Origin of the sequence: Rhizobium sp. ZX09 (genome assembly GCF_017357485.1) — a bacterium.
Classification (GTDB): domain Bacteria; phylum Pseudomonadota; class Alphaproteobacteria; order Rhizobiales; family Rhizobiaceae; genus Agrobacterium; species Agrobacterium pusense.
In genome coordinates this window covers 228,153-456,490 of sequence record NZ_CP031363.1, presented here as the reverse complement: position 1 = coordinate 456,490, position 228,338 = coordinate 228,153, and the positions used below count along the sequence as shown (strand labels likewise).

Below are 228,338 nucleotides of genomic sequence, written 5' to 3'. Positions count from 1 at the left end.
CTGACGGTGGCTGAAGGCCCGCACCGCGCCGCCCGGCCACTGCATGTGGGCGAGACCAATCCCTTTGCCGAAAGTTCCGATACGGCTTTCGCGCCCGACATTGCGCTGGGCGACGGGCAGAGCCTTTCCGGCGACGGCTGGACATTGACGGCGCTGCATACGCCGGGCCACACCGCCAACCACGCCGCCTTTGCGCTTGAGGGCAGCGGCATTGTCTTTTCGGCCGATCACGTCATGGCCTGGGCTACCACCATCGTCGCGCCGCCTGATGGGGCGATGAGCGACTATATGGCTTCACTGGAGCGGTTGCTGACCCGCGACGACCGGTTGTTCCTGCCAGGCCATGGCGGCCCGGTCACCGATCCTGCCGCCTTCATGCGGGGCTTGCGCGCCCACCGCCGCATGCGGGAAAAGGCGGTGTTGAAGCGGATCAGGGACGGCGACAGGCTGATCGCCGACATGGTGAAGGTGATCTATGCCAGCACCGACAAGCGTCTGCATGGGGCGGCGGCACTTTCCGTGCTGGCGCATATCGAGGATCTGATCGAGAAGGGCGAGGTTCGGACGGATGGCGCGCCTTCGCTCACGGGTGAGTATTTTCCGGCGTGACGGCGTTTTAATCTGCGAATTCTCAAGATGCTTTCATGCTCGCCGCCCGTTCGATGGCGAACGAGCGGGCGCCACCTGTTTCTTCTCCCCGCCGGGGAGAAGTCCGCGGCAGCGGGATGAGGGGGCAAGCTCTCCGAAAATCTCCGCCGTTACCCCCTCATCCGGCCCTTCGGGCCACCTTCTCCCCGGCGGGGAGAAGAAACGAGCGGCGACGTCGCGATCCATTCGGCCAACGTGTAGCTTTGCCTTCCGGCCTCAATTATCGTTCAGCCCCTGCATCTCCGCATCCAGCGCATCGAGATAGGCCTCGGCAATCGCCGCACCCATGCCAAGATCGTGCGGGCCGTAGCGGGAGGCGACGCGGACATCGACGATGGTGGTTTCCGCCTCTTCCTTCAGGCGAATGAGGATATCGAAGCGCAGGCCCCAGATGCGGGTGCGGGTTTCACCCTGCATCAGCACCACGCCGCTGCCGTTGAAGAAGGTGGGCAAAGGCGCGTCGGGCGGGCGGGCCATGGGCACGGGCACGATGGAGGGCAGGTCTTCCACCGGCGCATCGTCGGCGGGCTGCTGCCTGTCCTGTGCTGGCACCCCGACGGCAGGGGCATCCTCCGCCCCGATCACACCCTTCGTATGGGTAATGCGGATATTCTGGGAGGCGGCCATTTTTTTGGCAGCGGCGTAGATGCGGTCTATCGCGCCTTCATAACGGCGCCCGGCAAGGCTGGCATAGGCCTCCATCTGCGCATCGCGATCAGCCTTGGTAATGGTCGCGGGCCGCACCAGCCATTGCTGGTTGGCGGCCGGTGTCGCCAGCCACTCCGGCACATCGCTCAGGTCAGTGGAAATGTCGTAAATCTTGGGCTGCTGCCAATAAAGAAAGGCGCCATAGCCGACCACGCCGAGCGGCAGGGCCGAGAAAAGCAGCGCCGCCAGCGCCGAAAGGCCGCCGCGTGCGCCTCTGGTCCACAGCCGCTCAAGGCCGATCAGCGCCAGAAGCACGGCAAGAAAAGCGATGCCTGCGGCAATGAGGAGCAGCCCGACAAGATCAGGCGTCGTCAGCGGCCCGAAACGGTGGATGCCGGCGGCGATGAGAAAAAGCGCCAGTGCCGCCAGGCCCAGATAGCGGGAAAGATAGGCTGCAACCGAAAAAGGCCGGACGAAACGCACAGTCATGGAAGCGGATATCCGTTAGATCGCATTGGCTAAGAGGCGTTGCACCCGGGTTCTGGCAGGGAATCACCTGCATATGATGTCATAGACCGGAATTGCGGCGAGGAAAACAAAGGAGGGGGCGATCTGCGGGTAAAGCGTGCCCCCCGAAGACCTCTCTTCCATCATGCCGGACATGATCCACTTCTGTCCGGGTTAAATTTCCGGACAGGTCGCAGTTTCCTTGAGGTCGATGATTAAGGGTGAAGACTCGCTCAACGTCATCCTCGGCCCTGTCCCGAGGATGACGTCGGCGCAATTGGCATGACTTTCCCTGCGCCACGGACTGAGAGGCCACGCCAACAAGAAGCAGGAATATTATTCCGCATTGCCGCAGCGTCAGGGAATAATTCCCCGACAATGCAACAAATACGCACGTTCATCCCTTAATTGCTGAGGAAATCGGCGTATTCTCGGCGACCTCCCTCGAGAATGCTTGTAAAAAATGCAACATTCTCGCTTTCTTGCACAATAAAGAGACATGTCATGTCACAGGCAACGACCTCTGCCCGCCCTTCGGGGCATAAACCCTTTTATCGCAATTTTGGCTTTCAGGTTCTGATAGCCATGGTCATCGGCCTGCTGCTCGGCCTTGTTGCCCGCAATATCGGCCCTGACGCCGCCGGCAGCCCCAACTGGCTCTCGGTGACGCTGCAGACCATCGGCAGCATATTCGTCCAGCTGCTGCGCGCACTCGTGCCGCCGCTGATCTTTACCGCCATCGTCGCCTCCATCGCCAATCTCAAGAACCTCTCTAATGCGGCCAAGCTCGTCTGGCAGACGCTTTTGTGGTTTGCCATCACCGCGCTGATTGCCGTGGTCATCGGCATCGTGCTCGGTCTTGTCATCCAGCCGGGCGTCAACACGGCGATCGCCAATACGGCAGCCGCAGCGCCGTCCTCCACCGGTTCTTGGCTGGACTTCCTCAAGGGTCTCGTCCCGGCCAACGTCTTCGGCCTTGAAGCATCTACCAAAATCAGCAATGGCGCGGCCAGCACTTCGTTGAATTTCAACGTCCTGCAGTTGCTGGTGGTGTCGATTGCCTTCGGTGTCGCGGCGCTGAAAGCCGGCAAGGCGGCGGAGCCGTTCCTCGCCTTCAACCAGTCGCTGCTCGCCATCGTGCGTAAAATCCTGTGGTGGGTCATCCGCCTTACCCCCATCGGCACCATCGGCCTGCTTGGCCGCGCAGTTGACCAATATGGCTGGACCACGCTGTCACAGCTCGGCTGGTATGCAGCGGCCGTCTATATCGGTCTGGCACTGGTGCTTTTCGTCGTTTACCCGGGGCTGCTTCTCGCGCATGGCCTGAAGCCCTCGCGCTTCTTTGCGGGCGCATGGCCGGCCATCCAGCTCGCCTTTGTCTCGCGTTCCTCCATCGGCACACTGCCCGTCACCGAAACCGTGACGGAAAAGAGCCTCGGCGTGCCGCGCGAATATGCCGCCTTCTCCGTGCCGCTCGGCGCCACGACCAAGATGGACGGCTGCGCCGCGATCTATCCGGCAATCTCGGCGATCTTCATCGCGCAGTTCTTCCAGGTGCCGCTCGGCATTCAGGAATATGTGCTGATCGTCTTCGTTTCGGTGCTCGGTTCCGCCGCAACGGCCGGATTGACCGGCGCGGTGGTTATGCTCACGCTGACGCTCTCCACGCTCGGACTGCCGCTCGAAGGTGTGGGCCTGCTGCTCGCCATCGACCCGATCCTGGACATGGGCCGCACTGCGGTCAACGTCGCCGGACAGGCGCTGGTGCCGACCATTGTCGCCAAACGCGAGGGTATTCTCAACGAGGCCGTTTATAACAACGCCAAGGACATCGACGCACTCGATGACCGTGAAGTGGCGACGGCCTGAGCAAAGCAATGAACGTGATTGCTCCCTGCGCATCACGTCCCTGCCTCGACGACGAACGCTACCGATGAAGTCATCATCTTGGCGAAACCGTCGTCATTGCAGCCGCCAGCAAAGCTCGCGCGGCTGCAATGAACGCCTAGCCTTGGTCGTCATCACCGATCGTGTAATTTATTTGTTGTTGTGTTAGACTATGGAACTGGACTAAAGGGGCGGCTAGCCCCTACCAAAAAAGCAGAAGCGATTTGTGCCGTGTTCGGGTGAACGGGAGTAGGCTGAGGTAGCATTTCACATGTCCGACAGTCTCGGTAAACAGGACCCGGATCTTACCGTTCGGCGTATTCTCAAGGTCAATCACGCCGGAGAGTTTGGCGCTATTCGCATCTACGGCGCGCAGATATGGATGGCTCGCCGGCTGTTTCCGGACATTGTACCCGCTCTGCAGGAGATGCGGGAAGACGAGATCGATCATTGCCGCCTGTTCAGAGAAGCCATGCCATCCAGAGACGCAAGGCCTTGTCGCGTCATGGCATTTTGGAGCCTCGGAGGTTTCCTGCTCGCTTTTCTGACCGCGCTGGGTGGACGCAACATGATCTGGATTTGCACCGAAGCCGTTGAAAGCACCGTTCACCGCCATCTGGACGATCAATTGGCCTTCTTGCAAACGGGAGATCGCGAGCTTTACAGGCTCATCGCTTCTATCCAGGAACAGGAATTGGCGCATTTACAGGAAGCCGAAAAAAACCAGGCGACACGCGGTCTGGCTCACAAGCTTCTTCTTCCGATTATCGGCTTTCTAACCGACCTGATGATCTGGCTCTCGACATGGGGGGATTCAAGCTGGATGCGCGCTGAAATGGCGCGTTTCAAGCAGACTTGACGACTGGTATGTTCTTGAACCGAACGCAACTTTCCGCCCCGCCGCGGCTTTTCCCCGTCTTAAAACAGGCGTATCAATCTCGGCTAAGTGCCGTACGGTTGTCATATCAGGGAGAAACAAAATGCGCTTTTCCATCGTCTTCGGTGCGCTTGCCGCCATGCTGGCGCTCACCGCATGCCAGACGCTGACACCGGAAGAGCGCCGGGCTCGGGATGAGGCGACATGCCGGGGTTACGGTTTCCGCCCCGGCACTGACCCGATGGCCGGTTGCCTTCTCGATCTGGAAATGGACCGCCGTGCCGACAACCGTGCCTGGCAGGCGCAGATGAACCGCGACATGTTCTACCGTCCCGTGGTGGTGGAGCGGCGCATCATCGTCCAACAGAACCCCTGACGGGGATAAAGGCGACATTGCTTGCCACCTGCCCTTCTTCCGCCCGCGCGGCAAGCGTCGCCTGCGCGGCGGCAAGGCGGGCGATGGGCACGCGAAAAGGCGAGCACGAGACGTAATCAAGATCGGCATTTTCGCAGAAATGGATCGAGGCCGGGTCTCCGCCATGTTCGCCGCAGATACCGAGCTTCAGTTCTGGCCGCGTCTGGCGGCCGCGTTCGGCGGCGATGCGGATCAATTCACCCACGCCATCGAAATCGAGCGAAATGAACGGGTCGCGTTCGATGATGCCCTTACGCTGATAGGTATTGATGAAGCGCGCCGCATCGTCGCGGGAAATGCCGAAGGTCGTCTGCGTCAAATCATTGGTGCCGAAGGAGAAGAACTCGGCCGCTTCGGCAATGACATGGGCGCGCAGGGCCGCACGCGGCAGCTCGATCATGGTTCCCGTGAGATATTCGATCTCCATGCCGGTTTCTTTCGCCACCGCCGCGGCGACGCCATCGATGACCGCAGTCACGTAATCCAGTTCCGAACGCAGGCCAACCAGCGGCACCATGATCTCAGGCACGACGGGCGCGCCGGTAATGCGCGCCGCCGCAACGGCCGCTTCGAAAATGGCGCGGGCCTGCATCTCGGCGATTTCCGGGTAGGAGATGGCGAGACGGCAGCCACGATGGCCGAGCATGGGGTTGAACTCGTGCAGCGCATCAAGCCGCTGGCGGAACACCGTCTGCGGCATGCCCATGGCGGCGGCAACCTCGACGATTTCACCATCCGTCTTCGGCAGGAATTCGTGCAGTGGCGGGTCGAGCAGGCGGATCGTTACCGGCAGGCCGTGCATGATCTGGAAAAGTTCGGTGAAATCCGAGCGCTGCATCGGCAGAAGCTCATCGAGCGCCGCCCGCCTGCCCTTTTCGCTTTCGGCCAGGATCATCTCGCGCATGACATGGATGCGGTCGCCCTCGAAGAACATGTGTTCGGTACGGCAGAGGCCAATGCCCTCAGCGCCAAAGGCGCGCGCGGCGCGGGCGTCGGCGGGCGTGTCCGCATTGGTGCGCACGGTCATCCGGCGCAGCTTGTCCGCCCATTCCATCAGCTTGCCGAAATCACCCGAGAGTTCCGGCTGCGTCATCGGCACCTCGCCTTTCAGCACCCGGCCGGAGGAACCGTCGATGGTGATGACATCCCCCCGCTTCAGCATGCAGCCGACGCCGATCAGCACCCTGTTGCGCATATCGACCCGCATGGAGCCGGCGCCGGTGACACAGGGAATGCCCATGCCGCGCGCCACCACGGCGGCGTGGCTGGTCATGCCGCCGCGCGTCGTCAGAATGCCTTCGGCGGCATGCATGCCGTGAATATCTTCCGGGCTGGTTTCGATGCGTACCAGAATGACGCGACGCCCCTCGGCCTCGGCGGCTACCGCCTCTTCCGCGGTAAAGACGATCTCACCCGTTGCCGCCCCCGGAGAGGCGGGCAGGCCGGAGCCGATGGTGGGACGCGATGTGCCGGGATCGATGGTGGGATGCAGCAGCTGGTCGAGCGACGACGGCTCGATGCGGCAGACGGCTTCGTCCTGCGAAATCAGCCCTTCCTCCACCATATCGACCGCAATCTTCATGGCGGCGCGAGTGGTGCGCTTGCCGGAGCGGGTCTGCAGCATCCAGAGCTTGCCGCGCTCGATGGTGAATTCAAGATCCTGCATGTCGCGGTAGTGGGTTTCCAGCCGCCTGCAGATCGCCAGGAATTCGGAAAAGGCTTCCGGCATCAGCTTTTCCATGGATGGCTTGTCGGAGCCGGAGGCCAAGCGTGCGGCCTCGGTGATGGATTGCGGCGTGCGGATGCCCGCCACCACGTCTTCGCCTTGCGCATTGACGAGGAATTCGCCGTAAAGCTCCGCCTCGCCTGTCGAGGGGTTGCGGGTAAAGGCGACGCCGGTTGCCGAGGACGAGCCGAGATTGCCGAAGACCATGGCCTGAACGTTGACGGCCGTGCCCCAGTCGCCGGGAATATTGTGCAGGTGCCGATAGGTCACGGCACGGTGGTTGGTCCAGCTGGCGAACACGGCGCCAATTGCGCCCCAAAGCTGGACGTGACAATCCTGCGGGAAGGCTTCGCCGAGCTCATCTTCGATCAGCTTCTTGTAGAGCGAAACGACGTGCTGCCATTCGACCGCCGACATGTCCGTATCGTATTCATGGCCAAGCCGGCCTTTTTCATCTTCGAGGATTTCCTCGAACATTTCATGGTCGAGACCCATGACGACATCAGCATACATCTGGATGAAGCGGCGATAGCTATCCCAGGCAAAACGCGCGTCGCCCGCATCGTGGCCCAATGCCTCGACGGTGCGGTCGTTGAGACCAAGGTTCAACACCGTGTCCATCATGCCGGGCATGGAGGCGCGCGCGCCGGAACGAACGGAGATGAGCAACGGCGACTGGCTGCCGCCGAAGGTCTTGCCGGTCACGATTTCCATACCATGCAGGCCGGCCATGACCTGAAGCTTCAGGTCATCAGGGAGATCGCGGCCGTTCTTGTGATAAAGCGCGCAGGCGTCGGTAATGATGGTGAGGCCGGGGGGAACGGGAAGGCCGAGACTTGCCATTTCGGCAAGGTTTGCGCCCTTGCCGCCCAATATCGCAACGTCACCTGCCCTGCCTTCGGCAGCACCGTTGCCGAAGGTATAAACCCATTTTTTCATTCCACGCTCTCCACCCAGAAGCGTTGTCATTTTTCTATCATCTACAGCATTGGCGGCACGTTGGGAACGCCGCAACGCGTAGTTTACATCGCACTGCAGCATAATTGCGGCGAATTGCGCGCCAGAATTGCCTTAAACAGGACATAACAGCAGCATTGACGCATTCGTGTAGTGCGCTGAAACGGAGTGTTACCTAAGCCATTCAAATCGCCGACAAAGAGATTATTCATGCAATTTACCCGCCGCCACACGCTTAAATTTGCCGGAATTTCCTGCGCCGCCACCGCCCTTGCCGGTGCGCTTAGAGCCGAGGGCGGAGCTTCCGCCGCCGTCGATCCCACCCTGCCCTTTGCGCTGACGACGCCGATGCATATCGGCAAGGCGGCGCTGCGCGTGCGCGAACTCGATCCGATGATCGATTATTACCGTTCGGTGCTGGGTATGAACGAAGTGGAACGCACGGCCAGGGGCGTGACGCTGGGTGTCGGGACCGTGCCGCTGCTCGATCTCGATCACAAGCCGGCAGCGGATTTCGAGAGCCCCACCTCTGCCGGCCTGTTCCACATCGCCTATCTGATGCCCTCCCGCAAGGATCTGGCGCGCTGGCTGGTGCATGCGGCGCTGAAGCAGGTGCCTCTGACGGGTTTCGCCGATCACAATGTCAGCGAGGCGATCTATCTCAACGATCCCGAAGGTAACGGCATCGAGGTCTACAGCGATCGTCCCACGGACACATGGGTGTGGAGCGGCAATGTGGTGAAAATGGGCACCGAGCCTCTCGATGTCGATGATCTCGTAAAGCTGACCGATACCAAAAACAGCGATTATGACGTCGCCCCCGCGGGAATGCGCATTGGCCACATCCACCTGCGAGTTGGCGACATCGCCGCTGCTCGCGCCTTCTACGAAGAGGCCGTCGGCCTCAAGCCGACACAAGATGCGCGTTCCGACGCGTCTTTTCTCTCTTCCGGTGGCTATCACCACCATCTGGCGGTGAATAGCTGGAACAGCCGTGGCGCAAAGGAACGCAACGCCATGGAAACCGGCCTCGACTGGTTCTCAATCACCGTTCGCAACCACACCGATCTCGAGGCGCAGAAAACACGGCTACGGGCCGCGGGTTATGTGCTGGTGGAAATGGAGAATAATGTCGTGGAAGCGATCGACCCCTGGGGTACAAGGTTGCGGCTTGTGCCGGGGTGAGTGATGGTGGCCTCCATGCATCATGGGCCGAGAAACTCGCACACTGCGCGGGCAGTTGCAGCATGCCAGTGTTTACAGTGATTGGCTGCGTCGCCTCTCTCCGTCATTCCGGCCTTGAGCCGGAATCCAGTCGACGCGGCTCTCGCGCGACGGGAAGAGTCCTTTCAGCCCAAGGACTTGGGCTGGCTGGGTACCGGCTCAAGGCCGGTATGACGGAAAGAGGCTTACTCCCCTGACACAATTGCCAATGCAAACCGCCGCGCAACCCTATGAACCTGGAAAAGAAAGCCTTGCGAGGCCACGGCAGCGGCCTCGCAAGGCATTCCATCCGGTACAGGAAACCGGATGGTGGGGTCTCAGGAGAACCTTTGGCTCTTGCGAAAGACATAGCAAACTGCCGCGCAATGTCGCTCACCCGAATGGGTGATATGGCAGATAAATTGACATTGAGCAAAACCAGAAATTGAATCCCGGAAATGTCGCCTCAGACGGCTTCGCGCAACTGTTCGGCGGTCTGCAAATCAACAGACACCAGTTGCGACACGCCCTGCTCCGCCATGGTGACTCCAAAGAGGCGGTTCATGCGCGCCATGGTGATGGGATTGTGAGTGATGATGACGAAGCGGGTTTCGGTGGAGGCCACCATTTCATCCATAAGGTTGCAGTAGCGCTCGACATTGTGGTCGTCGAGCGGCGCGTCCACCTCGTCCAGCACGCAGATCGGCGCGGGATTGGTGAGAAAGACGGCGAATATCAGCGCCATGGCCGTCAGCGCCTGCTCGCCGCCGGAAAGCAATGTCATGGTCTGCGGCTTCTTGCCCGGTGGGCGGGCGAGGATTTCGAGACCGGCTTCCAGCGGGTCGTCGGATTCGATCAGTTGCAATTCCGCCGTGCCGCCGCCGAAGAGATGGGTGAACAGCCGCTGGAACTGCGAATTGACCACATCGAAGGCGGCAATCAGCCGTTCGCGGCCCTCGCGGTTGAGGTTCTGGATACCGGCACGCAGCTTGCGCACGGCGTCGATGATATCGTCCCGCTCCTTGATGAGCGCCTCAAGCTTGGCGGAAAGCTCGGCCTGCTCCTCCTCGGCGCGCAGATTGACGGCGCCAAGCCTTTCGCGCTCGATCTTCAGCCGGTCCAGATCGCGCTCGACATCACGGATATCGGGTTTCGGCTGGTCCGGGCCAAGGCCGGTCAGGCGAAACGCCATATGCGGCTCGGTATTTAGCGTCTCACGGATGCGATGTTCCGCCTCCTGCCGTTTCTCGCGGGCGGAAACCAGCCGCTCTTCGGCACGGCCGCGCTTTTCGCGGGCTTCGGCCAGTTCGGAAAGCGCCGTTGCCGCCAGCCGGTCGGCGGCGCGTTGCAGGTTTTCCGCCTCGGCCAGCCGGTCGGCGGCCGCGCGGCGGGCGTCTTCGGTCTTCTGCAACTCGTTGAGGAGGTTGCGGCGTTTTTCGTCGAATTCCTCGGGCGCAATGTCCAGCTCGGCGATTTCCTCGCGCGCCTCTTCCTCACGTTCGCGCAGCGTGGCGATATGGTCGGCGGCACTTGCCGCCCGCGATTGCCAGGTGGAGCGCTCCTGCCCGATTGCCTGAATTCTGCGCTGGCGGCTTTCCGCCTCGCGGCTCACCCCTTCATGGCGGGCACGCGCTTCCGCCAGCAGGCCACGATCGGTCGCGACTTCCAGCTGGCTTTCACGCAGCTTCAGATCAAGCACGGAAAGATCAGGCGCATCTTCCATCTCGATACGGGCATTTTCTTCCTGAACGGCGATCTCGTCGATCTGCGCGCCGATCTGGTTCAGTGCTTCGGAGACGATATCCCGGCGGCGCAAAAGATCGCCCGAGGCCCGTTCGGCCGATGTCAGCGCCTCGCGTGCCTCGGCAAGCTGACGGGTCGCAAGCCGGCTCCGGTCTCGCACGTCCGAAAGCCGCAATTCGCTGCTTCTGATCTCCTCGGTTTTCGCGGCAAGCTGGTCTTCGGCCTCTTCCAGAATGGAGCGGGCTTCATCCAGTTCGGTTTCGATTTCGGCGAGGCGGTTCTTCTGCGACAGGCGAAGTGCCGCAGCGCCCGGCGCATCAGCGCTGGCGACATGGCCATCCCAGCGGAACAGCGCGCCTTCGCGCGTCACCAGCCGCTGGCCGGCCTTCAGCGACGGCAACAGCCGCCGGGCCTCCGTGACGTCTGCAACGACGCCGATCTGGGCGAGAGCACGCCTAAGCGCATCCGGCGCCTGAGCATAATCCAGAAGCGGTTTGGCACCCTGCGGTAAGGCAGGATCATCAGAACCGTCGCCATTACCGGCCCAATAGGCAGGTGCTTCGGCATCGAGCGGACTTTCGAGATCGTCGCCAAGCGCCGCGCCCAGTGCCGCCTCATAACCGCGCTCAACTGTCATTTCTTCCGCCACCGGCGTGAAGCTGCCATTCGCGGCGGCGCTTGAAGCGAGGATTTTGGTGATGGTACGCGCTTCCGTATCCAACGCGTTCAGGCGGTTTCGCGCCGTTTCCAGTGGCCCGCGCGCCATGGCTTCGGCGGAACGCGCCTCAGCAACGGCAGCCTCGGCCTCTTCCACGACGATCAGCGCATCTTCGACGGCAATCTCGGCTGCCTCAACCGCTTCGCGCCGTTCCGCGGGGTCCGGAAGGCCGGAGAGTTTTTCGTCGATGGCCTCGATCTCGGCCGTTGCTTCCTGCGATTGCCGTTCGAGCCTCAGCTTGCGGTCGGAAAGATCGCGGATCGCCCGCTCCAATTGCTGCCGGGCGGCGGCGGCTTGCGCGCGCTCGGCGGTGATGGCGGTGAAGATGGCTTCGCTTTCCGCCAGCTTGACGGACGCAGCTTCGAAGGCTTCGCGCATTTCGTCGGCATGGCGGCCGGAATCGGACAGGATTTCGAGGAGCTCGGCTTCTTCCTCATCGAGCCGCGCGAGTATCTGGGCATTGTCGGAGACCAGCCGCTCCTCGCGGATAATATCCTCGCCAAGCTGCGACAGACGGCGCGCCAGCTCGTCACGACGGCGGAGCAGGCGGTTTGCTTCGTCGTCAAGCTGGGTACGGGCGATTTGCAGGCGTTGCAGGGCAGCGCCGACTTTCGCTTCATCCTCGCGCAGCTCCGGCAGCTTCAGGCTGGCAATGCCCTGCTGCTTTGCCGCTTCCATCTGGGCTTGAGCTTTTTCGGCGACGATGTTCGTTGCCTGATTGAGCGCGCTTTCCGCCTCGCCTTCGGCTTCCTTCGCTTCCACCCAGCGAATGTGCAACAGCGTCGCCTCGCGGGCGCGGATATCGGCGGAGAGCATCTTGAAACGATTGGCCTGGCGCGCCTGGCGTTTCAGGCTTTCGATCTGGCTCTCCAGCTGGGCGGTCACATCCTCCAGCCGCTCCAGATTGGTCTCGGCGGCGCGCAGGCGAAGCTCGGCCTCATGGCGGCGCGAATGCAGGCCGGAAATGCCGGCCGCCTCCTCCAGCAGCTGACGGCGGGCCTGCGGCTTGGCGTTGATGAGTTCGCCGATGCGCCCCTGCCCCACCATGGAGGGAGAGCGTGCGCCTGTGGAGGCATCGGCGAAAAGAAGCTGCACATCCTTGGCGCGGGCTTCCTTGCCGTTGATGCGGTAGACGGAGCCGTTTTCACGCTCGATGCGGCGCGTCACCTGAATTTCATCGGCATCGTTGAAGGCGGCAGGCGCGGTGCGGTCGGAATTGTCGAGATAAAGGCCGACTTCGGCGGTGTTTCTGGCCGGGCGATTGCCGGAACCGGAGAAGATGACGTCGTCCATGCCGGAGGCGCGCATGTTCTTGTAGGAATTCTCGCCCATCACCCAGCGCAGCGCTTCGACCAGATTGGACTTGCCGCAGCCATTCGGCCCGACCACACCGGTCAACCCCGGCTCGATGATGAATTCAGAGGGCTCGACGAAGGACTTGAAACCGACGAGGCGGAGCTTGTTAAACTTCATGCCGCCCCGCTCCGGACAGAAAAACGGCAATAAAAAACGGGCGTGCGGAAATATCCGCCGCCCGTTTTCTGAAGGCTTCGGTGATCAGAGCAGCTTGTCGATGACAGCCGACATGGTTTCAACCGACATGTCTCCTGCATATTTCTTGCCGTTGATGATGAAAGTCGGCGTGGAGTTGACGCCGAATTCCGTCGCACCGCGTTGCATGGTTGCGTTCACATCATCCAGAAGTTTCTGGTTCGTCAAGCAGGCCTCGAAAGACTCCTGTGAGAAACCGGCCATTTTCGACATTTGCAGCAGGGCGGCGCGCGCATCCTGCGCAACGGCCCAGCTCTGCTGCTGCTTGAACAGCATGGAAACGAAGGGGAAATACTGACCTTCCGGTGCGCAGCGCGCCAGCATGAAGGCGGCAGCGGCGCGCGGATCGAACGGGAATTCGCGGAGCACGAAATAGACCTTGCCGGTATCGATATACTTCTTCTTGATTTCTTCGAAGGTCTTGTTGTGGAAGTTGGCGCAGTGCGGGCAGGTCATCGACATATATTCGACGATCTTGACGGGTGCGTTGGCATCACCGAGCGCGGCTTCCGGCAGCGGGCCGGGCTTCATTACCGCAGCCATATCCACATCACCGGTGGAATCAGGCAGTTCCTGAGCCTCGGCGATGCCGGGTGTGAAGGCGAACGGCAGGGCCGTGGCGATGGCGGCAAGAGCAACGCCGCCGAGGAGGCTGCGACGGGAAATGGTCAGTTCGGGAAAATGCATGAAAGCACCTGTTGGTAATAGACTCTATTGTCCGTTGATTCCGATATAGCGACGGCCTGTTCATCACAAGCGGGGTTCTGAACTCTTCTTGTCAAAGAATTGTGACCAGTCAAGGACGTCACCTTTCATCAAATCGTCTTGCGCCCCGGCTTCTTCTGCAACACCGCCGTGCCCAGCCTCTCCACCGCCTTGCGCAGCGCCTCGCTCTCAATGCCTTCCATCATGTCGTCGAGACGTTTTGCCGCATCGCCGCGCAGGGGCTGCGGTTTGCGCCGGCGGGTGATGGTTTGCGAGACGGGCTTCTGTACGATCCTGATCTGGCGCACGGCCGGGAAGCCGAAAAAGCCGTTGATGCGAGCAATGAGTTCGCCCTGCGCGTGGGTGAGAAATAGCGCGCGCGCGCCTTCGCAGGCGATCGTCAGCACGCCGGGCTGATATCCGCCACGGTCCGGGCCTTCGTCGCGGCGCGGCCAGGTAATTTTTTCCGGGCGGGTGCAATCGGCAAAGTCGTCACCGGCGATTTCGTCCCATGAGCCGAGCAGCGCCGTGTTGATGCCGGCACGTTTCGACAGGACCGGGTCCATGATGCCATTGGCGACTTCGGCGATCTGCACGACGCCTTTCTTCTTGCCGGCACCACTCTGGGGATAACGCATGTTTCACTCGCGATTTTGGTGAGGGCGATCCACATTTTCTTGATCGCCCGCTACGGATGTCCCAACTATAGGCCAAATCGAACAGAAACGGCAAACCATGCTTCAAAAAACCGCCTCGTCGTCTTATGCGCAGATGCTGCTCGCATGGTACGACCGGCATCATCGCGAATTGCCATGGCGCACTTCCCCGGCCATGGCGGCGAAGGGAAAACGCGCCGATCCCTATCATGTCTGGCTCTCCGAAGTGATGCTGCAGCAGACGACGGTGCAGGCCGTAAAACCTTATTTCCTGAAGTTCCTCGCCGCGTGGCCGAGCGTCACGGATCTCGCTGCGGCGCCGGTCGAGGACGTCATGGCGGCCTGGGCAGGCCTTGGTTATTACGCTCGAGCCCGCAATCTCAAGAAATGCGCGGAAGCCGTGGCGAATGAGCATGGCGGCGTCTTTCCGGACACGGAAGAGGGTTTGAAGCAACTGCCCGGCATCGGTGATTATACCTCGGCCGCCGTCGCGGCCATCGCTTTTAACCGGCAGGCGGCTGTCATGGACGGCAATGTCGAGCGGGTCATTTCACGTCTCTTCGCCATCGATGCGCCACTGCCCGGCTCAAAGCCGGCGATGAAAGCTAAGGTAGCAGAGCTGACCCCTGCCGACAGGCCCGGGGATTTCGCCCAGGCGATGATGGACCTTGGCGCAACGATCTGCACGCCGAAACGGCCGGCCTGCGCGCTCTGTCCGTTCAATGGCGTGTGTCTGGCGCTTGCGGAGGACGAGCCGGAGCGTTTTCCGGTGAAAGCCGCGAAGAAAGCAAAACCGGTGCGGCTCGGGGCTGCCTTTGTGGCCGTCAATGCAGAAGGTGAAATCCTGCTGCGGCGGCGAATCGACAGCGGCCTTCTCGGCGGCATGACCGAGGTGCCGACAACGGCTTGGACCGCCCGCATGGACGGAGGCACGGAGGCGAGCCATGCGCCCTTTGCCGCCGGCTGGCAGGCGGCGGGCGTCATTACGCATGTCTTCACCCATTTCGAACTGCGGCTCACCGTCTACCGCGCGCAGGTACCGGACGGTCTTAAACCCGGTCCGGATGACGGATGGTGGGAGCCGGTTACAAATCTTGACGCGCAGGCGCTGCCAACGGTGATGAAAAAAGTCATCGCGCAGGCTATTCCATCCGCATTCAATGAAAGCAGGAAATTTCGATGACCAAGATTGAGCATATCGTATTCGACATCGGCAAGGTGCTGATCCATTACGATCCGCATATTCCCTATAGCCGTCTCATTCCCGATGCCGATGAGCGCCAATGGTTCTTCGAGAATGTCTGCACCCATGACTGGAACCTCGAGCAGGATCGTGGCCGCCGCTGGGAGGATGCTGAAGCTTTGCTGGTGGAGAAGTTCCCGGAACGGGAAGAGCACATCCGCTCCTTCCGCAAGTTCTGGCACGAGATGGTCTCGCATTCCTATGACGACAGCGTCGCGATCATGGTCGGGCTGATCGACAGCGGCCACGACGTGACGATGCTCACCAACTTCGCCTCCGACACTTTTCGTGAAGCGCAAAAGATGTTCCCCTTCCTCACCCTGCCGCGTGGCGTCACCGTTTCCGGTGACATCAAGCTGATCAAACCGGATGTGGCGATTTATGAGCTTCATGCGCGCGACTTCGGGCTCAATCCCGCCGCAACTCTGTTCATCGATGATACGGCGATCAATGTCGAAGGCGCAAAGGCCGCCGGCTGGCAGGCGGTGCAGTTCACCGGCGCGGAGAAGCTGAAGCAGGATCTGCAGGCATTTGGGGTGGCGGTTTAGGTTCCGCCCTTAAGTCACCACCTGGCATGGATTAAGGCTCATTGCCCCAGTCCTCGTGCCCATGGCGGACGCGGACGATGAGGACGTCGTCGTCCGCCTCAACGCGATAGACCACCAGATGTGCTCTGAACGGATGAATGCGCACCGACGGCGACAACTCGTTACGCTCGCGTGCGATCCTCGGATTCCGTGATATCAAGTCGAATATTGCGAAAAGTTCGCGATGGTACTTTCGCGCTTGCTGAGGTCCAAATAGGTCGATGCCTTCTTGCGCTATGCGGATGACGTCTTCTTCCGCAGGCAGAGAAAGGCGAAATCCCATGATCAGCCAATTTTACGTTTCATGGAGCGGGCTTCGGCCTCAGCAAACAAGGCATCTTCAGAACGATGACCGGAGGGAGCCTGCAATCCTTCGTCCACCAGGCCCTGCATGGCAGCGATCTTTTCGCTCCGATCCTGATCCTTTCGGATGAGATCTCGCACATAGTCGCTGGCATTGGAGTAACGGCCCGTTTTAGACTGCGCTTCGACCCATTCCTTCATCTGGCCGGGCAGCGAAATATTCATGGTCACCATCTTCATCTCCTATGAAGACAGAGTGCAGATTTTGGCAAGGTTTGTCAAAAAGATCGGGAAAAGAAATTGGCGCAGGCGGAAATGGCGGTCTCCGGCCTGCGCCAGTCCTGCCGCAAGCGGCATTGGACGCAATGTTTTTGTGAGCCTTCCGAACCGGATTTTCACAACCACTGCTTTGATTAGGACAGTAGTTGTCGTCTCTTGCGCGAAACTTGTCTATCTAAAATTTTATATTCGAAAATACCAACGCCCGACACGATGTGCCGGGCGTTGGTCGTTCTCCATCCGGGACTGAAGGTACTAAACCGGATGAAGACGTATGCTGACAAAGGGCGGGCGGTGGATCGTCCGTCTTCAGCCTTTGGGCTTTCGACTATTCGGCCTTTGCCATTTCACTGCGGATGATCGCTCGGAGATCATCGATCGGCTTCAGGTCGTCTCCGTCTTCGAAGTGCCAGAACGTCCATCCGTTGCATGCGTCGAGACCCTGCACCTTCGCGCCGAGGCGGTGGATGGAGCCGGCGGTTCCGGCGGATGCGAGCGTACCATCCGCACGAATAATGGCGCTATAACGGCGCTTTGCATCCGTCAGCACCTGGCCGGGACGGACAAGGCCGCTTTCCAGCAGGGTGTTGAAGGCGACGCGCGGCTCGGCCTTCTTGCCGGTCATGACCGTCAGTTCCGCCTTGCCGAGCGGTTCGACGGCGGCGATGCGGGCGGCGGCGGCATCGATATAATCCTGCTCGCGCTCGATGCCGACGAAGTGGCGGCCGAGGCGTTTTGCGACCGCACCCGTGGTGCCGGAGCCGAAGAACGGGTCGAGCACGACATCACCCGGTTTGGTGGAAGCCATGATGATGCGGGCAAGCAGCGCTTCCGGCTTCTGGGTGGGATGCACCTTCTTGCCGTCCTCACCCTTCAGCCGCTCATGGCCGCTGCAGATAGGGAACAGCCAGTCGGAGCGCATCTGCACGTCGTCATTGGAGGCCTTCAACGCATCGTAGTTGAAGGTGTAGTTCTTGGCTTTCGGATCGCGGCTCGCCCAGATCATGGTTTCATGGGCGTTCTGGAACCGGCGGCCCTTGAAATTGGGCATGGGGTTGGTCTTGCGCCAGACGATATCGTTGAGGATCCAGAAATCGAGGTTCTGGAGCGTGGCGCCGACGCGGAAGATATTGTGATAGGAACCGATGACCCAGATGGTGCCGTTCGGCTTCAGCACGCGGCGGCAGGCGAGCAGCCAGGCGCGGGTGAAGGCATCATAGGCCTCGAAGGAGGCGAACTGGTCCCATTCGTCGTCGACGGCGTCAACCAGCGACTGATCGGGCCGGTGCAGCGTGCCGCCGAGCTGGAGGTTATACGGCGGATCGGCGAAAATCGCGTCCACCGACTGGCTCGGGAGGGCATCCAAGGCAGCGACGCAATCACCCTTTATGATGCTGTCTTTCCAGGCGTCACTCTCACCTGCACGATCAAAACCGGCATGCCGAAAATCGGCCAGCGGAAAAACTGCTGCCATTGGTACTCGCTCCATACGCTTACTCTCTACTGAGGCTTATGGTTACCGAAGATGGTTATCAAAGCCTGAACAAGTCACGGAAAATGCGAAATAAATGGCTCTCGCGGCGCACTGGCGCAATTTGCGGAGACCGGCGGGGAACCCGAAGTCCGGCGAAAACGTTGTGCACAATGGGTTCTCCTGTGCCCGCATATTCGCGCGGCAGGAAGAGCCATTATGGCAGGGGGTAGTCCGCAATGGGGTCCGTGATGAAAATGGCGTCTTTTTCCATGAATGTCGTTTGGGCCGCACTTTTCGCGGTCGCGCTGGCAACGCCCTCGCAGGCCCAGCAACCGAACCCGCAATATAACGTCATCACCGATGCGGTTTTGTTTGATGGCGGCCCCTCCCTCGGCAACAGTGACAGGGTGCGCTGGGATTTCTACAAGGCCGACCGCACCGGCGTGCGCACCGACGAGAATGCCGGCGGTTCCTATGACGCCACCTTCGAGGCGAAGCTGCCAGCGGGCAGATATGTGGGCGTGGCGGCGCTGGGCAATGTGACCCGCGAAGTAGCGTTCGAGGTGAAGGACGGAAGCGTTGCAAGGCCGAAGGTAAATTTCGATGCGGCCGAACTGACTGTCGTGCCAAAACGCAGCCCCGGCGGCGATGTGGAGACACAGGCGAAAACTGAAATCACCAAGGATGATTTCAAAGACAGCGTCTATGGCCAGAATACCGTCTTCGTGCCGGCGGGCGAAGTGCTTCTCACCGGCAGCGTCGGCCCGGCGCGGGCGCAGGAGAAGCTCACCATCAAGGCCGGCGACAAGATCAGCCACGAACTTGTCATTCCGAGCGGCGTGGTGATCGCCAAGGCCGTGTATGCGGAAGACGGCAGGGCGGTGGAAACGGATGATATCCGCTTCGAAGCGATGTCGGCCAAGGAAACCCTTGACGGCACGCGGGAGACCATCAACGGCATTTACGGCACCGGCAAGATGATGGAAATGCCGGCCGGTAATTTCGTCATGCGCGCACGCCTCGGCAAGGTGACAGTGGAGCAGCCGTTCACCGTGACCGCCGGAAAACGCACGGAAATAACCATCAATCTCGATGCGGGCGTTCTCGCAATTACCGCCCCCGGCGCGGAACGGATCGACATTGTCGAAACGACCAGGGACCTTCAGGGCACGCAGAAGGAGATTTCCGGCCGCTATGGCACGCAGCATCAGGAAACGCTTCATCCCGGCGATTATTCGGTGAAGGTAAGTTACGACAAGAAGTCGGGCCGCGATCCGAAGGAGATCAAGGCGACGGTCAAGGCTGCCGAGAGAACCGAGACGCGTGTGCCGGAGTAGGCCTCGGCCGCAGCCCCGCTTGAGGCTCCGGCTGTTCGCCGATTTTCACGCCAGCAAAGCCTGAAGCCGCAATGCGGTCGCACAGCCTGTTCCACTGGCAGCCTCGACAGGCCTGCCTGATATCTCCCGCTGCAAATGCGAGACGCATCTTGGCAAGGAAGTCCGGCGTCGCCTGCAACCGCTTGCCGGCAGCCAGCGTCTCGCCCAAAAGCACTGACACCGAAACGCGGGCCGTCTCATCCCGCTTCACAACCCCTTCGTTGAAACAGTGGGCATGGCGTTCACACAACAGGCCCTCGCAGATGTCGTCGGGGCCATCCACCAGCTCGATATCCTCTTCCCCGGCATTCAGGCGGTCGGCGACACGGTCATAATTTTCGACGAAGCCGGATGTATATCCCTTGCCCACATAGGTGAGCATGCAGAGAAGGTGGTGGGGCCGGAGGCGGACGGTCAAGGGCCTATCCGACAATGGCGAAGGCGTCGCGCACCGAGCCGGACGAGGTGCGGATCGCCTTGCGGCCGATCCATTGCACATGCCCGTCAAGGATGCGCACCGCCTCTTCGGCGCGGCCGCCGCGCAGCGCGTCGATGATCGCCCGGTGATCGGTATCGGTGCGGCGCTCCCAGCCGGCCCGCCAGGCGGAGAACAGGAAACGGGCGCTTGCCGCATGCAGGCCATCGATCGCTTCCATCAGGCGCGGCATGTTGCAGGGCGCGGTGATGAGGCGGTGGAAGCGGCGATTGGCCTCCTCCCAATGCTCGACATCAACGGCGCTGTCGCCTTCGAGCGTGGCTGCCTCCGCCTGATCGAGAATGGCTGACGTCATGTTGGGAATGGCGTGGCGCAAAGCCAGAACCTCAAGAGCGGCACGCATTTCCGCCACCTCGCGCACATCATCGAGACCGAAATCCGCGACCCTGACACCCCGGCGCGGAATGCTGGCGGCAAGCCCCTGCGCTTCCAGCCGGCGGAATGCCTCGCGCACCGGCACATGCGAGGCGCCGAATTCGGCGGCGATGTGATCCTGCCGCAGCCTTTCGCCCGGCGACAGCTCACCGCGAACGATGCGGTCTGCAAGCGTGCGGCTGATGCGGGCGGCAATGGTATCTTCAGGCGAATTTTTTGCTGTCTTGGGCATAAAACATCCCATAGCGCATATGGCGCGACCGTGTGTAGAGGTTTTTGCAGCAAGCCAGAGCAGACTGTTATGACACGCGGCTCCCTTGCCCGCGGCCTTCAAGCTATGAGCCTGACGGGACTGTCCTTTGCTTGGCGAGCCGGTTGAGCTTGGCGCGGACATGGTCTAAAAGCCCGGCATCATTTTCTTCCAGCCAAATCCGATACAGGGAGCGCCCATGAGCGGCTTCGACCTCATTATTTTCGACTGCGACGGCGTCCTGGTCGATTCCGAAATCATCGCGGCACAGGTGGAATCCCGCCTTCTGACCGAAGCCGGTTATCCGATCTCGGTCGAGGAAATGGGGGAGCGTTTCGCCGGCATGACCTGGAAGAACATCCTCCTGCAGGTGGAAAGCGAAGCCAGCATTCCGCTCTCAGCCTCGCTGCTCGACAAATCGGAAAAACTGCTCGACATGCGGCTGGAACGCGACGTGAAGATCATCGAGGGCGTAAAATTCGCACTTTCGCGCCTGACGACGCCCCGCTGCATCTGCTCGAACTCTTCGAGCCACCGCCTCGACATGATGCTCACGAAAGTAGGCCTGAAGCCGTATTTCGCGCCGCATATCTATTCCGCCAAGGACCTAGGTGCGGACCGCGTGAAGCCGAAGCCCGACATCTTCCTGCACGGCGCAGCGCAATTTGGCGTTTCCCCCGATCGCGTGGTCGTGGTCGAAGATTCCGTGCACGGCATCCATGGCGCAAAGGCCGCTGGCATGCGCGTCATCGGCTTTACCGGCGCGTCCCACACCTATCCCAGCCACGCCGACCGGCTGACAGATGCGGGCGCCGAAACGGTGATCTCCCGCATGCAGGACCTGCCGGCCGTGATTGCGGCAATGGCGGAGTGGGAAGGCGCGTTTTAAGTTGTGGCTTTGTCACAAACGCCACTTCGTCATGCTCGGCCTGTCCCGAGCATCTGCAACGCTTTGATTTTACGATACGTGTTTGGATCCTCGGGACAAGCCCGAGGATGACGTCGCGTGTGAGGAATGGTTTTTCCGCGATCTGACCGAAGCCTGGCGAGCAGCCTCCGGCTTTTACATTTTGCCCGTCAAATCACCGGCGCTTCGTCTTGGCCTTCGCGCCCTGCTCTGCAAAGCCGATATAAACGCTGACAGACCTCGGAGCGCCGCCCGGTCCGTTGGGAATGGCGACGTGGTCGTTGTTGAAGATGAACTGCGTGCCGGCCCCGCCTGCGGGAACATCGATGGCGAAATTGGTCGTTTCACCGAAAATCTCGCCGTCGCCATCCTTCACCGTCACCCGGATCGGCACGGTGACGCGGCCGGGTTTGGCCATCGGGCCGGGAACGAGGCGGCCCTGGGCCAGCACGTTGACGGTGAGCGTCGATTCATTGGCTGTGCAGGAGCGCGTCGTATCGGACAGCGAGACCTGATAGGCGAGTTTCTGCGGATCGTCCTTGGCGCCGCCGGCATAGACGCGATGAACGGCATTGGCGTCGAGAACCGTCACGGCCGGGCAATTGGCCTGAACCACGGCAGCCGTTGGCGCGGCCTGCGCCGCCGGCGGGTTGACGGCAAGCGAGTCCGACGGGTTGGAGGAATTGCATCCTGCAACAACGACGAGAAGCGACATCGCGGCGGACAAACGCAAGAAATTCCCTGACACTCTTCTAATTCCCTCTCCATTGTCCCGGAACAGAACCGGAGACGCTGTTTATTGACCTTTCACCCAGGTTGGCGATGGTCTATAGCAGCGACGCCGGAAAAAATCGATTGGCATGTTCGGTTTTGCTTGAATTTTCAAAAAAGCGCTTCATGACCTCGCCAATCGCCTCATTTCGGTGAGACGCTGCGGAAAAGACGCCGATCACATCGGCAACGGATAAGGGACTATCTCGTGGAATATGTATCGACCAGGGGTGCGGCCCCTTCGCTTGGTTTTTGCGACGCGCTTCTGGCAGGCCTTGGCCGCGACGGCGGGCTTTACGTGCCGCGCAAATGGCCGTCCATGTCGAAAAAGGAAATCCGCAACCTGCGCGGCAAGTCCTACCAGGATGTCGCCTTCGAGGTTCTCTACCGTTTCACCGGCGGCGAAATTCCGGCCGACAAGTTCAAGGCGATGATCGACGACGCCTATGCGACCTTCCGCCACCCGGCCGTCGTTCCGCTGACACAGACCGGTCCGAACACCTTCGTGCTCGAGCTGTTCCACGGCACCACGCTCGCCTTCAAGGATGTGGCGATGCAGCTCCTCGCCCGTCTGATGGATTACACGCTGACGGAACGCGGCGAGCGCGCCACCATTGTCGGCGCCACATCCGGCGATACGGGCGGGGCGGCGATCGACGCCTTTGCCGGACGCGAGCGTACCGATATCTTCATCCTTTTCCCGAACGGCAAGGTCTCTCCGGTGCAGCAACGCCAGATGACGACCTCCACCGCTTCCAACGTGCATGCGCTGGCGATCAACGGCAATTTCGACGATTGCCAGACGCTGGTGAAGGAGATGTTCAACGACGTGAAGTTCCGCGACGGCGTGAAGCTTTCCGGCGTCAACTCCATCAACTGGGCGCGCATCATGGCGCAGGTAGTCTATTATTTCACCGCGTCGCTTTCGCTCGGCGGCCCGGACCGCAAGGTGTCCTTCACCGTTCCGACAGGCAATTTCGGCGATATTTTCGCCGGTTACGTCGCCAAGAAGATGGGCCTGCCGATCGACAAGCTGGTCATCGCGACCAATGACAACGACATTCTGGCGCGCACGCTGAAGACCGGCCGTTACGAGATGCGCGGCGTCAAGCCCACCACCTCGCCCTCGATGGACATCCAGATTTCGTCCAACTTCGAGCGACTGCTGTTCGAAGCCTACGACCGCGATTCCGCTGCCGTTAAGTCATCGATGGATGGCCTCAAGCAATCGGGCGCGTTTGAAATTCCGGAAAAGGCGCTGAAGTTCATCAAGAAGGATTTCCGCGCCGGACGCGCCACCGAAAAGCAGGTGGCGGCGACCATTCGCGACACGCTTGAAAAGACCGGCTACCTGATCGACCCGCACACGGCAACAGGTGTTTTCGTGGCGGAAAAGCACGAAAAGCCCGCAACCCCGATGGTGGTTCTGTCGACCGCCCATCCGGCAAAATTCCCGGCGGCTGTAAAATCCGCTTGCGCAATCGACCCGGCGCTTCCAGTATGGCTCGCTGACATCATGAACCGGGAGGAGCGTTTCGACATTCTGGATGCGGAGCTCAAAGCCGTGGAAAGCTTCATCGGCAAACATGCACGCGCCGGCAAATAGAGACGCGGAAAGACGTTGAGTATGAGAGTAAATTTGACCCGGCTTTCGTCCGGGTTGACCGTTGTCACGGAAAGAATGCCACATCTAGAAAGCGTCGCTCTTGGGGTGTGGATCAAATCCGGCTCCCGCAACGAGACGACTGCCGAACATGGCATCGCCCATCTTCTCGAACATATGGCGTTCAAGGGCACGGCGCGCCGAACCGCCCGTCAAATCGCCGAAGAGATCGAAAATGTCGGCGGCGAAGTCAACGCCGCGACGTCGACGGAAACAACCTCCTACTACGCCCGCGTCCTCAAGGATCACGTTCCGCTCGCGGTCGATATCCTTGCCGACATCCTGACGGAATCGCTCTTCGATGAAGACGAGTTGGAGCGCGAAAAGAACGTCATCCTGCAGGAGATCGGTGCCGCCACCGATACGCCCGACGACGTGATCTTCGACAATTTCTCCGGTGTCGCCTATCGCGACCAGACGATCGGCCGGCCGATCCTGGGCACGCCCGAGACCGTGCAATCCTTCACGACAGGCCAGATCAGGCATTATCTCGCCCGCAATTATACGACGGACCGCATTTTCGTCGTTGCGGCCGGCGCGGTCGATCACGAGAGCTTCGTCAAGCAGGTGGAAGAGCGTTTCGCCTCGCTGCCGCAGCTGCCCGTGGCGACACCTGTGCTCGAAAAGGCTGTGTATACCGGCGGAGAAATCCGCGAGACCCGCGACCTGATGGATGCGCAGGTGCTTCTCGGCTTCGAGGGCAAGGCCTATCATGCCCGCGATTTCTATTGTTCGCAGATTCTCGCCAATATTCTCGGCGGCGGCATGTCTTCCCGCCTGTTCCAGGAAGTGCGTGAATATCGCGGCCTGTGTTATTCCGTCTATGCGTTCCACTGGGGTTTTTCCGATACCGGCATCTTCGGCGTGCATGCGGCCACCGGCGGCAACGACCTGCCTGAACTGGTTCCCGTCATTCTGGAAGAGCTGCGCAAGTCCTCGCAGACCATCCACCAGGAGGAAATCGACCGGGCCCGTGCACAGATCCGCGCGCAACTGCTGATGGGCCAGGAAAGCCCGGCTGCCCGCGCCGGCCAGATCGCCCGCCAGATGATGCTTTACGGCCGACCCATTCCGAATGAAGAGATGATGGAGCGGCTGGGCGACATCACCCGCACGCGCCTGACCGATCTTGCAGGACGGCTGTTTTTCGATACAGTTCCGACATTGTCTGCAATTGGCCCGCTCGAACATCTGCCGCCTCTTTCCGACATCACGGCCGCGCTGTCCGCGCAGCAGCCCGCAAGGATAAAGGCGAACGGATAAACCGATATGAGAGCGGGATTTGAAGGTGAAAACCGCTCATCTTTTTCGCCATCCCGTTCGCGGATGGCGATATCTGCCGCACAGGGATCGTGAATGCTGCGTTTTCTTTCCCGACATAATGACACACCCGAATTGCGCAGCGCCAATCACCTTCTCAGACTGCCGCGCTACAGCGATTTCAAGCAGTGGCACGTGCTGCGATCCGAGAGCCGGCAGTTTCTACAGCCGTGGGAACCGACCTGGCGGCCGGACGAACTGACGGAGGGCGCCTTCCGCATGCGCGTGGTGCGTAACGGACAGGAATTTTCTTCCGGCACCGCCGTTTCCTTCCTGCTGTTTGAAAAAGAGACGCTTCTGGTCGGCGGCATCACCATCGGCTATATCCGCCGCGGGGCGGCGCAGAGCTGCATGATCGGATACTGGATCGGTGAACGGCATGCCGCCCAAGGCCATATGTCTGCCGCATTAAAATTGGTAATACCCTACATCTTCAACGGACTTCAGTTGCACCGTATCGAGGCAGCCTGTATTCCGGAAAACTTCAAAAGCATCCGGCTCCTCGAAAATGCCGGGTTCCAGCGGGAAGGTCTCTTGCGGGAATATCTGAAAATCAATGGCCAATGGCGGGATCATATGATGTTTTCCCTTCTTGCCGACAAGCAAAGCTCCGGCGGAACGAAGTACGATACATGACCTACAATCACACTGCGCCTTGCCTCACGAAACGTCTGGCGGCAATCGCGCTGGCTGCGCCGTTTTTTCTGCTTTTCCTGCTTTTTGCCTCCCATTCCTTCGCCTTCGAGCCGGTCAAGATCTCCCGTGACGACACGGCGCTCGATCTCACCGCCACCACGGATATCTATGCCAATCAGGGCGAAGCCTTTCAGGTTTCCACCGCGCCGGGTCCTGACGGCATCCGCCGGCGCATCGAGGTGCGCGCCAGTTCCGACGATCACCAGGGCGACTGGGCCGTGTTCGCGCTTGCCAATGTCTCCGAAGAGCAGCTGGAGCGCGTGATCGTCGCGCCGCATTTCCGTCTCGTCAATTCCAAGCTGTTCTGGCCGGATCTCGGCTCGCAACGCATCATGGCGATTACGCCCAGCGAAGGCTTTGCGCTCGACAGGCAGCCAAGCCCGGACGCCGACGTCTTCCGCATCACGCTCAATCCCGGCTCCGTCATCACCTTCGTCGCCGAGCTTTCCACGCCGCAGCTGCCGCAGCTTTATCTGTGGGAACCGGAAGCCTACAAGGACACGATCAACGCCTTCACGCTCTATCGCGGCATCGTGCTCGGCATTGCCGGCCTGCTTGCCGTGCTCCTGACCATTCTCTTCGTGGTCAAGGGAACCTCGGTCCTGCCCGCATCTGCCGCCCTCGCCTGGGCCGTGCTTGCCTATATATGCGTTGATTTCGGCTTCCTCGAAAAGCTCATCACCGTCACCTCAAGCGATCAGCGAATATGGAGGGCGGGCGCGGAAGTGGCGCTCGCCTCCAGCTTCGTCGTCTTTCTCTTCACCTATCTCAACCTGAACCGATGGCACGCACATCTGGGTTATGCGACCTTTGCCTGGGTGGTGGGGCTGGCGCTGCTGTTTGGCGTGGCGATCTACGATCCCTCGGTTGCATCCGGTATCGCGCGTGTTTCCTTCGCGCTGACGGCGACGGCGGGCATCGCGCTCATCATCTATCTCGGTTTCAACAAATACGACCGGGCGATCCTGCTCGTCCCATCCTGGGCCTTGATCCTCGTCTGGCTGTTCGGCAGCTGGTTGACGGTGACGGGACAGCTGGACAACGACATCGTGCAGCCTGCGCTTGGCGGCGGGCTGGTGCTGATCGTTTTGCTGATCGGTTTTACGGTCATACAGCACGCTTTTGCCGGCAGCGCCTATCAGCAGGGGCTGTTCTCCGATCTGGAACGCCAGTCGCTGGCGCTCACGGGCAGCGGCGATACGGTCTGGGACTGGGACGTGACGCGTGACCGCATCGTCACGACGCCTGATATTTCCAACCGCCTGGGGCTGGAGCCCGGAACCATGCATGGCGCCGCGCGCAACTGGCTGCCGCGCCTGCACCCTGATGACCGCGACCGGTTCAAGGCCACGCTCGACGTGCTGCTCGACCATCGCAAGGGCCGGCTGAACCACGAATTCCGTATTCGCGCCGAGGATGGCCATTTCCACTGGCTGCAAATCCGTGCGCGTCCCGTTCTTGGCTCCAACGGCGAAATCATCCGCTGCGTCGGCACCATCACCGATATTACAGAGCAGAGAAATTCGGTCGAGCGGCTGCTGCAGGACGCGATGAACGATAATCTGACCGGGCTTCCGAACCGGCAGGTCTTCCTTGACCGCCTGCAATCGATCCTCAACCTCTCGCCGGACAGCGAGGGCGTGCGGCCAACCGTGATGGCGATCGATATCGACCGTTACAAGCTGGTCAATGACACGCTCGGCATTGCTGCAGGCGACAATATTTTGATTGCCCTCACCCGGCGCCTGCGTCGCCTGCTCAAACCGCAGGACACGCTGGCTCGTCTCGGCGGCGACGAATTCGGCCTGATCCTGACCTCGGAGCGCGATCCGCAGCGTGTGGCGGATTTCGCCGATGCGGTGAACAAGGCGATCATGGTGCCGATCAATTTCGCCAATCGCGAAATCATTCTCACCGCTTCTATCGGCCTCGTCTCGTGGATCGACCAACAGGAAAGTGCGGCAGGTCTGCTCAGCGATGCGGAATTGGCCATGTATCGCGCCAAGCGCGCCGGCGGCAATCGTGTCGAGCCTTTCCGCCCCGCCTTCCGCACCTCGGGCACCGACCGGCTGCAGATGGAAAGTGACCTTCGCCGCGCTATCGAGCGCAAGGAGCTGTCACTTGCCTATCAGCCGATCGTCAAGCTCGATGATGGGGAACTTGCCGGTTTCGAGGCGCTGATGCGTTGGGAGCACCCGAAACGTGGCAATATCCCGCCAAGCGAGTTCATTCCGATTGCCGAAGCCTCCGGCCTGATCGAGCCGCTCGGCATGTTCGCGCTGGAACGGGCGGCGACCGACCTGATGGACTGGCAACATGCCATCGACAAGATGCCAATCTTCATCTCCGTCAATATTTCCAGTGCCCAACTGCTGAACAACGAACTTTATAACGACGTTCGCGGCATGCTCACCCGCACGCGCTGCAACCCGCAGCAGCTGAAGCTGGAACTGACGGAATCCGTCGTCATGGAAAATCCGGAACAGGCGCGGCTTGTGCTTTCCAAGCTCAAGGAAACCGGCCTTAGCCTCGCCATGGACGATTTCGGCACGGGCTATTCATCGCTTGCCTATCTCACCCGTTTCCCCTTCGATACGATCAAGCTCGACAAGGCGCTGGTGGCCAATACCAGCGACAAGCGTAACGTGCTTCTGCGCTCCGTCATTGCCATGGCGCGGGCGCTCGACATGCAGGTGGTGGCGGAAGGCATCGAAACGCCTGAGGATGCGGCCGAACTGGCCCGCATGAACTGCCATTTCGGCCAGAGCTTCCTGTTTGGCACGCCGGTTTCCGGCGACGCGGCGCTAAAGCTTCTTCGGGAGCGGTTCCAGCCGACGAAGCGGGCTTCGTAAGCGAAGTATTGAAACGCGAGGTATCTACCTCCGTCATTCCGGCCTTGAGCGGGATCCAGCCGACGCGCGTCGGCACGGCGGCAAAAGTCCTCTCAGCCCAAGGGCTTGGGCTGGTTGTATACGGATCAAGTCCGGCATGACAGGAGGAGGAAACGCCGCGTTTGCCGGCTTTTACTCCTCGCTTGTCGAATATTCACTGAACCACGGCAGCCTGCACCGGTGTTGACGCATCCGCCGCCACCCTCCCATGCAGCAGGTCGTGAATGAACTCCATCTTCGCAACAACCGGCGGCGTCAGGACGAAGGGATAGAGGTCCGCCTCCCCCATGCTGCGCTGGATAGAGTTGATCGCAACGCTGAGCGGAATCCAGGCCTTGACCAGCTGTGCAGCGCTGCGGGCATTGTAAGGATCGAAAGTCACCTCCGCCGCCATTTCTTCATGCCCGTCGGGGTCGATTGCCACGCCAAAGGCGCGCGCGGTCTCAAGCGTATCGACGATATGCAGATAATGCGCGAAACACTCGGCAAAATCCTCCCAGGGGTGGACGGAGGCATACGAACTGATGAAGCTGTCCTGCCAGTCGGGACGTGGACCCTCCTCGTAATTGCGTTGCAGGGCAGCGCCATAATCTTCTCTGTCGTCGCCAAAGACGGCGCGGCAGGCCTCCAGTCGGTTTGCATCGCGTACGAGCTTGTTCCAGATGAAGTGACCGACTTCGTGGCGGAAATGGCCGAGCATTGTGCGGTACGGCTCGTTCATATTGGCGCGCACCTGTTCGCGCGTAGCATCGTCGGCCTCGGCCGCACGAATGGCGATCAGCCCTTCGTCATGACCGGTCATGGCCGGAATGACGGAACCATCTGGCGCCACCTCATCCACCAGAAAGTCGAAGACAAGGCCGCCAGCGGGATCGGCATCACGGTTGGGATGCGGGAGGCCGAGCCGCAGGATAGAATAAAACAGATGACGCTGCGCCTGGCTGATACGACGCCATTGCTCAATGCCCTGTTGCGTCGCAATGTCGGGCACAAGGCGATTGTGGCTGCAGGCAGGGCAAAATGCGCTTTCGCTTCCCGCGGGCACCGACCAGTTGCAGATATCGTTCACTTCATTGGCGCAAAACCGCACCTGTTTTTGCGGTTCCGCGACGATCTGCCAGTTTGGCTCACCGGCCGGGGCCAGCGCCTCCATGGACAGGCGCTCCGGCACGAAGGCAAGACGATGACCGCAGGAAACGCAAAAACGATTGTCGAAATGCACCGGCTGGCCGCAGGATGCGCAGGAAAAAAGCTTCATCGATGAAACCCTTGCGATGGATCAGTTGGTCGGAGGCAAATCTGGGACATCGACATGAACGGCGCAACAGGAAGAGCGTTCCGGCGCTCAGACGACAAGAGCGCATGTGCTCTTGAACACATGCGCTCCGCGCGCCCCATCATCAGAGAGGCGCAATCAATCCGGCGATATTACATGCGGTCGACGGCACCCTTTACGGCATCCTTCGCCTTGCCGACGGAGGACTGTACCTTGCCCTTGGTTTCCTGGGCGGCACCCTTGGCACGCAACTCATTATTGCCGGTCGCTTCACCGACGTTCTTCTTCACCTTACCAGCAACTTCATTGGCTTTACCGGCGACCTTGTCAGATGTGCTACCCATATTACTGCTCCCTAGTTGAACCGTACTGTCTGTGCGGCTTTCCGGGTAAGTAACGCCAAAGGGAGAAGAATGGTTCCAGCCAAAACGAGCGGGAAGATGAGGCTCAGGCATGCCCCGCATCTGTGGAGAGCATGCGTGCATCAACGCCCATCAGGGCGAGCGCCCGCTCGTATTTATTGTCCAGCCCGCGGTCGAAAATCAGCTCCTCCGCAGCCGGGCAGTTCAGCCAGCCATTATTGGCGATCTCGTTTTCCAGTTGGCCTGGCCCCCAGCCGGCATAACCGAGCATCATGGTGGCCCTTTGCGGGCCGCGGCCGTTGGAAATGGCGCGCACGATATCCAGCGTTGCGGTCAGCGAAATGTCATCGCTGACGGGAATGCTGGATTCGCTTAAATAGTCATCCGAATGCAGAACGAAACCTCGGCCGGATTCCACCGGGCCGCCGCACTGGATCGGGAACTCACGGGTGCGGTTGGGCAGCATGATGGCGTCGTTGCTGTCCACCAGTTTCAGGTGGAGCAGTATGTCCGTGAAGGTAATCTGCTGCGGCCGGTTGATGATGAAACCCATGGCCCCGGCGTCCGAGTGGGCGCAGATATAGATCACCGCACGGGCAAAATTGCCGTCGTCCAGCCCCGGCATCGCGATGAGGAACTGGCCGTCGAGAAAGCCACGTTCGCGCTTGTCCATCAGGGTTGAAAAGCTCACAGGCGCCTCCAGCAGGCCGAATTCCGTCGTTTAACGGAAAACGGCGTTCGCACTTCGACAAAGGACAGGATGCGGCATACCGCCCGATCAATCAACCGAAAATGATGAACCCCACGAATTCGTAACTGGTCCGCCGGTCGATGTTGGGTTAGACGGGAAGCATGAGCGTCAGGTTATTCTTTCGATTTTCACATCTTCACCTCGCGGCTGCTTTTGCCGCCCTCCTTGGCGGCATGCAAGCCGCCCGGGCCGACATTACCGACTGGGCCAGGAGCGAGGGCGGCCAGATGCGCGTCGCGAGCCTTGCCGTGGATGCAAACGGCGTGGTGCGCGGCGTATTGCAGATCGAGCCGAAGGACGGCTGGATAACCTATTGGCGCGAACCCGGAGAAGCAGGCATACCGCCGCAGATCACGCCTGATCCGACCAGCGGTGCGATGCTGACCGCCATGGCCTATCCGGTTCCGAAGTTGATCGAAAACGGCGATATAACCGATATCGGTTATGACCACGCCGTCAGCATTCCCTTTCAGCTGAAGGTTACCGATCCGGCAGCTGGCGGGAAGATCGACCTCACCGCATTCATCGGCGTCTGCCAGAATATCTGTATCCCCTTCGAGGCGAAGTTCTCCATCGACCGGGGCACGGCTGGTGATGATGACAGCGAGGAGCGCCGCCTTCTCGAGGAGGCGCGCGAAACACTGCCCGAAGCGGCATCCGACGATTTCAAGGTGATCGATTTCCACATCACGCCCGACAAGACCATGCTCGGCGTGCAGCTGCAGCTTCCGGAAAACGCGCCGAAGGAGACCGAAATCTTCATCGCCGGCCCCTCGGGTTTTGCCTATTACGAGCCGCAGAACCTCGTACGCGACAAGCGCAAGCTCTCCTTCTACATGAACATCAAGGGCCTGCCGAAAACCTATCAGGTGCAGGGCAACAGCTGGCCCATTCTGGTCAAATCGGGCGACCGGGCCATGGAGACGATGCTGAATTTCCCGAAGCCCTGAACGGTGGCTCCGCGGTGGAATCCACCGTGAAAACCGCATGGCGGATTTCATTTCCGTGCTCCTGATACCGTTGGATTCGTTGCGAACCTGCCAGTATCCGGACAGCTTGTTTTCGTTTGTCTTCCAGGGAAAACCGGGTTCCACTTTTCCCTGGCAAACCCTATAGTCGCGCGAACCGAACGGCCATAGGAGCACGGACATGACCATCAAGATCGGCGATAAACTGCCTTCCGCAACCTTCAAGGAAAAGACGGCCGATGGCCCGGTGGAAACCACCACGGACGCGCTTTTCGGCGGGAAGAAGGTTGTTCTCTTTGCCGTTCCCGGCGCTTTCACCCCCACCTGCTCGCTGAACCACCTGCCGGGTTACCTGGAAAACCGCGACACTATTCTGGCCAAAGGCGTTGACGATATCGCCGTCGTTGCCGTCAACGACTGGCATGTAATGGGCGCATGGGCGCAATCTTCGGGCGGTCAGGGCAAAATCCACTTCCTCGCCGACTGGGATGCGTCCTTCACCAAGGCGCTCGGCCTTGATGCCGACCTCTCCGCCGGCGGCCTCGGCGTGCGCTCCAAGCGTTATTCGATGCTGGTGGAAGACGGAGTCGTGAAGTCACTCAACGTGGAAGAGAACCCCGGTCAGGCGACGGTCTCTGCCGCTGCGGCGATGATCGAGCAGCTTTAAGGCCAAATGTTTGGCCACAGGCCGAGCCATAAATCCTCGGGCTTGTCCCGGGGATCCAATCATTTCACCAAAAACGAAATGCTGCAGATGTTTGGGGCGGGCCCGAGCATGAGGGAAGAGAGCGGCGAGGAGCCGCCTTCTCAAACATTCATATCAAACACCAGAAGCCCGGCAAGACCGCCATCGGTGAGTGACACGAGGCGCTCCCCCACCTCCATATGCCTGGGGTGGGCAAGATATTCGTCCCGGGCTTCCGGGCTTTCAAGCGTCACGATGAAGCCATCGACAAAACCGCCATTCAGCCCTTCGGGTGAAACGTTCTGTCCGTATTTCACATCGACGATGCCGGGTATCACGTCTTTCAGGGCGGCGATCGCCTCGAAAATTGAATGTTTTTCAGAAGCGGCCGTCGCGGCCTTGAAGCGTAGAAAGACACAATGCAGGATCATCCGGATTTTTCTCCTCCGTTGGGCACCATCGGAGCACCCCTTGACGACAAGATAGGTCGGGTTTCGGTTTTCACAACCCCGGATGGGGGCGTGCCGGCTCGGATTTTGTCCGGCGGAAAATAGAGCAGTCTTGCATTACCGCCGTTTGAAAGGCTCCATGCCTTTTCGCGCCAATTCATCGGCGCGCTCGTTTTCCGGATGGCCGGCATGGCCCTTCACCCAGTGCAAGGTAACCTTGTGGCGCTCGCGCGCCACTTCCAGTGCCTGCCACAGCTCGACATTCTTGACCGGCTTGTTATCGGCTGTCTTCCAGCCCTTCTTTTTCCAGCCGAAAATCCACTTGGTGATGCCGTCCTTCACATAGGCGCTGTCGGTGTAAAGATCGACTTCGCAGGGGGCCTTGAGCGCATTGAGTGCGGAAATCGCCGCCATCAGTTCCATGCGGTTGTTGGTGGTCTCGGCCTCGCCGCCGCAGAGTTCCTTCTCCACCTCGCCGTAACGCAGTACCGCACCCCAGCCTCCCGGACCCGGATTGCCGGAGCAGGCGCCATCGGTGAAAATATCGACATGCTTCATTCGCCGGCCAGCCCGTATTCGGCGACAGTGGCGATGGAACGGTGGAACCGCAGCTTGCGCAGATATTCCAGCGGGTCTTTTTTCACCACCAGCGCGCCCTCCGGCGTTGTCAGCCAGTCGTAAAGCCGCGTCAGGAAGAAGCGCAGAGCCGAACCGCGCGCCAGAAGCGGCAGGGCTTCCAGCTCCGCTTCACTGAGCGGCCGCACGGACTGGTAACCTTCCAGCAACGCCTTGCCCTTGGTGACATTGTAAGCGCCATCCTTTTCAAAGCACCAGGCATTGAGGCAGATCGACACATCATAAGCGAGCAGATCGTTGCAGGCGAAATAAAAGTCGATCAGACCGGAGAGTTCGTCGCCGAGGAAGAACACATTGTCCTGAAACAAATCCGCATGGATGACACCGGCCTGCAGGTCCTTCGGCCAATGCGCCGCGAGATAATCGATCTCGGGGCGAATCTCGTCCTTCAGCCCCTTCTCCACCTCGTCCGCGCGGTCTTCGGATTTCTCCCACAGCACCTTCCAGCCCTCGACGGAGAGCGCGTTCGGCCGCTTGATCTCGAAACCTTCGCCCGCCAGATGCATGGCGGCCAGCGCCTTGCCGACTTCGCGGCAATGTTTCGCCTCCGGCTTTCTCAGCCACATTCCTTCAAGGAAGGAGATAAGCGCGGCGGGGCGGCCCGACAGCTCTCCCAGCAACTCGCCATCCTTGCGCGGTAGTGGTAAGGGGCAGGACAGGCCTTTGGCGGCCAGATGCTGCATGAGGCCGAGGAAGAAAGGCAGATCGGATTTTTCCACACGCTTTTCATAAAGCGTCAGGATCAGCGGGTCCTTGGTGGTATGCAGCAGGAAATTGGAGTTTTCGACGCCTTCGGCAATGCCCTTGTAGGAAGTGAGGCTGCCGACGTCGTACTGCGTGAGGAAATTCCTCAGATCATCTTCGGTGATATCAGTATAAACTGCCAATTTTAAATCTCTTGGTGAAGGATGGAGTGGAAATCCGGCAGAGCGGCGCGGGGCGAATACCACCCTTCCCGCCAAACCATGTCAGGCGCCGGCTGCAGCCTTAGGCGGCAGCGCGTTGCTGGCATTGCCGTTGACGAAAGCCATATCATCCGTCGTCAGCTCGATGCTGCGCAACTCGCGATTGACGAGGAAATGTTCCGTTTCCTCAACCGTCACGGCGAGATCGAGCGTGGTGTCGAAACGCGCCTTGAAGGCTTCGATGATTTCATCGACGATGACTTCAGGAGCGGATGCACCGGCCGAGAGACCGACGGTGCGGATATCGCCGATTTCATTCCAGTCGATTTCGGAGGCCCGCTGCACCAGGACAGAGCGCTTCGCACCCGCACGCAGGGCCACTTCCACCAGCCGCTTGGAATTGGAGGAATTGGGGGCGCCGACGACGATGAACAGGTCGCAGCCGGGCGCTGCCTGTTTCACCGCATCCTGACGGTTGGTGGTCGCGTAACAGATGCTGTCGGCGGCGGGCGCCTGAATGGCCGGGAAGCGTTCCTGCAGCCTGGCGATCACGCCCGCCGTGTCATCGACCGACAGGGTCGTCTGGGTGACAAAGCCGAGATTTTCGCGGTCCAGCGGCTCATAACGGTCGGCATCCTCCACCGTTTCGATGAGCGAGACGGTGCCTTCGGGAAGCTGGCCCATGGTGCCGATGACCTCTGGATGACCGGCATGGCCGATCAGCACCACATGGCGGCCGAGGCGCTGGTGGCGCATGGCCTGCTTGTGGACCTTGGAGACCAGCGGGCAAGTGGCATCGAGATAAAACAGGTTGCGCGCCTGCGCATCCTCAGGCACGGATTTAGGAACGCCATGCGCCGAGAAAACCACCGGCTGCTCGCGATGTTCGGCCGGAATTTCATGCAGTTCCTCGACGAAGACCGCACCCTTGGCTTCCAGCCCTTCCACCACATAGCGGTTATGCACGATTTCGTGGCGAACATAAACGGGGGCGCCATAGGCCTTCAGCGCCAGCACGACGATCTGGATCGCCCGGTCCACGCCCGCGCAAAAGCCACGGGGTCCGCACAGCCTTATCGTCAAAGGGGGTTTGGAAACGGCGATGTTCATTCCAGCTCCTTAGGCGTGCTCCGTGCCCTGCCGATGGCCAGCCCTGCCGGGCGGCAGGCGCACTATTCATCGCGCGCCTTGTGGTTCCGGAAATAGGCAAAACCGGCGACGATGACAAGGGCTGCAGCCAGACCATACCACGTTATCGCATATTGCAGGTGATTATTGGGCAAATCTATCAGCGTCACCCCGCCCTGCGGCCAGCCGCCGGGATTGGGGGCGGCATCGGCATCCACGAAAAGCTTGACCAGCCGGTCCGGCGGAATATCCGCACTGGAGGCCATGGCCGCCAGATCCTTCCAGTAGAATATGTTCTTGGCGATATCGTTGTCCGGCAGCAGCGAGGAAGGCTTGGCGATAAGCGGCGCACGCGCCAGCCCCGTAATCGTCACCTCGCCCGTCACCTGCCCCTCGGATCGCTTGGCCGGATCCTTCATCTCGAAGGGCACAAAACCGCGATTGACGAAGAGGACGCGGCCATCGGCAAGCGTCAGCGGCGTATAGATGTGATAGCCGGTTCTGCCCTGGTGGGTGGCGAAGAAATGCCGCTCGCGGGCGTGATCGAAGGTACCGGACAGACTGACCTTGCGATACTCGATATCGCCGCCGCTTTTGGCAATCGCCTCTATTTCGGCAACCGTGGCGGGGGCAGCATTTCGCCGTTCTTCTATATCGGCGAGAAGTGCCTCTTTCCAGTAAAGCCGCTTTACCTGCCAGGTGCCGAGCCCGAGAAGAATGGCAAGCGCCAGCAGAACCAGCGGCGCAGCGAACCAGACCCGCCTTTCCGCCGCCTTCATGTGGGACACGTCATTCACGGTCAAGCCTGCCTTCGCTTGCATTGTTGCGGTATTGCAGCGCAATCATGATGCCCTTCAGCTTGCGCAGCAGCACGAGGGAGACAATCACCGTGAATGGCAACCACAAGATGACATGCACCCAGACGGGCGGCGCAAAATGCTGATCGAACCAGAGCGCCAGCCCGACAACCAGAAAACCGACGATCAGCATGACGAAAACCGCCGGGCCATCACCCGCATCGGCAAAACCGTAATCCAGTCCGCATGCGCTGCAGGCGGGTTTTACCGTCAGAAAACCATCGAAAAGGCGCCCGTTGCCGCAGCGAGGGCAGCAGCCCTTCAAGCCCACCTTGATCGGGTCGACCGGGGCGAACTTGCTGCCTGATGGCTCTGACATGGTGAAACCTCCCGCAAAGTCGGCCAAAGTCCGAGGGCGACGTCGATCTCTTGGAAACCTGCCTCAAAACCCGGGCACTTGTTTCTTGCTCGATCGCGTCGCGTCTTCTTCTCCCGCCGGGGAGAAGGTAGCCCGAAGGGCCGATGAGAGGGCAAGCTCTCCGGATATCTCTACCGGAGCCCTCCCATCCCGCTGCCGCGGACTTCTCCCCGGCGGGGAGAAGAAACGATTGCACCCGCTCGCTCCACCGGATGCCTTGCTTTGGCCCCTTGGCCCTATCAGCCGTGAATTGGCGCGCCCCAGCCACCCCAGATATAGATGGCGAAGAACAGGAACAGCCAGACGACGTCAACGAAGTGCCAGTACCAGGCAGCGGCTTCGAAACCGAAATGCTGCGTGGGCGTGAACCCACCGGCAATGGCGCGGAACAGGCAGACCAGCAGGAACACCGTGCCCACGAAGACGTGGAAACCGTGGAAACCGGTGGCCATGAAGAAGGTCGCGCCGTAGATCGAATTCTTGAAGTCGAACGGGGCGTGCATGTATTCGTAAACCTGCACGGTGGAGAACAGCACGCCAAGCGCAACGGTGAGCACCAGACCCGATATCAGGCCCTTGCGGTCATTGTGCAGCAGAGCATGATGCGCCCAGGTGACACAGGTGCCCGACAGCAGCAGGATGACGGTGTTGTAGAGCGGCAGATGCCATGGATCGATGACTTCGATGCCCTTGGGCGGCCATTGTCCGCCGGTATATTCGAGACGCGACGCCTGAATAGCTTCGTGGGGGAAGAGGCTGGCATCGAAATATGCCCAGAACCATGCGACGAAGAACATCACCTCTGAGGCGATGAACATGATCATGCCGTAACGCAGATGCAGCGAAACGACGCGGGTGTGATTGCCTTCGCGGCCTTCCTTGATCGTATCCGCCCACCACGCATACATGGTGTAGAGCACGATGACGAGACCGATATAGAACAGCCAGGGATTGGCGAGTTCCGCGCCGAACAGCTTGAAGGAGCCCCCCGACAGGTAACGCATGTAACAAACGCCACCGAAAGTCAGGATGAAAGCGCCGATCGAGGCCAGAAGCGGCCAGGGGCTTGGATCGATAATGTGGTAATCGTGGTTCTTCTGATGCGTATCTGCCATTGCGACAATCCCCTGGTGTCTCTTCCCTGATCCGGCCTCGGCAAAGGCCGGATCTCCTCTCACAATTTGCTTTCGCCAGATTCGGTTTTTACCGGCAAGGACGCAACCGGTTTTTCGGTTTTGGCCGGATAAAACGTATAGGACAGCGTTAAAGTATGAATGCTCTTGGTCTCGCGCGCCGTGGCGATGTCAGGATCGACGAAGAACACCACCGGCATTTCCAGCGTTTCGCCGGGCTGCAGCGTCGTTTCGGTGAAGCAGAAGCACTCCACCTTGTTGAAATAGGCGCCGGCTTCCATGGGGGTGACGTTGAAGACCGCCGTGCCTGTGGTCGCCACCGGTGAACGGTTCGTCGCCTTGAAGGTCACCTGCACCGTTTCGCCGATCTTCGGCGTGACCTTCCTGTCGACCGGCTGGAAATCCCAGTTGAGGCCGTTCGACGTATTGGCGTCAAAGGTGACGTTGATGGTCTTGTCGAGGATCACATCGGAATATTGCTCGACGCGCTGGGTCGTGCCGTTGTAACCGGTGACACGGCAGAACAGCGTATAAAGCGGCACGGCGGCGTAGGCCATGCCGATCATGGCGCAGAAAAACACCAGACAGAGCACGAGGATGGAGCGATTGCTCACCCGTTGCCGCTCGGTCCCCGTTGTCTGCGCTTCCATATTCGCCATATCCTCCTCCTTCCCCCTCGATCAGCCCGTCAGTGCGAACCGATCTTGATGATGGTGATGATGTAGAATAGCACCACCAGACCGGCGAGCAGGACGCCGAGCGCAATATTGCGCCCGCGTCTCGATTTTTTCTGCGCCGCGCTCAGTTCCACCGTTTCCATCACAGGACTCCCGACATGACGGCCTTCAGGGCCGGCGCGAAATGATCGGCCAGAAGACCGGAGAAAATCGCAAAAAGGTAAAGCACCGAATAAGCGAACATCTTCTTGGCCGGCAACATCTTTTCGTCACCCTCCGGCATGCGCCGGACATCGAGCGAACAGTATACGAAGATGGCGCTCAGCACTGCCGCGAAAATACCGTAACCGGCGCTTGCCAGACCAGTGAAATAAGGCGCGACGGCTGCGGCTGCGGTCAACACCGCATAACAGATCATCTGGTTCTTGGTGGAGCGCTCGCCAGCAACATTCGGCATCATCGGAATGCCAACGGCGCCATAATCACGCATCTTGAACAGGGCCAGCGCCCAGAAATGCGCAGGCGTCCACAGGAAGATGATGAGGAACAGGATGATGCTGTCCAGCGAAACGCCGCCGGTGACGCAGGCCCAGCCAAGCATGGGCGGGAAAGCGCCTGCCGCGCCGCCGATCACGATGTTCTGCGGCGTCGAGCGTTTCAGCCACATCGTATAGATGACAGCATAAAAGAAGATGGTGAAGGCCAGAAGACCGGCCGAGAACCAGTTGATCGCAAGGCCGAGAATGACTACCGAGAAGGCCGACAGCGTCAGGCCAAAGGCCAGCGCCTCGCGCGGGGTGATACGGCCGGACGGGATCGGTCGCCTGGCGGTGCGGCTCATGACGGCATCGATATCGGCATCGTACCACATGTTGAGCGCACCGGACGCGCCCGCGCCGACGGCGATGCAGAGAATAGCGATGATGCCGAGTATCGGGTTGATTTCACCCGGCGCCAGCACGAGGCCCGCAAAGGCCGTGAAGACCACGAGCGACATGACGCGAGGTTTCAGCAATTCGAAATAATCGCGCGCGCCGGCTTCCGAGAGTTCGGAGCTTTCCGCGCCCAGCATTTCGCGATTGTCGATAACGGTCATTTCCTGTCCTGCTTCCTTCGAACGCCGCCTGTCGCGACATTCCTGCATTGGCCGGAAACACGAGTGAGAGTTCCGGAATGCGCGATGCGTCGATCCATGGGTCCCGAACGTCACGGCCTGACCGGCAGCCGGTTAAACCGATGCCATCTGCCCGGCCTTACGCCGTGTCCTGCCGCCATTCGTCTGCGCTTGCCATTCATAAAGGCCAAAACTGGCATTTATCATATCCCGGCGCATGTATCACGCTGGAAGGCAAGCATCGCTTGGACAAAATGTCACGCGGCAGTAAAGGCAGCCCGTTCGGGAAAACGGCACGGGCCTGACCGTGCCGCCCTCTTTCTCAGCGCTCGGGACCCGCGAGCCTTACCGCGCGTCCCGATCCGTGCATCAGCGAATGCGCGGAAGCTGTTCCCACTGGTGGTACGGCGGCGGGGAAGACAGCTGCCATTCGAGCGTCGTCGCGCCTTCACCCCAGGGATTGTTGCCGGCGATCCGCTTCTTGGCGAAAGCTTCCCAGACACCGAAAAGGAAGATCAGCACGCCGACGGCCGAAATATAGGACCCGTAGGACGACACCAGGTTCCAGCCGGCATAGGCATCGGGATAATCGATGTAACGGCGCGGCATGCCGGCAAGACCGAGGAAGTGCTGCGGGAAGAAGATCAGGTTCACACCGACGAACATGACCCAGAAATGCAGTTTTCCGATGAACTCGCTGTACATGTAGCCGGAAATCTTCGGGAACCAGTAATACCAGCCGGCGAAGATCGCAAAGACGGCGCCGAGCGACAGAACGTAGTGGAAATGGGCCACCACGTAATAGGTATCGTGCAGCGAGCGGTCGAGACCGGCATTGGCGAGCTGGACGCCCGTGACGCCACCGACCGTGAACAGGAAGATGAATCCGATTGCCCAGACCATTGGTGTCGAGAAGGTCAGCGAGCCGCCCCACATCGTCGCGATCCACGAGAAAATCTTGATGCCTGTCGGCACCGCGATGACCATGGTTGCGAAGACGAAGTAGCGTTGTGCTTCCAGCGACAGGCCAACCGTGTACATGTGGTGCGCCCAGACGATGAAGCCGACCGCGCCGATCGCGACCATGGCGTAAGCCATGCCGAGATAACCGAAGACGGGCTTCTTCGAGAAGGTGGACACGATGTGGCTGATGATGCCGAAGCCGGGCAGGATCAGGATGTACACTTCCGGATGGCCGAAGAACCAGAACAGGTGCTGATAGAGGATCGGGTCACCGCCGCCTTCCGGCGAGAAAAATGCCGTGCCGAAATTGCGGTCCGTCAGAAGCATGGTGATGCCGCCCGCCAGAACCGGCAGCGAAAGCAGCAGCAGGAACGCAGTGACGAGCACCGACCAGGCGAAGAGCGGCATCTTGTGCAGCGTCATGCCCGGGGCGCGCATGTTGAGGATGGTGGTGATGAAGTTGATCGCACCGAGGATGGACGACGCGCCCGAAACGTGCAGCGCAAAGATCGCCAGATCCACGGCCGGTCCGGGCATGCCGTTTGTCGACAGAGGCGGATACATGGTCCACCCGCCGCCGACACCATAAGCACCCGCCGGCCCTTCGACGAAGAGCGACAGAATGAGCAGGATGAAGGCCGGAACGATCAGCCAGAAGGAGATGTTGTTCAGGCGCGGGAAAGCCATGTCCGGCGCACCGATCATGATCGGGATCATCCAGTTGGCGAAACCGCCGATCAGCGCCGGCATGACCATGAAGAAGATCATGATCAGGGCGTGTGCGGTGGTGAACACGTTAAACATGTGCTTGCCGCCGTCGATGGCAGCGTCGCCCTCAAAGCCGTAGACCATGGAGGCCAGACCGTGGAAAATCTGGATGCCCGGTTCCTGCAGTTCCATGCGCATGACGACGGAAAGCCCGCCGCCGACGATGCCGGCCATGATCGCAAAGATCAGGTATAGCGTGCCGATGTCCTTATGGTTGGTGGACAGGAACCAGCGGGCGAAGAAGCCCGGCGTATGAGAATGATGTGCATCATGCGAATGGTCGTCATGCGCGTGCCCATCATGTGCGGAATGACCATGCGAGTGATGATCGTCGTGTGCGGAAAGTCCAGCCATTGTCCTCACTCCAGAATCAGTTGGTTTCGTTGGCGGCAACGTCGACGGTGCGCGGAGCGCCATCGACAGAGGCCATCAGCGCCCGGTTCGCGCCGTTCAGGTCAGAACCGGCGGCGGCGAGCCAGGTGTTGTATTGCTGTTCGGAAACCACCCGAATGGCGATGGGCATGAAGGCGTGATCCTTGCCGCAAAGCTCGGAACACTGGCCGTAATAAAGGCCTTCTTTTTCCGCCTTGAACCAGGTTTCGTTCAGGCGGCCCGGAACAGCGTCGATCTTGACGCCGAAAGCCGGCATGGCGAAGGAATGGATCACATCCGTCGGCGCGGCGGTGACGAGCAGGCGAACGGTCTTGCCGACCGGGACAACCATTTCATTGTCTACTGCGAGAAGACGCGGATAGCGGGCCTTGTCCTCCTTGCCGGCGGCGGCGCGATCCTGATCCTTCAGCATGTAGCTGTCGAAGGAGACCGGCTCGGCGCCCTCGGCAGCCGTATATTCGTAGCTCCACAGCCACTGCGTGGCGGTCGCCTTCAGCGTCACGTCGGGGTTTTCCGGCTGTGTGAGCTGCGCGTTCAAAAGATTGAACGACGGGAAAGCAAGGAACAGGAGAATGAGAACCGGCGCCAGCGTCCAGACCACTTCGATTGCCGTGTTGTGGCTGGTCTTCGAAGGCACGGGATTGGCCGAAGCGCGGAATTTCAGAACGACGACGATGAGCAGCGCAAGAACGAAAAGCGTAACCGGAACAATGAACCAGAGCGTATATTGTTCGAACCAGCGTATTTCGTGCATGATCGGCGTGGCGGCCTCCTGCATGCCCATTTGCCAATGCACCGGCTGATCGGCGTGGGCGCCGACAGCCGTGAGCAGACAGGTCATCCCCGCCAGTGCTGCGTAAATCCTATTCCTCACGGTACCCTCTCCCTCACGCGCCTGATCCAGATCAATCACAGGCGCAGAATCCATGCTAATGGTAATAACTTCAAACCACAGTTTGCCCTCTGCCGCAATATGCGTCACGCCACGGATGCGCCCCAATTTTGCCATTGATCAATCCGCGCGCGACTTTCCTGCAGCCTGTGCGTCGGCTCGTCTGCCGAAGACGATTTCGCGACGAAAAAATGCGGCAAGCCCCGTCTTCCAGCCGGTTTGATCGCGGGATGACGACCGATGCCGCGAACAAATCCGGCTGCCATCAGGACCGATAGGTCCTATTTCCGCCCAACTCGGCTGGAATTGAAAGCCCGAGGCTTTTTTTTCCGGATTATGGCGTCAAAATAGCCGCACTGATTCGAATCCCAGAGGTATCCATGCGTCTTTCCCCGCTCGCGCGCACTTTTCTTGCCGCCGCCGGTCTTGCCATCATCGCCCCCGCCGCCGCGGCGCTGGCGCAACAGCCGCAGCCCGGAACGCCGAAGTCGACGCATGGCGCATGGTCTGTCATCTGTGACAAGCCGGCGGGCGCTTCGGAAGAACAATGCGCCCTGATGCAGAACGTGATTGCCGACGACCGCCCGGAAGTCGGTCTTTCAGTGGTGGTGCTGAAGACGGCCGACCGCAAGTCGCGCATCCTCCGCATCCTCGCACCGCTGGGCGTGCTTCTGAAGGACGGCATGGAACTCTATATCGACAATAACAATATTGGCCGCGCCTATTTCACCCGCTGCTTCTCCGAAGGCTGCTATGTGGAAGTTGATATTGACGACGAGTTGCTGAAGGTTCTGCGCGCCGGCAAGAACGCCGTTTTTGCACTGCGTGAATCCGTCGATCAGGACCGCGTCGGCATTCCGATCGAACTGACGGGGTTTGCCGAAGGTTACGACGCGCTTCCTTGAAGCCTGCCGTACCGGACAGCCTTGCGTCCGCCCGCTCCAGTGCCTAAATCGGTCATGAACGATAATGACTGGAGCCTCCTATGACCGACGATCTTGTAAAACTCTTCGATTGCGACGAAACGCAATTGCGCAAGCTCGTCGGCGAGGCGCTCGCCGGCGCTGACGATGGCGAGCTTTTCATCGAACATGCGCAGGCCGAGTCGCTGACTTTCGATAATGGCCGGCTCAAGGGCGGTTCCTTCAATACAGACCAGGGTTTCGGCCTGCGGGCGGTCGCCGGCGAGACGGTGGGTTACGCCCATGCGGGCGAGCTTTCGCAAAGCGCGCTGAAACGTGCATCGGATGCGGTCAGCGCAGTGACGAGAGGTTATTCCGGCTCCTATGCCGCCGCACCGCAGCGCACCAACAAGAAGCTCTATGGCGACGAGAATCCCATCGGCAGCCCGAGCTTCGAAGAGAAGGTGAAGCTTCTCACCGATATCGATGCCTATCTGCGTGACAAGAACCCCAATGTCCGGCAGGTGACGGCGACGATTTCCGCAAGCTGGCAGGTGGTTGACATTCTGCGCGCCGATGGCCACCGCGTCAGTGACATCAGGCCGATGACCCGCATCAACATCTCCGTCGTGGCGGGTGAAGGCGATCGGCAGGAAAGCGGCTCCTATGGCATTGGCGGCCGGGTTGGTTTCGGCGATTTCATTACCACGGAAAACTGGCAGCGCGGCGCCGATGAGGCTTTGCGTCAGGCGCTCGTCAACCTCACCGCCATCGATGCGCCGGCCGGCACCATGGATGTGGTGCTGGGCTCCGGCTGGCCGGGTGTGATGCTGCATGAGGCCGTGGGTCACGGTCTGGAAGGCGATTTCAACCGCAAGAAGACGTCCGCATTCGCCGGCCTGATGGGCGAAATGGTCGCCGCGCCCGGCGTGACCGTGGTGGACGACGGCACTATCGACAGCCGCCGCGGCTCGCTGACCGTGGACGATGAAGGCACCCCTTCCGGTTACAACGTGCTAATCGAGAACGGCAAGCTGGTGGGCTACATGCAGGACCGCCAGAACGCCCGGCTGATGGGTGCGACGCCCACCGGCAACGGTCGCCGTCAGGGTTATGCCTATGTGCCGATGCCGCGCATGACCAATACCTACATGCTGTCGGGCGACAAGACGCCGGAAGAGATCATCGCCTCCGTCAAGAAGGGCATCTATGCCGTCTCCTTCGGCGGAGGCCAGGTCGATATCACCTCGGGTAAATTCGTGTTCGGCTGCACCGAGGCCTATCTCATCGAAAACGGCAAGATCGGCGCGCCGGTGAAGGGCGCCATGCTGATCGGCAACGGGCCGGATGCGATGAAGCGCGTCTCGATGATCGGCAATGATTCGAAACTCGATACCGGCATCGGCAATTGCGGCAAGGCCGGGCAATGGGTGCCTGTTGGCGTCGGCCAGCCGCATCTGCGCATGGACCAGATCACCGTGGGCGGCACGAAGGCGTAGGGCTCTCGGCGGGCACAATGAATGGGGCCACAAGGAAAGTAGGCCCCGCGCCGCTCGCCCCAGCCCCTGATCACACACATGGCTGCCATGATGCGGTTTCCTCTGGCATGCCGCCGGGAAGACGTTAAGATCAGCCCCTACCCTAAGGCCACATCCCGATCCGGCCGATGCGCAAAGGAGACCATGACCATCATACGAAATGCCCTCGTTCCTGAACTTGCCGTCAGCGACTGGCAGAAAAGCCGCGCATTTTATTGCGACCTGATCGGTTTTCATGTGGTCTATGAGCGCCCCGAAGAGGGCTTTACCTATCTGGCGCTGGGGGATGCCCAGCTGATGATCGACCAGATTGGCGCGACGCGGACATTCGTGACTGATAATGCCGTGCTCGAATTTCCGTTTGGCCGCGGCATGAACCTGCAGCTTGCCGTCCCCTCGCTGCAACCCATTCTTTCCCGGCTGGAGCGATCCTCCATCGACCTCGTCATGCCGCTGGAAGAAAAATGGTACAGGCGCGGCACGGTCGAAGTGGGCAACCGGCAGTTCATCGTCGCCGATCCGGATGGTTACCTGATCCGTCCGTTCGAGAGCCTTGGCGAACGCCCTTTCCGGTTCGGTTGAGCCATGCTGCCTTTTCTCCCGCGGGCCGTGGTTTTCGACATGGACGGATTGCTGATCGAGAGCGAGCGGCTCTATCGCGATTCATTTCTGGCGGCTTCGGAAGAAGGCGGCCACGGCATGAGGGTGGAGACCTATCAGAAGGTCTGCGGCAGCCCGTGGGACTTCATCACCGGCACCATTTTTGCTGATTATGGCGCGGATTTTCCCATCGACAGTTTCCGAGACGCCTGGCTCCGGCATCTTGGCGTGATGATGGCTGGTGGCGTGGCGTTGAAGCCGGGCGTCACCGAGATCCTCGACCTTCTCGACAGCCTCGATATCCGCCGCGCCATCGCCACCTCGTCGCGGCACGATTCGGTGACGCGCCATCTTGGGCCCCACGATCTTCTCAAACGCTTCGACACAATTGTCGCGCGCGGCGACTATACGGAGCCGAAACCGGCGCCCATGCCCTATCTGACAGCCGCGCGACGACTGTCCCTTGATCCCGGGCGCTGTCTTGCCCTGGAGGATTCATACTCGGGTGTACGCTCGGCGACATCGGCGGGCATGATGACGATCATGGTGCCCGACGTTGCGCCGCCGACCGAGGAAATGCGGGAGAAATGCGTGGCCGTCGCCAGCGACCTGCATATGGTGGCCGACCTTCTGCAAAAAGCGCAGGCCTGAGTAGAATGAAAATCGGGCTGGGGGCGCGAAACGGCGTCATACGTGCTTCGCGATTTGGCGTCATGATGAAACACGTGTCGGGCTGGGGCGCCGCTACTGGGCAAATGCCTCTGCCGGCGTATCCATAACCGGGGTAATCATGACGCCTGTCGCCGCGTCACTCATAACGCTGATACTGCTGGTTCTGTCCCTGTTCCAGATTGCGCTCGCCGCCGGCGCCCCTTTCGGCGGCCTCGCCTGGGGCGGCGTGCACACGGTATTGCCGGGACGGCAAAGGATAGCCAGCGCAGCGACACCGCTCATTTATGCGCTTTTCGTTTCCTTCCCACTGCAAAAGGCGGGTTGGGCCGACATCTGGCCGTCTGGCTGGGTTGAACCTGGAATCTGGATCATCGCCTGTTACATGGCGGTGAGCATCGGATTGAACGCAATGTCGAAAAGCCGCCCGGAGCAGCTGGTCATGGCACCTGTAGCTGCCGCTCTTGCGATCCTGTTCTTTGTCATCGCGTTCTCCTAGCGGATCGCGGAGGCGCGACGCAGCAGGATCGAATGGTCCTCGGCGGAGCGTCAGGCCCCCGGCTTGAAGCGCCACTTGCGTTCTATCGCATTTTCGAGATCGAGACCGTTGCGATGCGCCAGCAGCAGTACGTGGCCGAGCAGATCGGCGGTTTCGTCAGCCAGATCACGCTTCATCTCCTCTTCGCTTCTGCCGCTGCTGCGCCCCCGCCCTGTCAGCCGGTTCCAGGCCTGCGTAACCTCGCCCACCTCCTCCTGAAGCTTCAGCATGAACCAGTCGGGATCACGGGCGATCCCGTTTTCATCGGCATATTTCTGCGAGGCAGCCTCGAACTGGCGTATCATGGACAGAAGCATTTGTTCATCCTTTGTTCGTTATATCCAACTCTAATCACGATTCTCCGGCAGCGTCGATTCGAAAGCGCTTATGGACGGCGGATGGAGCGTCTGCCGGGCCACCCTTGGCCCGGCGCTGTTTGATTTGCTGCTTAAACAGGCAGGCGCCAATGGCGCGGCCTGACGCCCTTAGGGGTACATTCGGACCTTGGACCAGGCACCGTCTGGCGTGTCGCGGCGGAATTCGATGCGGTCATGCAGGCGGAACTTGCGGTCATGCCAGAATTCGATGCTGACGGGGCGAATGCGAAAACCGGACCAATGGGACGGGCGCGGAATATCGCCGATCGCATATTTGGCGGTATATTCAGCCACCGCCTTTTCCAGCGCGAAACGGCCTTCCAGCGGCCGTGACTGCTTGGAGGCCCAGGCGCCGATGCGGCTGCCGCGCGGCCGGGAGGCGTAATAGGCATCCGCCTCCTCGTCGCTCACGATCTCCACCTCGCCGCGCAGGCGCACCTGACGTCGCAGGCTCTTCCAGTGGAAACACATGGCCGCTTTTTTCTGGCCGAGGATCTCCCGGCCCTTCTGGCTTTCGAAATTCGTGTAGAACACGAAGCCTCGGTCATCGACGCCTTTCAGCAGCACCATGCGCACATTCGGCAGGCCATTTTCGTCCACGGTGGCGAGTGCCACCGCGTTCGGATCGTTGATCTCGGAAGCCGTCGCATCCTTCAGCCATTCGGCAAAAAGCGTGAAAGGTTCATTTTCTTCCGTGAAGTCACTGGATGTTAACCCCGTTTCCGACATATTGACTAAAATGCTCCCGAGCTGATTTGGACCCCAGAGATGATCTCTGGTGAAAGATGGTGACCGTCATAGCAAAGTCGAACAGTCGAACAAAGAGCCTCCTTTCGTCGGTAGCGGAAGTTTCCGCCGTCGTGTCGATGCTTGCGGTGCTGAGCGGATGCGTCAGCCTCGATCTGTTCGGCGGCGACAAGGTTGACCGCTCGCTTTCCACCGCCTCCGTGCCGAACCAGCAGAATGGCAGCGCCCAGACCGACGATGTGACCATTCGCAATGCGGTGACATCGGCCGATCTCGCCAAACTTGCCGACCAGCCGCTGCCCTGGGCGAACGCCGCCACCGGCAGCGCCGGCGTCGTGACCGCCATTCACGAAGACAAATCAAGCGGTTTCGTCTGCCGCGATTTCAAGACAACGCGCCACTCCTTCGAAGGGGTGGCAGCTTATTCCGGACAGGCCTGCCTGTCGGAAACCGGCGAATGGTTGATGACCCGCTTCGAGCAGAAATAATCTGTTTACCCTTCCATGGGGAATAGGCGCGGCCCCGGTGCGTCGAACCTGCTCCGTAAAGGAGTGATTAGCAACTTATTGCAACAGTCGACGTTGATTAAACCGAGGGCGTGCAGGCGAATGATCGCGGGCACCCCTTTTCGGAGGGGTTAGCTTCAGGATTGCGCCATGACGGGCGGCAGGCGCCTGAGCCAACGTAACTGGTGTTTCGCATGCGCGATCCATATTCGATCCTCGGCGTAAAACGTGACGCCCGCCACGAGGAAATCAAGGCCGCCTGGCGCACGAAGGCGAAAACCGTTCATCCGGACGCCAATCGCGACGATCCCGATGCCTCGGCGCGATTCGCCGAGATCGGACAGGCCTACGACCTTCTGAAAGACCCGAAAAAGCGCGATCTCTACGATCAGGCCCGCAAGGCTGCAGAAAAAAAGCAGCGCGATCAGACCATCATGCAGCAGCGGGAGGCCGCGCGCGAGGCGGCTGAACGCGCCAGGGCGGCCGAAAAGCTGATGGAAGAACTGGCCCGGGCGGACGCCCGCAACCGGACGCAGACCGGCCAGAAAACCGACGCCAGGACGGAAAGTGCCGAAGACATCGTCAAGCGGATTTTCGGCGCGGAGGCACAGAACGATCCCAAGGTACAGCAGGCGGCGGAAGCGGCAAAGGCTGCCGCAAGCGCCGTAAGAGGCGATGCGCCTGCCGCCGGCGAGACCGCCCAGTCCGGCGCTGGCGATGACAGGGCCGCGCCCGTCTCGCTTGCCGCCAATCTCTTCAGCGCTCTCGTACGCCGGTTCCGCACGCCGCAACCAGCTCCCGAAAAGGCGCCCGATATCACGGCGGAGGCCATCGTCACGGTCGCCGATCTGCTGGAGCAAAAGTGGATTACCGTATCGCTTGCCGATGAACGAGAGGTTCGCTTCCAGCTGGAAGCCGGCATGACCGACGGACATGTGGTGCGGCTGAAGGGACAGGGGCTGAAGCTTCCGAACATGGCCCGCGGCGATCTCGCCGTGACATTGCTGACCGCACGCGAGGATGCGTTTTCCCTTCGTGGCTTCGATATCCACACAACGTTGCCGATCTCGCTCAGCGATGCGGTTCTGGGCTGCGAAGCAAAGGTCAAGACGCCGCTTGGCGAGGAAAGCATCACCATTCCAGCCTGGTCAGGCTCGGACCGCGCGCTCAGGATTGCCGGCAAGGGCCTTGCCGACGGCAATGGCGGCTCCGGCGATCTCGTCATCGAACTGCGCATCGTCCTGCACGAGAAGCCCGATGAGAAGGTGACCGACCTGATGCGCCACATGCGCGAAGGCCTTTATTTGTGAAAGTTTTGCGAATAGCCGGGACAACGCACCCTTTGTTACGTTCCCTAACAGTTGATGATCCTTGGCAATCTTGAACAGGATTGCAGCCTATGCCATAGGCAGGACCGATCAAAAGTACTAGGGAGCATAAAATGGCTCAGGCATCCGGCCTCATGGCTGGCAAACGCGGCCTCATCATGGGTGTCGCCAATAATCGTTCCATCGCTTGGGGCATCGCCAAGGCCTGCGCCGACGCGGGTGCGGAAGTGGCTCTCACCTGGCAGGGCGATGCGCTGAAGAAGCGTGTCGAGCCGCTGGCCCAGGAACTCGGCGCCTTCATGGCCGGTCACTGCGATGTGACCGATCTCGAGACGATCGATGCGGTTTTTGCCAGCCTGGAAAAGCACTGGGGCAAGATCGACTTCGTCGTACACGCCATTGCCTTTTCCGACAAGGATGAGCTGACCGGCCGTTACCTCGACACCAGCCGCGACAATTTCAACCGCACCATGGACATTTCCGTCTTCTCGCTGGCCGCCGTTGCCAAGCGGGCGGAGCCCGTCATGAATGACGGTGGTTCGATCGTGACGCTCACCTATTACGGCGCCGAAAAGGTGATGCCGAACTACAACGTCATGGGCGTGGCCAAGGCCGCGCTTGAGGCAAGCGTGCGTTACCTCGCCGTCGACCTCGGCAATCGCGGCATCCGCGTAAATGCCGTTTCCGCCGGCCCTATCAAGACGCTCGCTGCTTCCGGCATCGGCGACTTCCGTTACATTCTCAAGTGGAACGAATATAATGCGCCGCTGAAGCGCACCGTTTCGATCGAGGAAGTCGGCAAGTCGGCGCTTTACCTGCTCTCCGACCTTTCGACCGGCGTGACCGGCGAAATCCACCATGTCGATTCCGGTTACCACACCATCGGCATGAAGGCGGTGGATGCGCCTGACATTTCGGTGGTGAAGGACTGACGACAACCGGGAATGCTTGAAACTGGGGTATCGCCTTGCTCGTCTATGTGATCCGGCACGGACAAACGGACTGGAATGCGATACGCCGGCTTCAGGGCCAGAAAGACATTCCGCTCAATGATTTCGGCCGCCAGCAGGCGGTCGGCAATGGTCTGCTTCTCGCCCGCCTCCTGGGGGATCAGGCCGCGGATTTCGATTATGTAGCAAGCCCGCTCGGGCGCACGCGCGAGACAATGGAACTGATGCGCGGCGCGATGGGGCTCGATCCCAAGGCCTATCGCACCGACGACCGCCTCATCGAAGTTTCCTTCGGTGACTGGGAAGGGCAGACGTTGCCCGAGCTCAAGAAGGAATTTCCGGACCGGGTGAAGGCGCGCAAGGCCAACAAGTGGGATTTCATTCCCCCCGGCCAGGATGCCGAAAGCTATGAAATCCTCTCCTGGCGCATCGGCGCATGGCTCTCCTCCGTGGAGCGGCCGACCGTCTGCGTCTGCCATGGCGGCGTCATCCGCTCGATTTTCAGACTTGTTTCAGGCATGGACAAGGATGAGGCGTCGCGGACGCAAATCCCGCAGGACCAGATTTTGAAGGTCGAGATCGACAGGAACAGCGTGGATTGGATTTCCTAGGGGCTGGCAGCTTTCCTATGATTGGCAGGACATCGCAGCTTGTTTCTTCTCTCCCCCGGGGAGAAGGTGGCCCGAAGGGTCGGATGAGGGGGCAACGTTGCCGGATTTCGGAGAGCTTGCCCCCTTATTCCGCTGCCGCGGACTTCTCCCCGTCGGGGAGAAGAAACAGGTGGCACCCGCTCGTTTCACAAAGGAGGTTTTGACTTGGTAGGCGGCTGCTTACTCCACAACCTGCAGATCGTCGACCACACGTTTCCCATCCACTTCCGTGTAGAAGACAACGACCTTCACGCCCGCTTTCAGACCTTCGAAATTGAATTCTTCCGGCACACGATAGGTCTTGCCGTCGTTCAGCGTGATACTGAGACCGTTCGCGTCGATCTTGCTGATCGTGCCTTCCACGTCGACGCTCTGGGCGAAGCCGTTGATCGGCATCAGGAGGTTGGCGGTGGCCAGAAGGGCGGCAATCATCATACGCATCGATCTAGCTTTCGTGGATTTGCGTGAAAACCTTACATGCATGAAGAATTGCCTTTCGAATGTGGCGGAAATTGCCCGCAACCATGACATTTTCGGCCCAATTGATGAACGGATTTCAAATCCTGTTCAAGCCGTTAGTGATTTTTACACCGCATTTTCCGGCAATATTGGAAAACTCGGGTTTAGGGTGGAAAACCCCGGCTCTTTTACAATTTCGTCATCTCAAAAAACCGTCGATCCGGTCGAATCACTTTCCGTCGCCCATGGCGGGACTGTCGTTTTCCGTCCTTTCGCAGGTCGTGAACGGTACGTCACCTTCTTATCCCATTTGCGATGAAAGAAAGGCTTTTGCCTTGCCCGGATTTTCCACTAAGACAAATCCGCTTGTTTTAAATGGCGCTGTCCACAGGCGCCCCGTTTTCCGGTTTGAGAATTATGTCGCATAACAGTTTCGGTCATCTTTTCCGCGTTACCACCTGGGGAGAAAGCCACGGGCCGGCACTTGGCTGCGTGGTGGATGGTTGCCCGCCCGGCATCCGGTTTACCCTTGCCGAGGTGCAGCACTGGATGGACAAGCGCAAGCCGGGCCAGAGCCGCTTCGTCACCCAGCGGCGCGAGGACGATATCGTCAAGGTCCTCTCCGGCGTCATGCTGGATGAGGACGGCGAGACGATGACGACAACAGGCACGCCGATTTCCATGCTGATCGAAAATACCGACCAGCGCTCCAAGGATTATGGCGAGATCGCCAGGCGTTTCCGCCCCGGACATGCGGATTTCACCTATGACCTGAAATATGGCATTCGCGATTATCGCGGCGGCGGTCGCTCCTCCGCGCGCGAGACGGCGGCGCGTGTCGCTGCCGGCGCAATCGCGCGAAAGGTGGTACCCAGCCTCAACGTGCGCGGCGCGCTGGTGCAGATCGGCAAACACAGGATCAACCGCGACAACTGGGATTGGGATCAGGTCGATCAGAACCCGTTCTTCTGCCCTGATGCCGCCATGGTGCCCGTCTGGGAAGAATATCTCGACGGCATCCGCAAGGCCGGTTCGTCCATCGGCGCCGTTGTCGAAGTGATCGCCGAAGGCGTTCCGGCGGGTATCGGCGCACCGATCTACGCCAAGCTTGACCAGGATATTGCCTCCAGCCTGATGTCGATCAACGCCGTCAAGGGCGTGGAAATCGGTGAGGGTTTCGCCTCCGCCGAGCTTTCCGGCGAGGAGAATGCCGATGAAATGCGCATGGGCAATGACGGCAGGCCGATCTTCCTCTCCAATCATGCCGGCGGCATTCTGGGTGGCATTGCGACCGGCGAGCCCGTCATCGCGCGCTTTGCCATCAAGCCGACCTCGTCAATCCTGACCGAGCGCCAGTCGATCGACGCCGATGGCAACAATGTCGACGTGCGCACCAAGGGACGCCACGACCCCTGCGTCGGCATTCGTGCCGTGCCGATCGGCGAAGCGATGGTGGCCTGCACCGTTGCCGACCATTATCTGAGGGATCGCGGCCAGACAGGCCGGTTGAAGTGAGGTATTTCCGCCATGGCCTATGACCAGAAACGCGTTGTCGATGCCATCCGCGCTTTCGAAGCCGGTGAAATCGTTGTCGTGACCGATGATGATGACCGTGAGAACGAGGGCGATCTGATCATTTCAGCAGTCCACTGCACGGCAGAAAAGATGGCTTTCATCGTGCGCCACACGTCAGGCATCGTCTGCGCCCCCATGCCGCGCGAAGAAGCCAAGCGCCTGAACCTCAATGCCATGGTGGCCGAAAATGACAGCGCCCATACCACGGCCTTCACCGTCAGCGTCGATTTCAAGCACGGCACCACAACTGGCATCTCCGCCGATGACCGCACGCTGACGGTGCGCAATCTCGCCAATCCCAATGTCGGAGCCGCCGATTTTACCCGGCCCGGACACATTTTCCCGCTGATTGCCCGTGAGGGCGGCGTCCTGATGCGCTCGGGACATACGGAAGCCGCCGTCGACCTCTGCAAGCTGGCAGGCCTGCCGCCGATCGGTGTCATCTGCGAACTCGTCAATGACGACGGCACCGTGACGCGCGGACCGCAGGTCACTGCCTTTGCGGAAAAACACCAGCTCAAGCAGGTGTCGGTTGCCGATCTGATAGCCTATCGCCAGCGCAAGGAAACGCTGGTGGAGATGGAATCCTCCTTCACCATTGAAACGCCCTTCGGCCCGGCCAGAGCGCAGACCTACTCCCTTCCCTGGGACCGGATGCAGCACATGGCGGTGATTTTCGGCGACATCAGGGACGGTGTCGACATTCCCGTGCGCCTGCACCCGGAAAACGTCGCTGACGACGTATTCGGCGACCGCCAGCCGGTGCGGCACTACATGCAAAAGATCGCCGAGGAAGGCCGCGGCGTCATCGTCTATCTGCGTGAAGGCTCCGTCGGCGTCGGCCAGGTTGCGGGGCGGCGCAAGGCGCGCGACCCGGACGAGGCACACGCCCAGGCCCGCTCGCGGGAAAACGAATGGCTGGAAATCGGTCTCGGCGCGCAAATCCTCAAAGACCTCGGCATCAGCTCGATCAAGCTGATGACCACGCGCGAACGCCATTATGTCGGTCTCGAAGGATTTGGCATCAAGATTTCCGCGACGGATATCGGGTGAGCTTAGGTTTTTGCCTGGTCTCGCCGCGCAATTGTGAGGCGAGCGGGTTCCGCCTGCTTCTTCTCGCCGCCGGGGAGAAGTCCGTGGCAGCGGGATGAGGGGCTAGCTCTCCGTAAATCTCTACCGTTGCCCCCTCATCCGACCCTTTGGGCCACCTTCTCCCCTGCGGGGAGAAGAAATATGCCGCAACGCCGCGCTACAATGGGGTATCACGGATCGGTAACCTTGAGTCCGAGGGCACCTCTCTCGCAATCATCCGTGCGAAAAACTCAGTTGTCCTCCCGCCAGCCCTCCAGATAGTTCACGCTCTCGACCCCTGTGAACTTCGCAAGCCGCGACAATTCCGCATCGAGCTTTTCCAGCCTCCCGGCCGAAGCGCGCACGCCGGGCTCGAGCCACAGGCGGCGTACATCCAGAGTGCTGCCTTTGCGCTCCGCCTTCATGTCGATGCGACCGATCAGACGGTCGCCTTCCAGAAGCGGAAAAACATAATAGCCATATTGCCGCTTCGGCTCCGGCACGAAGACCTCGATGCGATAATAAAAGCCGAATAGCCGCTCCGTGCGGTTTCGGTCACGCAGCAAAGGGTCGAAGGGGCTCAGCACGCGAACGCGGGAGGACGGTTCCGGTACGTGCGTCAGGTCGGCAGTGAAATCGGCAAAGGCATAGGACTGGCGGGCAGTATCGCCGTCACTTGCGAGAAGCGAGACCTCGCACAATTCATCGCGATGGTTTTTGACCCAGTCTCTCGCCTCCTGCGGGGTAACGAGGTCGAAAAAAGCGGCGATTTCGCCATGCGTGGCGAAACCCAGCCGCTTCAGCGCCTCGCGGCAGGCCCAGTCGACGAATTCGGCGTGCTCCACTTCGGTCTCGTGATGCTCACCGGGAATGACCCGTTCGGCCAGATCATAGACCTTCTGGAAGTTCACACGGCCGGCAATTGCGAGCTTGCCGGTGTGCCAGAGATATTCGAGTGCGGTCTTGGAGGGATGCCAGTTCCACCAGCCACCGGACTGGTGTCCCTCCTCTTTAAGCTCCCGCGCCAGCACCGGCCCGGTTGCGGCGATGCGCTCCAGCGTTTCGCCGAACGCGGCATCGAAGCCCTCACCGTGCCATTTGCGCCAGCGTTCCTGAATGATCGGCTCGCGGCGGCGGAAGCGGTGTTTCCAATAGGGATAAAATTCCGTCGGCAGGATGGAGGCATCATGCGTCCAGTGCTCGAAAAGGGCGCGGTCCTTTTCCAGCAGCGTGGTCAGATGGTTGCGCCTGTAGGTCTGGTTGCGGGAGAAAATAATCTGGTGATGGGCGCGCTCCACCGTGCCGATGCTGTCCACCTGCACGAAGCCGAGATCGGTGATGAGCTGCAGCAGCCCATCCTTGGAAAGCGCCTTGCCGGGCGGGGAGGAAAGGCCCTGCCGCGCCAGAAAAATCCGCCTTGCTGCTTCGTTCGAAACCTTGATCGTCATGGCCCAGAAGGTATGACGGCTTTTTCGCGAATGCAATGTTCTTTTTTTGTTCCTTGTTTCACTTCTGTTGATGACGGGATATAGAACCGGAAACGAGCGCGAGGATGTAAGTTTGGAAATCCGTTTCGATGCCGCCGGTGTCGTTTTCGAGGGCCGGCAGGTCCTGCAGCCGCTGTCCTTGACGTTGACGGAACGGCGCATCGGCGTAATCGGTCTCAATGGTTCCGGTAAGACCACCTTTGCCCGGCTGATCAACGGGCTGAACAAGCCAAGCGAGGGCAAGGTTTCGGTGAACGGTCTCGACACCGTGAGCGACGCCAGGGCCATCCTGCAGATGGTCGGTTTCATCTTCCAGAATCCCCAAAACCAGATCATCCTGCCGATCGTGCGCGACGATGTCGCCTTCGGGCTGAAGCGGCTCGGCCTCGGCAAGGCGGAAACCGAAGCCCGGGTGAAGGCCGTTCTTGCCCGGCTTGGCATTTCTCATCTTGAAGAACGGCGCGCGCATGAGCTTTCCGGCGGAGAGCTGCAGCTTGCGGCGCTGGCTGCGCTTCTGGTTACCGAACCGCACATCCTTATTCTCGACGAGCCGACCAACCAGCTTGATCTCAAAAACCGGGCTGTCGTGGAAAAGACCATGGCGACGCTGTCGCAATCGCTCATCGTCATCACCCATGATCTGCCGCTGCTTGAAGGCTTCGACCGTGTGCTGGTTTTCCACGGCGGCGCGCTGATTGCGGACGCCGCGCCTGAAGAGGCAGTGGCGCAATATCTCGCGGCGGTGGCGCGATGAAATCGCTGCACGTTGAAGGCACGGGCTGGCTATACCGCATCTCGCCGCGCCTCAAGCTCCTGACGCTCATGGTCTTCAGCATCGCGCTGTTCCTTACCCGCGATCTGTTGTTGCTGGGATGCGCCGTGGTTCTCGCCGCCGCCATCCTGCGCGAGACGCGGCTGCCCTTGCGGGAGATCGGCCTGCGGCTGCGGCCGGTGATGCTGACCATTTTCCTCGTCGCGGCTTTCAGCTATCTTTTGCTCCCGGCCCATGATGCGACAGTCAATCTTTTGCGGCTGACGGCGCTGGCGCTGCTTGCCACCGCCGTCACCATCACCGTCAGCATCTCGCAGTTCATGGATGAGATCACGCTTGCCGCCGCCCCTCTCGAAAGGCTGGGGCTGGTCAAGGCTGCCGATATCGGGCTTGCGGTCGGGCTCGTCGTGCGGTTCGTGCCTGAGATCGTCAACCGGTATCATGCGGTGCGTGATGCCCACCGGGCGCGTGGCCTGCCCGTGCGCATGGCGACCATCATCGTGCCACTCGTTATTATGACGTTGAAGGATGCCGATGCCATTGCCGACGCCATTGACGCGCGCGGTTTCAGAGGCCAAAGCTGACGGCCAGATAACCATCCGGAGTTTTGAGCGCCATGACGACCCGCGACCTTGTGCTGATTTCGCTGTTTTCCGCCATCATCATCGCACTTGGGCTTCTGCCGCCGATCACGCTCGGTTTCGTTCCCGTGCCGATCACCGCGCAGTCGCTCGGCGTCATGCTGGCCGGCGTCGTGCTGGGTGCGAAGCGCGGCACGCTCGCGGTGCTGCTGACGATCCTGATTGCCGCCATCGGCCTGCCGGTCCTCTCGGGCGGACGCGGTGGTCTTTCGATTTTCACCACGCCGACGACCGGCTTCCTGATCGGCTGGATCGCAGCTGTCTTCGTCACCGGCACGCTCTCGGAAAAACTCGTCAATCGTAGCCAATCCGCTCTGGCGCAGGGCATCGGTTTCTTCGTCGCCAGCCTCATCGGCGGTGTGGTCGTGCTTTATGCCTTCGGCATCACCTATCTGGCGCTGGTTGTCGGGCTTGGTTTTGAAAAAGCCTTCATGGGTTCGCTCGCCTTCATTCCCGGCGATGCGCTGAAGGCCTTGCTTGCGGCACTGGCCGGCCGCGCCGTGATGGCCGGTTATCCACTTCTGCCGCAGCGCGCCTGAACAGACTTTCTTCCGGAGGAAAAGCATGGCGACGCGTTTATACGAACACCCGATCTTCCTGGAGCACATCACGCCCGAAGGCCACCCGGAGCGACCGGACCGCCTGCGTTCGCTGAACATCGCGCTCGAACATCCGAATTTCGAGCGGCTGGAACGGAAAGAAGCGCCGCAGGCCAATGAGGATGCGGTGCTGCTGGCGCATCCGGAAGAGCATCTGCTTGCCGTGATGCGACAGATTCCGGAAGAGGATAGCGAGATCAACCGCATTGAGGCCGACACTTACGTTTCGCAAAAAAGCCTGCAGGCGGCGCTGACCGGCATCGGCGCTGCAATGGCGGCGGTGGACGATGTTTTTGCCGGCGCTGCCGACAATGTCTTCGTTGCAGCCCGCCCGCCTGGCCACCATGCCGAGACCGCCAAGGCCATGGGCTTCTGTCTTTTCAACAATGTGGCGATTGCCGCCCGCCACGCGCAGAAGGCGCATGGTGCCGAGCGCGTCGCCATCATTGACTGGGATGTGCACCACGGCAACGGCACGCAGGACATCTTCTGGAACGACACATCCGTGCTGTTCTGCTCCACCCACCAGATGCCGCTTTATCCGTGGAGCGGCGATAAAAACGAAACCGGCGTGAAGAACAACGTCGTCAACGCACCGCTTTCTCCCAACACCGGCAGCGAACATTTCCGCGAGGCATTCAAATCACGCGTTTTGCCGGCGATTGTGGATTTTTCGCCCGATCTCATTCTCATCTCCGCCGGTTTCGACGCGCATCACCGCGATCCGCTGGCGCAGATCAATCTGGTGGGAGAGGATTTCGACTGGGCGACGGGCCGGCTCTTGGAGATGGCGGATAAATACACATCGAACCGGGTCGTCAGCCTGCTGGAAGGCGGTTATGATCTGGAAGGGCTGGCGGAATCGGCAGCCATGCATATTTTGAGAATGATGAAGGGTTGAACATGACGGAAAATGCCAACACAGCCGATGTCAGCGGTTATTCGTTCGAAAAAGCCGTCGCCGAGCTGGAAAGCATTGTCGCACGTCTGGAACGCGGCGACGTGGCGCTGGACGAATCCATCGCCATCTATGAGCGCGGCGAAGCCCTGAAGAAGCATTGCGAGACGCTGTTGAACGCTGCCGAAAAGCGCATCGAGAAGATTCGCCTCGATCGCGCCGGCAAGCCGCAGGGTGTGGAGCCGCTGGACGGGGAGTGATTGCGTTTAGGATGAGCGTTCGGACGTGATTCGATAAGGTAGCCACCTCCCGATTCAAACCCTCGACGTCATCCTCGGGCTTGTCCGGAGGATCTGCAATGCATTGATTTTCTTGACGTTTTTAGATCCTCGGGACAAGCCCGAGGATGACGGAGGAGAGGTTTTGAGAACTTTCCCCGGCCGTAAGGTGTTCTCACAATGTCGTGTTAACAAGGATCGTTGACGCTGCGTTCGATATCGCGATGCTCCCCTCCCCCTCGGTTATGCTAAACTCCCGCCAGACGATACGAGGAGCTGACGATGTCCTTCTTTCCCGGTAACGATCCCGTCGCGGGCGACGCTTTTGCCTGCGATGCCATCGAGAACCTCATCATTCCCCGCACCAGCGATATTGGCGGCTTTGCCGTGCGCCGTGCGCTGCCGACCCGGCAGCGGCGGCTTGTCGGTCCCTTCATCTTTTTCGATCGCATGGGTCCGGCGATACTGAAGGCTGGAGAGGCGCTGGATGTGAAGCCGCATCCGCATATCGGACTTTCCACCGTCACCTATCTGTTCGACGGCGAAATCAAGCATCGAGACAGTCTCGGCACCGAGCTTGTCATCCGCCCCGGTGACATCAACCTGATGACGGCCGGGCGCGGCATCGTGCATTCGGAACGCACGCCGGAAAATCTGCGTGGCCATCCCCTTTCCATGTCGGGCCTCCAGACCTGGCTTGCCCTGCCCGACCATATGGAGGAAATCGATCCGGCCTTTGCTCACACGGCAAAGGAAGACATGCCGCTGATCGATATCAAGGGCGCTTCCGGCCGGGTGGTGATCGGTGAATTCGAGGGTCTCACCTCCCCCGTTGCGGCCTTCACGGATACGCTTTATGTCGACCTGACGCTGGAGCCGGGGGCAAAGTTTCCCTTTTCGGCCGATCATGAGGAGCGTGCGATCTATATTCTGTCCGGCTCGCTGGATGTGGCGGGCGATATCTTTGCCGCCGACCAGCTGCTCGTCTTCCGGCCGGGTGACGACATCACGCTTCAGGCCGGCAGCAATGGCTGTCACATCATGATCTTTGGCGGGGCAGCGCTGAATGAGCGCCGATACATCTGGTGGAACTTCGTTTCGTCATCAAAAGAACGCATAGAACAGGCCAAACAGGAGTGGAGAACGGGACGCTTCGACATCGTTCCCGGCGACGAAGAAGAGTTTGTCCCTTTGCCGGAAGGTTGAAATTCTATAGAAGTATACGACATGCATGGTTCACCCGGCGGCTTTCGCGATGAAAGACGTTGTCACGCGCCGCGCGGGGACCACCAGAAAAGGCCGAACGATTGACCGGAATGCCACAGACACCATTGCTTGACCGGGTGAATTTTCCCTCCGATCTCAAGGAGATCGATGATCGCGACTTGCCGGAACTGGCAAGGGAACTGCGCGACGAGATGATTGACGCCGTGTCGAAAACCGGTGGGCATCTGGGTGCCGGCCTTGGCGTGGTGGAACTGACGATTGCCATCCACAAGGTCTTCAACACGCCCGAAGACCGGCTGATCTTCGATGTCGGCCATCAATGTTACCCGCACAAGATCCTGACCGGCCGGCGTGATCGCATCCGCACGCTGCGGCAGGAAGGTGGCCTTTCCGGTTTCACCCGCCGTGCGGAAAGCGAATATGATGATTTCGGCGCCGGCCATTCTTCCACCTCCATTTCCGCCGGTCTCGGCATGGCGGTGGCGGCGGGTCTTGATGGCAGCGACCGCAAGGTCATTGCTGTCATCGGTGACGGTTCCATGTCTGCCGGCATGGCGTTTGAGGCACTGAACAATGCCGGTGCGCTCGATGCACGACTGATCGTCATCCTCAACGACAACGACATGTCGATCGCGCCACCGACCGGCGCGATGAGCGCCTATCTGGCGCGTCTCGCCTCCGGCCGCACCTATATGGGTTTTCGCGATTTCGGCAAGAAGCTGACGGCGTATCTCGGCAAGACGATCGACCGCGCCATTACCCGCGCCGTGACCCATGCGCGCGGTTATGTGACCGGCGGCACGCTGTTCGAGGAGCTTGGTTTCTATCACATTGGCCCGATCGACGGTCACTCCTTCGACCACCTTTTGCCGGTGCTGCGCAATGTGCGCGACAACCAGAAAGGCCCTGTCCTCATCCATGTGGTGACGCAGAAGGGCAAGGGTTATGCGCCGGCGGAAGCCGCAGCCGACAAATATCACGGCGTCAACAAGTTCGACGTCATCACCGGCGCGCAGGCGAAAGCCAAGCCGAATGCGCCGAGCTATACCAGCGTCTTTGCCGAGGCGCTGATCCAGGAAGCCACACTCGATGAGAAAATCATCGGTGTGACGGCCGCGATGCCCAACGGTACCGGCCTCGACAAGATGGCCGAGCTGTTCCCGGCGCGCACCTTCGATGTCGGCATTGCCGAACAGCATGCCGTCACCTTTGCGGCGGGGCTTGCGGCTGACGGTTACAAGCCGTTCTGCGCGCTTTATTCCACCTTCCTGCAGCGCGGTTACGACCAGCTGGTGCATGATGTGGCGATCCAGAGCCTGCCCGTGCGTTTCCCGATCGACCGCGCCGGTTTTGTCGGCGCCGACGGGCCGACCCATGCCGGCTCCTTCGACACCACTTTCCTCGCCACCCTCCCCGGCATGGTAGTTATGGCGGCCTCGGATGAGGCGGAGCTGAAACATATGGTCCGCACGGCGGCCGCCTATGACGAAGGCCCGATTTCCTTCCGCTATCCGCGCGGAGAAGGTGTCGGCGTCGAGATGCCCGCGCGTGGGGAGATTCTTCAGATCGGCAAGGGTCGCATCATCAAGGAAGGCACGAAGGTTGCCCTGCTTTCCTTCGGAACCCGCCTTGCGGAATGCCTGGCGGCGGCCGAAGACCTTGAAGCAGCCGGCCTTTCCACCACGGTTGCCGATGCACGCTTCGCCAAGCCGCTCGATCTCGATCTCATCCGACAGCTTGCCGCCCATCACGAGGTTCTGGTGACGATAGAAGAAGGCTCGGTCGGCGGTTTTGGCGCACATGTGCTGCATTTCATGGCAAGCGCCGGCCTGCTCGATCACGGCCCCAAGGTGCGGACACTCACACTGCCCGACCAGTGGGTGGAACAGGCCAAGCCAGAGACCATGTATGCCAATGCCGGCCTCGACCGGGCCGGCATCATTTCCACGGTGTTCAATGCGCTCGGCCAGCGTCAGGCCGGAGTCGGTTTCGCCGGCTGACAAAATTGCCGGGACAGGAGGCGGGACTATCCCGCCTTTACCTCAGGATGCCGCGCCGTCGAGAAAACCAACGACATTTTCGATCCGGCCCTCGGCATCGTGGCTCACGACATCGGTGCCACCAGCCACATCGTCCCCGTCAGGCGAGATAAGGCGCCAGGAGAAACGGGTGAATTTGCCGTGTCCGTCCGGGGTGCCGGCAAGAACGAAACGATATCCCGGAAATTTCTGCCGCGCCGCCTCGATCATGGCGGCAATCCCCTGCTGGCCTTCGCCCTGCATCAGCGGATCGACGTAGCGCGTATTTTCTGCCCATGCCTGACCGATGAGGTGCCTGCGGCGTTCATTGTCTTCCTCATTCCAGGCTGCGAGATAGGTTTCGGCGATTGCGAGATGCTGCGTCATGATTGCGCTCCTTGTGGTTGACGGCCCAAACATGCCGGGGGTCGGGAAGCGGAACAATTACCTCCGAGGTAATCGCATCCGCGATATCTTCTGCTAGGCTGCGGGGCATGACACATCATCGAGAACATGTCGGCCAGGTGCTGAAGGAATGGCGAGCCCGCCGCAGATTGAGCCAGCTGGATCTGGCGGTGGAGGCTGAAATATCAGCACGCCATCTGAGCTTCGTTGAAAGCGGGCGATCATCGCCCAGCCGCGACATGCTGGTGAGGCTGGCGGAGCAGCTTTCGATGCCGGCCCGCGCCGCTAACCGGCTGATGCTGGCTGCAGGTTATGCACCCGTTCATTCCGAACGATCACTGGATGCACCTGATATGGCAGCCGCCCGACAAGCCGTCGAAACGGTAGTGCATGGGCATATGCCATTCCCCGCTCTTGCCGTCGACCGGCACTGGAATGTCGTTCTCGCCAATGGGGCGATCACGTCGCTTCTGGCCGGCGTTTCAGAAGAGCTGCTTTACCCGCCGCTCAACGCCTTGAGGCTGAGCCTGCATCCGCTGGGTCTGAGTTCACGCATCGTCAATCTGGCCGAATGGCGCCATCACCTGCTGGAACGCCTGCGCCGTCAGGTCGAGGAAACCGGAGACGAAGTGCTTTCTCGGCTGTATGCGGAGCTTGCGGCCTATCCCGCGCCAAAGGTCGCCCCGCATTCCACCGGGGCCGACCCTCTGGCCATACCGCTCCAGCTTCGCGATCCGTCTTCGGGCGGCATATTGAGCTTCATTTCAACCACCACGGTTTTCGGGACGGCGACGGACGTCACGCTCTCCGAACTCGTGCTGGAGTGTTTTTATCCCGCCGACGCGGCAACCCGCAACGCACTGATGCAAGGCGCCAAGGAGTAAGACCCGTGCACACCACCTATCTTATCGGCTTTCAGGTCCGTCCAGCCCAGCGCGAACGTTTTCTGGAATTGCTAAATGCGCTGCTCGACGCCATGCGGCACGAAAAGACCTTCGTGAACGCAACCCTGCACCGGGATTGCGAAAACGAGAACCGGTTCCTGCTGCATGAGACCTGGACTGACCATCAGGACGTCATCGACGTTCAGATCCACCGGCCCTATCGGCAGGCATGGCACGATGCCCTGCCCGAGCTTCTGGACGCGCCGCGCGATATTTCCGTCTGGCATCCCATGCGGGCGGATCACGCTCACGGAGCTTAGATGCGCGAGTGCCCTGCATTTGCCAGCAGCTCAAACGTTTTCTCAAGATCTTTCGATTTGACCAGCAGGTGATCGCCATCGAAAGTGGAAACCACGAATATCCCGATGTCGTTGGTCGATAGCGGTTCGATCACCGAAAGCACGATGCCGGTCTCATCAAAGGCGAACGGGCCCTGAAGTTTGAGACAGTTCCAGCCGGTGTCGGCCTTAACATCATGAGGGATACGCTCCTGACGGCAAACGACGGAAAGCTCATCATCAGTCCGGCTGATGCTGAGAAAACCTGTGCCATCGGCCCAGGCTGGAATGGATGCATCGGCAGAAAGCCGGGCCACTCCGTAGGTGCCCTCAAGGAGCCTTAACTTAACGCGAGGCGCCATCTGTAAACTGCCTTCCCGAAAGCCAGACGCTTTCCTTGGGTTGAAGGGGAGGATCAAATGCCTTCCCAGAAGGCCATATTATCAGTTTCAAAGCTTGATGGCCGTTTCTTCTTTCGCCGTCTTGATGACGACCATGGTGAAAAAGCGTGCCACATTGTGCTGATCGCGGAACAAGCGGTCGCACAGGGCGTCGAATTCTTCCATATCCCGCAGGCGTAACATCAGTACGACATCGCTTGCGCCGGTGACGGCATAGGCCTGCGACACCGCCTCCTCCGCGCAGGCAATATCCAGAAAGCGGCGCATCTGCTGCTCACCGTGCAGTTTCAGCTCCACCGTCACCAGAGCCCTGAGCACGCGTCCCGCCTTTGCCGGGTTGAGGATCGCCACGATGCGGTCGATCACGCCCGACTTGCGCAGCCGCTGCAGGCGGCGCAGGCAACTGGATGGCGACAGCCCGACTTCATCAGCCATATCCACATTGGTGCGCGAGGCGTCGTCCTGCAAAAGGTTCAGAAGTTTCCGGTCGATCCTGTCCATGCGGATAGCATATCGCCCGCCGCCATCTTTGCAATAAAATTGCATAAAACTGCAATCTCTGACCGCAAATGCGAACCGGCCGGGAGTAGTGGATGGAAACAACTTTCAGGGGAGCCTTCATATGTCAGTTCTACAGACCGTCTGGCAAAAAGCGCGGGAAACGCTTGCAATTTACTGGGTGCTGGTGCGGATCACGGTCCCGATCGCCATACTGACCGAGCTGCTATCAAGGATGGGGGCGATCGAGGCGGTGGCGCCTGCCTTTGCGCCGGTCATGAACCTCATCGGCCTGCCGCCTGAACTCGGCCTTGCCTGGCTGACCGCGATGCTGGTCGGCATATGGGGTGCCGTGCCGCTCATCTTCACGCTGGTTCCCGCGTCGTCACTGACCGTGGCTGATATCACCGTTTTTTCGGCGCTCATCCTGTTCGCCCATGGCTTGCCCATCGAACAGAAAATCATCGAAAAGGCGGGCCCCGGCATGATCGTCACGACGGGGCTGCGCGTCGGCGGCGGATTGCTTTATGCCTTTCTCCTGCACCAGCTTCTGGAATCGACCGGCTGGCTGTCGGGACCGGTGAGCCCGGCCTGGATTGCGATGAGCGCCACGCCTGAATGGTCCGCCTATTTCCTCGGTCTCGGTGAAACCATGGCCTGGATGCTCGCCATCCTCCTTGCCCTTTCCCTTTGCCTTGAAATTCTCAGGCTGACCGGCCTGCTCGCGCTGATGATGAAAGCGCTCTCGCCCCTGCTGCGTCTTGCAGGCATTCGCGGCGAGGCCGAGCATCTCACTGCCATCGGGTTATTCCTCGGCATTTCCTACGGCGCGGGTTTCCTGATCCGCGAGGCGCAATCGGGGACGATATCACCGCGGCAGGTATTTCTGTCCTGCGTCTTCATGGGTTTTGCCCATAGCGTGATTGAAGACACGCTTGTGGTCATGTCGCTGGGTGCGGATGTCTACGGGGTTCTCGCCGGACGTCTCGTTTTCGCCATTGCCGCAACCGCCGTCATTGCCGCCCTGCTCCACCGCCTGTCGGATGAGCTTTTTTTTGCACGGATGTTCCGGCTACAGCGCGCCTAGGCGGCCTCCCATTTAAAAATGCCGACGCAAAAAGGGGGCCTTTCGGCCCCCGATCCGTAGGTTCAATCTGAAACCCCGCTCAGAACTCCGTCCAGTCCTGATCCTTCGCGGCCGGTGCTTCGGCAGCACCACCGAAGGCGCGGGCAAGGCTCTGGCCGAGTGCACGGGCCGGCGATGCGACAGGCCTTGCTGTTGCAGAGGCCGATTTTACCGGAGCCTTGCGGATCGGCGCGGCCGGCGCAGGCTGGAAGGCAGGCTTGGCCGAAGACGGGCGCGGAGCGGAGTATCCGCCGGCGCTCGCAACGGCGGTGCGTGCGCCGCCCATCCTGAACTGCCCAAGCAGGCTGTTCAGCGCTTCCGCTTCGCGGGCCAGCGAATGGCTGGCGGCGGTCTGCTGCTCCACCATGGCGGCGTTCTGCTGCGTGCCCTGATCCATGGTGTTCACGGCCGTGTTGATTTCCTGCAGGCCGGTGGCCTGTTCGCGGGCAGCGACAACGATGGCGCTGACATGGGCGTTGATCTCTTCGACTTCCGAGACGATGAGTTCCAGCGCCTTACCGGTTTCATCGACGAGATTGACGCCGTTTTCCACCTGCTGGCTGGAAGCGCTGATCAAGGTCTTGATTTCCTTGGCGGCATTGGCCGAACGCTGGGCAAGTTCGCGGACTTCCTGCGCGACCACCGCAAAGCCCTTGCCGGCATCACCGGCGCGGGCGGCTTCCACACCGGCATTCAGCGCCAGGAGGTTGGTCTGGAAAGCGATATCGTCGATGACGCCGATGATGTTGCCGATTTCGCCCGAGGACTTCTCGATCTCGCGCATCGCGGCAACCGCCTTGCGGACCACAACACCCGACTTTTCCGCACCGGCGCGGGCGCGCTGGACCAGATTGCCGGCATCTTCCGCACCACGGGCGCTATCACGCACGGTGGTGGTGACTTCTTCGAGCGCCGCAGCGGTCTCTTCGATGGAGGCCGCCTGCTGTTCGGTGCGGCGCGACAGGTCGTCGGCGGCGGAGAGCATTTCCGAAGCGCCGGCATTGATGGCGGCCGCGTTCTCGCCGACCGTGCGCAATGCCTGCTGGAGTTTTTCGACGGCGCTGTTGAAATTCACACGAACCGGATCAATCGCAGGCGCAAAAGGCGTTTCAATGCGATAGGAAAGATCGCCATCCGCGAGAGCCGCAAGGCCCTTGCCAAGCTCGGCGCTGGCAAAAGCGCTGGCGGCTTCGTCCCTGGCTTTTTCTTCCTCGGTGCGGCGACGTTCTGCTTCCGTCGCGGAGCGCATGCGATCGGTCTCACCGGCAAGGCGGGCTTTTTCAAGCCCGGCTTCCTTGAAGACCATTACAGCCTTTGCCATCTTGCCGACTTCGTCGCCACGATCCGTGGCCGGAACTTCCGTCGTCAGATCGCCATCGGCAAGCCGGCTCATCGCCGCCGTCATGCCGACGATGGGCGTAACGATGGAGCGCGAAAGCGCCCAGATCAGGATCACGGCGAGAAGGCCGGCGACGGCGCCACCGCCGAGAAGGGCATATTCCAGCTTGCGGGCAGCGGCCTGCTGTTCTGCAGCGTAAGCGGTGGACAGGCCATTCAGCTGTTCCTTGATCTTGGCGGCCGAGGCACGGAAGCCGTCAAGCTGGCCCTTGGCCTGATTACGGCCGATTTCGATGATTTCGGAAATCGGCGCTTCGGTCGTTTTGCGTGCGGCGATCTGCGGTTCCGCCAGTTCCTTGAAGAACACGGTGGCGGATTTCTGCATGTCGTCGATGGATTTCAGGATGTCCGGCTGGCCGGCAGCAAGGGCGCGCGCTGCATCAAGCTTCTTCAGCATGATATCGCGCTGGGCGAACACGTCATTATAGGTGCTGTCACTGCGAAACAGCAGGAAGCCGCGCTGATTGACGGCCTGTTCCAGCAGGGCTGCCGTCGCGCCATCCACGGCTTGGATGATATCCTTGGTGCGGTTGTTTTCAATCGTGACACGCTCGCTCCCCAGCGTCTGCCAGAATACGACCGCGGAAGCGAGCAGGCACACGCCCATCAAGGCACAGAAGGTGGCTATGAGCTTCAGATTAATGGGGAGATTTTTCAGCGACATCGCAAACTCTCTCGGCGACCCGATGCCTCGGAGCAAGCGTCTGCGCTGCAACGGCCGCAATTTCAGAAATGGGAGAAGATGCCATCATGGCGGGTTCCGACCGGCCGCACGGGCCTTGGCACACCCTGCAATACAAGCCTTTATATTGGATTAATCTGATATGCTGATTTTGCGGCGCAAAAGCCTCATAAGGCCGTGGCTCAGGCGCTGTCGGCTCCGCATCGCGATAAATCGCTTGCATCGGCGGAGTTTGGCAGTCATTGACACGGGATCATGTCCAAAACACCTGAAAATGAACGGCTTGACCAGCTTCTCGTGTCGCTCGGCCACTTCGCCAGTCGCTCGCGTGCGCGCGACGCGATTGCGCGCGGCACCGTGAGCCTCAACGGCAAGACCGTCACCAAACCGAGCCAGACCGTCGCCGGCAATGCCGAGATCGCCATCAGCGATCCAGCGCAGGCCTATGTTTCCCGCGCAGCTCTGAAACTCGTGGCCGCACTCGATCATTTCGGGCTCGATCCTTCCGGCCATCACTGTCTTGACGTCGGCGCTTCCACAGGCGGTTTCACCGAGGTGCTGCTGGAACGGGGCGCCAGCCACGTCATCGCCATCGATGTCGGCCACGGGCAGATGCATGCGAGGATCGCGAACGATCCGCGTGTCACCAATCTGGAGGGGCTGAATGCCCGCTTCCTGACGGCGGACGATATCGATGACCAGCCCATCGGCTTCATTGTCTCGGACGTGTCCTTCATTTCGCTGAAGCTCGCGCTCGCCCCGGCGCTTGATCTTGCTGAGCCGGGTGCTCGTGCTGTCCTGCTGGTGAAACCGCAATTCGAGGCAGGGCGTGACGCCATCAGCAAGGCCGGGCTTCTGAAGGAACCCGAAACCGCGCCCGCAGTGGCGGCCGAACTGGAGCGCTGGCTGACGGAGGAGATGGGCTGGAAAAGTCTCGGCCTCATTCCCTCGCCGATTTCCGGCGGTGACGGCAATGTCGAATTTCTTCTCGGAGGCGAAAAGCCATGAGCACACAAACCGTCACCATCAAGAGCCTCGGCGCCCAGGGCGATGGCATTGCGCACTGTCCCGACGGCCCGGTCTATGTGCCCTTCGCGTTGCCCGGCGAGACGGTCGCCATCGCCAAGATGAAGGATCACGGCACCGTCATGTCGATTACGGAAGCCTCACCCGAGCGCCGTACACCCGCCTGCCGCCATTTCGGCCCGGAGGGCAAGAATGGCACCTGCGGCGGCTGTTCGCTGCAACATCTCGCCGACGAGCCTTACCATGCATACAAGCGGGAACTGGTGGTCTCGGCACTGAAATCGAAGGGCTTGACGCCCGATGTGGATAATCTCGTCATCTGTCGCCCCGGCGAGCGCCGCCGTGCGGTGTTCGCCGCCCGCAAGACGGAAAAGGGCCTGCTGCTCGGCTTCAGCCAGGCGAACAGCCACCACATCGTCGCCATTGAGGAATGTCCCGTCACCTCGCCCGGCATCGTCTCGCGACTGGATGCCATCCGCGCCATCGGACTTTCAATGGTGGCGAATGCGGAACCCTTCCGGATGACGGTGCTGGAGACCCTTTCCGGCCTCGATATTTCCGTCGACGGCATCAAGTCGGTCAGCGACAAGCAGCGCCGCACGCTCACGGAAACGGTTCTTGCCATGCGCGGCATTGCGCGTGTTTCACTGTCGGGTGAAATATTGATCGAGCCCCAGAAGCCGATCATCGAGTTTGGCGGGGTAGCGGTATCGCCGCCGGCCGGCAGCTTCACGCAGGCGACGAAGCAGGCGGAGGACGCCATGGCGGAGCTGGTGCTTGCCCATGTCGGCAAGTCCAAACGCATTGCCGATCTCTTCTGCGGCTCCGGCACATTTGCGCTGCGGCTTGCGCGCGTTGGCAAGGTGCATGCGGTGGAGGCGGAAGACAAGCCGCTGAAGGCGCTGGATTTCGCCGCCCGCAACACGCAGGGCCTGAAGCCGGTCAGCGTCGAGAAGCGCGATCTCTTCCGCCGCCCCCTGATGACAAGCGAGCTCAAGAATTACGACGCCGTCGTCTTCGATCCGCCACGCGCGGGCGCGGAATTCCAGTGCAAGGAACTGGCACGCAGCACGGTAAAGAAGATCGTGGCCGTGAGCTGCAACCCGCTGACACTGGCGCGCGATCTCGCCATCCTGACCGAGGGCGGCTATCGCATCACCCGCGTCACGCCGGTTGACCAGTTCCTGTGGTCGCCGCATGTGGAAGCCGTGGCGACGCTGGAGAAATAAGCAATCCGGGCGGAGAGCCGCTCAGCGACGCTGAGGCAACGCAACGATTCATATGCCCGCAATCCCAACAGCCCTCATTCCTGTGCTTGTCACAGGAATGAGAGTGGAGATGAAGCCTGGGAGTCTTACCAGGCCGTATCGACCGTGCCGTTGCCCACCACGCCCGAGCAGCGGCAGGCACCGCCCACACGGCCGCGCTCCAGCGGGCAGATATAGGGCCGACGGCGGTTGGCGCTGTCCGGGGGGGTGATGACGCAGACGAAACGCGCGCGGCGCTGGCGGTCGCGGTTATTGCCGGAATAGAAGTTCGGACTATCGTCGTCCGTGGACTGCGCCAGAATGACATCGTTGATGGAAGCCGCTGGAGCGCGTGTTATCGCCGCCGCTTCAGCAATCGTCGCGGCGGATAGGAAGACAGTCAGGGCGAAAACGAAGTGACGCATGTGGGTGGCCTTCGGACAATGACGGTGCGTTATCTAACCCAAGCCATATTGCCCGGTTTCTTAATCGCAAGGAATTCCTGCCCGCACACTTAACGACGCATGAATGCCTCGAAGGCGGCGCGCGCTTCGGCACTTTGCAGCTGCGCGATGAAATGACGACCTTCCTCTTCGATGCGGGCGAGAATATCGGCCGGGTTGCCGCGGACCAGATCGCGAGCGATCTTTAGCGCCTGCTGCGGTTTGGCGGCAAGGCGGGTGGCAAGCGCCAGCGTTTCGGCTTCGACATGTTCCGGGGCAACGACTTTCCAGATCAGCCCGGCCTGCAATGCCTGCTCGGCGGAAAAACCCTCACCCATGGCGAGCAGCGCAAAGGCGCGCTGGTGGCCGATGAGCCTTGGCACGAGCAGGCTGGAGGCCGCTTCCGGCACCAATGCGAGATCCACGAAGGGCGTCTTGAACAGGCTGCGGCTGGAAGCGACCGTCAGGTCGCAATGCAGGTTCAGCGTGGTGCCGATGCCGATGGCGAGCCCATCGACACCGGATACCAGCGGTTTTTCGAAGGCGACCAGCGCTTTCAGAAGTTCGAGGGCAGCGAGCTTGCCCTTTCCACCTGACATGGCGAAGGCGAGAAAATCAGCCATGTCGTTGCCGGCGGAAAAGCAGCCTTCCGTGCCGAGAAAGGCAACGACGCGGATGTCCGGATCCGTATTGGCGGCGTGCAAAGCCTCGGCCATGCGCAGATACATGGCGTCGGTGATGGCGTTTTTCTTTTTCGGTCGGTTGAAGCGGATGGTCAGAACGTCAGGCGCATGGCCGATACGCGCGACAAGAATATGGTCGTCCGACATCTGAAGCTCCTCAAGCCAAAACAGTACGGGCGGCGGCAAGGCTTGCCGCGCCTGACACAATGCGGTCCTTCAGCGCCGCCGTTTCCGCCAGCAGGTTTTCCGCCGCGAAACGGCAAAGCGCGGCACGATGCCCGCCCCTGCCATCATCGACGGAGACCAATGCGCCCTTGGCGAGATAAGCGCCCGTCAAGGCAAGACCGAAGAGACGCTGATAGGGCGTGGCGCCCGCAAGTGCCATCTCGGTTTCGCCCGCCTTGATGCGGGAGAGCAGCCAGTCGGTTGCCGTTTCCAGATCGGTGAGGCTGGCACCGAGATAACGGGCGGTCTCTCCGAGATCGTCACGGTTCGATGCAGCCGTGCGGGCGGCGATCTCACGCAGTTCGGCGATGAAACCGCGGACCTGCGCGCCCTCGGAGAGCGGCAACTTGCGCAGGACCAGATCGATGGCCTGAATGCCGTTGGTGCCCTCGTAGATCGGCGCGATGCGGGCATCACGCAGATAACGCGCCGCGCCGGTTTCCTCGATGAAGCCCATGCCGCCATGCACCTGAATGCCCATGGATGCGACATCGACACCGGCATCGGTGGAAAAGGACTTGGCGATCGGTGTCAGAAGGGCAGCGCGCTCCTGCCAGTGAGCGCGCTGCCGGGCGTCTTCAGTCGCATGCGCCATGTCGATGGCGTGCGCGCAGCTGAAGGAAATCGCCCGTGATCCTTGCGTCAGCGCCTTCATTGTCAGAAGGGTTCTCACGATATCAGGATGTTCGATGATCGGGCTCATGCCCGGACCCTGCCAGCCGGGCGCCTTGCCCTGCGTGCGTTCCCTCGCGTATTCGATCGCCTTCTGGGTCGCCGCCTCACAGATCGCCACGCCCTGCATGCCAACGGCAAGGCGGGCGTTGTTCATCATGGTGAACATGCAGGCGAGGCCCTTGTTCTCCTCGCCGACCAGCCAGCCGAGCGCACCCTTTTCGTCACCAAATTTGCCGTCACCGAAGATCATGGTGCAGGTGGGCGAACCGTGAATACCGAGCTTGTGTTCGAGAGAGTGGCAGAAAAGATCGTTGCGGTTGCCCGGCGCGCCGTTTTCATCGGGCAGGAATTTTGGCACGAGGAACAGCGAAATGCCACGCGTTCCCGCCGGCGCATCCGGAAGACGGGCGAGAACGAGGTGGATGATATTATCAGCCGCGTCGTGTTCACCCCAGGTGATGAAAATCTTCTGGCCGAAGATGCGGTAGGTGCCGTCACCATTGCGCTCCGCCCGGGTCTTCAGGACACCAAGATCGGAACCCGCATGCGGCTCGGTCAGGTTCATCGTGCCCGTCCATTCGCCGGAGACGAGTTTCGGCAGGTAGGTTCGCTTGAGATCGTTGCTGCCGTGGGCAACGATGGCTTCCACCGCGCCCATTGTCAGCGTCGGCGCCAGCGCGAAGGCCATGGAGCCGGAATTCCACATTTCGAGCGCTGCAACATTCAGCATATGCGGCAGGTTCTGGCCGCCGAATTCTTCCGGGGCAGTCAGGCTGTTCCAGCCCGCCGCCGCCCAGCGACGGTAAAGATCGGCCCAGCCATCGGGCGTCGTCACCCTGCCATCGGCAAGTTTTGCGCCCTGACGGTCCCCGATTTCGGCGAGCGGGGCGACCTCTCCGGTGGCGAAGCGTCCGGCTTCCTCCAGAATGGCATCGACGAGATCTTCACCCAGATCTCCCAGCACACCCCTGGAAAGCGCGTCTCCGAGACCCGCTACATGTTTGAGTGTAAAGGCGATATCATCCACCGGCGCGCTATACATGCTGCCTCCTCCCGAAGCTCTTGTATCCTGCTACTGCCTTCGGGCTAAATGATTTTTACGTAAACGTCAATTTGAAAATTCCCGGTATTTCGACGGGCTTGTTATAAAACTGTCATATGAATTTGCTCAGCATGTTGACGGTGCCCTGACGCGCTCCTTTCGCATCCTCCCGGTGCGACGGGCACCCCTCTCCTCCCATCCCGCCGGTCAGGACTGCCACGATGGACCTCATAACGCCCACCATTCCCGGCCTCGTTTGGGCCTATCAATTTCAACCCGGGAAGGCCCCATGCCGCAGGCTGGCGCCCGATGCCGGCTTTGACGAGATGGCGGGACGCGACGGGTTCTTCTGGCTGCATCTCAATCTCGCCGATCAGCGCGTGGCGGGTTTTCTGGAGACGGTTGAGGGTCTCGATCCGGCAGCACGGGCAAGCCTCACCACCCACGAAACGCATCCGTCCATTGTTGTCGACGAAAAATCGCTCTACGGCACCCTGGTCGATTTCCAACGGGAATTCGACAAGGAAACGCGCGATTTCGGCTGGCTGCATTTTGCGGTGAGCGACCTTTTTATCATCACCACCCGCCTTCAGCCGCTGCATTCGGTAGACCGGCTAAAGGCGGCGGTCGACAAGAACTCCAACCGCTATCTCACACCTTCCCACGTCTTCGAAGGCCTTGTCGCCGAATTCCAGCGTTCGCTGATCAATCTGGTCATGGAGACGACGGAAGAACTGAACGCCATCGAGGATCTGGTCTATGACAGCGAGACCCGCGACGAAAGGCGACGCCTCGCACCGCTGCGCCGCACGGTGGTGCGCCTGCACCGGCATTTGCGCACCGTCCTCACCCTGATGCGGCGGGCTTCGGCCGCGGATGACGACGAGATGCCTGACGGTTTCGAGGATGTGGCCTCACGGCTGATGGGGCGCCTCGAGGCTGTCGATCATGACGTCTATGCCCTCCAGGAGCGCGCAAGGCTGCTTCACGAAGAAATCGATTCAAAACTCTCGTCTGAAACCAACCGGCATCTCTATATACTGTCGCTGATGACGGCGTTCCTGCTGCCACCGTCGCTGGTAACCGGCTTTTTTGGCATGAACACGGATGAGCTGCCGTTTACGGTCGGGACCGGTGGCACCATGGCGGCCAGCATCTTCATCGTCATCTCGGTCGTGCTCGCCTGGTTCGTGTTGAAACGCGCGCGTATCCTCTGACAGCAAAAAGCCGTCCGGTCGAAACCGGACGGCTCTGTCAATCCCGGTCTTGGCCAACCTATCAGCCGTAGGGCGAATAGCAGGTCTGGCGCGGACCGTTATACGGCTGGAACGTGTTGCTATAGGCGTCGTAGGAGCGATAGCGGCCATAGCACCAGTTCACATGCGCCTGGCTCATGCCGCCACGGCGGACCGGACGATACTCACGATAGACCGGGCGCGGGCGATATTCCGGCACCGGACGGTAGACTTCGCGCGGCTGCGAAAGAGCGCCGCCGATGATTGCGCCCGTTGCAAATGCTGCGAGCGGGAACCAGTAACCGTCATGGTGGCGGTAACCCGGACGATAATCGCGGTAACCGCGGTGACCGCGATACCAGCCGCGACGATCGCCCCAGCCGTCACGGTCACGCCAATATTGCACGTTCACGATATTCTTGCTGGCATCGTTGCCCGAGGTCTCAACGCTCTTCGGCGCTACAGGCAGGGGCATGGCGGCTTCGGCCGGAACAATCGCTCCTGCAACCACGATTGCAGAAAGACCGACAGCCAGGATATTCTTCACATAGCTTTTCATCTGACTTCCTCCATTCACGACGGTCGACAGGCCGTAAGACGTGAATTTCTGTTGTTCTATTCCGCCTTTGTCCGGGCGGTGTCGTATACTTCTACAGCCTAGGGACGTGTGGCTGAACCTACGATTAACGGTCCGATCACGCTTCGTTTATCAAAATCACGGCGTTTCAGGGCCAGACAAAAGCCCGGTAAAGACCGGGCTTCTGCTTGTGCAATTAGCGGCTGTAAGGCGATACGCAAATGCGGCGCGGACCGCTGTTGGGCTGGTAGGTGTTGTCGTAGGCACGATACGAGCGCCAGCGATTCTGACACCAGGATACATGGCTGCCGCCATAGGCCGGACGGGGTTGCTGAATCGCGCCGCCGATGATGGCGCCGGTGGCGAAAGCGGCAAGCGGGAACCAGTAGCCGTTATGATAACGGTAACCCGGACGGCGGTCGCGGTAACCACGGTGGCCATTATAATAGCCGTCACGCGGCGGGCGCGGGCGATACATGCGGTCGCCGTGGCGGCGATCGTGTCGACGGTCCCATTCGCGATATTGCACCTGCACGACATTGTCGGTGGACACCGCCGGCTTCTGGATCGGCACAGGAACCTGGAACGCCTGCGACGGCGTAAAGCTGGTCAGGAACACGACGAGGGCCGTGGCGACACTCGTTGTCCGGAAATTTATCATGATCTTCCTCCGTTTGCTTCAGCGCGTTGACCCACGCTTTTCACCCACTCACTCTTTTCGGAGATTAGGGTCAGCCCCGCTTCATGCCCGAGAAGAATTGGATGACGTGCAAACGAATTTACGGAAATTTGGTTCCAGACAATGGTAATGGAAGGAAAGCATCAAACGCCTGCCGGCATCATGCCTCCACCTTGACATCGGTCAAAGGCCGCGAGCAGCAGGCGAGAATATAGCCCTCCTCGATTTCCTCATCGAGAATGCCGCCATTGTGGTTCATCTCCACCTCGCCGGAAAGTTTCAAGACCCGGCAAGTCCCGCAGATGCCGGATTCACAGGCTGCGCCGATCCGCACACCGGCTGCACGCGCCGTCATCAGAACGGTCTGCCCGGGCTGGCAGGGCATTTCTTTCCCGGAAAGGGTAAAACCCACCATCGACAACGCTTCGCCATCATCGGTGAGAACACTCTCGCCGACGGCGACGGGAGCAGCAGGCGAGAAGCTTTCCTGATGGTAACGGCCCATGTCGAAGCCGGAGGCTTCAAGCATGGAGCGGACGGCGGCCATGAACGGCTCCGGCCCGCAGCAGAAGACGGTACGCTCCATGAAGTCATGGGCGAGCAGCGCGATCTTGGCCTTGTCGACCATGCCCTTCAGGCCGGACCACAGATCGGTGCGTCCACATTTCTCGACAATGAAGCCGAGCGACAGGTTCGGCATGAAGCGGGCGAGATATTCCAGCTCGTGACGGAAGACGATATCGCCGGGTGTACGCGAGCAATTGATGAAGGCAATGTCGCTTTGCGGGGCGCGGTCGCTCATGTCGCGCACCATCGACATCATCGGCGTGACGCCGGAGCCCGCGGAGATGAAGAGATACTTGTCCCCGGGATGCTTGACGTAGGAAAAATCGCCGAGCGGACCAAGCGCCCGGATCTTCATGCCGGGCTTCAGATTGTCGAACATCCAGCGCGTGCCGATACTGTTGGCCTGCGCCTTGACCGTGACCGACAGCGAATAGGGCCGCGACGGGCTGGAGGACAATGTGTAGGTGCGGTAAAGCGGCTCCTTGCCCACCGGCAGTTCCAGCGTGACGAACTGGCCCGGCAGATAACGGAACCAGTTCTGATCCTCGGAGCGGAACAGGAACGTCATCACATCCTGTGTTTCGGGGGTTACCGAAATACATTCCAGCAGCTGGAGCTTGTCGCTCCACGGCTTCATCTCGTCAATATGCTTATATGTCACGACCATGTTCATCTTCACGCTACAGCCGAAAGCCGGGCCTTGTCGCCGGACAGCCGGTCGATCATGAAATCGGCGTACCAGTTGACGAACTGCATCACGCCGCCCTCGTCCTCCATGGAGTAAGGGCCGGGCTCATAAGCGGGCGAGCGGATGCCGAAGGCATTTTCCTCGACGATGCGGCGGTCCTGATCGTTGGTTTCGTTCCAGACATGGGTGAGATCCTCAAGATCATAATCCACGCCCTCCACCGCATCCTTGTGCACCAGCCATTTGGTGGTGACCATCGTCTCGTTGGCGCTGAGCGGCAGCACGCGGAAGGAGATGGTGTGGTCGCCGAGGAAGTGGTTCCAGGTCGTCGGGTAATGGAACAGGAGCAGCGCACCGATATGGCTGATGCTGACATCGTCCGACAGCGGCCGGCGCACGGCGCGTTTTCCCGACATTGTGTAGCTTTCCGCTTCGCCGATCAGCGGCATGCGCGCCACGCGGAACTGGCCCTTCGGGTCAATCTTGAAACGGCTGGGCAGGCCAGCTGCTTCGCAGCGTGCCCAGTGGCCGCCGATCTCGGGGTCGCTTGCCCCTCCATCCGTTCCCGTCACGCTCGGGTTTTCGGGATAGGTACGGCAGAGTTCCGGATGGTTGGCGGCGCAATGGTAGCACTCGCGGTTGTTTTCCCAGACGAGCTTCCAGTTACCCTTTTCGATGATGGTGCTCTCATGCGCGACCTTGGCTTCCCATATGCGGTGCGGCGCCATGTAGCTCTCCACTTCGGCGCGCATGGGCTCAAAATCCGCCGGCTGATCGGCGAGGCAGATGAAGACGTAGCCAGCGACGGTTTCGCAGGCGACAGGCTTCAGGCCGAAATCGCCCTTGTCGAACTCCTCGCCCATGTGGCGGGCAAAAAGCAGCTTGCCGTCAAGATCGTAGGTCCACTGGTGATAGGGACAGACCAGACGCGCCGACTGGCCCTTCTGCGTGGTGCAGACGCGGGAGCCGCGATGGCGGCAGGAATTGTGGAACGCGCGGATTTGCCCGTCGCGGCCACGAACGATGACGACCGAATAGGCGCCGACCTGCACGGTGAAATAGCTGCCGGACTTCTGTACCTCACAATCATGGCCGACAAACAGCCAGTCGCGATACCAGATGGTTTCCATATCCAGCTTGAAGTAATCCGGGTCCGTGTAGAAGGGCTGTTCCAGGCTAAAACCTTCGCGGCGGTTTTTCAGCTGGCGCAATACGGTATCACGCAATTCCATGGCCAAATCCTCGATCAAACCGCCCTGCCCGACACCATTTGCGGGGGCTGCGGAAGCATGTCCTCATCTAATCATCGGCCGTCATTTGCGGCAGCACAGACAGCGACATCGGCTTCCGCATTGGCGACAAATTGCGACATGTCCGAACGGCGTCTTCAGGCCATTCCACTGCAAAATCCGGCAACTATTTACTGCCTGCAACGACGTCGCAATATGACGAATGATGGCGCAGCCACTGCCCACCCATCAAAAAACAGGGGCTGCAGCGCAACGGAGTATTAACGCACCCTAAATTATCTTACCGGATCGACAGCAACGAGGGTGTTCCCGGTGGAGAAGGCGACACGCATACGCTATTTCGATGCGAGCAGGCATTCGGTCACACCGATACGCTCGAAGACCGCGCATTCCGATTTTTTGCGGACAGGGCGTATCAGCCGTTACGAAGAGCGGTGGCTGCCGAAAGAACGCGTCTACTACAGCCATGACGAAGTGGCTGCGCTGACCGGGCGAAAGCTGGAAGCTGCCGCCGATGCCACCCACAGCCGCCTGAACGGTTTTCACCAGTCCATCCGTTTTCCGAAGATGGTTTTTCACCATCTGCTGAATGACCGGCCGCATCTGGGTTATTGCCACGTCACGGCGGCGACGACCAGCTTCGATGCAGAGCGTCATGTGCTATGGTCCTTCTATTTCGCGAATTTCTTCGCGGAACTGAGCGGTGCCGAAAACTTCTTCGAAAATATCGATGCGCGTTATTCGCGGATGTATTTCGCTGTCGCCATCAACGCCCTTCCCGATCAGGAAATCGCCGTCGATACATCCGTTCATCGCGGCGGCCTGCTGTTCCAGACCCACGATCCGCGCGTGGCGCTGAAAAACGTCCTCATGCTCGGCGCGCGCTCGGAGGAGATGCGCAGGATCATCAAGGCGATATAGCAGCAACAAAGCCCCCAGGGACTTCATCTTTCTTTCTTAGGCATGTCGTTGTCCCGAAACCGACGACCAGTTTCGGACAATGTGCATTAGCGCTTTCCATTCTGCCCGGAAATACGCTATTGACCGCCCTGAAAGGCAGCATCATGGCGCGTCATATCCATATTGAAAACGAGCGGGAAACCGCCCTTCAAGCAGCCGTCACGGAGCTTGCCGCCGGCCAGCCGATCGCCCTGCCGACGGAAACCGTTTACGGCCTTGCCGCCGATGCCACCAACCCTGCAGCCATTGCCCGTATCTACGAGACCAAAGGCCGGCCGCAATTCAACCCGTTGATCTGCCACATGGCAGATATCGCCATGGCGGAACGTTACGCCATTTTCGATCCCATGTCGCTTGATCTTGCACAGGCCTTCTGGCCCGGCCCGCTGACACTGGTGCTGCCGCTGAAGCCGGCAAGCGATATTCATGCGCTGGCGACGGCCGGGCTCGATACGGTCGGCATTCGCGTACCGCAAGGTTTTGCCGGCGATCTTATTCGCCGGTTCGGCAAACCGCTCGCAGCCCCCAGCGCCAATAGTTCCGGCAAGATCAGCCCGACAAGCGCCGCCCATGTGGAGGCCGATCTCGGTCAGAAAATCAACCTCATTCTCGACGGCGGGGCGGCTTCGGTCGGCGTCGAATCCACCATCGTCAAGGTGGAGGAAGATGGAAGGGTGCGTCTGCTTCGTCCTGGCGGCGTCGTCACGGCCGAAATAGAGCGTGTTGCGGGCAAGCGGCTTGAACGTTCTGAAAAAGCGTCGGCGGCCATCGAGGCGCCAGGCATGCTCGCTTCGCATTATGCCCCCGGCGCCGCCGTGCGCCTCAACGCCACATCGGTTTCGCCTGGCGAAGCGTTGATCCGGTTCGAAGGCATCCCGGTTGCGGGTGAAGAGACCGCCCGCGCCGTTTTCGATCTCAGCCCCTCCGGCGATCTTTCCGAGGCCGCCGCCAACCTGTTCGATTACCTCAAGGCCGCCGATGCAAGCGGCGCAGACAGCATCGCCATCACCAGCATTCCCACTCACGGTCTTGGAGAGGCGATCAATGACCGCCTTTCCCGCGCCGCCGCACCGCGGAGCTGAGGCCCGCCGACCATTCGCCCACCGTTTCAAATGACAGAGAGACGCCTGATGACAACCGTCCCCTCCTCCGACATCCTCGACCGCTTTACCGCCATTGTCGGAGACAGGAATGCGGTGCGCGATGCGGCAGAGATGGCGCCGCGGCTGGTGGAAAATCGCGGGCTTTATCGTGGCGCTTCGCCATTGCTCCTCAAACCCGGATCGGTCGAGGAAGTATCGGCCATCCTGAAGTTCGCCAGCGAGACGGGTACCCCAATCGTGCCGCAGACGGGCAATACCGGCCTTGTCGGCGGGCAAACGCCCCGCGCCGGGGGAACTGACATCATTCTTTCGCTGGAGCGCATGAACCGCATTCGCGATATTGATCCCGTCGCCAATATCATCGTTGCCGATGCCGGCTGCATTCTCGATGACATCCATAAAGCCGCCGATTCGGTTGAACGCATGTTTCCGCTGTCGCTCGGCTCTCAGGGGTCCTGCCGCATCGGCGGCAATCTCGCCACCAATGCCGGCGGTACCGCAGTGCTTGCTTATGGCAATATGCGCCAGCTCTGCCTCGGGCTCGAAGTGGTGTTGCCGACAGGCGAGATCTGGAACGGGCTGCGCCGGCTGAAAAAGGACAATACCGGTTACGATCTGCGTGATCTCTTCATCGGCTCCGAAGGTACGCTCGGCATCATCACCGGCGCGGTGCTGAAGCTCTTCCCGAAGCCACTCGGCCATCAGGTGGCCTTCGCCGGGCTGGCCTCCACCGAAGATGCGCTGAAGCTGTTCGAGATGGCGTCAAACCTCTGCGGCACGGCGCTGACCGGCTTCGAGCTCATGCCACGGATTGGCGTGGAGTTTACCGCCAGACATATTCCCGGCGTGCGCGATCCCCTGGAACAGCCCCATGACTGGTACGCACTCATCGACATCTCCACCTCCGATTCGGCCGAGACGGCGGATACGATGATGCAATTGCTGCTGGAGCGTGGTTTTGAGGCCGGACTGGTCGAGGATGCCGTGATCGCCGCCTCCGAAGCCCAGCGTCAGGCACTGTGGCACATGCGCGAGAGCATGTCGGATGCGCAGAAGCCGGAGGGCGGCTCCATCAAGCACGATGTCTCCGTCCCGGTTTCCAGAATACCGGAGTTTATGGCGACGGCGGAAAAGGCGGTTCTTGCTGCCATCCCGGGCGCCCGTGTCTGCGCCTTCGGCCATCTGGGCGACGGCAACATCCATTACAATATTTCCCAGCCGGTGGGGGCGGACAAGGCGCAATTCCTCGCCCGCTGGCGGGACATGAACGAAATCGTGCACGGCATCGTGCTGTCGCTGGGCGGTTCGATTTCCGCCGAACACGGCATTGGCCAGTTAAAGCGCGACGAACTGGCCGCCATCCGGCCCGGCATCGAAATGGAGCTGATGCGGCGCATCAAGCACGCATTCGATCCCGCCGGAATCATGAACCCCGGCAAGGTGCTGGCGGAATAACCCTTTCCGCCTCAGGCCGAAGCCCGCAATGCCCAGGCGGGCACCATTTCCGCATTCAGCCGGCGCGGCTTCTGCGCGCCGACAAATTGCGTCAGGCTCATGCCCGATTTCGCAATCGACATCGCGTGCTTCTTCGGCAGGAGATAACCATGCTCCAGCGGCGGGGTGCGGCGCAGGACACGGCTGAAAACATTCCGCCGGTGATAACGTGATGGGGAAAAGCGCGCTGGCTGTTCGCAGATCGCGACATATTCCAGGATTTCATCGATCCAGCCTGCCTGCGGGCGTGCGCCCGGCTCGATCAGCAGCAACCAGCCGCCACGCGCGGACTTGACGATATCCTCCAGTTCCCATTGCCCATAAAAACGGCAGCCGGCCGCATCGGCCACACGCGACGATCCATCGCGCGAACCGTGATCCAGAATCACAACATCGCTTACAAGCCCTTCCACGGCACCGGTGACAAGCGCAGACAGCGTATGCGCCAGTTCCGGCTCCTGATCCCGGCATTCCATTATGACTGTCAACATGTGCATAGCTCTAACGCATCGCACAATAAATTGCCACCATGCTCGTCGCGGTAAAATCCGCGGGGGTTGATGTCGCTTTCCGCGATCTCAGGTGCCGGCGTGCCCGTCCTGGCGCTGGCCCCGGCAGTACAAAAGGAGCCAAATTTACAATTTTGTTCTTGTAATGTTCTCATTCGTGATGTAGGAATTTAATCATTCGAGGGGCGATGAGGCCTCTCCGGATGGAAACGGTTTAGGGCGTTCAGCGTGCCTCGAAAGGCGTGCGACGTCTTGGGAGCATCCAGATGAGAAATCATTCGCTTTCGGGGCAGGCTGCCTTCCAGCCGAGCCATATGCCTGACATTGCCAATGCGCTGGCCGATGCATCCGGCCTGCGCATCGAGATTGACCGTCGCCGCGGCCGTGGTGCGGGGCTCAATCCCGACGGACGTTTCGAAGCCTTGCAGCGTGAGGTCTTCGATGATGGCTGGCAGACGCTGGAAGAGATGCCGGAGTTCCGCACCGAGGTGCAGGTGGAAAAGCCACGCAGCATCATCACCCGCAATGAATCGCCCGATATCCCCTTCGATCGTTCCATCAATCCATACAGGGGCTGCGAACATGGCTGCATTTACTGTTTTGCCAGGCCCACTCACAGCTACATGGGCCTTTCGGCCGGACTTGATTTCGAGGCCAAGCTGTTTGCCAAGCCTGATGCGGCCAAACTTCTGGAACGGGAACTGGCGAAACCCGGCTACAAGGCGCGGGTAATCGCCATCGGCACCAATACCGACCCTTACCAGCCGATTGAGCGCGAATGGCGCATCATGCGGCAGATACTGGAAGTGCTGGCCAAGGCTGATCATCCCGTCGCCATCGTCACCAAATCGGCGCTGATCAAGCGGGATATTGATATTCTCGCGCCAATGGCAAAAAAGGGGCTCGTCAAGGTCGGCATTTCCGTCACGTCGCTGGATCGCAAGCTTTCGCGCACGATGGAGCCGCGCGCCGCAACGCCGGAGAAGCGGCTGGAGGCCGTCAAGGCGCTGACGGATGCCGGAATTCAGGTGGCGGTGATGATGGCACCCGTCATCCCGGCGCTTAACGATCATGAAATCGAGCGCATTCTTGAGGCCGGCAAGGCTGCTGGCGCGACCGAGGCTTCCTATGTGCTTTTGCGGCTGCCGCTGGAGGTAAGCCCGCTGTTCCGTGACTGGCTGCTGCGCAACTATCCGGACCGTTACCGTCATGTCATGTCGCTGGTGCGCTCCATGCGCGACGGCAAGGATTATGACGCGGAGTTCGGCAAGCGCATGAAGGGTGATGGCCCTTATGCCTGGCAGATCGGCAGGCGATTCGAGATGGCGACCAAAAGACTTGGTCTCATCCGCCGCGGCATCAACCTGCGTGACGACCTGTTCGTGCCTCCGGGCGGTGCCGGGGTGCAATTGTCTCTGCTTTGAGAGCCGCATGGTGAAAGTGACTGAAGGTAATGAATGCCCGTGATGAACCAGACGCTACCCTCGGGCTCGACCCTGGAACGTGAACCGAGCTCGGCAGGATCTCGGGTCAAGCCCGAGAGGACATCGAGCATGGGGGATGACGCGCCAACAATACGAGGTGCTGTGAGCTTTTAATAAACGGAATTCAAAATGACAGGAGCAACCGTCTCATCGTGTTGCTCTCGACGAAATGCCCGGCTGGTTTTCCCTGGCCCGCCGGACATCGCCCCTGGAACCGCCGCCTCGCGTGCGATCGTTTTTCCTCCGCCGCCCTGCTGGAGGATAAAAGGTCATGACGACCTTGGGCACGGTGAGCCACGCCCCTTGACCCCGGCTCATCGTGCCTGTCATCGCCCGCTTCCGGGGGCTTGCAGGAGATCGGGTGTGTGTGCCAGTTTCGCCGCATGAAACGCACGGCCACACCCGATTCTCCTGCCCTTTTTGATCTTGCCGATACCGGCCCGGATTTCTCGTTCGAGCTGGAAGCGCGAAAGAAGGGCCTCTGGCCGGTCGCCGGCACGGACGAGGCAGGGCGTGGCCCGCTCGCCGGCCCTGTGGTTGCGGCCGCCGTCATTCTCGATCCGGACAATATTCCTGACGGAATGGATGATTCCAAGAAACTGACGAAGCAAAAGCGCGAGAGCCTGTTCGTCCAGATCATGGAAACCTCGATCGTATCGGTCGCCTCCTCCGGCCCGGGCCTGATCGACACCATGAATATCCTGCGCGCCAGCCTCGACGCCATGCGCCGCGCAGTCCTCGGCCTCGAAATTTCCCCCGCCCTCGTACTGGCCGACGGCCGCGACAGGCCGCCAGGCATCACCTGCGAAGCCAAGGCCGTCATCAAGGGCGATTCCCGCTCCCTCTCCATCGCCGCCGCCTCAATCGTCGCCAAGGTGACCCGCGACCGGATGATGGAACGTGCGGGTGTCGTGCATTCATCCTATGGCTTCGAAGGCCATGCCGGTTACGGCACGCCGGCCCATCTACGCGCTATAGAAAGCCACGGGCCTTGCGCGCTGCACCGAATGAGTTTTCGGCCGCTGAAGCGGGATTGATGGAAGCGCTTAACGGAAGTGCATCCCGAACTTATGCCCTCAGTTCAGGAAAGGCCTCAGGTCTGACGCGGGGCAACTGAAAGTCGGCATTCCCTTCTGCTTGATTGAAAAGATAGCGGACGTTCCAACCGCCACCGAACGGCGTCTACAGGCGAGTTGAAGCGGGCGTTGTCGCTTCAAATGCGTCCAAAAGCTCGGTCAACAGATTTCGGCTCTCCGAGAGTTTTCGGCTCTGTTCGTCAATCGAGCCGATTTGAATACGTAACTTCGCCTTCAGTTCATCACACGGCTCAAAGCCCTTCATTCGTTCGAGAGCACACGGCAAGAATTCTCGAATGGCCGTCAGCGTCAGGCCAGCATGTCCCAGCAGCCGGATTCGCTTGACTGTCTCCACGTCGGCAGGACCGTAATCTCTATATCCGGTTTGGGTGCGAACAGGCGCGAGAAGGCCCTCGGCCTCATAATAGCGCAGCATCCTGATGCTGACGCTGGTTCGTCGGGATAGTTCGCCGATTTTCATTATCAGTCCTTGACTCTGACAGCGGTGTCACACTGTAGGCAGGACGCTCCACCATGTAAATTACGGGAGCGTAGAAATGAATCAGAAATTGAGGTTTCGGACCGAGATCAATGGCCGCACAGCGACGGCAGAAGAGCTTTCCTCACTCGCATCTGCTGGCTTCGCACATTTCACGGCAATGCAAGTGCGCGAAGGGGCAGTACGCGGCTTGGAGTTTCATCTGGAGCGACTAAGATCGGCTTCAATCGAATTTTTTGGGCACGCCCTTTCCGACAACCTGGTACGAGAACATATTCGTCACGCCATCAAGGGGGCTCCTTCAGCACATTCGCTGACCGTTACAATGTTCTCACGCAGCGGCGAATTTACCTCGATGGGCGCCGCAGACGACCCTGCCATTTTGATACGCACAGCACCACCATTTGAAGGCCCCGCCGGACCTCTACGTCTGTATAGCGTTCAGCATGAAAGACCCTTCTCGACGATCAAACATGTCGGCGAAGCATCAAAGACCCATTATCTTCGGCAGGCTGTCAAAAAGGGTTATGACGACGCGGTTTTCATCGATAGGCATGGACGCATTAGTGAAGCCACGATTTGGAACATAGCGTTCTGGGATGGCAAAGCCGTGATCTGGCCTGAAGCAGAGCTTTTGCCCGGCGTCACAAGGAGAATTATTCGCCGCCAGCTTGAAGCACTCGGGATTTTCCAAAGGGAGGAGCCGATCAGCCCTGACCGTGTCGCGGAGATGCAGGGTGCGGCGGTGATGAATTCATGGACACCCGGTGTGGGGGTCAGTGCGCTCAATACTACGCCAATACCGGTGTCGTCGACCTTCACCGACATTCTCCGGAAGGCATACGAGCGGGAACCGTTCATCAAAATCTGATCTATGCGGGGGTGCCGCTTTCGATGCGGTCCGCGCCGCGAAAAATGGCTTCGACGGGGCGGATGGATTAGATGTGCGCGGTATGCGCGGTTGCATTTCAAAACAAGCACGACGCCGTCGAATACTTCATTGGCATTAGCGCCCTGCCCGCCCCTACCGTACCTTCCTTTCAGACTGGCTTTGACAACAAAAAACCCCTCACGGCTCGCGCCGGAGGGGTTCTAATCAGTCCGAGATAAATCTCAGTTCAGTTTCGACTTCACTTCGCCGATCGTGGCGGTGAAAAGCTTCGCCTTTGCGGCGGCCGTCGTCTTTTCGGCCAGCAGCTTCTCGGAAGCGGCAATGGCGATGTCGACCGCGGCGGCGCGGACGGCGCCGATGGCGTCTTCTTCGGCCTGCTTGATCTTCTGTTCCGAAAGAGCCGTGCGGCGGGCGACGAATTCTTCCGTCTTCTGCTTGGCTTCTTCCGTCAGTGCTGCGGCTTCGCGTTCAGCGGCGGCAACGATGCCGGCGGCTTCGGCTTCGGCTTCCTTGCGCTTGCGCTGATATTCGGCCAGCAGGTGCTGGGCCTCTTCACGCAGGCGCTTGGCTTCGGCCAGTTCGTCCTGAATGTTCTGCGCGCGCTCGTCCAGAGACTTGGAGAGCATGCCCGGAACCTTGAGATAGGCAATCAGGACGAAGAAGAGAACGAGACCGACGAGAGCGAAAAATGATGCATCAAATGCCATATCAGGCTCCCTTCACGTTCGAAGCCGCGGCAATCGCTGCCTTCACGTCCGTGTCCTTGACCTTTGCGCCAACCAGCTGGTCGACGATTGCGGTCGCGGTTTCCTCGGCGATGGCGCCGACATCGGCGAAAGCCTGATCCTTGATGCCGGCAATGCGCTTTTCGGCAGCGGCAAGCTTTTCGGCGAGACCGGCTTCAATAGCGGCGCGATCGGCATCGGCCTTCGCCTTGGCGGCGTCGCGGGCCGCGGCGCCGATCGAGCTTGCCTTGGCGCGGGCTGCCGCGAGTTCTTTTTCATAGGTTTCGACGGCCGCGTCAGCTTCAGCTTTCAGCCGTGCCGCTTCGTCGAGATCCTGTGCGATGCGTCCATGACGGTTTTCCAGAATGCCGCCGACGCGCGGAACGATGACCTTCTGCATGAGCAGGTAGAAAAGGCCAAACGTAATCGCCAGCCACAGGACCTGCGATGCATAAGTAGACTGGTCGAACGGCGGGAAAACGCCGGAAGAACCGTGCTCGGCGCCATGCGCTACACCGGTTTCCGTGTGCGTGGCTTCCGGTTGCGGCTGGCCAACGGCCGGAGTTTCCGTATGCGTTTCACCTACGGTCGGTGCTGACTGGGCATAAGCCTCGGTCACGAACATGCTCACCTCCAGGGGGACTGCAAATGCGAAGGATCACGGCACGCTATGTTGCGGGCCGTGATCCAGACCTGATGCCGATATTAGACAGCGAACAGGAGAAGGAGAGCAACGAGCAGCGAGAAGATGCCCAGAGCTTCCGTAACGGCGAAGCCGAATACCAGACGGCCGAACTGGCTGTCGGCAGCAGAGGGGTTGCGCAGTGCGCCGGACAGGTAATCACCGAAGATACGGCCGAGTGCGAGGGACGTACCAGCCATGCCGAGGCATGCGAGACCTGCGCCGATGTACTTTGCTGCTTCCGCTTCCATGTGAGACTCCTTGAGATATTGGTTGTTGCGGCTGTTTTTGACGCCCGTTGCCGGGGCCAGCGACTTTACTTCTCAGTGACCACCATGCACGGCGTCGTTCAGGTACATGCAAGTCAGTACCGCGAAGACGTAAGCCTGCAGGAAGGCAACGAGAAATTCGAGAGCGGTCATGGCGACCGTCATGATGAGAGGCAGAACTGCACCGCCGACGCCGAGCGCGCCAAGCGCGCTCATGGAGGCGACGAAGCCTGCGAAAACCTTGAGCGTGATGTGGCCGGCCAGCATGTTCGCGAAAAGACGAACGGAAAGGCTGATCGGGCGCGACAGGAAGGAGATCATTTCAATCGACGCCACAAGCGGCAGAAGCGCCTTGGGCACGCCGGAGGGGGCGAAAATGCCGAAGAAATGCAGACCGTGCTTATAAAAACCGTAAACCACGACCGTGCCGATGACGAGGCAGGCGAGCGCGAAGGTGACAATGATCTGGCTGGTGACCGTGAAGAAATACGGGAACATGCCGAGCAGGTTTGCCGTCAGCACGAACATGAACAGCGAGAAAACGAAGGGGAAGAACACCATGCCCTTCTTGCCGGCGCCTTCGCGCAGCATGGAGGCGATGAACTCATAGGACATTTCGGCAACGGACTGCATGCGGGTGGGGATCAGGCCGCGGTTCGACGTTGCGAAATAAAGGAAACCGGAAGCGGCAGCCACGGTCGCGACCATGAAGAGCGACGCATTGGTGAAGGAAAAATCGACGCCGCCAATTTCGATCGGAATGATCGGCTGCACCAAGAACTGATGGGTCGGATCGTTTGCCACCGGCTGCCCTCTTTACCTGTCGCCGCCTGTCGCGGCATCTCAACTGTAAGGAAAAACAGCCTCAAAGGCCGCGTTTTCCACCCTCGTCTCGTCTGTCCGCCTTCTCAAGCAGCGGCGGCTTGGCCACCGCGCCCGTCGAACGCAACACATTCAATACGCCTGCGCAGAAACCGAGAAGAAGAAGAACGATCATCCCCCACGGCGTCGTGCCGGCAAAATAGTCCAGAAGATAACCCAGCATAGCGCCGACCACGATGGCCGAAATGAACTCCGATGAGAGCTTAACCGCCATCGCAAAGCCCTTCCGGCTCTCCGCAGCGTTGGTCTCCGCCCTCACTTCCGCCTCATCCTCCGCCTTCACCTTTGCCAACTCGTCAGCAAGGCGTTTGCGGCGCTCGTCCAGACTATCGTCACGGTTGCCAGTCATCTTAAAATCCCACCCATTTTCTCCGTTCCAGCCATGCCAGAACCCTTTGGAGTTGTAAACGGTGACGGATTAAGCCTGTTCCAGCCCGCTCTGAAGTCGCGCGCAACATAGTTTTAGGGGCTTCTCTAGTCAAGGCACTGCGAGCGGTTGTTTAGGCACAAATTAATCATGCAAAAACAATGGCTTGACTAGAAATCACTGTTTGGGGGCAATGTTTCGCCGGGGAATCGGCATTTTTGACACGCAAAATGCGACAAATTGGCGGTGGTATCAGCTCCAGCCGCCACCATAGGTACGGTAAAAGACGTGGAGGCCGATTCTGCCGACCTTCTTCATCGACTTGCCCCAGGCGGGGCGCACGTAAACGGCGTGATAGTGGGTGGCAGAGCCAACTTCCTTCAGCCAGATCTTGCCGGCCGTAGTCGCCATGGCCACTTCGCGCGCCATCTTCCAGTGGCGTTCGGAATTCACCCGGTCCTTGATATTATCGCAGGCGAAGGAGAACTGGCAGCGATTGCGCCAGTCCTTGTTCTGGTAGACAACGCCGCAGATGGTTTTCGGATAGGCCGGATTGCGCACGCGGTTGAGGATGACCTGCGCCACCGCCGCCTGACCTTTAACGGACTCACCGCGCGCCTCGAAATAGATGCCCGATGCAAGGCACTGCTGTTCGGCCGGAGAAAACACGGCTGCCGGCAGCGGCGTTGCGGCCCAGGCGTGGTCATCTGGGTTGATCTGCGGTACGAAGCGGCCGGCCTCGGGCTTCTTCAGAATGGCGTCGAAGGGAGACTCGCGGGCAAAATCCGGTTCGGCGGGCGCATAGGCAGTCGCCAGGATGTCCGGCGTGCGGTTGGTGACGAGTTCCGCCAGCATCGGCGAGACGCTCTTGTCCGCCTTCTTTTCCTCGCGGCGGAAATAGAAAGAGGCGAGTTCGACATCCTTGCCGCGTTTCGGCTTGACGAAGGCGGTGCGATCCTTGCGCTTCAGCGGCTCGATATCCAGCATCGAGGTGCGCTGCAGCACCGAACCGGCGGTGAAGGCCTTCGGCGGCTGCATGATTTCGGTGGCGACGATGCGGCCTTTCTTGGCGGCGCGGTTCACCCGATCGCTGTCCGGCGTCGTTGCCTCGCCCTTCTTGTTGGTGACGAACGCGACCTTGCTGCCATTGGGCAGGGTCATGCCGCCGCCATGCAGCGCCTCGTCCCCTTCCGCATCGTTGAATGTCAGGGAGGCGTTATGCGTCGAGCCCGCCGGGGAGGCAGTCAGCACCATGCGCCATTGTTCGCCGCCCTTGTCGAGGCCCGCCAGAAGCGAGGCGAGATCGGCACGCGCAGCGAGGGAGGGAAAGACAAGCCAGGCGGCCAGGCCGAAGACGACGGGTGACGTCCATTTGGACGCCCATCCCTGAAAGGACACGGCGGACCGACGACGCATTACTCTTTTCGAACGCAAAACCAGCACTCCGAACACCGACAACCGAATTTTCTACAGGTGTTCGAGAATCTCTTATTAACCTTGATGGTTGGTTAACGCCGCGCAGGAAGGTGTCTTCACGTTAATGTGTGAGGGAATGCTAATGAGTATGGCGTGGAGTCGAGTTCGCATGCGCCGATCAGAACTGTGCCGCAGGGAATCTCCTCATCCGTCATTCCGGCCTCGAGCCCGAACCAGCCGTCGCGCGTCGGCGCGGCGTAAAGACCCCTTCACCCCAAGGACTTGGGCTGGCTGGATACCGGCTCAAGGCCGATATGACGGAGAGAACGAGATCGCCCGGCTACATTGAGGGTATGCCCACTTCGTCACACCACGACGTGCGAACCGAGTTCCACCACCCGATTGGCAGGCAGGCGGAAATAGTCGGAGGGATCGGCCGCGGTTTCGGCGAGCGCGATGAACAGGCGGTTCTGCCAGCCCGGCATGCCCGATTTCGGATCTGGAACCAGCTTGCGGCGACCGAGATAGAAGGAGGTCGACATGATGTCGAACTTGTAGCCCGTGCGGCGCAGATAGCCCAGCGCCTGGGTAACATTCTGGGTTTCCATGAAGCCGAAATGCAGCTCGACCACGGCGAAACGGTCGCTCATCTTCGTCAACGTATAACGATCTGCCGGATGAACGCGCGGCTGATCCTCGGTGCGGATCGTCAGGATGACGTTCTTGTCGTGAAGGACGTGGTTATGCTTGAGATTATGCAGCAAAGCCGCCGGCGCCGTTTCCGGATCGCCGGTGAGGAAAATCGCCGTACCTGGTACGCGCACCGGCGCATGCGCGCTTTCCTTTTCCACCGAGGCGATGAAGGCCTTCAGCGGCACATCGATGCGGCGCGTCTTGGCGAACAGGATTCTCGAACCGCGCTGCCAAGTCGTCATGATGACCGTGAAGGCAATCGCCAGCAGCACCGGCACGTAACCGCCATCGTGAATTTTCAGAAGGTTTGCGCCGAGGAAGATCAGTTCCAGCACCAGAAGCGGGGTCAGCACCGCAAGGGCAAGCCAGATCGACCATTGCCAGCGTTTGCGCACGAACTCGAAGAACATCAGGCTGGTGACGACCATCGCACCGGTGACCGAAATACCATAGGCGGTGGCCAGCGCATCCGAGCTCTTGAAGGTGAGCACCAGGGCAACGACACCGAAAAGCAGGATGGTGTTGACCGCCGGAAGATAAATCTGCCCGGTATTGGTTTCCGAGGTGAAGAGAATTTCCATGCGCGGCAGATAGCCGAGGTGAATCGCCTGGCGAACCAGTGAGAAGGCGCCCGTTATGACGGCCTGGCTGGCAATGATTGTCGCGGCGGTCGCCAGAATGACGGCGGGAAGGATCGCCCATTGCGGGAACATCAGATAGAAGGGATTGGACATGGCCGCCGGGTCTTTCAGCACCAGCGCGCCCTGCCCCAGATAGTTCAGCGTCAGCGCCGGGAATACCAGACAGAACCACGCCCACTGGATGGGGCGGCGGCCGAAATGGCCGAGGTCTGCATAAAGCGCTTCTGCGCCCGTGATCGTCAGGAACACCGCGCCGAGTACGACAATGCCATAAAAACCTTCATTCGCCAGAAACTCGACCGCGTGCCACGGGTTGAAGGCAAAGAGAATGCTGAAGTCGTCAGCGATATGAATGAGGCCTGCAAGGCCCATGACGATGAACCAGACCGCGGTGATCGGTCCGAAAAATTTTGCCACCGTGCCGGTGCCGTGGGACTGGATGGCGAAGAGGCCAATCAGGATGCCGACAGAGATCGGAATGATGAAGGCGTCCATCTCCGGGGTGACGAGCTTCAGGCCTTCCACCGCCGAAAGCACTGAAAGTGCCGGGGTGATCATGGCGTCGCCGAGAAACAGCGCCGCGCCAATCAGGCCAAGCACGATGAGGACGCTGCGATGGGTGCCGGCCGTCTTCATCAGCAGCGCCAGCAGCGACAGCGTGCCGCCCTCACCGTCATTGTCGGCGCGCAGCAAAAGCGTGATGTATTTGAAGGTGACGATGATCGTAAGAGACCAGATCATCAGCGATGTGAGGCCGATGACCTCTTCCTGCGTCACCCCGTCATAGGCGATGGGCCGCAGGGCTTCGCGAAAGGCGTAGAGCGGGCTGGTGCCGATATCGCCATAAACGACGCCGATCGAACCAAGTATAGCGGCGTAAAGCCCCTTGTTCTTGTGAGCGTCATCCGCATCCGGCTTCTCGGCAACATCCTTGTCAGCGATCTGGGACATGATGATCCTGGCTCCTCAGAGCCAGCCCTTCCAACGAAAAAAGAGAAACGGGATGATTGCGGACATCACCATGACGATCAGCGCAAGTGGATAACCAAATGTCCAGTTCAACTCCGGCATGAGCTGAAAGTTCATTCCGTAAACCGAAGCCACCAGCGTGGGCGGCAGAAAAACCACCGAAGCGATCGAGAATATCTTGATGATGCTGTTCTGCTCGATGTTGATGATGCCGAGCGAGGCATCGAGCAGGAAGGTCAGATTGCCGGAAACGAAGGAGGCATGTTCGTTCAGCGACTGGATATCGCGTCCGATGGACTTGCCCTGCTCCCTCGCAACCTTGTCCGCGCTCGCCTGATCGCTGGTGGAAAAGAACGTCTGCAGCCGCGCCAGCGATGCGAGGCTGACGCGGACCTTCGAAATCAGCCGATGATAGGCAGCGATGTTGGTCAGGCGGTCTTCGAGATAACGCGGCGCCTTGCGCTTGGAACGGGCCTGGCTGCCGAGAATATCAGCGGCGAGATTGTCGATGCCAGCGACCGAGTTTTCGAGGATTTCCGCCGTGCGGTCGACAATGGTTTCGAGGAGCTTCAACAGAAGCGCCGTGCCGCTGCGCATCTCATGCGGCGCGCGGGTGATGGCGGCAATGAAAAGGTGGAATGATTTCGGCTCAGCATAACGGATCGTTACGAGGCGCGTGCCGGCGAGGATGAAGGCGACGTCGGTGAGGCGGGGGTCGTCCGAATCCGCCTTCCACACCAGCGATGCGGTCATGAAAACATTGCCGTCTTCCATGTAGAGACGGCTGGAGGGCTCGATATCCTTCAAATCCTCACGCGTCGGCAGATCGAGCTGCAGCAGCTTTTCCACATGCTGCTCTTCCGCCCTGTCCGGGTTGACGAGATCGATCCAGACGATGTCATCAGGAATCTGTACGGAGCCGTCGTCTGACGACAGGCTGATCGCCTCGCAATTGGCGCGATAGGCTTTTATCAATCCGTTTCTCCGCTCCACATTGCAGGCCTTAGCCGCAATGCTGCTTAACATATCCTGTTTGCTGTCGGCAAACCTTTGGACGACACTTCAGGGACCACCGAAACAGGCGCAACGTCATATCGCGCCAGCCCGATGGACCAAGAGCCAAACGGCGCAGGCGTATGCGCCCAAAGCGAGATGCAATCAAGCAATATTTTTTCGCGACAGCTTTGCAGACGAAGCACTTCTGGATTTCATGGCCAGAAACCGCACCGTTACTGGCCACCAATCTTCTGTTTTTACAGGACTATTCACAGCGCAGGTGCGCTTTGCGGTTTTTCCGGCCGTCCGTAGCTTATTCGAAAACGATCTTTGGAGCCGCTTTTCTTTCACCGGCGCCAATACGCTCCCAGACTTTTTTCGCTATCTCGCGGTAGATCGCAGCTTGTGGACCATCCGGGTCGGCAACGACGACAGGCGTTCCGGCGTCCGACATTTCGCGGATGGCGATGGTGAGCGGCACCTCGCCGAGGAACGGCACACCGATCCTTTCGGCTTCCGCCTTCGCGCCGCCGTGGCCGAAAATATCGTAGCGGGCGCCGGTATCAGGCGCGATGAAGTAACTCATGTTCTCGATGACGCCGAGCAATGGCACCTCCACCTTGCGGAACATGGTGATGCCCTTGCGCGCGTCGAGCAGCGCGAGGTCCTGCGGAGTGGAAACGATGACCGCGCCGGCAAGCGGCACCTGCTGGGCGATGGTCAGCTGCGCATCACCCGTGCCGGGCGGCATATCCAGCACCAGCACGTCGAGCTCGCCCCAGGCGACTTCACGCAGCATCTGCATCAGGGCGGACTGCACCATTGGCCCGCGCCAGATCATCGCGGCCTCCTCATCCACCAGAAACCCCATGGACATGACCTTCAGCCCATAATTCTCCATGGGAAGTATGATGCGGTCTTCCTGCTGTTTCGGACGACCGGAAATCTTGAGGAGCCGCGGCAGCGAAGGCCCGTAGATGTCCGCATCCAGCATGCCGACCTTCAGGCCAAGCGCCTGAAGGCCGAGCGCAAGATTGACTGATGTCGTCGATTTGCCGACCCCGCCCTTGCCCGATGCGACGGCGATGATGGCGCGGACGCCGGGGACGCCCACCTTGGACGAGCCCGGCTGCTGCGTCGGCCGGCCGGCTGCCGCGGCGGGACGCGCCGGCGCCGGCTGTTGTTGGCCGGGCTTGCGATCGGCAGTCAGCGCCACGACCGCGCCGGCGATGCCCGGAACGCCCTTCGCCGCCCGTTCGGCGGACAGGCGCAACGGCTCCATCTCGGCCGCCCTGTCGGCCGGGACGGTGATCGAGAAATAGGCCTTTCCATCTGCGATGAAGATTTCCGAGACCATGCCGAGGGAAACGATGCTTCTGCCGCTGCCGGGATAGATGACGGCGTCCAGAGCCTTTTCCACCTGGTTCTTGCTGACCTCTGCCATTGTCTTACTCCGTTACATCGTCCGGCCTGATAGGGAAACAATTTGCGCCATCCATAGACAAGCGGAAGCGGTTCGCCAATGCCAAAGCGCAAACAGGAACCATTCGCGACGATTTAGCGCTGCGATTTCAAATCTCGTCATCCATATCGAGCGTCTCCGGATCGAAGACGCGCCCGTCGAAGAAACAGTCGGGTCCCAGAACGAGGCCGGTGCGCGATGCGCCGACATGAACAGGTTCCCTCAGCGTGCCTTCCAGCTTCAGATTGGCGCCTGGCACCGGCACGAAAAGTGGTTTCATCGCCTTGCGAAAAATATCCGGCCTATACGCATTGCGTGCGGCTTCCACCACCGCGGCATCGAAACGGCAACCGGCGGGTATTTCCCCCCAGCGCAACATCTGGCTGAAGAACCAAAGAGCCTGGCTTTGCCATGGAAAATTCGCCGCTTTCGCGCTGGTGACGAAAAATTCCTGAAAACGCTGCATGTCCTTCTGCGAAGTCGAAATATAGCCCGTCAGGGCCGGAAGCAGGAATTCGCCACTGACGTTCATATAATGGGGGGCGGCCAGAATACCGGCGAGTTCTTCGATATTGGCGGGGTTGGCGCACCACTCGCCCGCGCGGTAAAGCGCGCGCAGCAGCCCCTCCAACAGGCTGGCATTCGCATCAGCCCAATCTCGCTTCACGGCAAGTATTTTTTCCGGGGCATTGTGCCAGATGAGCGCGCCCGTCGTCACGATACGCCCGGCGCCAACCAGCACCGCAGCGCTGCCCGCGGGTTCAGCAGAACAGAGCGCATCGACGTCGCCGCTTTCCAAAAGCCCGGGCATCGCCTTCGGCAGCGCTTCGACGATTTCCATGTCACGGCCAAGCAGCACACCGCAGCTTCCGAGCAGATAACGCAGGGCATAAAAGGAGGTCGAGGCGATATCCTCAACCGCGAAGACGGGCGGATTTTCACCCGCGGCCCGGCGTGCGGCGCAGACGCGGGCCATCGCACGGCCGAAAGCCGCCGGGTCCGGCAGCTTCAGTCCCTCACGGTAAAGTTCATCATAAAACCCAGGGGAAACGGTGGTCGCGGAGCCGCCGAGGGAAAGCGTGAAAACGCCGATGATATTGGCCGGCATATCATGGAGACCAACGGCCGACCCCACGGGAACGGGAGCGGGCAAATGCGCGATCTGAACGCCGTCCTCGCCGAGCACCGAAAGAACACCACGTGCGGACTGCTTTCGGACCAGTTCCAGTTCTATGCCTTCATCGGCGGCAAAGCCTTTTTCGGCAGCGACTATCAGCACGGCGCAATCGACAGTCGGAGAAAATCCCGCTTTTACACTATGCCGCTCCGGCAACGATTTCTCCTTTCCGGTGATTCGAAAAGAGGATCGCCCAGGAAGGGCTTTATCACAATGATAAAATTGCGAGTTTCGCTATTTAATCAGTCCGACGCGCAGGGCCTTGGCGACCGCCTGGGTGCGGTTGACCGTATCGAGTTTTTTCGTCGCGCGGTTCAGGTAGTGATTGATGGTATGCTCCGACAACATCATGATCTCGGCGATTTCAGCACTGGTCTTGCCGGCTGCCGTCCAGTTCAAGCAGTCGATCTCCCGTTCGCTCAATGTTTCCGGCACGCGGAGATCGAGACGGCGGATCTCGGACAGCCGGGCAAAGACGTGGCTGGAAATGTAAAAAAGCTCCGCAAGTCGGGCTTCCGGCAGGGCCGTCTTGTTGCCGGAAAAGGATACGGCGCCGCGCCTGAGGGTGACATCATGCACCGGGAACCAGACGGAATTTATCATCTCGAACCGTTCGAAAAGCGCGACCACGTTTTTCTTCAGGACATGCCCCTCGCCTTCGACCAGGAAATCCAGCGACACGGAAAAGGGTACAGTGGATTTTCTTAGCCGCGCCATGACGCGGCTGTTCTGCAACTCGCCTTCTTCATCGTAGCGTTGCAACAGTTCGGCCGGCCAGCTGGTGATGACAGTATAATGCGACAATTCGCTTGAGACCTCTGTAGTGAGGTCGAGTACCATGAAGGCCCTGAATTCCCACGCCTCCGTCAGCCGCTTCAGGAAGCGGAATATATCGAACTGCGTATTAAGATTGGCGATCTCGCGAACGCAATCAACACCAATCGACTGAACGCTGGCCATTTCTGTTTTCTGCATGAAAGCTGTTCTTCGAGCATGAGGAAATGCCGCCGCAAAGGCCCGCCTCTGCCCGGAATTTTGAGGATGTTACTCAGCAAATCGATTCATGCAAACAAAAGTTGAAAATTAGATCAGAATATTCGAAAATTAGCGTTATCTCGCGTAAGCCGGTCATGTCTCCTCTTTTTCGCGGGCGGGCATCCCCATAAGCGGCATCGGCTTTTCGTCAATCATCCGCAACCGGCGATAAGCGATAGACAAGTTCTGCCGAAATTTTATCGGCGGTTGCACGCACCAGCGGCGCCCAGGCGCGGAGCTGTTCCACATCCACCCTGTAGGCGGGGCCGGTCACTGAAATCGCCGCGCGGAAACTGCGTCCCGGGGCCGGTAACGGCGCCGCAACGCAATGAATGCCGATCTCGTGCTCCTGAAGATCGAAACCGTAACCGAGGGTGCGAATGGCCGAAACATCCTCCATCAGGGCCTGCGGTGTGGTGATGGTGTTGTCCGTGAAGCGCTTAAAATCCAGCCCGGCCGCGAGATCTTCCAGATCGCCGGCGGGTAGCAGCGACAGCGCGGCCTTACCCACGCCTGTGCAATAGGCTGGCGAGGTCTTTCCAACCTGCGAATGCATGCGCAAGCTGTGCTTGCCCTCAATCTTGTCCAGATAGGTCACTTCGCGGCCGATCAGAACCGCGAGATGCACCGATTCCTGCGTTGCCTCCTGCAGCGCCGCCAGGTGTGGGGCGGCTATGCTGCGCAGATCGTTGCCACTCCAGGCCTTGGCTGCAAACTGCAACAGCCTCAGGCCAACAACGTAGGTCTGGTCGGGGGCCTGCTCTATCAGGCCTTCGGCAAGCAGATGCGCGAGCTGGCGATGGACGGTGCCTCGCGGCTGCCCGCACGCTTCCACCACATCGGTGAAACGCATCTGCCTTTCAGAAAGGGCGATCAGTTCCAGGAGCGAGATGGCCTTACCGAGTGTACCGGTGTCGCTATCGGTTTTTTGCCGCGCGGCTGGAACTGCGCTGCGCATCCTGCCATTGGGTATTTGGGTATCAGGCATGGCAACATCCATTGTCATTCGCCTTGACATGAGGCTTGCGCCAAGGGAATAATTCCATTTATTAAAATCTAGTTCCAAATAATGGAACAATCAAGCCCTCATGGATGAGATCACGCTATGACGACAGCCCAATTTCCGGACCTCAAGGATGCGGGCGTGCTGATCACTGGCGGCGGTTCCGGCATAGGGGCTTCGCTCGTGGAAGCCTTTGCCATGCAGGGCGCAAAGGTAGCATTCATCGATATCGCCGAAGAGCCGAGCGAAGCGCTGGTCCGGCGGCTTTCCGGGGTGTCGCCCCACCCGGTCCATTTCTTCAGGGCCGACCTGCGAGACGTGGCGGCCATAGCCGTAACCGTCACTGAGGCGGCCTCGGCGATCGGCGGCATCAAGGTTCTGGTCAACAACGCCGCCTGGGACGACCGTCATGACATAGATACGGTGACGGAAGCCTATTGGGATGCCAATCAGGCGGTCAATCTCAAGCAGATGTTTTTTACCGTTCAGGCCGCGCTTCCCTACCTCCGGCTCGCGAAAGACGCCTCCATCATCAATTTCTCGTCCATCTCGTTTCTGCTCAACATGGGCGAACTTCCCTCCTATGCGGCGGCGAAGGCAGGTATCATCGGGTTGACAAAAAGCCTTGCCGGCCGGCTGGGGCCAGAAAATATCCGCGTCAACACGCTGCTGCCGGGCATGATCGTGACCGAGCGGCAGAAGGAACTGTGGCTGACGGATGAGGGCATTGCGACGACTACGGCGCGGCAATGCTTGAAGCGCGTGCTCGTCGCTGCCGATTTGTCTGGGCCGTGCCTGTTTCTCGCATCCTCGGCATCAAGCGCCATCACGGCGCAATCCATAATCGTAGACGGAGGCCTTCTATAATGTCTGAACCCGCTTTTATCGCCGTTGACTGGGGTACGACCAGTTTCCGGCTCTGGCTCATGAGCCGCTCGGGTGCGGTGCTGGCGGAGCGCAGAAGTTCGGAAGGCATGACCACGGCCATGCGGACCGGTTTTGCCGAGGTTCTGCAAGCGCATCTCGACGCCATCGGCGCGCCTGAAGGTTTGCCGGTTCTCGTCTGTGGCATGGCAGGCGCGCGGCAGGGTTGGGTCGAAGCGGGTTACATCGACGTGCCGGCATCGCTTTCGTCGGTGCTGAATGGCGCGGTTCGCGTGCCGGGTCAGGCGCGCGATGTGCGCATTCTGCCGGGGCTGGCGCAGCGGGATAAAAACGCGCCCGACGTGATGCGTGGCGAGGAAACGCAATTGCTCGGCGCTCTTGCCTCCTCGGACACCGGCGAGAAACTTGTCTGCATGCCCGGCACGCATTCCAAATGGGTGACCGTTCGTGATGGCGACGTCAACGGCTTTGCCACCTTCATGACCGGCGAACTGTTCGAGGTCATTTCAAAGCAGACGATCCTGTCCCATGCAGTGGCCGAGGCGGAGCCTTTCACCGGCCAACACGAGGACTTCAGAGCGGCCGTGCTCGACATTTACGCCAATCCGCAGCTCGCCAGCAACCGGCTGTTCACACTGCGCTCCGGTCAATTGCTGCATGGCCTCGCCGCCACGGATGCCAAGGCCAGGCTTTCCGGCATCATGATCGGGCTGGAGATCGCCGGCGCGCATTCGACGGCGCGGCGGGAGACACCGGTGGTGCTGATCGGCTCCGGCGCGCTTGGCGCGCTTTACGAAGGCGCCTTCACCGCCCTCGATATCCACTATACGGTCATCGACGCAGACGAAGCCGTGCGGCGCGGATTGCTGGCCGCTGCAACAGCCATCTGGCCATAAGAAGAAAGATCGACCATGCGTATTCCCTTTCCTTCCATCAAATATCCGCTGATTGCCATCCTGCGCGGCCTGAAACCCGAGGAGACAGAAGGCGTTGTCGGCGCGCTGATCGAAACCGGCTTCCGCGCCATCGAAATTCCGCTGAACTCCCCCGATCCGTTCCGCTCCATCGAGATCGCGGCAAAGATGGCGCCCGCCGATTGCCTGATCGGCGCCGGGACCGTGCTGAGCGTGGAAGACGTCGCATCGCTGGACGCGGCAGGCGGCAGGCTGATGGTTAGCCCCAATGCCGATGCGGAGGTCATTACAGCTGCACGTGAAAAAGGCATGGTGACGATGCCGGGCGTTCTCACCCCCACCGAGGCGCTGGTGGCCGCAAAAGCCGGTGCGACCGGGCTGAAGTTCTTCCCCGCCAGCATCATCGGCCCCGCCGGCATCAATGCGATCCGGACGATCCTGCCGAAGGATCTGGTCATCGCCGCGGTCGGCGGTGTCTCGGATAAGAATTTTGCCGACTATACATCGGCCAGCATCATGGCGTTCGGGCTCGGAACCAGCCTCTATAAACCCGGCATGAACGCAGCGGAGGTGCGCGAACGCGCCACTGTCACACTGTCGGCCTATGATGCAGCCATCGGAGGATAAGAGCTTGGCGACTGTTTTTCCCTTTGCCGGACGTGTTCTTGACGAGACGCCGATGCTGCTCGGCGAAGGCCCGACCTTCGACCCTGCGACCGGCACGGCCTGGTGGTTCAACATTCTCGAGCGGGAATTGCATGAACTGCACCTCGCCTCCGGCCGCAAGACCGTCCATGCCCTGCCCTTCATGGGCAGCGCTCTGGCGAAAGTCAGCGACAGCCAACAGTTGATCGCCTCCGATGACGGGCTTTTCCTGCGTGATACGAAGACTGGTGTGCTGACTCTGCATGCGGAGCTGGAAAAGGACCTGCCCGGCAACCGGTCCAATGACGGACGCATGCACCCTTGCGGCGCGCTTTGGATCGGCACCATGGGCCGCAAGGCGGAAACCGGCGCGGGCAGCATCTATCATGTTTACAAAGGCACAGTGACGAAGCTGTTTGCCGATATCAGCATTCCGAATTCGATCTGCTTCTCGCCCGATGGTGCGACCGGATATTACGTCGATACCAAGGTGAACAAGCTGCTGCGCGTGCCGCTCGATCCCGAGACCGGCCTCCCCTCCGGCAAGGCTGAAGTCTTCATCGATTTGACAGGAGTCGATGGCGGTATCGACGGCTCGGTCTGCGATGCCGAAGGGCATATCTGGAACGCTCGTTGGGGCGAAGGCGCGGTTGATCGTTATGATACCGACGGCAACCATATTGCCCGATATGCGGTGCCCGCGGGACAGACGACCTGCCCGGCCTTCGTCGGCCCGGAAGCATCGCGCCTTCTCGTGACGTCGGCGCGTGAAAATCTTGACGAGGACGCCCTAGCCGCCAATCCGCAGCACGGGTTGACGTTCGAACTGGGGGTTGAGGTCAAGGGCCGGTTTGAGCCGCTTTACAGGCTCTGAGACGCGGCACGCACCGCCTTCTCCTCATTCCCGTGCTTGTCGCAGGAATCTAGCCAGCCGAAGTCTTGGACCGAAGGGACTCTCTTCCCCGCGCAGACGCGTGTCGGCCGGGCTCCCGTGGCAAAGACAGGAATGAGGGGTGTTGGGGGCGCGCCCACCACCTCGCCCAAGGTCGTTCCGTTTCTCAGGAAATATCCGACAATATCTCGCGGTAATTCTCATGTAGATACCGCTGGGTCGCCGCGGCGTCGGCGGGGCGGCCGTAGAAGTAGCCTTGTCCCATGGCGCAGCCGAGCGCGCGCAGTTTTTCCTCTTCCGCCCGCTCCTCTATCCCTTCGGCCACGACTTCCAGATCAAGCCCTTCGCACATGGCGACGATGGCCTTGATGATATGTTCGGAAGGGCGGTCGCTGCTGATGCGCGAGACGAAAGCGCGGTCGATCTTCACCTTGTCGAATGTGAAATCCCGCAGGCGGCCGAGGCTCGATTGGCCGGTGCCGAAATCGTCGAGAGAAATACGAACGCCCGCGCTCTGCAACTCGCTGATGATCCGCTGGGCGGTATCGGCGGAGGTCATGACCGCCGTTTCGGTGATTTCAAGCTCCAGCCGGTGCGGGTCGAGGCCGACACGCGAAAGTATGGACAGAATATTGTCGGCCGTGCTGGGGTCCATCAGTTGCGCTGACGACAGGTTGAAGGACAGAAAGAGCTCACGCGGCCAGAAAAGCGCCGCTTCCGCGGCTTTTCTGAGCAGGGCCTCCGAAAGCGCATCGATGAAACCGCGTTCTTCGGCCAGCGGCACAAAAACCGCAGGCGATACGAAGCCGAGATCCGGATCGTTCCAGCGCGCGAGCGCCTCGAAACCGATGACCTTCGCCTCCTCCAGCCGGACGATGGGCTGGAAATGCACGTCGATCGCGTCGGTGATGATCGCGTTTCTGAGCGCCTGCTCAAGCTGCGTGGCGCGCTTCATCTCCTGCGCAATCTCACGCGAATAGACGGTGATCTGGCCGCGGCCGCGCCGCTTGGAGCGGTAGAGCGCCGTCTCGGCGCTTTTCAGCAGATCCTCAAAATCATCGCCGGCGAAGGGATAGATGGCAAAGCCGAACGAGGAGGAAAGCCGGACGTTACGATCACCAAGATCATAGGGAGCGGAGAGCACGTCCTTGATCATGTTGCCGACACGCTCGGCACCGGTGCGTTCGAACACCAGCGGCAATACGAAAGCGAATTCGTCGCCGTCATGGCGCGTCACGATGGCGCCATCGGGAATGCAGGCTTTGAGGCGGTGAGCAACCTGGCAGAGGATTTCATCGCCCGCCTGCACGCCGAAAAGGTCATTGATGGGTTTGAAGCCGTCTATATTGGCAATGCCGACCGTGAAGGGTGCTGGATCGCTGGAGCGTTCGCTGGCGAGCATGCGGATCTTGTCCCGCAAACGGTAGCGGTTGCCGAGCCCTGTCAGCGGATCGCTGTAGGCCATCGCCTGAAGCTCGTTCTGGCTAACCTGCAACGTTTGCGGCTCTGCCCGTTTCATTCCTGCATCTCTTGAATCCTCTATCGACCGCGATCACAATGCAGGGCAAGTATTAAAAAAGCCATAGAGCGACGAACCGAAAAACGCAGACCGCCCTCGTTGAAACCCGCTGCCAGCACAAAGCGGCCGAGGCGGCGGCAATTAATTGTATGTTTACGCCACGCCGTTCGATGGTTGGGGGGCTATCACGCCTGCAGCTGCAGCACGTCCTTGCCAAAAAGCCGCACAAAAACAGCCTCCACCATATCGGGGCTGACAGGTTTCAGCAGCATGTCCTCCATCCCGGATGCGAGGCATTTGTCGAGGTCGCCTTCGAATGCGTGGGTAATGACGCCGACAACAGGAATGCGCTTTTCACCCGAAAGATCGCGCATGCGGCGGGCGACCTCGAAGCCGTCGATATCGGCAAGCGTCGTGTCAAGCAGGACGACCGACGGAGCCTGTTCCACGAAGAGACGCAGCGCTTCCTCGCCCGACGTGGCGAGCCGCCAGGAAAGCCCGAGACCCTCAAGTATCTGCGAAAAAACGATCTGGTTGACCCGGTTGTCCTCGACGAGAAGAACGTCGCACACGCCGCCGTTGCTGAGGATTTTGGGCAGGTCCTGCGTCATGATCTCCCAGTCCTCCTCTACCGATTTCTCCCTCGGCACCGAATGGAGCCCTACAGCCACATGATGCAACAACGACGCGTCAATCTCGTCCTCCTCGATGCTGACGACGGGCAGATGGTGTGCCGCGGCAATATCGAGGCATGCGATGCTCATCTGGGCGTCGATGACAACAACATCGATGACAACCCCGGCGGAGGCGGCGACATCGATAAAGGCGCGCTGCTCTTCCTCGCTCGTCACCGCTGCATGGTCCATGCCACCTGCCGTGAGCTGGCGGCCGGCGGCCTCTGCAAAGCGGCCGTTTTCGGAGACGACCAGCACCGCCTTGCTTTTCAGCAAGCCGTTACGGCCTTCCTTCTCCTCATCCTTTCCATAGGTTGAGGACACAAAGGCCACATGCTCCAGAGAAGGGATGACGGGCATGCCGTTCGCATCGAGCGTGGCGAGCGCAGTCACATCCTCCATCGTCGTCACCAGGAAATAACGGCCTGGCCGTCCTACGCGCTGTTTGCGCGTGATCGTCAGTATCTCTTCACCGTTCAGGCGTCTCACCCTTTCCGGAATGACGCTTGGCGTGCCGCTCTCCAGTACCGTCCGGTCGGCCGCATCGATCCGCCCCGCAACCTTGCGTGAATGGAGATCGAAGACCGTGCGTCCGAGCAGGCTCTCGGGGCTGGTTTCGACCAGGGTGCAGGCGGATTTATTCACGGCGGCATAGGCCAGGTTCCGGTCCTTGACGAAGACGGGAAACGGCAGATTGTCGAGAATATCCTCGAGGAGCTGTACGCGCTCGAGATCGATACGCCATTGTTCTTCGCGCTTCTTCTGTTCAGAAATATCCGCGAGGACACTAATGCCGAGACCGGATGGCAGGCGGTTCATGACAAAGCGCAGGAACCTCTCCCCCTTCAGCCGTTCGGTTTTTTCAGACCGTTCCTTCCAGTGCAGAGCCAGCCGTTCGCCGATCCACTCTTCCCGACCGAGCTGGCGGGCATTGGCGGCAGGATTTTCCGTCTCGATATGGTAACAATCGTACAGGGCGCCCAGATAATCGCGCAGCCGCGCGCCGGGGTCGATGACGGCCTCTTCCAGCGGGAAAAAACTGAGGAGCTTCCGGCTTGCGAAAATAATGTGATCGTTACGGTCGTAAACGACGATCGCCGCGCCAAGCGCGTCGCAAAGGGCATCAAGCATCACCGTATGAACGCCCGCGCCGGAGGACGCCAAATCACTCAACTGCAAACTCCCGCCTGTTTTAATGGGTCAGGCTTTTGTTTCTATTGGAATCGTCCAGGGCAGATGCCGGGATGAAACGAAAATTCCGGAAAACAGACATCAGGGTTTGCCGCTTGAAGCAGTCTTGAGGAGAAGATGACGCTCACCCATAGTCGACGTCACACACCACCCGGCAGAGGCGGCCCCGTTTCTGCGGTCATTTCAAGCTGCCCCACCATAAACAAGGGCGATTAAGGGCGGATTAACGCTTAAACTGCATTGGCGGAAATGGTCCGGTGCCATGCAACCTGCAAAACATGTGCAAATTTCCGCGGTCTCAGTTTTTTGCTTTCGAAGCCGGCGCGAATCCGCGAAAATGGCGATCATGGCCATCAAGCAGCTCTCAGAAACCCTTATCAACCAGATCGCCGCCGGCGAGGTCATCGAAAGACCCTCCAGCGCCACGAAGGAACTGGTGGAAAATGCCATCGACGCCGGGGCGACGCGCATCGAGATCGCCACGGCGGGCGGCGGCAAGGGGCTGGTGCGGATTACCGACAATGGCTGTGGCATGTCTCCGGCCGATCTCGAGCTTGCGGTCAGGCGGCACTGCACCTCGAAGATTTCCGATACACTTGACGATATACGCACGCTCGGCTTCCGCGGCGAGGCACTGCCCTCCATCGGCTCCGTGGCCAAGCTGACGATCACCAGCCGCCAGCAGGGCGCGGAGCAGGGTTCGGTGATTTCCGTCACCGGCGGCAAGGTTTCCGATGTGAGGCCCGCCGCCTCGAATGCCGGCACCATCGTCGAGGTGCGCGACCTGTTCTTCGCCACACCGGCACGGCTGAAATTCCTGAAGACGGAACGCGCCGAAGCGGCCGCAATCACCGAAGTCGTCAAACGCATGGCGATCGCCTTTCCGCATATCCGCTTCGTGCTGTCAGGCACGGATCGGTCGACGCTCGAAATTCCGTCGACGGGTGACGATCATCTGGCCCGCATGGCGCAGATTCTCGGTGCGGACTTCAAGGACAACGCCATCGAAATCGATGCCGGGCGTGAGGATGTGACGCTGACGGGCTTTGCCGGCGTGCCCACCTTCAACCGTGGCAATTCCGCGCATCAATATGTCTTCGTCAACGGCCGTCCGGTGCAGGACAAACTGCTTTTATCCGCCATTCGCGGTGCTTATGCCGAAACCGTGCCGCATGGGCGATATCCTGTCGCGGTGCTTTCCATCACGCTCGATCCCGCCTTTGTGGATGTGAACGTACACCCGGCGAAATCCGACGTTCGTTTTCGCGACCCCGGGCTCATTCGCGGGCTGATCGTCGGCGCGATCCGCCAGGCGCTGACGCGTGACGGCGACAGGGCGGCAACGACGGGCGCCAGCCAGATGATGAACGCCTTCCGCCCCGGCTATAGCCCTTCTGGCCTCAGGCCATCGCCTTTCACGACCGCTCCCGCGCCATGGTCCGCCGCGACCTCGCCGTCACGGCCGCTCGCCGTTTCAGGCGCAACGCAGTTTTCGGAGGCGGTACAATCACATTTCTCGGACATCACCACCCCAACGGCGCGGGCCGAGTCTCGGGAAACTTATGAAGCCGGCGCGAGCTCCTCGCCCGAGCCCACGCTCTACCCGCTCGGGGCCGCACGGGCGCAGCTGCACGAGAACTACATCATCGCGCAGACAGAAAACGGCCTTGTCATCGTCGACCAGCATGCGGCGCATGAGCGGCTGGTTTTCGAGCAGATGCGGAATGCGCTGCATTCCAAACGGCCGGCTTCGCAGGTGCTGCTCATCCCCGAAATCATCGACCTGCCGGAAGAAGATTGCGACCGGTTGATGGATCACGCCACCAGTTTCGATGCGCTGGGGCTCGTCATCGAGCGTTTCGGGCCGGGTGCCGTCGCCGTTCGCGAAACCCCGGCCATGCTGGGTGAGGTCAACGTGCAGGGATTGGTGCGCCAGCTTGCCGACGAGATCGCCGAATGGGACGCCGCCTCGACGCTTGCCAACAAGCTGGAATATGTCGCCGCCACGATGGCCTGCCACGGCTCGGTGCGTTCCGGCCGGCGCATGCGGCCGGAGGAGATGAATGCGCTTCTGCGGCAGATGGAAAATACACCGGGTTCGGGCCAGTGTAATCATGGCCGTCCGACCTATATCGAACTGAAGCTTTCCGATATAGAACGGCTCTTCGGCCGCAGCTGACGCTTCTTACATGCAAGGGCGTCGGGGCTGGCCTTGCGCCACGCCGGCCTATATAAATTCAGGATACTGGAGCATCCGGATTGTTCAGGAAAACGCTACGCCGTTTCGGACTGGGTGCCCTGACAGGACAGAGCAGGAGACGAAAACGGATGAACAGATTTGAAGGAGGCGGCAATCGCCTCGCCGTCATCGAATATCTCGACGGTGACTTCCGCATCGTCCAGACCGGCTCGCATGTCATCTGCGCCATGACAGGCAAGAGCATTCCGCTCGATGAGCTGCGCTACTGGAGCGTGGCGCGGCAGGAGGCCTATGTGGATGCCGCGGCTTCTCTGGAAGCCGAAAAGAAGGCTGGTACTTTGCCGGCATAAGGAGCGAAGCGACGCGTCGAGTGTCGCGCGTGTGCCTCCCTCGTCCCTATGCTCGTCACGTCAGTGAGGAGAAACCGGCGCACGACGGTTTGTCTTTTTTTCGGTACCTTAAAGCGACGTCCGCGAATTATCCCGAAGCAAACGGGCGCGGCAGTTCGCCACGGCCGTATCGATAATGGTTCCAGCCGCATTGGGATCGTCGAACACCATGTCGACCTCGATCACCAGGCTGTTCCAGAGCAATTCCTCTGCCCGGCCGTGGTGCCCGTTAAGCCGCACGGCATCCTTGGCCGTGGTGACAAGTTGCAGATCCGCCTTGCCTGCGTCCTGCAGAAGATCGGCAATCTCGTCATCGCTGAAGTGGTGATGATCCGGGAAAGAGCGCTGCATCACGATATCGCCGCCGAGCGCTTCGACGGTTCGATAAAATTTGGCCGGGTCGGCTATGCCCGCATAGGCCAGCACACGCCTTCCCCTGAAATCCTGCGGCTCCTGCGGCGTGATCGCCGCAACGAAAACGGGTTTAGCAGCCTTTGCGGCTCGCCGCACAAGGGCATCGGCCGCGTGACCATTACCGACCTTCAGGAGCCCGGTCATATGCCGCATCTGTTCGGCGAGCGGGGCTCTTACCGGACCGCCCGGCACCAGATGGCCGTTGCCGATGCCGCGCATCGTATCGATGACGACAAGCGCATAATCCAGCGTCAGACGCGCACTCTGAAATCCGTCATCCATGATGATGAGATCGACGCCCTCTTTGATCAGGCGATGCGCACCCTCAACGCGGCGGCGCGAAATCACCGTCACCGCTTCGCGCGCCAGAAGCAACGGCTCGTCGCCGACATCGGCAGAGCGATGATGTGCGGGATCGACAAGGGTGGTGACATCCAGTGTGCCGCCATAACCGCGGCTGAGAAATCCGGGTTTCAAGCCTTTCGCAACGGCGGCCCTTGCAATTGCCATTGCCGTCGGCGTCTTGCCGGCGCCACCCACGGTAAAGTTGCCGATGCAGATGACCGGAACGTTGACACTTGCCCTTTTTGCCGTCCGCATGCGCCGGCCGGCGACCTTGCCGTAAAGAAGCGAGAAAGGAGACAGGAGCCACGCCTGCCAGCCCGCTTTCTGCCACCAGAAGGGCGGCGCTTCAGAAACCATCTATTCCCGCTCCCGGCCGGGTCGCCCACGGCATTGCGTTCGCCATTTCACGTCTGGGAGGTTGTTTGCCAGAAAAAACCGTAAATTGCAAAATCCGAATAGACGGCTTTACGCACCGGTGCTGATACGGACTGGCCGTGATTTAACATGGAACTTCAATCTGCGCGCCGCGATATCCATTTTCTCCGTCATACCGGCTCAAGGCCGGCATGACGGGACGTAGAGAGTGCCGCGACAATGCAAACCGTGCGGCACCGCTTCAAACAGCCCGTTCCGGCAGAAGCGCTTCGAGCCCGGTGATGTCATCGAAACAATAATGGGCATCCGCACCCAGGCTTTCGCGAGAGCCGGTGCCGGTGAGAACGGCGACCCTGAGACCCGCGCCGGCGTTTTTCGCCATATGCAGATCGTGGTTATTATCGCCGACGACGGCCACGCGGTCGGGAGAGATACCGATCGCCTGACAGAAGCCGAGGACCATGCCGGGCTGCGGCTTGGTGCCGTAACCGCTGTCATATCCCGCAACGAAATCGATATCGTTTTCGAAACCGAAGCGGATGGCCGTCTGGCGGATGGAGTTTTCGTTGTCGCTGGAGGCGATACCGAGCTTGTAGCCGCGAGCCTTCAGCCTCGCGAAAAAACCCTTGAGATCGGTCACCGGCACGGATTTATCCGCGGCCTCGGTAAAAAGCCGGTCGAGACGTTGCGTGAGCTCGGCAACATCGCAGGGCGAGCCGGCGGCGACGAGACCGGCGGCGATCTCCGCCGTGTTGCCGGCGGCCAGAAGACTGTCGGGCACGACATGACCGGTAACGGGATCCATGCCGCAGGCGGAGAGAAGCCTGTCGGCGAGGACGGGATCTCCCTTGGCCGCAATCGACGCGAGTTCGCGGTTCACCGGTCCCCAGCTTGCGTCATAGCCCAGCAGCGTGCCGTCCTTGTCGAAAAGCACTGCGGCGATTGACTGCGCGGCGTTGAGTTCTATATCCGCTACCATGATCCGATGGCGCTCCGCGGCTGCAGCTTGGCGGAAACGGTGAGCGGGTTGATATAGGGCTCCAGCGCCTTCACCGTGGAGGACAGCGCGCCGCGCATATCCTGAATGACCCGATTGCCCGCATCGATCATCTTGTAGCGCTCATTATCGTTGACCAGCAGATAATGCACCGCCTTTGCCAGCATCTCCACATCACGGATGATGCGGCCACCACCTGCGCGGATCAGCTTCTGATAGGCCTCGCGGAAGTTCTGCACATGCGCGCCCGACAAAACCGCACAGCCAAGCATGGCAGGCTCCAGCGGGTTCTGCCCGCCTTCGGCCGTCAGCGAGCGGCCAACAAAGGCAAGCTCGGTCAGCCGCAGGTAAAGCCCCATTTCCCCAATGGAGTCCCCGAGGAAAATATCGGTTTCAGGCGTTATCACATCATTGCGGCTGCGGCGAGCAACGGAGAGATTCATGCCCTTCAGCATGGCCTCCACCTCATCTCCACGCTCGGGATGGCGCGGCACGATGATGGTCAGTTGCCCGTTGCGCGACTTGATCGCCGCATGCACGGTGGCTGCGGCCTTCTCCTCACCGTCGAAGGTTGAGATCGCCGCCCATGTCTTGCGATTGCCGACCTGCTTGCGGTAGCTCTCCAGCAGCGCCTCGTCACAGGGCGGCGGGTCGGTGTCACCCTTGAGGTTACCCGATATCACCACCGGCCAGGAACCGAGATCGCGGAAACGTTCGGCATCGAGATCGGATTGGGCAACCACCAGCGCCAGCTTGGAAAACAGCGATTCAGCAATGTCGTGGCGAGCTTTCCAGCGATCGAAGGAACGGTCGGAAAGGCGTGCATTGACCCGGATCTGCGGAATGTGCCGACGCTCCAGTTCCATCATCGTCACCGGCCAGATTTCGGACTCGGCCGTGATGGCGGCATCGGGTGCCCAGTAGGTCAGGAAACGGTTGACCGCGATCTTGATGTCGAGCGGCACATATTGGTGGATCACGTCATCGCCGAGCCGGGTGCGGGTCAGTTCGGCCGAGGTGACCGTACCCGTGGTCAGAAGCACGAAGATGTCGCGTTTGCGGATTTCGCGGATGAGCGGAATAAGCGCCAGCGTTTCGCCGACACTTGCGGCGTGGAACCAGACGAGCGGCCCACGCGGGCGCTCGGCACTCGCATAACCGAAACGTTCGAGCCGGCGGCGTTTGTCTTCCTTGCCCTTGGCGGCCCGATAGGAAAGATAGGGCTTGGCAAACGGGTAAGCGGCGATACCGGCAATGCGGTAACCGGAAAGAGCGAAACGTGCGATACGGCTGCTCATGACAGTCTGCCCTTGATCATTCCGCGCAATGCCCTGTCCCTGTTCTGGTTGTTATCGCCGCCTACTTCTTCTCAAATTGCGTCATTTTTTGTCATCGGAAACGAAAGCGCGATCACATTTTCTCGTAACGGCATTCCCGGGCTGCGCCGCTCGCGCAGGAATCACGGGAAAGCGCGCTTTCATCCAATAGTATTACAACGCAAGGGCAAAGGGACTCAAATTTTGTCGTCAGGATTGAGAAGACGGTGCATATGCACGATAAAATAACGCATATGGGCGTTATCGACAGTCATCTGTGCCTTCGACTTCCAAGCCGTGAGCGCGGAGGCGTAATCTGGGTAGATGCCGACGATGTCGAGCGCGCTCAAATCCCGGAACTGAACATCCTGAAGGTTTTCCAGTTCGCCGCCGAAGACGAGGTGCAGCAGCTGTTTCGGTTTGCCAGTTTCCGTCATGTCTTATCTCTTTCTTGAACTCTGAGAGAGGCCTTCATCTGCGGGATTTCCCGCCAAACGTCAACTGCCAGACGGATGTGAAAACGCTTTCAAAAGTGCAGGCAGCGCATAATTTGCTGCGGCGCACAATGCGGGGTGGTTCACCCGGCGGCGATTATACATCAGAGGTTTGCCATCCAGACCGGCAAGCCGGCCGCCGGAGCGTTCGAGAATGAGATCGGCCGCGGCCAGATCCCACTCGTGTGAGTTGGGCATGACCAGCGTACCGTCGATACGACCATCCGCCACCATCGCCAGCCGGTAGGCCAGCGACGGCACATGCGGGACACGCTCGACATTGTTGCGCATCGTTTCCGGCAGATGCGTGATCGCCTCTGCCGCGGCGGCGAGATGGAAGGTGCCGGTATTGCCGCCGCTTGCGGAGATGGGGCTTCCGTTTTTTAACGCCACGCCGCCCTCTATCGCGGTAAATTCCTCCGACAGCGCCGGTGCGACGAGCACGCCCACCACCGGCCGCCCTTCATGCACCACGGCAACGCTGATGCACCAAGTATCCCTGCCGCCAATGAAGGCGCGGGTGCCGTCGATGGGATCGACCACAAAGACGGTGGAACGGGAAAGCCTGTCCGCGTCGTCATCCGTCTCTTCGGAAAGCCAGCCATAATCCGGCCGGGCGGAGCGCAGAATGGTTTCGAGGATTTCATTGGCGGCGTAATCGGCCGCGCTTACCGGCGAAAGCCCGCCATTCTTCCACCAGACCTCGGGATCCTTGCGGAAGAAACCGAGGGCTGTCTCGCCCGCCTTGCGGGCGGCTTCGAGGACCAGCCTCAGATCGGAGGCCCAGCGGGCCTCATCCATGTCGTTCATCTTGCCGTCTTTTCCGCGCGCCTCAGATGGCGCGCCCGTTTTTCTGTTCGCACTTGCATATGAAGCGCCAGCGAAAATCCCGCAGGTCGCCTCACTTGCCTGCGATCGTCATGCCTTCGATGGCGAGCGTCGGGGCCGCGATGCCGTATTTGCGATCAATATCATTGGCCGGCGTGATCCGCATGAACATGTCCTTCAGGTTCGAGGCAATCGTGACCTCGGAAACCGGAAAGGTCTTTTCGCCGTTCTCGATCCAGAAACCGCTCGCGCCGCAACTGTATTCACCAGTGATCATGTTGGCACCGTGGCCGATCAGCTCGGTGACGTAAAAGCCCGACCCGACCTGCCCCAACAGGTCCTCCGGCGAAAGATCGCCCGGCTCCAGAGCAAGGTTGGTGGAGGCCGGCGAGACCGAAGTGCCGCCACGCACGCCGCGGCCGTTGGTTTCCAGGCCGAGTTCCCGTGCCGCGGAGGTGGAGAGGAACCAGTGCTTCAAAACGCCATCCTCAATCATCGTCATCTTTTCGCCGCGAACACCTTCGCCATCGAACGGACGGGAGGAAGGGCCACGCACGATCTGAGGATCGTCGGTGAGGTACAGGCCTTTTTTCAGCACCTGCTGGCCCATCTTGTCGCGCAGGAAGCTGGTCTTGCGGGCAACGGAAGCGCCGTTGATCGCGCCTGCAATCGCACCGACGAGGCCGCGGGCGATACGGGGATCAAACACGACAGTGATGTTGCTGCCGGTATCGACCTGGCGCGGGCCAACACGGCGCACGACTTTTTCCCCGGCGCGGCGGCCGATCTCTTCGGCGGCATCGAGATCTGCATAATAAAGGCGGCTGTCGAAATCGTAGTCGCGCTCCATCTTCGTGCCTTCGCCGGCGATGACACTGACGGAACGGCTGAAACGGCTGCCCATATAGCTGCCGGCAAAGCCATGCGAGGTGACGAGAACGAGACCGCCCATGCCGCTCGATGCCCCGGCGCCGGAGGAATTGCTGACGCCCTTGACCGCCAGCGCCGCCTCTTCCGAAGCAAGGGCCGCCTCGCGCAATTGATCCGCAGACACGTCCGTTGCATCGAAAAGTTCGAGATCGTCATAGGAAGTTGCCAGCCGTTCCTTGTCCGCAAGGCAGGCAAAGGGGTCTTCCGGCGAAACCTTCGCCATGGCAACTGCCCTTTCCGCCAAGGTCTTCAGATCGAAACCGGGATTGGCCGAAACGCTTGCCACCCGGCGGCCAACGAAGACACGCAGGGAAAAATCGTCGCTTTCGGAGGATTCGGTGCTTTCCACCTTGCCGAGCCGCACGCCGACCGATTGTGAGCGCGAACGCACGACAACAGCATCCGCCTCATCCGCGCCGGCGGCCCGGGCAAGATCGACAAGCTGGCTGGCGCGCTCGAGAAGTTTGGAAGAATCTATTTCTGAGGACATGAGTTGGCCTTTCATTCCTGTTCCATTTATTGTGCCAGCAACCCCGCATCAAGGGCGAAACGTCGCTTTCTCCGTCCGGAGGGCGCCATCGCCACCCTATTCGAAAGTTCGCCCGCATGACCGAGCACGACGCTCTCTTTTCCGAACCCTTGCTGCTTCTGGCCGGCGCGGTCATTGCGGCCTCCGTTTTCCGCAAACTCGGACTTGGCACCGTGCTCGGTTATCTGGTGGCCGGCATCGTCATCGGGCCGTTCCTGCATCTGGTTACCGATGCGAAGGACATCTTCAACGTCTCGGAACTCGGCGTCGTTTTCCTGCTCTTCATCATCGGGCTGGAACTCAAGCCGTCGCGCATCTGGCAGATGCGGCGCGATATTTTAGGGCTGGGGCTGGCGCAAGTATTGGTGACGGGCACTGTGCTTGCGGCGATTGTATGGTGGGCGGAGCTGATCGACTGGCGCGGCAGCCTCGTCGCAGGTTTCGGCCTTGCGCTTTCCTCCACCGCCTTTGCGCTGCAGATCCTTGCCGATGACGGCGACATGAATACAAGGCACGGCAACCGGTCCTTCTCGATCCTGCTGTTTCAGGATCTCGCCATCGTGCCGCTTCTTGCCCTTGTCACCATTCTTTCCAACCGGCCCGATGTGCCGACGGATTCCATGGTATCCGATCTCATCGCCTCCGTTCTCGCGGTGGCGGGCATGGTATTGGCCGGTCGATACCTTCTGACGCCGATGTTCCAGATCATCGCCCGCACCGGCGCGCGGGAGGTGATGATCGCCGCTGCGCTCTTCGTCGTCATCGGCGCCGCCGCGATCATGGAGGCGGTCGGCCTGTCGATGGGCATGGGCGCGTTGCTGGCGGGGTTGATGCTGTCGGAATCCTCCTACCGGCACGAGCTGGAGGCCGATATCGAGCCGTTTCGCGGGCTGTTCCTGGCATTGTTCTTCATGGCCGTCGGCATGTCGCTGCATGTCCATATCGTTTATGAGAACATCGTGCTTATCCTGATCGCCGTGCCTGTCATGATGGCGGTGAAGGCTGCGCTGATCTATGGCCTCTGCCGCGTCGCAGGCTCATCGCGTTATGCATCGAGCCGCATCGCTTTGCTTCTGGCGCAGGGTGGCGAATTCGGCTTCGTGCTCTTTACCACGGCAGCCGCCTCGGGGCTGTTTCCGCAGGCAACCGCGTCGATCCTCGTTGCCGTCGTTACGCTCTCCATGGCGCTGACGCCGCTTCTTGCAGTAATTTCCCGTCGGCTGACGGCGGAGGATGCGGAAGAAGACAAGCTGGAAGAGGATTTCGATGGAGCCGGCGCGGATGTTCTGATGATCGGCTTCTCCCGTTTCGGTCAGATCGCCTCGCAGATCCTTCTCGCCGGCGGGCGCGACGTGACCGTGATCGACAGTTCCGCCGATCGCGTGCGTCAGGCCGCCCGTTTCGGTTTCCGTATCTTTTTCGGTGATGGCACCCGCAAGGACGTGCTGATCGCCGCCGGCATCGAACGGGCCGATCTGGTGGCTGTCTGCACCCACAAGAAGGAAGTCACCGACCGCATCATCGACATGATCCAGTCGGAATTTCCAAGCGTGCGCATCTATGCCCGCTCCTATGACCGCATTCATTCGATCGACCTTAGAAAAAAGGGCGTGGAGTATGAGCTCCGCGAAACGCTGGAATCCGGCCTGCTGTTTGGCAGGCGCATTCTCGAGGGGCTTGATATGGATGGCGACAGGGCTCTGGCGATTGCCGACGACATTCGCGAACGCGATGAGGAACGACTGCAGTTGCAAGCCGTGGAAGGCCTCGCCGCCGGCCGGCAGATGCTGCACAACAAGCCGGTACGCGAGGTGAAGCCGGAACCGCTGATGAAGCCGAAGAACAAGGCGGAAAAGCGGGAGGAGGAGGATATGGAAGACAGCGAGACGGAGGTGTCGTTGTGAAATGTGTTCTTCGTGGTGGCTGGGATAGTGCCACTTGTTTCTTCTCCCCGCCGGGGAGAAGAAATGCGCGGCACCGCTCGTTCCTAGCGAATACTCAGGGATTGCTGCTTAAGCCTCCACGCCCTGCCCGCGATGAAACAGCTCCACCTGCATTTCAATCTGCCGTTTGAGATCGTCCTTGATGCCGGACGAGGCGTTCAGCACCTCTTCCGACTTCAGGAAGTCCAGCACGCCGAAACGGTGAACCGGAGGGCGCAGGAAAATGTGTGGCGGGCGCAGTCTGAGCTTCAGGGCAATCGCCGCCTGCATCATCAGCTGGCTGGCGCCGAACAGGCTTTCCAATCGGCTGGGCATGGTGGTCCCATCCCCTTCCGGGCCACCGACGACATCGACGCCAATGACGATATCGGCGTGATCCAGCAAATGTTCATAGGGAACCGGATTGAAGATGCCGCCATCGATCATGATGCGGCCATCGATACGAACAGGCATGAACAGCGCCGGAATGGCGGCTGAAGCCGCCAGCGCCTGGATGATCTCGCCGCTCTCGACCACCACTTCGGTCTGGGCGTAATAATTCGTGGTTATCACTTTCAGCGGAATGGCGAGTTCGGAAAAATCCTTCGGCAGCGCCCGTGGCATCAAGGCGTGGAGAATGAGTTCGAGATTGAACTGGCCGAGACGAAAACCGTCCACCGCATGGCGCATCGATGCCGGGCCGAGGCTCCAGAGCCGGTTGGCGACCGAACCTTTGCGTCCCATGAGTTCCAGCGTGTATTCGCGGATTTCGCGGCCAGACATGCCGGCCGCCATGCCCGCGCCGATGATGGAGCCGATGGAGGAACCGGAGAGTATCACCGGCCGGATGCCGAGTTCGTCGAAAGCCTCGATAACGTTGATATGGCAGATGCCGCGTGCGCCGCCGCCGCCGAGCGCCAGTCCGAATGTCGGCTCATGATTGCCCGCACCATCGCCTTCGAGAACTTCTTCTCCGGCGCGGACGATCGTGACGCTTTCGTTCCCAGCCTGATCCATGCGAAACACCCAAAACTGGTTACCACGGTGAAGGGGTCTGCCTATCCGGCAAACACGACAAGACCGTGGCGTGACGGGGCACTCCCCGTCAGGGCTCGTAGCGGTAGAAATGCATCTTCGTGTCGCCGAAGATGCGGCTTTCAAGCAGCTTGAACACCGGATCGACATTGACCGTCACATCGCCACGCTCTTCCAGAATGGCAAGCGCGCCGGCGTTGAGCCAACCGCCACTATGGGCAGCCGCGAAAGCCTTTTCGCCATGGCCATAGCCATAAGGCGGATCGGCGAAAAGAAGATCGAACGGTTCGATATTGTTGACGCCGCCGAGCTTGGTGGCATCACGCCGCAAGATGCGGGCGCGGCCATGCAGACCCAGCGCATCGATATTTTCCCAAAGCAGCCCCCTGCCCTCGACGCCGTTTTCGACGAAGAGCGCCACACGACAGCCGCGCGAAAGCGCCTCCAGCCCGACCGCACCGGTCCCGGCGAAAACGTCCAGAACGCGCGTGCCATCCAGACTTTCCGGATAGGCATGGCTCAGAATGTTGAAGAGGCTTTCCCGCGTCCTGTCGATGGTCGGACGAATGGAATTTGTTTTCGGCGCGGCCAAGCTCCGGCCGCGGAACTCACCGCCTACGATCCGCATTACGTGTCATTCCCCTGCCTCCAGAAGGTTTGCCACCCGGGCCCTTGCCGCCCGGCTTATTACCGCCGGGGCCCTTGCCGCCAGCGCCTTTTCCGGAAAACCCCGAACGTTCGCCACGCTCGCCCGATTTTCCGAAGGACGGCTTGCCAAAGCCGGGTTTGCCGCCCGGCTTGCCGCCGCGGGGCTTGTCACCCGCTGGCCGCTCGCCACGGGCGCGATCACCGTCGTCACGGGGTCTGTCGCGGAACGGACGGTCACCAGCGGGTCTTTCCCCCCGGGCGGTGCGATCGCCGAAACTCTTTTCGCCACGAGGGCGGTCGCTGCGCGGACGGTCACCGTCTTCGCGCGGGCGGTCACGGAAGGGCCGGTCGCCAAAGGGTTTGTCGCCCCGGGCCGGACGGTCACCAAACGGCTTGGCACCACGCGGGCGGTCGCCATCTTCACGGGGACGGTCGCGGAACGGCCGATCGCCGAACGACTTGCCGCCGCGTCCGCCACGATCGCCAAAATTCTTCTCGCCACGTGCGGAGCGATCGCCACGGCCCTGCCCGCGGTCATCGTCGCGGGTGGGTTCGGAACGAATCCACTCACCGTCTTCATCGGCATGGCGCACGAGGCTGCGGCGGGCTTCGTCCTGCGCAGAAGGCTTCTTGAACAGGCTTTCCGCCTCAGCACGGGCCGAAGACTTGCGTTCCTTGCCGTCACGGGTCGGCTTCGCGCCAGGCGCCATCCAGACATTGGCCGTGCGGCTTGTGCCGGCAGGCTGGCGGGGGCGGCGGTCGTCACCCTCGTCCTCGGTGCGGCCCTTGGCGCCGAACTTGCCGGCAGGCTTGGAGCCGAACTTGCCGGCGGGCTTGTCGCCCCGCTTGGTGTCAAGGCGGCCAAGCGCCTTTTCACGGCGGTCCTCGGACTTGCCGCCTTTTTCGAAGCGTGGCTTGCCTTCCGGCGCATCGCTCTTTGCCCATTCGGCCTTCGCGGGCCGCTTCGGCGCGTTGTCTTCCTCGTCCTCAACGGGGGCATTGTAGATCGGCGCATCGAAATTGGCGCCCGCCTGTTCGATCAGGCGAGGGCCGAGCTGGTCGCGCAGCATCCGGCCACGCACTTCCAGCACCTTGCCTTCGGGCAGATCGCCGAGCTGGAACGGACCGTAGGAAACGCGGATCAGACGGTTGACCTCGAGGCCGAGCGCGCCGAGCACGTTCTTGATCTCGCGGTTCTTGCCTTCGCGCAGGCCCATGCTGATCCAGACGTTGTGGCCCTGGGTACGGTCAAGCGTGGCGTCGATCGCGCCGTAGAGCACGCCATCGACGGCGATGCCTTCCTTCAGCTTGTCGAGCGCCGCCTGATCCACCTCACCATGGGCGCGCACGCGGTAACGGCGCAGCCAGCCGGTGGTCGGCAATTCCAGAACGCGGGAAAGACCGCCATCATTGGTAAGCAGCAGCAAGCCTTCGGTATTGATGTCGAGGCGGCCGATGGAGAGGACGCGCGGCAGGTCGCTCGGCAGATTGTCGAAAACGGTCGGGCGGCCTTCCGGGTCGGAATTGGTGGTCACCAGACCGGCGGGCTTGTGATAAAGCCACAGCCGCGTGCGCTCGGCGCCGCGAATCGGCATGCCATCCACTTCGATCTTGTCCGACAGCGTGGCGTTGACGACAGGCGTATCCAGCTTGACGCCGTTCAGCGACACGCGGCCCTCCATGATCATGCGCTCGACATCGCGGCGCGAAGCCACGCCGGCGCGCGCCATGATCTTGGAAATGCGCTCGGGCTTCGAGGCGCCAACGGTTTCCGGCACCGGGGCGGCCTTTGCCTCGGCAGGTTTCTTTTCGCGCTCGGCGGCGGGTTTGCCGGGGCCTTTCGGCTTCCTGTCTCGGCTAAATGTCTTGCCGCCGTCACGCTTCGGCTTGTCTTTAAAAGTCATTTGCTGTTTGCCTGTTGTTTGGGCTGTCCTATCAGGTCCAAGCACAAGGGTTAAGAGGAAATTGAAACGCAATGGCCGAAAGGACGCATTTCATGGAGCTGGCGCTTTGGGAAGCCCGTGCCGCCGGCGAGCGGCAGGAGGTTCCAATCGGTGCCGTACTGGTACTGGACGGTCGCGTCATCGCCCGTTCCGGCAACCGCACCCGTGAATTGAACGATGTGACGGCGCATGCTGAAATCGCCGTGATCCGTATGGCCTGCGAGGCGCTGGGACAGGAACGCCTGCCCGGTGCCGATCTCTATGTGACACTGGAGCCTTGCACCATGTGCGCGGCGGCAATTTCATTTGCCCGTATCCGTCGGCTCTATTATGGCGCGCAAGACCCGAAGGGCGGTGCAGTGGAGAGTGGCGTGCGGTTCTTCAGCCAGCCGACATGCCATCATGCGCCGGATGTTTATTCGGGACTGGCGGAGAGTGAAAGTGCTGACATCCTGCGGCAATTTTTCCGCGGGAAACGTCTCGACGACTGAGCGACTCGCGGGAGGCGTAAGCCTTCCCGCCAGCCATCAACCATTCGCCATTACTGGAAGGGGTTCCACCAGCTCTTGCCGGTGCCGGCCATTGCCGCTTCTTTCTTGCGGCGCTTTTCCTTTTTCTGCTCCGGCTCGCCGAGATCGGTCAGCTGATCCTGCGGAACGCTGCGATATTCGGCCGGTGGATCGGTGAGGAACTTGCGCTGGGCGTTGACCACAGAGCCGCCCTGGGCTTCGGCCTTGGCCTTGCGGAAGGCCTCCCACTTCTGGCTTTCGGTCATCTGACCGGCGGTGCCGTTGCCGGCGAGCAGCGGCGAACGATAATGCGGGTTGTTCTTGTTGGCATCCGCCTCATCGCGCAGGCGTTCGCGGGTTTCTTCCGGCGATTCGACCCATTGCGGGTTGTTTTCGCGGCTCGCCATGTTCTGCTGCGGCTGAGCCAGCTGCTCGGCACGGGCCTGGGCGGGAACGACGAGGCCCGGGCGAGGACCATATTTCAGGTTGCGCTTGGTCTGGTCGCCGGTGATCGAGGTTGCGTTGCCGAGATCGTCGACAAGCTGTTCGGCTGCCGTCTTGCCCGTACCGTAGGTCGGGCTCGTGCACGCGCCGAGCAGCACGCCTATCGTCGTGACGCCAACCACCGTGCGAAACATGCCCAAACCCTGCGCATTACCCTGCATCGTCTTCATTGAAACCCTTCCAGCCGTCCGTCCCACTTCGCCAGACATCGTCTTTCGGCAGGCGGCAGCCCGCATTGCCCTGTAAATCCGGCCATTTTCAGGCAGGTGTACCGGATGAAGAGGCAAAGCGCAATTCATCCGGCCATTTTCATTATGCCAGGGCCGCAAGCTCGCGCAGGGCGGCCGCATCGCGCGCCGAGACATCGGGATAATCCGGATCGGAGCCGACATCGGTGGTGATGCGCCACGAACGCGCGCATTTTTCACCTTCCGCGAGCTTCTGCTCGACCACGACCTTCGGAACTTCCGGCAGGCGGAAACCGTCGGCAGGGCCTTCGTCACCCACAACCGTGATGGCCGAGGTGATGCAGATTTCGGCGAAGTCCTGATCCTTCAGCGCGGCCAGCAGATCGGCGTCGGCGATGTGGACGACAGGTGCTGCCTCCAGCGAGGAGCCAATGCGCTTTTCACGGCGCTCGACTTCAAGCGCGCCCGTCACGACGGTGCGGACCTTGCGGATTTTCTCCCACTTCGCTTCCAGCGCATCATTCTTCCAGTTTGCCGGGATTTCCGGGAACTGGGCGAGATGCACCGACTCCGCATCCGGGTAACGCGACAACCACGCTTCTTCCGTCGTGAAGGGCAGCATGGGGGCAAGCCACGTCACCAGGCAATCGAACAGCTTGGCGATGACCGACAGGGCCGCGCGGCGCTTCAGCGACGACGGCGCGTCGCAATACAGCGTGTCCTTGCGGACGTCGAAATAGAAGGCCGAAAGCTCGACATTGGCAAAGTCGATCAGCGCACGGGTGATCTTCTTGAACTCGAAGCCGTCATAACCTTCGCGAACAACGCCATCCAGTTCGGACAGGCGATGCAGCACCAGCTTTTCCAGCTCCGGCAGATCGTCATAGGCGATCTCCTCACCCTTGTAATGGGCGAGCGTACCGAGCATCCAGCGGATGGTGTTGCGCAGCTTGCGATAGGCATCGACATTGGTCTGGATGATGGCCTTGCCGAGGCGCTGGTCTTCCCAGTAATCCGTGGTCATCACCCACAGGCGCAGGATATCGGCACCCGACTGGCTCATGACTTCCTGCGGAGCAACCACGTTGCCGAGCGACTTCGACTGTTTGCGCCCCTGCTCGTCCATGGTGAAACCGTGGGTCACAACGGCATTGTAAGGCGCACGGCCGCGCGTCGCGCAGCTTTCGAGCAGCGACGAATGGAACCAGCCGCGATGCTGGTCGGAGCCTTCGAGATAGACATCCGCCGGCCACTTCAAGTCCGGGCGGTCTTCCAGCGTGAAGGTGTGAGTGCAGCCGCTGTCGAACCAGACGTCGAGGATGTCCATGACCTGCTGCCACTTGGCATGGTCGTGGTCATTGCCGAGGAAGCGTTCCTTGGCGCCTTCGGCGAACCAGGCGTCCGCGCCTTCGGCCTCGAAAGCCTCGAGGATGCGGGCGTTGACGGCCTCGTCGACCAGAACTTCACCTTTCTCGTCGGCGAAGACGGCGATCGGCACGCCCCAGCTGCGCTGGCGCGACAGAACCCAGTCCGGGCGGCCTTCGATCATGGCGCGCAGGCGGTTCTGGCCGGAAGCCGGCACGAAGCGGGTCTGGTCGATGGCGGAAAGCGAACGGGAGCGCAGCGTCGTGCCGTCGCCCAGTTCCTTGTCCATATAGACGAACCATTGCGGCGTATTGCGGAAGATGACAGGCTTCTTGGAGCGCCAGCTATGCGGATAGCTGTGCTTCAGGCGGCCGCGGGCAAACAGGTTGTTTTCCGTGATCAGCGCCTTGATGACGCGGTCATTGGCGTCACCCTTCTTGCCGTTATCATCCATGACACGGGCAGCACCGCCTTCGGCTGACGGGCCGAAACCGGGGGCGTCTTCGGTGTAGAAACCGTCATCGCCGACCGTGAACGGGATCTTGGAGGAGATGCCGCGCGCTTCCAGATCGCGCGCCTGCGCCATCCACGCGTCAAAGTCCTCGCGGCCATGGCCAGGGGCTGTGTGCACGAAGCCGGTACCGGCATCGTCGGTGACGTGATCGCCATCGAGAACCGGAACAGGGAAGGTGTAACCCAGCGATGCCAGCGGGTGGGCGCAGGTGACAGCGGCGAGCTCCTCCGCCTTTACATCGCGCAGGCGTGTGAATTCGAGCTTCGCCTTGGCAAAGCATTCGGCTGCCAGCGTGTCTGCGAAGACGAGCTTTTCGCCCGGCTGCGGCCCGAAATCATTCGCAGCCGCCGTGACCTCATAAAGGCCATAGGCGATGCGCGACGAAAACGAGATGGCGCGGTTGCCAGGGATCGTCCAAGGCGTGGTCGTCCAGATGACGATGGAAGCGCTATTGAGCTCCGCAGAACCCTCAACGACCGGGAACTTCACCCAGATCGTGTCACTCTCGACGTCATGATATTCGACTTCCGCTTCCGCCAGCGCCGTGCGTTCAACAACCGACCACATGATCGGCTTGGAGCCACGATAAAGCTGGCCGCTCTTGGCGATCTTCAAAAGTTCGCCGGCGATGCGGGCTTCCGCGTGGAAATTCATCGTCGTGTAGGGGTTTTCGAAGTCACCCTCGATGCCGAGGCGCTTGAACTCCTCCGACTGGACCTTGATCCAGCCAGCCGCAAACTCACGGCACTCCTTGCGGAATTCGTTGACCGGAACCTCGTCCTTGTTTTTGCCCTTGGCGCGATAGGCTTCCTCGATCTTCCATTCGATCGGCAGGCCATGGCAATCCCAGCCGGGCACGTAGTTGGCGTCGTAACCGCGCATCTGGAACGAGCGGGTGATGACGTCCTTCAGGATCTTGTTCAGCGCATGGCCGATATGGATATTGCCGTTGGCATAGGGCGGGCCGTCATGCAGCACGAATTTCTCGCGGCCGGCGGCCGAGGCGCGCAGCTTCTTGTAGAGACCCATTTCCTGCCAGCGCTTCACCGTTTCCGGTTCTTTCTGCGGCAGGCCGGCGCGCATCGGAAAATCCGTCTGCGGAAGATAGAGGGTGGTGGAGTAGTCCAGTTTTTCTGCGGTGTCGCTCATGATCATACCGTTGTTGCGCGCCGTGCGGACCGCGCCATATCAATTGCAAAGAGGGCAAATTCGGAAAGCGCCATATCCGTCTGTCACAGAAGCGCCAAAATCCCGGACCTTCCGGCTCTCTCAGAGCGGGCGGAAGGCCGGGCCAATAATTCGGCCAATCTGAACTGCAAATTTCAACCGGTATTGGGACATGGCCGGTTGTTTATGCGGTTTTCCGGTAAAAAGGAAGAGAAAAGCGACGGCAAGGGGCGGGCGAATAAGGACATGCCGCACAGCCTGCTCAAAACGCGATCTTCGCATCCACTTCGCTCAGCGGCTGCACACCCGACAGCATCGCCCTCGCCTCTTCTTCATCGCGCTTGATCTGGGCAACCAGCGGATCGAGCCCATCGAACTTCAATTCATCGCGCAGGTGGCCGAAGAAAGAGACCGAGCAGACCTCGCCATAGAGATCGCCGGAGAAATCGAAGACGAATGTTTCGAGCAGCGCTGCGCCGTTGTCCGTGACCGTCGGGCGATAACCGAAGCTCGCCACGCCGTCGCGGATCGAGCCATCGGGTCGGCGGAAGCGGACGGCATAGATGCCGGCCTTCAGTTCCGTTTCCGGCGCCAGCGCCATGTTGGCGGTGGGGTAACCCAGCGTGCGGCCAAGCTTCTGGCCGCCGATGACTTCGCTTTCCACCGTGAAACGGTAACCAAGCAGGCCTGCGGCGCTCGCCACATCACCCTCGCACAGAAGCGAGCGTATCCGGCTGGAAGAGACGACATCCGCGCCCTCGTCGCGGAAAGCGTCCACTAGCGTCACATCGAAGCCATGGCGTTTTCCGGCTTCCATCAGGAATGCCGGCCCACCTTCCCGGCCCTTGCCGAAATGGAAATCGAAACCGGTGACGACGGCGCTCGCATGCAGCCAGTCAATCAGGATGGACTGGACGAACTCTTCCGCCGAGCGCTGCGAAAACTCGCGGTCGAACGGATATTCGATGACCGAGCGGAAACCGATGGCCTCAAGGATGCGCGCCTTCAATGGCGCAGGCGTAAGGCGAAAGACCGGCGTATCGGGCCTGAACACGGAACGGGGATGCGGCTCGAAGGTCAGCACCAGCGCGGGGACGCCGCGGGCTTCCGCCAGTTCCAGCGCGCGATCCAGCACGGCCCGGTGGCCGCGATGCACGCCATCGAAATTGCCTATGGCGACGACGCCGCCACGAAGAGCTTCGGGCAGCGGCTCTTTTTTTTCATTGCGGTGAAAGACGGTCATGACAGTCGATCCATTCCAGCGCCAGCTATTCCCGAGGCGAGACGTAGAAATGCGTCCTCAGGCAAGTCGGGGCATCCACCAGCCGGGTGAAGCGCCCTGCCCCTTGAGATAGGCATTGAGAAGCGCCTCGTCCGTCTGGCCGTTCAGCGTATATTCGGCGACGTGAATACCGCCGCTGATATAAAGAAGGTTGAGACCGCTCGCAATCGCGCCCTTCACATCCGTCGGCATGCCGTCACCGATGGCGAGAACGCGATCCTTGGCGAAGGCGCCGCGCACTTCCTTGGCCGCTGCAAGGCAGGCCTCATAGATCGGCGCATGCGGCTTTCCGGCGATGCGAACCTCGCCGCCAAGCTGTTCGTAATAGGCGGCCATGGCGCCGGCGCAGGGAATGATGCGCTCGCCGCGCTCCACCACCAGATCCGGGTTGGCGCAGATCATCGGCACGTTGCGGGCAATAAAGCCCTTAAGCATTTCGGTATAGTCCTCCGGCGTCTCCGTCTCGTCGTCGAAGAAGCCGGTGCAGACCACGGAGTCCGCGTCGGCCTCGCCAACCACCTCGACATCGAGACCCTCCAACAGCGGCATGTCCCGCTGCGGTCCCAGCAGGAAGACTTTTCTGGGGCCTTCCGCGATCAGGCCACGCGTTACATCGCCCGAGGTGACGATGCGGTCATAGGCCTCGTCGGGCACGCCGAGCACACGCAGCTGGGCGATGACGCCGGGCGCGGGACGCGGTGAATTGGTGATGAGAACCACGGTCTTGCCGGCCTCGCGCGCGCTTCTCAGGGCAATGGCCGCGTCCGGAAAGGCGCTGACGCCATTGTGCAGCACGCCCCAGACATCCGACAGGATAACGTCGAACCCATCAGTGATTTCGCCGAGAGTTTGAATGCGGTGGGCCATGAGATGCTTTCCGGATGCGAGAAGAGTGTGTGCGTCACATCGCAAAGCGGGACGCCGATGGCAAGGAAAAAAGCGCCGCCGGTCCGGGCTTCAGACTGAACGGAATGGCTCGTCACACTCGACGTCATCCTCAGGCTTGTACCGCGCGTCCAAACCCGTCACGAAAATCAATGCGTTGTCAGATCATATTCCCGGGACAAGCCTGAGGAAGACAGCGGCGCGCTTTTCGAGCCTTCCAGCCTCCCGATGTGAAGCTTCATAGCATCGCGCAGACATAGAAATTCCTGTCATGGAACGCTGGTAACCATAAGCCATGAAATTTTTCAGACAGGGCGTTCTTGACTCCGGAAGAAGCCCTCCTTATCTCGGTTCCGCTGGCACTCGATAAACGAGAGTGCTAACACCCATCAGGCGAGTTCCAAAAGCTCGCGCAGTCATTTGATCGAGGGATTAGACAATGACAAGCACCAATTTCCGCCCGCTTCACGATCGCGTCGTTGTTCGTCGCGTTGAGTCCGAAGAAAAGACCAAGGGCGGCATCATCATTCCCGACACCGCCAAGGAAAAGCCGCAGGAAGGCGAAATCGTCGCCGTCGGTTCCGGCGCACGTGACGAAGCCGGCAAGGTCGTCGCTCTCGACGTCAAGGTTGGCGATCGCGTTCTGTTCGGCAAGTGGTCGGGCACCGAAGTCAAGCTCAACGGCGAAGACCTTCTGATCATGAAGGAAGCCGACATCATGGGCATCATCGGCTGATTTCGGCCACCCCATCCTTCCTTAAATTTCAAGCCGGACCCCGTCCGGCCATTCGAAACCAGGAGTTTTGAAAATGGCAGCCAAAGAAGTAAAATTCGGCCGCACAGCACGCGAAAAGATGCTCAAGGGCGTCGACGTTCTTGCTGATGCAGTGAAGGTAACCCTCGGCCCGAAGGGTCGTAACGTCGTTATCGACAAGTCCTTCGGCGCTCCGCGCATCACCAAGGACGGCGTTTCGGTCGCCAAGGAAATCGAACTGGAAGACAAGTTCGAGAACATGGGCGCACAGCTCGTTCGCGAAGTTGCCTCCAAGACCAACGACATCGCCGGTGACGGCACCACCACCGCGACCGTTCTGGCCCAGGCCATCGTTCGCGAAGGTTCCAAGGCAGTCGCTGCCGGCATGAACCCGATGGACCTGAAGCGCGGTATCGATCTGGCCGTCGCTGAAGTCGTCAAGGACCTTCAGGCCAAGGCCAAGAAGATCAACACCTCTGAAGAAGTTGCGCAGGTCGGCACGATCTCCGCAAACGGCGAACGTCAGATCGGTCTCGACATTGCTGAAGCAATGCAGAAGGTCGGCAACGAAGGCGTCATCACCGTTGAAGAAGCCAAGACCGCTGAAACCGAACTCGAAGTCGTCGAAGGCATGCAGTTCGACCGCGGCTACCTGTCGCCCTACTTCGTGACCAACCCGGAAAAGATGGTGGCTGACCTCGAAGACGCCTACATCCTCCTGCACGAAAAGAAGCTCTCGAACCTCCAGGCCATGCTGCCGGTTCTCGAAGCTGTCGTTCAGACCGGCAAGCCGCTCGTCATCATCGCTGAAGACGTCGAAGGCGAAGCTCTTGCAACGCTCGTCGTCAACAAGTTGCGTGGCGGCCTCAAGATCGCTGCCGTCAAGGCTCCTGGCTTCGGCGACCGCCGCAAGGCCATGCTGGAAGACATCGCCATCCTGACCGGCGGTACCGTCATTTCCGAAGACCTCGGCATCAAGCTCGAAAACGTTACGCTCGACATGCTCGGCAAGTCGAAGAAGGTTTCGATCTCCAAGGAAAACACCACGATCGTTGACGGCGCCGGCCAGAAGTCCGACATCGAAGGTCGTGTTGCCCAGATCAAGGCCCAGATCGAAGAAACCACCTCCGACTACGACCGCGAAAAGCTGCAGGAACGCCTTGCCAAGCTCGCTGGCGGCGTTGCCGTTATCCGCGTTGGCGGTTCGACGGAAGTCGAAGTGAAGGAAAAGAAGGACCGCATCGACGACGCTCTCAACGCGACGCGCGCTGCTGTTCAGGAAGGCATCGTGCCTGGTGGTGGCGTGGCTCTGCTGCGTTCGTCCACGAAGATCGCCGTCAAGGGCGAAAACGACGATCAGGAAGCTGGTATCAACATCATCCGCCGCGCCCTGCAGGCTCTGGTTCGCCAGATTGCAGACAACGCTGGTGACGAAGCTTCCATCGTTGTTGGCAAGATCCTCGAGAAGAACGAAGACAACTACGGCTACAACGCCCAGACCGGCGAATATGGCGACCTGATCCAGCTCGGCATCGTCGACCCGGTCAAGGTTGTCCGCACGGCTCTGCAGAACGCAGCTTCGGTTGCTTCGCTGCTGATCACCACCGAAGCCATGATCGCCGAGCTTCCGAAGAAGGACGCTCCGATGCCGGCAATGCCGGGCGGCGGCATGGGCGGCATGGACTTCTAATCAGTTCTGTCACCGGAATAATGAAAGGGCGGTCTTCCGATCGCCCTTTTTCGTTGGCCGCCCATGCCCCTTGAGTGGTCCGGCGTCGCCAGCGCGCCGGACGGGCGGCATGGACTTCTAATCAGTCCTGTCATCGGGATAATGAACGGCAGTCGTCGGGTCGGTCTTGTCCCCTGACCGAAGAGAAAGGAGCGCAGTCTGTGAACCTCGACGCCAGACTGAGCAGAACGTCGGCACTTCCCAGAGAGATGCCTCGTAAAATCAACCGGTTGCACAATTTCGAAGGCCCACGCGGAAGGGCTCAAATATTGTCCCGTTTTGGAACAGCGCCGCATTTATCCCGCCGTTTTTTTGCGGCTCATGGAATATTGCGGTGGCGCTGCTGCGAATCATCATCACCACGGGACCCGATATCGGCGCCAAGTGACCTGTAAGTACGCTATTTAGTTGTGGCTTTTCACAAGTCTCGCGGTTTTGAAGAAGAAATACATGTTATTTTTATATTTCTCACTGACTGGTTGTTGTAGGTAGAAGAAAATAAACTATAAGCAGCCCCCGTAAGGGTGCCGCGACGGGACGCAAGCATTGAAGGGGTTTCGATGCCTGGCAGATACGTCCGACTGCGGATGGCGGTGGAAGTTCGACCCGGCGATAACGCTTCAAAAGCGGCGCCGGCGCGATGTTCATACGGGGGCGCGAATTGTTCGAAATATCAAGACGCAACGATGCTTTGCCCGCGGCGGCTCCCACCACACCGGATCCACGGACTTTGGCGCGTTTCTTCATTTCGGAAGAATGGAGCAGTGAGCTTTCGAGCGGTGTCATCCGGCTCGGCGAACAAGCATCTTTCATGCATGGGATGGCGCCGGGTGAATGCGGCCTGCTCAGCCTCGTCCGCTGTTACGACCGCGCTGACCACGCCCGGGTGCTGGAACTATTCGAACAGGCTTCTTCCGCCCCCTCGCGTTTCTGCTTTTCAACCGGCATCTCGATGTTGCCGGCCCTGCGGCAACCAGTCATCTGCATGGGTGAATCCTTCAATTTTGAAGATGGCCAGCCCGGTCGTATCACGGGACTGTTCCTGTTTCCCCGTTTCGAAGACATGCGCTTCGCCGCCTGATATCCTGTTTCCAGTTTCACCATCGTTCACAAAATAAAGACAATTCGTCTTCTGTTGTTCATCTTTATGGGCGAATGATTTTCAGTCATTGATATCTCCAGACATTGCCCCAACCGGCGAAACGCCGATCATTTACCGGAGATTTCCATGTCCAGCAGCCAGAACGTTCTCGTTCTTATTGCCCGCATTCTGCTTTCCTTCATCTTTATCTATGCCGGCTTCGGCAAGCTGACCGATCCGGCCGGTACGGCCGGCATGATCGCCGGTGCCGGCATGCCTGCCGCAACCGCGCTTGCATATCTCGCAGGCCTCTTTGAACTCGTGACCGGCCTTGCCATTCTCGTCGGTTTCCAGACGAAAATCGCCGCCTGGGCGCTTGCCGTCTTCTGCGTCTTCACCGGCCTCGTTTTCCACAGCGGCACCGTTGCCGTTCCCGGCTGGCCTGACCCGGCGCTTGGCTGGATCAATGCGCTGAACGGCATCATGCTGATGAAAAACATCACCCTGGCCGGCGCTTACATCCTGCTCGCCGCCTTCGGTCCCGGCGCTTATTCCGTCGATGCAAAGCGCGGCGTCGCTCTGGCTCACGCTTAATTCAGGCGTCCCGCCAACGAAAAAGCCGCTGGAGCGATCCAGCGGCTTTTGTGTTTTGATGCTCAGACCGCCGCCCTGATGCGCGACGCGATCTCCTCAATCCTTCCATCGCCGTCATGCTCCGGTTTGCGGGCGCGGACAAAGCAGGCTTCCGAACGCACGATGATACCGTCGGAGAGAATTTTCAGATGGTTGGCTTTCAGCGTCGAACCCGTGGAGGTGATATCAACGATGATATCCGCCTGCCCCGCCGCCGGCGCGCCTTCGGTGGCACCGAGGCTTTCGACGATGCGGTAAAGCTGGATGCCGTGCTGGCGTGAAAAGAACTGCTGCGTCAGCCGCCAGTATTTGGTGGCGATGGCGAGCCTTCGACCATGGCGGGCGCGGAACTCCGAAGCGACATCACCCAGATCTGCCATGCTGTCCACATCCAGCCAGATTTCCGGCACGGCGACCACGACGTCGGCATGTCCAAAACCGAGACGGGCGCAGAATTCCACCTGCGCATCGGCATTGGTCAGCCCTTCACGCACAAGGTCCTCCCCGGTCACGCCGAAATCCACCGTGCCGGCGCCGATCTCGCGGGCGATTTCTGACGCCGACAGATAGGCGATCTCGATATCGTCGCGCCCTTCGACGCGGCCCCGATAGGAACGATCATTGCCGACGGCAGCGACTTTCAGCCCGGCGCGTTCGAGAACGGCGGAGGAGTCTTCCTTCATCCGGCCCTTGGAGGGCAATGCGATGGTGATCATGGCTTACTCCCGCGCACCGTTTCGATGCGATCCAGCCAGAGCGAGAAGCCCACGGCCGGTATTTTTTCCTGTGCGCCGAGCAGCGTCAGCAGCCGGTCGAAACGGCCGCCACCGGCGAGAACACTATCTCCACCCGCTTCCACCACCTCGAAAACAAGGCCGGTATAATAGTCGAGCGGACGACCGAAGGCCGCGCCATAGGTGACGGTTTCGAGGTCAACGCCAGCGTTAGAAAGAGCTGCGACACGTTTGTCGAAAGCGGAAAGCGCCCCGTCCAGTTTCAGCTTCGCCTTTGCAGCAAAATCGGCCAGAACCTGCGAGGCCTGCGGCAGAGGCGCCTTCAAAGCGAGGAACTGCTTCAGCAGCGCAAAACTGTCATCCGGTAGACGTGTGGCCGCAAGGGCCAGTTTTTCCCTCAGGCGGCGGGCGATTTCCTGTGGTGAACGGCTTGCATTGGTGGAGTAGCCGGTTTCCTGCATCACCGTATCGAGATAATCGACCAGCACCGCCTCATCCCCGGTCGCCAATAGCCCGGCAACGCGGGCGTCCAGCCCGGTCATCGGCTTGGGATGCATGAGGCTTTCCAGCAGCGCGTCAAGCTGCGCCATGTCACCGAAGGCCTGTACCAGCCGCTTCTGCCAGCCGAGCGGCAGACCAAGGGCGGCAACAACCGCCTCGAACACCTGTTGATCGCCCAGGGTGACGGCAAGCGCCCGGCCCGGCAGCAGACGCTGCAGAATCCCGGTGGCATCGATGACGGCACGCGCATCGGCGGCAGCAATATCGGTATCGCCGAGATCCTCGATGCCGGCCTGATAAAATTCGTTCGCACCTTCGCGGCGCTGGCGGAAGACTTCACCGAGATAGGAATAACGTTTGGGTGTGCCGGTCGCCGTCTCGATATGGCGCAGGCAGACGGGAATGGTGAATTCGGGCCGCAGGCAGAGGCTCTCACCCGTCTCGCTTTCCGTCATGAAGATACGGCGGCGCAAATCCTCGCCGGCCATATCCAGAAACGGTTCCGCAGGCTGGATGACGGGCGTGTTCACGCGACTCGTGCGGCGCGCGGCGAATTCTTCCAGTAGCTCTCCGGAAAACTCCGGCATGTCGATCAGGGGCATGGAACGGTACTTTTCGTCACGGTTCGAGCGGCTGCATCATTTCGATGCGGTTTCCGAAGGGATCATGGACATAAAACCGGTGATATCCCTCAAGCGGCTCATCCTCAACCACATGGCAACCCGCTGTTTCAAGTGTTTTTCGCAAGTCTGCCAAATCATCGACCAGAAACGCCGGATGGGCTTTCTTCGCCGGTCGGAAATTCTGCTCGACGCCCAGGTGCAGTTTTATCGAACCCCTGCTGAACCAACAGCCGCCGCGGGCAACCAGATTGGCCGGTTTTGCCTGTTCCGCAAAGCCGAGCAGGCTCCCGTAAAAAGCCCGCGCCTCTTTTTCACGGCCAGCCGGCATCGCCAGTTGAACATGGTCGAGCGCAAAGATTCCCATGGCTTCAGCGCCCTTCGGCGGCGCGGCGAACGTCCTCTGCCTGATGCTCCAGAATCTCGCGGACCTTTGCCACCAGCTCGGCCTCCGGCACGCTGACCTGGGCCACACGCGCCTCGCGCCAGCTGGCATTGTCCTCGATCTCGCCGGAGAGGCGCTTGCCTTCGATCAGATCCTTGATCTGCACCACGCCTTCGGCGCGCTCGTCACCGCCCTGAATGATGGCAATGGGGGAACCGAGGCGGTCGGCGTATTTCAGCTGGTTGCCGAATTTCTTCCAGTTGCCCTGATACATTTCAGCGCGGATGCCTTCGGCCCGCAGCGCCTGGGTGAAACGCTGATAACGGCTCATACTCTCTACATCACCATCCATGACGGTGATGAGAACGGGTGCGAGCGGCTTCACCTGGCCGAGCTTGCCGAGGTTCTTGAGCGCCGTCATCAGGCGAGAAACGCCGATGGAGAAGCCCGTGGCGGGAACCGGCTGGCCCATGAAGCGGGAGACGAGGCCGTCATAACGGCCGCCGCCGCCGACGGAGCCGAACACGACCTTTTCGCCCTTTTCGTTGGTGACGTCGAAGGTGAGCTCGGCCTCATAGACCGGGCCTGTATAATATTCGAGGCCGCGAACGACCGAGGGGTCGATCTTGATGCGATCCGCATCGTAACCGGCACTTGAGACCAGAGCGCCGATGACATTCAGTTCATCAACGCCTTCCTCGCCTTTCGAGGTGCCCGCGACCAGTTTCGCCAGACCATCGGCGCTCGCCGCATAATCCTTGATGCCGACGAAAAACAGGACCTTTTCGATCTGCTCGTCACCGAGACCGGCACCCTTAGTAAAGTCACCGGACTCGTCCTTGCGGCCGGGGCCGAGCAGCAGCCTCACACCCTCAGGGCCGAACTTGTCGAGCTTATCAATGGCGCGCAGCACGTTGAGCCGACGGCCGGCATTGTCCTCGCCGCCGAGACCGATGGCTTCCATGACGCCATCGAGCACCTTACGGTTGTTGACTCGGATGACGTAATCGCCACGCTTGATGCCGAGTGCTTCCAGCGTATCCGCCATCATCATGCACATTTCGGCATCCGCCTGCACGCCGGATGCGCCCACCGTATCGGCATCGAACTGCATGAACTGCCGGAAACGGCCGGGGCCGGGCTTTTCATTGCGGAAGACATAACCGGCGCGATAGGTACGGTATGGCAGCTGGATCTCGTTGAAGTTTTCAGCGACGTGACGGGCGAGCGGTGCGGTCAGATCGTAGCGCAGGCTCATCCACTGGTCGTCATCATCCTGCAGCGAAAACACGCCTTCGTTCGGGCGGTCGCTATCGGGCAGGAACTTGCCGAGCGCATCGGTATATTCGAACAGCGGGGTTTCCACCGGATCGAAACCGTAAAGCTCGTAGACCCTGCGGATCTTGTCGATCATCTCATTGGTGGCATGGATATCGGCAGCCGAGCGATCCACGAAGCCGCGCGGCAGGCGGGCTTTCAGTTTCTGAGGCTTTTTTGCTTTTTCGCTCATGAGGCCGATCCGATATTTTCCTGAAATTATGCCGGTGTATTAGAGGATGAAGCCCCGTGCGGCAAGCCGCAAAGGCTCTGGTTTTACTGGCAGCGAAAGGCAAGCAATGCTATATGGGATGCATGTATCCCATTTTAGTCGCAAAGGACGCAAGCGATGAGCAAACAGACGGCCATCCGCCTCCCGGATGAGACCTATGAGCGGCTGAAAGCGCTTTCCGAGCGCACCGGACGCACATCTGCCTATTACATTCGCGAGGCGATCGAGAAGCATATCGAAGATATGGAGGATCTCTATCTTGCCGAAGAGGCGACGCGGCGCCTCCAGCGCGGTGAATCAAAGGTGATAAGCGCCGAGGAGTTCTGGCGTGATCTGGACAATTGAATACGATATTCTTGTCCAGAAAGAGATGCGGAAAATCGATCCGCAGGCCCGTCAGCGTATCCGCGCTTTCCTTCAAGAGAGAGTAGCGGCGCTAGACAATCCGCGCCAGACAGGCGCCGCTCTCCAAGGTTCCGAACTTGGAAATTTCTGGCGTTACCGGGTGGGCGATTATCGCATCATCTGCGATATACAGGATCATAAGCTCGTCGTGCTGGTGGTCGAAATCGGCCATCGCCGCGAAATTTACCGTTAGGCATTCATGATCCTCGAAGCACTGCAATATGCCGCGACACGCGCGGTCACGCCGAAAGAGTTCCGGCCGCATATCCGCTATTCCGTCAATCTCTGGGCACGCGCCAACCGTTGCGCCAAAGCCTGGGCGGAGCATGAAAACAACAGCCGGCAATTCGTGCTGCAATCGGCGAGAAAGCTGAAGCAGAGACGGACCGCAGTGGTGCTGGGGTCCGGCCTGTTGCGGGATGTGCCCCATGAGGCGCTGGTGGCGATGTTCGATACCGTCGTTCTGGTCGATCTGGTACATCTCGCCAGCGTGCAGGCGAAGTTGCGGCTCAACGCCAGAAAGAATGTCCGCATCGCCAATCGCGATCTTTCCGGCTTCGATGATCTCATGGCCGGCCGACCGGCGGAACCGCTCGATTTCCTGCGGCGGGTGCCCTATCTCGATTTTGTCGTCTCGGCCAACCTGCTGTCGCAGATCGGTACGGGGGCACAGCATCGGCTGGAACGGCAGAAAATAGCGGCTGCGCCTGATGATCTCCTGCCGAAACTCATTCATACGCATCTCGATGCGCTGGCCGGTCTGCCCTGCAAGGTCTGTCTGGTGACGGACACCGCCTTTAACGTCATCGGCAAGGATGGAAGCGTGCACCAGCACGAAGACCTGCTGCACGGCATTGAGCTTCCCGCGCCTGCCGCTGCATGGGAGTGGCCGCTCGCGCCGCTTGGCGAGGAAAGCAGGGAATATCGCATCGTGCACCACGTCATTGCACGTGAACTGACCTGATCGTCATGCTTATTCCATAATTTCAGCGGTAACTTCACATCATGTCCCATGTGGTCCGCACATTGATGTTCCTTGCCTGTCTGCTTTACGGCGCGATGCCGGCGCAGATGGCGATGAGCATGCCGACAGGCATGGTTGTTTCCTCGCAATTGCCGATGGAACATCAAGATACCCAATCACACCCGCAAGATCACGGGTCTCAAACGCCTGCGGAGAATGCCGCTCATGAAGCGGGAACGGGCGGTTGCTGCCCCCACGGCAACGATGCTTCACATCCGGATTCCTGCGCCGCCTGCCTGATCGTGGTTCCACGAATGATCTTTGCCGATGCCGGGCGGATGGCATTCGCCTATCCGAAGCCGCAACGCGGCACTGTGTTTGACGGCAAGGCTTTCGCGCCGCCGCTACCGCCTCCCCGCGCCTGACCACAGATTTTTCAGACCGACTTTCGAAAAATCCGTCAGACACAGGAAGGATAATCCATGTCTATCAAGACCATTACGCTCGCCGCCGCTTTTGCGGCCTCTCTCGCCATGCCCGCTTTTGCACAGGACGCGGGCGGCCATGCCGGACACGACATGTCAAAAGGCAGCATGAGCGACAGCGCTTCCACCCAGGCCTTCATGGAAGCCAGCAAAAAGATGCATGGCAATATGGCCATCGATTATAGTGGTGATGCCGACGTCGATTTCGTGCGCGGCATGATCCCGCATCATCAGGGGGCGATCGATATGGCCAAGGTCCAACTGCAATACGGCAAGGACCCGGAAATCCGCAAGCTGGCCGAAGAAGTGATCAAGGCGCAGGAAGGCGAAATCGCCATGATGAAGGCCTGGCTGAAGTCCAGGGGCAAGTGACTGCTATTGTTGAAGGGGAGCGCCGGCTATGGCGCTCCTCCGGCAACTTTGCGGCATATTTCTTCCCCCGGCGGGGAGGAGAAACTTGCGACAGCTTTCCCATACAACGGCGAACGCGCGAACGCCGCCTGCCACCCCGCGCTTTACTATAACCCCGCAAGACCGGCCTTGTAATCCTCCGATGCCGCGCGGCTGAGGCGTTCCAGCTCCATGGCTGCCCGGCTGGTGTGGCGTTCCTTGTGGCGCAACAAAGCGAAGTTGCGGGCGGGCAAATCAATACCAGCGCGAACGAGCAGGCCTTGCCGCAGGAAGAGGGATGCCACTGAGGCTGAAACCGCCGTCGCAGCCCCGCCGGAGCGTGCCGCCATCACCACCGCCTCGTTGGACGGCAGTTCAAGCATGACCGAGAGTTCACCCGGATCCACGCCCATCTGCCGCACCGCCGCCTCGAAGGCGGAGCGGGTGCCGGAGCCCTGCTCGCGCAGAACCCATGAAGTGCCGTAGAGGATATCCAGCGCGGTGAGATAACGGCCATCGGCAAAGGGATGGGCGGAGCCCGTGACGACCAGAAGCTTGTCAGACACCACCGGCTGCACCATCAGAGCCGGCTCATCGATCCTGCCTTCAATGAAACCCACCTCCGCAAGACCGTCCAGCACCGCCTGCGTCACGGTCTTGGTATTGCCGATATCCAGCCGCACGGTGACACCGGGATAGAGCTTCTTAAACTGCATCAGGATCGGCGGCAGCCAGTAGCTCGCAATGGTCTGGCTGGCGCAGACGGTGATTTCGCCGCGCGTCAGCCCGCCCATTTCGGAGAGAATTAGCTCCGCATTGCGCACACGCGCCAATGTCGCCTTTGCTTCACCCAGAAACACCCGGCCGCTTTCAGTCAACTCAATGTTGCGTCCGACGCGGTGGAACAGTTCGACATTATAAAAGGCTTCGAGATTTTTGATGGCGGAGCTGACGGCGGAGGCGGTCAGACCGATGGCTTCCGCAGCCCTTGTCAGGTGCTCGCGTTCGGCTACGGCTATGAAAATACGGAGCTGCTCAAAGGTCATGGTTTTTCATTCGATTTTATCGAATAATATATGCCATATTATTTGATAGAATAAAACAGGCTGCTGCGGCATGGTCTGGTCATGGCCCAACATCGCACCCTTGCTCATCCCTTCCAGTTTTCGCTCCGCTGGCTCGCCCCGCTTCTTCCGGGCATTCTCCTTTGTGCGGCCGTCAGCTGCGCCGCCATTCTGGCGGAGCGCTTTCAGGTGCGGCTTGCGGGCCATGCCTGGCTTGGCGATCTCGTTCTCGCCATTCTGATCGGGACCATGCTGCGTTCGCTGGTGGCTCTGCCCGCAGCCGCTTCCGCCGGCATAAAGTTCAGCGCCAAGACCCTGCTTGAAATCGCCGTGGCGCTTCTCGGTGCATCGCTCAGCCTGTCCATCCTCAAGGGCGCGGGCGGTCTGCTGATAGGCGGCATTGCGCTGATCGTCGCGCTGTCACTGGTCGTCAGCTATGCCGCCGGGCGGATGCTCGGCCTCCCGCCCAAGCTCGCGACGTTGATTGCCTGCGGCAATTCCATCTGCGGCAATTCCGCCATTGCCGCTGCGGCCCCCGCCATCGGCGCCAAGCCGGAAGATGTCGCCGCCTCGATTGCCTTTACCGCGGTTCTCGGTGTCGCCGCCGTGCTTTTGATGCCATTCCTGCCGCAGCTTCTCGGGCTCGACGCCACCCAATACGGCATCTTCGCCGGGCTTACGGTCTATGCCGTGCCGCAGGTTCTGGCCGCCACCGCCCCGCTTGGCGCGATTGCCGTGCAAACCGGCACCATCGTGAAGCTCATCCGCGTGCTGATGCTGGGACCTGTCATCGCCACCCTCTCCGTCGTCCACGGCCGGTCGGACAAGGGACGCCTCAGATTGCAGCAGATGGTTCCGTGGTTCATCATCGGCTTCGTGCTGATGATCATGGCCCGGTCATTCGGTCTCATACCTGAAGTCCTGCTTGCCCCCGTCGCCTCTCTCTCAAACATCCTCACCATCATGTCGATGGCGGCGTTGGGCCTTTCGGTCGATATCCGCAGCCTTCGCCACGCCGGCGGCAAGGTCATCCTCGCTGCCAGCCTGTCTCTCTTGCTGCTGGGTATCCTGAGCTTTGGCCTGATCGTATTAACCCAGACGGCCTGAGCCAGCTTCCGGCTTTATTCGCCGGCGCTGACAGTAAGTGTATAATGCGCACCGAGCCCGCGGCGCGGCGAACCGAGAATGAGCGTCGGGCGAATCAACCACTCGGTATCTGCCTTTGGTGTCAGCGTCGCCACCTTGCCCTGGGAATCGCTGAAGAAAATCGCATCTTCATCCGGGGTCGAAAAATCGAAGATCGCCATCAATACGAATTCGCTCGAGGCGGCAAGCTCGACCTTCACCGTCTGCCCTGCCTTCACCTTCAGACGATAAACATCGCCGCGCCCGCGGCGCGTCCAGCCCTCGAGCTTCAGCGGACCGGCCGGTGGCAACGCCACCTCCTTCAGCCTTTCGCCGTCATCCAGCCAGATACCGTCAACGTTGCGGCCTTCCGCAAAGGAGTGGTGCGGCACGGCGGCCATGGCCATGGCAAGCGCCAGGAGAAGGGGGGTTACCTTCATGGACGTACAAACTCCCGCCGCATGACCTCTATCGGCTGGCGGCAATGACAGCCTTCGATATGGTCGTTGACCATACCCATGGCCTGCATGAATGCATAGACGGTCGTCGGGCCGACAAAGGTCCAGCCCCGCTTCTTCAGATCCCTGGAAAGGCGGATGGAGGCGGCGCTGGTCGGGTTGGCCCTTAAAGTCGCATAGTCCAGCCTTTGCGGCCTTTCTGCGGCAGCCGGTTCGAAACCCCAGAAATATCGGGCGAGCGACCCGAACTCGTCCCGCAGAGCCACGGCGCGGCGGGCGTTGTTGATGGTGGAAACAATCTTGCCGCGATGGCGGATAATGCCCTTGTCGGCAAGGCAGCGCTCGATATCGGCCTCGCCGAACTCGGCCACTTTTTCGAACTCGAAATTGGCGAATGCAAGACGGAAAGCCTCCCGCTTGCGCAGCACCGTCAGCCAGGAGAGGCCGGACTGAAAGCCCTCCAGGCAAATTTTCTCAAACAGGCGGCGATCATCGGTAACGGGATAACCCCATTCCTCGTCGTGATATCGGCTGTAATCCGCAAGCCCCTGCTGCCAGAAGCACCGAACAAGGCCATCCGCGCCCGTTTCAAGTCCCGCCTCGATCATTTCCGCGACCACCTTTTCCACTCCGCCTGCGACCACTTAAAGACTGCACTTACCACTCATTCACCACGTTTCAAAACGGGGTGCTAACCCTAAAATCAGCTTTCCTTAATCAAGCGCTTTTTAATGAACAGCCATTTACGATTCGCTGGCGTCAAGGTGCGAACGTGTTCGGCAAAGCGGGAGAATGATCCCGCAAATCCATAGTTGCGACGTCCCGCAGAGAGAGTCCACCCGATGACGATGAAGTCCGTTTTCCTGGCGTTGAGCCTTGTTTCCACCCTCGCCGTCCCTGCCGCCATGGCCAATGAACGTTATCGCGAGCGTCCGCCCGTCGTCGTCAGCCCGGATCTTTCCGCGCCATGGGTAACCCAGCTCGGCGGCCGCGGCAACGTGCGCCCCGTTGTCTATCCGCGCGCACCTGCCGCACGCCAGCCGTTCTTCCAGCAGCGCCAGGCCGCGATGCCGCAGCGACCCAGCTCCGGCGTCACATCGCAGCGCCCGGCACGGGTGCAGAATGCCGCCGTACGCCCCAATGCGCCGGTGCGTACCCAGATCGCGCCGCAATTCCTGCCGCAGATCGTCACCTATCCGACCAATGAAAAACCCGGCACTATCGTCATCGATACGCCGAACCGTTTCCTCTATCTCGTGCTTGCTGATGGCAAGGCCCGGCGTTATGGCGTCGGCGTCGGCAAGCCCGGTTTCGAATGGGCTGGAACTCACAAGGTAACCCGTAAGGCGGAATGGCCGAGCTGGACCCCGCCGAAGGAAATGATCACCCGAGAGGCGGCAAAAGGACATTACCTGCCGGCCTTCATGGAAGGCGGCCCCGCCAACCCGATGGGCGCGCGCGCCATGTATCTCGGCTCGACGCTTTACCGGATCCACGGCACCAACCAGCCCTGGACGATCGGCAGCAACAATTCCTCCGGCTGCATCCGCATGCGCAACGAGGATGTCACCGATCTCTATGAGCGCGTCAACGTCGGAACCAAGGTCATTGTGATATGACGGCAACGGTTCAGCCTTTCCGGCCGCTTCGGAACGGGCGTATCGGCTTATCCGCTTGAATTACCGCCCTGCGGCGGTACAATCCGGCTCACTTCAGCGGAATGAGACTTGGCGGGGGACGCCAGGCGCCGAACCTCTCTCAGGGGGATGACGGAACGGCCTTAAAGCGGGTGGTCAATCGACCGCCCGTTTTTCGTTTCTGTCATTCAAATGTTATCAAAAAACGGTTTGGTGAATTACTGATATCAATCTGGATTCACTTCATGCCGCGCCATACTTCATTTGTTTGCGCCCTGCTCTTCAGCGGCGTTTCCTTCTCTGCCGCAATCGCGGGCGAATTCGAAATTTCCGGTTACGGCGGCTGGCAAAGCGCACCGCACAGCGATGTGAAAGTTTCCGACGGTCCGGATTTCCGCGCCGGATGGGAAGGCAAGTCCTTTTCCAGCCCGCCCTACTGGGGCGTGCGCGGCACCTACTGGTTCGATGAGGGTCAGCTCCGGAATTTCGGTATCTCGCTCGATTTCACCCATGACAAGGTCTATGCCGATGACCAAACGCTTGCCCGCTCAGGCTGGTCGCATTTCGAATTCACCGACGGCCTGAACCTACTGACGCTGAACGCGCTCTACCGCTTTCCGCTGGAATCCCTGCCGATCACCCCGTACGTCGGCGCCGGCGTCGGCATCAACGTGCCGCATGTGGAAGTGTACCGCCCCTCGGGCAAGACTTTCGAATACCAGTTCGGCGGCGCAACGCTGCAGGCGCAGGCCGGCCTCAGCTACCGCATCACCGACAGCTGGTCGACCTTCGTGGAATATAAGGGCACCTATTCCTTCGTCGATGTCGATATTGACAACGGCGGCTCGTTGAAGACCGACATCATCACCAATGCGGTGAATTTCGGTGTGGCGTATAAGTTCTAGTGGTGGCTTGGGAAGCGGGGCGCATCTGGCAGCCGATGGGCATCCCCTCAACCTCATTCCTGTGCTTGTCACAGGAATCTGGGCGATGCGCGTCTGCGTGACGGAAAGAATCTTCTCGGCCCAAGGACTGGCTGGATCCCCGTGACAAGCACAGGGATGAGGAAACGAGAGCGACGACGCTCAGGCGAAACTTTTCTCATGCACGACGGGCTTTACTGGTGCGCGGCGTTCTACACCGAGAGCCTCGCCGGCTTCGGCCCGCCATAAGCCCAGTCCAAAAGCTCGACAGTGTGCAGGATCGGCATGTCCGTGCCGGTTCCGATCTGCGTGATGCAGCCGATATTGCCTGTCGCGATGACATCTGCCCGCGTGGCCTCGATGTTCTTCACCTTGCGCGCCTTGAGCTTGCCGGAAATTTCCGGTTGCAGGATGTTGTAGGTTCCGGCCGAACCACAGCACAGGTGCCCTTCCGCTGGATCACGCACGGCAAAACCCGCCGCCTTCAGCAGTTGTTTCGGCGCAAGCGTGATCTTCTGACCGTGCTGCATGGAGCAGGCGGAGTGATAGGCGACCGTCAGCCCCTGGCTTTGCTGTTGCGGCAGATCGAGGGTGGCGAGGTATTCGGTGATGTCCTTTGCCAGAGCCGAGACCCGCGCGGCTTTTTCGGCATAGGCCGGATCAAGCCGAAGCATATGGCCGTAATCCTTGATGGTGGTGCCGCAGCCCGACGCGGTGATGATGATGGCGTCGAGACCGCCATTCTCCATCTCGCGCGTCCAGACATCGACATTCCGCCGAGCAGAAGCCAGTGCCTCTTCCTCCCGCCCCATATGATGCACCAGCGAACCGCAGCAGCCCTCCCCTTTCGGCACAACGACCTCGATACCGAGCCGCGTAAGCAGCCGCAGCGTCGCCTCATTGATACCGGGATCAAGCACCGGCTGGGCGCAGCCGGTGAGAATGGCGACGCGCCCGCGCTTTTCACCTTCGGCCGGTCGCGCGCCCGGGCGGCTTGACGCCGACGCTGGAGGGACCGAGGCCGGTGCGAGAGCAAGCATGGACTGCAGCGGTTTCAGCGCAGGAGCCTTTGCAAAAAGACCGGCGAAAGGCCGTGCCAGACGGGCCAGACGCAGGGCCAGCCGGAAACGGGCAGGATGGGGTAATATGCCGACCAGAAGATTGCGGATCAGCCGATCCATGAAGGGGCGCTTGTACGTCTGCTCGATATGGGCGCGGGCATGATCGACCAGATGCATGTAATCCACGCCGGAGGGACAGGTGGTGGTGCAGGCAAGACAGGAAAGACAGCGGTCGATATGGGTGACCACCTCGCGGTCGGCCGGACGGCTGTTTTCCAGCATGTCCTTGATGAGGTAGATGCGGCCGCGCGGGCTGTCCAGCTCGTTGCCAAGCGTGACATAGGTGGGACAGGTGGCAGTGCAGAAGCCGCAATGCACACATTTGCGCAGGATTTTTTCGGATTCCGCCACATGTGGATCGGCCAGCTGCTCAGGCGTGAAGGATGTTTGCATGGTTCAGACGGCCCTTTCCATCGTTACGGCCATCTTGCCGGGATTGAAGATGCCCACGGGATCGAGCTTCTCCCTGATACGCGCGGAAAGCAGTGCTTCCGCCGCCGGGCGCGGTTCGAAGGCCGCGACTTTGGCGCGCACAGCATCGCTCGCCCTCATCAGCGTGGCATGGCCACCGCCGAGCGCACGGATTGCGCCGCGCAGCAGATCGGCTTCGGGGTCCGCCTCCATCTGCATCCAGACCAGGCCGCCCTGCCAGTCATAGAAGGCGTCGATGCCTGCCTCCATGCGCAGCGCCGCAACAAGCTGGGGGCCCATCGAAGGCGCTACCGAGACTTTCCAGAGCGGCTTGGCGGATTGGCCGGCATAAGGCGCGACATCCCGGACCTGCCGCCACAAAAGACTGCTTTCCTCGCCCTCCAGCAGCGCCCAGGGTCCGACGCGATCCATGACCGACAGGAGTTTAGCCGTGCGGGCCTCCACCGAGGCCGCAAGGCCCTCCAGACGCAGAATGGTGGCCGGTCCTTCCGGCAAGCCGCCATCGATAAAGCGGGAGCGCACGCTTTCAGGCAGATGTGCCGCGCCGGAGACCTCGACGCTCATCGCCATCGCCGCCGCCATGATGCGTGTCGCCGCCTCGTCATCAAGGCCGGACACGACAACGGATTTTTCGACGGGCGGTTTCGGCAGCACGCGGAATGTGACTTCGGTGAGGAACCCAAGCGTGCCGAAAGAACCCGCGAGAAACTTCGACAGATCGAGACCGGTGACATTCTTCATCACCCGGCCGCCGGCTTTGATGATCGCGCCACTGCCATTAACGAAACGGATGCCCAGCAGGCTGTCGCGCGCCGCACCCGCCACATAGCGGCGCGGACCGGAAACATTGGCGGCAAAGACGCCGCCAATGGTCGGTTCGCCATGGGTGCCCATGATGGGGCGATGGTCCATCGGTTCGAAGGCCATCATCTGGCGATTTCCTGCCAGCGCCGCTTCGACAGTTGCGAGCGGCGTGCCAGCCTTGGCAGTCATGACCATTTCGGCGGGGACGTAGGAAACGATACCGTTCATCGCACGGGAGGTTAGCACGGTCTCCGCCGTCACCGCATTGCCGAAACCGGAGCGAGTGTTGCCGCCGAAGATTTTCAGCGGGGTTTTGCGCGTGGCATGATCGCGGATGATGTCGGCGACCTGGGTTTCTGCGTAGGGCGTCAGCATGCGATTGTTGCCTTCGAGCAAGTGATACCTACCTCTGCCCTGCCGGGCATCTCCCCCTCAAGGGGGGAGATCGATATGCCGCACCCACCCGTTCCATGGGCAGGGTGTTCTCCCCTTGCCGATCTCCGCCCTTGAGGGGGAGATGCCCGGCAGGACAGAGGGGGGTAAGCCACACCCTGCAAGATCATAAAACCAGCGCCCATCAACCCCTCCCCTCAAGCGGAAACACCTTGGAAGGGTTCATCAGCCAGCCCTCGTCAAAGGCTGCCCGCACCGCCATCTGCTGTGCGAGATCGGCCTCGCCATATTGGTGCCGCATCAGGTCACGCTTTTCGATGCCCACACCATGTTCACCGGTCAAACAGCCACCGGCATCCACACAGAGCTTCAAAATTTCGTTGCCCGCTTCTTCCGCACGGGCCGCATCGTCAGGGTCATTGGCGTTGAACAGGATCAGCGGGTGCATGTTACCATCCCCCGCATGGAAGACATTGGCGACGCGCAGGCCGAGGCGATCGGTGATTTCGCTCGTCTTTTTCAGCACATGGGAAAGCTGGGAGAGCGGCACCGTGCCGTCCATGCAGATATAATCCGCGATACGACCCGTTGCGCCAAAGGCGGATTTGCGGCCTTTCCAGATCGCGGCCGCCTCCATTGCCGACTGACATTCCTTCACCGTCTTCACGCCATGTCGTCGGGCAATGGCCACGATATCGGCCAGCATGGCGTCCATTTCCGCCTCGGAGCCTTCGACCTCCACGATCAGAAGCGCACCGACGTCAAGCGGATATCCCGCTTTGGCGAAGGCCTCGCAGATTTCGATTGCCGGTTTGTCCATGAACTCGATGGCAACAGGGATGATGCCCGCGCCAATGATATCCGCGACGCAGGAGCCCGCTTCTTCGGAGGTTTCGAAACCGAACAGCACCGGGCGCGCGCCCTCCGGCTTGGCGATGAGGCGCACCGTTGCCTCCGTCACGATACCGAGCTGGCCCTCCGAGCCGCAGACAAGCGCGAGCAGGTCGTAACCTGCAGCATCCAAATGCTTGCCGCCCAGCTCGAGCACCGTGCCATCGACCAGCACCATCTTGACGCCAAGCAGGTTATTGGTGGTGACGCCATATTTCAGACAGTGCGCGCCGCCGGAATTCATACCGATATTGCCGCCGATGGTGCAGGCAAGCTGCGAGCTGGGGTCGGGTGCATAAAAGAAACCCTCCGCGCCTGCGGCATCGGAGATGGAGAGATTGGTGACGCCCGCCTGTACCCGCGCCGTGCGATTGTAAAAATCAAGCTCAAGGATCGCACTCATCTTCGACAGGCCGATCACCACGGCGTCTTCCTGCGGGATAGCGCCGCCGGAAAGCGAGGTGCCGGCCCCGCGCGGCACGACCGGAATGCCGGAGCGATGGCAATATGTCATGACAGCCGCCACCTCCTCCGTCGTTCTCGGCAAAGCGACGGCGAGCGGCAGACGGCGATAGGAAACGAAAGCATCGGTCTCGAAAGGCACGAGTTCGCGGGGCTCGTGCACAAGACAGTCATCAGGCAGGACGGTCTTGAGGTCGGCGATAATTCGTGCGCGATCCGCCAAGACCTGAGCGCGCGGCTCCAGAAACTTTATAGGCTGCGTCACCGCCGCTCCTCCGTGCCGATAACTGGTATTGTTTCTTTACCACTTTGAAGCTGCGCAATCAAATGTTATGGATTTTTTCTATTCTGGAAACAATCGAGGGCAACTATGACAAATCTGGGTGATCTCGAAGTCTTTGCCAGCGTTGCCGCCTCCGGCAGCATGTCGCTTGCTGCCAAGGAGCTTGGTTATTCGCCCGCCGTCATTTCCAAGCGCATCAAGCGATTGGAAGAAAAGCTCGGTGCCCGGCTGTTACAGCGCACCACGCGACAAATCTCTTTGACCGAAGCGGGGCAAGGCTTTTACGAACGGGTGCTGGCTGTTCTCGAAGGGCTGGAAGAGGCGGAGGATTTCGTCTCCGGCCGGGCCAATACCGTCAACGGCACGCTGAAGGTTTCCGCACCCACCTCTTTCGGGCGCATGCATATCGCGCCACATCTGAAGACATTCATGGAGCGGCATCCGGACCTGTCGGTCAATCTGGTGCTGAGCGATGAGTTCATCGATATTATCGAGGGCGGTTACGATCTGGCGATCCGTATCGCCGATCTCAACTCCTCCAGCCTCGTGGCCCGCAGGCTGGCACCGGTGCGGCGCGTGCTTTGCGCCTCGGCCGACTACGTAGCCGCGCATGGCATGCCGGATACGATCGAGGATCTGAAGAAACATCGCTGCCTGCCGGCGCACAATAATGACATCTGGCGGCTGGAGGGACCGGGCGGCGCGCTCAGCATTCGGCCTGAAGGCATGCTGGTCACCAATTCGAGCGAGGTGATCCGTGAGGCGGTGATATCAGGGCTTGGTGTTGCGCTGCGTTCGACATGGGATATCGGCCATGAATTGCGAAGCGGGAAGTTGGTACAGGTGTTGCCCGGTTATGAAGGGTCGCGCAACGTCACACTCTCGGCGGTTTATCCCAGCCGACAGTTCCTGCCCGCCAAAGTGCGCTTGTTCATCGATTATCTCGCCGCGCTTTATGGGCCGTCGCCCTATTGGGAGCAGGGCTGACACTCAGTGCCCGCCCTCCGCATGGGAGCGGCGGATCCGGCGCACCACCCACCAGACGCCAAGCACGGCGAAGGGCACGGAAACGCCGGTGACCACGGCCGGGTCGACCGGCAGCACATCATGGCTGATTGCCTTGGTGAGATAACCGATAAGCCCGACGACATAATAGGAGATGGCGGCGACAGACAGGCCTTCCACCGTCTGCTGCAGGCGAAGCTGCATGGCGGCGCGCTTGTTCATGGTATTGAGTAGCACGGTGTTCTGCCGTTCCAGCTCCACATCAATCCAGCTTCGAACCAGAGCCGTGGCGCGATAGAGCTTGCGCGACAGGTTGGCCTGCCGCTCTTCCACCGACTGGCAGGTGCGCATGGCGGGCGCCATACGCCGTTCCAGAAAGCTGCCCATCGTCTCATGGCCATGAACAGGCGTTTCCGCGAGCGCCCGGATGCGTTCGCGCACGATGCCGTCATAGGCGCGGCTGGCGCCGAAACGATAGAGGCTGAGCGCGGCATTGGCTTCAAGTTCGGCCGCAAGCCGGGTCATTTCGGCCAGCAGCGCATCCGCCTCGTCACGCGCGCCGTTTTTCATGCGTTGGGTGATGCCCGTCAAGCCATCCTCGATGCGGCGGATTTCCGGCGAGAGCGTCTGCGCCATCGGCAGGCCGAGCATGGCAAGCGTGCGATAGGTTTCAATATCCAGCAGCCGCTGCACCAGCGCGCCGCGGCTGTAATCGCTGAGGCCGCGGTCGATCACCAATATCTGCGTCAGCCCGTCGCGATCCTGCCTGAAATCGGTGAGGATGGCCGCCTGACCGTCGCGCACGTCGCTATGACAGAGGCTGGTCGGCTCGAAGATTGTTTCCGCCTGCGAGGTAAAACCGTTCTCCGGGCGAATTTCCAGCCGCACGCCCGAGATCAGCGAGCCGGGCGGCGAAAAGCCGTCACCGAAGGGATCGCCGGCAATCTCCCCGCCAAATTTTTCCGGCGCAGGGCCATCCCAGAACCAGGTCGAGAATTCGGTATGCCGCTCCCAACGCAAAGTCCCCTGCCCCCACGGCATGGCGTGGTGACGCGCATCGCGTTCCGGCGGCGCAACACCGCGGCTGCGCGACATTTCCGCAATGACGGAATGGTGCACGGCCGAGCCGCCATCCATCATGAAGGCAAGCTGGATGATGATGCGCGACGGGGCGAGCAGCACCGTCGGCCGCGCATGCACCTCGCCCAATGCCAGCGACCGTTCCGGCGCGCTTGCGAATGCAAATCTACCCTTTGCCATTGCGATATCGTCCCCGCTTTTATGGCTGATGTCTAAGGCATCGTTTGTGATGACGACACCACGATCGACGCCGATGTCACTGTTTTGATCCACCTGACAGAAAAATCCGCTGTAGTGCCCCTGTCGGGACCGCTTTAACAAAAGCCAATTCAAAAAGGCAGATGCCGTGTTGCCGCAGGCATTGATACAGCGAGCGAGAGAACTGGACAGAATATTTGACCAGTGCGAGACTTGCCTGATACTTTACACGATATCAAACACGGGCGGATTTCGCCGGGGACTTCTGCGATGGACGAAACGCTTTTTGCGCGCATCGAGCACAGCCGCACATCGCAGGAGGTGATCTTACGTTTCGAAGAACTGATCCTCGACGGCATATTGCGCGATGGCGACCGGCTGCCCGGCGAGCGGGAACTGGCGCAGAAACTCGACGTCTCGCGGCCTATCCTGCGCGAAGCGCTGAAGGAACTCGAAACCCGCGGACTTCTCGTGAGCCGGCATGGTGGCGGCACTTATGTCGCCGATATTGTCGGGCCGGTCTTTTCCGATCCCTTGAGCGCGCTGATCACCCGCCACAGCCGGGCGACGCGGGATTTTCTCGAATATCGCCGTTATATTGAAGGCATGACCGCCGAACTTGCCGCGCAGCGGGCGACAGAACCGGACAGGCGCAACCTTGCCGCCATTGTCGAGCGGATGCGCGATGCGCACGAGGCAGGCCGCTTCGAAGAGGAACTGTCGGGGGATGTGGAGTTTCACAACGCCATCGGCGAAGCGGCGCACAACATCGTCCTTATGCACACGCTGCGCTCCTGCTACCGGCTGTTGAGCGACGACATCTTTTATAATCGCCACATTATCTTCAGTATCGCAGGCGCCCATGACGAGGTGCTGAGACAGCATGTCGCCATTCACGACGCCATCGTCGCCGGCGATCCGGCATCGGCACGGGCGGCTGCAGAGGCCCACATCGACTTCATAGTTGAGACGACATCCAGGGCGCATCAGGCGCGGGAATGGGACCGGATTTCCCGTTTGCGGCAGCAGCAGCGGAGTAGTTAAAAACGCCCTCAGGCGAAATACGCAATCCATTTTATTCAGGTTTTGATGGAACCTTTTGTGCTCTTTGGTCTTTTTATCGGGTTAATTGGAAAAATTTACCAAGATGGGACCCATGACAACCACGAGCGAAACTGAACGCTATCCGCGGATAGCTCTCATATCGACGCATGGCTATGTCGCCGCGCATCCGCCACTGGGCGCGGCTGATACCGGGGGGCAGGTGGTTTATGTGCTTGAGCTTGCACGCAAACTCGGCCAACTCGGTTATACCGTCGATCTTTATACCCGGCGCTTCGAAGACCAGCCGGAATTCGACGAGGTCGATGAGCGCGTCCGCGTGGTGCGCATTCCCTGCGGCGGGCGTGACTTCATTCCCAAGGAATATCTGCACCGCCACCTGATGGAATGGTGCGAAAACGCCCTGCGTTTCATCAAGAAAAACGATCTCAACTACTCCTTCATCAACAGCCATTACTGGGACGCAGGCGTCGCCGGTCAGCGGCTTTCCGAGGCGCTGAAAATCCCGCATCTGCATACGCCGCATTCGCTGGGCATCTGGAAAAAACGCCAGATGGAAACCGACTATCCGGAAAAGGCCGATACGTTCGAACTGGAATTCAATTTCAAGGAACGCATCCAGCACGAACTCATCATCTACCGCAGCTGCGACATGGTGATCGCCACCACGCCGGTGCAGCTCGACGTCCTCATTGAAGACTACGGGCAAAAGCGCAAGCACATCCACATGATTCCGCCGGGTTATGACGACAACCGCTTTTTCCCGGTATCGGATGCGACACGGCAGATGATACGCCAGCGTTTCGGATTTGAAGGCAAGGTGGTGCTGGCGCTCGGGCGACTTGCTACCAACAAGGGCTATGACCTGCTGATCGACGGCTTTTCGGTTCTTGCCGAGCGCGAGCCGGAGGCGCGCCTGCATCTTGCCGTGGGCGGCGAGAACATGGACGAGCAGGAAACCACCATCCTCAACCAGCTCAAGGAGCGGGTGAAATCGCTCGGACTGGAGGAGAAGGTGGTATTCTCCGGCTATGTCGCGGATGAAGACCTGCCCGACATCTATCGCGCGGCCGATCTCTTCGTGCTGTCCAGCCGCTACGAGCCCTTCGGCATGACGGCCATCGAGGCGATGGCAAGCGGCACGCCGACCGTTGTTACCATCCACGGCGGATTGTTCCGAGCCGTCAGCTATGGTCGCCATGCGTTATTCGCCGATCCTTTCGACAAGGAGGATCTTGGCATCACCATGATGAAGCCGTTCAAGCACGAGCGACTCTATGGACGCCTCTCCCGCATGGGCGCGCATAAGGCGCGCAGCCTCTTCACATGGACCGGGATTGCTCAGCAGATTCTGGCCGTGGTGGAAGGCAGGACCATGATGCCGGTCCTCGAGGAAGCCGACTGGGCCGAACCATGGAATGACGGCGATTGAGACCGCTTCGCCTTTTTTCAACGGATCTCGACGGCACCGTCGTGGGCGATAATGACGCCACGCGGCGGTTCCGGGATTTCTGGCAGTCATTGCCGGACGATCGCCGTCCGGTTCTGGTGTTCAACAGCGGCAGGCTGGTGGATGACCAGCTCGCCCTTCTGGAAGAAGTGCCGCTGCCCCGGCCCGATTACATCATCGGCGGGGTCGGCACCATGCTGCATGCCAAGGAGCGCAGCGACCTGGAGAGCGCCTACACACATTCCCTCGGCACCGGATTCGACCCAAAGAAAATTGCCGATGTAATGAGCGCTGTTCCGGGCGTGACGATGCAGGAGGAGCGTTACCAGCATGGCCTCAAGTCCAGCTGGTTCCTGCATGACGCAGATGAAGCGACACTGGCCGATATCGAGGCTGCGCTGATCAGGGCCGATATCGAAGCCCGGATCGTCTATTCCAGCGGGCGCGATCTGGACATATTACCGAAGGCCGCCGACAAGGGCGCGGCGCTCGCATGGTTATGTGGACAATTGCGTATCGGCCTCGACGAATCAGTGGTCGCAGGCGATACTGGCAATGATCGGGCGATGTTCGAGTTGACGGACATTCGTGGCGTCATTGTCGGCAACGCCCTGCCGGAGCTTGTATCGCTGGCTGATCTCGACAGCCGTTATTTCCGCTCGGGCGCGTCCGAAGCGGACGGCGTGGTTGAAGGCCTGCGCCATTGGGGACTGCGCCCCGCCTGAAGCGTTCCGTTATCGATGCTTTGGTTGCGAACGGTGTAAAAAGGACGCATCCGTGAGACCGCAATCGGGCTGTTCGGCCGGGGAACCACCCGGTCGAAACTTTGTTCGCAAATCTGCCGCATCATCTTTTCCGCAGGCTTCATCAGCGTGAAGACAGTAGTGGGTTATGGAGGTTGGGGGATTGGCGGAATTTACGGGATATCTATATTAGCAATTATCATAGGCAGGCAAAGAAGGACCTATTCGGATTGAAGATTTTGAATCGATTGGCGACAGATGTTGGCTTGATGTTGCGCAGACCGCCGCGGCAGCAATATGCGGCGCTGTGCTATCGGTTCTCCAAGAAAAATCCGGGGCCTGAAGTGCTGCTGCTGACAAGCAGGGACACGGGACGATGGGTCATTCCCAAAGGCTGGCCCATGGCGCATAAAAAGGCCCATGCGGTAGCCGAGCAGGAAGCCTATGAGGAAGCAGGCGTCAAGGGCACGGTGGAGAAGGCCCCCTTTGGTTACTACGAATACGAGAAAAAACTGAACAGCGGCATCAATGTGCCATGCAGGGTTCAGGTGCATCTGCTCGAAGTTTCCGAAATGCAGGATAGCTTTCCTGAAAAGGAATCCAGGCGACTGGAATGGGTCAGCCCCCAGGAGGCGACCAGGCGGGTCAACGAGCCGGAACTGAAAGCGCTGATGCTCGCTTTCGACAAACGGATGACGCATTCAAAATAGTGCGGCCGCCCCAGGTGTGGCAATTTGCAGTTTGTTTTTCCAACACGGCTTTTATCGTCTTTCCTTTTGGAAAGATGTACGAGATGTAACAGTCTTTCTGTAAATTGCCTTCAACCTGCGACACTGCCGGACGAAAGGGAATGCTGGCAAACGAGGTCTGAATGGCATTGAAGCCGCCATCAAACATGAAGCCGACGCTCGACAAGGATCTCGACAAGATTACCCGTGTCGAAGAAGCGACGCTGCATGTCACACAGCAGCTTGCGGGCCTTGGCGCCGGCTTCATGTTCGTCGTTCTGGCGGCGGTCTTCGCCGGTGCTTTTGTCGTAGGCACTTCGGGCGCCGTCATCATCATCGCCGCCGTCGCCATCGGCGCCTATATGGCAATCAATATCGGCGCCAATGACGTGACGAACAATGTCGGCCCCGCGGTCGGCGCCAAGGCGATGCCGCTTGCCGTCGCGCTCATCATCGCCGCGATCTGCGAGATTGCGGGGGCGCTGATCACCGGCGGCAATGTCGTCGAAACCATTTCCAGCGGCATCATCAACATCGAGACCATTCCCGACAGAACCGTTTTCTCCTGGGCAATGCTGTCTGCGCTTCTCGCCGCCGGCCTTCTCGTCAATATCTCGACCTGGACCAGAGCACCGATTTCAACCACTCATACGGTTGTGGGCGGAGTCGCGGGCGCGGGCATGGCCGCCTACGGAGCAAAAGCAGTGGACTGGCTGTCGCTCGGCAGCATCGCCTTCGCATGGGTCCTCGCGCCTTTCATCAGCGCCGCCATAGCCATCATCATCCTTGCTTTCATCAAGGAATTCATCATTTACCGTGAGGACAAGATTGGCGCGGCGCAGCGGTGGGTGCCGGTCCTCATCGGTTTGATGGCGGGTGTTTTTACGGCTTATCTCATCTGGGTCGGGTTGCGGCAGCTCATGCATGTGTCGCTTGGCCACGCCAGCCTGATTGGGCTGGTGACCGGGCTTGTGGTCTGGCGGCTTGGCGTGCCGATCATCCGCAAGCAGTCGGAAGGACTGGAAAACCGCAACCAGTCGCTTCGCATCCTGTTCCAGTGGCCGCTCGTTCTCGCCGCCGGCCTGATGTCCTTCGCGCATGGGGCTAATGACGTTTCGAACGCCATTGGGCCTGTCGTGGCCATCGTGCGGGCCCTGCATGACGAGGCGGTGAGCACCTCTGCACGTGCGCCGCTGTGGGTGATGCTGGTCGGCGCCTTCGGGCTCTCCTGCGGTATCCTTCTTTATGGCCCGCGCCTCATCCGCCTCGTCGGTGAGCAGATCACCAAGCTCAACCCGATGCGCGCCTTCTGCGTTTCGGTGGCAACTGCGCTCACCGTTCTCGTCGCCTCGCGTTTCGGCCTGCCAGTCAGCACAACCCATACGGCGATCGGCGCGGTGTTCGGCGTCGGCTTTTTCCGCGAATGGTACACGCAATCGTCCCGCAGGCGGCAGGATCTGGTCCAGGTTGGTGACGGCCGACCCCGCCGGTCTGACAAATATGCCGACAATCCTTCGGAGATACGCCGCCGATATCTTGTCCGCCGCTCCCACTTCATGACGATCATCGCCGCCTGGCTGGTCACCGTTCCCTCCAGTGCAGCGCTCGCCGCGCTGCTCTACTGGTTCATGTCCTTCCTCTTTCTCTAAAGCCGAAAAATCCCATGCGCGCCAATTTCCGGATGCAACGCCTGTATATCGAAGCCAGCCTTGCCGAAGGCGTCGCGCTGGAGGCGACCGCCGAACAGTTCAACTATCTCGCCAATGTGCTGCGCATGACCGATGGTGCGGAAATCCTGCTGTTCAACGGTCGGGACGGCGAGTGGAGAGCGAAACTTGCCTTTCCGAGCCGCAAGAAGATCGTGCTCGTCCCCCTCGAACAGACGCGGCCTCAGCCAAACCCCGCGGACCTGCATTATCTTTTCGCGCCGCTGAAAGTCGGGCGCATGGATTACCTGGTGCAGAAGGCGGTGGAGATGGGGGCCGGCCTGTTGCAGCCGGTGATGACACAGCATGTCCAAGGCAAGATCCACAACACCGAAAAATTGCGCGCCAACGCCATCGAAGCCGCCGAGCAGTGCGGCATACTGTCCCTGCCCGAGGTAGCCGAGCCGGTGAAACTGAAGGACATACTGGACACCTGGCCCCACGACCGGCGCATCATCTATTGCGACGAAGGCGATACGGGGCAAAATCCGCTGCCGATCCTGCAGGCAGTGAAGGAACGCAAAATCGCATTGCTGGTCGGTCCGGAAGGTGGATTCTCGGAGGAAGAAAGGGAGCTTCTGCGCAGCCTCGACTTCGTCACCCCCATTCCGCTCGGGCCGCGCATTCTGAGGGCAGATACGGCTGCGGTTGCCGCACTGGCGGTCATTCAGGCCACGATCGGCGACTGGAACTGAATGCTCCGTTGCTCTTCATGCATCTTTAAAAGAAATTCATTTGCCTCCAGCTACGATACGGCCCTATCTGCCAATCATATGCCTCGCCGCAACAGAGACGTCATAACAAGGTAAGCCATGGCACGCGACACGACCGACCAGACCCCCCTTTCCTCCGTTACGGAGCTTACCGATTATCTGGCGGGCGGTAACAAAGCTGAAGCCGATTTCCGTATCGGCACCGAGCACGAAAAATTCGCCTTTTTCCGCGAGGACAACCGGCCGGTTCCTTATTTCGGCGATGCCAGCATTTCCGCACTTTTGAAGGGCATGCAGGAGAAGCTCGGCTGGGACCCGATAATGGACGGTGAAAACATCATCGGCCTCGGCGAACAACACGGCATGGGTGCCATCTCCATCGAACCGGGCGGGCAGTTCGAACTTTCGGGCGCGCCGCTTGAGAACCTGCACCAGACCTGCAAGGAATCCAACCAGCATCTGGCGACGCTGCGCGAAGTGGCGGAGCCGATGGGCATCCGTTTCCTCGGCATCGGCGGCAGCCCGCTGTGGACCTTTGACGAAACGCCACGCATGCCGAAATCGCGCTACGCGATCATGACGCGCTACATGCCGAAAGTCGGGACCAAGGGTCTCGACATGATGTACCGCACCTGCACCATTCAGGTTAATCTCGACTTTTCATCCGAAGCCGACATGCGCCAGAAGATGCGTGTTTCCATGAAGCTGCAGTCTCTGGCAACGGCGCTTTTCGCCTCGTCGCCCTTTACGGAGGGCAAGCCGAACGGTCTTCTCTCGTGGCGCGGCGATATCTGGCGCGATACTGACAATCGCCGCTCGGGCGTCTTGCCCTTCACCTTCAACGAGGATTTCGGGTTCAAGGACTATGTGGAATGGGCGCTCGACGTGCCGATGTATTTCATCGTGCGCGACGGCAAATACCATGATTGCACCCATGTCACCTTCCGTCAGTTCATGAATGGTGCGCTCAAGGGCGAAATCGCCGCATGGGAACCGACCATGGGCGACTGGACGAACCATCTCTCCACCCTGTTCCCCGATGTGCGCCTGAAGCGTTTTCTGGAAATGCGCGGCGCCGACGGCGGCCCGTGGCGACGCATATGCGCCCTGCCAGCCTTCTGGGTCGGCCTTCTCTATGACAGGCAGGCGCTGGACGCCGCCGACGCATTGACGGCGGCCTGGAGCTTCGACGAGGTTATCGCCCTTCGTGATGCGGTTCCGGCCAAGGGACTGAATGCCGAAATCGCCGGCAAGCCGCTTCTCGGTATCGCGCGCGAAGTGCTCGATATTTCCCGCACCGGACTGAAAAACCGCAACCGGCTGAATGGCGAAGGTCAGGACGAGACCGTATTCCTGTCCTCGCTGGACGAGGTATTGGCGAAGAAAACGACACTCGCCGAAGACTTGCTGGCGCTTTACAATGGCCGCTGGGGCGGCTCGGTTCTTCCTGTGTTCGAGGAATATCAGTATTAAAACCAGCGGAACCGCTTCGGGTTTCGCGAGAGCGCCAATCGCAGACATAAAAAAACCCGGTGCGGCCGAGGGGGCCTGACACCGGGCAAAGGCAGGGCTATTGGCAAATCACCCTGCGGGGAAACCTTTCGGCTGGAGGGCCTCTCCGGCAGCTGGAGGCCCGCCGGATGGCGCTATTTCAAAGGGTCTTGAACCGTGTTACGGCCCGTCGACGTGCCGCGCGGGTCAGATGAGCGGTGGGATCTTCCAGCAGGCCCGTGTTGAGGGCGTCGCTGACGTCCGATCTTGCCAGGCCGATATCGGCGAGAAGACGATCATCCAGCTCGGTGAGGCCATTCGCCACGATACGATTGTAGATGCGCTGCACGAAGGTCTTGACGCGGAAAGCGACGCGGCGGAACGTATCGTTCGGCCGTGCTGTTGCAAGTTCCAGTTCCATTCTCCGTTCTGCCGTGCGCATGACACTTATCCTTTCGTAACGGCACGATGCGGCACCGCCCCCGGCGCACCACGCGCGAGAAGCTGCCTCGGGTTGGGAGCCTGACGTTTCGCTGGCCCGGGGTTGAGATTGATTTGCTTGGTGTCAAAATGTCGCAAGACTATTGATCAGTCCAACGAATGTTTCTAATGTAAGACATCAATCATTCTGATGGATGACCATCCATGTCCGCACCTCTCGACATAGACCAGCTGCACACCTTCATCGCCATCGTCGATACGGGCAGCTTCACCAAGGCCGCAGACCGCGTTTTCAAGACACAGTCCGCCGTCTCGATGCAGATGCGACGGCTGGAAGAACGCATCGGCAAACAGCTCTTCGCCAAGGACGGGCGGGGCAACCGCCTTACGGCGGAAGGCGAAAAGCTGATGAACTATGCCCGCCGCATCATCCGCCTCAATAACGAGGCGATCGCCGCCTTCGATGACAACCGGCTGGAGGGCACGCTGCGCATCGGCACGCCCGATGACTATGCCGACCGTTACATGCCCGAGATCATCGGGCGTTTCGCGAAGACTCATCCGAATGTCGAGCTTTACATCGTCTGCGAGCCGTCGGTTAGCCTTGCGGAAAAAATGGCGCGCGGCGAACTGGATATCGCTCTCGTCACCCACAATCCGCGGGCCCGCTCGTCGGATGTGGTGCGCACCGAACCGCTGTGCTGGGTCGCTTCCGCCAACCATCCGCTGAAGGACGATGCCCCTGTGCCCCTCGCCGTCGGACGACGTGACTGCCACTGGCGCCAGCTCGCCTGTTCGGCGCTCGATGCCGACGGGCGCGATTACCAGGTGCTTTTTACCAGCTGGTCTTCAACCGTCGTTGCCGCCGCCGTGCTGGCGGGCATGGCTGTTTCGGTGCTGCCGGAATCGGCGCTGCGCACCGGCATGAAGGTTCTGACCGCCGCAGACGGCTTCCCGCCGCTGCCGCCGGTGCAGATCGGCCTGATGAAACGACCGGGCCTTTCCCCATCGCTGGTGAATGCCATCACCGACCATATCACCGCCTGCCTCGACAATATCTCACCGATGAGCGTGGTCGACGAGATGGACAGCGATGTGAAGACCTATCCGAAGATGCCGCGCCTGCGCGCCGGACATATGCTGCCGGGCTGGTAATCCGGCGGCGGATCGCCGAGCGCGCCCCGCGCTGACAAGCCGGTCCGACGGCGCCTATCGCGCGCGCAGCGTTGCTACCGCCAGCAGCGTATCGCCGCTGATTCCCGCAGAGCCGCTGCCATTGAACAGCATCATGATGGGATCTGTGGTGTTCTGCGCGTTGTCATACATGACGGTAAAACGCGCGACGAGCTTCTTTACCTTTTCCGGGTCCTGAAAATCCTTGATGTCGAAGTATTTCTTCATCATCGCCACCTGCGTATCGACCGGGGCATTGCCGAGTTCGTCAGGAATGCCGAAGGTGGTGTTGATGAAACTCTGGATCGCGGTATCGGCAAGAATGGAATAATAGGACGTCGTGCCTGCCGCGATGCGCTTGAAATAAAGCGCCAGACGGACGCCGGCATTCTCTTCGCCCGCCTGCGTCTCCAGGGTCTGGGTCAGATAATTGTCCAGTGTCTCGTAGAGACCGCGCCGTGTCTGGATCAGGCTGCGGTCTTCGTGAAGGATATTGCCGTCAGAATCGAAGTTGAAGGCGGTGACGAGACGGCGGAAGACCGGATCCATTTCCTTGTTGAGATAGCTTTCGCCATCATCCAGTTTCGACGAGAACATCTTCTGCAGCTGTTCCTTCGTCACAGTTTTGGGATCGATGCCAAGCGATTCCATCGCGAATTCCGTAAGACGATCATTGCTCAGAAAATCCTTGAGCGTCTTGATCTTCTGCATCTCGCCCGTGAAATATTCCGCCTCCTTCTTGGCGGTTTCCTTGTCTTTCTCAGTGCCGAAAGCTGACTTCTTCTTGATGTAGTCAGCCGACATGGTCTGCATCTCGATTTCCGACTGTGCCAGCACCGGGGAGCCCAGGCTTCCGTCCGGTGCGAAGTTGAAAAGCTCCGCCAGTTTGACATATCGCTCGTCTTTCAGCGTATAGACGTAGCTCTTTTTGTCCTGAAGATCGCTGGTGAGGACCTTGCGGATATCCGCCGCATTCACCTTGGCCGGATCGAGGCCGACGGCCTTCAGCGCATAATTATAGACTGCGCTGCTGTCGAGGAAATCCTTGACGGAGGTGACGCTTCTAATGTCACTCTTGAATAAGGTCAGCGCCTTCTCGTCGGCGGCGTCATCCTTTTCGCCGTAATGGGTCATGTAGCCGCTTGTCGTGGTCGCGGTCTGCAGCGTCGTCTGCGGCGTGGTGCCGTCGGCAAGCGTTCCGTCCGTCTTGAAATTGAACGCGTTCCTCATGGCGAGGTAGCGCTTGTCGTTCTTGCCGAAAGTCGCGATGTAATTGTTCGGGTCGTTCAGGTCGCTGGTCAGGATGTTCTCGATCGTCGCCGTCACGATCGTCAGGTCGTTAAGGTCAAAGGCAACCTTGATATAGTTGAGGAGACGCGTATCCGAGAGCAGTTCGTCCACGGTCTTGATCGAACCGATCTTCGATTCGAAATAGTCCCGGTTCAGCGTGGCGACCGTCGGCGTCACGCGCGGTGCGCTGCTGATGTAGGCATCCGTCATCACCTTGATATTGTCAGCTTTCTGCGCCCCGCCGGCGGCAACGGTGCCATCGATTTTGAATTCGAAGGCGGCGGCGAGCTGTGCCATCTTGTTATATTGGGTGACGGCATTTGAAAGCGTCGTCTGTTCTGCCGTGATCGCGGCAAGCTTCGCTTCCCACTCGCTCTTGGGTGGCAACACGGCTTCGAGCTGCGTCAGCTGGTCCTGCCTGGTAACTTTTTCCGCCTCGAGCGCCGTGCGCTGCTCGTCTGTCAGTTCCGTTCCCGCGAGCGAAGTGTCGATTGCGGCGATCCGCGCCGTGACCTCCGCGTGCAGTTCGATATTACCTTTCATGGTCAGCTTTTCGACCGCATCATTATAGGCAGCGCCAAATTTCTGATTGAGGTAGCTGTCGGGATCGGCGATGTCGCTCGTCATCAATCCCCGGATATGGGAATAGGTATAGGTCTTCTCATCGATGCTGAAGACCTGAAATATATAGGCGCGGGCCCTGTCGTTCTGGAGCAGCTGATCGACGTTGGTGACCGTGCCGATGATCGCCTTGTAATAGCGGGTCTCTTCGGCAAGGCTGTCATCCATGTCGGTGATCGACGTCCCGTAGAGCCCGATCATCTTGTCGAGCTGTGCCTCCGTCTGAACCGTCTTTGTCGAGGCCGTGAAATTGAAGGCAGCGGCGAATTCCCGATACCGCTCGTCGGTCAGCTTGTTGGCGAAGCTGTTCTGGTCGTTCAGGTCGCTCTCCAGCACCTTTTTCATGAAAGCCTTGGCATAGGTCATCTCGCCGAGGCCGAAGGCATCCATGGCATAGGAATAGAGCTGATAGTTATCGAGGAATTCATCGACGCTTTTCACATTGCCGATGTTTTCCTTGTAATACTTCGTCTGACGCTCGGTGATTGCCTGCTGCGACACGCGTGAAATGCTTGTCTTCATATCGCGGTTGATGAGGTCGTAGCTGAGATAAGTCGATACCATCCGAATGCCCCCTGGAGCCTCGCTCGTCCCCGTGGGACGTCGAAACTCCGCTTGAATCCGCCCTGCCATGCCTCCATGCGGAAGTGCGGCAGGGCCCGACGCGACTATGCAGGACGCGCCTTGCCCGGAGCTTGAAAGAGCACAATTTCGACCGAGATAAAAACCGCATTGTCCCGATCTCCTTTACCCAAGCGAAACCATGCCACAGTGTGTTTTGCTAACCATTTGGGAATGCAAAGTTTTCTTAACCGCGATTTTTAAGCAGTCTCGAACAGGCGGCGGATATTCTCCTGACATCAGAGGACGAAAAGTCCCGATGAGAAGACCGGAAACCGGCTCTCAGGTAAAACAAGGGTAGAATAAACATGACCAAGACCGTTCTGAAGCCCGACTGGGCCGTCGCCACTCTCAGGTTAGACCCGGCACGTTTTCCGCAACAGGTCACCTATGGAAAAGGCAATGGCGCGACCGATGTCGCCGTCACCCTCGATGAACGGGGCGCCGTTCTGAGAAAGGTTCTGTCCTCTTCCGGCCTGCCTCTGTCCTTCGCCCTGCCTGCCCGCGCCTTCAAGGGTGTTGCCGCCCGCGCCATCGACCATGGTGACGGGCAGGTGACGGTGACTCTCGAGCTGCATCACGACGATCCGGATCTTTGCGTTCCGCTTCTCGTCGCCCACGATCTGTGCGATATCGCCGCCGACTGGCGCAGCTGGTCCGAGGCCTACCGCATTCCCATGCTGATGGTGGAAGCCGATGGCGTCGCCCGTCCGCTGGAAGAACACCTCGGCAAGGTGCGCACCCAGAATACCCGTCCGCGCCGCCGCCATTCCTATTTCGCGGAGCGCCGCCCGCGCTTCCTCGTTCGCCGTTCCACCGGTTCGCTCGGCATGAGCATGAAGATCGAGGGCAAGGAAATCATCGCCCGCAACTGATCTTCTTCAATCCAGAACACAAAAAGCCCGGCGCGGATGACGCGACCGGGCTTTTTCGTATTCGCTATTCCAGCAGCTTACACCAGCAGCAGCGGCAGAATGAGCCCTGCGAAAATCAGCACGCCGACGCGGTTGTTGGATTTGAACAGCACGAGGCACTGGTCAACGTCATCGATATCAAGCACCCATACCTGCCGGAACAGCATGAGAGCCGCGGCGGCAAGTCCGCTATAGGCAATGACGTTAACACCCGCCGTCCAGAACGACAGGAACATCATGGCAAGGGCTGTGCCATAAAGGAAAACCAGCCAGCGATGTGTGTTTTCTCCAAACAGGAGGGCGGTAGAACCGATGCCCACCGCCGTGTCATCTTCCTTGTCCTGGTGGGCGTAGATTGTATCATAACCGATCGTCCAGGCGATGGAGCCGACATAAAGCAGGACAGCCGGCCAGGCAATCGATCCGAACTGCCCCGCCCAGCCCATCAGCGCGCCCCAGGAAAAGGCAAGGCCGAGGAAAAATTGCGGCCAGTTGGTGAAGCGCTTGGCGAAGGGATAGATCGCCACGAAGAACAGCGAGAACATACCGGTTGCGATTGCGAAACTGTTGAACTGCAGGAGGACGACCAGCCCGGCAAGCGCCTGCAGGACGATGAAGACCTTGGCCTGTCCGCGGCTCACCCGGCCCGACGGCAGCGGTCGCGAGCGGGTGCGCGCCACTGCCATGTCGATCTTGTGGTCGGCCAGATCATTATAGGTGCAGCCCGCGCCGCGCATCGCCACCGATCCGATGAAGAACAGCACTAGGTGCCAGATCAGCGTGCCCCAGGAAAAGCCGCCGGTCGCCACCGCCGCGTTGGCCGCGAGGGCTGCGGACCAGAAGCACGGCCACATCAGCAATTGCCAGCCGATGGGTCGATCCCACCGGGCCAGCTGCGCATAGGGCCAGAGGGGCCTCGGCAAAATCCGATAGACCCAGTTATTGGATGGCGCGTCGGAGACGCGGTCTGACAAATCGCTGTGGTGAACCATGGGATGGTTCTACAGCATCAGCCGCAAAATCGGAATGGATTTCAGCAGCCGACCGTACACGCAGAAAAGCCCCGCAGCGGTTCGCGACGGGGCTTTTCAGGAGCATATCTCCACTCGTGTCAGGGCAGGGAGAAATTGAATTTGTAGCTCGCCTGAACCCCGATGATGAACTGGTTCTTCGAACCGCGCTCGCGCACGAGCGAACTGTCCGCGGCATCGCCGGTCAGGCGGCGATATTCCGCAAAGGAGCCGACTTCAGCATTTTCGGTGACTTTCCAGGTGATGGCGGCGCCGATACCGGCCGAATGCAGGCCGCCGCCCGGGCTATAGGGCGATGGCGCGCCGGCGGCCGTCTGTGCCGCACTCACACCGTAATAACGTTCATTGTATTTGCTGCTCACCCACGTGGCGCGCGGGCCGGCCGAAATCTGGATGCCGGGGGCGATATCGGTGAAGGCATCGACAGCGACATCTCCGACCACGCCGCTGTGGCTGCGTATGCCCTGACGAACTTCGCCGCGAACGCGCAGCCAGTCGGTCGGATAAGCCTCGGCAAAACCACCAAGCTCGCCGCCGCGCTTGATACGCGTCATGCCCTTCAGATCCGCAGAATCACCCTCATCACGTGGAGAAATCAGGCGGCCGGCGAGACCCATGCTGATCGGACCGTTATCCAGAAGCGAGATGGAGGCGCTGTCGTTCCGGGAGGTGAAACGGGCGCCCTGCCCCTGACGGCCGAGGGAAATGATGGGCGAAAAGCCGAATTCATTCTTGTTATCGCCCTGATATTTCGGCGCAGTGAAACCCGCGCCGCCGAGTTTCAGATACCAGTCGCCGGAAAACCAGCCATCCGCATGGGCATTGCCCACGGCAAAAAGCGATACAACACAGGCGGCAACGGCCGCTGATGGCTTGAACATGAAAGAACCCCAGAAACGCAATACAGACAGGTGTCCGTAGAATTAGAGGGATTGTCTTTCCATTCGATTAACCAGTGCGTTAAGAAGCAGACACCACTGCGAGGCTCACGACACGGCGCCAAACCTCTCGTTCGTCATGCTCGGGCCTGTCCCGAGCATCTGCGACCGAAGGACTTTACGCAACGTGGATAGATCTTCGGAACAAGCCCGAGGGTGACGCCGAGATTGCGGAGACGCTTGTCAATACTCTCCGCAATTCGGTCACTCGTCGCCCACACCGTCGTCAGAATGTCACTTTCTCCAGCGGCGCCCGGGTCTTCTCAAACTCCAGCAGCTTTGCCTCGTTCTGCGCAATGTAGTCGCGATTATGCGGCACGGCATCGCGGTCCTTGGCGATCTGGATCTGGAAGATGTGGAAGTTTTCATGGGTGAAGGCCATTTCCGACCCCGCCAGATAAAACTCCCACATGCGGAAGAAGCGCTCATCGTAAAGCGCGATCGCTTCTGCCCTGCGTGCCACGAAACGTTCCCGCCAGTGGCGAAGCGTATGGGCATAATGCATGGGCAGAATTTCGATATCCTTTACCAGCAGCCGCGACTTCTCGAGGGCCGGCAACACTTCCGCGAGCGATGGGATATAGCCGCCGGGGAAAATATATTTTTCGATGAAGGGGTTGGTCGCCAGTGCCGGATAGGGCTGACCGATGGAATGCAGCACCATCACGCCCTTGTCATCAAGCACCTCCGCCACCTTCTCGAAATAGTCGCGATAATGGGTCGGCCCGACATGTTCGAACATGCCGACGGAGACGATGCGGTCGTATTTTTTCGAGGCAGGCAGATAACGATAATCCTGCAACTCGAAGCGGACATTGCCGGCAAGACCGCGTTTTGCGGCTCGGTCGCGGGAAACGCGCAGCTGTTCCTCGCTAAGCGTGATGCCGGTGACATCGGCTCCGGCGCTCTCGGCGATATACATGGCCATGCCGCCCCAGCCGGAGCCGATTTCCAGAACACTCTGGCCCGGCTCCGTCATCAGCTTGGCGGCGATGTGCCGCTTTTTCGCGACCTGCGCCTCATAGAGGCTGATGCCGGGCGGATTGAAATAGGCGCAGGAATATTGCCAGTCCTCATCGAGAAAGAGGTCAAACAGCTTTGCGCTCAGATCATAATGGTGGGCGACGTTGCTCTTGTTGTGATTGACCGGCAGATGCATCTTGATGCGGGCGGCGATGATGCGAGCCATGCCACGCCAGATCATGCCGAAGGACAGGGCTTCGCTCAGCGTATTGCTTTTGACCAGCGCCAGAAAATCATAAATGTCGCCTTCCGCGACCTTCATGCGGCCTTCCATGTACATTTCAGCAAGCTTGAGCGCCGGATCGGCGGCAATCTCCTGCATGGCGGCTTCGTCGGCGAAGTTGAGAACCACCTTCTTTCCGGCACCATTGCCGAATGTGCGGCTGCCGCCGGGGCTGTTGACGGTCAGATCACCGTTCTTGATTATCTTTTCGAGAAGAACATGCAGAGACGACGCCATGGCACCCCCAATTGCTAAGTCTCACTTATCAATTTTGCTGACCGTATTCCTTTCGGCATAAGTTGCAAGATAGTCTTATTTCAAAAAAATTGAACGATTTCATCAAGCAAAAAGCCCTGCCGAGGTGTATGGCAGGGCTTTACTCAGAAAAATCATTTCAACCGCAGGTCAGCGCCGCTTCATGGCTTCAGCCAGGGCAGCTGCCAGTGCACCACCGGATTGCGACCCCTCGTTGCGATCTTTGGGCTTGGCTGTCGCGTGGCGCATGGCGTTTGTATTGCCCCTCTCCCGCATCGGCTGCGGCGCAGCCTCACCACCATCCTTACGCATGGTCAGCCCGATGCGCTTGCGCTTCACATCCACTTCAACGACTCGCACCTTGACGACATCACCCGCCTTGACGACCTCATGCGGGTCTTTGACGAAACGGTCGGCGAGCTGCGAGACATGCACCAGCCCGTCCTGATGCACGCCGATATCCACGAAGGCGCCGAAGGCAGCCACATTGGTAACGGTGCCTTCCAGCAACATGCCGGGTTTCAGATCGGTGATCTCGTCCACACCCTCGGCAAAGGTCGCGGTCTTGAAGCTCGGGCGCGGGTCACGGCCGGGCTTTTCCAGTTCGGCGATGATGTCCTTGACGGTCGGCAGGCCGAATTGCTCATCTATGAACTTCTTAGGGTCAAGCGACTTCAAGGTGGCGCTATCGCCCATCAGCGAGCGCAGATCGCGGCCGCAGGCGGCGACGATCTTCTTCGCCACGCCATAGGCTTCCGGGTGAACGGACGAAGCATCCAGCGGCTCCTTGCCGTTTGGAATGCGCAGGAAGCCCGCGCATTGTTCGAAGGTGCGCTGGCCGAGGCGCGGCACTTTGAGCAATTCCTTGCGGCTCGCGAATGGACCGGTCTGATCGCGATGGGCAACGATGGCATCGGCAATCGAGGCACCGAGACCGGAAACCCGAGCCAGAAGCGGCGACGAGGCCGTGTTGAGGTCCACGCCGACGGCATTCACGGCATCTTCCACCACGGCATCGAGCGAGCGGCTGAGGCGGCCCTGATCGACATCGTGCTGGTATTGCCCGACACCGATGGATTTCGGCTCGATCTTCACCAGTTCCGCCAGCGGGTCCTGAAGGCGGCGGGCAATGGAGACTGCTCCACGTAGCGAAACGTCGAGATTGGGGAATTCGGCCGCCGCCCGCTCCGAAGCGGAATAGACGGATGCGCCCGCCTCCGACACGATTACCTTGGTGGGCTTTGTACCTGAAGCGGAAGCCGGCAGCTGGGCCAGAAGATCGGCCACCAGCTTTTCCGTCTCGCGGCTGCCGGTGCCATTGCCGATGGCGATCAGCTCGACATTGTGCTTGCGAATGAGCAAGGCGAGTTCCGCCTGCGCGCCGCGCACGTCGTTCTTCGGCTGGAAGGGGTAAACCGTCAAGGTGTCCAGCAGCTTGCCGGTGCCATCGACCACGGCCACCTTGACGCCGGTGCGGATGCCCGGATCGAGACCCATGGTGGCGCGCGATCCGGCGGGAGCGGCCAGCAGGAGATCCTTGAGGTTCCGTGCGAAGACGTTGATCGCCTCTTCTTCCGCCCGCTCACGCAACTCGCGCATCAGGTCGAGCGACAGCGACATGGAGAGTTTCACGCGCCAGGTCCAGCCGGCGACCTCCATCAGCCATTGATCGGCGGGGCCAGCATTGCGGATATCGAAGGCGGCGGCGATGGTGCGCTGCGCCGGCTTCACCGGTGCGGGATCGTCTGCATCGACATCAATCGTCAATGTCAGAATTTCCTCGTTCCAGCCGCGCAGCATGGCGAGCGCCCGGTGGCCCGGCACGCTTGCCCAGCGTTCGGAATGGTCGAAATAATCGGAAAACTTCTCGCCCGCCGCCTGTTTGCCATCCACCACCTTGGCGCGGAAGGTGGCGTTCTGGCGCATGTAATCGCGCAGGCGGCCAAGCAGATCGGCATTTTCCGTCATGGTTTCAGCCACGATGTCTCGCGCGCCCTCGAGCGCCGCCTTCACATCGGCCACCTCGCCCTGCACATAGGCCTCCGCCAGTTTCGCCGGATCGGCGGCGCGGTTTTCCCATATGGCTTCGGCAAGCGGGCCAAGACCCCTTTCGCGGGCGATTTCGGCACGGGTGCGGCGCTTCGGCTTATAGGGCAGGTAGAGGTCTTCCAGCTCGGCCTTGGTGCCCGCCTGCATTATCTTGACCATCAGCTCATCGGTCATCTTTCCCTGCCCGCTGATGGAATCGACGATGGAAGAGCGACGGGCATTGAGTTCGCGCAGATAGACAAGGCGTTCGGAAAGCGTGCGCAGCTGGGTATCGTCAAGCCCTCCCGTCACTTCCTTGCGGTATCTGGCGATGAAGGGAACGGTCGCGCCCTCGTCCAGCAGGGTCACCGCCGCCTTTACCTGATCGGGGCGGGCGTTGATTTCGGAGGCGATGAGCGTGGCGAGGCGGGCGTTGTCTGCGGTCATATGGGTCTCTGCTGTCATATCTGGAGCGGCGACCATAATGTCTGATTGTGGCGTGACAACAAGAGGCGACAACGATTCCACAGGAAAGGCTGACTTCAGGGGAAAGACAGGCAATTCATCGTAGTGACCGCGGCGTCTCGAAAAGCGATTTCTGATGCAGAACGGCACCATCCGCACACCGTCACCCCGGACTTGATCCGGGGTCCAGTGCGATCAAGTCCTTGATCGCTTAAGACTCTTTCACGGCGCAGACGCGCCGTGGCTGGATGCCGGATCAAGTCCGGCATGACGGAGGAGGGATTTGCAGCCTCTATTCGCAGGCTCCATGCGCGGCAATCGCCACATATTCGTCTTGACCTTTCGCCCCCCTGCCCTTAACGCCGCTGACACAAGGTTACTGGCGAATTTGCAGGGGTATTGACCATGAAAGTTCTGTTGATCGGTTCCGGCGGACGCGAACATGCGCTGGCGTGGAAAATCGCCCAGTCCCCCCTGCTTGATGCGCTCTACGCCGCCCCCGGCAATCCCGGCATCGCCGACCATGCGACGCTCGTGGAGCTGAACGTGGAAGATCATGCTGCCGTCATCGCCTTTGCGAAAGAAAAGGCAATCGACTTCGTCGTCATCGGCCCGGAAGCGCCGCTGGTCGCCGGTCTGGCGGATGACCTGCGTGCCGCCGGCATCGCCACTTTCGGGCCATCGAAAGCGGCAGCTCAGCTGGAGGGTTCCAAGGGTTTCACGAAGGATCTCTGCGCGCGCTACGATATTCCGACCGGCGCTTACCAGCGTTTCAAATCCGCAGAGCCGGCCAAGGACTATGTCCGCGCACAGGGTGCGCCCATCGTCATCAAGGCCGACGGGCTTGCCGCCGGCAAGGGCGTGACCGTGGCCATGACGGAAGCGGAAGCGCTTGCCGCGATTGACGACTGCTTCGACGGCGCTTTCGGCGCGGCCGGCGCCGAAGTGGTGGTGGAGGCCTTCCTCGATGGCGAGGAAGCGAGCTTCTTCTGCCTTTCCGACGGCAAGACCGCGCTGGCGCTCGCCACCGCGCAGGATCACAAGCGCGTCGGCGATGGCGATACCGGCCCGAACACCGGCGGCATGGGCGCCTATTCGCCCGCCCCCGTAATGACCGCGACCATGGTGGAGCGCACCATGAAAGAAATCATCGAGCCGACGATCTCGGGCATGGCGAAAGATGGTAATCCCTTCTCCGGCGTGTTCTTTGCTGGACTGATGATTACCGCCAAGGGCCCGGAACTCATCGAATACAACGTGCGCTTCGGCGATCCAGAATGCCAGGTGCTGATGATGCGCCTGAAAAGTGATCTGCTGCCCATCCTCTACGCCACGGCCACTGGCACACTGGACAGGGTTGACGCGGAATGGCGCGACGAGGTTGCGCTGACCGTCGTCCTGGCTTCCAAGGGTTACCCCGGCGCATACGACAAGAACACGCCGATCGCGCATATTCCTGAAGCGAGCGAAGAAGCGAAGGTGTTCCATGCCGGGACTGCGTTGAAGGACGACAGGCTGGTGGCTACGGGTGGCCGCGTGCTGAACGTTACCGCCCTTGGAAAGACCGTGACGGAGGCGCAGGCCCACGCCTATGCGCTGGCGGACAGGGTGGAGTGGGAAAACGGCTTTTGCCGGCGCGATATCGGCTGGCAGGCTGTGGCGCGCGAAAAGGTCTGATTTTAGATCAAACGGGCCGGCAACGAATATTTCGTTCAATTTTTACCAAGTTTGCTGACCCGATGGAAACGAAACGCCGGTAATACTTGCCCGAACATGGAATGGCGCACTTTGCCCGGATCACGAGGCGGCGCCGTTATTTGGGGGCTTTTTCGATGCGGCGTCTTCTTCTGACAGCGATTGTCGTGCTGACCGGCGGGTCTGCCATGGCGTCTTCCATCGAATATATCAACGGTGTTCATACCACCAATGGCAGCTTCATCCGTCGCGACTGCACGGGTTGCCAGCAGGTCAAGGAGAAAACCGCGGCGCAGGTTTACAGCATTCCTTCCATAGAACCCGGGACCCAGCACACGGAAATGCGGGAAGTGGATGGCAGGCAGACGCTGGTGCGCACGGAAGCATGGCTTGGCGGCGCGCCCGTGACATTTGTCAGCACCAATCCAGCATGGATGCCGAAGGAAGCGTCTGGCACCGCAATCGCCACCTATGACGACGCGGAGCCCACGGCGCACACGCAGGAAACCGCTGCGACGCCCGGCGGCATAGACATGACGACCACCACTGCGGCTACGAAGGAAGTTTCGAGTACCGATGCGGCGGCCCCCCGCGCATCTGCCTTGCCCGCTCCGACTAACTTCCCGGACTTCCAACTGCGCGGCAACTGACCTGCGGGTTGGATGACAAATGTCAAACAATCGAGTCCGCGCTGTATTTTTCAAGGCCATCAGCAACCATTGGGGGAATTAAAAATCCCCGATGGGGTTATTCCGCCGGCTGGCGTGATAAAGCTTCCACTAATTAAATATTTCTTCAAATTTTTGGCTGCTAAGTCATCTCATGGTGCAATGCAGCACCGCATGAGGCCTTGGGCGGATGCCGCTCTTCAGGCCCTTCCCGGCGCATCATGCGCCTCTTCCCTTTCCGAAACACCGGCAGCGCGCGGCAAAGCGAGGCGCGCGAGGCCAAACGCTTGTGAGCGCCCATGAAGAACCTTTCCATTTCCCGTCAGTTGATCGTTCTCGTAGTGGCCCTGATGGCCGCCTTCGCCGTGGCAACCTTCTACCAGCTGAAGTCCGCCACCGACGCGATCTATGAGGAACGCTACGGAATGCTGCGGACTCAGGTGCAGTCGGCCATCTCCATCCTGCAATCCTTCCACGACAAGGAAAAGGCCGGCACCCTTTCGCGCGACGAGGCCATGAAGCAGGCTTATGCAACCGTCAGCGCCATACGCTTCACCCCGGATGGCTACCTCTTCGGTTATGATTACGATGTGACGATGAAGTTCCATCCCGATGCCAAGCGCGTCGGCGAGAACTTCAAGGGCAAGCCTGACAGCAAGGGTTTCGCTTATCGTGACGAGCTGGTGCGGCTTGGTCGCAATGGCGGCGGCCAGACGGATTTCTACGGCCCGAAGCCCGGCATGGAAGGCAATGACTACGCCAAGAGCTCCTATGCACTTGCCTTCGAACCCTGGCAGGTGGTGGTCGTGACCGGCGTTTACATCGACGATCTGAATGCGCAGGTGCGCGGCGAGGTGATGAAGGCGCTATCCATCGGCGCGTTGATCTTCGTGCTGGCGCTTGCAGCCGCTTTCTATGTCATCCGCGGCATCTCGAAGCCGCTCGGCGATATTCACCGCGCGCTTGGCGAAGTCGCCAATGAAAACGTCTCGCTCGCCATTCCCCATACTGGCCTCACCAACGAAGTGGGCATGATGGCGAAGGCTACTGCCTCGCTTCAGGACAAGGTACGCGAGCGCCATGCCATGCAGCGCCGTGAGGAAGAACAGCAGCAACAGCTCAATGCCGAGCGCCAGAACAACCTCGACATGCAGCGCGACGAGGCAGAATTGCAGGCGCGTGTGGTTGCCACCATCGGCGAGGCGCTGGAAAAGCTGGCCGGCGGTGATCTGACCGTGCGTTGCGGCGATCTCGGCAACCGATACGCAGCGCTGCGCGCGAATTTCAACGAAGCCCTGACCCATCTCGATGCCGCCATGGCCAAGGTGAACTCCAAGAGCATCGACATTGGCGGCTCCAAGGAAGAAATCCGCAAGGCCTCCAACGAGCTATCGCAGCGTACCGAACGGCAGGCTGCCAATCTGGAAGAAACCTCCGCAGCGCTTGACGAACTGACCGTTGCGGTGCGCCAGACGGCGGAAGGGGCAGCTGACGCCGCCAAGCGTGTCACCACCGTCAGCTCGGAAGCCATGCGCAGCGACCGTGTGGTGGAAGAAGCGATCATGGCGATGAGCGGCATCGAGCAGTCTTCCGACCAGATTTCCAACATCATCGGCGTAATCGACGATATCGCCTTCCAGACCAACCTTCTGGCACTGAATGCTGGCGTCGAAGCTGCTCGCGCGGGTGAGGCTGGCAAGGGCTTTGCCGTGGTAGCGCAGGAAGTGCGCGAACTCGCACAGAAATCCGCGGCTGCCGCCAAAGAGATCAAGGACCAGATCGCCCGCTCTTCCGCCCAGGTGGAAAATGGCGTGCGGCTTGTGGGCGAGGCCGGCGATGCACTGAAGCGTATCTCGGACCAGATCAAATCCGCTAACGAGATCGTCAGCAAGATCGCCCACTCGGCAGCCGAGCAGGATACGACGCTGCGCTCGATCTCCTCATCGCTCAACCAGCTCGACGTCGCCACCCAGCACAATGCGGCAATGGCGGAAGAAACCACGGCTTCGGCGGAAGCGCTTGCCGTGGACACCGAGGAACTGCTGAACCTCATCCGCAGCTTCCGCGTGTCGTCCGGTCACCAGCTTCATGCCATGGCGCATGAGATGCGCATGGCGGGGTGATACGCCGCAAGACTATCGATGAACAAAGGCGCCGGGGGGAACTCTGGCGCTTTTCTTTTTAAGCATTTCCAGGAAAAGTGGAACCCGGTTTTCCGTCCGGAAATGCGCCAAAACAAAGAGTTAGAGTGTTTTCGCGATTCGAAGAAAAGCGAAAAACTCTAACGGGTCAGCACATCCAGCCGGTCGATATCGGCTGGTGAAAACACGGCAATACCGGCTTTTTCGAGCAGCGCCGCCGTCACCCCATTGCCCGCATGTTTGACGCCAGAAAACGAACCGTCATAGATCGCAACCGACCCACAGGACGGGCTGCCGTCGATCAGAAGCGCGTATGTGCAGGCATTGGACATGGCAAAGGCCAGCGCTCTTTCTGCGCCGGCAATGAATTGCGCCGTGACATCGCCGCCTGTCATCTCCAGCACGCGGGCGCGGCCCTCCAGCACATCGAGACCGGAGGCACCATCTTCGATTTCCGCCGGCGGGCGCGGCACGGGCATACCGCCCGCCATCTCAGGACAGATCGTCACCAGCCTATCCTCGCTTCGCCAGCGGTCTATCGCCGGGTGGGCGAAGGGTTTGCCTCTGCCGTCGTAACGGACAGGTTGGCCGAGGAGGCAGGCGCTGATGAGGATTTTGGAGGTGGAGTGGGTCAATGGGAAGTTATCCTGCGGGAATTGAGGCTGTGGCTAACCCCCCTCTGCCCTGCCGGGCATCTCCCCCTCAAGGGGGGAGATCGGCGAGAGGCATGCTCCCCCTCTTCCCGAAACGTTCAATGTGGTTGAGAGCTCGCCACAAGTCGATCTCCCCCTTGAGGGGGAGATGCCCGGCAGGACAGAGGGGGGTGAACCGCGCACACTGACATGTACGGCTACCCCAACCCCATCAGCCCGTTATCTTCGAGAAATCCGCAACCGTGCCAGTTGCCTCGCGAATGGCCTTCAGCAACGCCAGACGATTTGCGCGGATGGCCGCGTCCTCGTCGTTGACGAGGACATCTTCGAAGAATTTATCGACGGGCGCGCGAAGCGTCGAAAGCGCCTGCATGGCAGAGCGGAAATCTTCGCCGGCAACAGCCTTCGCGGCATCGGCAGACGCGGTCTTGATCGCCGCATAAAGCGCCTTTTCGGCATCGAGCTTCAACAACTCTTCCGAAACGCCATCCGCCACCACAGTCCCCTTCTTCTCCTCCGCGGCCAGAAGCTGGGTGGCGCGCTTGGCGCCTGCCAGAAGGTTACGGCCATCCTCACCGGTGATGAAGGCGGTGAGCGCTTCGACACGGCGGGCGATCATCAGCAGGTCGTCGGATTCCGGCGTCAGGACGGCGTCGATCAGATCGTAACGCGCGCCGAGATCGCGGAGATAGACCTTCAGACGGTCGTGGAAGAAGGAGAGAAGGTCCGGATCCTTGGCAACGCTCAGCAGTGGCAGCCGCACGTTTTTCTCAAGCAGAATACGCACCACACCCAGCGCCGCACGGCGCAGCGCGAAGGGGTCCTTCGAGCCGGTGGGCTTCTCATCGATGGCCCAGAAACCGACGAGGGTGTCGAGCTTGTCAGCGAGAGCGACCGTGATCGCCACCTTATCGGCCGGCAGGCGGTCGGAAGGGCCTTGCGGTTTGTAGTGATCTTCGATGGCGGCGGCCACGCTTTCGTTTTCGCCCTGAAGCGCCGCATATTTGCGGCCCATCAGGCCCTGAAGCTCGGGGAATTCGCCGACGGCTTCAGTGCGCAGGTCGGCCTTGGCCAGCACAACGGCGCGGTCCACCAGCGCGGCATCGGCGCCGACGATCGGGGCCAAAGTCTTCGCCAGTTCGCGGATGCGGGATACGCGCTCGCCCTGCGTGCCGAGCTTGGCGTGAAAGGTGACGTTGAGCGCATCGAGCTTCGCCATGCGCTGGTCGAGGGGCTTTTTAAGATCGAGGCTGAATTTTGCAGCCGAGTCCTTCAACGTCTCAAGATCGGGCAGATCACCCTGGTCACGGGTCCAGAAATGGCGGGCATCCGACAGGCGCGCGCGCACGACCTTGCCATTGCCGTGGATGATTTCCTTGCCGCCATCACTCGCTTCGATGTTCGAGACAAGGATGAAGCGGTTGGAAAGGCCCTCTTCCGCACCCTGGTTGCGGGTGACGAAACACTTCTGGTTGGTCTTGATGGTGAGGCGGATGATTTCTGCGGGGATTTGCAGATAGTCCTCTTCGAAAGTGCCCATCAGCACCTGCGGCCATTCAACCAGGCCGGAAACTTCTTCCAGCAGGCCTTCGTCTTCCACAAGGTCGAGGCCGTTGGCGAAAGCGAGGTCCTTGGCGTCGTGCAGGATGATGTCCTTGCGGCGCTCGGCATCGAGAATGACCTTCGCCTTTTCGAGGCTCGAGACATAATCCTCGAAACGGCGCACGGTGATCGGACCCGGCGCATGGAAACGATGGCCATAGGTGACGTTACCGGCAACGATACCATCGATGGCAAACGGGATGACCTGCGTTTCATCGTGTTCGGGGCCGAACAGGCAGACAATGGATTGCAGCGGCCGCACCCAACGCAGGCTTTCCGAACCTTTGCCTTCGATACCGGCATAGCTGGAGCCTTTCGGCATCGAAGCGGGGCCGGAGCGCATGGATTTCGGCCAGGGGAAAGAGCGGATGATGCCGGGCATCACCTCGGCGATGATCTCTTCCGCCGGACGGCCCGGCTTGTTGATGATGGCGATGTAGAAATCACCCTTCTTCGGATCGGAAACAACCTGCGCTTCCGAGATATCGTTGAGGCCTGCGCCACGCAGAAAGCCTTCGATGGCCTTTTCATTGGCATCGGTGCGCGGACCCTTCTTTTCCTCACGCACATCGGCCGAGCGGGCGTTGAGGCCACGAATATCCAGCGTCAGGCGACGCGGTGTCCAATATTCACGCGCACCTTCATAGGTCAGCCCTCTCTCCACCAAGGCATCGGTGACGAGTTTCTTCAGATCGCCCGCCGCCTTGCGCTGCATGCGGGCAGGGATTTCCTCGGAGCGAAGTTCAAGCAGAAGATCGGGCATGGGATAAGGACTTTAATCTGTTGCAAAAGAGTGTCGCGGACTTAGCAAGACCAGCGGCAAAAGTCACCAGCTATCGGTTAAATTACCGCGGCGGGCATCACCAGCCGCCGCCACCGCCACCGCCGCCGCCAGAGCCGGAAAAACCGCCCCCGCCCCCGCCTGAGAAGCTGGAACCGGAAGAGCTGACAGGCTGCGGAATGGTGGAGGCGATTGTGCTTGCCATAGAGGTTGAGAACCCGCCGATCCTGTCGCCAAAGCTGCCGTAATTGCTGCCCAGGTACCAGCCGGGCGCATAACTTGCCGCGGCGGCACCGGCGGCGGCGGTCGCGAGCCAGGTCTCGAACGTACGGCTCCAGGGCTTTTCGACGCCGAGCGCCACGGCATAGGGCAGCAGCGTTTCGAAATGTTGCGGCGACATGGCCGGCGCGCCCGCCATGTTCATCCGGTCCTTTTCGGCCAGCGTCAGATAGGTCCGCAGGCCTTCGATGCCATCCATCAGCTTGCGACCGAGCGGCGTCGGTGCGCCCATCAGAAACAGGAACAGCGCATTGATGAGCACGATTCCGCCGATGGCGGCGAGCGCCAGTGACTTGGTGTCATGTGTAACGTCAAGCAGGATTTGCGTGGCGATGCCGCCAATGGCCGAAAAGGCCACGAAACCGGCAAAGGCGAGCATGACGATGCCGCCGATCCGCTTGCGCAGCGGCGCGCCGCGCGAAAACTGCCGGCCGATGCCAATCGAAAGGATGCTGAAAAAGAAAGCAAAAAAGCCAAAGACCAGCACAGCGGCGATGGCGCTCTCATCCAGATCGCCGAAGACCAGCGTCGCAACGATGAGGGCGAGGCTGAGGAAGATACCGAAGACGGTGTAGCCGGCATTGCTGCGGTAATACTTGCCGCGATGTTCTTTCTCTATCGCTGCGCGAAACTGTTTGCCGACCTTCTCGACCTCCGCCCCATGGGCCTTGTCGATGGTTAGCGTCTCCCCCGGCCCACCGATGGAGGAAAGCAGCGTCTTCTGTCCCGTCGGCAGGTTGTCCGCCGTCGCCTTTTGCGTGCGGCGGATGACGATGGCGTTCTTCAGGTCCTCTAGAACCAAATAACCTTTTACGGCCAGATCAAGTGCCGAAGCGGAAAGCGCCGTCCAGCCCGCGCCGGAAAAACCGCGGTTATCGACGTAATTGACCAGCGCCGGGGAAAGTCCATCCGGCGCGTCCCAGCGCGGCACGACGACGCCTTTTGCCGGATCGCGGCCCACGGCGAACCAGGCTCGCAGATAATAGAGGAGCACGACGAAGAGACCGCCGCCCGAAAGCAGGATGGCGAGATTATCCCGCAGCCACCACCCCGCCTCCTGCGTGGTGTCAGGAGCCGTTATAGCCCCCTTGGGCAGTTTCACCGCAACCGTCATGCCCTCGCCCACCGAAAAGGGGCGAGTGGCGGCGAAGAAAACCTCGTTGCCCTCACTGAGGATGCGGGCGTCCTTGCCTTTTGCGCCAAGCGGACCGGTGAAGACGGCGGTATCCGTCGCCTTGACACCATCAGGCAACGTGATGGTAGCGGAAATCTCGCCCATGGGAAATTGCCAGCCATTGCCGGTAACATTCCAGGTCAGCTCGTCATAATCGCTGAAATAACGGATCTGCCGTGCGGTGGTGTAGGTGATCTGGAAGATATGTTCGCCGGTCGGCAGAAAACGGTCGGCGCTGCCGGTATAGATGCGGATGCCGCCATCGATATTTTCGGTGCGCCAGTTCTCGGGCGCACCATCGCGCTCCACCGAAACGACGCTGAAATCCACCTTGGTGCGGCGGTTATTCGCATCCAGCGCATAAAGCGGAAAATCGCGGAAAATGCCGCGCTTGATGTTCTGGCCTTCGGCGCGGGCGGTGATGGTCTCCGTCACCGTCAGCTTTCCGTCTCGCGCAACCTCGATGACGGAATGATACGAACGGATGAACTCTTCCGCGAAAGCCGGGAAGGCCGCGCCCAGGAAGACGAACAGCGCGAGAAATCTTGCGGCGATGGTCTTCACGAGCGATCCCTCCTCAATGGCTCAGTGCTGCGGCTCGGCAGCGCTTTCCTTTTCGGTATAGTCGACGCCCAGCGAGGCGAGCGCCTTCCAGTAACCGGGATAGGTCTTGCCCACGCAGGCCGGATTCTGGATGGCAATGCCGCCGATCTTCAGTGCGGCCAGCGCAAAGCTCATGGCGATGCGGTGGTCGGCGAAAGTGTCGATGGAGGCCTTGACCGTCTGGCCCGCAAGCGAGGGATCGGAATGCACAATCAAGTCGTCGCCTTCCTCATGCGCCAGACCATCGCGGATTTCGTTGAGGCCGAGTGAGACGGCGCGGATTCGGTCGCATTCCTTGACGCGCAGATTGGCGATGCCGACGAAACGCACCGGCGTTTCGTTAAAGGCGGCGAGAACCGCAATGGTGGGAATGGCATCCTGCATCTGCGAACCGTCGATTTCAGCGGGCAGGTGGGGAAACTGCGCCATGACCTCATAGGCCTTGGCATCCGGCTGGGTGAATTTATCGGCAGGCGTGCCGATATCGATGGCGCCGCCGGTCAGAAGTTCAGCGCCCCAGAGATAGGTGGCGGCGGAGGCATCCGGCTCGATGTGGAAATCGGTTGCCGTGTAGCCGGTCGGATGCACGCGCCAGATGGCGTTGCTCACCCGCTCCACCTTCGCGCCGAAGGCTTCCATGGCCGATGTGGTGAGATCGATATAGCCCTTCGCGCCGATTTCCTCGCCCTTGAGAATGATATCGACAGGCTTGTCGCCGCAGGCGGCGGCCATCAGGAGTGCGGACACATACTGGCTGGAAAGATTGGCGTCGATCGTGACGCTGCCCTTCGGGAAGCCAGTACCCTTGCCGCAGACGGTGACGGGCGGGCAGCCGGTCGGCGCCTCCGCCTCAACGCCGAGGGAGCGCAGGGCTTCCACCAGCGGCATGATCGGGCGTTTGCGCATATGCTCGTCGCCATCGATGATGACGGCGCCATCCACAAGGGCGGCAGCGGCGGTGAGAAAGCGGGTGGCTGTGCCGGCATTGCCGAGGAAAAGCGGCTTTTCCGGCTGATGCAACACACCTGAACTCTCCACCACGAAGGTGGTGGCGTCGGGCTCCGTTACCGTGACACCCATCTCACGCAGGGCTTCGGCCATATAAAGCGTATCGTCGCTTTTGAGCGCGCCGGTGAGGCGGCTTTTGCCCTTGGCGAGGCCGGCCAGCAGAAGGGCGCGGTTGGTAATGGATTTGGAACCGGGCGGCTCCACCTTGCCGGAAAGAGGGTGGCCGGGCGGGGTGATGGTCAGTTCGATCATGATCGTCGTCTTGTCAAAGTATGCGGCGCAAAGCCGGGCTATCGGAATATCGGCGGGAAATTGTGAGCCGGTGCTTAGAACTTAACAGTCGGCACGGCGCGGTCGGCCGGATTGTCGATCTCGAAATAGGGTGCCTTGGCAAAACCGAACTGCCCCGCCACGAGATTGGACGGGAAGCTCTCCACCTTGACGTTAAGATCGCGGGCAGCGCCATTGTAATAACGGCGCGACATCTGGATCTCGCTTTCGATGGTTTCGAGCGAGCGCTGCAATTCCAGAAAGTTGGTGTTGGCCTTGAGGTCGGGATAGGCTTCGGCAAGTGCAAAAAGCTTGCCGAGCGCCTGCGACAGCAGCCCTTCCGCCTGGGCGCGGCCTTCAACGTCTCCCGCCGGTACGGCCTGCGCGCGGTTGCGCAGGTTGATCACCTCCTCGAAGGTGCTCTTTTCATGGGCCGCGTAACCCTTCACGGTCTCGATGAGGTTGGGGATGAGATCAGCGCGGCGCTTCAGCTGCACGTCGATGCCCGACCACGCCTCTTCCTTCATCTGCCGCGCCTTGACGAGACCGTTATAGATGAAGACGACATAAAGCGCGATTGCCGCGATGATTGCCAGCGTGATGAACATTCCCTACCCCTCCTCAAGAGGTGCGGACACCAGAACGGTGTCCGCACGTTAGACTGTTGCCCCGCCCTACATAAAGGTTCAGGCGGCCCTGTTCCAGTTCAGCCCGCCTGCATCCGTCAGCAGGAAGGCTTCGCCGCAGGCTTTCGCCAGCGTGCGCACGCGCAGGATATAGCTTTGACGTTCCGTTACCGAGATCACGCCGCGCGCATCCAGAAGGTTGAAGACGTGGCTGGCCTTGATGCACTGATCATAGGCCGGGAACACGCATTTGTGCAGGCGCTGATTATCGTTGTCCCCGGGCGCACCGGCAGCGAGAAGCGCCTGGCATTCCTTTTCGGCGTCGATGAAATGGCGATGCAGCATGGCCGTATCGGCGAATTCGAAGTTGTGGCGAGAATATTCCTGCTCGGCCTGCAGGAAGACGTCGCCATAGGAAATCTTCTCTTCGCCCTCGCGGCCGTTGAAGTTCAGGTCGTAGACATTGTCGACGCCCTGGACATACATGGCGAGGCGTTCCAGACCATAGGTCAGTTCGCCCGCGACCGGCGAGCATTCGATGCCGCAGACCTGCTGGAAGTAGGTGAACTGCGACACTTCCATCCCATCGCACCAGCATTCCCAGCCGAGGCCCCACGCGCCAAGCGTCGGGCTTTCCCAGTCGTCTTCGACGAAGCGCACGTCATGCAGCAGAGGGTCGAGGCCGATTGCCTTCAGCGAACCGAGATAGAGTTCCTGCAGGTTGGAAGGATTGGGCTTCAGGATGACCTGATACTGGTAATAATGCTGCAGACGGTTGGGGTTTTCCCCGTAACGGCCGTCCGACGGGCGGCGCGAGGGCTGCACATAAGCGGCCTTCCACGGCTTCGGCCCAAGTGCGCGCAGCGTCGTGGCCGGATGGAACGTACCCGCGCCCACTTCCATATCGTAAGGCTGCAGCACCGCGCAGCCCTTGTCGGCCCAGTAATTATGCAGCGTCAGGATCAGCGCCTGAAAGGAACGCTTCGGGTTCATATGGTCGGGAACATCGGTCATTGCAGTCATCGCGGTGTTAGGAGGACAAGTAAGCATTGACTTACTTCGGATGCGGACTGGTGCCACGGCATGGCCTGAGGGTCAAGGTTTTATGCGAAGCGGCGATCAGCCCACGGCCTCGGCACGTTGACCACCGATGCCACGGTCTGCGAATTTCCTGAGAAGCCTGATCACCGGTTTTTCAAACAGGAGATGTGCTGCAACCGAGACAGCCAATGCCGCAAAAACAACCACGATCCCCGCCGCAGGGCCCGGCGCTATGATCTTGTAGACCACGGAAATAACCAGCCCGTGCAGGAGATAAAGCGCATAGGAGGCGTCCCCGATGATTTCAAAGGGCTTCAGCCACGCGATGGGCCAGCCACCCGCTCTTTCGATCCACACAAAGCCTGCCACCAGCAGAAAGGCTGGCACGCCCCAGCTCGCGATGCGCAGAAGGCCGGATTGCTCACCGATACCGGCCGCGAAAGCGAAGCCGACAAAAGAAAGCACGAGGGCCGCAGCGCCGCTGCGCACGCCCGCAAAGGCAATCTGCGACAGGACAAGACCGGCGAGGAATTCCAGCAGCAGCGGCGAGGCCCATATCTGCATGAAGGGAGACTGCCAGTCCGCCAGTTGCCCCAGGCAGACCATGCCCGTCAGGACAATGATCGTCACGGAAATGGGCGCGCGCAGTGCAAGACCCAACGCAAAAACGAGATAAAAGAACATCTCCATATTCAACGTCCAGCCCACCATCACGAGAGGCGTGACCTGGCCCGAAGCATCCGCATAAGGGATGAACAGCAAAGATTTCCAGAGATGGTCCATGGTAAAGGTGAATGTGGAAAACACGCCTGCCAGCGCGCCAAGACACATGAGCAATGTAACGGCCCAGTAGAGCGGCACGATACGGAAAAGCCGATGACGCAGGAATTTGGTGGGTGTCGCCTTATCGCCGACCATGCCCATCACAAATCCCGATATTACGAAAAACACATCCACCCCGGCGGCGCCTATCGTCAGAGGAGCCCCGACAATGTGAAAAAACATGACGGAAAGCGCGGCGACCGCCCGCAAAAACTGAATGGAATGAACTTTTTGCAAAACTACCCCGTCCGGCTGCGCAATGCGAGACTTCAGCCGGCTTAGGCCGAAGCAAAGCAGATCACCCTAAAATTTGTGGATCACTAATCGCACAATCGGGACGAAAATACTCGGCGAATTTCAGGGCTGTCCCGAAAAGCTGATTTTTGGGTTAACCCCCAATCCTTCAGGACTGGCAAACGAGATTGTCCGGGATGACTGCGCCTTACGCCTCATCCTCACGCTTCACGCGGTACTCCCCCGTCTCGGGATCCTTGATCAGCGTGCCGATCGCTCCGGTCTCGCGTTCCTTCTCGCGCTGTTTCGATTTTGCCGAGAGCTTTTCCGCATCGCGAACGAAGCGGCGGTAGAGGATGATGGCCCCCACCACCAGAAGAATGATTGTAATAAGCTGCGCCATAAGGCTTTATTCCCGCGACATCATAGACCGAAACGCGACCACAATGCCTTTTCTTCGGCGACCTCCGCAAGACCCGCGACGGCGCCCGCCGCCAGCTTTGGGGTGTCGAGGCCAAACGCAGCATTCACACCAGGTACTTTTTTACCGAACAAAGTGCGCCCGCCGCTGACGAGCTGGAGCTTCACCTTTTCACCATAACGGCGGCGCAGAACCTCGCGCATGTCACCCAGCCCATCGATCAAGCCAAGGTCGAGGCCACGCATGCCGGTCCAGAACAGACCGGAGAAGATCGCCTCGTCGCCCTTTAGCTTGGAGCCGCGGCGCATCTTGACCATATCAATGAAAACATTGTGGATTTCGACCTGAAGCGACTTCAGGTAATCGATGTCGCCTTCCTTTTCCGGCTGGAAGGGATCGAGAATGACCTTGTTCTCGCCGGCCGTATAAACGCGCCGCTCCACACCGATCTTCTTCAACATTTCCGGAAAACCGAAGCCGCCGGAGACGACGCCGATCGAACCGACGATTGAGGTGGGGTCGGCGATGATCTCGTCGCCGGCAAGAGCGATCATATAGCCGCCCGAGGCCGCGACGTCCTCCACGAAGATGAGGACTTTCTTGTCCTTTTCCTCGGCAAGCTGGCGGATACGGTTATAGATCATCCGCGCCTGCACCGGCGAACCACCGGGCGAATTGAGCGAAATGGCGACGGCCGGAGCATCCTTGACGGCGAAGGCCTTTTCGAGAAGCGGCGCATAGGAAGCGAGATTGAGGGCGGGGCGGAACTGGTTGCCGCCGGCCATGATCGCGCCATGCATGCGCACCACGGGAATGACGAGCTCTTTTTTACGAAAGCGTTTCGGCACAAGAAGCTTCAGCAAACCCACCAATCAATCCTCACAGCAATGACTTCATCGACACGGATGTATGTATCGCCGGGCAAAACACAATGGCATGCGGCTAGCGTCACGGTGATTTTTGTAAGCCGGGTCTGATTGCCCTTACATTACGGGAATAGGCCGCACGACCATTGTTGAGGTCATCAACGAGGGGGGTGAAGGCGTGGCTGCCGGTCTCATGCATGATGAGCGGTGCGCGGAAGGACAGCCGTGCGCGCGATCCCTTGATGGCGGTTACGAGCATACGTACCGCATCCTCGCCGGGACGCGGATGGATGAGGGTGATTTCGATACCGCCGAACCGGCTGCCGCAGGCAGCAATGATCTCCGCCACTGATTGCGGCCTCGAAATCAGGGAAAGCTGCCCGCCCGGGATCATGATCGCACCCGCGGTCCTGATCCAGTCTTCGAACAGGCCGTCCGTCATCGCGTGAGCCTCGGCCTTCAGAGCATCCGGCGTGCGGCGGTCGCCCGCATCATTATAGGGCGGATTCATGATGACGTGATGGAAATGATCGTCGGGCAAACCCGCTTCCACACGGGCTTTCGCGCGCAGCGTCACATCCGCTTCGCGCACCTCGACGCGGGCCGAAAAGGCTGCATTGTCAAGCAGTTCCAGACTGCGGCGGGCAAATTGCGCCATTTCCGGCGAGCGCTCATAGAGCGTCACCCTGGCCTTTTCGAGCCGCGCCGCAACCGCCATGCCGGCGGCACCGGCACCGGCACCCAGATCGGCAATCCGGCAGGGGCGGTCATCCGCCACCAGCGAAGCCAGAAGCATGGCGTCCATGCCGGCCCGATGCCCCCTGCCCTTCGGCTGGATGATATGAAACCGGCCCCGATGAAAGGCATCGATCGTTTCGGAAATGCCGTCGTCCATCGTCGTTCAAGCCTCTTCGTTGCGCAACTCGTCGCCGAGCCCGGCATCGGTGAGGATACGGCGGGCCTGAGCCGCCCGATCTTCCTCTACCAGAAACCGGCGGGGCAAAAGGCCGAGAGATCCCTCCAGAATGCTCATTGCCTGATCGGCAATGAGGCAATGGATGCCGGCATCCTTCATCAGGCTTTCGGCGAAGGAGAGCAGCACGGCATCGTTGGTACGGATCAGTTCACGCATGGATAGACCTTAAATTCCCATCTTTTTGAATGGCTAGCGGCAATTCGCCCCTTGCCGCGCAAGGCGTCAGTTTTTATTGTCGAATTCAAATTCGAACTGGAGTCCTGTCCCTTGGGCGTCGTCATACCGCTTGAAGAAAGCAAAAACAAACTCGCATCCGTCAAGCCGCTTGTCGACCTGACCCGCCCCGATATGGAACGGGTGAACCAGCTTATCCTTTCCAAGGCCGGTTCCGACGTTCAGATGATACCCGAGGTGGCCAACCACCTCATCTCGTCCGGCGGCAAGCGCCTGCGGCCGATGCTGACGCTCGCCTCGGCCTCGATGTTCGGTTATGAGGGCGACAACCACATCAAGCTCGCCACCAGCGTGGAGTTCATGCACACGGCGACGCTTCTGCATGACGACGTGGTGGATGAAAGCGATCTGCGCCGGGGCAAATCCACCGCCCGCACCATCTGGGGCAACCAGGCAAGCGTTCTCGTCGGCGACTTCCTGCTTGGCCAGGCCTTCCGCATGATGGTGGATGTCGGCTCTCTCGATGCCCTCGACGTGCTCTCCACCGCCGCCTCGGTCATCGCCGAGGGTGAGGTGCTGCAGCTTTCGGTCGCCAAGAACATGGAAACGACCGAGGACGATTATCTTCAGGTGATTCGCGCCAAGACGGCTGCCCTCTTCGCCGCCGCCGCCGAAGTCGGCCCCATCGTCGCCAAGACCGACAAGGCGACCCGCAGTGCACTGAAATCCTATGGCATGAATCTTGGCCTCGCCTTCCAGCTGGTCGATGACGTCTTGGATTACGGCGGCAAGTCCGCCGATCTCGGCAAGAACACGGGCGACGATTTCCGCGAGGGCAAGATCACCCTGCCGGTCATCCTGTCCTATCGCCGCGGCACGCAGGATGAGCGCGCTTTCTGGCGCAATGCCATCGAAAAAGGCGAGAGCAGCGACGAGAACCTCGAAAAGGCGCTCGGCCTGATCACAAAATATAACGGCCTCGGTGATACGATAGGCCGTGCAACGCATTATGGCACCATTGCCCGCGATGCGCTTGCACCGTTGCCGCAGAGCCCCTGGAAAAATGCGCTTCTGGAAGTGATCGACTTCTGCATCGAGCGTCTGAACTGACGCCGCAGGCCAGGCGAAAGGCGGATGGAACACAGCATCCGCCCGAGGTTACAGGCCTGACTCTCCGCGAGGCGTGATTGTGGCCGGGGCCATAATTTCTTGCGGGGTTGCTTCAAAAAAGCCATTCTATAGTGACCAAACAATGGAAACTGATTTTTCCGTGCTTCTGCACAAAGGCAAAGGTTCCCTCATGCGGCGTAAACCAGCACTCCGTCTTCTCTGCAGCGCGGCTCTTGCCGCCGCTCTCGCAATCGGCGCGGGTGCAAGCCCCGGCTTTGCGGAGACGAAGGCGACACCGGAAGACAAGGCCGTTACGTTCGACCCCGGCAAGGTCAACACCTTCTCCGGCGCTTTCCTCGCCGGACGCAATGCCGATGTCGATCAGGATTATCCCACCGCAATTTCGCTCTACAAGAAGGCGCTGGAATACGATCCGGCAAATTCCGAAATTCGCCAGCGGCTGATGATCGCCGAACTTCTGAGCGGCAATTTCGAGGCTGGCGCCAAGATTGCCGATTCGATGAAGGACGATACCGCGGTGGAACGCGTCACGACCATCGTGCGTGGCCTCGACGCCATCAAGGACAAGGAATTCGCCAAGGCCGAGAAAATCCTGAAATATTCCGGCCCGAACGATCTGGACCGCATGGTCAACACGCTTCTGACCGCCTGGGCGCGCGCGGGTTCCGGCAAGCCGAAGGAGGCTCTGGCGCTCGTCAACAACATGAAGGGCCCGGGCTGGATTTCGATCTTCCAGAAATACAACGCGGCAGCCATCGCGCTTGTTTCCGGCAACACCGAGGCCGCCCGCAAGAGCCTGAACGAAGCGGTAACCGACCGCGAAGGCGGAGCGACCGCCTCCGATACCTATATGCGCGCAGTGATGGCGCTCGCAAGGCTGGAGGCTTCCGCCGGCAACAAGCAGAAAGCGCTGGATGCGATTGCGGTCGGCGACACTTTCGCGCCGAATTACGCGCCGCTGAAAGCGCTCCGCCAGTCCATCGAAAAGGGTGAGAAGCCGGAGCAGCAGATCACCAATGCCGTGGAGGGCGCCGCCAGCGTCATGTTCTCCATCGCCGGTGCGTTGAACCGCGAAGGCGCCGAAGAGATCGTCACGCTTTACCTGCAGACGTCGCGCGCGCTCGATCCTAAAAGCCCGGATACGCTCATTCTTCTCGGCGGACTTGCAGAAGCCATGAAGAAGCCGGAACGTGCCATCGCCTTCTATCGTGAAGTGCCGAAGGACTCGCCGATGTACCGCATCTCCGAGCTGCAGCTCGGACTGACGCTGGCGCAGACCGAAAAGGTGGAAGAGGCGCGCAAACACCTCAAGTCGCTCCTCGAATCCGACCCCAAAGATATTCGTTCCTACCTCGCCTATGGCAGCGTGCTGTCCGATGCCAAGGACTACAAGGCCATGGCGGAGAATTACGACAAGGCCGTTGAAGTGATCGGCGCCGTGCCGCAGAAATCCGACTGGACGGTGTTTTTCCAGCGCGGCATCGCCTACGAGCGCCTGAAGCAATGGGACAAGGCCGAACCGAATTTCAAGCGGGCGCTGGAGCTGAACCCTGAGCAGCCGCAGGTTCTGAACTATCTGGGTTATTCCTGGGTGGACAAGGGCATCAATCTCGATGAAGGCATGAAGATGATCAGTCGTGCCGTCGAGCTTCGTCCGAATGACGGCTATATCGTCGATTCGCTCGGCTGGGCGCATTATCGTCTCGGCGATTTCGACGATGCGGTGACCGAACTGGAGCGGGCAATCGAACTCAAGGCCGGTGATCCCACCATCAACGACCATCTGGGCGATGCCTATTGGCGCGTCGGCCGCAAGATCGAGGCGGTCTATCAGTGGAACCGCGCATTGATCGGCGACAGCGACGACGTGGACAAGGCCAAGGTGAAGGAAAAGATTGCCAACGGCCTGCCGCCAGTCGAAAAGGATGCCGAGAATACGGCCAAGAAGGACGTCGCGCCGCAGCCGCCGGCTCCTCCGGCCCCGGCGACCCCTGCTCCGGACAAGAAATCCTGACGCCACATGGCGATGCAGGGCATTTCCGGGGCGGCCGAGACAGTCGAGGCGGCCCCGGCCAAGGTTAATCTGGCACTTCACGTCACCGGGCAGCGGGCGGATGGCTACCATCTGCTTGAATCGCTGGTGGTGTTTACCGAAGCCGGCGACACGATCCATATCCAAGACGCCGATGTCGACAGCTTCTCCATCTCAGGACCGTTTGGCGATCTTCTACACGCCGGCGATGGCGGCGATAACCTCGTTACCCGGGCCAGAGATTTGCTGCGCAACGCGCTCGCATCAATGGGTCAACCAGCGCCCCCGGTCGCCATTCACCTTGAAAAGAATCTGCCCGTTGCATCAGGTATAGGGGGCGGCTCGGCGGATGCGGCGGCAACGCTGCGGGCGCTTCTGCGCCATTGGCGTGCCGGGATGACACCGGATAGGATTTCGTCCATAGCGCTGACGCTCGGCGCGGACGTGCCTATGTGTCTTGAAAGCCGATCGCTGATCGCGCGCGGCATCGGCGAGGACATCGAACCGGTCAACGACCTGCCGGAACTGTTTCTGGTGCTGGCCAACCCGCTGAAGGCGGTCTCGACGCCGGAGATTTTCCGGCGATTGCAGAACAAGGCCAACCCGCCTTTGCCGACGCCAGCCAAGGTTGGCGAGGTGACAATCGGCTGGATGGATTTTCTCGCGGAAAGTCGCAACGATCTGCAACCGCCAGCCCAGGCGCTTCTGCCTGACATCGGCGAGATCATCGGGTTGCTGTCTGAGGATGGCGCCACCCTTGTGCGCATGTCCGGTTCCGGGGCAACCTGTTTCGGGATTTTTCATTCCTTCGATGCCGCCCAATACGCGGAAACATCGCTTCGGAAGAAGCGCCCAGGCTGGTATTTTCAGGCAACGCGGACCATTTGAGGGCCGGATATTTCGAGGATAAGGCCATGGCAGGCGATAGACCCTTCATTCCCCTTGGCATTGCGGTTCTGACCGTTTCGGACAGCCGCACGCTGGAGAATGACAAGTCCGGCGATACGCTGGTCGCAAGGCTGGAGGAGGCAGGCCACAGGCTCGCGGCCCGCGCCATCGTGCCTGACGACAAGGCGGCGATTGCAGACACGGTGCGCGAATGGACGCTGACTGACGGCGTGGATGTGGTCATCACGACAGGCGGCACAGGCTTTACCGGCCGCGATGTGACACCCGAGGCGCTGGAACCGCTGTTCGAAAAGCGCATGGACGGGTTTTCGGCCCTCTTCCATCGCATTTCCTATGACAAGATCGGCACCGCCACCATCCAGTCACGCGCGACCGGTGGTGTGACGAATGCGACCTTCATCTTCGTGCTGCCGGGATCACCGGGGGCTTGCAAGGATGCGTGGGATGGCATCCTCAAGGCGCAACTCGATTATCGTCATCTGCCGTGTAATTTCGTGGAAATCATGCCGCGGCTGGATGAGCATTTGAAGCGTGGGAGTGGTGGGGTTTAGGGCACTTGATCGAGGGTGCGTGGGGCTTTACCCCCCTCTGCCCTGCCGGGCATCTCCCCCTCAAGGGGGGAGATCGACTTGAGGCGAGGTCTCGCCCATCTTAGGGCTTGAGAATAAAGTGGCGGTAGCGCCTCTTGCAGATCTCCCCCCTTGAGGGGGAGATGCCCGGCAGGGCAGAGGGGGGTGAGCCCGACGCGCCTAGGTTCGCTCTCAATGGACAACATCCAAAAGCATTTCCGCCTCCCCCACCGGCGAGAAGAACAGCTGCCCGCTCAAAACCCAATCACCCCAGATATTTCCTGAAAAACTCCACCGTCCGCCCCCAGGCGAGATCAGCAGCCGCCTTGTCATAGCGCGCCGCGGAGGTATCGTTGTTAAAGGCATGGTTGACGCCGTCATAGACGAAAATCTCGAAGGTCTTGCCGTTTTCCTCCAGCGCCTTCTTGTAAGCATCGATGCCGGCATTGATGCGCTCGTCGAGACCGGCGTAATGCAAAAGCAGCGGTGCCTTTATGGCCGGCACATCGGCCGCCGGGACCTGCTGACCGTAATAGGCGACGCCGGCATTCAGACCTTCCGACTTGGTGGCGAAACGGTTGACCAGCCCGCCGCCCCAGCAGAAACCGATGGCGCCGACCTTGCCATTCGCCCCTTGCCTTGCCGCAAGCCAGACCCGTCCCGCTTCGGCATTGGCGACAGTTGCATCCATGTCGAGACCACTGAACATCTGCCGCGCCTTCTCCTCATCAGCGGGCGTACCACCCTGCGGCGAGAGGAAATCGACCGCGAGCGCCCGAAATCCGGCGAGCGCCACGCGTCTGGCCACATCACGGATATGGTCGTTGAGGCCGCGGTTCTCGTGAATGACGATGACGGAACCGATGGGGCCGGACGCCGATTTCGGCGTGACGAGATAACCCTTCATCTCGCCGCCGGGCGCCGGATAGGTCACGTTTTCCGCAACAATGCCAGCATCGTCAGGCGCGACGATGGCGGCGCGGGCGCTGTTGGCGGAAAGAAGGGGCGCAATTGCCGCCGCCGCCGCGCCGGAGCCGGCCAGCACGGTGAGCTTTTCCATGAATTTGCGGCGATCAAGGCTGAGATGGGTATACTCATCATAAGCGTCGATCATGGCCTGCGTAATCTTGGGCTTGTCCATCGCTCTATCCTCCTTGGACGCACGGATGCGGGAGGATAACGCAGATCTAAGGGTGGGGAATAAGGCAGTCGGAAGGGGCGCCACACATTTGCGTGAGCGCCGCTTCCGGATTTTCACATCAGGCGGCGAGGTCCACGACGATACGGCCGTCGATCTTGCCCTCTTCCATGCGGTGGAAGATATCGTTGATGTTTTCGAGCTTATCCCACGAGAAGTGAGCAGCCACCTTGCCTTCGCCGGCGAAGGTCAGCGCCTCCTCCAAATCCTGTCGTGTGCCGACGATGGAGCCGCGCACCGTGATGCGCTTTAGCACCGTGTCGAATACCGGAATGGAGATGAAGCCCGGCGGCAGGCCGACAAGCGCCATGGTGCCCTTGGAGCGCAGGAAGCCATAGGCCTGTTCCATGGCCTTCGGCGATACCGCGGTCACCAGCGCACCATGGACACCGCCGGTCGCCTTCTGCACCTGCTCCACGGCGTCAGGCGCACGGCCGTTGACGACGACATCGGCGCCGAGTTTTTTGGCAAGCGCCAGCTTGTCATCGAAGATATCGGCGGCAACAACATGCATGCCCATGGCCTTGGCATATTGCACGGCCATATGGCCAAGCCCGCCAATGCCCGAGATGACCACCCATTCACCGGGCCTGACTTCGGTTTCCTTCAGACCCTTGTAGACGGTGACGCCGGCGCAAAGGACAGGTGCGGCCGGGCCGAAATCGAGATTATCCGGCAGGCGGCCGACGAATTTCGGATCGGCGAGGCCATATTCGGCGAAGCTGCCGTTGACGGAATAACCGGAATTCTTCTGGCTCGGGCATAGCGTTTCCCAGCCCGTACGGCAGGGGATGCAGCATCCGCAGGCCGTATAAAGCCAGGGCGTGCCGGCGCGATCACCTTCCTTGATGCCCGTGACGCCAGCGCCGATCTTTGCGACATAACCGACACCTTCGTGGCCGGGGATGAAAGGCGGGTTGGGTTTGACCGGCCAGTCGCCGGTCGCGGCGTGCAGGTCGGTGTGGCAAATGCCCGTCGCCTTGTAGTTGATGAGAATTTCACCGGGGCCGGGATCCGGTATCGCCACTTCCTCGATGGTCAGCGGTTTTCCAAATGCGCGGACGACTGCCGCTTTCATTGTCTTAGCCATGACATACTCCCTAATCTCTGCTCGCCTGAAATCCTCGACGGCGAGGCAGAGATTAACGGGGATGGGGCATCATGGAATTGACCCATCGCAAATCGCACCATTTTGCAGGCCGGGATTGTCTCACTTATGAAGCAACCTCACGGTGCTGATTTACTCCAGCGCCAACCATATGGCGAGCCATCCCCACAGGCAGACGACCAGCGCAAAACCAATACCAAACAATGCGCCGCGCTGACGCAGGCGGTTGCTGGTGACGTGGACATAGGAATGCGCATAACGCGAAAGCACAAAAAGCCATGCCAGGACAACGGTCACGATATTGTCCGCATCCGTGATGTAGAGCAGCAGGCAGGCAATGTGGAACAGGACCGGCACTTCGAACTGGTTGGCGATGTTGCGGTTCACCAGACGGCTTTCGCGTGCCTCCTCGCCGTGATCCCGGAGACGGATCGCCGATTCGCGATCCTTGAATGCATATTTGTTGCGCCGAACGATCAGAAGCGCGTAAAGCCAGAAGACCAGAACGACATGGGCGATCATCGGCCAGAACATTGCGGTCGTGGGTGACATGCTTTTCTCCAATCATGAAAACGCTCCCCGATCCGGCATGAATCGGGGAGCGCCAAATAACTAGCGTATCTTTTTACGGATTCGGCTCGAAAGATCAAACCGCGCCGGGGTAGTTCGGACTTTCGCGGGTGATTGTCACGTCATGGGCGTGGCTTTCACGCAGGCCAGCGCTGGAAATGCGCACGAAGGTGGCGCGTTCCTGGAATTCCTTGATGTTGCTGCCGCCAACATAACCCATGGCAGCCTTCAGGCCGCCGGCCAGCTGGTGCAGAACGCCGGAGACCGGGCCCTTATAGGGAACCTGGCCTTCAATGCCTTCAGGCACGAGCTTCAGTGTGTCGCGCACTTCAGCCTGGAAATAACGGTCGGCAGAACCACGCGCCATGGCGCCAACGGAGCCCATGCCGCGATAGGCCTTGAAGGACCGGCCCTGATACAGGAATACTTCGCCCGGGCTTTCATCCGTGCCGGCAAGCAGCGAGCCGATCATGACAGCCGAGGCGCCGGCGGCGATCGCCTTGGCCAGATCGCCCGAAAACTTGATGCCGCCATCGGCGATGACGGGTATATCAGCCGCGTTGGCGACTTCAACCGACGACATGATCGCCGCAAGCTGCGGCACGCCGACGCCGGCGACGATGCGGGTGGTGCAGATGGAGCCGGGGCCGATACCGACCTTGACGGCGTCCGCGCCGGCATCGATCAGAGCCTTGGTGCCGTCGGCAGTGGCGACATTACCGGCGATGATGCGAACCGAGTTCGACATCTTCTTGACCTGAGAGACGGCATCCAGCACGCGCTGCGAATGGCCATGTGCGGTATCGACAACCAGAAGGTCGACGCCGGCATCTATGAGGCGCTCGGCGCGCTCGATGGCGTCAGCACCAACGCTGATGGCGGCAGCGGCGCGAAGGCGGCCCTGCGCATCCTTGGTGGCATTGGGGTTTAGCTGCGACTTCTCGATGTCCTTAACGGTGATGAGGCCGACGCAATTACCCTTGGCGTCCACCACGAGCAGCTTTTCAATGCGGTGCTTGTGCAAGAGGCGGCGTGCTTCCTGCTGATCGACGCTGCTTTCCTTGACCGTGACCAGATTTTCGCGGGTCATCAGTTCGTAGATTTTCTGCTGCGGATCGGAGGCAAAACGAACGTCGCGATTGGTCAGGATGCCAACGAGGCGGCCGTTCTTGTGGCCGCCGGAACCGCCGTTTTCAACCACCGGAATACCCGAAATGCCATGCGCCTTCATCAACGCCTGTGCTTCTGCAAGCGTCGCATCTGGGCCGATGGTGACGGGGTTGACGACCATGCCGCTTTCGAACTTCTTCACCTGCCGGACTTCTTCGGCCTGTTCGATGGGGGTCAGGTTGCGGTGGATGACGCCGATGCCGCCGGCCTGGGCCATGGCGATCGCGAGGCGACCTTCGGTGACCGTATCCATGGCGGAGGAGAGGATAGGCAGGTTGAGATCGATATCGCGGGCGATGCGGGTGGCGATATTCGTCTGTCCCGGCATGACTTCGGAATGTCCGGGCTGCAGCAACACATCGTCAAATGTGAGAGCGTCCAAACCAGTGGGTGTTTGAATGATGCGTGCCATGACCAAATTCCTTCATACTGAAAATGCGTGGCCGCTCCGGAACGAAAAGTTCACCCCGGCGCCGTGCAAGGATTGCTTGGAAGTTGGCGAGGGCTGGTAACACGTTCATGACAGGAAGGGAATAGAAAAAACCCGGAATCGGCTTCCGGGCTTTTCCTGTTGCTGCATTGCAGCAGATATCAGATATCAAACTGGTAAGATTTCGGCACGAAACGATAACCCGTATCCAGCTTTTCTGCGTAACCGACAGACGGGAAAGGCATATGGTAGCCGAGGAAGGGCAGCCGGTCGGCGGCAATCATGTCGAAGACCTTCTTGCGGGTCGCAGCGGCTGCCGTCTTGTCCATGTCGAACTTAACCTCCCAGTCAGGTCTCTGCAGCGACAGGACGAAATGATTGGCCGTATCCGCCGTCAGGATCAGCTGCTTGCCTTCCGATTCGACACGGAGAATCATGTGCCCTGGCGAATGGCCGAAGGCTGCGATGCCTGTGATGCCAGATACCACATCTTGACCGTCGCCGATGAAGGTCGCCTTTTCGGCCAGCGGCTTCACGTTGGCGAGAACACCCTTGTGACCGCCCTCTGCCGGCGTGCCGACGCGCTTTTCATCCGTCCAGAAATCATATTCCGTCTGGCCGAAAACATAACGTGCCTTGGAAAAGGCCGGCGCGCCCTTCTCCATCAGGCCGCCGATATGGTCGCCATGCATGTGGGTCAGCACCACCACTGTCACATCTTCAGGTGCGTAACCGGCGGCTGCCATGCCCTCGATCAGGCGACCATTGCCCGCACCGCGCCCGGCCTCACCGAAACCGGTGTCGAACAGCACGAGGTCGGACCCTGTATTGACGAGGACGGGGGAGAAGGAATTGACGAACTGGTCCGTCGGCAGAAAATTGTCTTCCAGCAATTTACCGACCGTCTCGGCCGACTGGTCTGTGCCGAAGGTCTCGCCGGGATTGGGGGCCGCGCGCGCGCCATCCTTCACCACCAGCACTTCGAAATTACCGAGCTTGAAGCGGTTGGTTTCGGGCGGCATGGCGTGCTCTATCTCCATCGAGGTCTGCGGCTGGTTGGTCTGGGCATTTGCGCTGCGCGCCATCAAAAACGGCGCGCCGAGAACGCTTGCGCCTGCCGCACCGATGAGGCCGCGTCTGCTCATGTTCAAGGATTGGGTCATCATCTTGTCTCCGATATCGCCAACTGGCCGTGATTGCCAACTGAACTCACCCAACGGACAATAGAGCGAGAAAGTTGCAAGGAAACCGGCCTCACGCAGGTTTGATCGGAACATCAGAAATTGGTAATTAACGTGTTGGCAAGCCCGCCTATCAGGCGTAGGACGGACGGCGATATCCCTTGTCGCAGCGGAAAGCCGCAGGCAGCCTCATGAACCGCATCATTCCCCTCATCCTGGCAGTCGCTCTCTTTATGGAGCAGATGGACTCCACCGTCATCGCCACCTCGCTTCCGGCAATTGCCGCAGATCTCCACGTCGGCCCGATTACGCTCAAGCTGGCTTTAACGGCCTACATGGTGGCTCTGGCGATCTTCATTCCGATCAGCGGCTGGATGGCCGACAAATACGGCGCGAAGAAAATCTTCCGTTTTGCCATTGGCGTCTTCGTCGTGGGGTCGATCTGCTGCGCGGTCTCGTCTTCGGTGTTCGAATTCGTACTCTCGCGTTTCCTGCAGGGTATGGGCGGAGCGATGATGACACCCGTGGGCCGCCTTGTGCTTTTGCGCACGACAAAGCGCAGCGAACTCGTCTCCGCCATGGCGCTGCTGACAATACCGGGGCTCGTGGGGCCGCTGACCGGTCCACCCATCGGCGGTTTCATCACCACCTATTTTTCTTGGCACTGGATCTTCCTGATCAATGTGCCGATCGGCATCATCGGCATCTGGCTTTCGACGATCTTCCTGCCGGAAATCGAAACCACCAACCCGCCGCCAATGGACGGAAAGGGTTTCGTGCTATCCGGCATCGCCGCCTCCGGCGTGGTGTTCGGCCTCTCCGTCGTCAGCCTGCCTGCGCTCCCGCCAGCCATCGGCATCGCGTCGACCATCATCGGTTTCATCTGCGGTTTTCTTTATATGCGCCACGCTGCGCACCACCCCGCCCCCATTCTGGACTTTCGAATTTTCCAGAACGCGACCTTCCGGGCCGCCTCCGTTGGCGGCACCATCTTCCGCATCTCCACGGGCGCCATTCCCTTCCTGATGCCGCTGATGCTGCAGATCGGTTTCGGATTGAACCCGTTCCAGTCGGGCATGATAACTTTCGCCGGCGCCATCGGGGCGATCACCACCAAGTTCATGGCCAAGCGGGTGTTTGCGGCGACCGGATTTCGCTCGACGCTGATCGGCGCGGGCATCGTCGGCGCGTTCACGACGCTCGCCAACAGTTTCTTCACGCCTGAAACGCCATACCCGTTGATCATGATCTTTCTTGTGACGGCCGGATTTGCCCGGTCCTTCTTCTTTACCGGATCGAACGCGCTCAGCTATTCCGATATCGAGGACAGTCAGGCGAGCCAGGCAACGTCCATGGCCTCCGTGCTGCAACAAATCAGTCTGGCGCTCGGCGTTGCATTCGCCGCTTCCATTCTGGAAGTCAGCAGCATGATGTCGGGCACGCATCTGCAGCTCGCCGATTTCCACATCGCCTTCACCATCGTCGCGCTGGTATCGCTCTTCGCCATCGTGCCGATCATCCGCATGGACGCACAGGCGGGTGCGGCCGTTTCCGGCCACCGCGGCAAGGTCTCGCAACCGGCGGAGTAATCAGTCTTTCGAGGCCTCTTCGGCTTCAGATGCATCCGCCGCCTCGGTCTTGCGACCCTTGAAGTGTTTGGCAAGCAGGAACATTTCCACCGATTCCGAGCGTGACGACGCCGGCTTGATGTGGAGAACCTGCTTGAAGTTCTTCTTCAGCATATCCAGCAGCTGCTTTTCCGTGCCGCCCTGGAAGGTCTTGGCAAGGAAATGGCCACCTTCCGCAAGCACCTGAACGGCAAAATCGGCCGCGACTTCGCACAGATGCATGGTGCGGATGTGGTCGGTTTTCTGGTGCCCGGTGGTGGGTGCTGCCATGTCCGACAAAACAAGATCGGGCGTGCCACCAACGGCCTCCATCAGCTTTTCCGGCGCGCTCGGGTCGAGGAAGTCGAGCTGCAGAATTTTCACGCCGGGAATGGGATCGATCTCGAGGAAATCGATCGCTGCAACGCGGATATCGTCCTCGGTCGAATCCGTCACCTTGGCGGCGATCTGCGACCAGCTTCCGGGGGCGGCGCCAAGGTCGATGATGCGGGTGGCCCCCTTCAAGATCTGGTGCTTGTCGTTGATTTCCAACAGCTTGAAGGCGGCGCGGGCGCGATAGCCTTCCAGCTTGGCACGCTGCACATAGGGGTCATTGATATGACGTTCGAGCCAGCGGCGCGACGAGGCCTTGAGCTTGGTCTTCTTGACCTTCTGGCCGATCTTGCGGCCGGTGCGATTGGTGCTTGTTGTCGCCTTGCTCATGTCAAACCTTCCGTCCTGTCCTGCCGTACCATCTGCATGCGCCTTATGCGGTTGCGCCGCCATGCGCCGTCATCCGCCATCATATCCGTCAGCAGGCCTTCGCGCAGACCACGATCCGCCACGCGCATTCGGCGCGCCGGCCAGCGGCGGCGAATGGCCTCGAGAATCGCGCAGCCGGCGAGAACCAGATCGGCCCGGTCAGGCCCGATGCAGGCATTGGCGGCGCGGCCGGCGAAATCCCATGCCAGCAACTTGTCCTGCATCGCCGTCACCTCGGCATCGGAAAGCCAGAGACCATCCACCTTGCGGCGATCATATCGCGGCAGATCGAGATGGACGCCCGCGAGTGTCGTCACCGTGCCTGATGTGCCGATGAGGTGAAAATCCTCGTGATGCGTTTGCGGCGCGAGCGGCGGGCAATGGAAGGCGTCGAGCAGGCCTTCGACTTCCCGCACCATCGCGGCGAAAACGTCGGGCGTCACATCACGGCCGCCATGGCGTTCGGAAAGCGTGACGACGCCGACGGGCAGCGAGGTCCAGTGGGTGATGTGGTTGGCAAGCCGGTTCGAGCGGTTCTCCCCGACCTTGATGACGGCGATCTCCGACGATCCGCCGCCGATATCGAACAGCACGACGGAACGCGCTTCACGGCCGACGAGGGAGGCGCAGCCCGAAACCGCAAGGCGGGCTTCCGTCTCGCGGCTGATGATTTCGAGTTTAAGCCCCGTTTCCCGGGTGACACGCGCCAGAAACTCCTCGCCATTGGACGCGGCACGGCAGGCCTCCGTCGCGATCAGCCGCATACGCCGGATCGGGCGACCGGAGAGTTTTGCGGCGCAGACCTTGAGTGCTTCAACCGCGCGGTCCATCGCATCATCGGAAAGCCGGCCGCTCGATACCAGCCCTTCGCCCAGCCGCACGATGCGCGAAAAGGCATCGACCACCCGGAACTGGCCGGGCCGCGTCGGCTGCGCAATCAGCAGGCGGCAATTGTTGGTGCCGAGATCAAGCGCAGCATACATATCCGCCGGCGCGTCCGGGCCATGTTCGTGCTGCCGCCCGGGGTGACGGCCTGATGTTTCCGATTGCTGCCGGTGCTGGTCCTGCACGGAGCCGCCGGCGCGAGCGTTCTGCTTGCCAACGTGTTTCGGTGCATGGCTGGGGACAAGCGGGCGGCCCTGCGGATCACGTCCGCGCGGATCGCGATGCCCGCGTTTGCGGTTACGCGACTTTCGCCCGCCACCGGGTGGTACGGAGGATGGATTGGCCGGGTCAATTGCAGCTGAAGCCTGCACCTGTACAGGGGAAGCCGCAGATGCAGGCTGAGACGCACCCTTGCCTCGAGAACGCCTGCGACGTTTTCTCTTGCGCGGCTCGGCATCCGGCTCGAGCGCCGATGCATAGGAGGAACCGGCCGGAACATCCGCGGCAACATCATGCAACAACACAGAGGCGTCACGGGGTTTACCGTCACGCTTGTGTTTCTTGCCACGACGGGAACGCTTCGCTTTCCCTTTGTTTGCCACCGACGCCCCTTGTTCCGACGGCTTTGGGCCGTTTCCGGGGTCGATCACTGTCTTGTCCATTTCGCCGCGCACAAGCGTAGACGCTATGCTGCAGGCTTTCATAAGGTTTCGTTGGGCAGACAATACCAGCGCAAGAGATTTTAGCCAAATGGTTTTTGCCGGACTGAAACCGCAGGGCCCCTGACACGACCGCGCGCCGTGTGACCGCAAAGATTATTTTCCGGGAAAACGGGATATCTGACCAGCGGTGGAAGAGACTTTCCCCTCTCCCGGTAAGTCCTTGTGACATATAAACTTACTGGGAGAGGGGAATGGTACGGTTGAGTGGGGTCGAACCACCGACCTCAGGTGCCACAAACCTGCGCTCTAACCAACTGAGCTACAACCGCACATCAAACGCCAAAGCGGCGCCACGGGGGGTCACATAAAAGGTGTTTTTCCCATTTGCAAGTCCCTATCCGAATTTTGCGAAAAAAGGCAGCGAAAGGCAAGCGCTTTTCCAGCGCGGGCTGACACCGGAAAGCCGGCATTAAGGCTGTTGATGTTAACTCTATTTGGCGATTCATAAGCCGGGCGGTGGACCCGGCGACCCTGTGAAGTTATTTAAAATTCTGTTAACGTGATGCCTCGGCGGGTTTACGTTTCGGTTTCATGAGGAAGCCGGGAGCCCGCAAGGTCCGGTAGTGCCAGAATAGGTTTCGACATGCCCGCCGTCCAGTATCCCTTTATCGATATCGCAGTGCATGAACGGGTGCGTGAAGGTTTCGGGCGCGGTGAAGCGATGGCTTTGTTCTCGCTCGATCTTGGACATGTTCTATGGGCCAATGGACGCGGCGCTGCCCTGTTTGGCACGCCGATGGTTTATGACTTTCTGGAACAGGGACCGAAGCGGCAGGATGTGACATTCCGCCAACTGGCGGCCACGGCGGCGCGGCTTTCAAAGACCGGCGACAGCCTGCCCTTCACGATCCGCATCACCTCCGGTTTCCGCAGCATTGCCGCGACTGCGCGTGCGGAGATCATTGAGGCCGAGCCCGGCCAAACCGCGATACTCTTTTCTGCCCGCGCCGATCAGGCCGAGCCCGACATGGTGGAATGCGCCCGGCGCATGATCGAAGGCTTCGACGACCCCGATATCCATATGGCAGTCACCGATGGCGACAACCGGATCGTTGCCGCCTCGCCCGGCTTCTCTACACTCGGCATCACCCCGCATACGGCCAGAACACTGGTTGGAATGGCGGCGCGCCAATCGGGGCATCTCGTCAAACGCCCGGTACCTACCGGAAAGGGTTATCTGCCCGCAGCCGCTGGCCAAATCACCACCACGCCCGAACTCAACCTGATCTTCGTGGTCGAAACCGCACTGGGCACACTCGACCCCGATGGTTTTGCCGAGGACAAGCCGCAGGACGTCCCGGTCGCCGAACCTGCGTCGCCGGTTGCAGAGACGGCGCCTGTTGTCGCAACGGCCGCCTCTTTCGACGCCGTTCTCGATGCTGTAGCAGACATCGAAGAGGTGGAAGACCCGCAGGAGCAGCCGTCCGACGCGGAGGAAGAAGCGGTATCCGGACAGGATGAAGACAGGCTTCTGCCCTTTGCGGAAGAGAAGCCGGAGGTCCCCGCAGCGCTTTTCACGCAGGACGCCGATGCGGCTGCGGACGTGGCGATGACTGACGACATTGCCGATCTTTTTGAACTGGATGAGGATGAGGCGGAGGCGCCCTTCACCAAGAAGACGGACGACGAACCCGCCGAAGAGGCTCTCGATGCGGAGAGTTTCGTCGCAAAGGACGAGATAACCGAAAACGCGGCATCCCCGGTTGCGCCACCGGCGGACGAGGATGCTGCAATCGAGACCGAAGCAGTCGAACAGGCCCAGCCTTTTGCCTTCAACGCCGGCGCCCGTGCATCCCGTTTCGTCTGGAAAATCGACGCTGAAGGACGGTTCAGCTCCATCTCTCATGAATTTGCCGAGGCCGTGGGTGCCAGGGCTGCTGCGGTGGAGGGCATGGGCTTTGCCAACGTCGCCGCCCTGTTCAATCTCGATCCCGACGGAAAGATCCGAGAGCTTCTAGGCCGCCGCGACACGTGGTCGGGCAAGACAATCCATTGGCCCGTGGAAGGCACATCGCTGATGGTGCCGATCGATCTCGCCGCCCTGCCTACCTACACCCGCTCACGGGAATTTGACGGTTTTCGCGGTTTCGGCATCGTGCGCCTGGCCGACGCCACAGAGGACCCGCACGCAATCGGCCTTACCTTCTTGAAGGGCGAAGAGTCTGATCCGGCGGAGGCTTCTCCGGAGCCAACCGTCGACAGCACGAGCCATGAATTGCTGGCCTTCATCGATGAGGATGACGATGCGGAGGACACTCCCGGATCGGCTACTGACGATGAAATCCCGGCCGCGGAGGTCGGAGCGGCAGACGATGCAGCGGACGACGTTTCGACCGACGAACAGCATCATGATTATACCCCGCCCGAATTCGAAGCCCCGGCAACTGCACCGGAACCGTCTTCCTCCGACAAGATCGTTCGTCTGGAAGAGCGCCGTTCGCGCTCCCGCGAAGGCCTGACCGCCGGTGAGCAGGCCGCCTTCCGCGAGATCGGCCGTGCCCTGGCGCCAGCGGATACTGCTTTCGAAGACGGCCGGGAAACGGATGCGGAAACCGTTTCCATCGATTCGGACACGCATGATATTAAACAGGACATGGATGCGCATGCGCCTGACAGCGCACCTTCCGATACTGACCTCAAGGCCACGGCGCCAGCGCAGGACGACGATCTTTTTGCCGACTATGTTCGGGGTGAACAGCCTGGGGCCGTCAGCGAACCCGTAGCGGAAAGCGGTTCGGACGAAATGCAGCAGCAGGCCATCGCCGAAGAGCGGCCGGTTGCCGAAGTCGCAGCAGCAATGGTCAGTCCTGTACCTCGCCCCGCCGACGCGCTGACGGCCGAGACGCTGGACCAGATGCCCGTTGCCCTTCTCGTGCATGCCGGCGACAGGCTGATCCACGCCAATCCGGATTTCCTGCGGCTGACGGGCTATGAATCTCTGGCCGAACTCGAAGAAGTGGGTGGGCTGGAAGCCCTGCTGCAGAGGCAGGAGCTCGAAGACATGCCTGACAATGAAGGCGGCATGGTGGTTGTCAGCGCCGAAAACGATATCATTCCTGTCAAAGCGCGGCTGCAATCCATCCGCTGGGAAGAGACGAAGGCGCTGATGCTTTCTCTCGTTCCGCTGGAAGAAAAAGCAGCGCCGGTTGCCGCCGCCAATGAAAACACCGCGGCGCAGAGCGCGCAAGCCGGCAGCATTTCCCTGCTTCAGGGCGAAGTCGAGGAACTGCACTCCATTCTTGAAACGGCCACTGACGGCGTGGTGCTTTTGGGCGACGAAGGCGAAATCCGCTCCCTCAACCGCTCGGCCAGCGCGCTGTTCAACTATGACAATGGCGAAATTGCCGGCAAGCCTTTCGTCACGCTCTTTGCCCATGAGAGCCAGCGCGCCGTGCTGGACTATCTCTCCGGCCTCGCCAATAACGGTGTTGCGAGCGTGCTGAACGATGGCCGCGAAGTGATCGGCCGCGAAGCATCCGGCGGTTTCCTGCCGCTGTTCATGACCATCGGGCGGCTCAAATCCTCACATGGCTATTGCGCCGTAATCCGCGACATCACCCAGTGGAAGCGCACCGAAGAAGAACTGCGCAACGCCAAGCGCGCGGCGGAAACCGCCAATGCCCACAAGACCGACTTCCTGGCGCGCGTCAGCCACGAAATCCGCACGCCGCTCAACGCCATCATCGGCTTTGCGGACATGATGGCGACTGAACGTTTCGGGCCGATCGGCCATCCGCGTTATGTGGAATACGCCAATGATATCGGCCGTTCCGGCCGGCATGTGCTCGATATCGTCAACGATCTCCTCGATATATCCAAGATCGAGGCGGGGCAGATGGATGTCGACTTCATCGCCGTCCCGCTCAACGAAACGGTGGCCGAAGCGGTCTCGCTGGTGCAGCCGCAGGCGAACAACCAGCGCGTCATCATCCGCACGGCGCTTGCGCAATCGGTGCCGCAGATCGTCGCCGACCTGCGATCGATCAAGCAGATCGTGCTGAACATCCTGTCGAACGCCATTCGCTTCACCCCGTCAGGCGGGCAGATTGTCGTGTCCACCGCCTATGAGGCCAATGGCAGCGTGTCGCTTCGCATCCGCGACACCGGTATCGGCATGACGCGGGCGGAACTGGAACAGGCGATGAAGCCGTTCCGGCAGGTGGCTTCTTCCGGCAAACGTGTACGCGGTGACGGCACCGGGCTCGGCCTGCCGTTGACCAAGGCCATGGTGGACGCCAACCGGGCGAATTTCTCCATCACCTCGACACCCAACGAAGGCACGCTGGTGGAAATCACCTTTCCGTCACAGCGGGTCCTTGCCAACTGAGGTCATGCGGGCGTAGCAATGCGAAAGCCGCCGGCTGGAGAACCAGCCGGTCAAGGCCTATGCAGGACAGCAGGCTCGCATGCCCATGACGGTTCCCCTTCCCGCGACAAAACGCGTTTCTCTATTGCCGATTGCGGCCATCATTGTTTCGGCCATCGCCGCCATGCCAGTTCTGGCGATCTTCTGGCTGGCGCTGACCGGCAGCACGGAGGGGTGGCGACATCTTCTCGTCAACGTCCTGCCGCGAGCCGGATTTCGTACGTTCATGCTGCTCGGAGCAACGGCAGCGACGACCGCTTTCTTCGGCATTGTCTGCGCCTGGCTTGTCACCACGTTCGAGTTTCCGCTGCGACGGCTGCTGTCGGCGGCGCTCGTCCTGCCGCTCGCCATTCCATCTTATCTCGCCGCTTATGCGTTCGGTGAGTTTCTCGACTTTACCGGGCCCGTGCAGAGCTTATTGCGTGCCGCTTTCGGCTATCACAGCATACGCGACTACTGGTTTCCTGATATCCGTTCTCTCGGCGGTGCGGTCATCGTCCTGAGCTCGGTGCTCTATCCCTATGTCTATCTCTCGGCCCGTGCCGCCTTTTCCATGCAGGGGCGTTTTGCAGCCGAAGCCGCACGCACGCTCGGCGCAAAGCCTCTCAACGTGTTCTTCTCCGTACAATTGCCGATGGCGCGACCGGCGATTGCCATCGGGCTTTCTCTGGTCTTGATGGAGACCCTCAACGATATCGGCGCGGTCGAATATCTCGGCGTGCAGACGCTGACCTTCACTATTTACGAGACCTGGCTCAACCGCGGCAATCTCGCCAATGCAACGCAGATCGCCGCCGTCATCCTCATCATCGTCGGCGCGCTCATCGTAATCGAACGCAACGCCCGGGAAAAACAGCGCTTCGGCGCACCCAAGGCGACAAACATGAAGCAGCGCCATCGGCTGAAGTCGCTGACCGGCTGGCGGCGCGGCGCGGCAACTGTTTTCTGCTTCCTGCCCGTGACGAGTGGCTTTCTCATTCCCGTCATCGTGCTGGGTGGTTACGCGGCCAAACGGTTCGATGCGCTGCTTGCGCCGAAACTTCTCAAGGCACTCGGGCACAGCCTCGAAGTTTCCTTTACCGCGGCCCTGGTAACGCTGGTTGCGGCTTTCGTCTTTTCATACGCCATCCGCACGGGGCGGTCACGAACCTCGAAGTTTGCCGCCCGCTTCGGCTCCATGGGATATGGGGTGCCGGGAACGGTGCTCGCCATCGGCGTGCTCATTCCACTCGCGGCTCTCGACAATGGGGTGGACGGGTTCTTCCGTACACATTTCGGCTTTTCCACCGGCCTGCTGCTCTCCGGCACCGCGTTTGCCATCATCTATGCGCACACCGTGCGTTTCATGACCATGGCGGAAGGCACGCTGGATGCCGGTTTCCAGAAGCTTTCGCCGCATATCGACATGGCTTCGCGAACGCTTGGGCGGAACCGGGCGCAGACGCTGTTCAGGGTGCTGTTGCCCAATATGCGGCCCGCGGCGTTGACCGCTTTCCTTTTGGTCCTGATCGAATCCATGAAGGAGTTGCCGGCAACCATCCTGCTGAGACCCTTCGGCTTCAATACGCTTGCCACGCTTGTTTACGAGAATGCCTCACGCTCCAAGGTGCAGGATGCCGCCGTACCGGCGATCATCATCATCATCGCCGGGCTTGTCCCCGTCCTTCTCGTTTCCAGGTCGATGGATCATCCTGAAAACCGATGAGCGTCCCGCCAATGAGACAAAAAAGAAAGGCGGCCTTGCGGCCGCCTGGATAAGGTGTGCTTTTCAACGAGAGAAAGGGGGACAATCTCGCCAGATGGAAATTATCAATCCCGGCCATCAGTCATATGACGACCCTGCGTTGGGTTTACTTTCCGCCAACTCCCATTAACAAGCAGTTAAAACCAAAATCGATCAATCACCGACGAAAATTCCTATTCTGGAACCGTAAAGCCCCGAAACTAAATTACAGGTTTCTGATTTTATTGGCGTTTCAACAGTAACGCGAAAAAATCGTAGAATTCTCTCCGGTCAGTTTCGCGCCGCGGCGTGTTCATCGCGCATCCGCTGCAACTCCGTGCGCTTCGAGGCGATTGAGGCGACGATGACGCCGACGGTCACAAGCCCGATCAGGATGGTGCAGATGGCGTTGATTTCCGGGGTCACGCCGAGGCGAACCTGCGAATAGATCTTGATCGGCAGCGTCGTCGCACCCGGTCCGGTGGCGAAGCTGGCAATGACGAGATCATCGAGCGACAGGGTGAAGGCCAGCATCCAGCCGGCAATAACGGCGGGAAAGATCAGCGGCAGGGTGATACGGAAGAAGGTCTTGACCGGTGGGCAACCAAGATCAAGCGCGGCTTCCTCGAGACTTCGATCAAAGGTCAAAAGACGCGACTGCACCACAATCGCCACATAACACATGGTAAAGGTGGTGTGCGCAATGACCACCGTCCAGAAACCGCGATCCACTCCGACGGCCACGAAGAGCAGCAGCAGCGACAGGCCGGTAATCACCTCCGGCATGACGAGCGGGGCATAGATCATGCCGGAAAACAGCACCCGGCCCGGAAAACGCGCAAAGCGCGTCAACGACAGCGCCGCGAGTGTGCCGAGGATGGTGCCGATGGTGGCGCTGAGGATACCCACGCGCAGCGTCACCCAGGCGGCATCCATCAACCCTTCATTCGACCACATGGACCTGTACCATTGCAGCGAGAAGCCGCCCCAGACGGTGACAAGCTTGGAAGCATTGAAGGAATAAACGATCAGGATGATGATCGGGATATAAAGAAAGGCAAAACCGAGTGTGAGGACGGTGATGTCAAATTTTCCGCGCTTCATGGCCTCACCCCACCTTCTTTTGCTGGTTCTGGAAGATGGCGATAGGCACGACCAGCAACAGCAGAAGCAGCACGGCAACGGCTGATGCCAGCGGCCAGTCGCGGTTGCCGAAGAATTCCGTCCAGAGCGTCTTGCCGATCATCAGCGTCTGTGCGCCGCCGAGGAGATCGGGGATGACGAATTCACCTGTTATCGGGATGAAGCAGATCATCGAGCCGGCCACGACACCCGGCAAGGAGAGCGGGAACGTAATCTTCCAGAAGGCTTTCCAAGGCGGGCACCCCAGATCGGCGGCCGCTTCCAGCAGCGTGTTGTCCAGCTTTTCCAGCGCGGAGTAAAGCGGCAGTACCATGAAGGGCAAGTAGGAATAAACGATACCGATGAAGATCGCGGTTTCGGTGCGGAAGATGTTGACCTGCTGGTCCGGCCCGAGCAATCCGAGCCACTGGAACAGCACCGTCAGCAGGCCTTCCGGCTTCAGAATCCCGATCCAGGCGTAAACGCGGATCAGGAACGAAGTCCAGAAAGGCAGGATCACCAGCATAACCAGCGTCGGCCGCACGGAAGACGGCGCGCGGGCCATGGCCAGCGCCATGGGATAACCGATCAGCAAAAGCAGGAAGGTGGAAATGAAGGCGATGCGCAACGACGACAGATAGGCGTCGATGTAGAGCGGGTCTTCCGTCAGGAAGAGGTAATTTTCGAAATCCAGCTGCGAAAAGAAATCACCGAGCCTCGAGAAGCCTTCGAAGACAGGGGTATAGGGCGGCATGGAGATCGCCGTATCCGACAGCGAGATTTTGAAGATGATGAAAAAGGGGGCCGCAAAAAACAGCAGCAGCCAGAAATAGGGAACCGCGACGACCAGCCAGCGCCAGGGGCTTTGCCGGTTTTCGGGAGTGGTGATCGCCATCGAAGCCTCCCTCAGCGCGTCAGGACGAGGCCGGAGTCCGGCTTCCAGTTCAGCCACACCATATCGCCGAAGGTGATCGGGCGATCCACCAGACGCGAGACATTTGCCTGTGCGGCGCGGATGACGCGGCCATCCGCAAGCTTGACGATGAAGACCGAGAAGTCGCCCAGATAGCCGATATCCCATACCTCTCCATAGGCGGAGTTGATGCTGCTATCGGCAGGCTGATCGAGCGAGATGCGCACCTTTTCCGGCCGGATGGCGAAAGCCACCTGGCTACCGGCGGCAGCGGCGCATTCCTGCTCAACCGCCACCTTCAGCCCGTCGCAATCCAGTGTCACGAGGCCGGGCCTGCCGATATCGGAAGCATTGGCGACGACATTGGCGTCGAAAATATTGATGTCACCGATAAAATCGGCCACGTAGCGGCTGTTCGGCGCTTCATATATCTCGGCGGGCGTCGCCACCTGCACGACAATGCCCTTGTCCATGACGGCGATGCGGTCCGACACCGTCATCGCCTCTTCCTGATCGTGGGTGACGATGAGGAAGGTGAGACCGAGATTGGTCTGGATATCCATCAGTTCGAATTGCGTTTCCTCACGCAGCTTCTTGTCGAGCGCGCCGAGCGGCTCATCGAGGAGAAGCACCTTCGGCCGCTTGGCAAGCGATCGGGCAAGCGCCACGCGCTGCCGCTGCCCGCCGGAAAGCTGGCTCGGCTTGCGTTTGGCGAATTCCGTGAGCTTGACGAGGCGCAGCATTTCCTCGACGCGGGCGACGATGTCCGCCTTGGGCAGGCCATCCTGCTCCAGACCGAAAGCGACGTTCTTTTCTACCGACATGTGCGGGAAAAGCGCATATGACTGGAACATCATATTGGTCGGGCGCTTGTAGGGCGGCACGCCGGAAATATCCTTGCCCTGCAGCAGGATGCGGCCCTCGGTCGGCTCCTCGAAACCAGCCAGCATGCGCATCAGCGTGGTCTTGCCGCAACCGGAGGGGCCGAGCAGCGAGAAGAACTCACGCTCGTAAATATCAAGCGTCAGATTGTTGACGGCGACGAAATCACCAAAACGTTTGGTGACGTTTTCAAAGCGGATGAAGGGCACCGCATCGGGATTGTCCCAGGGGCTAAATTTGCGTTTGACCGGCCCTAGAGTTTTCGCCATTCACCCTACCCTCAAATCCCGTTGGTCTGTCGATCGATGCTTCGGGGCGGGCAATACCGGCAGGTAACGGACCTGCCGGCAAAGGATCAGAGGAACAGGCCCGCCGGCCGTTCCTCAACCAGCGGGCGGAGGTGTCAGCTGCCGGTCTTTATCTGCGTCCAGACGCGGTTCAGCACGCGCTGTTCCTTCGGTCCGTAAGGCGAGATCGTGAAGAGCTTCTTCATCGTCTCGGCATCGGGATAGACTGCCGGGTTCTTGGCAACAGACTCATCCATCAGCGCCTGCGAAGCAAGGTTGCCATTGGCGTACTGAACGTAGTTCGACGCCTTGGCAATGACTTCCGGCCGCATCAGATAGTTGATGAAGGCGTGCGCTTCTTCGACATTCTTGGCATCCGCCGGGATGGCAAGGTTGTCGAACCACATGTAGGTGCCTTCCTTCGGGATGACATAATTCACCTCGACGCCATTCTTGGCTTCCTCGGCGCGGCTCTTCGCCTGGAGGATGTCGCCCGACCAGCCGATGGTGATGCAGCTGTCGCCATTCGCCAGTTCATCGATATAGGCGGAGGAGTTGAAGGTCTTCACATAGGGGCGGATCTTCATGTAGACATCGCCGCCCGCCTCGAGATCGGCGGTTTCTTTGCTGTCCGGGTTCTTTCCGAGATAATTCATGGCAATGGCGAAGGTCTCGTCCGAGGCATCGAGAATATTGATGCCGCAGGATTTCAGCTTTTCAGCGTTTTCCGGCCTGAACAGAATATCCCAGCTATCGACCGGAACATCGCCCAGTGCAGCCTTCACCTTGGCGACGTTATAACCGATGCCGGTGGTGCCCCACATGTAGTTCACGGCATATTCGTTGCCGGGGTCGTATTTCGCCAGACGCTCGGAAACCTCGGGCCACATGTTTTTCAGATTCGGCAACTTGGACTTGTCAAGTTTCTGGAACACGCCGGCATTGATCTGGCGGGCGAGAAAGGGGCCAGTGGGCACCACGACATCATATCCGGAGCTGCCGGCCAGCAGCTTGGTTTCCACAAGTTCATTGCTGTCGAAAACGTCATAGACGACCTTGATGCCGGTTTCCTTGGTGAAATCGGCGAGGATCGATTCGTCGATATAATCCGACCAGTTATAGACGTGGACGACCTTTTCCTGGGCCATTGCCGAGCCTGCTGCAACGAGCGCGGTGGTGAGAGCCAAGGTCAGGCGGAGAGAACGGTTTTTCATGATGTCTCCTGTTAACGCATCCTCACGACGGGAGCGTGATCCCCTTTTTTCGGAGAGACTAGAAAGGAAAACAGAAGGGAGCAAGGGGGAAATGTGCAGCACAGCATTTTCAACCAAATGTGCTCCGGTCGCAAAAAAGCGAATGAAAACACCTACTGGAAGTCGAAAACACTGAGGCCGGTGACCATTTCATCCAGCCCCAGCGGCCGCGTGAGCGGCGCTTCCGCCCGCGAAAGACAGCCCTGTCTTTCGCACAGCCGGCACGAAGGACCGACGGCGACGGGCGCAGCGCCCGAAGCGGCCGGGCCATAGACGGTCTCTGCCGCCTGAGCGAAATCGCAGCCCAGAAGCACCGCCGTTCGCCGCACCCTCTCGCCGAAACCAGCCTGCGGACCTTCCAGCGTGCGCGACACCGTGAGGAAAGCATCCCCGTCGGGCATCTCGACCGCTTCCACGAGCACTTGTCCCGGCTGGGCGAAAGCCGCATGAATATTGAGACGCGGACAGAGGCCGCCAAAACGCGCCCTTGGAAAACCGCCGGCCCCCGCAAGGCGAAAACGGTTACCGGCATTGTCGATTTCCATCAGGAAAAACGGGATCGCCGTGGCTGTCGGCCGCTGCAGGCTGACGGTGCGATTGGCCGCCTGTTCAAACGATACGTTGAAGCGCGACCGCAAGACTTCGAGATCGTACTTCGCCCGCTGGGCGGCGCCGAGGAATGCGCCATAGGGCATCATCAACGCATGAGCGGCGTAACGCGCCAGTTCGAAGCGGGCAATGCGTCTCGCCTCTTCCCCTTTCAGGCCAAGCCCTTCAAGCTCCGTACCGATTTCTTCGCGCAGCGCCAGAAGGCAGGTCTCCATCGCCATTTCCCTCAGCTGATCCGGCTGCGACAGGCGCTCGGATAAAAAAAGCCGCATGGAATGCCGGTCGTAACGTCGCCGGAGGTTTGGCATAGCGTGAACCGGCAGGGTGCGGACCACGATGCCGTGGTTTTTCTGGAGCCATGCGCGAACGCCGGAGGCGAGATCATCGCCCGTCGACAAATGTTTGTGGAGGTCTTCCGCAGCCGCATCGATGGAATGGAAGTAGGCCGGGCGGTTTTCAAAGACGTGTCGCACCTCGTCGATCGGCAGGCGGGTGGAGGAAAGCATCGTTTCATGACCCTCCCGCGCCAGAAGATCGGAGAGATCGGAGAGGCGCTGCGCCTGTTCCCGGTAAGCCCGGTATAGCTTGAGAACACCACTTGCCGCATTGGGCGCGGCATCGGCGACCTCAATCAGTTCCTGCGGCGACGGCACTTCGCCGACCAGCAGCGGATCGGCGAAGACCTCGCGCAGCTGCCCGGCGGAACCGGCGCTTTCGCCCTGCAGGTCATCCATATCGACCTTGTACACCGAGGCGAGCTTCAAAAGCAGCTGCACTGTCAGCGGCCGCTGGTTGCGCTCGATGAGATTGAGATAGGACGGCGAAATCGCCAGCGCCTCGGCCATGGCCGTCTGCGTCAGCGCGAGACCGTTGCGAATGCGGCGCACGCGCGGGCCCGCAAAAATCTTGTTTTCCGACACAGCCTTTCCCCTCCACCCCCGTCAACACATACAATTCCATTACAAAATTGACGGATCATACTCTTTTACAAAATTTACATTTTTACAGCGTCACTCTGTCATGCACACTACAGGATAACCTCTTTCAAGTCACTGTTTTTATGTTTGTTCTGGCGATCAAATCTCGAAAAATGTAAATGTAGTCACATCAAACGGCGCCATATGATGTTCAAGACGGCCCGCTACGAAAACCGCATTTTTCATGGGAGAGAGAAGTATGACGGATTTTTACAAACTTGTTCCGGGCGCACCGCAGGGACGTTTCGACGGCATCGAGCGCACCTATACCGCCGCCGACGTGGAGCGGCTGCGCGGCTCTGTCGAAATCCGCCATTCGCTGGCCGAAATGGGTGCGAACCGGCTGTGGAAGCTGATCAACGAGGAGAATTTCGTCAATGCGCTGGGTGCGCTCTCGGGCAACCAGGCCATGCAGATGGTTCGCGCCGGGCTGAAGGCGATTTATCTCTCGGGATGGCAGGTTGCAGCGGATGCGAACACGGCCTCGGCCATGTATCCAGACCAGTCGCTCTATCCCGCCAATGCAGCGCCGGAGCTGGCCAAGCGCATAAACCGCACCCTGCAACGCGCCGACCAGATCGAGACCACGGAGGGCAAGGGCCTTTCTGTCGACACATGGTTCGCGCCGATCGTTGCCGATGCGGAGGCCGGTTTCGGCGGGCCGCTCAACGCCTTCGAGATCATGAAGGCCTTCATCGAGGCAGGCGCAGCAGGTGTTCACTATGAGGATCAGCTGGCATCGGAAAAGAAGTGCGGCCATCTCGGCGGCAAGGTTCTGATCCCGACGGCGGCGCACATCCGCAACCTGACGGCAGCACGGCTTGCGGCCGACGTTATGGGTGTACCAACGCTGGTCATCGCCCGCACGGACGCGGAGGCCGCCAAGCTTCTGACCTCCGATATCGACGAGCGCGACCGTCCCTTCGTGGATTACGATGCCGGGCGCACCGTTGAGGGCTTTTATCAGGTCAAGAACGGTCTGGAGCCCTGCATTGCCCGCGCGGTGGCTTATGCGCCCTATTGCGACCTGATCTGGTGCGAAACATCAAAGCCGGATCTGGAACAGGCGCGCAGGTTTGCTGAAGGCGTGCACAAGGTGCATCCGGGCAAGAAGCTCGCCTACAATTGCTCGCCGTCGTTCAACTGGAAAAAGAACCTCGACGACGCGACGATTGCGAAGTTCCAGCGCGAGCTAGGCGCGATGGGCTACAAGTTCCAGTTCATCACGCTCGCTGGCTTCCACCAGCTCAACTACGGCATGTTCGAACTGGCGCGCGGCTACAGGGACCGGCAGATGGCGGCTTATTCCGAGCTTCAGGAGGCGGAATTCGCAGCAGAGGCCAATGGTTACACCGCCACCAAGCATCAGCGCGAAGTCGGCACCGGCTATTTCGACGCCGTGTCTCTGGCGATCTCTGGCGGCACGTCGTCCACCACGGCCATGAAGGAATCCACCGAGCACGACCAGTTCCGCCCGGCGGCCGAATAAATCAAGAAAACCGCCCTTCCCCATCGCGGGAAGGGCTTGCAAAGCAGATCAAAAACCCCTGACAATAACGAGAGGAGAAATGCCATGAACGCCCACAATCCCATCAAGACGCACGTCAAGGAACGCGCCGAGGAGCAATCCTCCGCCATGACGCAGGATCAGCAGGCTGCCATCCGCATGCTGGCCAATGACCTGCACCGCCTCAACCAGGCCGTCATGAAAGCCGTCGAGGCCGGCGTTTCCGTCGAGCTGGTCCGCTCGGCCCGCCACCATGGCGGCGGCGGCAACTGGGGTGATCTGCTTATCCCCGTCATCGTTGCGCAGGGAAGCGCCGCCTGATCCGCAGCCGGCCTATGCCGGGCGGCCCTTGCGTCCGGCGTAGAGATCGGAATGGCTCTTGATCAGACGGGTCATCCGATCCGCCACCGTCCTGATATCGGGTCGGTGGCGATCGTCATTATTCATGACGATCCATTGATTGTGGCGCAGCGGTTCGATTTCGCCGCCCTCCCGGACGAGGCGCGCATCCGCATCGCCCACGAAACACGGAAGCACCGCGATCCCCGCCCCTGACAGGACAAGATCGAGAAGCGCCGTTGGCCGGTTCACCGTTACGACGATCTCGTTGCTCCGGTTTTCATGCGGCCAGCGAAGATAGGTCGAAATGGCGTTTTCCTCGGCTACCGACAGCCAGCGGTCAGCGACAGTGGCGGCGGCATTGCGCAGCCTGTAGGGAGCGTAGGCAACCTCCCCCGTCTTGATGGCAGCGAGATTGCGCTCCTGCGGCTCGAAAGCGCGGATACCGATATCGTTTTCCCGATGGGCCAGAGACGCCCTCTGCTCGGCGATAAAAAGGTCGATGCGGAAATCATCGCGATCCGTGCAGATGGCGGAGAAGTTGCTGGTCAAGAGCCAGGCATTCCAGGTGCCCACGGCAATCCGCACGATGGACGAGGCCGATGACGCCTTCTGCCACCCCTCGATATCCCTGGCCGCATTCTCCATGGCCTGAAGTCTGTCGAACAACGCACGGCCGTCCACTGTGAGGGCGTATCCCGTCTGGCTGCGGTGGAACAGCGCCTTGCCGATCCGCTCCTCCAGCTCGACCATGCGCCGCCCTATGGTCGCGGGGCTTAAGCCCGTCAGCGCGGCGGCACCCGTCAGGCCACCGCTTCGTGACACATCGAGGAAAAGCTGGTAGGAATCCCAGGTGACGTTTTTCATAATTGAAAAACGTAGCGCATTTTCTTGCGCAGATAAATCAAAAAACGGCGTGCATCATGGCCCTCCGCAGTAAGAAGGAGAGCGAACATGCACGCGATTTTTGCAGCACGGGCCATTATTGAAAATCAGCGACCGCGCACACGGCGTGAAGCCATTCTGCAGGAAGAAAAGTTTTACAGGGATATGGCCGAGGCATCACGGATGTCACGGTTTTTCAGCGCGCTTATCAACTTTGTGAAGGTGAGAAGCCGTCGATCAATGGAAGAGGGCGATAAGGGCTGCGAGAGCACCGGCTGCGATGAGGCTCAGCCGAAAGGCCAACTGCCGGCTCTCGTTGTCAGTGCGGGCGATGGCAATGGCGCGAGGGCGGCGATGTGCAGATCTGTTCATGCGCGGGCTCCAGACGAAAAACTCAACCGACCCATGCCCTGTTAAGGGCTTCCAGCGTGACATCATGTGCAGCGGGATCATTGAGCGATCCGGCCTTGCTGGCATTTGGTCAGGATGACTCCTCCCCCGTTAACAGATTATTAAAAACGCGAGGAAGGGCCACAACTTTACCAACTGAAACTGAGTTGGCGAACAGGTCTCATCCGCTCCGTCACCCCGGACTAGTTCCGGGGTCGAGCGCGATCAAGTCCTTGATCGCGAAAGACTCTTCATGGCGCAGAAGCGCCATGGCTGGATGCCGGATCAAGTCCCGCATGACGAAGGAGAGAGGTCCGATCTTTTCCACGGCCAGAGACGATCACGCGAATTCGCCGGCCGCCTGCCCGGACGCCCAGGCCCACTGGAAATTATAACCGCCGAGCCAGCCGGTCACATCGACACATTCGCCGATGAAATAGAGGCCGGGCGCGGATTTCGCCGCCATGCTGCGGGAATCGAGGCCGGTCGTGTCCACGCCGCCGAGCGTGACCTCCGCGGTGCGATAACCTTCCGAACCGGCGGGCTTGATCTGCCAGTCCTGCACCTCTGCCGCCAGCTTCCCCAGAGCCTTGTCGGACATATCGGCAAGATGGCCGGTGAGGCCGGATTGTTCGACGACATGCTGGGCGAGCCGCTTCGGAAGGATCTCCGACAGGGCGGTCTGGGCGGACTGACGGCCGTTTTTCTGTTTGGCCTGCTTCAACACCGCGGCCAAATCGCGATGCGGCTCAAGCTTCAGGCGGATGGGATTGCCCTCGCGCCAGTATGAGGAGATTTGCAGTATGGAAGGACCGCTCAAACCGCGATGGGTGAACAATAGCGCTTCCTCGAACGAGGTTTTGCCATGGGAAACCTCAGCCGGAACAGCGACACCGGCAAGCGGGCTCAGCTTTTCCAGAAGACCGGGATCAAGCGTCAGCGGAACGAGGCCGGGGCGGGTTTCAATGAGCTTGAGGCCGAACTGTTCGGCGATCTGGTAGGCAAAACCCGTCGCGCCCATCTTCGGGATAGACTTGCCGCCTGTCGCGACGACGAGGCTCTCCGCCTCGATGACGCCACCCGAGGTCGACACCCGAAAACGGCCGCCGTCATGGGTCACGGCGGAGACTGACGTTTCGAGCCGAAGCTTCGCATTCACCGCCTGCATTTCAGCCAGCAGCATGCGGATGATATCCTTGGCGCTGTCATCACAGAAAAGCTGGCCGAGCGTCTTTTCGTGCCAAGAGATACGGTGTTTTTCGACAAGGGCGATGAAATCGCGCGGCGTATATCGGGCAAGCGCGGATTTGGCGAAATGCGGGTTGGCAGAGAGATAATTCCTCGGCCCGGCGTGGATATTGGTAAAGTTACAGCGACCACCGCCGGAGATGCGGATCTTTTCGCCCGGCGCTTTCGCATGGTCGAGAACGACGACGGAGCGGCCGCGCTGGCCGGCGCGGATGGCGCACATCATGCCGGCGGCGCCCGCCCCCAAAATCAGCACGTCACATTTATCTGCCATCATTCCATCCGTTTCGTTTCCTTTCCTCTTTTCCAAGTGCCGCCGCTTGTCAATGGCGCTTTCCCCCTCGCCAATTGCCAAACTACGGTTATGATGGCGACAGTCGAAACACAGACCCGGTGATACATGCCCGCCAAGAAAACCATGCTCCGCCCGAAAAAACAGGCAACCATGGCAAAGAAGACCCCTCCCCTCGACCTTTCCTCCACCCGTGGCGTTTCCTCCTGGCGCGAAGCCGCGCAATGGCTGAGGGCGCGTGGGATAGAAGACATAGAATGCATCACGCCCGACCTTGCCGGCGTACCGCGCGGGAAAATGATGCCGACGGCGAAATTCACGGGCGATACCTCGCTTGCTCTACCCTCGGCGCTCTATCGCCACACGATATCGGGCGAATATCCCGATGAGACCGCCAATTTCCGCTACGAGCCGCGCGACAGCGATCTGAAGCTGGTGCCGGATCTTTCAACCCTCTCCGTCGTGCCCTGGGAAACCGACCCGACCGCGCAGGTGATCTGTGACGTGGTGGATGCGGAAGGCAATTTCGTGCCATACACGCCGCGCAACGTTTTGAAGAACGTGCTTTCGCTCTATACCGAAAAGGGCTGGAAGCCGGTGGTGGCACCGGAAATCGAATTCTACCTCGTCGCCATGAATGACGATCCGGACTATCCGCTGCATCCGCCAAAGGGTCGGTCGGGACGCTCCATCGTTGGAGGTCAAAGCTATTCCATCGCCGGCATCAACGAGTTCGACGAACTGATCGACGATATCTATCACTTCTCCGAAAAGCAGGGTCTGGAGATCGATACGCTCATCCATGAGGAAGGGCCGGCACAGCTGGAAATCAACCTGCGTCATGGCGATCCGATCGAGCTTGCCGACCAGGTGTTCCTGTTCAAGCGCACCATTCGCGAAGCCGCGCTGAAGCACGGCATCTATGCCACCTTCATGGCCAAGCCCATGCAGGGCCAGCCGGGTTCGGCCATGCACATCCACCAGTCGGTGGTAGAAATCGATAGCGGCCGCAACATCTTCTCCAATGAAGATGGCAGCCCTTCGAAAGAATTCTTCTCCTTTGTCGGCGGCATGCAGCGTTACGTTCCGAATGCGCTGGTCATGCTGGCGCCCTATGTGAATTCCTACCGCCGCCTGACGCCTGACATGGCCTGCCCGGTGAACAATGCCTGGGGTTACGACAACCGCACGACGGCCTTCCGCGTGCCGATTTCCGGCCCGCAGGCGCGGCGCGTCGAAAACCGCCTGCCCAGCTCGGACGCCAACCCCTATCTGGCGCTCGCGGCCTCGCTCGGCTGCGGCTGGCTCGGCATCGTCAACAGCATCGAGCCGACCGAACCTACCGCCGATACGGCCAATGAGGGCTCTATCGACCTGCCGCGTGGCCTGCTTGAAGCGGTCGCCTTGCTGGAGGGCGAAGCACAGTTCGACCGGATCTTCGGTCACGAATTTGTGGGCCTTTATGCCGGTCTGAAGCGGGGGGAATTCGAGACCTTCATGCAGGTCATCAGCCCTTGGGAGCGCGAGTTCCTGCTTCTCAACGTGTAAGGAATCCCGAGCATGACATGGCAAAGCCCGATTGCGCCGGGACTATCCTGGTATCAGGCAACCGTCGGTGAGCGGCCGGACTATCCCGCGCTCGATGGGTCGAAGCAGGTGGATGTCGCGATCATCGGCGGTGGTTACACCGGTCTTCAGGCCGCCTGTAATCTCGCTGAAAACGGCGTCTCGGTCGCCCTCATAGAAGCGCATCGTTTTGGCGATGGTGCTTCCGGCCGAAATGGCGGCCAGTTCGGCACCGGCCAGCGCTCTTTCCCCGATGAGCTTGAGGAAGAGATTGGCTTCGAGCAATCGAAGCTGCTGTTCGACATCGCCGAGGACGCGAAAAATTACGTGCGCGATTTCGCAAGCAGCCGCGGCATAGACATGGATTATCTGCCGGGCCAACTCTATGTGGCCCACAAGGCAGGTTACGAGGACGACTATCGCCGCAGCGTCGATGCGATGAACAACCGCTACGGCTATCCGCATATTTCCTACATGGAGCGTGGCGAAGCGCGCAAACGCGTCGGCTCCACTCATTATTTCGGTGGCACCCGCGACACCGGCACCGGCCATATACACCCACTTAAGCTGCTGGTCGGCGTTGCGAAAGCCGCGAAAGATGCGGGTGCCGACATTTATGAGATGACGCCTGCGAAATCCATCCGGCAAGTGGGCGGCAAGACCATCATCGAAACGCCCTTCGGCACCATCACCGCGGCGCGTGTGCTGATTGCCACCAATGCCTATATCGGCAATCTGGAACCGATAACGGCAGCCCATATCATGCCGATCCGCTCCTTCATCGGCGCAACCGCACCGCTGGATGCCTTCCCCGGCATCATTCCAGACCGGGAGGCCGTGGCGGATTCACGGTTTGTGGTGCGTTACTTCCGCAAGACGGCCGATAACCGGCTGTTGTTCGGCGGCCGCGAAGCTTACACGGCAGATACGCCGCGGGATATTTCCAGCCACATACGCCGGCAGATCGCGGAAATCTATCCCGAGCTGAAGGATATCGACATCACCCATTCCTGGGGCGGCTCCGTCGGCATCACTCTACCGCGCAAGGTCTTCGTGCGTGAGGTCATGCCAGGTGTCACCTCCATCGGTGGATATTCAGGCCACGGCGTGATGCTTTCGAATTATTGCGGCAAGCTTTATGCCGATCTGGTGCTCGGCAATAAGGACATGCTGGCGCCATTCGCGCGGCTTAAAGTGCCGGCCTTTCCGGGCGGAACCTCACTGCGCGCGCCGCTGCTTTTCCTGGCGCTTTCGTGGTTTGCATTGCGAGACAGGTTTTAGTCCAATGTTTACAGTCCATTACCGGCGGCAAGCACACCGGCAAAAGCAAAATTCATAATTTCACATAACTGAGTCTGGCATTTTTAAATCGATTAGATTATTGATGCCCCAACCCTTGAAGATCGAGAGAATCGATATGAGCAGTCAGATCATTCCTGTTGAACCTTTTGATTGTGTCGTTTTCGGCGGCACGGGCGATCTTGCCGAGCGCAAGCTTCTGCCGGCCCTTTATCACCGGCAGATCGAAGGGCAGTTCACGGAGCCGACCCGCATCATCGGTGCGTCGCGTTCGGTCATGACCCATGAGGAATATCGCAAATTCGCACAGGACGCCCTGAAGGAGCATCTGAAGGCCGGCGAGTATGACGACGCGCAGGTTGCCGTGTTCCTGAACAGGCTTTTCTACGTGCCCGTTGACGCCAAGGGCAACAATGGCTGGGACGTGCTGAAGAAGCTGCTGGACGAAGGTAAAGAGCGCGTGCGCGCTTTCTATCTCGCTGTCGCGCCCGGAATTTTCGGCGATATCGCCGACAAGATCCGCGAACACAAGCTCATCACCCGCTCGACCCGCATCGTCGTTGAAAAGCCGATCGGCCGCGACCTCGCCTCGGCGCAGGAACTCAACGACACCATCGGCCATGTCTTCAAGGAAGAGCAGATCTTCCGCATCGACCACTATCTCGGCAAGGAGACGGTGCAGAACCTGATGGCGCTGCGTTTCGCCAACGCGCTTTACGAGCCGCTGTGGAATTCCGCGCATATCGACCACGTGCAGATCACGGTTGCCGAGGCGGTCGGTCTCGAAGGTCGCGCCGGTTATTACGACAAGGCCGGCGCGTTGCGCGACATGGTGCAGAACCATATTCTCCAGCTGCTCTGCCTCGTCGCCATGGAGCCGCCGGCTTCCATGAACGCCGAAGCCGTGCGCGACGAAAAGCTGAAGGTTCTGCGTTCGCTGAAGCCGATCGACACCAGCAACGTCGAAAAGCTGACGGTTCGGGGCCAGTACCGCGCCGGCGCTTCCGCAGGTGGCCCGGTCAAGGGCTATCTGGAAGAGCTCGAAGGCGGCGTTTCCAACACCGAAACCTTCGTCGCCATCAAGGCTGAAATTGCAAACTGGCGCTGGGCGGGCGTTCCCTTCTACATCCGCACCGGTAAACGCCTCGCGACCCGCGTTTCGGAAATCGTCGTCACCTTCAAGCAGATCCCGCATTCGATCTTCGACGACGCGGCAGGCAAGATCGAGGCCAACAAGCTGGTCATTCGTCTGCAGCCGGATGAAGGCGTCAAGCAGTCGCTCCTCATCAAGGACCCCGGTCCGGGCGGCATGCGCCTGCGCCAGGTGTCGCTGGACATGAGCTTTGCCGAAGCCTTCAACGTGCGCAGCCCTGACGCTTATGAGCGCCTGCTGATGGATACCATCCGGTCCAACCAGACGCTGTTCATGCGCCGCGACGAGGTCGAGGCCGCATGGGACTGGATCGACCCAATTCTCAAGAGCTGGGAAGAGCTTGGTCAGGGCGTGCAGGGTTACACGGCAGGAACCTGGGGGCCGAGCGGCTCGATCGCACTGATCGAGCGTGACGGTCGTACCTGGCACGATGCCGACTGAGGGCGCGCGGATGAGCGAAACAATCCACGCCTTCGATAGCGCCTCCGATCTTGCCAATACGCTTGCGGCTGATGTCGCCCAGCGGCTCGACGCGGCAACCAAGGAACGGGGGACCGCAAGCATCGCGGTCTCTGGCGGCTCTACACCGAAGCTGTTCTTTCAGGCGCTTTCCCAGCACGATCTCGATTGGCCCAATATCAGCGTGACGCTGGTGGACGAGCGTTTCGTGCCGCCGGAAAGCGATCGCTCCAATCATCGTCTCGTCGCCGAGAATCTTCTGCAAAACAAGGCGAAGGCGGCTTATTTCGTGCCGCTGTTCCAGCCGGCGGCCTCGCCGGAGGATGCGGCAACGCTTGCGACCGTCAAGACCGAAGCGATCTGCGATCCCTTCGATGTTGTCATTCTCGGTATGGGAACGGATGGCCACACGGCCTCGTTCTTTCCCGGTGGAGACAATCTCTACGAAGCGCTTGATCTCGATGAGCCGCGCGGCGTTTTGACCATGGCGGCCGAGAATGCCGGCGAGGAACGGTTGACCTTCAACTTCTCCAGCCTGCACGATGCCGGTTTCCTGGTGCTGCACATCGAAGGCGCCGCCAAGAAGGCGACGCTGGAGAAGGCGCAGTCGGGCGAGGATGAGGAAGAAATGCCCGTCCGTGCCGTGCTGAACCGGGCAGAAACGCCAGTGGATATTTACTGGGCGCCATAAGCCGACGCGACGGCCGCTCCTGCGGTCCGCGACAAGCGCCCTGAAGACATGAAGACTGAAACACGACAACCGGCATTCGCCTCCCGGAACGCCGGTTGTCGCCCAACGAACAGGATGAACGCCCATGTCCGCCGATTCCCGCATTCAGGCCATCACCGCCCGCATCGTCGAACGTTCCAAGCCCTATCGCGAGACCTATCTCGAGCGGCTGCGGCTGCAGGTCTCAAAAGGCGTTCACCGTTCCGTTCTGTCCTGCGGCAATCTTGCACACGGGTTTGCGGTCTGTTCCCCCGCCGACAAGGACATCCTTGCCGGCGACCGGGTTCCCAATCTCGGCATCATCACCGCCTATAACGACATGCTCTCGGCGCACCAGCCCTATGAGACCTTCCCGGCCATCATCCGCGATGCAGCCAAGGAAGCGGGCGGTATCGCTCAGGTTGCCGGCGCCGTACCTGCGATGTGTGACGGCGTCACCCAGGGGCAGCCCGGCATGGAGCTTTCGCTGTTTTCCCGCGATGCCATCGCCATGGCTGCGGGGATCGGCCTCTCGCACAACATGTTCGATGCCGCCCTCTATCTTGGCGTCTGCGACAAGATCGTGCCTGGCCTCGTGATCGCCGCACTCGCCTTCGGTCACCTGCCCGCGGTCTTCATTCCTGCCGGTCCGATGACATCAGGCCTCCCGAATGACGAGAAGTCGCGTATTCGCCAGCTTTACGCCGAAGGCAAGGTCGGTCGCGCGGAGCTGCTGGAAGCAGAATCCAAATCTTACCACGGTCCCGGAACCTGCACCTTCTACGGCACCGCCAATTCCAACCAGATGCTGATGGAGATCATGGGCTTTCATATGCCCGGTTCCTCCTTCATCAATCCCGGCACGCCATTGCGTGACGCGCTGACCCGCGAGGCTACCAAGAGAGCGCTCGCCATCACCGCGCAGGGCAACGAATTCACCCCCGCCGGCGAGATGATCGACGAACGATCCATCGTCAACGGCGTCGTGGGTCTGCATGCGACCGGTGGTTCCACCAATCACACCATGCATCTGATCGCCATGGCGCGCGCCGCAGGCATCATCCTCACATGGCAGGATATTTCTGATCTCTCTGACATCGTGCCGCTGCTGGCCCGCGTTTATCCCAACGGGCTGGCCGATGTGAACCATTTCCACGCTGCAGGCGGCATGGGCTTCCTCATCAAGCAGCTCCTGAAACAGGGCTTCGTGCATGACGATGTGCGCACCGTCTTCGGACAGGGTCTGGCCGCCTACACCGTGGATGCACTACTGGACGAGAAGGGCGCGGTCACCCGCCAGCCCTCCCCCGAGCAGAGCCACGATCCGAAGGTGCTTTCCAGCATTGAAACACCGTTCCAGCCCACCGGCGGTCTCAAGATGCTGACCGGTAATCTCGGCAAATCCGTCATCAAGATTTCCGCCGTCAAGCCGGAGCGCCATATCATCGAAGCGCCCGCGATTGTTTTCCACGACCAGCAGGAGCTTCAGGACGCCTTCAAGGAAGGCAAGCTTAACCGCGACTTCATTGCGGTCGTCCGCTTCCAGGGGCCGAAGGCGAATGGCATGCCTGAGCTGCACCGCCTGACGCCGCCGCTCGGCGTGCTGCAGGACCGCGGCTTCAAGGTGGCGCTTGTGACGGACGGGCGCATGTCCGGCGCATCCGGCAAGGTGCCGGCCGCGATCCATGTTACGCCTGAGGCTTCCGATTGCGGGCCGATCTCGCTCATCCGCGATGGCGATATCATCCGTCTCGACGCCGTTTCCGGATCGCTCGAAGTGCTGGTGTCCGCCGCCGAACTGTCAAAACGCGAACCGGCGCGCGCTGATCTCTCCGGCAATGAATGGGGCATGGGCCGCGAACTTTTCGCCCCCTTCCGCCGTAATGCCGGTCCTGCCGATCAAGGTGCCAGCGTCCTGTTTCATTGATTTCCAAAAGGCGAAGGCTGGATGCGGCTTTCGCCTTTAAACCCCGCTCTGCGGCATCGTCACACCGCACTTTCACGCCCGGGACGGGCGGACGCAGAAACAGCTTTATTTCCCATGCCTTAAACGCCAAACTTGTCATGCGGCTGTGATGATCGCCTCTTAAGGCGTTCCCGACCAGCCGTGGGATGACGGCGCAGTTTCGGATAATGGGACATGACATGACGATTTTTTCAAGCAACCGCCGCGATGTGCTGAAGCTTATGGCGGGCACCGCCATGCTGCCGCTGACGGTAGCGGCCATGCCGGCAACGGCGCAGGATGTAGCCCTGCGTGCCATCGTCATCTCCGATCTGCATTCGGCCTATGAGCGTATCGGCCAGCTTCTCGCGGCCATCGAAACGCGTATCGCGGCCGACAAGGCGCCCCACATCATCCTGCTAAATGGCGACCTTTTCGAACTCGGCAACGCCGTGGCCACACGTTCGGCCGGCGAAATCGAATGGACCTTCCTTGCGGCGCTCGCCAAGCTTGCCCCCACGGTCATCAATATCGGCAATCATGAGCCCGATATCGACAATGACCTCGCCAATTTCGTCAGCCGTGCTCAAGCCCTCGGCATCACCGTGCTTTCCAACATCATCGACAAGCGAAGCGGCAACCCCTATGCGCCGTCCAGTGCCGCGGTGAAGGCCGGCGAACGGGCGGTCATCGTCGCGGGCCTCGCGACCAATGCGATCAATACCTATCCGAAGGCGACGCGCGAGATGCTGGACATTCCTCAGCCGGTGGAATGGGCGAAGGCCAATCTGCCCGAAATCGTCAAAGCGGATGCGATCAATATTGTTCTGAGCCACGCCGGCGTTGTCGCCGACCGCGATATTCTGCCGGTGCTGCCTGACGGCACGCTGCTGGTGGGCGGCCATGATCACCTGAATTTCGTGCACGAAGAGGGCGCGACGCGCTATGTCCACACCGGCTCCTGGTGCACCTCCATGACGGTCGCGACAATTACCGGTCCCGGCAAGGCCGCCGCCATTGAGACGGTCACCATCGATCGTGATGCTCCCGCCTCGCCGGCTCTCAAGACTCTCATCGAGCAGACGCTTGAAAAGCACCTGACCGCAGAAGAACGGGAAGTTGTCGGCAAGGCCGCCAAGGCGATGACCGTCGACGAAGCAGGGCGCCATGTGGCGCATCTGATCGCCGCGAAGACCGGCGCCGATGTCGGTTTCATCGGCCACACCTCTTTCGGCGCAGGCTTGCCGGCAGGCGATATTCGCCGTTATGATTTCAACGCCTCGCTGCGCTTCGACGGCAAGCTGATGCTGACCGAAGTGGACAGCGAAACGCTCGTCCAAATCCTCAAGCGATGCAATCAGGACAGCAACATTCCGCTCGCCGCACGCACGGGCGACTATCTCTACGCCATGCCGGAAAAGCCGGAGAAGAAAGGCCGTTACAAACTGGTCTGCAACGACTGGTCCGCCACCAACCAGAAATCCTATTTCGGCCGCAGCGATCTCGCCTTCATCGAAGTGCCGGATGTGAAGCTGAAGCAGACGGTTCTGGGCGGGCTTTCCTAAAGCCGCAAATCGTCAGGGTCTTAGAACGACCGGATATCCAGCTTGCGGTCCTTGTGGGCCGGGTGCGTGCTGAACACGAAAATTCGATCCAGCTCCTTCTGTGTCAGCATACGCAGGAAGCGGACATGGATGGTGTTGTTGGCGTTGACGCGCAACATCACGCAGCCGATCTTGGTGATGCGGGCATCGGGGATATCGAGATAGAACTGGTTCGGCAGGTTGTATTTGGTCAGTAGCGCCAGCACGGCCTCTGTCTGGGAGATGCGAATGACGTCGCAGCGGCGTGCCGCCATGTGCATCACGGCCTTTTCGGTATATTCGATGCGCGCCGCGTTCATGGTGTCTTCCATGCGGAACCGGCTTTCGCGGTCATACATGAAGGACTCTTCCTTGCTCAGATAATGATTTCTGATGACACCCGCACCGCTCTGCACGCCCGAACTCCCAATGCTTACCAATAGGACGAGACTAGGCCATAGTCTTTAACAATTCATATCAGCGTCAGCTTAAACAGGACGGAAGCGGGACATTTCCGACGTTTTTCCACACGGTTGATAACCAGAAAAAAGCCCCGGAACGGACAGTTCCGGGGCTTGTTTCAGTATCGCCACCGTTTACTTGCGGTAGGCTTTGCCTCCCGCATCGAAAAGATGAAGCTTCTCCTCCAGGGCGGAAAAGCGCAGGGTTTCACCCTTACCCACGGAAACAATGCCCGGCACCTTTACGATGATCGGCTCCTGGCCCTTGGGCGCTTCGAGATAAAGCAGGGTCACCTCACCCAGGGCCTCCACGATCGCGACTTTTCCCTCGAATAGATAGTCGTCGCCCGTCGCGATGCTCAGGTCTTCCGGCCGAACGCCAAAGCTTGCGGCCTTGCCCTGCTCAGATGCGGATGTGGGAACATCGACGACCAATGTCTTGCCGCCGGCAAGTTCGATGGAGGTCCGTTCACCCGTGGCGGTCACTTTCGCACCGATAATATTCATGGCGGGCGAGCCGATGAAACGCGCCACGAAAAGATTGGCCGGCCTCTCATAAAGCTCGAGCGGCGCGCCGACCTGCTCCACCCGCCCCGCGTTCAAAACGACGATGCGGTCAGCGAGCGTCATCGCCTCCACCTGGTCGTGGGTAACGTAGATCATCGTTGTATCGGCCATCTGCTCGTTGAGCTTGGCGATTTCGATGCGCGTGGCGACACGCAGAGCCGCATCGAGGTTCGAGAGCGGCTCATCGAACAGGAAGACCTTGGGGTTGCGGCAGATCGCGCGACCGATGGCGACACGCTGACGCTGGCCGCCGGACAGCGCCTTTGGCAATCGCTCCAGATATTGCGTGAGCTGCAGGATTTCGGCGGCGGCGCGAACGCGGCGGTCGATCTCCTGCTTGCTTTCCCTGGCAATCTTCATGCCGAAGGCCATGTTGTCGTAGACAGTCATGTGCGGATAAAGGGCATAGGACTGGAACACCATGGCGATGCCCCGACGCGAAGGCGGGATTTCGTTGACAAGCTGGCCGTCAATATACATCTCGCCGCCGGTGATTTCCTCCAGCCCGGCGATCATGCGCAGCAGGGTCGATTTTCCGCAGCCGGAGGGGCCAACAAAAACGATGAATTCGCCCTGTTCGATATCGAGATCGATGCCGTGCAGCACCTTCACCTGCCCGTATGATTTACGGATATCCTTGAGAACGAGACTTGTCATGGGTGTTCCTCCCTCATCTGTCAGGCGTAACGGGCGAAGAAAGCGCCCCATGCCGGAAGTTCGACGCTTCTGCCCTTTAGTCCGCTTGCAAAGCCATGGCCTTCAAGAACCTCCCAGTTCCCTTCCGGCAGCGTGGCCTCTGCTGGCGTCGCTGATAAGTTAAAGACGCAAAGAACGGTTTCGTTGCCCAGCTTGCGGGTATAGCTCAACACCTCTCCCTGCACGGGCTGAAATTCGATGCCGCCCTTTGCGAAAGCCGGGTGCTGCCTGCGGAACGCGAGGAAGCGGCGGTAATGCTCCAGCACCGAAGCCTCATTGCCCTGCTGGGCGCTCACGGCGCGCTGCTTGTGCTCGGTCGGAATCGGCAGCCACGTTTTGTCGGCCGTCGAGAACCCGGCCTGCGCATGGCCGGCGTCCCATACCATCGGCGTACGGCAACCGTCGCGGCCCTTGAATTCAGGCCAGAACTGAATGCCGTAAGGATCCTGCAAATCTTCGAAAGCGATATCGGCTTCGGTGAGGCCGAGTTCTTCGCCCTCATAGATGCAGACGGAACCGCGCTGGGTCATGAGAAGTGCCGACAGCACCTTCGCGAAAGCATCCTTGTCCTCGACATGCTCGCCCCAGCGGCTGACATGGCGCACGACATCATGGTTGGAGAAAGCCCAGCAGGCCCAGCCTTCCGGTGCAGCTCTCGCAAAATCCGCCTGTACATCGGCAACACGCTGCGGGGTCAGCGCATCGGGCGCGAGGAATTCAAAGGCGTAGCACATCTGCATCTTGTCATCGCCGGAGGTGTATTCGCCGACGATTTCGAGGCCACGCTGGCTGTCGCCCACTTCGCCGACGGCGGCGATATCAGGGAATTCGTCCAGTACGGCGCGGAAGCGCTTCAGGAAGGCGATGTTTTCCGGGCGGTTCTTGTCGTAGAGATGCTCCTGGAAGTTATAGGGATTGACCGCAGGCGCGGTGGAGGCATTGCGCCGTTCCGGCGCCAGCGCCGGATTATCGCGCAGCTCAAGGTCGTGGAAATAGAAGTTGATGGTGTCGAGGCGGAAACCATCGACGCCGCGCTTCAGCCAGAAGCGTGTGATATTCAGCAGCTCTTCTTGCACTTCCGGATTATGCAGGTTGAGGTCCGGCTGCGAGGTCAGAAAATTGTGCATGTAATATTGCATGCGGGTCGGATCCCACTGCCAGCCCGAGCCGCCGAAAATCGACAGCCAGTTGTTGGGCGGCGTGCCATCCGGCTTGCTGTCCGACCAGACATACCAATCCGCTTTCGGGTTGTTGCGACTGGCGCGGCTTTCCACGAACCAGGGATGCTGGTCCGAGGTGTGCGACAGAACGAGATCGATCATGACGCGGATGCCGAGACGGTGGGCTTCGGCGATCAGCCCGTCGAAATCGGCGAGCGTGCCGAACATCGGGTCGACATCCACATAATTCGAGACGTCGTAACCGAAATCCTTCATCGGCGAGGTGAAGAAGGGCGAAATCCAGATCGCATCGGCACCGAGGCCTGCGATGTGATGGAGGCGATCGGTAATACCCTTGAGATCGCCGATGCCGTCGCCATTGGAGTCCTGATAGGAGCGCGGATAGATCTGATAGATAACAGCGCCGCGCCACCAGTCCTTGTTGGGCGTCAAAGCGGAAGTCACCGAAGCGGTCATGGAAGTGTCCTGTGTGGTATGGGCGTTCATGGAATGATCAGCCTCCCTTGACGGAGCCTGCCAGCAGGCCACGCACGAGATAACGTTGAAGAGCGAAGAAGACGCCGAGCGGCACGACGATGGTGACGAAGGCCGAGGCGGTAAGAATCTCCCAGTTGCCGCCGCGCGAGCCGAGCAGCGCGTTAAGCGCGCCCGTCAGCACCAGCTCATCCTTCTGCGTGCCGAGGAACACCATGGCGACAAGCAGGTCGTTCCAGGTCCACAGGAACTGGAAGATGGCGAAGGAAGCGAACGCGGGGAAAGAGAGCGGCAGGATGATCTTGACGAAGATTTCGAAATCGCTTGCGCCATCGACACGGGCGCTTTCGATGATCTCTTTCGGCAGGCCGGAAATGTAGTTGCGCAGCAGATAGATGGCGAGCGGCAGTCCGAAGGCGGTGTGCGCCAGCCAGATACCGGCATAGGTCTTGGACGGCACGCCGAAGATGGTGCCAATTTCATTGTACAGTCTCAGAAGCGGGATCAGCGACATCTGCAACGGCACGACGATCAAGCCCACCACCATGGCAATCAGCAGATTGCGGCCGGAAAAGCTCATCCATGACAAGGCATAGGCGGCAAAGGCGGCGATGAGTATAGGGATGACGGTTGCAGGTACGGCGACCGTCAGCGAGTTGACGAAGGACTGGCCGATGCCTTCCGATGTTAGAACCGTACGGTAGTTGTCGAGAGTGAAGACGGGCGGCGTTGCGACAGAGATGTAGACGCGCTTGCCGCGCGAACCCTCGAAGCTTGCGGCTTTGCTATATTCGTAAGTGCCGTCTTCATTGATAAGCAGCGTCTCGCCATCGCCGATGTCAGCGGCTTCACCTGCCTTGAAAGCTGTCGGCTCCTGCACGCGCACGCCGAAGGCCGCAACCTTTCCGCCCTGGCCGTTTTCGAAGACATTGCCTGATATGACGTAGCGGCTGCCATCCTGCTTCTGAGCCGAGGCATCGGCCAGACGAACGGCTTGCGTTTGTTCGGAGCTCGAAAAAGCGGTCCACCAGCCCGACACCGTGATCTGATCCTTGTCGCGCAGCGAACTCACGAGAATGCCGAGCGTGGGCAAGAGCCAGAGCAGCACGACGATCAGAACGCTGGCGTGAACGATGAGCCGCGGCAGGCCGACGCGGCGGAGGCGTTTGACAATATCCATCTCAGCGGCCCTCCATCTCGCGG

The 228,338-nt window shown here is 60.2% G+C and carries 212 protein-coding genes and 1 tRNA gene (2 of these 213 cut by a window edge); 94 read left to right on the top strand and 119 right to left on the bottom strand.

All coding sequences use genetic code 11. The annotated features are described in order from the left end of the window. Positions 1-609: the 3' portion of an MBL fold metallo-hydrolase gene (locus BTN45_RS02170; RefSeq protein WP_004440431.1), read on the top strand. Its footprint begins 300 nt before the window's first position; the window shows 609 of its 909 coding nt (coding positions 301-909); its start codon lies beyond the left edge, outside the window; the stop codon is at positions 607-609. 255 nt (positions 610-864) lie between these two features. Here BTN45_RS02170 and BTN45_RS02165 read toward each other — a convergent pair whose 3' ends face one another. Continuing rightward, positions 865-1,785, bottom strand: coding sequence for a DUF1499 domain-containing protein (locus BTN45_RS02165; RefSeq protein ID WP_207588765.1), 921 nt, complete (start codon positions 1,783-1,785; stop codon positions 865-867). Positions 1,786-2,307: 522 nt separating this feature from the next. Between BTN45_RS02165 and BTN45_RS02160 the strand changes: the two genes are divergently transcribed. The 3 genes from BTN45_RS02160 to BTN45_RS02150 all read left to right on the top strand — a co-directional run bounded on the left by BTN45_RS02160 (position 2,308) and on the right by BTN45_RS02150 (position 4,943). Then, positions 2,308-3,672, top strand: a complete 1,365-nt coding sequence (locus tag BTN45_RS02160) for a dicarboxylate/amino acid:cation symporter (RefSeq protein WP_207588763.1) — start codon at positions 2,308-2,310, stop codon at positions 3,670-3,672. Positions 3,673-3,961: 289 nt separating this feature from the next. Beyond that, positions 3,962-4,549: a demethoxyubiquinone hydroxylase family protein gene (locus tag BTN45_RS02155; RefSeq protein WP_207588761.1), complete on the top strand. Its 588-nt coding sequence runs from the start codon at positions 3,962-3,964 to the stop codon at positions 4,547-4,549. A 121-nt stretch (positions 4,550-4,670) separates the two neighbouring features. Beyond that, entirely contained in the window at positions 4,671-4,943 is a 273-nt protein-coding gene (locus BTN45_RS02150; protein ID WP_004440421.1) for a hypothetical protein, read from the top strand. On the opposite strand, the gene ppdK is transcribed toward BTN45_RS02150, so the two are convergent. Continuing rightward, complete coding sequence (gene ppdK / locus BTN45_RS02145; protein ID WP_207588759.1) at positions 4,921-7,647, bottom strand: pyruvate, phosphate dikinase; 2,727 nt, start codon at positions 7,645-7,647, stop codon at positions 4,921-4,923. The genes BTN45_RS02150 and ppdK overlap by 23 nt on opposite strands. Positions 7,648-7,875: 228 nt before the next feature. Between ppdK and BTN45_RS02140 the strand changes: the two genes are divergently transcribed. Beyond that, entirely contained in the window at positions 7,876-8,850 is a 975-nt protein-coding gene (locus BTN45_RS02140) for a VOC family protein (protein WP_207588757.1), read from the top strand. A gap of 484 nt (positions 8,851-9,334) precedes the next feature. Here BTN45_RS02140 and BTN45_RS02135 read toward each other — a convergent pair whose 3' ends face one another. From BTN45_RS02135 to BTN45_RS02125, 3 genes are all read right to left on the bottom strand, one after another. After that, positions 9,335-12,802 carry a chromosome segregation SMC family protein gene (locus BTN45_RS02135; RefSeq protein ID WP_207588755.1) on the bottom strand — a complete coding sequence of 1,156 codons (3,468 nt, stop codon included), beginning with the start codon at positions 12,800-12,802 and terminating at the stop codon, positions 9,335-9,337. Positions 12,803-12,886: 84 nt separating this feature from the next. After that, the gene (locus BTN45_RS02130; protein ID WP_207588753.1) at positions 12,887-13,567 is read right to left on the bottom strand and encodes a DsbA family protein; all 681 of its coding nucleotides are present in this window, start codon (positions 13,565-13,567) and stop codon (positions 12,887-12,889) included. 128 nt (positions 13,568-13,695) lie between these two features. Further along, positions 13,696-14,223: a DUF721 domain-containing protein gene (locus tag BTN45_RS02125; RefSeq protein ID WP_207588752.1), complete on the bottom strand. Its 528-nt coding sequence runs from the start codon at positions 14,221-14,223 to the stop codon at positions 13,696-13,698. Positions 14,224-14,320: 97 nt separating this feature from the next. Here BTN45_RS02125 and mutY point away from each other — a divergent pair, with 97 nt between their 5' ends. Both mutY and BTN45_RS02115 read left to right on the top strand, forming a co-directional pair. Then, positions 14,321-15,424 (top strand): A/G-specific adenine glycosylase, encoded by a 1,104-nt coding sequence (gene mutY, locus BTN45_RS02120; protein WP_207588751.1) that lies wholly within the window; start codon positions 14,321-14,323, stop codon positions 15,422-15,424. Further along, positions 15,421-16,032, top strand: coding sequence for an HAD family phosphatase (locus tag BTN45_RS02115; protein ID WP_006699985.1), 612 nt, complete (start codon positions 15,421-15,423; stop codon positions 16,030-16,032). Before mutY ends, BTN45_RS02115 begins: the two co-directional genes overlap by 4 nt. A 31-nt stretch (positions 16,033-16,063) precedes the next feature. Here BTN45_RS02115 and BTN45_RS02110 read toward each other — a convergent pair whose 3' ends face one another. From BTN45_RS02110 to BTN45_RS02100, 3 genes are all read right to left on the bottom strand, one after another. Then, complete coding sequence (locus BTN45_RS02110) at positions 16,064-16,354, bottom strand: type II toxin-antitoxin system RelE/ParE family toxin (RefSeq protein WP_004440407.1); 291 nt, start codon at positions 16,352-16,354, stop codon at positions 16,064-16,066. 2 nt (positions 16,355-16,356) lie between these two features. Further along, positions 16,357-16,608 (bottom strand): type II toxin-antitoxin system ParD family antitoxin, encoded by a 252-nt coding sequence (locus BTN45_RS02105; RefSeq protein WP_045532568.1) that lies wholly within the window; start codon positions 16,606-16,608, stop codon positions 16,357-16,359. 373 nt (positions 16,609-16,981) lie between these two features. After that, positions 16,982-18,127, bottom strand: a complete 1,146-nt coding sequence (locus BTN45_RS02100; RefSeq protein WP_207588750.1) for a site-specific DNA-methyltransferase — start codon at positions 18,125-18,127, stop codon at positions 16,982-16,984. Positions 18,128-18,363: 236 nt separating this feature from the next. Between BTN45_RS02100 and BTN45_RS02095 the strand changes: the two genes are divergently transcribed. Next, positions 18,364-19,464 (top strand): hypothetical protein, encoded by a 1,101-nt coding sequence (locus BTN45_RS02095; RefSeq protein ID WP_207588749.1) that lies wholly within the window; start codon positions 18,364-18,366, stop codon positions 19,462-19,464. Here the strand turns inward: BTN45_RS02095 and BTN45_RS02090 are convergent. Continuing rightward, positions 19,424-19,885 (bottom strand): DUF1284 domain-containing protein, encoded by a 462-nt coding sequence (locus BTN45_RS02090; RefSeq protein ID WP_207589607.1) that lies wholly within the window; start codon positions 19,883-19,885, stop codon positions 19,424-19,426. The genes BTN45_RS02095 and BTN45_RS02090 overlap by 41 nt on opposite strands. Before the next feature lie 40 nt (positions 19,886-19,925). Continuing rightward, positions 19,926-20,606 (bottom strand): GntR family transcriptional regulator, encoded by a 681-nt coding sequence (locus BTN45_RS02085; protein ID WP_004440402.1) that lies wholly within the window; start codon positions 20,604-20,606, stop codon positions 19,926-19,928. A 217-nt stretch (positions 20,607-20,823) separates the two neighbouring features. Here BTN45_RS02085 and BTN45_RS02080 point away from each other — a divergent pair, with 217 nt between their 5' ends. After that, complete coding sequence (locus BTN45_RS02080; protein ID WP_004440401.1) at positions 20,824-21,513, top strand: HAD family hydrolase; 690 nt, start codon at positions 20,824-20,826, stop codon at positions 21,511-21,513. Between the two features lie 193 nt (positions 21,514-21,706). Here BTN45_RS02080 and BTN45_RS02075 read toward each other — a convergent pair whose 3' ends face one another. Beyond that, positions 21,707-22,246 (bottom strand): hypothetical protein, encoded by a 540-nt coding sequence (locus BTN45_RS02075; RefSeq protein ID WP_044458783.1) that lies wholly within the window; start codon positions 22,244-22,246, stop codon positions 21,707-21,709. Positions 22,247-22,510: 264 nt separating this feature from the next. Between BTN45_RS02075 and thrC the strand changes: the two genes are divergently transcribed. The 4 genes from thrC (at position 22,511) to BTN45_RS02055 (ending at position 28,833) form a co-directional block, all read left to right on the top strand. Further along, positions 22,511-23,908 carry a threonine synthase gene (gene thrC, locus BTN45_RS02070; RefSeq protein WP_072494052.1) on the top strand — a complete coding sequence of 466 codons (1,398 nt, stop codon included), beginning with the start codon at positions 22,511-22,513 and terminating at the stop codon, positions 23,906-23,908. A 21-nt stretch (positions 23,909-23,929) separates the two neighbouring features. Further along, positions 23,930-25,228, top strand: a complete 1,299-nt coding sequence (locus BTN45_RS02065) for a pitrilysin family protein (protein ID WP_004440396.1) — start codon at positions 23,930-23,932, stop codon at positions 25,226-25,228. A gap of 93 nt (positions 25,229-25,321) precedes the next feature. Then, on the top strand, positions 25,322-25,921 hold the full coding sequence (locus BTN45_RS02060) for a GNAT family protein (protein ID WP_004440394.1): 600 nt from the start codon (positions 25,322-25,324) through the stop codon (positions 25,919-25,921). Further along, a complete protein-coding gene (locus tag BTN45_RS02055; RefSeq protein ID WP_004440393.1) occupies positions 25,918-28,833 on the top strand; it encodes a sensor domain-containing phosphodiesterase in 2,916 nt (971 codons plus the stop codon). The genes BTN45_RS02060 and BTN45_RS02055 overlap by 4 nt, the downstream gene beginning before the upstream one ends. Before the next feature lie 193 nt (positions 28,834-29,026). Here BTN45_RS02055 and BTN45_RS02050 read toward each other — a convergent pair whose 3' ends face one another. The 3 genes from BTN45_RS02050 to BTN45_RS02040 all read right to left on the bottom strand — a co-directional run bounded on the left by BTN45_RS02050 (position 29,027) and on the right by BTN45_RS02040 (position 31,201). Beyond that, positions 29,027-30,130 (bottom strand): putative zinc-binding metallopeptidase, encoded by a 1,104-nt coding sequence (locus tag BTN45_RS02050; RefSeq protein WP_037090776.1) that lies wholly within the window; start codon positions 30,128-30,130, stop codon positions 29,027-29,029. A gap of 170 nt (positions 30,131-30,300) precedes the next feature. After that, positions 30,301-30,492 carry a CsbD family protein gene (locus tag BTN45_RS02045; RefSeq protein ID WP_004440389.1) on the bottom strand — a complete coding sequence of 64 codons (192 nt, stop codon included), beginning with the start codon at positions 30,490-30,492 and terminating at the stop codon, positions 30,301-30,303. A gap of 103 nt (positions 30,493-30,595) precedes the next feature. Beyond that, positions 30,596-31,201, bottom strand: coding sequence for a YqgE/AlgH family protein (locus BTN45_RS02040; RefSeq protein ID WP_004440387.1), 606 nt, complete (start codon positions 31,199-31,201; stop codon positions 30,596-30,598). Positions 31,202-31,362: 161 nt separating this feature from the next. Between BTN45_RS02040 and BTN45_RS02035 the strand changes: the two genes are divergently transcribed. Together BTN45_RS02035 and BTN45_RS02030 are read left to right on the top strand one after the other, a co-directional pair. Continuing rightward, positions 31,363-32,211, top strand: a complete 849-nt coding sequence (locus BTN45_RS02035) for a protein-disulfide reductase DsbD domain-containing protein (RefSeq protein ID WP_207588748.1) — start codon at positions 31,363-31,365, stop codon at positions 32,209-32,211. Positions 32,212-32,410: 199 nt separating this feature from the next. Beyond that, positions 32,411-32,896: a peroxiredoxin gene (locus BTN45_RS02030; RefSeq protein ID WP_006699978.1), complete on the top strand. Its 486-nt coding sequence runs from the start codon at positions 32,411-32,413 to the stop codon at positions 32,894-32,896. A 140-nt stretch (positions 32,897-33,036) separates the two neighbouring features. On the opposite strand, the gene BTN45_RS02025 is transcribed toward BTN45_RS02030, so the two are convergent. The 12 genes from BTN45_RS02025 to coxB form a co-directional block, all read right to left on the bottom strand. Beyond that, on the bottom strand, positions 33,037-33,345 hold the full coding sequence (locus BTN45_RS02025) for a Dabb family protein (RefSeq protein ID WP_207588747.1): 309 nt from the start codon (positions 33,343-33,345) through the stop codon (positions 33,037-33,039). Between the two features lie 135 nt (positions 33,346-33,480). After that, the gene (gene rnhA, locus BTN45_RS02020) at positions 33,481-33,921 is read right to left on the bottom strand and encodes a ribonuclease HI (protein ID WP_004440380.1); all 441 of its coding nucleotides are present in this window, start codon (positions 33,919-33,921) and stop codon (positions 33,481-33,483) included. After that, entirely contained in the window at positions 33,918-34,886 is a 969-nt protein-coding gene (locus tag BTN45_RS02015; protein WP_207588746.1) for a homoserine kinase, read from the bottom strand. The genes rnhA and BTN45_RS02015 overlap by 4 nt, the downstream gene beginning before the upstream one ends. Positions 34,887-34,967: 81 nt before the next feature. Further along, positions 34,968-36,014, bottom strand: coding sequence for a 4-hydroxy-3-methylbut-2-enyl diphosphate reductase (gene ispH / locus BTN45_RS02010; RefSeq protein WP_004440375.1), 1,047 nt, complete (start codon positions 36,012-36,014; stop codon positions 34,968-34,970). Positions 36,015-36,076: 62 nt separating this feature from the next. Beyond that, positions 36,077-36,811: an SURF1 family protein gene (locus tag BTN45_RS02005; protein WP_207589606.1), complete on the bottom strand. Its 735-nt coding sequence runs from the start codon at positions 36,809-36,811 to the stop codon at positions 36,077-36,079. A gap of 10 nt (positions 36,812-36,821) precedes the next feature. Beyond that, entirely contained in the window at positions 36,822-37,208 is a 387-nt protein-coding gene (locus tag BTN45_RS02000; RefSeq protein ID WP_004440372.1) for a DUF983 domain-containing protein, read from the bottom strand. Between the two features lie 278 nt (positions 37,209-37,486). Then, positions 37,487-38,362 carry a cytochrome c oxidase subunit 3 gene (locus BTN45_RS01995; protein ID WP_004440371.1) on the bottom strand — a complete coding sequence of 292 codons (876 nt, stop codon included), beginning with the start codon at positions 38,360-38,362 and terminating at the stop codon, positions 37,487-37,489. A gap of 59 nt (positions 38,363-38,421) precedes the next feature. Further along, positions 38,422-39,039 (bottom strand): cytochrome c oxidase assembly protein, encoded by a 618-nt coding sequence (locus tag BTN45_RS01990; RefSeq protein ID WP_004440369.1) that lies wholly within the window; start codon positions 39,037-39,039, stop codon positions 38,422-38,424. Positions 39,040-39,068: 29 nt separating this feature from the next. Beyond that, the gene (locus BTN45_RS26590; protein WP_003521105.1) at positions 39,069-39,200 is read right to left on the bottom strand and encodes a hypothetical protein; all 132 of its coding nucleotides are present in this window, start codon (positions 39,198-39,200) and stop codon (positions 39,069-39,071) included. Next, positions 39,200-40,153 (bottom strand): heme o synthase, encoded by a 954-nt coding sequence (locus tag BTN45_RS01985; RefSeq protein WP_004440366.1) that lies wholly within the window; start codon positions 40,151-40,153, stop codon positions 39,200-39,202. Before BTN45_RS01985 ends, BTN45_RS26590 begins: the two co-directional genes overlap by 1 nt. 387 nt (positions 40,154-40,540) lie before the next feature. Continuing rightward, positions 40,541-42,256, bottom strand: coding sequence for a cytochrome c oxidase subunit I (ctaD, locus tag BTN45_RS01980; protein WP_207588743.1), 1,716 nt, complete (start codon positions 42,254-42,256; stop codon positions 40,541-40,543). A gap of 16 nt (positions 42,257-42,272) precedes the next feature. Then, complete coding sequence (coxB, locus tag BTN45_RS01975) at positions 42,273-43,169, bottom strand: cytochrome c oxidase subunit II (protein WP_092651238.1); 897 nt, start codon at positions 43,167-43,169, stop codon at positions 42,273-42,275. 398 nt (positions 43,170-43,567) lie between these two features. Between coxB and BTN45_RS01970 the strand changes: the two genes are divergently transcribed. From BTN45_RS01970 to BTN45_RS01950, 5 genes are all read left to right on the top strand, one after another. Beyond that, complete coding sequence (locus tag BTN45_RS01970; protein ID WP_022555736.1) at positions 43,568-44,092, top strand: invasion associated locus B family protein; 525 nt, start codon at positions 43,568-43,570, stop codon at positions 44,090-44,092. A gap of 80 nt (positions 44,093-44,172) precedes the next feature. After that, positions 44,173-45,588, top strand: a complete 1,416-nt coding sequence (tldD, locus tag BTN45_RS01965) for a metalloprotease TldD (RefSeq protein ID WP_207588741.1) — start codon at positions 44,173-44,175, stop codon at positions 45,586-45,588. Between the two features lie 183 nt (positions 45,589-45,771). Continuing rightward, positions 45,772-46,209 (top strand): VOC family protein, encoded by a 438-nt coding sequence (locus BTN45_RS01960; RefSeq protein ID WP_006699875.1) that lies wholly within the window; start codon positions 45,772-45,774, stop codon positions 46,207-46,209. A 3-nt stretch (positions 46,210-46,212) separates the two neighbouring features. Then, positions 46,213-46,878 carry an HAD family phosphatase gene (locus BTN45_RS01955; RefSeq protein ID WP_207588739.1) on the top strand — a complete coding sequence of 222 codons (666 nt, stop codon included), beginning with the start codon at positions 46,213-46,215 and terminating at the stop codon, positions 46,876-46,878. A gap of 139 nt (positions 46,879-47,017) precedes the next feature. Further along, positions 47,018-47,395, top strand: a complete 378-nt coding sequence (locus BTN45_RS01950) for a hypothetical protein (RefSeq protein WP_207588737.1) — start codon at positions 47,018-47,020, stop codon at positions 47,393-47,395. 50 nt (positions 47,396-47,445) lie between these two features. Here the strand turns inward: BTN45_RS01950 and BTN45_RS01945 are convergent, their stop codons facing one another. Both BTN45_RS01945 and pdxH read right to left on the bottom strand, forming a co-directional pair. Next, a complete protein-coding gene (locus BTN45_RS01945; protein ID WP_207588735.1) occupies positions 47,446-47,751 on the bottom strand; it encodes a MazG nucleotide pyrophosphohydrolase domain-containing protein in 306 nt (101 codons plus the stop codon). A gap of 168 nt (positions 47,752-47,919) precedes the next feature. Further along, positions 47,920-48,540, bottom strand: coding sequence for a pyridoxamine 5'-phosphate oxidase (pdxH, locus tag BTN45_RS01940; protein ID WP_006699879.1), 621 nt, complete (start codon positions 48,538-48,540; stop codon positions 47,920-47,922). A 56-nt stretch (positions 48,541-48,596) separates the two neighbouring features. Between pdxH and BTN45_RS01935 the strand changes: the two genes are divergently transcribed. The 4 genes from BTN45_RS01935 to BTN45_RS01920 all read left to right on the top strand — a co-directional run bounded on the left by BTN45_RS01935 (position 48,597) and on the right by BTN45_RS01920 (position 51,953). Further along, on the top strand, positions 48,597-49,046 hold the full coding sequence (locus BTN45_RS01935; RefSeq protein ID WP_004440354.1) for an RT0821/Lpp0805 family surface protein: 450 nt from the start codon (positions 48,597-48,599) through the stop codon (positions 49,044-49,046). Between the two features lie 212 nt (positions 49,047-49,258). Next, positions 49,259-50,374 (top strand): DnaJ C-terminal domain-containing protein, encoded by a 1,116-nt coding sequence (locus tag BTN45_RS01930; RefSeq protein WP_207588734.1) that lies wholly within the window; start codon positions 49,259-49,261, stop codon positions 50,372-50,374. A gap of 131 nt (positions 50,375-50,505) precedes the next feature. After that, the gene (gene fabI / locus BTN45_RS01925; protein ID WP_004440350.1) at positions 50,506-51,324 is read left to right on the top strand and encodes an enoyl-ACP reductase FabI; all 819 of its coding nucleotides are present in this window, start codon (positions 50,506-50,508) and stop codon (positions 51,322-51,324) included. 35 nt (positions 51,325-51,359) lie between these two features. Further along, a complete protein-coding gene (locus BTN45_RS01920) occupies positions 51,360-51,953 on the top strand; it encodes a histidine phosphatase family protein (protein WP_072494046.1) in 594 nt (197 codons plus the stop codon). A gap of 219 nt (positions 51,954-52,172) precedes the next feature. Here the strand turns inward: BTN45_RS01920 and BTN45_RS01915 are convergent, their stop codons facing one another. Next, positions 52,173-52,433 (bottom strand): DUF1344 domain-containing protein, encoded by a 261-nt coding sequence (locus BTN45_RS01915; RefSeq protein ID WP_006699882.1) that lies wholly within the window; start codon positions 52,431-52,433, stop codon positions 52,173-52,175. Positions 52,434-52,473: 40 nt separating this feature from the next. On the opposite strand from BTN45_RS01915, the gene BTN45_RS01910 reads away from it, so the two are divergent. The 3 genes from BTN45_RS01910 (at position 52,474) to ribB (ending at position 55,079) form a co-directional block, all read left to right on the top strand. Then, positions 52,474-52,770, top strand: coding sequence for a hypothetical protein (locus tag BTN45_RS01910; protein WP_207588733.1), 297 nt, complete (start codon positions 52,474-52,476; stop codon positions 52,768-52,770). Positions 52,771-52,868: 98 nt separating this feature from the next. Beyond that, positions 52,869-53,966 (top strand): chorismate synthase, encoded by a 1,098-nt coding sequence (aroC, locus tag BTN45_RS01905; RefSeq protein WP_004440343.1) that lies wholly within the window; start codon positions 52,869-52,871, stop codon positions 53,964-53,966. A 12-nt stretch (positions 53,967-53,978) separates the two neighbouring features. Next, positions 53,979-55,079 (top strand): 3,4-dihydroxy-2-butanone-4-phosphate synthase, encoded by a 1,101-nt coding sequence (gene ribB, locus BTN45_RS01900; RefSeq protein ID WP_004440341.1) that lies wholly within the window; start codon positions 53,979-53,981, stop codon positions 55,077-55,079. Between the two features lie 269 nt (positions 55,080-55,348). Here ribB and BTN45_RS01895 read toward each other — a convergent pair whose 3' ends face one another. Continuing rightward, positions 55,349-56,545 carry a winged helix-turn-helix domain-containing protein gene (locus tag BTN45_RS01895; RefSeq protein WP_022555727.1) on the bottom strand — a complete coding sequence of 399 codons (1,197 nt, stop codon included), beginning with the start codon at positions 56,543-56,545 and terminating at the stop codon, positions 55,349-55,351. 112 nt (positions 56,546-56,657) lie between these two features. Here BTN45_RS01895 and BTN45_RS01890 point away from each other — a divergent pair, with 112 nt between their 5' ends. The 7 genes from BTN45_RS01890 to dxs all read left to right on the top strand — a co-directional run bounded on the left by BTN45_RS01890 (position 56,658) and on the right by dxs (position 62,999). Next, positions 56,658-57,338, top strand: coding sequence for an ABC transporter ATP-binding protein (locus BTN45_RS01890; protein WP_207588732.1), 681 nt, complete (start codon positions 56,658-56,660; stop codon positions 57,336-57,338). Continuing rightward, complete coding sequence (locus BTN45_RS01885; RefSeq protein WP_207588731.1) at positions 57,335-57,940, top strand: energy-coupling factor transporter transmembrane protein EcfT; 606 nt, start codon at positions 57,335-57,337, stop codon at positions 57,938-57,940. The genes BTN45_RS01890 and BTN45_RS01885 overlap by 4 nt, the downstream gene beginning before the upstream one ends. A 32-nt stretch (positions 57,941-57,972) precedes the next feature. Then, on the top strand, positions 57,973-58,536 hold the full coding sequence (locus BTN45_RS01880; RefSeq protein WP_207588730.1) for a biotin transporter BioY: 564 nt from the start codon (positions 57,973-57,975) through the stop codon (positions 58,534-58,536). 25 nt (positions 58,537-58,561) lie between these two features. Continuing rightward, the gene (locus BTN45_RS01875; protein ID WP_207588729.1) at positions 58,562-59,497 is read left to right on the top strand and encodes a histone deacetylase family protein; all 936 of its coding nucleotides are present in this window, start codon (positions 58,562-58,564) and stop codon (positions 59,495-59,497) included. Between the two features lie 2 nt (positions 59,498-59,499). Next, positions 59,500-59,754, top strand: a complete 255-nt coding sequence (locus BTN45_RS01870) for an exodeoxyribonuclease VII small subunit (protein WP_003503059.1) — start codon at positions 59,500-59,502, stop codon at positions 59,752-59,754. A 300-nt stretch (positions 59,755-60,054) separates the two neighbouring features. Then, positions 60,055-60,978: a pirin family protein gene (locus BTN45_RS01865; protein WP_207588728.1), complete on the top strand. Its 924-nt coding sequence runs from the start codon at positions 60,055-60,057 to the stop codon at positions 60,976-60,978. Positions 60,979-61,079: 101 nt separating this feature from the next. Next, on the top strand, positions 61,080-62,999 hold the full coding sequence (dxs, locus tag BTN45_RS01860; protein WP_207588726.1) for a 1-deoxy-D-xylulose-5-phosphate synthase: 1,920 nt from the start codon (positions 61,080-61,082) through the stop codon (positions 62,997-62,999). A 42-nt stretch (positions 63,000-63,041) separates the two neighbouring features. On the opposite strand, the gene BTN45_RS01855 is transcribed toward dxs, so the two are convergent. Then, positions 63,042-63,404, bottom strand: coding sequence for a nuclear transport factor 2 family protein (locus tag BTN45_RS01855; protein ID WP_004440323.1), 363 nt, complete (start codon positions 63,402-63,404; stop codon positions 63,042-63,044). Positions 63,405-63,511: 107 nt separating this feature from the next. On the opposite strand from BTN45_RS01855, the gene BTN45_RS01850 reads away from it, so the two are divergent. Beyond that, positions 63,512-64,306, top strand: a complete 795-nt coding sequence (locus tag BTN45_RS01850) for a helix-turn-helix transcriptional regulator (RefSeq protein ID WP_045532603.1) — start codon at positions 63,512-63,514, stop codon at positions 64,304-64,306. 5 nt (positions 64,307-64,311) lie between these two features. Next, complete coding sequence (locus BTN45_RS01845; RefSeq protein ID WP_035209397.1) at positions 64,312-64,626, top strand: putative quinol monooxygenase; 315 nt, start codon at positions 64,312-64,314, stop codon at positions 64,624-64,626. Here the strand turns inward: BTN45_RS01845 and BTN45_RS01840 are convergent. Further along, positions 64,623-65,006 (bottom strand): ACT domain-containing protein, encoded by a 384-nt coding sequence (locus BTN45_RS01840; protein ID WP_044458735.1) that lies wholly within the window; start codon positions 65,004-65,006, stop codon positions 64,623-64,625. The two genes, BTN45_RS01845 and BTN45_RS01840, sit on opposite strands and share 4 nt — an antisense overlap. Before the next feature lie 87 nt (positions 65,007-65,093). Further along, positions 65,094-65,546: an Lrp/AsnC family transcriptional regulator gene (locus tag BTN45_RS01835; RefSeq protein WP_207588724.1), complete on the bottom strand. Its 453-nt coding sequence runs from the start codon at positions 65,544-65,546 to the stop codon at positions 65,094-65,096. Positions 65,547-65,667: 121 nt separating this feature from the next. Between BTN45_RS01835 and BTN45_RS01830 the strand changes: the two genes are divergently transcribed. Further along, positions 65,668-66,630, top strand: coding sequence for a nucleoside recognition domain-containing protein (locus BTN45_RS01830; RefSeq protein ID WP_207588723.1), 963 nt, complete (start codon positions 65,668-65,670; stop codon positions 66,628-66,630). A 79-nt stretch (positions 66,631-66,709) separates the two neighbouring features. Here BTN45_RS01830 and BTN45_RS01825 read toward each other — a convergent pair whose 3' ends face one another. Continuing rightward, complete coding sequence (locus BTN45_RS01825) at positions 66,710-68,731, bottom strand: methyl-accepting chemotaxis protein (protein WP_207588722.1); 2,022 nt, start codon at positions 68,729-68,731, stop codon at positions 66,710-66,712. Positions 68,732-69,004: 273 nt separating this feature from the next. On the opposite strand from BTN45_RS01825, the gene BTN45_RS01820 reads away from it, so the two are divergent. Together BTN45_RS01820 and BTN45_RS01815 are read left to right on the top strand one after the other, a co-directional pair. Continuing rightward, positions 69,005-69,757 (top strand): TlyA family RNA methyltransferase, encoded by a 753-nt coding sequence (locus tag BTN45_RS01820; protein WP_207588721.1) that lies wholly within the window; start codon positions 69,005-69,007, stop codon positions 69,755-69,757. Continuing rightward, positions 69,754-71,004 carry a class I SAM-dependent RNA methyltransferase gene (locus BTN45_RS01815; protein ID WP_207588719.1) on the top strand — a complete coding sequence of 417 codons (1,251 nt, stop codon included), beginning with the start codon at positions 69,754-69,756 and terminating at the stop codon, positions 71,002-71,004. Before BTN45_RS01820 ends, BTN45_RS01815 begins: the two co-directional genes overlap by 4 nt. A gap of 125 nt (positions 71,005-71,129) precedes the next feature. Here BTN45_RS01815 and BTN45_RS01810 read toward each other — a convergent pair whose 3' ends face one another. The 3 genes from BTN45_RS01810 to BTN45_RS01800 form a co-directional block, all read right to left on the bottom strand. Then, complete coding sequence (locus BTN45_RS01810; RefSeq protein WP_045532618.1) at positions 71,130-71,447, bottom strand: hypothetical protein; 318 nt, start codon at positions 71,445-71,447, stop codon at positions 71,130-71,132. A gap of 89 nt (positions 71,448-71,536) precedes the next feature. Next, the gene (locus BTN45_RS01805; RefSeq protein WP_207588718.1) at positions 71,537-72,295 is read right to left on the bottom strand and encodes a crotonase/enoyl-CoA hydratase family protein; all 759 of its coding nucleotides are present in this window, start codon (positions 72,293-72,295) and stop codon (positions 71,537-71,539) included. A 10-nt stretch (positions 72,296-72,305) separates the two neighbouring features. Then, positions 72,306-74,090, bottom strand: coding sequence for an acyl-CoA dehydrogenase (locus tag BTN45_RS01800; protein ID WP_207588717.1), 1,785 nt, complete (start codon positions 74,088-74,090; stop codon positions 72,306-72,308). A gap of 221 nt (positions 74,091-74,311) precedes the next feature. On the opposite strand from BTN45_RS01800, the gene BTN45_RS01795 reads away from it, so the two are divergent. Continuing rightward, positions 74,312-75,307 carry a transporter gene (locus tag BTN45_RS01795; protein ID WP_207588716.1) on the top strand — a complete coding sequence of 332 codons (996 nt, stop codon included), beginning with the start codon at positions 74,312-74,314 and terminating at the stop codon, positions 75,305-75,307. Between the two features lie 61 nt (positions 75,308-75,368). Here BTN45_RS01795 and BTN45_RS01790 read toward each other — a convergent pair whose 3' ends face one another. The 4 genes from BTN45_RS01790 to BTN45_RS01775 all read right to left on the bottom strand — a co-directional run bounded on the left by BTN45_RS01790 (position 75,369) and on the right by BTN45_RS01775 (position 79,068). After that, complete coding sequence (locus BTN45_RS01790) at positions 75,369-75,884, bottom strand: BA14K family protein (protein ID WP_004440298.1); 516 nt, start codon at positions 75,882-75,884, stop codon at positions 75,369-75,371. Positions 75,885-76,098: 214 nt separating this feature from the next. After that, positions 76,099-76,563: a BA14K family protein gene (locus BTN45_RS01785; RefSeq protein WP_004440296.1), complete on the bottom strand. Its 465-nt coding sequence runs from the start codon at positions 76,561-76,563 to the stop codon at positions 76,099-76,101. A 178-nt stretch (positions 76,564-76,741) separates the two neighbouring features. Further along, positions 76,742-77,821, bottom strand: coding sequence for a hybrid-cluster NAD(P)-dependent oxidoreductase (locus BTN45_RS01780; RefSeq protein WP_034495948.1), 1,080 nt, complete (start codon positions 77,819-77,821; stop codon positions 76,742-76,744). Positions 77,822-77,823: 2 nt separating this feature from the next. Beyond that, positions 77,824-79,068, bottom strand: a complete 1,245-nt coding sequence (locus BTN45_RS01775) for an aromatic ring-hydroxylating dioxygenase subunit alpha (RefSeq protein ID WP_006699899.1) — start codon at positions 79,066-79,068, stop codon at positions 77,824-77,826. Between the two features lie 330 nt (positions 79,069-79,398). On the opposite strand from BTN45_RS01775, the gene BTN45_RS01770 reads away from it, so the two are divergent. The 3 genes from BTN45_RS01770 to BTN45_RS01760 all read left to right on the top strand — a co-directional run bounded on the left by BTN45_RS01770 (position 79,399) and on the right by BTN45_RS01760 (position 82,604). Then, positions 79,399-80,007 (top strand): DUF6656 family protein, encoded by a 609-nt coding sequence (locus BTN45_RS01770; RefSeq protein WP_004440288.1) that lies wholly within the window; start codon positions 79,399-79,401, stop codon positions 80,005-80,007. 143 nt (positions 80,008-80,150) lie between these two features. Then, positions 80,151-81,128: an L-threonylcarbamoyladenylate synthase gene (locus BTN45_RS01765; RefSeq protein ID WP_004440284.1), complete on the top strand. Its 978-nt coding sequence runs from the start codon at positions 80,151-80,153 to the stop codon at positions 81,126-81,128. Between the two features lie 48 nt (positions 81,129-81,176). After that, positions 81,177-82,604: an FAD-binding oxidoreductase gene (locus BTN45_RS01760; RefSeq protein ID WP_142181793.1), complete on the top strand. Its 1,428-nt coding sequence runs from the start codon at positions 81,177-81,179 to the stop codon at positions 82,602-82,604. Between the two features lie 11 nt (positions 82,605-82,615). Here BTN45_RS01760 and BTN45_RS01755 read toward each other — a convergent pair whose 3' ends face one another. After that, positions 82,616-83,134, bottom strand: coding sequence for a hypothetical protein (locus BTN45_RS01755; protein WP_004440279.1), 519 nt, complete (start codon positions 83,132-83,134; stop codon positions 82,616-82,618). Positions 83,135-83,418: 284 nt separating this feature from the next. Here BTN45_RS01755 and BTN45_RS01750 point away from each other — a divergent pair, with 284 nt between their 5' ends. Beyond that, entirely contained in the window at positions 83,419-84,576 is a 1,158-nt protein-coding gene (locus tag BTN45_RS01750; protein ID WP_207588715.1) for a PA0069 family radical SAM protein, read from the top strand. A gap of 443 nt (positions 84,577-85,019) precedes the next feature. Beyond that, positions 85,020-85,673 (top strand): ribonuclease HII, encoded by a 654-nt coding sequence (locus BTN45_RS01745; RefSeq protein WP_072494030.1) that lies wholly within the window; start codon positions 85,020-85,022, stop codon positions 85,671-85,673. 145 nt (positions 85,674-85,818) lie between these two features. Here the strand turns inward: BTN45_RS01745 and BTN45_RS01740 are convergent, their stop codons facing one another. Then, a complete protein-coding gene (locus BTN45_RS01740; RefSeq protein WP_022555709.1) occupies positions 85,819-86,193 on the bottom strand; it encodes a MerR family transcriptional regulator in 375 nt (124 codons plus the stop codon). Positions 86,194-86,269: 76 nt separating this feature from the next. Here BTN45_RS01740 and BTN45_RS01735 point away from each other — a divergent pair, with 76 nt between their 5' ends. After that, entirely contained in the window at positions 86,270-87,082 is an 813-nt protein-coding gene (locus BTN45_RS01735; protein WP_207588714.1) for an aminotransferase class IV family protein, read from the top strand. Positions 87,083-87,324: 242 nt separating this feature from the next. Here the strand turns inward: BTN45_RS01735 and BTN45_RS01730 are convergent, their stop codons facing one another. From BTN45_RS01730 to BTN45_RS01675, 12 genes are all read right to left on the bottom strand, one after another. Next, positions 87,325-87,810 (bottom strand): F0F1 ATP synthase subunit B, encoded by a 486-nt coding sequence (locus BTN45_RS01730; protein WP_004440269.1) that lies wholly within the window; start codon positions 87,808-87,810, stop codon positions 87,325-87,327. A gap of 1 nt (position 87,811) precedes the next feature. Next, on the bottom strand, positions 87,812-88,453 hold the full coding sequence (locus tag BTN45_RS01725; protein WP_004440268.1) for a F0F1 ATP synthase subunit B: 642 nt from the start codon (positions 88,451-88,453) through the stop codon (positions 87,812-87,814). A gap of 80 nt (positions 88,454-88,533) precedes the next feature. Further along, positions 88,534-88,761, bottom strand: coding sequence for a F0F1 ATP synthase subunit C (locus BTN45_RS01720; RefSeq protein WP_003494147.1), 228 nt, complete (start codon positions 88,759-88,761; stop codon positions 88,534-88,536). Positions 88,762-88,833: 72 nt separating this feature from the next. Next, positions 88,834-89,583: a F0F1 ATP synthase subunit A gene (locus BTN45_RS01715; protein WP_004440258.1), complete on the bottom strand. Its 750-nt coding sequence runs from the start codon at positions 89,581-89,583 to the stop codon at positions 88,834-88,836. A gap of 61 nt (positions 89,584-89,644) precedes the next feature. Further along, positions 89,645-90,010 carry an AtpZ/AtpI family protein gene (locus tag BTN45_RS01710; RefSeq protein WP_022555707.1) on the bottom strand — a complete coding sequence of 122 codons (366 nt, stop codon included), beginning with the start codon at positions 90,008-90,010 and terminating at the stop codon, positions 89,645-89,647. 270 nt (positions 90,011-90,280) lie between these two features. Further along, the gene (locus tag BTN45_RS01705) at positions 90,281-91,444 is read right to left on the bottom strand and encodes a cell wall hydrolase (protein WP_207588713.1); all 1,164 of its coding nucleotides are present in this window, start codon (positions 91,442-91,444) and stop codon (positions 90,281-90,283) included. Positions 91,445-91,809: 365 nt separating this feature from the next. After that, complete coding sequence (locus tag BTN45_RS01700; protein WP_004440255.1) at positions 91,810-93,729, bottom strand: potassium transporter Kup; 1,920 nt, start codon at positions 93,727-93,729, stop codon at positions 91,810-91,812. Between the two features lie 15 nt (positions 93,730-93,744). Next, complete coding sequence (locus BTN45_RS01695; RefSeq protein WP_004440254.1) at positions 93,745-94,722, bottom strand: magnesium transporter CorA family protein; 978 nt, start codon at positions 94,720-94,722, stop codon at positions 93,745-93,747. A 334-nt stretch (positions 94,723-95,056) separates the two neighbouring features. Beyond that, positions 95,057-96,187, bottom strand: a complete 1,131-nt coding sequence (locus tag BTN45_RS01690) for an Mrp/NBP35 family ATP-binding protein (protein WP_077986690.1) — start codon at positions 96,185-96,187, stop codon at positions 95,057-95,059. Positions 96,188-96,314: 127 nt separating this feature from the next. Beyond that, entirely contained in the window at positions 96,315-97,538 is a 1,224-nt protein-coding gene (locus tag BTN45_RS01685; RefSeq protein WP_112553341.1) for a CmpA/NrtA family ABC transporter substrate-binding protein, read from the bottom strand. 78 nt (positions 97,539-97,616) lie between these two features. Beyond that, positions 97,617-98,357 carry an autoinducer binding domain-containing protein gene (locus BTN45_RS01680; protein WP_207588711.1) on the bottom strand — a complete coding sequence of 247 codons (741 nt, stop codon included), beginning with the start codon at positions 98,355-98,357 and terminating at the stop codon, positions 97,617-97,619. A gap of 208 nt (positions 98,358-98,565) precedes the next feature. Beyond that, complete coding sequence (locus BTN45_RS01675; protein WP_207588710.1) at positions 98,566-99,435, bottom strand: IclR family transcriptional regulator; 870 nt, start codon at positions 99,433-99,435, stop codon at positions 98,566-98,568. Between the two features lie 87 nt (positions 99,436-99,522). Between BTN45_RS01675 and BTN45_RS01670 the strand changes: the two genes are divergently transcribed. Genes BTN45_RS01670 through BTN45_RS01655 form a run of 4 tightly spaced genes read left to right on the top strand, consistent with a single transcriptional unit; the run spans position 99,523 to position 102,738 of the window. Continuing rightward, a complete protein-coding gene (locus BTN45_RS01670; protein WP_207588709.1) occupies positions 99,523-100,287 on the top strand; it encodes an SDR family oxidoreductase in 765 nt (254 codons plus the stop codon). Then, positions 100,287-101,201, top strand: coding sequence for a 2-dehydro-3-deoxygalactonokinase (locus BTN45_RS01665; RefSeq protein WP_207588708.1), 915 nt, complete (start codon positions 100,287-100,289; stop codon positions 101,199-101,201). The genes BTN45_RS01670 and BTN45_RS01665 overlap by 1 nt, the downstream gene beginning before the upstream one ends. A 15-nt stretch (positions 101,202-101,216) precedes the next feature. Then, a complete protein-coding gene (locus BTN45_RS01660) occupies positions 101,217-101,846 on the top strand; it encodes a 2-dehydro-3-deoxy-6-phosphogalactonate aldolase (protein ID WP_207588707.1) in 630 nt (209 codons plus the stop codon). Positions 101,847-101,850: 4 nt separating this feature from the next. Then, entirely contained in the window at positions 101,851-102,738 is an 888-nt protein-coding gene (locus BTN45_RS01655) for an SMP-30/gluconolactonase/LRE family protein (RefSeq protein WP_207588706.1), read from the top strand. A gap of 184 nt (positions 102,739-102,922) precedes the next feature. Here BTN45_RS01655 and BTN45_RS01650 read toward each other — a convergent pair whose 3' ends face one another. Both BTN45_RS01650 and BTN45_RS01645 read right to left on the bottom strand, forming a co-directional pair. Then, the gene (locus BTN45_RS01650) at positions 102,923-104,275 is read right to left on the bottom strand and encodes an EAL domain-containing protein (RefSeq protein ID WP_004440238.1); all 1,353 of its coding nucleotides are present in this window, start codon (positions 104,273-104,275) and stop codon (positions 102,923-102,925) included. A 185-nt stretch (positions 104,276-104,460) separates the two neighbouring features. Continuing rightward, complete coding sequence (locus tag BTN45_RS01645) at positions 104,461-106,080, bottom strand: response regulator (protein ID WP_207589605.1); 1,620 nt, start codon at positions 106,078-106,080, stop codon at positions 104,461-104,463. A gap of 406 nt (positions 106,081-106,486) precedes the next feature. On the opposite strand from BTN45_RS01645, the gene mutL reads away from it, so the two are divergent. Together mutL and BTN45_RS01635 are read left to right on the top strand one after the other, a co-directional pair. Next, complete coding sequence (mutL, locus tag BTN45_RS01640; protein ID WP_207588705.1) at positions 106,487-108,319, top strand: DNA mismatch repair endonuclease MutL; 1,833 nt, start codon at positions 106,487-106,489, stop codon at positions 108,317-108,319. A gap of 149 nt (positions 108,320-108,468) precedes the next feature. Then, the gene (locus BTN45_RS01635; RefSeq protein ID WP_004440232.1) at positions 108,469-108,690 is read left to right on the top strand and encodes a DUF2093 domain-containing protein; all 222 of its coding nucleotides are present in this window, start codon (positions 108,469-108,471) and stop codon (positions 108,688-108,690) included. A 108-nt stretch (positions 108,691-108,798) separates the two neighbouring features. Here BTN45_RS01635 and lpxK read toward each other — a convergent pair whose 3' ends face one another. The 6 genes from lpxK to BTN45_RS01605 form a co-directional block, all read right to left on the bottom strand. Next, entirely contained in the window at positions 108,799-109,845 is a 1,047-nt protein-coding gene (lpxK, locus tag BTN45_RS01630; RefSeq protein ID WP_207588704.1) for a tetraacyldisaccharide 4'-kinase, read from the bottom strand. A gap of 259 nt (positions 109,846-110,104) precedes the next feature. Then, complete coding sequence (locus BTN45_RS01625) at positions 110,105-110,842, bottom strand: HAD family hydrolase (protein ID WP_107339078.1); 738 nt, start codon at positions 110,840-110,842, stop codon at positions 110,105-110,107. Continuing rightward, complete coding sequence (gene waaA, locus BTN45_RS01620; protein ID WP_006699512.1) at positions 110,836-112,158, bottom strand: lipid IV(A) 3-deoxy-D-manno-octulosonic acid transferase; 1,323 nt, start codon at positions 112,156-112,158, stop codon at positions 110,836-110,838. Before waaA ends, BTN45_RS01625 begins: the two co-directional genes overlap by 7 nt. 215 nt (positions 112,159-112,373) lie before the next feature. Further along, complete coding sequence (locus BTN45_RS01615; protein WP_004440223.1) at positions 112,374-112,613, bottom strand: DUF4170 domain-containing protein; 240 nt, start codon at positions 112,611-112,613, stop codon at positions 112,374-112,376. A gap of 60 nt (positions 112,614-112,673) precedes the next feature. Further along, positions 112,674-113,480, bottom strand: coding sequence for a 3'(2'),5'-bisphosphate nucleotidase CysQ (locus BTN45_RS01610; RefSeq protein ID WP_006699510.1), 807 nt, complete (start codon positions 113,478-113,480; stop codon positions 112,674-112,676). 91 nt (positions 113,481-113,571) lie between these two features. Further along, positions 113,572-114,918 (bottom strand): TldD/PmbA family protein, encoded by a 1,347-nt coding sequence (locus tag BTN45_RS01605; RefSeq protein WP_207588702.1) that lies wholly within the window; start codon positions 114,916-114,918, stop codon positions 113,572-113,574. A 116-nt stretch (positions 114,919-115,034) separates the two neighbouring features. On the opposite strand from BTN45_RS01605, the gene BTN45_RS01600 reads away from it, so the two are divergent. After that, the gene (locus BTN45_RS01600) at positions 115,035-116,861 is read left to right on the top strand and encodes a monovalent cation:proton antiporter-2 (CPA2) family protein (protein WP_207588700.1); all 1,827 of its coding nucleotides are present in this window, start codon (positions 115,035-115,037) and stop codon (positions 116,859-116,861) included. 108 nt (positions 116,862-116,969) lie between these two features. Here BTN45_RS01600 and BTN45_RS01595 read toward each other — a convergent pair whose 3' ends face one another. The 3 genes from BTN45_RS01595 to BTN45_RS01585 all read right to left on the bottom strand — a co-directional run bounded on the left by BTN45_RS01595 (position 116,970) and on the right by BTN45_RS01585 (position 120,466). Then, the gene (locus BTN45_RS01595) at positions 116,970-117,896 is read right to left on the bottom strand and encodes a patatin-like phospholipase family protein (protein WP_207588699.1); all 927 of its coding nucleotides are present in this window, start codon (positions 117,894-117,896) and stop codon (positions 116,970-116,972) included. Between the two features lie 88 nt (positions 117,897-117,984). Beyond that, complete coding sequence (gene rsmD, locus BTN45_RS01590) at positions 117,985-118,542, bottom strand: 16S rRNA (guanine(966)-N(2))-methyltransferase RsmD (protein WP_174150707.1); 558 nt, start codon at positions 118,540-118,542, stop codon at positions 117,985-117,987. Beyond that, positions 118,523-120,466 carry a pseudouridine synthase gene (locus BTN45_RS01585; RefSeq protein WP_060942506.1) on the bottom strand — a complete coding sequence of 648 codons (1,944 nt, stop codon included), beginning with the start codon at positions 120,464-120,466 and terminating at the stop codon, positions 118,523-118,525. Before BTN45_RS01585 ends, rsmD begins: the two co-directional genes overlap by 20 nt. Before the next feature lie 71 nt (positions 120,467-120,537). Here BTN45_RS01585 and BTN45_RS01580 point away from each other — a divergent pair, with 71 nt between their 5' ends. Continuing rightward, positions 120,538-120,996, top strand: coding sequence for a nucleoside deaminase (locus BTN45_RS01580; RefSeq protein WP_004440213.1), 459 nt, complete (start codon positions 120,538-120,540; stop codon positions 120,994-120,996). 50 nt (positions 120,997-121,046) lie between these two features. Here the strand turns inward: BTN45_RS01580 and BTN45_RS01575 are convergent, their stop codons facing one another. The 4 genes from BTN45_RS01575 to BTN45_RS01560 form a co-directional block, all read right to left on the bottom strand. After that, on the bottom strand, positions 121,047-121,688 hold the full coding sequence (locus tag BTN45_RS01575) for a hypothetical protein (RefSeq protein WP_004440212.1): 642 nt from the start codon (positions 121,686-121,688) through the stop codon (positions 121,047-121,049). 142 nt (positions 121,689-121,830) lie between these two features. Further along, positions 121,831-124,734 carry an isoleucine--tRNA ligase gene (gene ileS / locus BTN45_RS01570; protein ID WP_207588698.1) on the bottom strand — a complete coding sequence of 968 codons (2,904 nt, stop codon included), beginning with the start codon at positions 124,732-124,734 and terminating at the stop codon, positions 121,831-121,833. 280 nt (positions 124,735-125,014) lie between these two features. Then, positions 125,015-125,995: a bifunctional riboflavin kinase/FAD synthetase gene (locus BTN45_RS01565; protein WP_207588697.1), complete on the bottom strand. Its 981-nt coding sequence runs from the start codon at positions 125,993-125,995 to the stop codon at positions 125,015-125,017. Between the two features lie 57 nt (positions 125,996-126,052). Beyond that, positions 126,053-126,901 carry a TIGR01459 family HAD-type hydrolase gene (locus tag BTN45_RS01560; protein ID WP_004440197.1) on the bottom strand — a complete coding sequence of 283 codons (849 nt, stop codon included), beginning with the start codon at positions 126,899-126,901 and terminating at the stop codon, positions 126,053-126,055. Between the two features lie 457 nt (positions 126,902-127,358). Between BTN45_RS01560 and groES the strand changes: the two genes are divergently transcribed. The 4 genes from groES (at position 127,359) to BTN45_RS01540 (ending at position 131,077) form a co-directional block, all read left to right on the top strand. After that, positions 127,359-127,655, top strand: a complete 297-nt coding sequence (gene groES / locus BTN45_RS01555; protein ID WP_004440196.1) for a co-chaperone GroES — start codon at positions 127,359-127,361, stop codon at positions 127,653-127,655. 73 nt (positions 127,656-127,728) lie between these two features. Continuing rightward, positions 127,729-129,363 (top strand): chaperonin GroEL, encoded by a 1,635-nt coding sequence (gene groL, locus BTN45_RS01550; protein WP_004440194.1) that lies wholly within the window; start codon positions 127,729-127,731, stop codon positions 129,361-129,363. 685 nt (positions 129,364-130,048) lie between these two features. Then, entirely contained in the window at positions 130,049-130,483 is a 435-nt protein-coding gene (locus tag BTN45_RS01545; RefSeq protein ID WP_207589603.1) for a hypothetical protein, read from the top strand. Positions 130,484-130,630: 147 nt separating this feature from the next. After that, a complete protein-coding gene (locus BTN45_RS01540) occupies positions 130,631-131,077 on the top strand; it encodes a DoxX family protein (protein ID WP_004440191.1) in 447 nt (148 codons plus the stop codon). Positions 131,078-131,139: 62 nt separating this feature from the next. On the opposite strand, the gene hisG is transcribed toward BTN45_RS01540, so the two are convergent. Genes hisG through hisS form a run of 4 tightly spaced genes read right to left on the bottom strand, consistent with a single transcriptional unit; the run spans position 131,140 to position 134,866 of the window. Next, positions 131,140-131,832 (bottom strand): ATP phosphoribosyltransferase, encoded by a 693-nt coding sequence (hisG, locus tag BTN45_RS01535; protein ID WP_004440190.1) that lies wholly within the window; start codon positions 131,830-131,832, stop codon positions 131,140-131,142. Continuing rightward, positions 131,829-132,953, bottom strand: a complete 1,125-nt coding sequence (locus BTN45_RS01530) for an ATP phosphoribosyltransferase regulatory subunit (protein ID WP_004440189.1) — start codon at positions 132,951-132,953, stop codon at positions 131,829-131,831. The genes hisG and BTN45_RS01530 overlap by 4 nt, the downstream gene beginning before the upstream one ends. A 16-nt stretch (positions 132,954-132,969) precedes the next feature. Further along, positions 132,970-133,338 (bottom strand): VOC family protein, encoded by a 369-nt coding sequence (locus BTN45_RS01525; RefSeq protein WP_207588695.1) that lies wholly within the window; start codon positions 133,336-133,338, stop codon positions 132,970-132,972. 4 nt (positions 133,339-133,342) lie between these two features. Next, a complete protein-coding gene (hisS, locus tag BTN45_RS01520) occupies positions 133,343-134,866 on the bottom strand; it encodes a histidine--tRNA ligase (protein WP_207588694.1) in 1,524 nt (507 codons plus the stop codon). 156 nt (positions 134,867-135,022) lie between these two features. Between hisS and BTN45_RS01515 the strand changes: the two genes are divergently transcribed. From BTN45_RS01515 to BTN45_RS01495, 5 genes are read left to right on the top strand one after another with little or no spacing between them, the layout of a single operon-like run. Next, entirely contained in the window at positions 135,023-135,250 is a 228-nt protein-coding gene (locus BTN45_RS01515; protein WP_107339072.1) for a DUF6290 family protein, read from the top strand. After that, a complete protein-coding gene (locus BTN45_RS01510; protein ID WP_207588693.1) occupies positions 135,234-135,503 on the top strand; it encodes a type II toxin-antitoxin system RelE/ParE family toxin in 270 nt (89 codons plus the stop codon). The genes BTN45_RS01515 and BTN45_RS01510 overlap by 17 nt, the downstream gene beginning before the upstream one ends. A gap of 6 nt (positions 135,504-135,509) precedes the next feature. Continuing rightward, positions 135,510-136,274: a hypothetical protein gene (locus tag BTN45_RS01505; protein ID WP_207588692.1), complete on the top strand. Its 765-nt coding sequence runs from the start codon at positions 135,510-135,512 to the stop codon at positions 136,272-136,274. A 41-nt stretch (positions 136,275-136,315) separates the two neighbouring features. Beyond that, positions 136,316-136,699, top strand: a complete 384-nt coding sequence (locus tag BTN45_RS01500) for a hypothetical protein (RefSeq protein ID WP_223216018.1) — start codon at positions 136,316-136,318, stop codon at positions 136,697-136,699. 57 nt (positions 136,700-136,756) lie between these two features. Next, a complete protein-coding gene (locus BTN45_RS01495; protein WP_004440183.1) occupies positions 136,757-137,131 on the top strand; it encodes a DUF305 domain-containing protein in 375 nt (124 codons plus the stop codon). Positions 137,132-137,277: 146 nt separating this feature from the next. Here BTN45_RS01495 and BTN45_RS01490 read toward each other — a convergent pair whose 3' ends face one another. Beyond that, positions 137,278-138,195: a LysR substrate-binding domain-containing protein gene (locus BTN45_RS01490; protein ID WP_004440182.1), complete on the bottom strand. Its 918-nt coding sequence runs from the start codon at positions 138,193-138,195 to the stop codon at positions 137,278-137,280. A gap of 81 nt (positions 138,196-138,276) precedes the next feature. On the opposite strand from BTN45_RS01490, the gene BTN45_RS01485 reads away from it, so the two are divergent. Further along, positions 138,277-139,320: a YeiH family protein gene (locus BTN45_RS01485; RefSeq protein WP_004440180.1), complete on the top strand. Its 1,044-nt coding sequence runs from the start codon at positions 138,277-138,279 to the stop codon at positions 139,318-139,320. Between the two features lie 14 nt (positions 139,321-139,334). Here BTN45_RS01485 and BTN45_RS01480 read toward each other — a convergent pair whose 3' ends face one another. Further along, positions 139,335-139,778: a hypothetical protein gene (locus BTN45_RS01480; RefSeq protein ID WP_207588691.1), complete on the bottom strand. Its 444-nt coding sequence runs from the start codon at positions 139,776-139,778 to the stop codon at positions 139,335-139,337. After that, positions 139,775-140,404, bottom strand: coding sequence for a DNA-3-methyladenine glycosylase I (locus BTN45_RS01475; protein ID WP_006699498.1), 630 nt, complete (start codon positions 140,402-140,404; stop codon positions 139,775-139,777). Before BTN45_RS01475 ends, BTN45_RS01480 begins: the two co-directional genes overlap by 4 nt. A gap of 234 nt (positions 140,405-140,638) precedes the next feature. On the opposite strand from BTN45_RS01475, the gene BTN45_RS01470 reads away from it, so the two are divergent. After that, positions 140,639-141,415 carry a L,D-transpeptidase gene (locus BTN45_RS01470; protein ID WP_004440174.1) on the top strand — a complete coding sequence of 259 codons (777 nt, stop codon included), beginning with the start codon at positions 140,639-140,641 and terminating at the stop codon, positions 141,413-141,415. A gap of 263 nt (positions 141,416-141,678) precedes the next feature. Continuing rightward, positions 141,679-142,338 (top strand): outer membrane beta-barrel protein, encoded by a 660-nt coding sequence (locus BTN45_RS01465; RefSeq protein ID WP_006699497.1) that lies wholly within the window; start codon positions 141,679-141,681, stop codon positions 142,336-142,338. 230 nt (positions 142,339-142,568) lie between these two features. Here the strand turns inward: BTN45_RS01465 and glcF are convergent, their stop codons facing one another. The 3 genes from glcF to BTN45_RS01450 form a co-directional block, all read right to left on the bottom strand. After that, a complete protein-coding gene (glcF, locus tag BTN45_RS01460) occupies positions 142,569-143,870 on the bottom strand; it encodes a glycolate oxidase subunit GlcF (protein WP_207588689.1) in 1,302 nt (433 codons plus the stop codon). A gap of 3 nt (positions 143,871-143,873) precedes the next feature. Further along, positions 143,874-145,088, bottom strand: coding sequence for an FAD-binding protein (locus tag BTN45_RS01455; RefSeq protein ID WP_207588687.1), 1,215 nt, complete (start codon positions 145,086-145,088; stop codon positions 143,874-143,876). Between the two features lie 202 nt (positions 145,089-145,290). Then, entirely contained in the window at positions 145,291-146,724 is a 1,434-nt protein-coding gene (locus tag BTN45_RS01450; RefSeq protein ID WP_207588671.1) for an FAD-linked oxidase C-terminal domain-containing protein, read from the bottom strand. Between the two features lie 105 nt (positions 146,725-146,829). Between BTN45_RS01450 and BTN45_RS01445 the strand changes: the two genes are divergently transcribed. Continuing rightward, entirely contained in the window at positions 146,830-147,729 is a 900-nt protein-coding gene (locus BTN45_RS01445) for a LysR family transcriptional regulator (protein ID WP_207588666.1), read from the top strand. Between the two features lie 3 nt (positions 147,730-147,732). Here BTN45_RS01445 and BTN45_RS01440 read toward each other — a convergent pair whose 3' ends face one another. Then, positions 147,733-149,007, bottom strand: a complete 1,275-nt coding sequence (locus BTN45_RS01440; RefSeq protein WP_207589599.1) for a DUF3422 family protein — start codon at positions 149,005-149,007, stop codon at positions 147,733-147,735. Between the two features lie 288 nt (positions 149,008-149,295). Here BTN45_RS01440 and BTN45_RS01435 point away from each other — a divergent pair, with 288 nt between their 5' ends. The 7 genes from BTN45_RS01435 (at position 149,296) to BTN45_RS01405 (ending at position 156,900) form a co-directional block, all read left to right on the top strand. Then, complete coding sequence (locus tag BTN45_RS01435) at positions 149,296-150,069, top strand: FadR/GntR family transcriptional regulator (RefSeq protein ID WP_207588664.1); 774 nt, start codon at positions 149,296-149,298, stop codon at positions 150,067-150,069. A gap of 103 nt (positions 150,070-150,172) precedes the next feature. Next, complete coding sequence (locus tag BTN45_RS01430; RefSeq protein ID WP_207588662.1) at positions 150,173-151,519, top strand: glycosyltransferase family 1 protein; 1,347 nt, start codon at positions 150,173-150,175, stop codon at positions 151,517-151,519. Further along, on the top strand, positions 151,516-152,262 hold the full coding sequence (locus BTN45_RS01425) for an HAD-IIB family hydrolase (protein ID WP_207588660.1): 747 nt from the start codon (positions 151,516-151,518) through the stop codon (positions 152,260-152,262). The genes BTN45_RS01430 and BTN45_RS01425 overlap by 4 nt, the downstream gene beginning before the upstream one ends. 287 nt (positions 152,263-152,549) lie before the next feature. Continuing rightward, entirely contained in the window at positions 152,550-152,990 is a 441-nt protein-coding gene (locus BTN45_RS01420) for an NUDIX hydrolase (protein ID WP_034495984.1), read from the top strand. A gap of 161 nt (positions 152,991-153,151) precedes the next feature. Then, the gene (locus BTN45_RS01415; RefSeq protein ID WP_006699491.1) at positions 153,152-154,657 is read left to right on the top strand and encodes an inorganic phosphate transporter; all 1,506 of its coding nucleotides are present in this window, start codon (positions 153,152-153,154) and stop codon (positions 154,655-154,657) included. Positions 154,658-154,671: 14 nt separating this feature from the next. Next, positions 154,672-155,409 (top strand): 16S rRNA (uracil(1498)-N(3))-methyltransferase, encoded by a 738-nt coding sequence (locus tag BTN45_RS01410; RefSeq protein WP_207588657.1) that lies wholly within the window; start codon positions 154,672-154,674, stop codon positions 155,407-155,409. 117 nt (positions 155,410-155,526) lie between these two features. Continuing rightward, a complete protein-coding gene (locus BTN45_RS01405; RefSeq protein ID WP_107340503.1) occupies positions 155,527-156,900 on the top strand; it encodes a glutamate--cysteine ligase in 1,374 nt (457 codons plus the stop codon). Positions 156,901-157,078: 178 nt separating this feature from the next. Here BTN45_RS01405 and BTN45_RS01400 read toward each other — a convergent pair whose 3' ends face one another. Then, the gene (locus tag BTN45_RS01400) at positions 157,079-157,360 is read right to left on the bottom strand and encodes a DUF1127 domain-containing protein (RefSeq protein WP_004440146.1); all 282 of its coding nucleotides are present in this window, start codon (positions 157,358-157,360) and stop codon (positions 157,079-157,081) included. Positions 157,361-157,563: 203 nt separating this feature from the next. On the opposite strand from BTN45_RS01400, the gene BTN45_RS01395 reads away from it, so the two are divergent. After that, positions 157,564-158,514, top strand: coding sequence for a LysR substrate-binding domain-containing protein (locus BTN45_RS01395; RefSeq protein WP_004440144.1), 951 nt, complete (start codon positions 157,564-157,566; stop codon positions 158,512-158,514). A gap of 54 nt (positions 158,515-158,568) precedes the next feature. On the opposite strand, the gene BTN45_RS01390 is transcribed toward BTN45_RS01395, so the two are convergent. Further along, the gene (locus BTN45_RS01390; protein ID WP_207588654.1) at positions 158,569-161,007 is read right to left on the bottom strand and encodes a DUF1217 domain-containing protein; all 2,439 of its coding nucleotides are present in this window, start codon (positions 161,005-161,007) and stop codon (positions 158,569-158,571) included. A gap of 365 nt (positions 161,008-161,372) precedes the next feature. On the opposite strand from BTN45_RS01390, the gene BTN45_RS01385 reads away from it, so the two are divergent. Then, a complete protein-coding gene (locus BTN45_RS01385; RefSeq protein ID WP_004440141.1) occupies positions 161,373-161,939 on the top strand; it encodes a DUF6101 family protein in 567 nt (188 codons plus the stop codon). A gap of 77 nt (positions 161,940-162,016) precedes the next feature. Here BTN45_RS01385 and ubiA read toward each other — a convergent pair whose 3' ends face one another. From ubiA to BTN45_RS01365, 4 genes are all read right to left on the bottom strand, one after another. Further along, positions 162,017-162,970, bottom strand: a complete 954-nt coding sequence (gene ubiA, locus BTN45_RS01380; RefSeq protein ID WP_006699487.1) for a 4-hydroxybenzoate octaprenyltransferase — start codon at positions 162,968-162,970, stop codon at positions 162,017-162,019. Positions 162,971-163,089: 119 nt separating this feature from the next. Further along, positions 163,090-163,890: a MipA/OmpV family protein gene (locus tag BTN45_RS01375; RefSeq protein WP_207588652.1), complete on the bottom strand. Its 801-nt coding sequence runs from the start codon at positions 163,888-163,890 to the stop codon at positions 163,090-163,092. Positions 163,891-164,173: 283 nt separating this feature from the next. Further along, complete coding sequence (locus BTN45_RS01370; protein WP_022555668.1) at positions 164,174-165,430, bottom strand: cyclopropane-fatty-acyl-phospholipid synthase family protein; 1,257 nt, start codon at positions 165,428-165,430, stop codon at positions 164,174-164,176. Positions 165,431-165,598: 168 nt separating this feature from the next. Further along, positions 165,599-167,923, bottom strand: a complete 2,325-nt coding sequence (locus tag BTN45_RS01365) for a Tex family protein (RefSeq protein WP_207588651.1) — start codon at positions 167,921-167,923, stop codon at positions 165,599-165,601. Between the two features lie 423 nt (positions 167,924-168,346). Between BTN45_RS01365 and purD the strand changes: the two genes are divergently transcribed. From purD to BTN45_RS01350, 3 genes are all read left to right on the top strand, one after another. Then, positions 168,347-169,618, top strand: coding sequence for a phosphoribosylamine--glycine ligase (purD, locus tag BTN45_RS01360; RefSeq protein WP_207588650.1), 1,272 nt, complete (start codon positions 168,347-168,349; stop codon positions 169,616-169,618). A gap of 155 nt (positions 169,619-169,773) precedes the next feature. Then, a complete protein-coding gene (locus BTN45_RS01355) occupies positions 169,774-170,286 on the top strand; it encodes a plant virulence effector HPE1-like domain-containing protein (RefSeq protein WP_207588649.1) in 513 nt (170 codons plus the stop codon). A gap of 317 nt (positions 170,287-170,603) precedes the next feature. Next, positions 170,604-172,427 carry a methyl-accepting chemotaxis protein gene (locus BTN45_RS01350; protein ID WP_207588648.1) on the top strand — a complete coding sequence of 608 codons (1,824 nt, stop codon included), beginning with the start codon at positions 170,604-170,606 and terminating at the stop codon, positions 172,425-172,427. A gap of 158 nt (positions 172,428-172,585) precedes the next feature. On the opposite strand, the gene BTN45_RS01345 is transcribed toward BTN45_RS01350, so the two are convergent. The 11 genes from BTN45_RS01345 to BTN45_RS01295 form a co-directional block, all read right to left on the bottom strand. After that, positions 172,586-173,080, bottom strand: coding sequence for a DUF523 domain-containing protein (locus BTN45_RS01345; RefSeq protein WP_207588642.1), 495 nt, complete (start codon positions 173,078-173,080; stop codon positions 172,586-172,588). 229 nt (positions 173,081-173,309) lie between these two features. Beyond that, complete coding sequence (gene glyS / locus BTN45_RS01340) at positions 173,310-175,463, bottom strand: glycine--tRNA ligase subunit beta (protein ID WP_004440125.1); 2,154 nt, start codon at positions 175,461-175,463, stop codon at positions 173,310-173,312. Between the two features lie 97 nt (positions 175,464-175,560). Beyond that, positions 175,561-177,498: a DUF2207 domain-containing protein gene (locus BTN45_RS01335; protein WP_207588640.1), complete on the bottom strand. Its 1,938-nt coding sequence runs from the start codon at positions 177,496-177,498 to the stop codon at positions 175,561-175,563. A gap of 21 nt (positions 177,499-177,519) precedes the next feature. After that, complete coding sequence (locus tag BTN45_RS01330) at positions 177,520-178,797, bottom strand: 3-phosphoshikimate 1-carboxyvinyltransferase (protein WP_207588638.1); 1,278 nt, start codon at positions 178,795-178,797, stop codon at positions 177,520-177,522. Between the two features lie 74 nt (positions 178,798-178,871). Continuing rightward, positions 178,872-179,423: a LemA family protein gene (locus tag BTN45_RS01325; RefSeq protein ID WP_006699477.1), complete on the bottom strand. Its 552-nt coding sequence runs from the start codon at positions 179,421-179,423 to the stop codon at positions 178,872-178,874. 78 nt (positions 179,424-179,501) lie between these two features. Beyond that, entirely contained in the window at positions 179,502-180,464 is a 963-nt protein-coding gene (locus BTN45_RS01320; protein ID WP_020813609.1) for a glycine--tRNA ligase subunit alpha, read from the bottom strand. Between the two features lie 96 nt (positions 180,465-180,560). Continuing rightward, positions 180,561-181,487 carry an acyltransferase gene (locus tag BTN45_RS01315; RefSeq protein WP_246751695.1) on the bottom strand — a complete coding sequence of 309 codons (927 nt, stop codon included), beginning with the start codon at positions 181,485-181,487 and terminating at the stop codon, positions 180,561-180,563. Between the two features lie 259 nt (positions 181,488-181,746). Next, on the bottom strand, positions 181,747-181,941 hold the full coding sequence (locus BTN45_RS01310) for a membrane protein (protein WP_004440115.1): 195 nt from the start codon (positions 181,939-181,941) through the stop codon (positions 181,747-181,749). Between the two features lie 20 nt (positions 181,942-181,961). Beyond that, entirely contained in the window at positions 181,962-182,831 is an 870-nt protein-coding gene (locus BTN45_RS01305; protein WP_037090856.1) for a S49 family peptidase, read from the bottom strand. 76 nt (positions 182,832-182,907) lie between these two features. Then, positions 182,908-183,720: a tRNA1(Val) (adenine(37)-N6)-methyltransferase gene (locus BTN45_RS01300; protein WP_207588634.1), complete on the bottom strand. Its 813-nt coding sequence runs from the start codon at positions 183,718-183,720 to the stop codon at positions 182,908-182,910. A gap of 6 nt (positions 183,721-183,726) precedes the next feature. Next, positions 183,727-183,957, bottom strand: coding sequence for a DUF2007 domain-containing protein (locus BTN45_RS01295; protein WP_035208944.1), 231 nt, complete (start codon positions 183,955-183,957; stop codon positions 183,727-183,729). A gap of 111 nt (positions 183,958-184,068) precedes the next feature. On the opposite strand from BTN45_RS01295, the gene BTN45_RS01290 reads away from it, so the two are divergent. The 4 genes from BTN45_RS01290 to moaB all read left to right on the top strand — a co-directional run bounded on the left by BTN45_RS01290 (position 184,069) and on the right by moaB (position 188,598). Beyond that, entirely contained in the window at positions 184,069-185,085 is a 1,017-nt protein-coding gene (locus BTN45_RS01290) for a polyprenyl synthetase family protein (RefSeq protein ID WP_063949834.1), read from the top strand. Positions 185,086-185,227: 142 nt separating this feature from the next. Next, positions 185,228-187,120 carry a tetratricopeptide repeat protein gene (locus BTN45_RS01285; protein ID WP_207588632.1) on the top strand — a complete coding sequence of 631 codons (1,893 nt, stop codon included), beginning with the start codon at positions 185,228-185,230 and terminating at the stop codon, positions 187,118-187,120. A 6-nt stretch (positions 187,121-187,126) separates the two neighbouring features. Beyond that, positions 187,127-188,026: a 4-(cytidine 5'-diphospho)-2-C-methyl-D-erythritol kinase gene (locus tag BTN45_RS01280; protein ID WP_207588624.1), complete on the top strand. Its 900-nt coding sequence runs from the start codon at positions 187,127-187,129 to the stop codon at positions 188,024-188,026. 26 nt (positions 188,027-188,052) lie between these two features. After that, positions 188,053-188,598: a molybdenum cofactor biosynthesis protein B gene (moaB, locus tag BTN45_RS01275; protein WP_207588623.1), complete on the top strand. Its 546-nt coding sequence runs from the start codon at positions 188,053-188,055 to the stop codon at positions 188,596-188,598. A gap of 283 nt (positions 188,599-188,881) precedes the next feature. On the opposite strand, the gene BTN45_RS01270 is transcribed toward moaB, so the two are convergent. The 5 genes from BTN45_RS01270 to BTN45_RS01250 form a co-directional block, all read right to left on the bottom strand. Further along, entirely contained in the window at positions 188,882-189,757 is an 876-nt protein-coding gene (locus tag BTN45_RS01270; protein ID WP_207588621.1) for a dienelactone hydrolase family protein, read from the bottom strand. Positions 189,758-189,875: 118 nt separating this feature from the next. Then, positions 189,876-190,904 (bottom strand): alcohol dehydrogenase AdhP, encoded by a 1,029-nt coding sequence (adhP, locus tag BTN45_RS01265; RefSeq protein WP_004440101.1) that lies wholly within the window; start codon positions 190,902-190,904, stop codon positions 189,876-189,878. A 150-nt stretch (positions 190,905-191,054) separates the two neighbouring features. Further along, positions 191,055-191,456, bottom strand: coding sequence for an MAPEG family protein (locus BTN45_RS01260; protein WP_034496309.1), 402 nt, complete (start codon positions 191,454-191,456; stop codon positions 191,055-191,057). A 112-nt stretch (positions 191,457-191,568) separates the two neighbouring features. Beyond that, complete coding sequence (guaB, locus tag BTN45_RS01255) at positions 191,569-193,074, bottom strand: IMP dehydrogenase (protein WP_037090860.1); 1,506 nt, start codon at positions 193,072-193,074, stop codon at positions 191,569-191,571. A gap of 179 nt (positions 193,075-193,253) precedes the next feature. After that, on the bottom strand, positions 193,254-194,255 hold the full coding sequence (locus BTN45_RS01250; protein ID WP_207589597.1) for an MBL fold metallo-hydrolase: 1,002 nt from the start codon (positions 194,253-194,255) through the stop codon (positions 193,254-193,256). Between the two features lie 209 nt (positions 194,256-194,464). On the opposite strand from BTN45_RS01250, the gene BTN45_RS01245 reads away from it, so the two are divergent. Continuing rightward, the gene (locus tag BTN45_RS01245; protein ID WP_004440092.1) at positions 194,465-195,862 is read left to right on the top strand and encodes an MDR family MFS transporter; all 1,398 of its coding nucleotides are present in this window, start codon (positions 194,465-194,467) and stop codon (positions 195,860-195,862) included. Here the strand turns inward: BTN45_RS01245 and BTN45_RS01240 are convergent, their stop codons facing one another. The 3 genes from BTN45_RS01240 to BTN45_RS01230 form a co-directional block, all read right to left on the bottom strand. Continuing rightward, positions 195,863-196,603 carry an RlmE family RNA methyltransferase gene (locus tag BTN45_RS01240; protein WP_207588620.1) on the bottom strand — a complete coding sequence of 247 codons (741 nt, stop codon included), beginning with the start codon at positions 196,601-196,603 and terminating at the stop codon, positions 195,863-195,865. It abuts the gene before it with no gap. Further along, entirely contained in the window at positions 196,600-198,231 is a 1,632-nt protein-coding gene (locus tag BTN45_RS01235; protein WP_207588619.1) for a Ppx/GppA phosphatase family protein, read from the bottom strand. Before BTN45_RS01235 ends, BTN45_RS01240 begins: the two co-directional genes overlap by 4 nt. 210 nt (positions 198,232-198,441) lie before the next feature. Further along, positions 198,442-198,518, bottom strand: a tRNA-His gene (locus tag BTN45_RS01230). Between the two features lie 314 nt (positions 198,519-198,832). Here BTN45_RS01230 and BTN45_RS01225 point away from each other — a divergent pair. Then, a complete protein-coding gene (locus BTN45_RS01225; protein WP_207588617.1) occupies positions 198,833-202,576 on the top strand; it encodes an ATP-binding protein in 3,744 nt (1,247 codons plus the stop codon). A gap of 79 nt (positions 202,577-202,655) precedes the next feature. Beyond that, positions 202,656-204,320 carry an iron ABC transporter permease gene (locus BTN45_RS01220; RefSeq protein ID WP_207588615.1) on the top strand — a complete coding sequence of 555 codons (1,665 nt, stop codon included), beginning with the start codon at positions 202,656-202,658 and terminating at the stop codon, positions 204,318-204,320. Positions 204,321-204,629: 309 nt separating this feature from the next. On the opposite strand, the gene BTN45_RS01215 is transcribed toward BTN45_RS01220, so the two are convergent. From BTN45_RS01215 to BTN45_RS01195, 5 genes are all read right to left on the bottom strand, one after another. Beyond that, positions 204,630-205,442, bottom strand: coding sequence for an ABC transporter permease subunit (locus BTN45_RS01215; protein WP_004440083.1), 813 nt, complete (start codon positions 205,440-205,442; stop codon positions 204,630-204,632). A gap of 4 nt (positions 205,443-205,446) precedes the next feature. Then, entirely contained in the window at positions 205,447-206,355 is a 909-nt protein-coding gene (locus BTN45_RS01210; RefSeq protein ID WP_004440081.1) for an ABC transporter permease subunit, read from the bottom strand. A gap of 11 nt (positions 206,356-206,366) precedes the next feature. Continuing rightward, positions 206,367-207,524, bottom strand: a complete 1,158-nt coding sequence (locus BTN45_RS01205) for an ABC transporter ATP-binding protein (RefSeq protein ID WP_022555646.1) — start codon at positions 207,522-207,524, stop codon at positions 206,367-206,369. 134 nt (positions 207,525-207,658) lie between these two features. Continuing rightward, entirely contained in the window at positions 207,659-208,756 is a 1,098-nt protein-coding gene (locus tag BTN45_RS01200) for a polyamine ABC transporter substrate-binding protein (RefSeq protein WP_207588613.1), read from the bottom strand. Between the two features lie 152 nt (positions 208,757-208,908). Continuing rightward, positions 208,909-210,324, bottom strand: coding sequence for a helix-turn-helix domain-containing protein (locus BTN45_RS01195; RefSeq protein ID WP_207588610.1), 1,416 nt, complete (start codon positions 210,322-210,324; stop codon positions 208,909-208,911). A gap of 256 nt (positions 210,325-210,580) precedes the next feature. Here BTN45_RS01195 and aceA point away from each other — a divergent pair, with 256 nt between their 5' ends. Together aceA and BTN45_RS01185 are read left to right on the top strand one after the other, a co-directional pair. Further along, on the top strand, positions 210,581-211,870 hold the full coding sequence (aceA, locus tag BTN45_RS01190; RefSeq protein ID WP_142181868.1) for an isocitrate lyase: 1,290 nt from the start codon (positions 210,581-210,583) through the stop codon (positions 211,868-211,870). Positions 211,871-211,954: 84 nt separating this feature from the next. Continuing rightward, positions 211,955-212,209, top strand: coding sequence for a hypothetical protein (locus BTN45_RS01185; RefSeq protein WP_022555643.1), 255 nt, complete (start codon positions 211,955-211,957; stop codon positions 212,207-212,209). 12 nt (positions 212,210-212,221) lie between these two features. Here the strand turns inward: BTN45_RS01185 and BTN45_RS01180 are convergent, their stop codons facing one another. From BTN45_RS01180 to BTN45_RS01175, 3 genes are all read right to left on the bottom strand, one after another. Then, complete coding sequence (locus tag BTN45_RS01180) at positions 212,222-213,094, bottom strand: LysR family transcriptional regulator (RefSeq protein ID WP_004440070.1); 873 nt, start codon at positions 213,092-213,094, stop codon at positions 212,222-212,224. A gap of 255 nt (positions 213,095-213,349) precedes the next feature. Next, entirely contained in the window at positions 213,350-213,484 is a 135-nt protein-coding gene (locus BTN45_RS26585) for a hypothetical protein (RefSeq protein ID WP_262621252.1), read from the bottom strand. A gap of 358 nt (positions 213,485-213,842) precedes the next feature. After that, positions 213,843-215,027, bottom strand: coding sequence for an NAD(P)/FAD-dependent oxidoreductase (locus BTN45_RS01175; protein ID WP_142181870.1), 1,185 nt, complete (start codon positions 215,025-215,027; stop codon positions 213,843-213,845). Between the two features lie 123 nt (positions 215,028-215,150). Between BTN45_RS01175 and BTN45_RS01170 the strand changes: the two genes are divergently transcribed. The 6 genes from BTN45_RS01170 (at position 215,151) to BTN45_RS01145 (ending at position 223,738) form a co-directional block, all read left to right on the top strand. Beyond that, entirely contained in the window at positions 215,151-216,590 is a 1,440-nt protein-coding gene (locus BTN45_RS01170) for a glutamine synthetase family protein (RefSeq protein ID WP_022555640.1), read from the top strand. A 12-nt stretch (positions 216,591-216,602) separates the two neighbouring features. Then, a complete protein-coding gene (locus BTN45_RS01165) occupies positions 216,603-217,889 on the top strand; it encodes an FAD-binding oxidoreductase (protein WP_207588608.1) in 1,287 nt (428 codons plus the stop codon). A 136-nt stretch (positions 217,890-218,025) separates the two neighbouring features. Continuing rightward, on the top strand, positions 218,026-219,501 hold the full coding sequence (zwf, locus tag BTN45_RS01160; RefSeq protein ID WP_004440062.1) for a glucose-6-phosphate dehydrogenase: 1,476 nt from the start codon (positions 218,026-218,028) through the stop codon (positions 219,499-219,501). A 10-nt stretch (positions 219,502-219,511) separates the two neighbouring features. Beyond that, positions 219,512-220,210, top strand: coding sequence for a 6-phosphogluconolactonase (gene pgl / locus BTN45_RS01155; RefSeq protein ID WP_006698174.1), 699 nt, complete (start codon positions 219,512-219,514; stop codon positions 220,208-220,210). Between the two features lie 124 nt (positions 220,211-220,334). Beyond that, a complete protein-coding gene (edd, locus tag BTN45_RS01150) occupies positions 220,335-222,155 on the top strand; it encodes a phosphogluconate dehydratase (RefSeq protein WP_004440058.1) in 1,821 nt (606 codons plus the stop codon). A gap of 218 nt (positions 222,156-222,373) precedes the next feature. Continuing rightward, complete coding sequence (locus tag BTN45_RS01145; protein WP_207588601.1) at positions 222,374-223,738, top strand: metallophosphoesterase; 1,365 nt, start codon at positions 222,374-222,376, stop codon at positions 223,736-223,738. Positions 223,739-223,758: 20 nt separating this feature from the next. Here the strand turns inward: BTN45_RS01145 and BTN45_RS01140 are convergent, their stop codons facing one another. The 5 genes from BTN45_RS01140 to BTN45_RS01120 all read right to left on the bottom strand — a co-directional run. Then, positions 223,759-224,115: a hypothetical protein gene (locus BTN45_RS01140; RefSeq protein ID WP_034496014.1), complete on the bottom strand. Its 357-nt coding sequence runs from the start codon at positions 224,113-224,115 to the stop codon at positions 223,759-223,761. Positions 224,116-224,352: 237 nt separating this feature from the next. Next, positions 224,353-225,441: a sn-glycerol-3-phosphate ABC transporter ATP-binding protein UgpC gene (gene ugpC / locus BTN45_RS01135; protein WP_112766141.1), complete on the bottom strand. Its 1,089-nt coding sequence runs from the start codon at positions 225,439-225,441 to the stop codon at positions 224,353-224,355. Positions 225,442-225,461: 20 nt separating this feature from the next. Continuing rightward, positions 225,462-227,117, bottom strand: coding sequence for an alpha-glucosidase family protein (locus BTN45_RS01130; protein ID WP_004440050.1), 1,656 nt, complete (start codon positions 227,115-227,117; stop codon positions 225,462-225,464). 37 nt (positions 227,118-227,154) lie between these two features. Continuing rightward, positions 227,155-228,315, bottom strand: coding sequence for a carbohydrate ABC transporter permease (locus tag BTN45_RS01125; protein WP_207588600.1), 1,161 nt, complete (start codon positions 228,313-228,315; stop codon positions 227,155-227,157). Between the two features lies 1 nt (position 228,316). Next, positions 228,317-228,338 carry the 3' end of a sugar ABC transporter permease gene (locus tag BTN45_RS01120; RefSeq protein WP_022555634.1) on the bottom strand. The gene runs 992 nt beyond the window's last position, so the window shows 22 of its 1,014 coding nt (coding positions 993-1,014); its start codon lies off the right edge, out of view; the stop codon is at positions 228,317-228,319.

What these genes read in the sequence shown, in the direction of transcription:
- BTN45_RS01805 (WP_207588718.1), bottom strand. Translation starts at nt 72,295, where the DNA reads ATGTCGGACGACCATATTCTTGTCGCGCGTATCGGCCATGCGCCTGAC.
- BTN45_RS01530 (WP_004440189.1), bottom strand. Translation starts at nt 132,953, where the DNA reads ATGCCCCTGATCGACATGCCGGAGTTTTCCGGAGAGCTACTGGAAGAA.
- BTN45_RS01180 (WP_004440070.1), bottom strand. Translation starts at nt 213,094, where the DNA reads ATGAAAAACGTCACCTGGGATTCCTACCAGCTTTTCCTCGATGTGTCA.
- BTN45_RS01355 (WP_207588649.1), top strand. Translation starts at nt 169,774, where the DNA reads ATGCGGCGTCTTCTTCTGACAGCGATTGTCGTGCTGACCGGCGGGTCT.
- BTN45_RS01665 (WP_207588708.1), top strand. Translation starts at nt 100,287, where the DNA reads ATGTCTGAACCCGCTTTTATCGCCGTTGACTGGGGTACGACCAGTTTC.
- edd (WP_004440058.1), top strand. Translation starts at nt 220,335, where the DNA reads ATGTCCGCCGATTCCCGCATTCAGGCCATCACCGCCCGCATCGTCGAA.
- BTN45_RS01995 (WP_004440371.1), bottom strand. Translation starts at nt 38,362, where the DNA reads ATGGCAGATACGCATCAGAAGAACCACGATTACCACATTATCGATCCA.
- BTN45_RS01820 (WP_207588721.1), top strand. Translation starts at nt 69,005, where the DNA reads ATGTCCAAAACACCTGAAAATGAACGGCTTGACCAGCTTCTCGTGTCG.
- BTN45_RS02115 (WP_006699985.1), top strand. Translation starts at nt 15,421, where the DNA reads ATGACCAAGATTGAGCATATCGTATTCGACATCGGCAAGGTGCTGATC.
- BTN45_RS01575 (WP_004440212.1), bottom strand. Translation starts at nt 121,688, where the DNA reads ATGAAGACGATGCAGGGTAATGCGCAGGGTTTGGGCATGTTTCGCACG.
- BTN45_RS01825 (WP_207588722.1), bottom strand. Translation starts at nt 68,731, where the DNA reads ATGTCGCTGAAAAATCTCCCCATTAATCTGAAGCTCATAGCCACCTTC.
- BTN45_RS01125 (WP_207588600.1), bottom strand. Translation starts at nt 228,315, where the DNA reads ATGGATATTGTCAAACGCCTCCGCCGCGTCGGCCTGCCGCGGCTCATC.
- BTN45_RS01245 (WP_004440092.1), top strand. Translation starts at nt 194,465, where the DNA reads ATGAACCGCATCATTCCCCTCATCCTGGCAGTCGCTCTCTTTATGGAG.
- BTN45_RS01775 (WP_006699899.1), bottom strand. Translation starts at nt 79,068, where the DNA reads ATGGAATTGCGTGATACCGTATTGCGCCAGCTGAAAAACCGCCGCGAA.
- BTN45_RS01830 (WP_207588723.1), top strand. Translation starts at nt 65,668, where the DNA reads ATGTCAGTTCTACAGACCGTCTGGCAAAAAGCGCGGGAAACGCTTGCA.
- BTN45_RS02030 (WP_006699978.1), top strand. Translation starts at nt 32,411, where the DNA reads ATGACCATCAAGATCGGCGATAAACTGCCTTCCGCAACCTTCAAGGAA.
- BTN45_RS01515 (WP_107339072.1), top strand. Translation starts at nt 135,023, where the DNA reads ATGAGCAAACAGACGGCCATCCGCCTCCCGGATGAGACCTATGAGCGG.
- BTN45_RS01765 (WP_004440284.1), top strand. Translation starts at nt 80,151, where the DNA reads ATGGCGCGTCATATCCATATTGAAAACGAGCGGGAAACCGCCCTTCAA.
- BTN45_RS02060 (WP_004440394.1), top strand. Translation starts at nt 25,322, where the DNA reads ATGCTGCGTTTTCTTTCCCGACATAATGACACACCCGAATTGCGCAGC.
- ubiA (WP_006699487.1), bottom strand. Translation starts at nt 162,970, where the DNA reads ATGGTTCACCACAGCGATTTGTCAGACCGCGTCTCCGACGCGCCATCC.
- BTN45_RS01225 (WP_207588617.1), top strand. Translation starts at nt 198,833, where the DNA reads ATGCCCGCCGTCCAGTATCCCTTTATCGATATCGCAGTGCATGAACGG.
- BTN45_RS01625 (WP_107339078.1), bottom strand. Translation starts at nt 110,842, where the DNA reads ATGGTAGCGGATATAGAACTCAACGCCGCGCAGTCAATCGCCGCAGTG.
- BTN45_RS01645 (WP_207589605.1), bottom strand. Translation starts at nt 106,080, where the DNA reads ATGCTTGATGCCCTTTGCGACGCGCTTGGCGCGGCGATCGTCGTTTAC.
- BTN45_RS01395 (WP_004440144.1), top strand. Translation starts at nt 157,564, where the DNA reads ATGTCCGCACCTCTCGACATAGACCAGCTGCACACCTTCATCGCCATC.
- BTN45_RS01140 (WP_034496014.1), bottom strand. Translation starts at nt 224,115, where the DNA reads ATGTATGACCGCGAAAGCCGGTTCCGCATGGAAGACACCATGAACGCG.
- BTN45_RS02000 (WP_004440372.1), bottom strand. Translation starts at nt 37,208, where the DNA reads ATGTCAGAGCCATCAGGCAGCAAGTTCGCCCCGGTCGACCCGATCAAG.
- glyS (WP_004440125.1), bottom strand. Translation starts at nt 175,463, where the DNA reads ATGCCCGATCTTCTGCTTGAACTTCGCTCCGAGGAAATCCCTGCCCGC.
- BTN45_RS01410 (WP_207588657.1), top strand. Translation starts at nt 154,672, where the DNA reads ATGCGCGCCAATTTCCGGATGCAACGCCTGTATATCGAAGCCAGCCTT.
- BTN45_RS01615 (WP_004440223.1), bottom strand. Translation starts at nt 112,613, where the DNA reads ATGACGGAAACTGGCAAACCGAAACAGCTGCTGCACCTCGTCTTCGGC.
- BTN45_RS01730 (WP_004440269.1), bottom strand. Translation starts at nt 87,810, where the DNA reads ATGGCATTTGATGCATCATTTTTCGCTCTCGTCGGTCTCGTTCTCTTC.
- BTN45_RS01725 (WP_004440268.1), bottom strand. Translation starts at nt 88,453, where the DNA reads ATGTTCGTGACCGAGGCTTATGCCCAGTCAGCACCGACCGTAGGTGAA.
- BTN45_RS01930 (WP_207588734.1), top strand. Translation starts at nt 49,259, where the DNA reads ATGCGCGATCCATATTCGATCCTCGGCGTAAAACGTGACGCCCGCCAC.
- BTN45_RS01760 (WP_142181793.1), top strand. Translation starts at nt 81,177, where the DNA reads ATGACAACCGTCCCCTCCTCCGACATCCTCGACCGCTTTACCGCCATT.
- zwf (WP_004440062.1), top strand. Translation starts at nt 218,026, where the DNA reads ATGAGCAGTCAGATCATTCCTGTTGAACCTTTTGATTGTGTCGTTTTC.
- BTN45_RS02095 (WP_207588749.1), top strand. Translation starts at nt 18,364, where the DNA reads ATGGGGTCCGTGATGAAAATGGCGTCTTTTTCCATGAATGTCGTTTGG.
- hisS (WP_207588694.1), bottom strand. Translation starts at nt 134,866, where the DNA reads ATGAGCGAAAAAGCAAAAAAGCCTCAGAAACTGAAAGCCCGCCTGCCG.
- BTN45_RS01240 (WP_207588620.1), bottom strand. Translation starts at nt 196,603, where the DNA reads ATGAGCAAGGCGACAACAAGCACCAATCGCACCGGCCGCAAGATCGGC.
- BTN45_RS01465 (WP_006699497.1), top strand. Translation starts at nt 141,679, where the DNA reads ATGCCGCGCCATACTTCATTTGTTTGCGCCCTGCTCTTCAGCGGCGTT.
- BTN45_RS01320 (WP_020813609.1), bottom strand. Translation starts at nt 180,464, where the DNA reads ATGACTGCAATGACCGATGTTCCCGACCATATGAACCCGAAGCGTTCC.
- ribB (WP_004440341.1), top strand. Translation starts at nt 53,979, where the DNA reads ATGGCCTATGACCAGAAACGCGTTGTCGATGCCATCCGCGCTTTCGAA.
- BTN45_RS01910 (WP_207588733.1), top strand. Translation starts at nt 52,474, where the DNA reads ATGAAGAATTGCCTTTCGAATGTGGCGGAAATTGCCCGCAACCATGAC.
- BTN45_RS01580 (WP_004440213.1), top strand. Translation starts at nt 120,538, where the DNA reads ATGGCCGAAAGGACGCATTTCATGGAGCTGGCGCTTTGGGAAGCCCGT.
- aroC (WP_004440343.1), top strand. Translation starts at nt 52,869, where the DNA reads ATGTCGCATAACAGTTTCGGTCATCTTTTCCGCGTTACCACCTGGGGA.
- BTN45_RS01660 (WP_207588707.1), top strand. Translation starts at nt 101,217, where the DNA reads ATGCGTATTCCCTTTCCTTCCATCAAATATCCGCTGATTGCCATCCTG.
- BTN45_RS01885 (WP_207588731.1), top strand. Translation starts at nt 57,335, where the DNA reads ATGAAATCGCTGCACGTTGAAGGCACGGGCTGGCTATACCGCATCTCG.
- BTN45_RS01250 (WP_207589597.1), bottom strand. Translation starts at nt 194,255, where the DNA reads ATGACCCAATCCTTGAACATGAGCAGACGCGGCCTCATCGGTGCGGCA.
- BTN45_RS01280 (WP_207588624.1), top strand. Translation starts at nt 187,127, where the DNA reads ATGGCGATGCAGGGCATTTCCGGGGCGGCCGAGACAGTCGAGGCGGCC.
- tldD (WP_207588741.1), top strand. Translation starts at nt 44,173, where the DNA reads ATGACCGACGATCTTGTAAAACTCTTCGATTGCGACGAAACGCAATTG.
- BTN45_RS01525 (WP_207588695.1), bottom strand. Translation starts at nt 133,338, where the DNA reads ATGGGAATCTTTGCGCTCGACCATGTTCAACTGGCGATGCCGGCTGGC.
- BTN45_RS01415 (WP_006699491.1), top strand. Translation starts at nt 153,152, where the DNA reads ATGGCATTGAAGCCGCCATCAAACATGAAGCCGACGCTCGACAAGGAT.
- BTN45_RS02165 (WP_207588765.1), bottom strand. Translation starts at nt 1,785, where the DNA reads ATGACTGTGCGTTTCGTCCGGCCTTTTTCGGTTGCAGCCTATCTTTCC.
- BTN45_RS01600 (WP_207588700.1), top strand. Translation starts at nt 115,035, where the DNA reads ATGACCGAGCACGACGCTCTCTTTTCCGAACCCTTGCTGCTTCTGGCC.
- BTN45_RS02135 (WP_207588755.1), bottom strand. Translation starts at nt 12,802, where the DNA reads ATGAAGTTTAACAAGCTCCGCCTCGTCGGTTTCAAGTCCTTCGTCGAG.
- BTN45_RS02055 (WP_004440393.1), top strand. Translation starts at nt 25,918, where the DNA reads ATGACCTACAATCACACTGCGCCTTGCCTCACGAAACGTCTGGCGGCA.
- BTN45_RS01675 (WP_207588710.1), bottom strand. Translation starts at nt 99,435, where the DNA reads ATGTCAAGGCGAATGACAATGGATGTTGCCATGCCTGATACCCAAATA.
- pdxH (WP_006699879.1), bottom strand. Translation starts at nt 48,540, where the DNA reads ATGTCGGAAACGGGGTTAACATCCAGTGACTTCACGGAAGAAAATGAA.
- BTN45_RS01260 (WP_034496309.1), bottom strand. Translation starts at nt 191,456, where the DNA reads ATGTTCTGGCCGATGATCGCCCATGTCGTTCTGGTCTTCTGGCTTTAC.
- BTN45_RS01865 (WP_207588728.1), top strand. Translation starts at nt 60,055, where the DNA reads ATGTCCTTCTTTCCCGGTAACGATCCCGTCGCGGGCGACGCTTTTGCC.
- BTN45_RS02045 (WP_004440389.1), bottom strand. Translation starts at nt 30,492, where the DNA reads ATGGGTAGCACATCTGACAAGGTCGCCGGTAAAGCCAATGAAGTTGCT.
- fabI (WP_004440350.1), top strand. Translation starts at nt 50,506, where the DNA reads ATGGCTCAGGCATCCGGCCTCATGGCTGGCAAACGCGGCCTCATCATG.
- ppdK (WP_207588759.1), bottom strand. Translation starts at nt 7,647, where the DNA reads ATGAAAAAATGGGTTTATACCTTCGGCAACGGTGCTGCCGAAGGCAGG.
- BTN45_RS01470 (WP_004440174.1), top strand. Translation starts at nt 140,639, where the DNA reads ATGACGATGAAGTCCGTTTTCCTGGCGTTGAGCCTTGTTTCCACCCTC.
- BTN45_RS01650 (WP_004440238.1), bottom strand. Translation starts at nt 104,275, where the DNA reads ATGAAACGGGCAGAGCCGCAAACGTTGCAGGTTAGCCAGAACGAGCTT.
- BTN45_RS01430 (WP_207588662.1), top strand. Translation starts at nt 150,173, where the DNA reads ATGGGACCCATGACAACCACGAGCGAAACTGAACGCTATCCGCGGATA.
- BTN45_RS02105 (WP_045532568.1), bottom strand. Translation starts at nt 16,608, where the DNA reads ATGGTGACCATGAATATTTCGCTGCCCGGCCAGATGAAGGAATGGGTC.
- BTN45_RS01755 (WP_004440279.1), bottom strand. Translation starts at nt 83,134, where the DNA reads ATGTTGACAGTCATAATGGAATGCCGGGATCAGGAGCCGGAACTGGCG.
- BTN45_RS01390 (WP_207588654.1), bottom strand. Translation starts at nt 161,007, where the DNA reads ATGGTATCGACTTATCTCAGCTACGACCTCATCAACCGCGATATGAAG.
- BTN45_RS02100 (WP_207588750.1), bottom strand. Translation starts at nt 18,127, where the DNA reads ATGGCAGCAGTTTTTCCGCTGGCCGATTTTCGGCATGCCGGTTTTGAT.
- BTN45_RS01705 (WP_207588713.1), bottom strand. Translation starts at nt 91,444, where the DNA reads ATGCGTCGTCGGTCCGCCGTGTCCTTTCAGGGATGGGCGTCCAAATGG.
- BTN45_RS02065 (WP_004440396.1), top strand. Translation starts at nt 23,930, where the DNA reads ATGAGAGTAAATTTGACCCGGCTTTCGTCCGGGTTGACCGTTGTCACG.
- BTN45_RS01235 (WP_207588619.1), bottom strand. Translation starts at nt 198,231, where the DNA reads ATGAAAGCCTGCAGCATAGCGTCTACGCTTGTGCGCGGCGAAATGGAC.
- BTN45_RS26585 (WP_262621252.1), bottom strand. Translation starts at nt 213,484, where the DNA reads ATGAACAGATCTGCACATCGCCGCCCTCGCGCCATTGCCATCGCCCGC.
- BTN45_RS01785 (WP_004440296.1), bottom strand. Translation starts at nt 76,563, where the DNA reads ATGATAAATTTCCGGACAACGAGTGTCGCCACGGCCCTCGTCGTGTTC.
- BTN45_RS01795 (WP_207588716.1), top strand. Translation starts at nt 74,312, where the DNA reads ATGGACCTCATAACGCCCACCATTCCCGGCCTCGTTTGGGCCTATCAA.
- BTN45_RS01740 (WP_022555709.1), bottom strand. Translation starts at nt 86,193, where the DNA reads ATGAAAATCGGCGAACTATCCCGACGAACCAGCGTCAGCATCAGGATG.
- BTN45_RS02025 (WP_207588747.1), bottom strand. Translation starts at nt 33,345, where the DNA reads ATGATCCTGCATTGTGTCTTTCTACGCTTCAAGGCCGCGACGGCCGCT.
- BTN45_RS01800 (WP_207588717.1), bottom strand. Translation starts at nt 74,090, where the DNA reads ATGTATAGCGCGCCGGTGGATGATATCGCCTTTACACTCAAACATGTA.
- BTN45_RS01485 (WP_004440180.1), top strand. Translation starts at nt 138,277, where the DNA reads ATGGCCCAACATCGCACCCTTGCTCATCCCTTCCAGTTTTCGCTCCGC.
- BTN45_RS02075 (WP_044458783.1), bottom strand. Translation starts at nt 22,246, where the DNA reads ATGTCGCTTCTCGTCGTTGTTGCAGGATGCAATTCCTCCAACCCGTCG.
- BTN45_RS01680 (WP_207588711.1), bottom strand. Translation starts at nt 98,357, where the DNA reads ATGCAGAAAACAGAAATGGCCAGCGTTCAGTCGATTGGTGTTGATTGC.
- ispH (WP_004440375.1), bottom strand. Translation starts at nt 36,014, where the DNA reads ATGAACATCGCCGTTTCCAAACCCCCTTTGACGATAAGGCTGTGCGGA.
- BTN45_RS01145 (WP_207588601.1), top strand. Translation starts at nt 222,374, where the DNA reads ATGACGATTTTTTCAAGCAACCGCCGCGATGTGCTGAAGCTTATGGCG.
- ileS (WP_207588698.1), bottom strand. Translation starts at nt 124,734, where the DNA reads ATGAGCGACACCGCAGAAAAACTGGACTACTCCACCACCCTCTATCTT.
- BTN45_RS02085 (WP_004440402.1), bottom strand. Translation starts at nt 20,606, where the DNA reads ATGCCCAAGACAGCAAAAAATTCGCCTGAAGATACCATTGCCGCCCGC.
- BTN45_RS01605 (WP_207588702.1), bottom strand. Translation starts at nt 114,918, where the DNA reads ATGTCCTCAGAAATAGATTCTTCCAAACTTCTCGAGCGCGCCAGCCAG.
- BTN45_RS01130 (WP_004440050.1), bottom strand. Translation starts at nt 227,117, where the DNA reads ATGACCGCTTCGGTGACTTCCGCTTTGACGCCCAACAAGGACTGGTGG.
- BTN45_RS01495 (WP_004440183.1), top strand. Translation starts at nt 136,757, where the DNA reads ATGTCTATCAAGACCATTACGCTCGCCGCCGCTTTTGCGGCCTCTCTC.
- BTN45_RS02090 (WP_207589607.1), bottom strand. Translation starts at nt 19,885, where the DNA reads ATGCTCACCTATGTGGGCAAGGGATATACATCCGGCTTCGTCGAAAAT.
- BTN45_RS01780 (WP_034495948.1), bottom strand. Translation starts at nt 77,821, where the DNA reads ATGAACATGGTCGTGACATATAAGCATATTGACGAGATGAAGCCGTGG.
- BTN45_RS01330 (WP_207588638.1), bottom strand. Translation starts at nt 178,797, where the DNA reads ATGATCGAACTGACCATCACCCCGCCCGGCCACCCTCTTTCCGGCAAG.
- BTN45_RS02130 (WP_207588753.1), bottom strand. Translation starts at nt 13,567, where the DNA reads ATGCATTTTCCCGAACTGACCATTTCCCGTCGCAGCCTCCTCGGCGGC.
- guaB (WP_037090860.1), bottom strand. Translation starts at nt 193,074, where the DNA reads ATGGCACGCATCATTCAAACACCCACTGGTTTGGACGCTCTCACATTT.
- BTN45_RS01610 (WP_006699510.1), bottom strand. Translation starts at nt 113,480, where the DNA reads ATGAACGACATGGATGAGGCCCGCTGGGCCTCCGATCTGAGGCTGGTC.
- BTN45_RS01185 (WP_022555643.1), top strand. Translation starts at nt 211,955, where the DNA reads ATGAACGCCCACAATCCCATCAAGACGCACGTCAAGGAACGCGCCGAG.
- BTN45_RS01735 (WP_207588714.1), top strand. Translation starts at nt 86,270, where the DNA reads ATGAATCAGAAATTGAGGTTTCGGACCGAGATCAATGGCCGCACAGCG.
- moaB (WP_207588623.1), top strand. Translation starts at nt 188,053, where the DNA reads ATGGCAGGCGATAGACCCTTCATTCCCCTTGGCATTGCGGTTCTGACC.
- purD (WP_207588650.1), top strand. Translation starts at nt 168,347, where the DNA reads ATGAAAGTTCTGTTGATCGGTTCCGGCGGACGCGAACATGCGCTGGCG.
- BTN45_RS02150 (WP_004440421.1), top strand. Translation starts at nt 4,671, where the DNA reads ATGCGCTTTTCCATCGTCTTCGGTGCGCTTGCCGCCATGCTGGCGCTC.
- BTN45_RS01500 (WP_223216018.1), top strand. Translation starts at nt 136,316, where the DNA reads ATGTCCCATGTGGTCCGCACATTGATGTTCCTTGCCTGTCTGCTTTAC.
- BTN45_RS01435 (WP_207588664.1), top strand. Translation starts at nt 149,296, where the DNA reads ATGGACGAAACGCTTTTTGCGCGCATCGAGCACAGCCGCACATCGCAG.
- BTN45_RS01875 (WP_207588729.1), top strand. Translation starts at nt 58,562, where the DNA reads ATGGCGACGCGTTTATACGAACACCCGATCTTCCTGGAGCACATCACG.
- waaA (WP_006699512.1), bottom strand. Translation starts at nt 112,158, where the DNA reads ATGAGCAGCCGTATCGCACGTTTCGCTCTTTCCGGTTACCGCATTGCC.
- groL (WP_004440194.1), top strand. Translation starts at nt 127,729, where the DNA reads ATGGCAGCCAAAGAAGTAAAATTCGGCCGCACAGCACGCGAAAAGATG.
- BTN45_RS01960 (WP_006699875.1), top strand. Translation starts at nt 45,772, where the DNA reads ATGACCATCATACGAAATGCCCTCGTTCCTGAACTTGCCGTCAGCGAC.
- BTN45_RS01690 (WP_077986690.1), bottom strand. Translation starts at nt 96,187, where the DNA reads ATGGCAGAGGTCAGCAAGAACCAGGTGGAAAAGGCTCTGGACGCCGTC.
- BTN45_RS01855 (WP_004440323.1), bottom strand. Translation starts at nt 63,404, where the DNA reads ATGACGCAGCATCTCGCAATCGCCGAAACCTATCTCGCAGCCTGGAAT.
- BTN45_RS01835 (WP_207588724.1), bottom strand. Translation starts at nt 65,546, where the DNA reads ATGGACAGGATCGACCGGAAACTTCTGAACCTTTTGCAGGACGACGCC.
- BTN45_RS01455 (WP_207588687.1), bottom strand. Translation starts at nt 145,088, where the DNA reads ATGCTGACGCCCTACGCAGAAACCCAGGTCGCCGACATCATCCGCGAT.
- BTN45_RS01560 (WP_004440197.1), bottom strand. Translation starts at nt 126,901, where the DNA reads ATGGCCCACCGCATTCAAACTCTCGGCGAAATCACTGATGGGTTCGAC.
- BTN45_RS01750 (WP_207588715.1), top strand. Translation starts at nt 83,419, where the DNA reads ATGAGAAATCATTCGCTTTCGGGGCAGGCTGCCTTCCAGCCGAGCCAT.
- BTN45_RS01440 (WP_207589599.1), bottom strand. Translation starts at nt 149,007, where the DNA reads ATGGCAAAGGGTAGATTTGCATTCGCAAGCGCGCCGGAACGGTCGCTG.
- BTN45_RS01870 (WP_003503059.1), top strand. Translation starts at nt 59,500, where the DNA reads ATGACGGAAAATGCCAACACAGCCGATGTCAGCGGTTATTCGTTCGAA.
- BTN45_RS01585 (WP_060942506.1), bottom strand. Translation starts at nt 120,466, where the DNA reads ATGACTTTTAAAGACAAGCCGAAGCGTGACGGCGGCAAGACATTTAGC.
- BTN45_RS01955 (WP_207588739.1), top strand. Translation starts at nt 46,213, where the DNA reads ATGCTGCCTTTTCTCCCGCGGGCCGTGGTTTTCGACATGGACGGATTG.
- BTN45_RS01385 (WP_004440141.1), top strand. Translation starts at nt 161,373, where the DNA reads ATGACCAAGACCGTTCTGAAGCCCGACTGGGCCGTCGCCACTCTCAGG.
- BTN45_RS01720 (WP_003494147.1), bottom strand. Translation starts at nt 88,761, where the DNA reads ATGGAAGCGGAAGCAGCAAAGTACATCGGCGCAGGTCTCGCATGCCTC.
- BTN45_RS01475 (WP_006699498.1), bottom strand. Translation starts at nt 140,404, where the DNA reads ATGATCGAGGCGGGACTTGAAACGGGCGCGGATGGCCTTGTTCGGTGC.
- BTN45_RS01745 (WP_072494030.1), top strand. Translation starts at nt 85,020, where the DNA reads ATGAAACGCACGGCCACACCCGATTCTCCTGCCCTTTTTGATCTTGCC.
- BTN45_RS01790 (WP_004440298.1), bottom strand. Translation starts at nt 75,884, where the DNA reads ATGAAAAGCTATGTGAAGAATATCCTGGCTGTCGGTCTTTCTGCAATC.
- BTN45_RS01400 (WP_004440146.1), bottom strand. Translation starts at nt 157,360, where the DNA reads ATGCGCACGGCAGAACGGAGAATGGAACTGGAACTTGCAACAGCACGG.
- BTN45_RS02005 (WP_207589606.1), bottom strand. Translation starts at nt 36,811, where the DNA reads ATGAAGGCGGCGGAAAGGCGGGTCTGGTTCGCTGCGCCGCTGGTTCTG.
- BTN45_RS01670 (WP_207588709.1), top strand. Translation starts at nt 99,523, where the DNA reads ATGACGACAGCCCAATTTCCGGACCTCAAGGATGCGGGCGTGCTGATC.
- adhP (WP_004440101.1), bottom strand. Translation starts at nt 190,904, where the DNA reads ATGGCTAAGACAATGAAAGCGGCAGTCGTCCGCGCATTTGGAAAACCG.
- BTN45_RS01175 (WP_142181870.1), bottom strand. Translation starts at nt 215,027, where the DNA reads ATGATGGCAGATAAATGTGACGTGCTGATTTTGGGGGCGGGCGCCGCC.
- BTN45_RS01595 (WP_207588699.1), bottom strand. Translation starts at nt 117,896, where the DNA reads ATGGATCAGGCTGGGAACGAAAGCGTCACGATCGTCCGCGCCGGAGAA.
- BTN45_RS01810 (WP_045532618.1), bottom strand. Translation starts at nt 71,447, where the DNA reads ATGCGTCACTTCGTTTTCGCCCTGACTGTCTTCCTATCCGCCGCGACG.
- BTN45_RS01220 (WP_207588615.1), top strand. Translation starts at nt 202,656, where the DNA reads ATGCCCATGACGGTTCCCCTTCCCGCGACAAAACGCGTTTCTCTATTG.
- BTN45_RS02140 (WP_207588757.1), top strand. Translation starts at nt 7,876, where the DNA reads ATGCAATTTACCCGCCGCCACACGCTTAAATTTGCCGGAATTTCCTGC.
- BTN45_RS01945 (WP_207588735.1), bottom strand. Translation starts at nt 47,751, where the DNA reads ATGCTTCTGTCCATGATACGCCAGTTCGAGGCTGCCTCGCAGAAATAT.
- BTN45_RS01985 (WP_004440366.1), bottom strand. Translation starts at nt 40,153, where the DNA reads ATGACCGTTATCGACAATCGCGAAATGCTGGGCGCGGAAAGCTCCGAA.
- BTN45_RS01200 (WP_207588613.1), bottom strand. Translation starts at nt 208,756, where the DNA reads ATGAAAAACCGTTCTCTCCGCCTGACCTTGGCTCTCACCACCGCGCTC.
- BTN45_RS01420 (WP_034495984.1), top strand. Translation starts at nt 152,550, where the DNA reads ATGTTGCGCAGACCGCCGCGGCAGCAATATGCGGCGCTGTGCTATCGG.
- BTN45_RS01880 (WP_207588730.1), top strand. Translation starts at nt 57,973, where the DNA reads ATGACGACCCGCGACCTTGTGCTGATTTCGCTGTTTTCCGCCATCATC.
- glcF (WP_207588689.1), bottom strand. Translation starts at nt 143,870, where the DNA reads ATGCAAACATCCTTCACGCCTGAGCAGCTGGCCGATCCACATGTGGCG.
- BTN45_RS01565 (WP_207588697.1), bottom strand. Translation starts at nt 125,995, where the DNA reads ATGACCGTCTTTCACCGCAATGAAAAAAAAGAGCCGCTGCCCGAAGCT.
- BTN45_RS26590 (WP_003521105.1), bottom strand. Translation starts at nt 39,200, where the DNA reads ATGGAAACGGTGGAACTGAGCGCGGCGCAGAAAAAATCGAGACGCGGG.
- BTN45_RS01445 (WP_207588666.1), top strand. Translation starts at nt 146,830, where the DNA reads ATGACAAATCTGGGTGATCTCGAAGTCTTTGCCAGCGTTGCCGCCTCC.
- BTN45_RS02035 (WP_207588748.1), top strand. Translation starts at nt 31,363, where the DNA reads ATGAGCGTCAGGTTATTCTTTCGATTTTCACATCTTCACCTCGCGGCT.
- BTN45_RS01315 (WP_246751695.1), bottom strand. Translation starts at nt 181,487, where the DNA reads ATGTTTTTTCACATTGTCGGGGCTCCTCTGACGATAGGCGCCGCCGGG.
- rnhA (WP_004440380.1), bottom strand. Translation starts at nt 33,921, where the DNA reads ATGAAGCATGTCGATATTTTCACCGATGGCGCCTGCTCCGGCAATCCG.
- ctaD (WP_207588743.1), bottom strand. Translation starts at nt 42,256, where the DNA reads ATGGCTGGACTTTCCGCACACGACGATCATCACTCGCATGGTCATTCC.
- hisG (WP_004440190.1), bottom strand. Translation starts at nt 131,832, where the DNA reads ATGATCACCATCGCATTGCCCTCCAAGGGCCGGATGAAGGAAGACTCC.
- BTN45_RS01300 (WP_207588634.1), bottom strand. Translation starts at nt 183,720, where the DNA reads ATGGACGACGGCATTTCCGAAACGATCGATGCCTTTCATCGGGGCCGG.
- ugpC (WP_112766141.1), bottom strand. Translation starts at nt 225,441, where the DNA reads ATGACAAGTCTCGTTCTCAAGGATATCCGTAAATCATACGGGCAGGTG.
- BTN45_RS01700 (WP_004440255.1), bottom strand. Translation starts at nt 93,729, where the DNA reads ATGTCCCAGATCGCTGACAAGGATGTTGCCGAGAAGCCGGATGCGGAT.
- BTN45_RS01405 (WP_107340503.1), top strand. Translation starts at nt 155,527, where the DNA reads ATGGCACGCGACACGACCGACCAGACCCCCCTTTCCTCCGTTACGGAG.
- BTN45_RS02155 (WP_207588761.1), top strand. Translation starts at nt 3,962, where the DNA reads ATGTCCGACAGTCTCGGTAAACAGGACCCGGATCTTACCGTTCGGCGT.
- BTN45_RS01170 (WP_022555640.1), top strand. Translation starts at nt 215,151, where the DNA reads ATGCCCGCCAAGAAAACCATGCTCCGCCCGAAAAAACAGGCAACCATG.
- BTN45_RS01295 (WP_035208944.1), bottom strand. Translation starts at nt 183,957, where the DNA reads ATGCGTGAACTGATCCGTACCAACGATGCCGTGCTGCTCTCCTTCGCC.
- BTN45_RS01815 (WP_207588719.1), top strand. Translation starts at nt 69,754, where the DNA reads ATGAGCACACAAACCGTCACCATCAAGAGCCTCGGCGCCCAGGGCGAT.
- BTN45_RS02125 (WP_207588752.1), bottom strand. Translation starts at nt 14,223, where the DNA reads ATGCGTTATCCCCAGAGTGGTGCCGGCAAGAAGAAAGGCGTCGTGCAG.
- BTN45_RS01205 (WP_022555646.1), bottom strand. Translation starts at nt 207,524, where the DNA reads ATGGCGAAAACTCTAGGGCCGGTCAAACGCAAATTTAGCCCCTGGGAC.
- BTN45_RS01370 (WP_022555668.1), bottom strand. Translation starts at nt 165,430, where the DNA reads ATGGCGTCGTCTCTGCATGTTCTTCTCGAAAAGATAATCAAGAACGGT.
- BTN45_RS01850 (WP_045532603.1), top strand. Translation starts at nt 63,512, where the DNA reads ATGACACATCATCGAGAACATGTCGGCCAGGTGCTGAAGGAATGGCGA.
- lpxK (WP_207588704.1), bottom strand. Translation starts at nt 109,845, where the DNA reads ATGGTTTCTGAAGCGCCGCCCTTCTGGTGGCAGAAAGCGGGCTGGCAG.
- BTN45_RS01635 (WP_004440232.1), top strand. Translation starts at nt 108,469, where the DNA reads ATGAACAGATTTGAAGGAGGCGGCAATCGCCTCGCCGTCATCGAATAT.
- BTN45_RS01935 (WP_004440354.1), top strand. Translation starts at nt 48,597, where the DNA reads ATGGTGACCGTCATAGCAAAGTCGAACAGTCGAACAAAGAGCCTCCTT.
- BTN45_RS01215 (WP_004440083.1), bottom strand. Translation starts at nt 205,442, where the DNA reads ATGAAGCGCGGAAAATTTGACATCACCGTCCTCACACTCGGTTTTGCC.
- BTN45_RS01490 (WP_004440182.1), bottom strand. Translation starts at nt 138,195, where the DNA reads ATGACCTTTGAGCAGCTCCGTATTTTCATAGCCGTAGCCGAACGCGAG.
- BTN45_RS02160 (WP_207588763.1), top strand. Translation starts at nt 2,308, where the DNA reads ATGTCACAGGCAACGACCTCTGCCCGCCCTTCGGGGCATAAACCCTTT.
- BTN45_RS01310 (WP_004440115.1), bottom strand. Translation starts at nt 181,941, where the DNA reads ATGGCGCAGCTTATTACAATCATTCTTCTGGTGGTGGGGGCCATCATC.
- BTN45_RS01710 (WP_022555707.1), bottom strand. Translation starts at nt 90,010, where the DNA reads ATGACTGGCAACCGTGACGATAGTCTGGACGAGCGCCGCAAACGCCTT.
- BTN45_RS01840 (WP_044458735.1), bottom strand. Translation starts at nt 65,006, where the DNA reads ATGGCGCCTCGCGTTAAGTTAAGGCTCCTTGAGGGCACCTACGGAGTG.
- BTN45_RS01990 (WP_004440369.1), bottom strand. Translation starts at nt 39,039, where the DNA reads ATGGCGAATATGGAAGCGCAGACAACGGGGACCGAGCGGCAACGGGTG.
- BTN45_RS01365 (WP_207588651.1), bottom strand. Translation starts at nt 167,923, where the DNA reads ATGACCGCAGACAACGCCCGCCTCGCCACGCTCATCGCCTCCGAAATC.
- BTN45_RS01210 (WP_004440081.1), bottom strand. Translation starts at nt 206,355, where the DNA reads ATGGCGATCACCACTCCCGAAAACCGGCAAAGCCCCTGGCGCTGGCTG.
- mutY (WP_207588751.1), top strand. Translation starts at nt 14,321, where the DNA reads ATGCTTCAAAAAACCGCCTCGTCGTCTTATGCGCAGATGCTGCTCGCA.
- pgl (WP_006698174.1), top strand. Translation starts at nt 219,512, where the DNA reads ATGAGCGAAACAATCCACGCCTTCGATAGCGCCTCCGATCTTGCCAAT.
- BTN45_RS01895 (WP_022555727.1), bottom strand. Translation starts at nt 56,545, where the DNA reads ATGACGATCAAGGTTTCGAACGAAGCAGCAAGGCGGATTTTTCTGGCG.
- groES (WP_004440196.1), top strand. Translation starts at nt 127,359, where the DNA reads ATGACAAGCACCAATTTCCGCCCGCTTCACGATCGCGTCGTTGTTCGT.
- BTN45_RS01505 (WP_207588692.1), top strand. Translation starts at nt 135,510, where the DNA reads ATGATCCTCGAAGCACTGCAATATGCCGCGACACGCGCGGTCACGCCG.
- aceA (WP_142181868.1), top strand. Translation starts at nt 210,581, where the DNA reads ATGACGGATTTTTACAAACTTGTTCCGGGCGCACCGCAGGGACGTTTC.
- BTN45_RS01270 (WP_207588621.1), bottom strand. Translation starts at nt 189,757, where the DNA reads ATGGACAAGCCCAAGATTACGCAGGCCATGATCGACGCTTATGATGAG.
- BTN45_RS01325 (WP_006699477.1), bottom strand. Translation starts at nt 179,423, where the DNA reads ATGTTCATCACGCTGGCAATCATCGCGGCAATCGCGCTTTATGTCGTC.
- BTN45_RS01165 (WP_207588608.1), top strand. Translation starts at nt 216,603, where the DNA reads ATGACATGGCAAAGCCCGATTGCGCCGGGACTATCCTGGTATCAGGCA.
- mutL (WP_207588705.1), top strand. Translation starts at nt 106,487, where the DNA reads ATGGCCATCAAGCAGCTCTCAGAAACCCTTATCAACCAGATCGCCGCC.
- rsmD (WP_174150707.1), bottom strand. Translation starts at nt 118,542, where the DNA reads ATGCGGATCGTAGGCGGTGAGTTCCGCGGCCGGAGCTTGGCCGCGCCG.
- BTN45_RS01285 (WP_207588632.1), top strand. Translation starts at nt 185,228, where the DNA reads ATGGAAACTGATTTTTCCGTGCTTCTGCACAAAGGCAAAGGTTCCCTC.
- BTN45_RS01350 (WP_207588648.1), top strand. Translation starts at nt 170,604, where the DNA reads ATGAAGAACCTTTCCATTTCCCGTCAGTTGATCGTTCTCGTAGTGGCC.
- BTN45_RS01915 (WP_006699882.1), bottom strand. Translation starts at nt 52,433, where the DNA reads ATGCGTATGATGATTGCCGCCCTTCTGGCCACCGCCAACCTCCTGATG.
- BTN45_RS02110 (WP_004440407.1), bottom strand. Translation starts at nt 16,354, where the DNA reads ATGGGATTTCGCCTTTCTCTGCCTGCGGAAGAAGACGTCATCCGCATA.
- BTN45_RS01540 (WP_004440191.1), top strand. Translation starts at nt 130,631, where the DNA reads ATGTCCAGCAGCCAGAACGTTCTCGTTCTTATTGCCCGCATTCTGCTT.
- BTN45_RS02080 (WP_004440401.1), top strand. Translation starts at nt 20,824, where the DNA reads ATGAGCGGCTTCGACCTCATTATTTTCGACTGCGACGGCGTCCTGGTC.
- BTN45_RS02050 (WP_037090776.1), bottom strand. Translation starts at nt 30,130, where the DNA reads ATGAAGCTTTTTTCCTGCGCATCCTGCGGCCAGCCGGTGCATTTCGAC.
- BTN45_RS01375 (WP_207588652.1), bottom strand. Translation starts at nt 163,890, where the DNA reads ATGTTCAAGCCATCAGCGGCCGTTGCCGCCTGTGTTGTATCGCTTTTT.
- BTN45_RS01950 (WP_207588737.1), top strand. Translation starts at nt 47,018, where the DNA reads ATGACGCCTGTCGCCGCGTCACTCATAACGCTGATACTGCTGGTTCTG.
- BTN45_RS01480 (WP_207588691.1), bottom strand. Translation starts at nt 139,778, where the DNA reads ATGAAGGTAACCCCCCTTCTCCTGGCGCTTGCCATGGCCATGGCCGCC.
- BTN45_RS01970 (WP_022555736.1), top strand. Translation starts at nt 43,568, where the DNA reads ATGCGTCTTTCCCCGCTCGCGCGCACTTTTCTTGCCGCCGCCGGTCTT.